Annotated in this window: 214 protein-coding genes and 3 pseudogenes (1 of these 217 cut by a window edge); 94 read left to right on the top strand and 123 right to left on the bottom strand. The window is 71.7% G+C overall.

What is annotated here, in order from left to right:
* Window positions 1-1,055 carry the 5' portion of an OFA family MFS transporter gene (locus tag AC068B_RS14150; protein ID WP_478671622.1) on the bottom strand. Its footprint begins 280 nt before the window's first position, so the window shows 1,055 of its 1,335 coding nt (coding positions 1-1,055); it begins with the start codon at window positions 1,053-1,055; its stop codon lies beyond the left edge, outside the window.
* A 186-nt stretch (window positions 1,056-1,241) separates the two neighbouring features.
* On the opposite strand from AC068B_RS14150, the pseudogene AC068B_RS14145 reads away from it, so the two are divergent.
* The 3 genes and pseudogenes from AC068B_RS14145 to fdhD form a co-directional block, all read left to right on the top strand.
* A pseudogene (locus AC068B_RS14145) lies at window positions 1,242-1,951 on the top strand (2-dehydropantoate 2-reductase); the annotation flags it as partial.
* Complete coding sequence (locus AC068B_RS14140) at window positions 1,943-2,056, top strand: hypothetical protein (protein WP_478672073.1); 114 nt, start codon at window positions 1,943-1,945, stop codon at window positions 2,054-2,056. The pseudogene AC068B_RS14145 and the gene AC068B_RS14140, both read left to right, overlap by 9 nt.
* Window positions 2,057-2,063: 7 nt before the next feature.
* Window positions 2,064-2,912 carry a formate dehydrogenase accessory sulfurtransferase FdhD gene (fdhD, locus tag AC068B_RS14135; protein ID WP_478671619.1) on the top strand — a complete coding sequence of 283 codons (849 nt, stop codon included), beginning with the start codon at window positions 2,064-2,066 and terminating at the stop codon, window positions 2,910-2,912.
* A gap of 45 nt (window positions 2,913-2,957) precedes the next feature.
* Here fdhD and AC068B_RS14130 read toward each other — a convergent pair whose 3' ends face one another.
* Complete coding sequence (locus AC068B_RS14130; RefSeq protein ID WP_478671616.1) at window positions 2,958-3,407, bottom strand: MarR family winged helix-turn-helix transcriptional regulator; 450 nt, start codon at window positions 3,405-3,407, stop codon at window positions 2,958-2,960.
* A 95-nt stretch (window positions 3,408-3,502) separates the two neighbouring features.
* Here AC068B_RS14130 and AC068B_RS14125 point away from each other — a divergent pair, with 95 nt between their 5' ends.
* The 3 genes from AC068B_RS14125 (at window position 3,503) to AC068B_RS14115 (ending at window position 7,779) form a co-directional block, all read left to right on the top strand.
* Window positions 3,503-4,426 carry a quinone oxidoreductase family protein gene (locus AC068B_RS14125; protein ID WP_478671613.1) on the top strand — a complete coding sequence of 308 codons (924 nt, stop codon included), beginning with the start codon at window positions 3,503-3,505 and terminating at the stop codon, window positions 4,424-4,426.
* Between the two features lie 181 nt (window positions 4,427-4,607).
* Window positions 4,608-6,503, top strand: coding sequence for an exo-alpha-sialidase (locus AC068B_RS14120; RefSeq protein WP_478671610.1), 1,896 nt, complete (start codon window positions 4,608-4,610; stop codon window positions 6,501-6,503).
* A gap of 10 nt (window positions 6,504-6,513) precedes the next feature.
* Window positions 6,514-7,779, top strand: a complete 1,266-nt coding sequence (locus AC068B_RS14115) for a hypothetical protein (protein ID WP_478671608.1) — start codon at window positions 6,514-6,516, stop codon at window positions 7,777-7,779.
* Here AC068B_RS14115 and AC068B_RS14110 read toward each other — a convergent pair.
* Window positions 7,715-8,728: a bile acid:sodium symporter family protein gene (locus AC068B_RS14110; RefSeq protein ID WP_478672072.1), complete on the bottom strand. Its 1,014-nt coding sequence runs from the start codon at window positions 8,726-8,728 to the stop codon at window positions 7,715-7,717. The two genes, AC068B_RS14115 and AC068B_RS14110, sit on opposite strands and share 65 nt — an antisense overlap.
* 203 nt (window positions 8,729-8,931) lie before the next feature.
* On the opposite strand from AC068B_RS14110, the gene AC068B_RS14105 reads away from it, so the two are divergent.
* Window positions 8,932-9,801: a LysR substrate-binding domain-containing protein gene (locus AC068B_RS14105; protein WP_478672070.1), complete on the top strand. Its 870-nt coding sequence runs from the start codon at window positions 8,932-8,934 to the stop codon at window positions 9,799-9,801.
* 98 nt (window positions 9,802-9,899) lie between these two features.
* On the opposite strand, the gene AC068B_RS14100 is transcribed toward AC068B_RS14105, so the two are convergent.
* From AC068B_RS14100 to AC068B_RS14050, 11 genes are all read right to left on the bottom strand, one after another.
* A complete protein-coding gene (locus AC068B_RS14100) occupies window positions 9,900-10,553 on the bottom strand; it encodes a class I SAM-dependent DNA methyltransferase (RefSeq protein ID WP_478671606.1) in 654 nt (217 codons plus the stop codon).
* A 1-nt stretch (window position 10,554) separates the two neighbouring features.
* Window positions 10,555-11,862 (bottom strand): hypothetical protein, encoded by a 1,308-nt coding sequence (locus tag AC068B_RS14095; RefSeq protein WP_478671604.1) that lies wholly within the window; start codon window positions 11,860-11,862, stop codon window positions 10,555-10,557.
* A 13-nt stretch (window positions 11,863-11,875) separates the two neighbouring features.
* A complete protein-coding gene (locus AC068B_RS14090) occupies window positions 11,876-12,358 on the bottom strand; it encodes a hypothetical protein (protein WP_478671603.1) in 483 nt (160 codons plus the stop codon).
* The gene (locus tag AC068B_RS14085) at window positions 12,355-12,957 is read right to left on the bottom strand and encodes a hypothetical protein (RefSeq protein ID WP_478671601.1); all 603 of its coding nucleotides are present in this window, start codon (window positions 12,955-12,957) and stop codon (window positions 12,355-12,357) included. Before AC068B_RS14085 ends, AC068B_RS14090 begins: the two co-directional genes overlap by 4 nt.
* Before the next feature lie 10 nt (window positions 12,958-12,967).
* On the bottom strand, window positions 12,968-13,723 hold the full coding sequence (locus AC068B_RS14080) for a hypothetical protein (protein WP_478671599.1): 756 nt from the start codon (window positions 13,721-13,723) through the stop codon (window positions 12,968-12,970).
* 13 nt (window positions 13,724-13,736) lie between these two features.
* Window positions 13,737-14,312: a hypothetical protein gene (locus AC068B_RS14075; RefSeq protein ID WP_478671598.1), complete on the bottom strand. Its 576-nt coding sequence runs from the start codon at window positions 14,310-14,312 to the stop codon at window positions 13,737-13,739.
* A gap of 84 nt (window positions 14,313-14,396) precedes the next feature.
* A complete protein-coding gene (locus AC068B_RS14070; protein ID WP_478671596.1) occupies window positions 14,397-15,446 on the bottom strand; it encodes a transglutaminase domain-containing protein in 1,050 nt (349 codons plus the stop codon).
* Between the two features lie 2 nt (window positions 15,447-15,448).
* A complete protein-coding gene (locus AC068B_RS14065) occupies window positions 15,449-15,781 on the bottom strand; it encodes a hypothetical protein (RefSeq protein ID WP_478671594.1) in 333 nt (110 codons plus the stop codon).
* 153 nt (window positions 15,782-15,934) lie between these two features.
* Window positions 15,935-16,570 (bottom strand): LuxR C-terminal-related transcriptional regulator, encoded by a 636-nt coding sequence (locus AC068B_RS14060; protein ID WP_478671592.1) that lies wholly within the window; start codon window positions 16,568-16,570, stop codon window positions 15,935-15,937.
* A 181-nt stretch (window positions 16,571-16,751) separates the two neighbouring features.
* Complete coding sequence (locus tag AC068B_RS14055) at window positions 16,752-17,312, bottom strand: helix-turn-helix transcriptional regulator (RefSeq protein WP_478671590.1); 561 nt, start codon at window positions 17,310-17,312, stop codon at window positions 16,752-16,754.
* Between the two features lie 137 nt (window positions 17,313-17,449).
* Window positions 17,450-18,436 carry an Lrp/AsnC family transcriptional regulator gene (locus tag AC068B_RS14050; protein ID WP_478671588.1) on the bottom strand — a complete coding sequence of 329 codons (987 nt, stop codon included), beginning with the start codon at window positions 18,434-18,436 and terminating at the stop codon, window positions 17,450-17,452.
* Between the two features lie 126 nt (window positions 18,437-18,562).
* On the opposite strand from AC068B_RS14050, the gene AC068B_RS14045 reads away from it, so the two are divergent.
* The 7 genes and pseudogenes from AC068B_RS14045 (at window position 18,563) to AC068B_RS14015 (ending at window position 27,149) form a co-directional block, all read left to right on the top strand.
* A complete protein-coding gene (locus tag AC068B_RS14045; RefSeq protein ID WP_478671586.1) occupies window positions 18,563-20,116 on the top strand; it encodes an MFS transporter in 1,554 nt (517 codons plus the stop codon).
* Between the two features lie 196 nt (window positions 20,117-20,312).
* Window positions 20,313-21,080 (top strand): GntR family transcriptional regulator, encoded by a 768-nt coding sequence (locus tag AC068B_RS14040; protein ID WP_356259157.1) that lies wholly within the window; start codon window positions 20,313-20,315, stop codon window positions 21,078-21,080.
* Window positions 21,081-21,123: 43 nt separating this feature from the next.
* Window positions 21,124-21,351, top strand: a complete 228-nt coding sequence (locus tag AC068B_RS14035) for a 4Fe-4S dicluster domain-containing protein (protein ID WP_055563275.1) — start codon at window positions 21,124-21,126, stop codon at window positions 21,349-21,351.
* 14 nt (window positions 21,352-21,365) lie between these two features.
* Complete coding sequence (locus tag AC068B_RS14030; protein WP_478671584.1) at window positions 21,366-22,721, top strand: ABC transporter substrate-binding protein; 1,356 nt, start codon at window positions 21,366-21,368, stop codon at window positions 22,719-22,721.
* Window positions 22,718-23,551, top strand: a pseudogene (locus AC068B_RS14025) (ABC transporter permease); the annotation flags it as partial. The gene AC068B_RS14030 and the pseudogene AC068B_RS14025, both read left to right, overlap by 4 nt.
* A 36-nt stretch (window positions 23,552-23,587) precedes the next feature.
* The gene (locus tag AC068B_RS14020) at window positions 23,588-24,343 is read left to right on the top strand and encodes an ABC transporter ATP-binding protein (protein WP_478672069.1); all 756 of its coding nucleotides are present in this window, start codon (window positions 23,588-23,590) and stop codon (window positions 24,341-24,343) included.
* Window positions 24,344-24,401: 58 nt separating this feature from the next.
* Window positions 24,402-27,149 (top strand): fumarate reductase/succinate dehydrogenase flavoprotein subunit, encoded by a 2,748-nt coding sequence (locus AC068B_RS14015; RefSeq protein ID WP_478672068.1) that lies wholly within the window; start codon window positions 24,402-24,404, stop codon window positions 27,147-27,149.
* A gap of 43 nt (window positions 27,150-27,192) precedes the next feature.
* Here the strand turns inward: AC068B_RS14015 and AC068B_RS14010 are convergent, their stop codons facing one another.
* Window positions 27,193-27,876 carry an alpha/beta fold hydrolase gene (locus AC068B_RS14010; RefSeq protein ID WP_478671581.1) on the bottom strand — a complete coding sequence of 228 codons (684 nt, stop codon included), beginning with the start codon at window positions 27,874-27,876 and terminating at the stop codon, window positions 27,193-27,195.
* Between the two features lie 509 nt (window positions 27,877-28,385).
* Here AC068B_RS14010 and AC068B_RS14005 point away from each other — a divergent pair.
* From AC068B_RS14005 to AC068B_RS13990, 4 genes are all read left to right on the top strand, one after another.
* Entirely contained in the window at window positions 28,386-30,209 is a 1,824-nt protein-coding gene (locus tag AC068B_RS14005) for an AMP-dependent synthetase/ligase (RefSeq protein WP_478671579.1), read from the top strand.
* Window positions 30,210-30,343: 134 nt separating this feature from the next.
* A complete protein-coding gene (locus AC068B_RS14000; protein ID WP_478671576.1) occupies window positions 30,344-31,612 on the top strand; it encodes an ABC transporter substrate-binding protein in 1,269 nt (422 codons plus the stop codon).
* Between the two features lie 12 nt (window positions 31,613-31,624).
* Window positions 31,625-34,372 (top strand): ABC transporter permease subunit, encoded by a 2,748-nt coding sequence (locus tag AC068B_RS13995; RefSeq protein WP_478671574.1) that lies wholly within the window; start codon window positions 31,625-31,627, stop codon window positions 34,370-34,372.
* Window positions 34,369-35,160 (top strand): ABC transporter ATP-binding protein, encoded by a 792-nt coding sequence (locus AC068B_RS13990; RefSeq protein ID WP_478671571.1) that lies wholly within the window; start codon window positions 34,369-34,371, stop codon window positions 35,158-35,160. Before AC068B_RS13995 ends, AC068B_RS13990 begins: the two co-directional genes overlap by 4 nt.
* 15 nt (window positions 35,161-35,175) lie before the next feature.
* On the opposite strand, the gene AC068B_RS13985 is transcribed toward AC068B_RS13990, so the two are convergent.
* The 3 genes from AC068B_RS13985 to pqqA form a co-directional block, all read right to left on the bottom strand.
* Window positions 35,176-36,204 (bottom strand): chitinase, encoded by a 1,029-nt coding sequence (locus tag AC068B_RS13985; protein ID WP_478671570.1) that lies wholly within the window; start codon window positions 36,202-36,204, stop codon window positions 35,176-35,178.
* A gap of 97 nt (window positions 36,205-36,301) precedes the next feature.
* Window positions 36,302-36,964, bottom strand: coding sequence for an MBL fold metallo-hydrolase (locus AC068B_RS13980; RefSeq protein ID WP_478671567.1), 663 nt, complete (start codon window positions 36,962-36,964; stop codon window positions 36,302-36,304).
* A 7-nt stretch (window positions 36,965-36,971) separates the two neighbouring features.
* On the bottom strand, window positions 36,972-37,118 hold the full coding sequence (gene pqqA / locus AC068B_RS13975; protein ID WP_478671566.1) for a pyrroloquinoline quinone precursor peptide PqqA: 147 nt from the start codon (window positions 37,116-37,118) through the stop codon (window positions 36,972-36,974).
* A 319-nt stretch (window positions 37,119-37,437) separates the two neighbouring features.
* Here pqqA and AC068B_RS13970 point away from each other — a divergent pair, with 319 nt between their 5' ends.
* Window positions 37,438-38,229 carry an aldo/keto reductase gene (locus AC068B_RS13970; RefSeq protein ID WP_478672066.1) on the top strand — a complete coding sequence of 264 codons (792 nt, stop codon included), beginning with the start codon at window positions 37,438-37,440 and terminating at the stop codon, window positions 38,227-38,229.
* A gap of 120 nt (window positions 38,230-38,349) precedes the next feature.
* On the opposite strand, the gene AC068B_RS13965 is transcribed toward AC068B_RS13970, so the two are convergent.
* The 4 genes from AC068B_RS13965 to AC068B_RS13950 all read right to left on the bottom strand — a co-directional run bounded on the left by AC068B_RS13965 (window position 38,350) and on the right by AC068B_RS13950 (window position 40,859).
* The gene (locus tag AC068B_RS13965; RefSeq protein ID WP_478671565.1) at window positions 38,350-38,700 is read right to left on the bottom strand and encodes a CU044_2847 family protein; all 351 of its coding nucleotides are present in this window, start codon (window positions 38,698-38,700) and stop codon (window positions 38,350-38,352) included.
* A gap of 100 nt (window positions 38,701-38,800) precedes the next feature.
* On the bottom strand, window positions 38,801-39,706 hold the full coding sequence (locus AC068B_RS13960) for a class I SAM-dependent methyltransferase (protein WP_478671563.1): 906 nt from the start codon (window positions 39,704-39,706) through the stop codon (window positions 38,801-38,803).
* Window positions 39,707-39,794: 88 nt separating this feature from the next.
* Window positions 39,795-40,547, bottom strand: coding sequence for a class I SAM-dependent methyltransferase (locus AC068B_RS13955; RefSeq protein ID WP_478671562.1), 753 nt, complete (start codon window positions 40,545-40,547; stop codon window positions 39,795-39,797).
* Between the two features lie 6 nt (window positions 40,548-40,553).
* Window positions 40,554-40,859, bottom strand: a complete 306-nt coding sequence (locus tag AC068B_RS13950; protein WP_478671561.1) for a 4a-hydroxytetrahydrobiopterin dehydratase — start codon at window positions 40,857-40,859, stop codon at window positions 40,554-40,556.
* 71 nt (window positions 40,860-40,930) lie between these two features.
* Between AC068B_RS13950 and AC068B_RS13945 the strand changes: the two genes are divergently transcribed.
* The gene (locus AC068B_RS13945) at window positions 40,931-41,770 is read left to right on the top strand and encodes a helix-turn-helix domain-containing protein (RefSeq protein ID WP_478671559.1); all 840 of its coding nucleotides are present in this window, start codon (window positions 40,931-40,933) and stop codon (window positions 41,768-41,770) included.
* On the opposite strand, the gene AC068B_RS13940 is transcribed toward AC068B_RS13945, so the two are convergent.
* From AC068B_RS13940 to AC068B_RS13930, 3 genes are all read right to left on the bottom strand, one after another.
* On the bottom strand, window positions 41,767-42,195 hold the full coding sequence (locus tag AC068B_RS13940) for a hypothetical protein (RefSeq protein WP_478671557.1): 429 nt from the start codon (window positions 42,193-42,195) through the stop codon (window positions 41,767-41,769). The two genes, AC068B_RS13945 and AC068B_RS13940, sit on opposite strands and share 4 nt — an antisense overlap.
* 207 nt (window positions 42,196-42,402) lie before the next feature.
* Window positions 42,403-42,987: a DinB family protein gene (locus AC068B_RS13935; protein ID WP_478671556.1), complete on the bottom strand. Its 585-nt coding sequence runs from the start codon at window positions 42,985-42,987 to the stop codon at window positions 42,403-42,405.
* Between the two features lie 87 nt (window positions 42,988-43,074).
* Window positions 43,075-43,509, bottom strand: a complete 435-nt coding sequence (locus AC068B_RS13930; protein ID WP_478671554.1) for a VOC family protein — start codon at window positions 43,507-43,509, stop codon at window positions 43,075-43,077.
* Window positions 43,510-43,708: 199 nt separating this feature from the next.
* On the opposite strand from AC068B_RS13930, the gene AC068B_RS13925 reads away from it, so the two are divergent.
* From AC068B_RS13925 to narI, 4 genes are read left to right on the top strand one after another with little or no spacing between them, the layout of a single operon-like run.
* Window positions 43,709-47,392, top strand: a complete 3,684-nt coding sequence (locus tag AC068B_RS13925; RefSeq protein ID WP_478671553.1) for a nitrate reductase subunit alpha — start codon at window positions 43,709-43,711, stop codon at window positions 47,390-47,392.
* On the top strand, window positions 47,393-49,024 hold the full coding sequence (gene narH / locus AC068B_RS13920) for a nitrate reductase subunit beta (RefSeq protein ID WP_478671552.1): 1,632 nt from the start codon (window positions 47,393-47,395) through the stop codon (window positions 49,022-49,024).
* Window positions 49,021-49,599, top strand: coding sequence for a nitrate reductase molybdenum cofactor assembly chaperone (narJ, locus tag AC068B_RS13915; RefSeq protein ID WP_478671550.1), 579 nt, complete (start codon window positions 49,021-49,023; stop codon window positions 49,597-49,599). Before narH ends, narJ begins: the two co-directional genes overlap by 4 nt.
* A complete protein-coding gene (gene narI / locus AC068B_RS13910) occupies window positions 49,596-50,321 on the top strand; it encodes a respiratory nitrate reductase subunit gamma (protein WP_478671549.1) in 726 nt (241 codons plus the stop codon). The genes narJ and narI overlap by 4 nt, the downstream gene beginning before the upstream one ends.
* Window positions 50,322-50,351: 30 nt before the next feature.
* Here narI and dnaK read toward each other — a convergent pair whose 3' ends face one another.
* The 3 genes from dnaK to AC068B_RS13895 all read right to left on the bottom strand — a co-directional run bounded on the left by dnaK (window position 50,352) and on the right by AC068B_RS13895 (window position 53,761).
* Window positions 50,352-52,256, bottom strand: coding sequence for a molecular chaperone DnaK (dnaK, locus tag AC068B_RS13905; protein ID WP_478671548.1), 1,905 nt, complete (start codon window positions 52,254-52,256; stop codon window positions 50,352-50,354).
* Window positions 52,257-52,405: 149 nt separating this feature from the next.
* Window positions 52,406-52,831, bottom strand: a complete 426-nt coding sequence (locus tag AC068B_RS13900) for an OsmC family peroxiredoxin (RefSeq protein WP_468564591.1) — start codon at window positions 52,829-52,831, stop codon at window positions 52,406-52,408.
* Between the two features lie 129 nt (window positions 52,832-52,960).
* Window positions 52,961-53,761 carry an SAM-dependent methyltransferase gene (locus AC068B_RS13895; RefSeq protein WP_478671545.1) on the bottom strand — a complete coding sequence of 267 codons (801 nt, stop codon included), beginning with the start codon at window positions 53,759-53,761 and terminating at the stop codon, window positions 52,961-52,963.
* 397 nt (window positions 53,762-54,158) lie between these two features.
* On the opposite strand from AC068B_RS13895, the gene AC068B_RS13890 reads away from it, so the two are divergent.
* Window positions 54,159-55,790 carry a DUF6345 domain-containing protein gene (locus AC068B_RS13890; protein WP_478671544.1) on the top strand — a complete coding sequence of 544 codons (1,632 nt, stop codon included), beginning with the start codon at window positions 54,159-54,161 and terminating at the stop codon, window positions 55,788-55,790.
* 75 nt (window positions 55,791-55,865) lie between these two features.
* Here the strand turns inward: AC068B_RS13890 and AC068B_RS13885 are convergent, their stop codons facing one another.
* The 3 genes from AC068B_RS13885 to AC068B_RS13875 all read right to left on the bottom strand — a co-directional run bounded on the left by AC068B_RS13885 (window position 55,866) and on the right by AC068B_RS13875 (window position 60,181).
* Window positions 55,866-57,248 carry an amino acid permease gene (locus tag AC068B_RS13885; protein WP_478671543.1) on the bottom strand — a complete coding sequence of 461 codons (1,383 nt, stop codon included), beginning with the start codon at window positions 57,246-57,248 and terminating at the stop codon, window positions 55,866-55,868.
* Window positions 57,249-57,331: 83 nt separating this feature from the next.
* On the bottom strand, window positions 57,332-59,422 hold the full coding sequence (locus AC068B_RS13880; RefSeq protein WP_478672065.1) for a phage holin family protein: 2,091 nt from the start codon (window positions 59,420-59,422) through the stop codon (window positions 57,332-57,334).
* A 336-nt stretch (window positions 59,423-59,758) separates the two neighbouring features.
* Window positions 59,759-60,181 carry a hypothetical protein gene (locus AC068B_RS13875; protein WP_478671541.1) on the bottom strand — a complete coding sequence of 141 codons (423 nt, stop codon included), beginning with the start codon at window positions 60,179-60,181 and terminating at the stop codon, window positions 59,759-59,761.
* A gap of 84 nt (window positions 60,182-60,265) precedes the next feature.
* Here AC068B_RS13875 and AC068B_RS13870 point away from each other — a divergent pair, with 84 nt between their 5' ends.
* Together AC068B_RS13870 and AC068B_RS13865 are read left to right on the top strand one after the other, a co-directional pair.
* The gene (locus AC068B_RS13870; RefSeq protein ID WP_478671540.1) at window positions 60,266-61,042 is read left to right on the top strand and encodes an MBL fold metallo-hydrolase; all 777 of its coding nucleotides are present in this window, start codon (window positions 60,266-60,268) and stop codon (window positions 61,040-61,042) included.
* The gene (locus AC068B_RS13865) at window positions 61,042-61,656 is read left to right on the top strand and encodes a DedA family protein (RefSeq protein WP_478671538.1); all 615 of its coding nucleotides are present in this window, start codon (window positions 61,042-61,044) and stop codon (window positions 61,654-61,656) included. Before AC068B_RS13870 ends, AC068B_RS13865 begins: the two co-directional genes overlap by 1 nt.
* Here AC068B_RS13865 and AC068B_RS13860 read toward each other — a convergent pair.
* The 3 genes from AC068B_RS13860 to AC068B_RS13850 all read right to left on the bottom strand — a co-directional run bounded on the left by AC068B_RS13860 (window position 61,637) and on the right by AC068B_RS13850 (window position 64,983).
* Entirely contained in the window at window positions 61,637-62,755 is a 1,119-nt protein-coding gene (locus tag AC068B_RS13860; RefSeq protein WP_478671536.1) for an MBL fold metallo-hydrolase, read from the bottom strand. The two genes, AC068B_RS13865 and AC068B_RS13860, sit on opposite strands and share 20 nt — an antisense overlap.
* Entirely contained in the window at window positions 62,752-63,999 is a 1,248-nt protein-coding gene (locus tag AC068B_RS13855) for an aminotransferase class I/II-fold pyridoxal phosphate-dependent enzyme (RefSeq protein ID WP_478671535.1), read from the bottom strand. Before AC068B_RS13855 ends, AC068B_RS13860 begins: the two co-directional genes overlap by 4 nt.
* A 276-nt stretch (window positions 64,000-64,275) precedes the next feature.
* Window positions 64,276-64,983, bottom strand: a complete 708-nt coding sequence (locus tag AC068B_RS13850) for an ANTAR domain-containing response regulator (RefSeq protein WP_478671533.1) — start codon at window positions 64,981-64,983, stop codon at window positions 64,276-64,278.
* Between the two features lie 73 nt (window positions 64,984-65,056).
* On the opposite strand from AC068B_RS13850, the gene AC068B_RS13845 reads away from it, so the two are divergent.
* Window positions 65,057-66,196 carry a PAS domain-containing protein gene (locus AC068B_RS13845; RefSeq protein WP_478671531.1) on the top strand — a complete coding sequence of 380 codons (1,140 nt, stop codon included), beginning with the start codon at window positions 65,057-65,059 and terminating at the stop codon, window positions 66,194-66,196.
* Here the strand turns inward: AC068B_RS13845 and AC068B_RS13840 are convergent.
* Window positions 66,177-66,989, bottom strand: a complete 813-nt coding sequence (locus AC068B_RS13840) for an RNA polymerase sigma factor SigF (RefSeq protein WP_478671530.1) — start codon at window positions 66,987-66,989, stop codon at window positions 66,177-66,179. The genes AC068B_RS13845 and AC068B_RS13840 overlap by 20 nt on opposite strands.
* A 332-nt stretch (window positions 66,990-67,321) precedes the next feature.
* Here AC068B_RS13840 and AC068B_RS13835 point away from each other — a divergent pair, with 332 nt between their 5' ends.
* Both AC068B_RS13835 and AC068B_RS13830 read left to right on the top strand, forming a co-directional pair.
* Window positions 67,322-67,753, top strand: a complete 432-nt coding sequence (locus AC068B_RS13835) for a CBS domain-containing protein (RefSeq protein WP_478671528.1) — start codon at window positions 67,322-67,324, stop codon at window positions 67,751-67,753.
* A 55-nt stretch (window positions 67,754-67,808) separates the two neighbouring features.
* Complete coding sequence (locus AC068B_RS13830) at window positions 67,809-68,369, top strand: type 1 glutamine amidotransferase domain-containing protein (protein WP_478671526.1); 561 nt, start codon at window positions 67,809-67,811, stop codon at window positions 68,367-68,369.
* Between the two features lie 45 nt (window positions 68,370-68,414).
* Here the strand turns inward: AC068B_RS13830 and AC068B_RS13825 are convergent, their stop codons facing one another.
* The 3 genes from AC068B_RS13825 to AC068B_RS13815 form a co-directional block, all read right to left on the bottom strand.
* Window positions 68,415-69,425, bottom strand: a complete 1,011-nt coding sequence (locus AC068B_RS13825; RefSeq protein ID WP_478671525.1) for a Ppx/GppA family phosphatase — start codon at window positions 69,423-69,425, stop codon at window positions 68,415-68,417.
* Between the two features lie 121 nt (window positions 69,426-69,546).
* Complete coding sequence (locus AC068B_RS13820) at window positions 69,547-70,125, bottom strand: TIGR03086 family metal-binding protein (protein ID WP_478671522.1); 579 nt, start codon at window positions 70,123-70,125, stop codon at window positions 69,547-69,549.
* Window positions 70,122-70,355 (bottom strand): DUF6158 family protein, encoded by a 234-nt coding sequence (locus AC068B_RS13815; RefSeq protein ID WP_356266945.1) that lies wholly within the window; start codon window positions 70,353-70,355, stop codon window positions 70,122-70,124. Before AC068B_RS13815 ends, AC068B_RS13820 begins: the two co-directional genes overlap by 4 nt.
* Before the next feature lie 230 nt (window positions 70,356-70,585).
* Between AC068B_RS13815 and AC068B_RS13810 the strand changes: the two genes are divergently transcribed.
* A complete protein-coding gene (locus AC068B_RS13810; protein ID WP_478671521.1) occupies window positions 70,586-72,133 on the top strand; it encodes an alpha/beta hydrolase in 1,548 nt (515 codons plus the stop codon).
* 34 nt (window positions 72,134-72,167) lie between these two features.
* Here the strand turns inward: AC068B_RS13810 and AC068B_RS13805 are convergent, their stop codons facing one another.
* Window positions 72,168-73,796, bottom strand: coding sequence for an ABC-F family ATP-binding cassette domain-containing protein (locus tag AC068B_RS13805; RefSeq protein WP_478671519.1), 1,629 nt, complete (start codon window positions 73,794-73,796; stop codon window positions 72,168-72,170).
* A gap of 91 nt (window positions 73,797-73,887) precedes the next feature.
* Between AC068B_RS13805 and AC068B_RS13800 the strand changes: the two genes are divergently transcribed.
* Window positions 73,888-75,420 (top strand): phosphatase PAP2 family protein, encoded by a 1,533-nt coding sequence (locus AC068B_RS13800; RefSeq protein ID WP_478671517.1) that lies wholly within the window; start codon window positions 73,888-73,890, stop codon window positions 75,418-75,420.
* Window positions 75,421-75,534: 114 nt separating this feature from the next.
* Complete coding sequence (locus tag AC068B_RS13795; protein ID WP_478671515.1) at window positions 75,535-76,344, top strand: class I SAM-dependent methyltransferase; 810 nt, start codon at window positions 75,535-75,537, stop codon at window positions 76,342-76,344.
* Window positions 76,345-76,360: 16 nt separating this feature from the next.
* Here AC068B_RS13795 and AC068B_RS13790 read toward each other — a convergent pair whose 3' ends face one another.
* The 10 genes from AC068B_RS13790 to AC068B_RS13745 all read right to left on the bottom strand — a co-directional run bounded on the left by AC068B_RS13790 (window position 76,361) and on the right by AC068B_RS13745 (window position 81,865).
* On the bottom strand, window positions 76,361-76,690 hold the full coding sequence (locus tag AC068B_RS13790) for a gas vesicle protein K (protein WP_478671514.1): 330 nt from the start codon (window positions 76,688-76,690) through the stop codon (window positions 76,361-76,363).
* A gap of 3 nt (window positions 76,691-76,693) precedes the next feature.
* Window positions 76,694-76,882, bottom strand: a complete 189-nt coding sequence (locus tag AC068B_RS13785) for a gas vesicle protein (protein ID WP_055567556.1) — start codon at window positions 76,880-76,882, stop codon at window positions 76,694-76,696.
* Complete coding sequence (locus tag AC068B_RS13780; protein ID WP_478671512.1) at window positions 76,879-77,721, bottom strand: GvpL/GvpF family gas vesicle protein; 843 nt, start codon at window positions 77,719-77,721, stop codon at window positions 76,879-76,881. The genes AC068B_RS13785 and AC068B_RS13780 overlap by 4 nt, the downstream gene beginning before the upstream one ends.
* Window positions 77,702-78,064 carry a gas vesicle protein gene (locus AC068B_RS13775; RefSeq protein WP_478671510.1) on the bottom strand — a complete coding sequence of 121 codons (363 nt, stop codon included), beginning with the start codon at window positions 78,062-78,064 and terminating at the stop codon, window positions 77,702-77,704. The genes AC068B_RS13780 and AC068B_RS13775 overlap by 20 nt, the downstream gene beginning before the upstream one ends.
* Window positions 78,061-79,236, bottom strand: coding sequence for an SRPBCC family protein (locus tag AC068B_RS13770; protein ID WP_478671509.1), 1,176 nt, complete (start codon window positions 79,234-79,236; stop codon window positions 78,061-78,063). Before AC068B_RS13770 ends, AC068B_RS13775 begins: the two co-directional genes overlap by 4 nt.
* Window positions 79,229-79,981 carry a hypothetical protein gene (locus tag AC068B_RS13765; protein WP_478671507.1) on the bottom strand — a complete coding sequence of 251 codons (753 nt, stop codon included), beginning with the start codon at window positions 79,979-79,981 and terminating at the stop codon, window positions 79,229-79,231. Before AC068B_RS13765 ends, AC068B_RS13770 begins: the two co-directional genes overlap by 8 nt.
* 2 nt (window positions 79,982-79,983) lie before the next feature.
* Window positions 79,984-80,223 (bottom strand): gas vesicle protein GvpG, encoded by a 240-nt coding sequence (locus AC068B_RS13760; RefSeq protein ID WP_356266962.1) that lies wholly within the window; start codon window positions 80,221-80,223, stop codon window positions 79,984-79,986.
* A 10-nt stretch (window positions 80,224-80,233) separates the two neighbouring features.
* Window positions 80,234-80,974: a GvpL/GvpF family gas vesicle protein gene (locus tag AC068B_RS13755; RefSeq protein ID WP_478671505.1), complete on the bottom strand. Its 741-nt coding sequence runs from the start codon at window positions 80,972-80,974 to the stop codon at window positions 80,234-80,236.
* Complete coding sequence (locus tag AC068B_RS13750) at window positions 80,971-81,399, bottom strand: gas vesicle structural protein GvpA (protein ID WP_356266966.1); 429 nt, start codon at window positions 81,397-81,399, stop codon at window positions 80,971-80,973. The genes AC068B_RS13755 and AC068B_RS13750 overlap by 4 nt, the downstream gene beginning before the upstream one ends.
* Before the next feature lie 88 nt (window positions 81,400-81,487).
* A complete protein-coding gene (locus tag AC068B_RS13745; RefSeq protein WP_478671502.1) occupies window positions 81,488-81,865 on the bottom strand; it encodes a gas vesicle protein GvpO in 378 nt (125 codons plus the stop codon).
* Window positions 81,866-82,134: 269 nt separating this feature from the next.
* Between AC068B_RS13745 and AC068B_RS13740 the strand changes: the two genes are divergently transcribed.
* A complete protein-coding gene (locus AC068B_RS13740; RefSeq protein WP_478671500.1) occupies window positions 82,135-82,683 on the top strand; it encodes a hypothetical protein in 549 nt (182 codons plus the stop codon).
* Between the two features lie 33 nt (window positions 82,684-82,716).
* Here the strand turns inward: AC068B_RS13740 and AC068B_RS13735 are convergent, their stop codons facing one another.
* Both AC068B_RS13735 and AC068B_RS13730 read right to left on the bottom strand, forming a co-directional pair.
* Window positions 82,717-84,570 carry a transketolase gene (locus AC068B_RS13735; protein ID WP_478671499.1) on the bottom strand — a complete coding sequence of 618 codons (1,854 nt, stop codon included), beginning with the start codon at window positions 84,568-84,570 and terminating at the stop codon, window positions 82,717-82,719.
* Entirely contained in the window at window positions 84,554-85,939 is a 1,386-nt protein-coding gene (locus AC068B_RS13730) for an NAD(P)/FAD-dependent oxidoreductase (protein ID WP_478671496.1), read from the bottom strand. Before AC068B_RS13730 ends, AC068B_RS13735 begins: the two co-directional genes overlap by 17 nt.
* A gap of 267 nt (window positions 85,940-86,206) precedes the next feature.
* Here AC068B_RS13730 and AC068B_RS13725 point away from each other — a divergent pair, with 267 nt between their 5' ends.
* Entirely contained in the window at window positions 86,207-87,304 is a 1,098-nt protein-coding gene (locus AC068B_RS13725) for an enolase C-terminal domain-like protein (RefSeq protein WP_478671495.1), read from the top strand.
* Between the two features lie 80 nt (window positions 87,305-87,384).
* On the opposite strand, the gene AC068B_RS13720 is transcribed toward AC068B_RS13725, so the two are convergent.
* A complete protein-coding gene (locus AC068B_RS13720) occupies window positions 87,385-87,891 on the bottom strand; it encodes a phage holin family protein (RefSeq protein ID WP_478671494.1) in 507 nt (168 codons plus the stop codon).
* Window positions 87,892-88,061: 170 nt separating this feature from the next.
* Between AC068B_RS13720 and AC068B_RS13715 the strand changes: the two genes are divergently transcribed.
* From AC068B_RS13715 to AC068B_RS13705, 3 genes are all read left to right on the top strand, one after another.
* A complete protein-coding gene (locus tag AC068B_RS13715; protein ID WP_370443954.1) occupies window positions 88,062-88,139 on the top strand; it encodes a 50S ribosomal protein bL37 in 78 nt (25 codons plus the stop codon).
* 217 nt (window positions 88,140-88,356) lie between these two features.
* Complete coding sequence (locus AC068B_RS13710; RefSeq protein ID WP_356266985.1) at window positions 88,357-88,713, top strand: VOC family protein; 357 nt, start codon at window positions 88,357-88,359, stop codon at window positions 88,711-88,713.
* Window positions 88,714-88,777: 64 nt separating this feature from the next.
* A complete protein-coding gene (locus AC068B_RS13705) occupies window positions 88,778-89,527 on the top strand; it encodes a GntR family transcriptional regulator (RefSeq protein WP_478671491.1) in 750 nt (249 codons plus the stop codon).
* Between the two features lie 18 nt (window positions 89,528-89,545).
* On the opposite strand, the gene AC068B_RS13700 is transcribed toward AC068B_RS13705, so the two are convergent.
* Window positions 89,546-89,935, bottom strand: a complete 390-nt coding sequence (locus AC068B_RS13700) for a VOC family protein (RefSeq protein ID WP_478671490.1) — start codon at window positions 89,933-89,935, stop codon at window positions 89,546-89,548.
* Window positions 89,936-90,197: 262 nt separating this feature from the next.
* On the opposite strand from AC068B_RS13700, the gene AC068B_RS13695 reads away from it, so the two are divergent.
* Complete coding sequence (locus AC068B_RS13695) at window positions 90,198-91,490, top strand: amidohydrolase family protein (RefSeq protein WP_478671488.1); 1,293 nt, start codon at window positions 90,198-90,200, stop codon at window positions 91,488-91,490.
* A gap of 58 nt (window positions 91,491-91,548) precedes the next feature.
* Complete coding sequence (locus tag AC068B_RS13690) at window positions 91,549-92,853, top strand: amidohydrolase (protein WP_478671486.1); 1,305 nt, start codon at window positions 91,549-91,551, stop codon at window positions 92,851-92,853.
* 37 nt (window positions 92,854-92,890) lie between these two features.
* On the opposite strand, the gene AC068B_RS13685 is transcribed toward AC068B_RS13690, so the two are convergent.
* Entirely contained in the window at window positions 92,891-94,864 is a 1,974-nt protein-coding gene (locus AC068B_RS13685; protein ID WP_478671484.1) for a DUF5107 domain-containing protein, read from the bottom strand.
* A 40-nt stretch (window positions 94,865-94,904) separates the two neighbouring features.
* Window positions 94,905-95,801, bottom strand: a complete 897-nt coding sequence (locus tag AC068B_RS13680; protein WP_478671483.1) for an arginase family protein — start codon at window positions 95,799-95,801, stop codon at window positions 94,905-94,907.
* Between the two features lie 74 nt (window positions 95,802-95,875).
* Between AC068B_RS13680 and AC068B_RS13675 the strand changes: the two genes are divergently transcribed.
* Window positions 95,876-96,217, top strand: coding sequence for a DUF6204 family protein (locus AC068B_RS13675; RefSeq protein ID WP_478671481.1), 342 nt, complete (start codon window positions 95,876-95,878; stop codon window positions 96,215-96,217).
* Here AC068B_RS13675 and AC068B_RS13670 read toward each other — a convergent pair.
* The 8 genes from AC068B_RS13670 to AC068B_RS13635 all read right to left on the bottom strand — a co-directional run bounded on the left by AC068B_RS13670 (window position 96,192) and on the right by AC068B_RS13635 (window position 104,551).
* Window positions 96,192-96,770, bottom strand: a complete 579-nt coding sequence (locus tag AC068B_RS13670) for a GNAT family N-acetyltransferase (RefSeq protein WP_478671479.1) — start codon at window positions 96,768-96,770, stop codon at window positions 96,192-96,194. The genes AC068B_RS13675 and AC068B_RS13670 overlap by 26 nt on opposite strands.
* Before the next feature lie 47 nt (window positions 96,771-96,817).
* Window positions 96,818-97,141, bottom strand: coding sequence for a hypothetical protein (locus AC068B_RS13665; protein WP_478671478.1), 324 nt, complete (start codon window positions 97,139-97,141; stop codon window positions 96,818-96,820).
* Entirely contained in the window at window positions 97,138-97,383 is a 246-nt protein-coding gene (locus AC068B_RS13660; RefSeq protein WP_055565285.1) for a LapA family protein, read from the bottom strand. The genes AC068B_RS13665 and AC068B_RS13660 overlap by 4 nt, the downstream gene beginning before the upstream one ends.
* 120 nt (window positions 97,384-97,503) lie before the next feature.
* Window positions 97,504-99,270: a CocE/NonD family hydrolase gene (locus AC068B_RS13655; protein ID WP_478671475.1), complete on the bottom strand. Its 1,767-nt coding sequence runs from the start codon at window positions 99,268-99,270 to the stop codon at window positions 97,504-97,506.
* A 140-nt stretch (window positions 99,271-99,410) separates the two neighbouring features.
* Window positions 99,411-100,355, bottom strand: coding sequence for a S66 peptidase family protein (locus tag AC068B_RS13650; RefSeq protein ID WP_478671474.1), 945 nt, complete (start codon window positions 100,353-100,355; stop codon window positions 99,411-99,413).
* Window positions 100,352-102,337, bottom strand: a complete 1,986-nt coding sequence (locus AC068B_RS13645) for a prolyl oligopeptidase family serine peptidase (protein ID WP_478672064.1) — start codon at window positions 102,335-102,337, stop codon at window positions 100,352-100,354. Before AC068B_RS13645 ends, AC068B_RS13650 begins: the two co-directional genes overlap by 4 nt.
* Before the next feature lie 26 nt (window positions 102,338-102,363).
* Window positions 102,364-103,725 (bottom strand): M20/M25/M40 family metallo-hydrolase, encoded by a 1,362-nt coding sequence (locus AC068B_RS13640; RefSeq protein ID WP_478671472.1) that lies wholly within the window; start codon window positions 103,723-103,725, stop codon window positions 102,364-102,366.
* Window positions 103,718-104,551: a M55 family metallopeptidase gene (locus AC068B_RS13635; RefSeq protein ID WP_478671471.1), complete on the bottom strand. Its 834-nt coding sequence runs from the start codon at window positions 104,549-104,551 to the stop codon at window positions 103,718-103,720. The genes AC068B_RS13640 and AC068B_RS13635 overlap by 8 nt, the downstream gene beginning before the upstream one ends.
* Before the next feature lie 163 nt (window positions 104,552-104,714).
* Here AC068B_RS13635 and AC068B_RS13630 point away from each other — a divergent pair, with 163 nt between their 5' ends.
* From AC068B_RS13630 to AC068B_RS13595, 8 genes are all read left to right on the top strand, one after another.
* On the top strand, window positions 104,715-106,226 hold the full coding sequence (locus AC068B_RS13630) for an aminotransferase class I/II-fold pyridoxal phosphate-dependent enzyme (RefSeq protein ID WP_478671470.1): 1,512 nt from the start codon (window positions 104,715-104,717) through the stop codon (window positions 106,224-106,226).
* Window positions 106,227-106,393: 167 nt separating this feature from the next.
* Complete coding sequence (locus AC068B_RS13625) at window positions 106,394-106,570, top strand: hypothetical protein (RefSeq protein WP_478671467.1); 177 nt, start codon at window positions 106,394-106,396, stop codon at window positions 106,568-106,570.
* Complete coding sequence (locus AC068B_RS13620; RefSeq protein WP_478671466.1) at window positions 106,567-107,028, top strand: MrpF/PhaF family protein; 462 nt, start codon at window positions 106,567-106,569, stop codon at window positions 107,026-107,028. The genes AC068B_RS13625 and AC068B_RS13620 overlap by 4 nt, the downstream gene beginning before the upstream one ends.
* A gap of 37 nt (window positions 107,029-107,065) precedes the next feature.
* Window positions 107,066-107,338: a Na(+)/H(+) antiporter subunit B gene (locus tag AC068B_RS13615; protein ID WP_478671465.1), complete on the top strand. Its 273-nt coding sequence runs from the start codon at window positions 107,066-107,068 to the stop codon at window positions 107,336-107,338.
* Window positions 107,335-108,090, top strand: a complete 756-nt coding sequence (locus AC068B_RS13610; protein ID WP_478671464.1) for an MnhB domain-containing protein — start codon at window positions 107,335-107,337, stop codon at window positions 108,088-108,090. The genes AC068B_RS13615 and AC068B_RS13610 overlap by 4 nt, the downstream gene beginning before the upstream one ends.
* Entirely contained in the window at window positions 108,090-108,437 is a 348-nt protein-coding gene (locus AC068B_RS13605; protein WP_478671462.1) for a sodium:proton antiporter, read from the top strand. Before AC068B_RS13610 ends, AC068B_RS13605 begins: the two co-directional genes overlap by 1 nt.
* Window positions 108,434-110,179 carry a complex I subunit 5 family protein gene (locus tag AC068B_RS13600; protein WP_478671461.1) on the top strand — a complete coding sequence of 582 codons (1,746 nt, stop codon included), beginning with the start codon at window positions 108,434-108,436 and terminating at the stop codon, window positions 110,177-110,179. The genes AC068B_RS13605 and AC068B_RS13600 overlap by 4 nt, the downstream gene beginning before the upstream one ends.
* A 23-nt stretch (window positions 110,180-110,202) precedes the next feature.
* Window positions 110,203-110,829: a LysE family translocator gene (locus tag AC068B_RS13595; RefSeq protein ID WP_478671460.1), complete on the top strand. Its 627-nt coding sequence runs from the start codon at window positions 110,203-110,205 to the stop codon at window positions 110,827-110,829.
* 126 nt (window positions 110,830-110,955) lie between these two features.
* Here AC068B_RS13595 and AC068B_RS13590 read toward each other — a convergent pair whose 3' ends face one another.
* The 4 genes from AC068B_RS13590 to AC068B_RS13575 all read right to left on the bottom strand — a co-directional run bounded on the left by AC068B_RS13590 (window position 110,956) and on the right by AC068B_RS13575 (window position 115,354).
* Window positions 110,956-111,486 carry a copper chaperone PCu(A)C gene (locus AC068B_RS13590; protein WP_478671459.1) on the bottom strand — a complete coding sequence of 177 codons (531 nt, stop codon included), beginning with the start codon at window positions 111,484-111,486 and terminating at the stop codon, window positions 110,956-110,958.
* Window positions 111,483-113,852 (bottom strand): heavy metal translocating P-type ATPase, encoded by a 2,370-nt coding sequence (locus tag AC068B_RS13585; RefSeq protein ID WP_478671458.1) that lies wholly within the window; start codon window positions 113,850-113,852, stop codon window positions 111,483-111,485. The genes AC068B_RS13590 and AC068B_RS13585 overlap by 4 nt, the downstream gene beginning before the upstream one ends.
* Complete coding sequence (locus AC068B_RS13580) at window positions 113,852-114,091, bottom strand: hypothetical protein (protein ID WP_478671457.1); 240 nt, start codon at window positions 114,089-114,091, stop codon at window positions 113,852-113,854. The genes AC068B_RS13585 and AC068B_RS13580 overlap by 1 nt, the downstream gene beginning before the upstream one ends.
* Window positions 114,092-114,376: 285 nt before the next feature.
* Window positions 114,377-115,354, bottom strand: a complete 978-nt coding sequence (locus tag AC068B_RS13575) for a GHMP family kinase ATP-binding protein (protein ID WP_478672062.1) — start codon at window positions 115,352-115,354, stop codon at window positions 114,377-114,379.
* Between the two features lie 186 nt (window positions 115,355-115,540).
* On the opposite strand from AC068B_RS13575, the gene AC068B_RS13570 reads away from it, so the two are divergent.
* From AC068B_RS13570 to AC068B_RS13545, 6 genes are all read left to right on the top strand, one after another.
* Window positions 115,541-116,533 carry a pyridoxal-phosphate dependent enzyme gene (locus tag AC068B_RS13570; RefSeq protein WP_478671455.1) on the top strand — a complete coding sequence of 331 codons (993 nt, stop codon included), beginning with the start codon at window positions 115,541-115,543 and terminating at the stop codon, window positions 116,531-116,533.
* A gap of 80 nt (window positions 116,534-116,613) precedes the next feature.
* Window positions 116,614-117,453, top strand: a complete 840-nt coding sequence (locus AC068B_RS13565; RefSeq protein ID WP_478671454.1) for a Rossmann-like domain-containing protein — start codon at window positions 116,614-116,616, stop codon at window positions 117,451-117,453.
* The gene (locus AC068B_RS13560) at window positions 117,450-118,775 is read left to right on the top strand and encodes an MFS transporter (protein ID WP_478671451.1); all 1,326 of its coding nucleotides are present in this window, start codon (window positions 117,450-117,452) and stop codon (window positions 118,773-118,775) included. Before AC068B_RS13565 ends, AC068B_RS13560 begins: the two co-directional genes overlap by 4 nt.
* Window positions 118,776-118,840: 65 nt before the next feature.
* On the top strand, window positions 118,841-119,893 hold the full coding sequence (locus tag AC068B_RS13555) for a FecCD family ABC transporter permease (protein WP_478672061.1): 1,053 nt from the start codon (window positions 118,841-118,843) through the stop codon (window positions 119,891-119,893).
* Between the two features lies 1 nt (window position 119,894).
* Entirely contained in the window at window positions 119,895-120,677 is a 783-nt protein-coding gene (locus AC068B_RS13550; protein WP_478671450.1) for an ABC transporter ATP-binding protein, read from the top strand.
* 32 nt (window positions 120,678-120,709) lie between these two features.
* The gene (locus tag AC068B_RS13545; protein ID WP_478671448.1) at window positions 120,710-121,711 is read left to right on the top strand and encodes an ABC transporter substrate-binding protein; all 1,002 of its coding nucleotides are present in this window, start codon (window positions 120,710-120,712) and stop codon (window positions 121,709-121,711) included.
* 15 nt (window positions 121,712-121,726) lie between these two features.
* Here AC068B_RS13545 and AC068B_RS13540 read toward each other — a convergent pair whose 3' ends face one another.
* On the bottom strand, window positions 121,727-122,584 hold the full coding sequence (locus AC068B_RS13540; RefSeq protein ID WP_478671446.1) for an SMP-30/gluconolactonase/LRE family protein: 858 nt from the start codon (window positions 122,582-122,584) through the stop codon (window positions 121,727-121,729).
* Entirely contained in the window at window positions 122,581-123,351 is a 771-nt protein-coding gene (locus AC068B_RS13535) for an IclR family transcriptional regulator (protein WP_478671445.1), read from the bottom strand. Before AC068B_RS13535 ends, AC068B_RS13540 begins: the two co-directional genes overlap by 4 nt.
* A 239-nt stretch (window positions 123,352-123,590) precedes the next feature.
* Between AC068B_RS13535 and AC068B_RS13530 the strand changes: the two genes are divergently transcribed.
* The 7 genes from AC068B_RS13530 (at window position 123,591) to AC068B_RS13500 (ending at window position 131,996) form a co-directional block, all read left to right on the top strand.
* Window positions 123,591-124,757 (top strand): mandelate racemase/muconate lactonizing enzyme family protein, encoded by a 1,167-nt coding sequence (locus AC068B_RS13530; protein WP_478671443.1) that lies wholly within the window; start codon window positions 123,591-123,593, stop codon window positions 124,755-124,757.
* Window positions 124,754-125,773: a zinc-dependent alcohol dehydrogenase gene (locus AC068B_RS13525; protein WP_478671441.1), complete on the top strand. Its 1,020-nt coding sequence runs from the start codon at window positions 124,754-124,756 to the stop codon at window positions 125,771-125,773. Before AC068B_RS13530 ends, AC068B_RS13525 begins: the two co-directional genes overlap by 4 nt.
* A gap of 162 nt (window positions 125,774-125,935) precedes the next feature.
* Complete coding sequence (locus AC068B_RS13520) at window positions 125,936-126,904, top strand: hypothetical protein (RefSeq protein ID WP_478671440.1); 969 nt, start codon at window positions 125,936-125,938, stop codon at window positions 126,902-126,904.
* Between the two features lie 3 nt (window positions 126,905-126,907).
* On the top strand, window positions 126,908-128,020 hold the full coding sequence (gene chvE, locus AC068B_RS13515) for a multiple monosaccharide ABC transporter substrate-binding protein (RefSeq protein ID WP_478671438.1): 1,113 nt from the start codon (window positions 126,908-126,910) through the stop codon (window positions 128,018-128,020).
* A 17-nt stretch (window positions 128,021-128,037) separates the two neighbouring features.
* Window positions 128,038-129,576, top strand: a complete 1,539-nt coding sequence (mmsA, locus tag AC068B_RS13510) for a multiple monosaccharide ABC transporter ATP-binding protein (RefSeq protein ID WP_478671436.1) — start codon at window positions 128,038-128,040, stop codon at window positions 129,574-129,576.
* Window positions 129,577-129,586: 10 nt separating this feature from the next.
* Window positions 129,587-130,816, top strand: coding sequence for a multiple monosaccharide ABC transporter permease (mmsB, locus tag AC068B_RS13505; RefSeq protein ID WP_478671435.1), 1,230 nt, complete (start codon window positions 129,587-129,589; stop codon window positions 130,814-130,816).
* Window positions 130,817-130,847: 31 nt separating this feature from the next.
* A complete protein-coding gene (locus AC068B_RS13500; protein ID WP_478671433.1) occupies window positions 130,848-131,996 on the top strand; it encodes an aldose epimerase family protein in 1,149 nt (382 codons plus the stop codon).
* A gap of 18 nt (window positions 131,997-132,014) precedes the next feature.
* On the opposite strand, the gene AC068B_RS13495 is transcribed toward AC068B_RS13500, so the two are convergent.
* Both AC068B_RS13495 and AC068B_RS13490 read right to left on the bottom strand, forming a co-directional pair.
* On the bottom strand, window positions 132,015-133,079 hold the full coding sequence (locus AC068B_RS13495) for a glycoside hydrolase family 43 protein (protein ID WP_478671431.1): 1,065 nt from the start codon (window positions 133,077-133,079) through the stop codon (window positions 132,015-132,017).
* A gap of 47 nt (window positions 133,080-133,126) precedes the next feature.
* Window positions 133,127-135,631, bottom strand: a complete 2,505-nt coding sequence (locus AC068B_RS13490) for an alpha-L-arabinofuranosidase C-terminal domain-containing protein (RefSeq protein ID WP_478672060.1) — start codon at window positions 135,629-135,631, stop codon at window positions 133,127-133,129.
* Between the two features lie 241 nt (window positions 135,632-135,872).
* On the opposite strand from AC068B_RS13490, the gene AC068B_RS13485 reads away from it, so the two are divergent.
* Window positions 135,873-136,001 carry a hypothetical protein gene (locus AC068B_RS13485; protein WP_478671430.1) on the top strand — a complete coding sequence of 43 codons (129 nt, stop codon included), beginning with the start codon at window positions 135,873-135,875 and terminating at the stop codon, window positions 135,999-136,001.
* A 70-nt stretch (window positions 136,002-136,071) separates the two neighbouring features.
* On the opposite strand, the gene AC068B_RS13480 is transcribed toward AC068B_RS13485, so the two are convergent.
* Together AC068B_RS13480 and AC068B_RS13475 are read right to left on the bottom strand one after the other, a co-directional pair.
* Window positions 136,072-136,902, bottom strand: a complete 831-nt coding sequence (locus tag AC068B_RS13480; RefSeq protein ID WP_478671428.1) for a pectate lyase — start codon at window positions 136,900-136,902, stop codon at window positions 136,072-136,074.
* A 172-nt stretch (window positions 136,903-137,074) separates the two neighbouring features.
* On the bottom strand, window positions 137,075-137,386 hold the full coding sequence (locus tag AC068B_RS13475) for a hypothetical protein (RefSeq protein ID WP_478671427.1): 312 nt from the start codon (window positions 137,384-137,386) through the stop codon (window positions 137,075-137,077).
* 378 nt (window positions 137,387-137,764) lie between these two features.
* Between AC068B_RS13475 and AC068B_RS13470 the strand changes: the two genes are divergently transcribed.
* Window positions 137,765-138,574: an ArsR/SmtB family transcription factor gene (locus AC068B_RS13470; RefSeq protein WP_478671425.1), complete on the top strand. Its 810-nt coding sequence runs from the start codon at window positions 137,765-137,767 to the stop codon at window positions 138,572-138,574.
* Between the two features lie 258 nt (window positions 138,575-138,832).
* Here AC068B_RS13470 and AC068B_RS13465 read toward each other — a convergent pair whose 3' ends face one another.
* The 3 genes from AC068B_RS13465 to AC068B_RS13455 are packed head-to-tail and all read right to left on the bottom strand — an operon-like array spanning window position 138,833 to window position 140,398.
* Complete coding sequence (locus AC068B_RS13465) at window positions 138,833-139,720, bottom strand: hypothetical protein (RefSeq protein ID WP_478671422.1); 888 nt, start codon at window positions 139,718-139,720, stop codon at window positions 138,833-138,835.
* Window positions 139,717-140,286: a SigE family RNA polymerase sigma factor gene (locus tag AC068B_RS13460; RefSeq protein WP_478671421.1), complete on the bottom strand. Its 570-nt coding sequence runs from the start codon at window positions 140,284-140,286 to the stop codon at window positions 139,717-139,719. The genes AC068B_RS13465 and AC068B_RS13460 overlap by 4 nt, the downstream gene beginning before the upstream one ends.
* Window positions 140,258-140,398, bottom strand: a complete 141-nt coding sequence (locus AC068B_RS13455; RefSeq protein WP_356267069.1) for a hypothetical protein — start codon at window positions 140,396-140,398, stop codon at window positions 140,258-140,260. Before AC068B_RS13455 ends, AC068B_RS13460 begins: the two co-directional genes overlap by 29 nt.
* A 298-nt stretch (window positions 140,399-140,696) precedes the next feature.
* Here AC068B_RS13455 and AC068B_RS13450 point away from each other — a divergent pair, with 298 nt between their 5' ends.
* A complete protein-coding gene (locus AC068B_RS13450) occupies window positions 140,697-141,278 on the top strand; it encodes a snapalysin family zinc-dependent metalloprotease (RefSeq protein WP_478671420.1) in 582 nt (193 codons plus the stop codon).
* Between the two features lie 159 nt (window positions 141,279-141,437).
* On the top strand, window positions 141,438-143,171 hold the full coding sequence (locus AC068B_RS13445) for a chitinase (RefSeq protein ID WP_478671418.1): 1,734 nt from the start codon (window positions 141,438-141,440) through the stop codon (window positions 143,169-143,171).
* 15 nt (window positions 143,172-143,186) lie between these two features.
* Here AC068B_RS13445 and AC068B_RS13440 read toward each other — a convergent pair whose 3' ends face one another.
* The 3 genes from AC068B_RS13440 to AC068B_RS13430 all read right to left on the bottom strand — a co-directional run bounded on the left by AC068B_RS13440 (window position 143,187) and on the right by AC068B_RS13430 (window position 146,987).
* Entirely contained in the window at window positions 143,187-144,209 is a 1,023-nt protein-coding gene (locus AC068B_RS13440) for a LacI family DNA-binding transcriptional regulator (protein ID WP_478671417.1), read from the bottom strand.
* 211 nt (window positions 144,210-144,420) lie between these two features.
* Entirely contained in the window at window positions 144,421-145,788 is a 1,368-nt protein-coding gene (locus tag AC068B_RS13435; RefSeq protein ID WP_478671416.1) for a glycoside hydrolase family 6 protein, read from the bottom strand.
* Window positions 145,785-146,987, bottom strand: a complete 1,203-nt coding sequence (locus tag AC068B_RS13430) for a glycoside hydrolase family 5 protein (RefSeq protein WP_478671414.1) — start codon at window positions 146,985-146,987, stop codon at window positions 145,785-145,787. Before AC068B_RS13430 ends, AC068B_RS13435 begins: the two co-directional genes overlap by 4 nt.
* Before the next feature lie 479 nt (window positions 146,988-147,466).
* Here AC068B_RS13430 and AC068B_RS13425 point away from each other — a divergent pair, with 479 nt between their 5' ends.
* On the top strand, window positions 147,467-148,105 hold the full coding sequence (locus AC068B_RS13425; RefSeq protein WP_478671412.1) for a hypothetical protein: 639 nt from the start codon (window positions 147,467-147,469) through the stop codon (window positions 148,103-148,105).
* Window positions 148,106-148,115: 10 nt separating this feature from the next.
* Here the strand turns inward: AC068B_RS13425 and AC068B_RS13420 are convergent, their stop codons facing one another.
* The 12 genes from AC068B_RS13420 to AC068B_RS13365 form a co-directional block, all read right to left on the bottom strand.
* Window positions 148,116-149,441, bottom strand: coding sequence for an ABC transporter substrate-binding protein (locus AC068B_RS13420; protein WP_478671411.1), 1,326 nt, complete (start codon window positions 149,439-149,441; stop codon window positions 148,116-148,118).
* 29 nt (window positions 149,442-149,470) lie between these two features.
* Complete coding sequence (locus AC068B_RS13415) at window positions 149,471-150,988, bottom strand: glycoside hydrolase family 43 protein (protein WP_478671410.1); 1,518 nt, start codon at window positions 150,986-150,988, stop codon at window positions 149,471-149,473.
* The gene (locus AC068B_RS13410) at window positions 150,985-151,824 is read right to left on the bottom strand and encodes a DUF6807 domain-containing protein (RefSeq protein WP_478671408.1); all 840 of its coding nucleotides are present in this window, start codon (window positions 151,822-151,824) and stop codon (window positions 150,985-150,987) included. The genes AC068B_RS13415 and AC068B_RS13410 overlap by 4 nt, the downstream gene beginning before the upstream one ends.
* Before the next feature lie 7 nt (window positions 151,825-151,831).
* Window positions 151,832-153,022, bottom strand: coding sequence for a Gfo/Idh/MocA family protein (locus AC068B_RS13405; RefSeq protein ID WP_478671407.1), 1,191 nt, complete (start codon window positions 153,020-153,022; stop codon window positions 151,832-151,834).
* Entirely contained in the window at window positions 153,019-153,885 is an 867-nt protein-coding gene (locus AC068B_RS13400) for a carbohydrate ABC transporter permease (protein ID WP_478671406.1), read from the bottom strand. The genes AC068B_RS13405 and AC068B_RS13400 overlap by 4 nt, the downstream gene beginning before the upstream one ends.
* On the bottom strand, window positions 153,882-154,844 hold the full coding sequence (locus AC068B_RS13395; RefSeq protein WP_478671404.1) for a carbohydrate ABC transporter permease: 963 nt from the start codon (window positions 154,842-154,844) through the stop codon (window positions 153,882-153,884). The genes AC068B_RS13400 and AC068B_RS13395 overlap by 4 nt, the downstream gene beginning before the upstream one ends.
* A 116-nt stretch (window positions 154,845-154,960) precedes the next feature.
* Window positions 154,961-156,694 (bottom strand): L-arabinonate dehydratase, encoded by a 1,734-nt coding sequence (gene araD / locus AC068B_RS13390; protein WP_478671402.1) that lies wholly within the window; start codon window positions 156,692-156,694, stop codon window positions 154,961-154,963.
* Window positions 156,691-157,599 (bottom strand): dihydrodipicolinate synthase family protein, encoded by a 909-nt coding sequence (locus AC068B_RS13385; RefSeq protein WP_478672059.1) that lies wholly within the window; start codon window positions 157,597-157,599, stop codon window positions 156,691-156,693. Before AC068B_RS13385 ends, araD begins: the two co-directional genes overlap by 4 nt.
* An 8-nt stretch (window positions 157,600-157,607) precedes the next feature.
* Window positions 157,608-158,255 (bottom strand): GntR family transcriptional regulator, encoded by a 648-nt coding sequence (locus AC068B_RS13380; RefSeq protein ID WP_478671400.1) that lies wholly within the window; start codon window positions 158,253-158,255, stop codon window positions 157,608-157,610.
* A gap of 153 nt (window positions 158,256-158,408) precedes the next feature.
* The gene (locus tag AC068B_RS13375; protein ID WP_478671398.1) at window positions 158,409-158,723 is read right to left on the bottom strand and encodes an ANTAR domain-containing protein; all 315 of its coding nucleotides are present in this window, start codon (window positions 158,721-158,723) and stop codon (window positions 158,409-158,411) included.
* Window positions 158,666-159,049 carry a hypothetical protein gene (locus tag AC068B_RS13370; RefSeq protein ID WP_478671397.1) on the bottom strand — a complete coding sequence of 128 codons (384 nt, stop codon included), beginning with the start codon at window positions 159,047-159,049 and terminating at the stop codon, window positions 158,666-158,668. The genes AC068B_RS13375 and AC068B_RS13370 overlap by 58 nt, the downstream gene beginning before the upstream one ends.
* A gap of 60 nt (window positions 159,050-159,109) precedes the next feature.
* Window positions 159,110-159,793: an ANTAR domain-containing protein gene (locus AC068B_RS13365; protein WP_478671395.1), complete on the bottom strand. Its 684-nt coding sequence runs from the start codon at window positions 159,791-159,793 to the stop codon at window positions 159,110-159,112.
* Window positions 159,794-159,949: 156 nt separating this feature from the next.
* Here AC068B_RS13365 and AC068B_RS13360 point away from each other — a divergent pair, with 156 nt between their 5' ends.
* Window positions 159,950-160,528: a hypothetical protein gene (locus AC068B_RS13360; RefSeq protein ID WP_478671393.1), complete on the top strand. Its 579-nt coding sequence runs from the start codon at window positions 159,950-159,952 to the stop codon at window positions 160,526-160,528.
* 80 nt (window positions 160,529-160,608) lie between these two features.
* Here the strand turns inward: AC068B_RS13360 and AC068B_RS13355 are convergent, their stop codons facing one another.
* The 9 genes from AC068B_RS13355 to AC068B_RS13315 form a co-directional block, all read right to left on the bottom strand.
* On the bottom strand, window positions 160,609-161,082 hold the full coding sequence (locus AC068B_RS13355; protein WP_478671392.1) for a DUF5709 domain-containing protein: 474 nt from the start codon (window positions 161,080-161,082) through the stop codon (window positions 160,609-160,611).
* A gap of 41 nt (window positions 161,083-161,123) precedes the next feature.
* Window positions 161,124-161,510 carry a VOC family protein gene (locus tag AC068B_RS13350; RefSeq protein WP_478671391.1) on the bottom strand — a complete coding sequence of 129 codons (387 nt, stop codon included), beginning with the start codon at window positions 161,508-161,510 and terminating at the stop codon, window positions 161,124-161,126.
* Entirely contained in the window at window positions 161,476-161,799 is a 324-nt protein-coding gene (locus AC068B_RS13345) for an ArsR/SmtB family transcription factor (protein WP_478671389.1), read from the bottom strand. Before AC068B_RS13345 ends, AC068B_RS13350 begins: the two co-directional genes overlap by 35 nt.
* Before the next feature lie 61 nt (window positions 161,800-161,860).
* The gene (locus AC068B_RS13340) at window positions 161,861-162,586 is read right to left on the bottom strand and encodes a class I SAM-dependent methyltransferase (protein ID WP_478671388.1); all 726 of its coding nucleotides are present in this window, start codon (window positions 162,584-162,586) and stop codon (window positions 161,861-161,863) included.
* Window positions 162,587-162,781: 195 nt separating this feature from the next.
* Window positions 162,782-165,265, bottom strand: coding sequence for a SpoIIE family protein phosphatase (locus AC068B_RS13335; protein WP_478671386.1), 2,484 nt, complete (start codon window positions 165,263-165,265; stop codon window positions 162,782-162,784).
* A 165-nt stretch (window positions 165,266-165,430) separates the two neighbouring features.
* Window positions 165,431-167,926, bottom strand: a complete 2,496-nt coding sequence (locus AC068B_RS13330) for an MFS transporter (RefSeq protein WP_478671384.1) — start codon at window positions 167,924-167,926, stop codon at window positions 165,431-165,433.
* A 261-nt stretch (window positions 167,927-168,187) separates the two neighbouring features.
* Window positions 168,188-168,631: an SRPBCC family protein gene (locus tag AC068B_RS13325; protein ID WP_468564404.1), complete on the bottom strand. Its 444-nt coding sequence runs from the start codon at window positions 168,629-168,631 to the stop codon at window positions 168,188-168,190.
* Window positions 168,632-168,891: 260 nt separating this feature from the next.
* Complete coding sequence (locus AC068B_RS13320; RefSeq protein ID WP_478671383.1) at window positions 168,892-170,139, bottom strand: arsenic transporter; 1,248 nt, start codon at window positions 170,137-170,139, stop codon at window positions 168,892-168,894.
* 102 nt (window positions 170,140-170,241) lie between these two features.
* Window positions 170,242-170,787, bottom strand: coding sequence for a GNAT family N-acetyltransferase (locus tag AC068B_RS13315; RefSeq protein ID WP_478671380.1), 546 nt, complete (start codon window positions 170,785-170,787; stop codon window positions 170,242-170,244).
* A gap of 261 nt (window positions 170,788-171,048) precedes the next feature.
* Between AC068B_RS13315 and AC068B_RS13310 the strand changes: the two genes are divergently transcribed.
* The 3 genes from AC068B_RS13310 (at window position 171,049) to AC068B_RS13300 (ending at window position 174,200) form a co-directional block, all read left to right on the top strand.
* Window positions 171,049-172,083, top strand: coding sequence for an Rv2578c family radical SAM protein (locus AC068B_RS13310; RefSeq protein ID WP_478671379.1), 1,035 nt, complete (start codon window positions 171,049-171,051; stop codon window positions 172,081-172,083).
* A gap of 120 nt (window positions 172,084-172,203) precedes the next feature.
* On the top strand, window positions 172,204-173,805 hold the full coding sequence (locus AC068B_RS13305) for an alpha/beta hydrolase (protein WP_478671378.1): 1,602 nt from the start codon (window positions 172,204-172,206) through the stop codon (window positions 173,803-173,805).
* Window positions 173,802-174,200, top strand: coding sequence for a RidA family protein (locus tag AC068B_RS13300; protein ID WP_478671375.1), 399 nt, complete (start codon window positions 173,802-173,804; stop codon window positions 174,198-174,200). The genes AC068B_RS13305 and AC068B_RS13300 overlap by 4 nt, the downstream gene beginning before the upstream one ends.
* Window positions 174,201-174,215: 15 nt before the next feature.
* On the opposite strand, the gene AC068B_RS13295 is transcribed toward AC068B_RS13300, so the two are convergent.
* Entirely contained in the window at window positions 174,216-174,785 is a 570-nt protein-coding gene (locus AC068B_RS13295) for an adenylosuccinate lyase (RefSeq protein WP_478671374.1), read from the bottom strand.
* 353 nt (window positions 174,786-175,138) lie between these two features.
* On the opposite strand from AC068B_RS13295, the gene AC068B_RS13290 reads away from it, so the two are divergent.
* The 9 genes from AC068B_RS13290 (at window position 175,139) to pssA (ending at window position 186,124) form a co-directional block, all read left to right on the top strand.
* A complete protein-coding gene (locus AC068B_RS13290; RefSeq protein ID WP_478671373.1) occupies window positions 175,139-176,920 on the top strand; it encodes a 3-hydroxyacyl-CoA dehydrogenase family protein in 1,782 nt (593 codons plus the stop codon).
* A gap of 112 nt (window positions 176,921-177,032) precedes the next feature.
* The gene (locus AC068B_RS13285; RefSeq protein ID WP_356267119.1) at window positions 177,033-177,839 is read left to right on the top strand and encodes a TetR family transcriptional regulator; all 807 of its coding nucleotides are present in this window, start codon (window positions 177,033-177,035) and stop codon (window positions 177,837-177,839) included.
* A gap of 439 nt (window positions 177,840-178,278) precedes the next feature.
* Window positions 178,279-179,640, top strand: a complete 1,362-nt coding sequence (gene ccrA / locus AC068B_RS13280) for a crotonyl-CoA carboxylase/reductase (RefSeq protein ID WP_478671370.1) — start codon at window positions 178,279-178,281, stop codon at window positions 179,638-179,640.
* Window positions 179,641-179,662: 22 nt separating this feature from the next.
* The gene (locus AC068B_RS13275) at window positions 179,663-181,690 is read left to right on the top strand and encodes a protein meaA (protein WP_478671369.1); all 2,028 of its coding nucleotides are present in this window, start codon (window positions 179,663-179,665) and stop codon (window positions 181,688-181,690) included.
* Window positions 181,687-182,709, top strand: a complete 1,023-nt coding sequence (locus tag AC068B_RS13270; protein ID WP_478671367.1) for an HpcH/HpaI aldolase/citrate lyase family protein — start codon at window positions 181,687-181,689, stop codon at window positions 182,707-182,709. The genes AC068B_RS13275 and AC068B_RS13270 overlap by 4 nt, the downstream gene beginning before the upstream one ends.
* A gap of 5 nt (window positions 182,710-182,714) precedes the next feature.
* Complete coding sequence (locus AC068B_RS13265; RefSeq protein ID WP_030778421.1) at window positions 182,715-183,248, top strand: MaoC family dehydratase; 534 nt, start codon at window positions 182,715-182,717, stop codon at window positions 183,246-183,248.
* A 2-nt stretch (window positions 183,249-183,250) separates the two neighbouring features.
* Window positions 183,251-184,456 carry an acyl-CoA dehydrogenase family protein gene (locus tag AC068B_RS13260; protein WP_306335226.1) on the top strand — a complete coding sequence of 402 codons (1,206 nt, stop codon included), beginning with the start codon at window positions 183,251-183,253 and terminating at the stop codon, window positions 184,454-184,456.
* A gap of 170 nt (window positions 184,457-184,626) precedes the next feature.
* Entirely contained in the window at window positions 184,627-185,283 is a 657-nt protein-coding gene (locus AC068B_RS13255; protein ID WP_356267127.1) for a phosphatidylserine decarboxylase, read from the top strand.
* Entirely contained in the window at window positions 185,270-186,124 is an 855-nt protein-coding gene (pssA, locus tag AC068B_RS13250) for a CDP-diacylglycerol--serine O-phosphatidyltransferase (protein ID WP_306335227.1), read from the top strand. Before AC068B_RS13255 ends, pssA begins: the two co-directional genes overlap by 14 nt.
* A 114-nt stretch (window positions 186,125-186,238) precedes the next feature.
* On the opposite strand, the gene AC068B_RS13245 is transcribed toward pssA, so the two are convergent.
* The 5 genes from AC068B_RS13245 to AC068B_RS13225 are packed head-to-tail and all read right to left on the bottom strand — an operon-like array spanning window position 186,239 to window position 191,165.
* A complete protein-coding gene (locus AC068B_RS13245) occupies window positions 186,239-187,507 on the bottom strand; it encodes an ABC transporter substrate-binding protein (protein ID WP_478671365.1) in 1,269 nt (422 codons plus the stop codon).
* Window positions 187,504-188,631 carry a branched-chain amino acid ABC transporter permease gene (locus AC068B_RS13240; protein WP_478671363.1) on the bottom strand — a complete coding sequence of 376 codons (1,128 nt, stop codon included), beginning with the start codon at window positions 188,629-188,631 and terminating at the stop codon, window positions 187,504-187,506. The genes AC068B_RS13245 and AC068B_RS13240 overlap by 4 nt, the downstream gene beginning before the upstream one ends.
* On the bottom strand, window positions 188,624-189,514 hold the full coding sequence (locus AC068B_RS13235; RefSeq protein WP_478671362.1) for a branched-chain amino acid ABC transporter permease: 891 nt from the start codon (window positions 189,512-189,514) through the stop codon (window positions 188,624-188,626). The genes AC068B_RS13240 and AC068B_RS13235 overlap by 8 nt, the downstream gene beginning before the upstream one ends.
* On the bottom strand, window positions 189,511-190,335 hold the full coding sequence (locus AC068B_RS13230; protein ID WP_478671359.1) for an ABC transporter ATP-binding protein: 825 nt from the start codon (window positions 190,333-190,335) through the stop codon (window positions 189,511-189,513). Before AC068B_RS13230 ends, AC068B_RS13235 begins: the two co-directional genes overlap by 4 nt.
* Window positions 190,332-191,165, bottom strand: coding sequence for an ABC transporter ATP-binding protein (locus tag AC068B_RS13225; RefSeq protein WP_478672058.1), 834 nt, complete (start codon window positions 191,163-191,165; stop codon window positions 190,332-190,334). Before AC068B_RS13225 ends, AC068B_RS13230 begins: the two co-directional genes overlap by 4 nt.
* Window positions 191,166-191,421: 256 nt before the next feature.
* On the opposite strand from AC068B_RS13225, the gene AC068B_RS13220 reads away from it, so the two are divergent.
* Window positions 191,422-192,663: a PucR family transcriptional regulator gene (locus AC068B_RS13220; RefSeq protein ID WP_356267139.1), complete on the top strand. Its 1,242-nt coding sequence runs from the start codon at window positions 191,422-191,424 to the stop codon at window positions 192,661-192,663.
* Between the two features lie 24 nt (window positions 192,664-192,687).
* Here AC068B_RS13220 and AC068B_RS13215 read toward each other — a convergent pair whose 3' ends face one another.
* The 3 genes from AC068B_RS13215 to AC068B_RS13205 form a co-directional block, all read right to left on the bottom strand.
* Window positions 192,688-193,443, bottom strand: coding sequence for a bestrophin-like domain (locus AC068B_RS13215; RefSeq protein WP_478671358.1), 756 nt, complete (start codon window positions 193,441-193,443; stop codon window positions 192,688-192,690).
* Complete coding sequence (locus AC068B_RS13210) at window positions 193,440-194,066, bottom strand: hypothetical protein (protein ID WP_478671355.1); 627 nt, start codon at window positions 194,064-194,066, stop codon at window positions 193,440-193,442. Before AC068B_RS13210 ends, AC068B_RS13215 begins: the two co-directional genes overlap by 4 nt.
* 105 nt (window positions 194,067-194,171) lie before the next feature.
* On the bottom strand, window positions 194,172-195,341 hold the full coding sequence (locus tag AC068B_RS13205) for a glycerate kinase (protein WP_478671354.1): 1,170 nt from the start codon (window positions 195,339-195,341) through the stop codon (window positions 194,172-194,174).
* 154 nt (window positions 195,342-195,495) lie between these two features.
* On the opposite strand from AC068B_RS13205, the gene AC068B_RS13200 reads away from it, so the two are divergent.
* From AC068B_RS13200 to AC068B_RS13180, 5 genes and pseudogenes are all read left to right on the top strand, one after another.
* Window positions 195,496-197,220, top strand: a complete 1,725-nt coding sequence (locus tag AC068B_RS13200; RefSeq protein ID WP_478671353.1) for a BCCT family transporter — start codon at window positions 195,496-195,498, stop codon at window positions 197,218-197,220.
* A gap of 168 nt (window positions 197,221-197,388) precedes the next feature.
* Window positions 197,389-197,685, top strand: a complete 297-nt coding sequence (locus tag AC068B_RS13195) for a CU044_2847 family protein (protein WP_478671351.1) — start codon at window positions 197,389-197,391, stop codon at window positions 197,683-197,685.
* 45 nt (window positions 197,686-197,730) lie between these two features.
* Window positions 197,731-198,186: pseudogene (locus AC068B_RS13190) on the top strand (trypsin-like peptidase domain-containing protein); the annotation flags it as partial.
* Window positions 198,183-198,494: a tetratricopeptide repeat protein gene (locus AC068B_RS13185; RefSeq protein WP_478672056.1), complete on the top strand. Its 312-nt coding sequence runs from the start codon at window positions 198,183-198,185 to the stop codon at window positions 198,492-198,494. The pseudogene AC068B_RS13190 and the gene AC068B_RS13185, both read left to right, overlap by 4 nt.
* Before the next feature lie 27 nt (window positions 198,495-198,521).
* A complete protein-coding gene (locus tag AC068B_RS13180; protein ID WP_478671349.1) occupies window positions 198,522-199,022 on the top strand; it encodes an NUDIX domain-containing protein in 501 nt (166 codons plus the stop codon).
* A 41-nt stretch (window positions 199,023-199,063) separates the two neighbouring features.
* On the opposite strand, the gene AC068B_RS13175 is transcribed toward AC068B_RS13180, so the two are convergent.
* From AC068B_RS13175 to AC068B_RS13145, 7 genes are all read right to left on the bottom strand, one after another.
* Window positions 199,064-199,567, bottom strand: a complete 504-nt coding sequence (locus AC068B_RS13175) for a methylated-DNA--[protein]-cysteine S-methyltransferase (RefSeq protein WP_478671348.1) — start codon at window positions 199,565-199,567, stop codon at window positions 199,064-199,066.
* Between the two features lie 12 nt (window positions 199,568-199,579).
* A complete protein-coding gene (locus tag AC068B_RS13170; RefSeq protein ID WP_478671346.1) occupies window positions 199,580-201,076 on the bottom strand; it encodes an AlkA N-terminal domain-containing protein in 1,497 nt (498 codons plus the stop codon).
* An 84-nt stretch (window positions 201,077-201,160) separates the two neighbouring features.
* A complete protein-coding gene (locus AC068B_RS13165) occupies window positions 201,161-201,682 on the bottom strand; it encodes an O-acetyl-ADP-ribose deacetylase (RefSeq protein WP_478671344.1) in 522 nt (173 codons plus the stop codon).
* Window positions 201,679-203,091: a phytoene desaturase family protein gene (locus tag AC068B_RS13160; RefSeq protein ID WP_478671343.1), complete on the bottom strand. Its 1,413-nt coding sequence runs from the start codon at window positions 203,089-203,091 to the stop codon at window positions 201,679-201,681. The genes AC068B_RS13165 and AC068B_RS13160 overlap by 4 nt, the downstream gene beginning before the upstream one ends.
* A gap of 86 nt (window positions 203,092-203,177) precedes the next feature.
* On the bottom strand, window positions 203,178-204,005 hold the full coding sequence (locus AC068B_RS13155; protein WP_478671342.1) for an inositol monophosphatase family protein: 828 nt from the start codon (window positions 204,003-204,005) through the stop codon (window positions 203,178-203,180).
* A gap of 107 nt (window positions 204,006-204,112) precedes the next feature.
* The gene (locus AC068B_RS13150; RefSeq protein ID WP_478671340.1) at window positions 204,113-205,954 is read right to left on the bottom strand and encodes a gamma-glutamyltransferase family protein; all 1,842 of its coding nucleotides are present in this window, start codon (window positions 205,952-205,954) and stop codon (window positions 204,113-204,115) included.
* Between the two features lie 61 nt (window positions 205,955-206,015).
* The gene (locus tag AC068B_RS13145; protein ID WP_478672055.1) at window positions 206,016-207,023 is read right to left on the bottom strand and encodes a MerR family transcriptional regulator; all 1,008 of its coding nucleotides are present in this window, start codon (window positions 207,021-207,023) and stop codon (window positions 206,016-206,018) included.
* Window positions 207,024-207,179: 156 nt separating this feature from the next.
* On the opposite strand from AC068B_RS13145, the gene AC068B_RS13140 reads away from it, so the two are divergent.
* Together AC068B_RS13140 and AC068B_RS13135 are read left to right on the top strand one after the other, a co-directional pair.
* On the top strand, window positions 207,180-207,815 hold the full coding sequence (locus tag AC068B_RS13140; RefSeq protein WP_478671338.1) for an RNA polymerase sigma factor: 636 nt from the start codon (window positions 207,180-207,182) through the stop codon (window positions 207,813-207,815).
* Between the two features lie 62 nt (window positions 207,816-207,877).
* Window positions 207,878-208,552, top strand: a complete 675-nt coding sequence (locus tag AC068B_RS13135) for an SDR family NAD(P)-dependent oxidoreductase (protein WP_478671337.1) — start codon at window positions 207,878-207,880, stop codon at window positions 208,550-208,552.
* Between the two features lie 34 nt (window positions 208,553-208,586).
* On the opposite strand, the gene AC068B_RS13130 is transcribed toward AC068B_RS13135, so the two are convergent.
* Window positions 208,587-209,960: a cryptochrome/photolyase family protein gene (locus AC068B_RS13130; RefSeq protein WP_478671335.1), complete on the bottom strand. Its 1,374-nt coding sequence runs from the start codon at window positions 209,958-209,960 to the stop codon at window positions 208,587-208,589.
* A gap of 196 nt (window positions 209,961-210,156) precedes the next feature.
* Between AC068B_RS13130 and AC068B_RS13125 the strand changes: the two genes are divergently transcribed.
* On the top strand, window positions 210,157-211,221 hold the full coding sequence (locus tag AC068B_RS13125) for a lipoate--protein ligase family protein (RefSeq protein WP_478671334.1): 1,065 nt from the start codon (window positions 210,157-210,159) through the stop codon (window positions 211,219-211,221).
* A gap of 18 nt (window positions 211,222-211,239) precedes the next feature.
* Here the strand turns inward: AC068B_RS13125 and AC068B_RS13120 are convergent, their stop codons facing one another.
* The 6 genes from AC068B_RS13120 to AC068B_RS13095 form a co-directional block, all read right to left on the bottom strand.
* The gene (locus AC068B_RS13120) at window positions 211,240-211,896 is read right to left on the bottom strand and encodes a DUF4232 domain-containing protein (RefSeq protein WP_478671332.1); all 657 of its coding nucleotides are present in this window, start codon (window positions 211,894-211,896) and stop codon (window positions 211,240-211,242) included.
* A 24-nt stretch (window positions 211,897-211,920) separates the two neighbouring features.
* On the bottom strand, window positions 211,921-212,919 hold the full coding sequence (locus tag AC068B_RS13115; protein WP_478671330.1) for a TIGR03842 family LLM class F420-dependent oxidoreductase: 999 nt from the start codon (window positions 212,917-212,919) through the stop codon (window positions 211,921-211,923).
* 161 nt (window positions 212,920-213,080) lie between these two features.
* A complete protein-coding gene (cydC, locus tag AC068B_RS13110; protein WP_478671328.1) occupies window positions 213,081-214,841 on the bottom strand; it encodes a thiol reductant ABC exporter subunit CydC in 1,761 nt (586 codons plus the stop codon).
* Entirely contained in the window at window positions 214,838-216,574 is a 1,737-nt protein-coding gene (gene cydD / locus AC068B_RS13105) for a thiol reductant ABC exporter subunit CydD (protein ID WP_478671326.1), read from the bottom strand. Before cydD ends, cydC begins: the two co-directional genes overlap by 4 nt.
* A gap of 31 nt (window positions 216,575-216,605) precedes the next feature.
* Window positions 216,606-217,628 carry a cytochrome d ubiquinol oxidase subunit II gene (cydB, locus tag AC068B_RS13100; RefSeq protein ID WP_478671325.1) on the bottom strand — a complete coding sequence of 341 codons (1,023 nt, stop codon included), beginning with the start codon at window positions 217,626-217,628 and terminating at the stop codon, window positions 216,606-216,608.
* Window positions 217,629-217,691: 63 nt separating this feature from the next.
* A complete protein-coding gene (locus tag AC068B_RS13095) occupies window positions 217,692-218,993 on the bottom strand; it encodes a cytochrome ubiquinol oxidase subunit I (RefSeq protein ID WP_478671323.1) in 1,302 nt (433 codons plus the stop codon).
* A 230-nt stretch (window positions 218,994-219,223) separates the two neighbouring features.
* Here AC068B_RS13095 and AC068B_RS13090 point away from each other — a divergent pair, with 230 nt between their 5' ends.
* From AC068B_RS13090 to AC068B_RS13070, 5 genes are all read left to right on the top strand, one after another.
* Window positions 219,224-220,150, top strand: coding sequence for a LysR family transcriptional regulator (locus AC068B_RS13090; RefSeq protein WP_478671322.1), 927 nt, complete (start codon window positions 219,224-219,226; stop codon window positions 220,148-220,150).
* Between the two features lie 241 nt (window positions 220,151-220,391).
* Window positions 220,392-220,715, top strand: a complete 324-nt coding sequence (locus tag AC068B_RS13085; protein ID WP_359345556.1) for a 2Fe-2S iron-sulfur cluster-binding protein — start codon at window positions 220,392-220,394, stop codon at window positions 220,713-220,715.
* Entirely contained in the window at window positions 220,715-221,986 is a 1,272-nt protein-coding gene (locus AC068B_RS13080) for an NAD(P)/FAD-dependent oxidoreductase (protein ID WP_478671319.1), read from the top strand. The genes AC068B_RS13085 and AC068B_RS13080 overlap by 1 nt, the downstream gene beginning before the upstream one ends.
* Before the next feature lie 579 nt (window positions 221,987-222,565).
* Window positions 222,566-223,402 (top strand): PhzF family phenazine biosynthesis isomerase, encoded by an 837-nt coding sequence (locus AC068B_RS13075; RefSeq protein WP_478671317.1) that lies wholly within the window; start codon window positions 222,566-222,568, stop codon window positions 223,400-223,402.
* Window positions 223,395-223,924 (top strand): pyridoxamine 5'-phosphate oxidase family protein (locus AC068B_RS13070; RefSeq protein WP_478671315.1); only part of this gene is annotated, 530 nt, incomplete at its 3' end. The genes AC068B_RS13075 and AC068B_RS13070, both read left to right, overlap by 8 nt.

Below are 223,924 nucleotides of genomic sequence, written 5' to 3'. Positions count from 1 at the left end.
AAGAGGTCCTTCAGATACGCGGGGATCGTCGCGAAGCCCCCTCCGTAGAAGGAGAGGATCACCAGCGCACAGCAGATGAACAGCGGTTTCGAGGTGTCCCCGAAGCGTGCGATCAGCAGGTACATGAGCGCGCCCGCGCCGAGGTAGACGCGGTAGACGTTCTTGCGGCCGATCAGGTCGGATGCCGACGACCAGCCGATGCGGCCTGCCATGTTCGCGGCCGAGAGCAGGGCGACGAAGCCCGCCGCGGCGGAGACCGACACGGGCGTCCCGGTGTCCGCGAAGAAGTCCGTGATCATCGGGGCGGCCTTCTCCAGGATGCCGATCCCGGCGGTCACGTTCATGCACAGGACGACCCACAGGCACCAGAACTGCGGGGTGCGCACGGCCCGCGCCGCCGAGACCTGCGGCCCGTCCAGCACACCGGGGCCGCCCGGCCGGTGCGCGCCCTCCGTCCGCGGCACGCGCACCAGGAACACGCCGAGCGCCATGAAGACGGCGTAGGTGAGGCCGTGCACGAGGAACGCGAGCGCGATGCCGTCCGGGTCCGTGCCGAAGGAGTCCAGCATCTGCGCGCTCCACGGCGAGGCGATGAGCGCGCCACCGCCGAAGCCCATGATCGCGATGCCGGTGGCCATGCCCGGCCGGTCGGGGAACCACTTGATCAGCGTGGAGACGGGTGAGATGTAGCCGATGCCGAGGCCGATCCCGCCGACGAAGCCGTAGCCGAACACGATGAGCCAGTACTGGCTCATCGCAGCGCCGAGGGCGGCGATCAGGAAGCCGGAGGAGAAGCAGGTGAGGGCGACGGCCATGGCCCAGCGCGGGCCGTTGCGCTCGACCAGCGTGCCGCCGAACGCGGCGGAGAGGCCGAGCATGACGATGCCGAGCTGGAAGGGCAGGGCGCTCTGGGTGCCGCTGAGGTCGAGGGCGGATTCGAGGGGCGGTTTGAACACGCTCCAGGCGTAGGCCTGGCCGATGGAGAGGTGCACCGAGAGCGCGGCGGGGGGCACGAGCCAGCGGGACCATCCAGGGGGTGCGACGGGGGGCCTCATGATCCCGAACCATAGGAAGAAGTCGAGGGGTTGGGAACCCGCACGAACCCTTGCCCACCCAACTTCCATACTGTAGACAATATTTCGTCGGCGAAATTCTCCATACGTTCGTCGATGTACGTTCCTCTGACTTACGCCCCACGACGCACGTTCCTCGGATCCCTCGACCGAACGGAGCGACCCACCGTGAAAGTCGCAGTCCTCGATGCTGGTGCGATCGGCGCCTGCGTCGGAGCCGCGCTGCACCGCGCGGGCGCCGACGTCCATCTCGTCGCCCGTGGACCGCATCTGACGGCCATGAGGCAGCACGGAGTAAGGGTGCTGAGCCCGCGCGGGGACTTCACCGCGCGGGCCCGCGCCACCGCGGACCCGGCCGAGATCGGGCCGGTCGACTTCGTCTTCCTGGGCCTGAAGGCCACCTCGTACGCGGCATGCGGACCGCTGATCGAACCGCTCCTGCGCGGGAGCACCGCCGTCGTCGCCGCACAGAACGGCATCCCCTGGTGGCACTTCCACCGGCCCGGCGGCTCGGGCGTCGCGCGCCACTTGGAGGGCACCCGCTTCTCCGTGGGCGAGCCCGACCGGACCCGCCCGGCCGTTGCGCGGCCTTCAGCGAGGCCATGGTGGCGGGCGGCCTCAAGTGCCCGGTCGAACCGAAGCTGCGCGGCGACATCTGGATCAAGCTGCTCGGCAACATCTCCTTCAACCCGATCAGCGCCCTCGCCCGCGCCACGATGGGCGAGATGTGCCGACACGGCGGCACCCGGCGCGTCATCGAGATCATGATGAACGAGACGCTCGCCGTCGCCACGGCGCTCGGCTGCAGGCCCGACATCTCGGTGGAGCGGCGCCTCGCCGGCGGAGTCGGCTGCGGCCCGACCCTCCACGTGCAGGACAATGACATCGTGAAGGTCACCTCCCCGCACGACAATCCGGTGACCCACGGCAATCTCTGCATCAAGGGCCGCTTCGGCTACCAGCACGTACAGAACCGGGACTGATCAAGACATGGGACGAGTCACGGAGCGACGCAAGGTGATCCGGATCCGGGACGGGCACGTCTCGGAGCGGCCCGACACCCTCGTCGCCGAGGAACCCCTGGAGATCCGGCTGAACGGCAAGCCGCTCGCCATCACCATGCGCACGCCCGGTGACGACTTCGCGCTCGCGGCCGGTTTCCTGGTGAGCGAGGGCGTGCTGGGCGCGGCGGACGAGCTGCAGTCGATCGTGTACTGCGCGGGGGCCCGCGATGACGGTTCGAACACCTACAACGTCGTCGACGTGAAGACCGCCCCCGGCGTGGTGCTCCCCGACATCACCCTCGAACGCAACGTCTACACGACCTCGTCCTGCGGCCTGTGCGGCAAGGCGAGCCTGGACGCGGTCCGCACGACTGCCCGCTTCCCGATCGCCGACGCTCCCCCGGTCCGGGTCGGGACCGAACTGCTCGCGAGCCTCCCCGACCGGCTGCGCGCCGCGCAGCGGGTCTTCGACAGGACCGGTGGTCTGCACGGGGCGGCGCTATTCTCCGAAGAGGGCGACCTGCTCGACACAAGGGAGGACGTGGGGCGGCACAACGCCGTCGACAAGCTCGTCGGGCGTGCCCTGCAGAACGGGGACCTGCCGCTGTCCCGCGCGATCCTGCTCGTCTCGGGCCGTGCCTCCTTCGAGCTCGCCCAGAAGGCGGTGATGGCGGGCATTCCGATGCTCGCGGCGGTCTCCGCGCCGTCCTCGCTCGCCGTCGACCTGGCCGCCGAGACCGGGCTCACGCTGATCGGTTTCCTGCGGGGCTCCTCCATGAACGTGTACGCGGGCGAGCACCGCGTCGCCCTGCGGACCGCGGCCGCCCAGGGCTGATCCGGGCTCCCCGCCGCACGGCGGCGGCGCCCCGGTACCGCGGCGTCAGGCCGACTCCCCAACCCCCGAGATCCGGCCGAGCAGCTCCATGAACCGCTTCCGCTCGTCGGGCGAGAGGGGGGCGAGGAGTTCGGCGTTGGCCTGTTCGGCCGCCTCCGCGCAGCGTGTGACGGTGCGCCTGCCGCGCGCCGTGATGGTGATGGCGTTCTTGCGGCGGTCGCGGGGGTCTGGGGCGCGCTCGACGAGGTCTTCGGCCGCCAGGTCGTTGATGACGCCGACCATGTCCTTCGGGTCGAGCGAGACGCTGCGGCCGAGCTCCGCCTGGGCGACGGGGCCCAGGTCCGCGACGGCGGAGAGCACCACGTGGTGCCACATCTTGAGTCCCTCGCGGGCCAGCGCGTCGGCGACCAGGCCGCGCCCGCGGGCTGCCGCGCGGCCGAGCAGCCAGCTGGGGAGGGTGCGGATGGTGCTGGGGGCGGGCGGTGTCGTGGCCATGGGGGAAGCGTAGCCAAAGAATCGTTGGACTTCCCCACGACCATGCACTTATCGTTGGGTCTCCCAACGATCCCCTGCATCTGGAGGTGGTGCCGATGCGTCGTGTCCGGTACGAACACAGCGGTGGCCCCGAAGTCCTGTTCCTGGAGGACGCGCCCGTGCCCGCGCCGGGCCCCGGCGAGCTCCTCGTGCGCGTGGAGGCGGTCGGCGTCACCCTTCCCGTCGTCCGCAAGGTCGGCGAAGACCGCGAGCCGATCCCTCTCGGGGGCGAGGTCGCCGGTGAGGTCGTCGCGCTCGGCGAAGGGGTCGGCGGCCACGTGCCGGGCGACCGCGTCACCGGCCTGGTCTTCGGGCACGGCTACGCCGACTACGCCGTGCTCCACGCCGCGATGGCCTCCCCCGTCCCGGACGGGGCAAGCGCCGTCGACGCGGTCGCGCTGGTCCGCTCCGGCCTCGTGGCGTACGGGGCGCTCCAAGCCGCGCGGCCCGCACCCGGCGAGTCCGCGCTCGTCACGGCGGCCGCGAGCGGCGTCGGGCATCTCGCCCTGCAGCTCGCGAAGTTGAAGGGTGCCTCACGCGTGGTGGCCGCCGTCTCCGACCCCGGCAAGGCGGACTTCGTGCGCGGGCTCGGCGCCGACGACGTCATCACGTACGACCAGAAGGGGTGGGGCGAACCGGTCGACTACGTCCTGGACGCGGTCGGCGGCGACCTCCTGACGCCCGCCGTCAGGGCCCTGGCCCCGCACGGACGGCTAGTGGCCTACAGCTCGGGCGGCGGCACGGTGGCGGCGTACGACCTGCTCGTCGGCGCCAAGGCCGTCATCGGCTTCCAGATGGCGCTGATCGCGCGGGGGCGGCCGGAGCTGTACGAGGCGTGGCGGCGGGAGCTGTGGGAGCTGCACGCGGCGGGCGCCCTGCGCGTGGCCGTGCATGCGGAGTTCGCCCTGGAGGACGCGGCGAAGGCGCACGCGGTGATCGAGGGCCGGAGCAATCGGGGCAAGGTCGTCCTGATCCCTTGATGCGCACTTCTTGTGGGGTGCGGGTGACCCCAAGTAGCGTCTGCGTCGGAACGTGGACATGGGATGTCAGGATGTCAGGACGCCACGCACGAAGGACGCCACGTACTCACGACTCCACATCCCGCACGCCATCTTCAGGACGCGCCATGAGTCGCCGTCGCCACGAAAGGCGGACCGCACCATGCCATCGAGCCTCCGCGTACGCCTCAGATCGCTCCGTACCGCCACCGCCGCCCTGACCCTGGTCGCCGTCGGCGCCCTGCTGCCCGCGCCCGCGGCGCAGGCACTGCGCGCGGCGCCCGCGCGGACCGCGCCGTTCGAGCAGCAGGTGCTGTTCAAGGCCTCCCAGGATCCCGGCTACGCCTGCTACCGCATCCCCGCCGTGGTGCGGACGACGCAGGGCACCCTGCTCGCCTTCGCGGAGGGCCGGGTCAACGACTGCAGCGACGCGGGCGACATAGACCTGGTGCTCAAGCGGTCGCACGACGGCGGCCGCACCTGGGGGCCGCTCCAGGTGATCAACGAGGGCGGGGGCGACACGCACGGCAACCCGGCGCCCGTCGTGGACCGCGAGACCGGCCGCGTCCTGCTGGCGGAGACGTACAACACCGGACGCACGGACGGCAAGAACTGCGACGTGCCGTGCGACCGGACCCCGCACCTGCAGTACAGCGACGACGACGGCCTCAGCTGGTCCGCGCCGCGCGACCTGAGCGAGGAGATCCTGCCGGAGAACTGGAACTCCTGGTACGCGACCGGTCCCGTGCACGGCATCCAGCTGACCCGCGGCCGCCACGCGGGACGCCTCGTCTTCACCGCCAACACCGAGACGTGGGACGGCAGCCGGGTCACCGCCAACCACGCCGCGCTGATCGTCAGCGACGACGGCGGCGACCACTGGAAGATCGGCGCGACGGACTCGTACCCGATACCGCAGGACGGTACGTTCCGTCAGAAGCCGTCCGAGATGACCGTCACCGAGCGGCCCGACGGGGCGGTCTACGTCAGCGGCCGCGAGCAGGACGGCACGGACCTGGGCCACCGCACCCACACGATCAGCCGGGACGGCGGCGACACCTTCACCGCCCCCTTCCGCGCGATCCCCGACCTCTACACGCCCCAAGTGCAGGGCTCCACGCTCCAGTTCGGCAAGCGGATGCTGCTGGCCTGCCCCGGCGACCCGGACCGCCGCCGCACGATGCAGATCCGCTCGTCCTACGACGGCGGGCGCACCTGGGACAGCGTCGACCGCGGCACCACGGTGACCACGGACTGGTCCGGCTACTCGGACCTGGTGCGGGCCGACGGCGCGCACGTCGGCCTGCTGTACGAGGGCGGCGCGGTCGACGCGCGCGACGAGATCCGCTTCGCCCGCTTCACCGAGGACTGGCTCACCCCGCGCAGGGGCCCCGACCCCACCACCCCCGACCATGCGCCGGGCGCACGTCCCGCCGCGGTGCTCGGCGGGGCGGACGTGACCCCGGGCCGCTTCGGCGGCGCGCTCGCCCTCGACGGCTCGGACGACGCGGTGCGGCTCCCCTTCAGCGCCCGACTCCCGCTCGGGGCCGCGGACTTCACGGCCTCCCTGTGGTTCCGCTACACCGCGACCACCGGTGAGCAGCCCCTGCTGTGGATGGGCGGCATAGGCACCAACCAGCCGCAGGTGTGGCTGCGCGGCGAGCCCGCGAGCAACCGCGTCACCGGCCTCATCACCACGCGCGACGGCGCGGCGCCCCCGAGGTCCGCCTCGGTGCGCACGACGAGCGCGTACAACGACGGCGAGTGGCACCACATCGCGCTGCGCCGCGGCGACGGCCGCCTGACGCTCTTCCTCGACGGTACGCAGACCTCCGCCGCCGACGTGCCGGGCTCGGTCAGCCGCAACTCGCCGTTCGGCGTGCACGTCGGTCAACGGATGGACAGCCGCGCGTACTTCACCGGAGCGATCGACGAAGTGCGGGTGCACGACCGGGCGTTGAGCGACGCCGAGGTGGAAGCTCTGCGCACCGGTGATGCTCCTGTGACACGGGACACCGTCGTCCGGCTCCCCATGGACCGCGTGCGCGACAGCAACTAACGTCCCGGACGTGCCTGCCCGCGAACGTGCCGCGTCGGGGCCCCGCAGGATCTGGCTGGTCCTGCCGCTGGTCCTGGCCTGCGCGGCCGTACTGCTCATCGCCCTCCCGGACGACGACCGGGAGGGCGATGCGGCATGCCGCCCCCGCACCGTCGCCTCCTCGTCCGCCGAGGCCGGGCCCACCGATGAGTTCGCGCGCTACGGCGACGACATGACGCGCACCGACGACTGGACCGGCGGCGACGGCACCCACTCCGTGCGCCTGCCGGACGGGCGCGTGCTGTGGCTGTTCTCCGACACCTTCCTCGGGCAGATCCACGCACCCCCGAACCCGGCCGGGCAGCCGCACACCTGGCGCGACACGAACACGCCCATGGTCCGCAACTCGGCCGTGGTGATGTCCCGTTCGGGCACGCTGCAGCGCACCCTCACCGCGCCGCTCTTCCCCGACCCCGCGCCCCAGCAGTGGCGCTGGCCGGTGGCGGCGCGCGTCGAGCCCCGCACGCCCGGCTCGGACGAGCGGGTCGTGCGCGTCCTGCTGTGGAACCGCATGGCGAGCCAGGGCCCCTGGATCTACGGCGTGCCCGTCGCCACCGAGGTCGCCACGCTCTCGCTGCCCGACCTGCGGGTCGAGGGCATCACGAAGGTCTCCGACCAGCAGTCGGTCGGCGACCCGGAGAAGCGCGTCCTGTACGGCACGACGACGGTCGACGACGGCGACTGGACGTACGTCTTCGGCGGCACGGACGCGCAGGCGACCGCACGTCCCGCATCGGACGCGTACGTCGCACGGGTCCCGCACGGCAGCCTCGGGGACGGCTCGGCGTGGGAGTACTGGGACGGCGAGGAGTGGGGGCCCGACGTCACGCCCCGGGCCGTGCTCGGGGACGGGAAGCGCAAGGGGGTGGGCAGCGCGTTCACGGTGGTGCGGGACGAGGGGACGTATGTGCTGTTCACGATGGCCGCGGGCACCGAGGGCCTGACCACCGTCGCCTCGTACTGGTCCTGCTCCCCCACCGGCCCCTGGCACGGCCCCGCCAAGGCCTTCGAGGCCTCCCTGCCGAAGGACAGCGCGGCCCGCCAGGACACCGCCGCCTACAACCCGCAGGCCCACCCGGCGCTCACCGGGGGCGGGGCGGGCGACGGCCGCGTCGTGCTGAGCTACGACATCAACTGGCTGGACGCGACGCCCGCGAACGCGCAGGCGAACGTCACGCGGAACGTGTCGCTGTACCGACCGCGGTTCGTGTCGCTGCGGCTCGCGGCGGCTCGCTGACGAACTCCTCCGGGTCCCGCGAGCGGCGCTTGGCGATGACCGCGCAGACCATCAGCTGCATCTGGTGGAAGAGCATCAGCGGCAGCACGGCCAGCGAGGCGTCAGCGCCGAACAGGACGCTCGCCATGGGCAGCCCGGCGGCCAGGGACTTCTTCGACCCGGCGAACTGGATCGCGACGCGGTCCGCACGGGCGAAGCCGAGCCGCTTCGCGCCGTACCAGGTCAGCGACAGCATGGCCGCGAGCAGCACCGCCTCGACGCCGAGCAGCGCGAGCAGCCGCACCGGGTGCACCTGGCCCCAGATGCCCTGCACCATGCCCTCGCTGAACGCGGTGTAGACGACGAGCAGGATCGAGCCGCGGTCGACATAGCCGAGGATCTTCTTGTGGCGGGCGATGAAGCCGCCCACCCACCGGCGCAGGAGCTGCCCGGCGAGGAACGGCACCAGCAGCTGCAGCACGATCTTCAGGAGGGAGTCGGCGGAGAACCCGCCCCCGCTGTCGCCGAGCAGCGCGGCCGCGAGCAGCGGTGTGAGCACGATGCCCGCCAGCGAGGAGAAGGAGCCCGCGCAGATCGCCGCGGGAACGTTGCCGCGGGCCATCGAGGTGAAGGCGATGGACGACTGGATCGTCGAGGGCACCAGGGTGAGGAAGAGGAAACCGCTGAAGAGCGCGGGCGTCAGGACGTACGGAACGAGGCCCTTCGCGGCGAGCCCGAGCAGCGGGAACACGACGAACGTGCTGGCCAGGACCGTGACGTGGAGCCGCCAGTGCTTGAGCCCGTCGAGCGCCTCACGGGTGGAGAGCCGGGACCCGTAGAGGAAGAAGAGCAGCGAGACGGCGGCGGTGGAGGCACCGGACGCGACATCGGCGGACGTGCCGCGGGCGGGCAGCAGGGCCGCGAGGCCCACGGTCGCGAGCAACGCCACGATGTACGGGTCGACCGGCATCCAGGACGGCCACTTCAGGCGTTTCACGGTGCTCCATACTCTCGGTGCGTCTGGCCTCGCTCTCGGTGCGAGAGGCTCCGCTCTCGGCGCGGGGCGTGGGGGCGTGCCCTTTCCATGATCCTCCTGATCAGGGTGATCGGGAATCCCGTACACGGCTCTGACTGTCATCACGTTCCGCGATGAGCGGCATTAGGCTGGTGCGCGTGTACGACCCTTCGCAGCTCCGTACGTTCCTCGCGGTGGCCCAGACGCTGAGCTTCACGCGGGCCGCCCGCCGCCTCGGCCTGCGCCAGTCGACCGTCAGCCAGCACGTGCGCCGCCTGGAGGACGCGGCCGGGCGGCAGCTGTTCACGCGCGACACCCACAGCGTGGAGCTGACCGAGGACGGCGAGGCGATGCTCGGCTTCGCCCGCAGGATCCTGGCGGCGCACGAACAGGCCGCGACGTTCTTCGCCGGGAAGCGCCTCGGCGGGCGGCTGCGGTTCGGGGCGTCGGAGGACTTCGTCCTGACGCGGCTCACCGACATCCTGGAGTCGTTCCGGCACGACCACCCCGACGTCGACCTGGAGCTGACGGTCGAGCTCTCCGGCACGCTGCACAAGCAGCTGGACGCAGGCAAGCTCGACCTGGTGCTCGCCAAGCGCCGCCCGGAGGACCCGCGCGGGGAGCTGGTGTGGCGGGACGACCTGGTGTGGATCGGCGCCGAGCGGCTCCGCCTTGATCCCGAGCGCCCGGTGCCGCTGATCGTCTATCCCCCGCCCGGCATCACCCGTGCCCTTGCCTTCGAGGCCCTGGAGCGCCGGGGCCGCGCCTGGCGCGTGGCCTGCACGAGCGGCAGCCTCAACGGTCTGGTGGCGGCGGCCCGCGCGGGCCTCGGCGTGATGGCGCACTCGCGGGGTCTGATCCCGCCGGGCCTGGTCCGCGTCCCCGACCGGGCGGGCCTGCCCGAGCTGGGGTCCGTCGACTTCGTCCTGCTCCACGGCGAGCGGCGGGCATCGGCCCAGGACGCGGCGGACGCGCTGGCGGGGGCGATCCTGGCGGGCGGGGACCGGCTGCATCGGGGTGGGCGGTGAGGGGGCGGGTGCTGAGGGGCGGACGCTGACCGGGGGGGCGGGTCTCCGCTGCTTTCCGTCGGCCCGTCGGCCCGTCGGCCCGTCGGCTCGTCGTTCCGTCAGCGCCGCCGTGCCACGAAGTTCAGGCGGGCCGTCCCGCCCCCGGGGCGCGGCTCGGCCACGCGGTGCACGCCGCGCAGCCGCAGGCCGCTCCCGGCGAGGGCCGCCCCGACCTCGTCGAGGGTGTACGCACGCTGCTCGTGGATCTCGTACGGCCTACCGGCCCGCACCACGCGCACCCGCCGGACGCGGCCGCCGTGCGGGCCGTCCCCGACGATCACGTCGAAGACCGCGTGGCCGCCCGGCTCCAGGGCGTGCGCGAACGCGGCCATGGCGGTGCGCAGTTCGGACGGCACGAGCAGATAGTTCAGGGTGTCGAACTGGCAAGTGAGCAGGTCGACCGGATGCGGGAGCCGCAGGGCGCGCAGGTCCTGGAGGAGGAAGCGGGCACCGTTCCCGCGGTTCTTGGCGAGCGCCTCGGCCAGCATGTGCGGCGAGCGGTCCACGCCCCACACCGGGTGGACCCCGCGCGAGCGGAGGTGGGCGACGAAGGTTCCGGTGCCGCAGCCCACGTCGGCGGCGGAGCGGAACACCAGGCCGTGGCGGTGTGCGAGCCGCTCGAAGGACCGTCGCAGCCGGGCGAAGGCGCGGTCGCCGAGCAGGGCATCGTAGCCGTCGGCGAGGATCTCGTAGGGGGCGGCGCCGGGGGTCATGTCACGGTGGCAGGACGAAGTCGATGTTGGCGGGCGTGACGATCGTGACCGCGGTGCCGAAGGGGATGCGCTGCCCCGCGCGGTAGGGGCCGCGGTCGCTGACGATCACTCCGCCGTTCCGTGCCAGCCTCGGGTACTCGAAGACCTGGTTCCGCCGCAGCGAGCCGCCCGACTTCGCCTCGAAGAGCTTGAGCCCTCGACCGGGCCGGAGGGAGCCCACACAGTCGATGATCACCCGGTTCCCCCTGCCGCCGGTCGGGTGTTCCTTGAACACGAAGGCACGGACGTGGACCGAACGGGCCGAGAACGGGAACGCGCGCCGGACGCGGTCGCACACCAGGTCCTCGAAGGGCGCGCCGGGCGGCTTGTCGCCGGGCTCCGGCTTCTGCCAGCGCCCGCGGGCGTCACGGGCCCGCTCGCGCACCACGTCCTCGAACCGTGCCACCTCCCGCAGCCGCTGCTCCAGTTGCCCCCACTCCGGGCGCTGCAACGCGGTCGCCTGCGCCCTCAGCGTCAGATAGTGCGGATCGGTACCGGGCGGGAACGGCGCCATGGAGAGCTTGCCCGTCGTCGTCTCGAAGATCAGGGCGGTGCCGATCCCGGATCCGCCGATCAGCCCGGCCAGTTGCTGCGCGCCGGTGAGCGCCGCCCCGAGCCCGGCCACCGCCGCTCCGGTCACGCCTGCCGCAAGGGCCAGGTCGAGCACCTGCCGGGCGCGGTGGAGCAGGTCCGTCACCGAGATCCCGGGCCCCGTGGTGCGGCGGAAGTCGAAGACGTCGCGCGTCGGCGGGTAGCCGGGCAGCCTCGGTGGCACCGGGCGGAACGGTGGGGCCGGTGGGACGGGAGGCGGCACTCCCGGTATCCAGGGCCCGGGCCCCGGCCCCAGTCCCGGTCCTGGCCACGGGGCCGGGATGCGCGGCAGCGGCTGCGGCGGCGGCACGGCGGCGGGTTCCGGGGGACGGATGAGAAGGGCCCGCAGCTCCGCCCTGAGGGGCGTCGACAGTTCGCAGTCGAAGAACCGCGCGAGGTCGTCGGCCGGGTCGTTGAGGCGGCCCGCGAGGCGTCGGGCCGTTGGCCCGTCAAGTCGCCTGAAAAGACTGCGCAGTTCGTTCGCCCGGTACGCCTGCAGGGCCGTCTGCGCACTGGTGATCGGCAACCTGAGCTGCGCGATCAGCTCCGCCGACGCGGCATCGTGCGCGGCAGCGGACCGGGCCGCGTCCGCGCAGCCGCGCCCCGGCGGCCGCACCGGGCCCTGCCCCAGACCGAGCCCAAGTCCGCTGTCGCCCGCGGGCGTTCGTACGTACACCATGCTCTTCGCCTCCTCACAGACGGCCCGGCGCGCCGCCGAACCGGGTGTCGTACCAGTGCCGCCCGAGGATCCGGCCGCCCACTTCGGTCAGTTCGTCGGCGCGCGACGCGCCCGTGTTGCGGACGGTGAACTCGACGACGGCACCCTCGGCGAGCCGGATGTCGAGCGGAATCCCGGACAGGCCCCACGGATTGATGATGTGACCGAAGGAGAGGTACGGGTCGAGGGGCTGGACGTCGCTGCGGATCTGCCACCGGTAGCCCGGTGTCGCCACCCGCCCCGGGTCACGCGCGAAGCGGTCGGTGAACTGCGCGAAGTGCTCCAGGACGCCGCAGTGCGTCGAGGGCAGCGCGAACCGCGCGAGCACGGTCTCCTCCCCAGGACCCGGCGCGGCCACGACGCTGGAGCTGTCGAAGACCCGGGCGTCCAGGGGACGCCCGCAGACCTCGCACTGGCCCACGCCGGACCGGCCGCAGACCGTTGTGACAGGCGTCATGGCAGGTATCCGAGCATCTTGTAGCCGTGCAGCACGAAGAACAGCTGCGCGTCCTCGAAGAGGGGGCCCTCGGACACCTCGTCGACGACGATGCGGATCGTGGAGCGGGGCAGGAAGAGCATCGGCTTCGCCATGGGCCTGAACGGCCGCACCCCGTCGGAACTGCCGAGGCCCGCGATGTTGTGGATCGCCCGGTTCTGCAGCTCGCGCCCGGTGCCGCTGTCGATGATGCTGTACGTGAAGTCGATGCCGCAGAAGCGTGCGAACAAGCAACGGGCGGCGTCCGCCGGGTCGTTGAACGCGGCCCCCACCAGGGCGTCGAAGGGCGGCGGCAGGGTGACCGCCTGCCCCTCGATGATGCCGCCCGTGGGGGGTGCCGGGATGAAGCTGTAGCCGATCGACGTGGCGACGAACGCCCCGTCGACGCTGATGTTGATCGTGTCCTCGACCCGGTTGCCCGCCCGGCCGCGCAGCCTGAGGACCGCCACGTGGTCGTAGGGAATCTCTTTGGGCGAGGGCCGGGCCCATGGCCCGCGCCCGTTGCCGGGGTCGGGCCTGCGCACCGGCACCTGCCCGTACTGCTGGTCGTCCTGCATCATGACCTCCGGATCACCAGATGGGGCGCCAGAGCTCCGGGGCCTGCTCCGGGCGGCGGAACTTCCTTGTCCTGGCGCGCCGTTCGCGGACGTAGCCCTCCACGCCGCCCGTGTCGCCGCGGTCACCGCAGTCGCCGTACCGGCCCATGCCGGGCTCCTCGTCGGCGGCGAGCGGTTCGTCGCCCTCGCCGTAGCCGCGCAGCTCCTCGTCCTCCTCGGTGGACGGCTGCGCGGGCACGGCCGGAGGGATCGGCATCGGCAGGCTGTAGGGCACCGGCGCCTGCGCCGGGACGACAGGCCGCATCGCCCGGCGACTGCCGCCGACGGCTCGCAGCACCTGGGGCAGATAGCGGGCGGCGAGCGGCAGGACCGCCTTGGCGATGGCGGGCAGCAGCGACCAGAACCCCACCGGGGAGCCGAGGCCGTCGTAGCCCTCCACCCACTGGTACAGGCGTCCGTCGCGGCCCTGGCGCACCTCACCCGGAACGCACCGGGCGGTGCGGGGGGCGTGCGGCCGGTAGGCGTGGCCGAGTTCTTCGGACTGGCCGAGGTCCTCGTACTGTGACAGGTCCTCGTACTGGCCGAGGTCGTCGTAGGCGCCGTACCCGGCATACCCGTCGTATCCCTCGTACCCTGCGTATCCGCCGTACCCCTCGTACCCCGCGTACCCGTCGAGGCCTTGTACGGTCATCAACTCCTCGTCGCCGAGGCCGTCGTAGCCCCCGACTTCCTCATAGCCCTGGTAGCCCTCGTATCCGTCATGCAACATGTGTGGTGCCTCCCTACTGGACGTCGCGCTCCAGGTAGCCGTCGAGGACCACCCAGAGGTGTCGGGGACCCGTCTCGTCCGCGACGGACACGGGCAGCCCGCGCGGGAAGAGCATCTCCACGCGGAAGTTCTGCTGCGGTTCGATGAACACCGGCTCGGCGAACCGGAAGGTGGCCATCGGGTCGGGCACGCCGTGGCTGAGCGGGGACGAGCCGTTGCCCGACACCACCCCGGCGCCGGAGGGGAACATGTACGTCGGCGCCGTGATCGCTTCCTTCTCGCCGACCAGCAGCGTCACCACGGAGCTGAACACCAGATCCGCGATGAAGGGATCCGGATGCTCGTGGGAGGGCGCGGTGTCGCTGATCACCACGCGCATCGCCCGCGCCTCGAAGGTGTTCAGACTGGGCAGCACGCCGGACGCCTGCATGTTCGTCTCCAGGCGCGTCTTGTCCTGCACGTCGACGAAGAAGCGGATGACGCGCGGGTCGGTCATCCTGTCCTCGAAACGGTCCTGTGCGTCACGCAGGAAGAAGGCGTCGTAGAGAGGGCTGTGCAGCTTCTCCTTGACGCCGGTCACCCGAGCCATCGCATTGTTCTCCTTTCGGCTCTCGGATCTCGGCTCTCGGATCTCGGCTTTCAGATCTCGGCCTTCAGATCTCGGCTTCGGATTTCAGCGGTACCGAACCGGGCGCGGACCGCGCACGTACGGGGCGGGCGGCCGGTACACGGGAGGCGAGTACACCGGAGGCCAGGGACGCTGTCCGTACGGCGGCCGGTACGGCGGTCGGTACCCGGGGCGCCACGGGCGGTCCCCGTACGGGTACCGGTAGCCGTAGGGATAGCGGGGGCCGACGACCGCCGTGCTCCACGGGCCGGGGTATTCCGTCGCCACCCCGGCCGAACCCGCCACGGACCGCAGCGCGGCCTCCAGCCTCTCCGCCGTGCGCGGCCGGTTCCCCTGCGGCAGGCCCGTCCGCCAGATCCTGCGGAGCACTTGACTCACCCACGGGTCACTGCCGAGCAGGCCCCGGGCCCGCAGCAGGGCCCAGACGGCCCGTACGCGCGGATCGCGTGCGGGCAGTCCGTCCTGGCCTACGGCCGCGACCAGTTCTGCCGCCGGTCCCGCTGGCAGCTGACCCAGGGTGCCCTCCAACGCCTCTGCGTCCATGGCACTTCCCTCTCTCGTCGGGGTCTCCGCTCCGGACAGGGAACGCCTTCGCGTGCGGAGCGGGACGATCTTCTTCACCGGGCTGTCGGGCGCCCAGCCCATGGGGTGCGGCATCGTGGCGTCCAGCGCGATCCAGCGGCCGCGGTACTCGGCCTCGGGATACACGTGGGAGAACAGACCAGGGCGGCCCGCGTCGGGGCCGACAAGGACAATGCGGACCTGGTGCCCGACGGACTGCAGCAGCGCGCCGAGCAGGATGGTCATGTCGTCACAGTCACCCGCCCGCAGCTGGAGCATCCGGCGTGCGGAGTGCAGGAGTTCCACCCGGTACGGGTCACGGGTGTAACGGACCGTCCGCCGCACCCCCTCGAACAGCGCCCTGATCTCTCCGAGGTAGTCCTTGGGACGCACTCCTTGCGCCTTCAGCAGACGCACCGCGCTGCGGCGCACGGTGATGTCCTTGGCGCCCTGGAGGATCAGGGACCTCATGTGCCCGACGGTCCGCGCGGTGCCTGCCGGGCCCGCCGGGATGCGGTACGTGGTGATCCGCATGCTCATCCTGTCCCACCCAGCACGCTGTTGATGAGTGCCTGTGCGCTCAGCGGCCGCGTGTAGCAGCCGCCCGCCACCGGGAACACTCGCATGTCGGCCCGGTGCGCCGAACAGAGCACCACGATCGTGCCCGGCGCATCGGCCGCCAGCCGCGCCGCGCGGGCGCCGCCGCGTGGCCCTGCCTCCAGGACCACGGCGTCGGGGCGGGTCGCCGCCATCACCGCGGTCACGGCGTCGGTCCCGCACTCCATGAGCAGGATTCCGGGGTTGCGCAGGATGGACCTGATTCCCCGCCTCGCGATGTCACCGAAGCCGACCACCAGTACGCGCAACACATGTCGCCTCCCCTGGAGGGCCGTTCACCGTTCTGCCGTGCCTCGACGCTAGGCCGCCCCGGGGCCGGGATCGAGATTCGGTCGGGCAGTCAACGGTGCAGTCGCACGGGGAGTCGACGGGGCAGCCGAAGGGGCAGCGGGCGGGCCAGCAGGTCAGAGGGCTCCTTGGCGCACCACGATCGCCACCGCATGGGCCCGCGTGCGGCAGTTCAGCTTGGCCAGGGTGTCGTGCACGATGTTCTTCACAGTGCGCTCCGAGTAGCAGAGCGCACCGGCGATCTCCCGGGTGCTGCTGCCCTCCGCGAGCAGCCTGAGGACGTCGAGTTCGCGCCGGGCGAGCAACTTGGCGGCCGCCGCCCGCAGCCCCACGTGTTCGCTCCCGGTACCGGCGAGCAGCCCGGAGAGGACGGCAGGTGGCAGCGACCCCGCACCCGACGCCACGGCGTCGACCGCGGCGACCAGGGAGTCGGGGGTCATCTCGGCGCGGACGAGCAGCCCCGTGAAACCGTGTTCCAGCGCGGAGCGCACGAGTTCGGGCCGGGCCGATTCGAGCACGCCGAGCAGCGCGACCGGCCGCGCGCCGACGAGCCGGGCGACACCGTCGAGTCCCGCCCCCGCCCCGTCCGCCTCGGTCAACAGCAGCGTGTCCGCCCCGAGTTCGGGCTCCGGCCGCAGCCGCGCGCTCTCCCCGTCGACCGTGAAGCCCGCCCCGGCGAGGCAATCGGCCATGCCCCGCCGGAAGATGACGTTCGACTCGTCCAGCCACAGCGGGACGTCTGCGCGTTTCATCCAGCAAGCAGAGCAGCCCGCACGGTCCGGGGAGAAGCGGCCACAAGGGCCGACCTCGGGGTACGTGCGGCCGGTCGCTGCCCCGAAAGGGTCGGCCACTGCCCCGAGGTGCAGACCGACTCCCTTACGGGCGGCGGCCGTTCACATGGACTTACGGACCGGAGCCGTGGGCGCGGGTGTGTCAGATGATCCCGCGCCGGATGCCCTCCGCCACCGCCTGCGCACGGTTGCGGGCGCCGAGACGGCACTGCGTCTGCCGCACCACGCTCTTGACGGTCCGTTCCGAGTATCCGATGCGCTCGGCGATCTCCCGCGTCGCGTAGCCGTCGGCGAGGAGGCGGAGCACATCCCGCATGCGTTCGGACATGCGCTCGGGCAGTGCGCCGCCGACGGCCGCGTCCGTGGTCCGCGCCGCCGTCTGCGTCCGCCCCGGCCCCACCAGCAGACCGCACGCGGCGGCGCGGACGGCGGCCAGCACCTGTTCCTCGGTCAGGCCGGTGCGCGAGAGCACCGTGTCGGCCGGTCCTTGTGGCGCCCGCCCGTCGAGAGAGCCGGGCTCGCCGCAGATCAGCTTCGGCGGCCCGGGCCCCACGAGGCCCGTGGCCGCACGGACCGACGCCAGCACGACGTCGACCGCATCCGGGACGGGCCCGTCCCGTGCGTCGTACGCGACGAGGAGCATCTCGTCGGTCTCCAGGCAGGCCACGAGCCCGCGGCGGAAAATATCGTTCTCGTCCACCACCGCGACCCGGATCACCTTCCGGTGCCCGTCCCCGGCAGTGTCCCGCGCCGCCACCACCCGACCACCCCCCGAGGGCGACAGAGCCGCCGTGCTTTGATTATTCGCGCATCCGAGCGGGCGGCACCAGCCCCGGAGAGCTATCGCAGCGGCCGCGGGTAGGTGAGCTCCTTGAATCGCCGCACGTAGGGTGCCGATTCGACGTGCCGCACTCCGTCGAGGGCGCCGAGCCCGCCGCTCAGGTAGGCGTAGAGCTCCGCGGTGTCGCGGGTCAGGACGCTCGCCATCAGGTTGGCGGAGCCGGTGATCGCGGAGACGTGGGCGATCTCCGGGTGCTCGCCCATCGCCCGGCCCACCGCGTCGAGCGCGCCGGGGGCGACGGTGACCCAGAGCATCGCGGCGGTGGTGAAGCCGAAGCGCGCGGTGTCGTACTCGGTGTCGATGTACAGCGCGCCCGAGCCGAGCAGCGCGGCGACGCGGCGCTTGACCGAGGACTCCGAGCGGCCCGTGAGCCGCTGCAGTTCGGGGTAGGTGACGCGGCCGTCGGCCTTGAGGGCGGCGACCAGGGGCTCGTCCTCGGGAGCGATGCGGGCCGGGGCGGTGTGAGCGGAGTCGGCGTGGGCATGGGCGGGGGCAAGCGCGGCCACCTGCGCGTCGGAGAGCGGGCGGTGCTTGCCGATCCACCCGGTGCGGCCGCCGTAGAAGCGGTGCATCAGCTGGTGAGCGGTGATCTCGACGAGCTTCCGGGTGCGCAGGAGCTTGCCGAAGAGCAGGTCGTCGTAGTCGCCCTGGGTGCGCGGCACCGTCATGCAGACCACTTCGGTGCCCGCCGACGTGAGGTGGACCCACGCGGTGTCGGGGCGGCGGGCCAGGGCGGTCGCGATGGCCTCGGCGCCGTCGGGCGCACAGCGCAGCCGCAGCATCCACTCGTCCTGCCCGAGCCTGCGGGTGTCGCGCACGCCGACGATGCGCAGGCCCGCCTCGGCACGCAGGCGGCGGAAGCGGCGGGCGACGGTCTGGTCGGAGACGCCGAGGACGCCCGCGATGCGGCTGAAGGGTGCCCTGCCGTCGACCTCCAGGGCATGCAGCAGCTTGAGGTCCAACTCGTCGAAGACTTCGGATTCCATCGCCCAGATGCCCTCTCATGTCGGATCAGTGCACTCAGCTACGACGTGGCACCGGTTTCGTTCGCCGTCGGCTCATCGTACGAGGACACGCAGACGCGTGTGACGAGGAGCCGGAGGAACAGGGAAATGCGTACATGGGGGCCGCTCGCAGCGGTGTCATTGGGGACGTTCATGCTGCTGCTGGACGTGACGATCGTGATCGTGGCGCTGCCCGACATGGCGGGGGCGCTGGACGCCTCGCTGAGCGAGCTGCAGTGGGTCATCGACGGGTACGCGCTCGCGCTGGCCGCGCTGCTGCTCGGCGTCGGCGCCGCGGCCGACGTGTTCGGCAGGCGGCGGCTGAACGTCATCGGTACCGCGCTGTTCGCCCTCGCCTCGCTGGGCTGCGGGCTCGCCTCGGACGCGGGCCTGCTGGTGGCGGCGCGCGCCGTGCAGGGTCTTGGGGCGGCGGCGATGCTCGCGACGACGCTGCCGCTGCTCGGTGCCGCCTACCAAGGGCGCGACCGGTCGGCCGCGCTCGGCGTGTGGGGCGCGGTGAGCGGGGCGTCGGCCGCGCTCGGCCCGATCGTGGGCGGACTCCTGACGGAGGGGCCCGGCTGGCGCTGGATCTTCTTCGTGAACCTGCCGGTGAGCGTCGTGTCGATCTGGCTAACGCTGCGTCTGGTGCCGGAGTCCCGGGGGCCCGCCGGGCGGCGGGTCGACTGGGCGGGCACGGCGGCGTTCGCGTGCTTCGCGGGCGCGGGGACGTACGGGGTGCTGCGCGGCGGGGCGGACGGCTGGGCGTCGGCGGCCGCGGGCACGTCGTTCGCGGTGTCGGCGCTGGCGCTGCTCTGCTTCGTCCTGGTCGAGCGGCGCGTGGCACAGCCGCTCCTCGACCTGCGGCTGCTGCGCAAGCCCGCCTTCACGGGCGTGCTGATCGGCGCGGTCGGCTACAACGGGGCGGCGTTCGGCGTCGTCCCCTACCTCTCCATCTGGCTGCAGACCGTGCTCGGCATGAGTCCGGTGCGCGGCAGCCTGGTGCTGCTGCCGCTCGCCGCGACGTCGTTCGTGGTGGCGCTGCTCGCCGGGCGGCTGCTGCACGGGGTGTCGCCGCGGCTGGTCATCGGCGTCGGGCTGCTGCTGATCGGGGCGGGCGGGCTGTGCATGGCGGTGCTGGACGCCGGGTCGTCCTGGGGGACGCTCGCGCCGGGGCTCACGCTCACGGGGGTCGGCGCCGGTCTGGTCGCGCCGGGCCTTGCGGGGGCGGCGCTGGCCGCGGTGCCGCCGGCGAACGCCGGGATGGCGGGCGGCGCGGTCAACACCTTCCGCCAGCTCGGGTACGCGATCGGGGTCGCCCTGTTCGGGACGGTGCTGACCACGCGTATGCAGGACTCGCTCGGCCACGAGGCGGCGCACACCGCCGCGGGCGGCGGCGCGGCGGCCCTGCACGGCACGGTGCCCGAGCACGCGGTGCGCGCGGCCTTCGCGTCGGGGCTCAACGGGGCGTCGCTGGCCGCGGGTGTGGCGGGTCTGGTCGCCGGTGTCCTGGTGCTCGTGATGGTGCGTACGCCGGGGGGCCGGGCGGGGAGCGCGGGCGGACCGGGAGCTCCGTCGGCCGAGCGGTCCGCGGGGGCTCCGTCATCGGAGCGGTCCGCGGGAACTCCGGAGCGGCGGCCGGACGTTCAGGAGGCAACGCGCTGACGGTGCCGCGCAGAACGCACTGACGGTGCGTCGTCTCGGATCCGCCGCCCGGACTGTCCACGTTGTGGGCATCCGGGTGGCGGGTCTTGCATATCGCCCGGCAAATCAGCAGCTCAGAGCGGTGTGCCCGGCCGCGTCAGGTGGCGCAATGCTGCCGCAACACCACCGCGGCCACCACGCCGGTACGTTCCCTGCCATGCCAGCCGAACACAGCCCCGCCTCGCTTCCGGTCGCCGCCGCGCGGCGTCGGCGGCTGCGTGCGGACCAGGCCCGGCAACTCGCCGATCTGCTGCGCCACCAGATCCTCACGGGCGGCTTCCCGGGCGGCGTCCTGCCGTTGGAGGACGCCATCGCCGCCGACTACCGGGCCAGCCGCAACACCGTACGGCAGGCCCTCGACCTGCTGCGCGGCGAGCAGCTCGTGGACCGGAGGTCAGGCGTCGGCACCGTCGTGGTGTGCGAGAAGTACCCGCACGCCCTCGACCGGCTGCAGGGCCTCGCCGAGACCCTGCACGAGCACGGCCGGGTCACCAACGAGGTCCGCACCGTCGGGCCGGTCGGCGCGCCGGGGCCGGTGGCGCGCAGGCTCGGGGTGCCCGACCACACCGACGTGCTCTGTATCGAGCGGCTGCGCCGCCTGAACGGACTGCCGCTCTCCCTGGACCTGTCGTACCTGCCCATGGACGTGGGCGGTGAGCTCCTCGGCTGCGACCTGGAGAACACGGACGTGTTCCGCCTTCTGGAGACGATGACAGGCGGCCCGCTGGGGCATGCCGACATGACGCTGGAGGCCGTGAACGCCGACGCGCACTCCGCGGCAGTCCTGGAGGCACCGCGCGGGAGCGCCGTCCTGATGCTGGAGCGGCTCACCCATCTGCCCGACGGGCGGCCCGTGGACCTGGAGTTCATCCGCTTCCGCGGCGACCGGATCACGATGAGCGGCGTCCTGCGCCGATCCGCCTGACCCTCACTCTCTTCCGCCCCCTTCCTGAGTCCTGGAGACAGCCATGCCTGTTGTCCCGCAGCGCGCCGACGTGCCCGTGACCATCGACGAGTCCCGCTGTATCGACGGCTGCACCCTCTGCGTCGACATGTGCCCGCTCGACTCGCTCGCGATCCGCGAGGACAACGGCAAGGCGTACATGCACGTCGACGAGTGCTGGTACTGCGGCCCCTGCGCGGCCCGGTGCCCCACCGGCGCGGTCACCGTCAACATGCCCTACCTGCTCAGGTGAAAGGCCCGACTCCCATGACAGGGAAACCCTCCGCCGGACTCGCCCGGCTCCTACCCCTGGCCCTACTCCTGCCCCTGGTCACGGCGTGCGGTGGCGCGGCCGGGGCCGAGGACTCCAATACCGTGACGGTGACCGTCGGCTACCAGTCGAAGACCATCAACACCGTCACCGCGGGCACCCTGCTGCGCTCCCTCGGCTACTTCGAGCAGGAGCTCGCGGCCCGCGGCAAGAAGGACGGCAAGACCTACAAGGTGAAGTGGCAGGACTACGCCACGGGCGCGCCGATCACCGCCCAGATGACCACAGGGAAGATCGACATCGGGTCGATGGGCGACTTCCCGCTGCTGATCAACGCGGCCCGGGGCAAGCAGCTTCGGCAGCCGACGCGGCTCGTCTCGGTCACCGGCTACAACCTGCGCGGCGGCCTCAACACCGTGGTCACCAAGCCCGGTTCGGACCTGCGGTCGCTGGCCGACCTGCGGGGCAAGAAGGTGTCCACCAGTATCGGATCGGCTGCCGACGGCACCCTGATCCGCGCCTTGGACAAGGCGGGCATCGACCCGGAGCAGGGCATCCGCAAGCTCAACCAGCAGCCCAGTGTGGGGGCGTCCGCCCTGACCGCGGGCAGCGTCGACGCACTGTCCCAATTCGTCGCCTGGCCGGGCCAGTTGGCATTCGAGGGCAAGGCGAAGGCCCTCTACGACAGTGCCGACCTGAACCTGCCGACCTTCCACGGCGTCACCGTCCGGGAGGAGTTCGCCGAGGAGCACGCCGGAGTCCTCGACGACTTCCTCGCGGCGCAGCGCCGTGCCACCGACTACCTGCGCGAGCGGCCGGTCGCCGCGGCCGAGTCGGTGGCCGAGGAGACCGGGCTGCCCGCCGAGGTGGTCTACCTCTACAACGGCGCCCACGGCATCGCCACCTTCGACCCGGCGCTGCGCCCGGAGTTGATCGCCGCGCTGAAGAAGGACGTGCCGATCCTCAAGGACGCCGATCTGGTGGGCGACGTCGACGTGGACGCCTTCGTCGACCGGGCCCCGCTGAAGCGCGCCGCGCAGGCGCCCGCCCATCCGAAGGCGGGTACCGCCAAGTCCGAGCTGTGGCTGAAGGGGCGCGACACCACCCGTACCTTCGACAGCCCGAAGGCCCTCCTCAAGGCCGCCGCGTCGGCGAAGAGCTCCGAGGTGCGGGCCGCGTACGTGCCGGACGCGCTGACCGACACCCTCTGGTTCGCCGACCGGGCGGTGTGGGTCGCCGACGGTGCCGACCTGCGGGCCTTCGTCACCCCGAGCCATGCGAAGACGTACGTCGGACAGCACCCGGGCGCCCGTGTCATCGGCTACGCGGACGCCGTGGAGCTGGCGTCATGACCATCACCCGCCGACTGGTCCGGGTGGCCTCGCTCGCCGCGGCCCTCGGCCTCTGGCAGCTCCTGACCACCCTGGACGTCGAACTGTGGCTGCGCTTCGGCCAGTTCCCCACGGTCGGCGAGGTGGCGGCCGCCTTCGGCGACCGGCTCGGCACCGCCCCCTACTGGCAGGACCTCGTCCACAGCCTGCGCCGCATCGTGATCGGCTTCCTGCTCGCGGCGGTCCTCGGGGTGGCGGCGGGCACGGCGGTCGCCCGCTCGCGGTGGGCGGCCGACCTGCTCGGCCCGCTGGTGGAGGTGGCTCGGCCGGTCCCGGCGATCGCCCTCGTCCCCGTCGCGATCCTGCTCCTGCCCACCAACGAACAGGGCATCGTCTTCATCACCTTCACCGCGGCGTTCTTCCCGGTCCTGGTCTCGACCCGGCATGCGGTGCGCGCGCTCGCGCCGGTGTGGGAGGAGGCCGTGCTCACCATGGGCGGCGGACGGCTGCGGGTGCTGTTCTCGGTGGTGCTGCCCGGCGCGCTGCCCGGCATCTTCGGCGGGCTCTCCGTGGGCATCGGCGTCGGATGGATCTGTGTGATCTCCGCGGAGATGATCTCCGGCGAGTACGGGGTCGGCTACCGCACCTGGCAGGACTACACGGTCGTCGACTATCCCGGCGTCTTCGTCGGCATGGCGACCATCGGCGCCCTGGGCTGGCTCACCTCCACGGCGGTGGAGTTCCTCGGCCGCCGCGCCACCGCCTGGCTGCCCCGCCCGCCCGAGCGGATCCCGGCCCGCGCGGCCCGCCGCGCTGCCGCTCCCCCGGCCGCCGCCCCGCCCCCCCGCCCCCGCCCCGGCCCCGGCCCTCGACAAGGAGCCCGTCGCATGAGCCCCGTACCGCCCGTGGGCACCCTCCCCCGGCAGGGCGCCGAACTCGCCCTGGACGACGTGCGGCTCGGCCACCGCGAGGGCCAGGCGCTGCCCGGTACCGTGCGGCTGCGGATCGCGCCGGGCGAACTCGTCGCCGTGCTCGGCCCGTCCGGCTGCGGCAAGTCCACGCTGCTGCGCACCCTCTCCGGGCTGCTGCCGCCGCTGGGCGGGCACGTCACCCAGGACGGGGTGCCCGTCGTCGGACCCGCCGCGGACCGGGCCCTCGTCTTCCAGGAGGACGCCCTGCTGCCGTGGCGCAGCGTCCGCGCCAACGTCGAACTCCCCCTCGCCATCCGCCGGGTGCCGAGGGCCGAACGGCGAAGGGCCGCCGAGGCCTGGCTGGCGCGGGTCGGTCTCGCCGGGCACGCGCGGAAGCTGCCGCGCCAGCTCTCCGGCGGGCAGCGCCAGCGCGTGCAGCTGGCCCGCGCCCTTGCCGCGCGGCCCCGCGCGGTCCTCATGGACGAGCCGTTCGGCGCGCTCGACCCGCACACCCGCGCCGGGATGCAGGACCTGCTCGTGGAGATCCTGCGCGGCACCGGCGCGACCGTCGTCTTCGTCACCCACGACGTGGACGAGGCGCTGCACCTCGGCGACCGGATCGCCCTGCTCTCCTCCGGCGACGTCCTGGACGTCCCGCACCCCCGGCAGCGGGACGCACGCAACGCACCCGGCACCGCCGAACTCCGCCGCCGCGTCCTCTCTTCCCTCTGATCCCCACCCCTCCCCCGTACCCCGCATCTCCGTGAAAGGCGCGCCCGTGGACACCCCCCTGGCCATCCCCGACCTCGCCGACGCGACCGAACTCTCCTGCGACGTCCTCGTCATCGGCGGCGGCACCGCGGGCACCATGGCCGCGCTGACCGCCGCCGAACACGGCGCGGACGTGCTGCTCATGGAGAAGGCGCACGTGCGGCACTCCGGCGCCCTCGCGATGGGCATGGACGGCGTCAACAACGCGGTCATCCCCGGCCGTGCCGAGCCGGACGACTACGTCGCGGAGATCACCCGCGCCAACGACGGCATCGTCGACCAGTCCACGGTCCGGCAGACCGCCACCCGCGGCTTCGCCATGGTCCAGCGCCTGGAGTCGTACGGAGTGAAGTTCGAGAAGGACGAGCACGGCGAGTACGCGGTCCGCCAGGTGCACCGCTCCGGTTCGTACGTGCTGCCGATGCCCGAGGGCAAGGACGTGAAGAAGGTCCTCTACCGGCAGCTGCGGCGCCGCGAGATGCGGGAGCGGATCCGCATCGAGAACCGGGTGATGCCGGTGCGGGTGCTCACGGTGGCGGGGCGCGCGGTGGGCGCGGCGGGGTTCAACACCCGCACCGGCGAGTTCGTCACCGTACGGGCGGGCGCGGTGATCCTCGCCACCGGCGCCTGCGGGCGCCTCGGTCTGCCCGCGTCCGGTTACCTCTACGGGACGTACGAGAACCCGACGAACGCGGGCGACGGCTACGCGATGGCGTACCACGCGGGGGCCGCGCTCACCGGGATCGAGTGCTTCCAGGTCAATCCGCTCATCAAGGACTACAACGGCCCGGCGTGCGCGTACGTCGCCAACCCCTTCGGCGGCTACCAGGTGAACCGGCACGGTGAGCGCTTCGTGGAGTCGGACTACTGGTCGGGGCAGATGATGGCCGAGTTCGCGGCCGAACTCGCCTCCGACCGGGCACCGGTGTACCTGAAGCTCAGCCATCTGCCGGAGGAGACCATCAGCGCCGTCGAGTCGATCCTGCACTCGACGGAGCGGCCCACGCGCGCCGCCTTCCACGAGGGCCGCGGCCACGACTACCGCACGCACGACGTCGAGATGCACATCTCGGAGATCGGTCTGTGCGGCGGGCACTCGGCGTCCGGGGTGCGGGTCGACGCACAGGCGCGCACCACCGTGCCCCGCCTGTACGCGGCCGGTGACCTGGCCTGCGTGCCGCACAACTACATGATCGGCGCGTTCGTCTTCGGTGACCTGGCCGGGGCGGATGCCTCTCAATTCCGCGCGTACGAGGGTGAGTTGCCGGTCGATCAGCTGGCCGCGGCGCACGAGCTCGTGTACCGGCCGCTGCGTCACCCCGACGGTCCGCCGCAGCCTCAGGTCGAGTACAAGCTGCGCCGGTTCGTGAACGACTACGTGGCGCCTCCGAAGTCCGGGGCGAAACTCTCCCTGGCCGTCGCGGCGTTCGAGCGGATGACGGGCGAGATCGCCGGGATGGGGGCGCGCACCGCCCATGAGCTGATGCGGTGCGCGGAGGTGTCGTTCATCCGGGACTGCGCGGAGATGGCGGCGCGCTCCTCGCTGGCGAGGACCGAGTCCCGCTGGGGCCTGTACCACGAGCGGCTCGACCATCCGGAGCGTGACGACGCGGGCTGGCTGCACCATCTCGACGTGTACAAGTCCCCTTCGGGGGCGATGGAGTTCAGGGCCCGGCCGGTCGAGCCGTACGTGGTGCCGATGCCGGAGTTCGATCCGTTGGCCGGGGCGGAGCGGGACCTCGGCGAGGTCGCTCTGGTGCCGGTGGCGACGGCGGGACCGCGGAACGCCGCGCCTGCCGCACGCCCGACGGCGCCCACCGAGCCGACGGGGCCAACCGAAGTCACACCTCCCTCAGTGGCCCCCGGAGCCCCGGCAGCCGACCCCGCCCTCCTGACCCTCCTCGCCCTCGCCGAGGAATCCCCCGACCTGGACGCCCTCTCCCCCTACCTCACGGACCCCGCGCCATCGGTGCGGGCGGCGGCCGTCGCCGTGCTCGCCGAGACGGTGCCCGCGGGTGCGGGGCCCGCGCTCGCCGCGGCGCTCCAGGACGCCGCCCCTCAGGTCCGGGCGGCCTCGGCGGGTGCCCTGCGCGAACTAGTCGAAGTACTGCCAGCAGGGCCGGAGTTGGGGGCCGGTCTGCGGGCGGCGCTCGGTGTGGCGGACCCGGCCGTGCGGGGTGCCGCGGTGGACGTCCTGCGGGCGCTGCGGCTCGGGGACGCCCCGCTGTACGCCGCCGCGCTGGCCGACACCGACATCGACGTCCGCATCCACGCCGTCCGGGCGCTGGTGTCGGTGGACGCGGCCGACGGCCTCGCGGCCGCCGTGGACGACCCGGCCCGCGAGGTGAGGGTCGCGGTGGCCCGCGCTCTCGCGGCGGTGCGCGATCCGTCGCCGTCGCGGCTCGCGCCCCTCCTCGACGACTCCGATCCGCTGGTCAGGGCGGCCGCACTGACGGCGCTCGCGGTCACGGGCTGCCCGCTCCCGTATGCCGAACGGGCCGTGGCCGCGCTCGGCGACCCCGCCTGGCAGGTCAGGGCCGGGGCCGCGGCCGCCCTGCGAGCGGCGCCGCCAGGCCCGGCGGTCCCCGCCCTCACCAAGGCGTCGGCCGACCCCGAGGCCGACGTCCGCAAGACCGCCGTCCTCTCCCTCCTCGACCACGCCACCACCCCCGAGGCCCGGGCGGCCCTCGCCACCGCGACGAAGGACCCCGACGCGGACATTCGCGCCTACGCGACCCGGGCGTACGCGACGGGGCCGACGTCCTGACGGGAGCCGACCGGAACGCCATCGCCCCGGCAGCAGCCGCGCGCTACACCGCCGGACGCGTGTCCAGGCTCCGTGTCACCTCGTCGGGGAGCGGGCCCAGATCCAGGAGGCCGCCCACCGTTGCCGTGGTGAGGGCGTGCCAGGCGATTGCGTTGCGCAGCATCGCGTGGCCGCTGCCGCTCATCGGGACCAGGCCCGCGGTCGCCCCGGCTGCCGCCGCCCGTGCCACGTAGTCCGCGGACTGGGCGGGGTCGGTCGTCCCGTCCCGGTCGCCGTGCAGCAGCACGACGCCGCGACCCCGCAGTTGGGCCACCGGCTCCCCCGTCGGGCACCACGGGGCGAGGCCCACCACGGCCAGGACCGAGGGGTGGCCCGCCGCGCTCAGGGCGGCGCGGGCGCCCATCGAGTGACCGACCAGGACGACGGGCGCGTCCCCGATGCGCGGAGCCAGTTCGTCGAGCGCGCGACGGGCGTCCTTGGCGGCGTCCGCCCGCTCGCCGTTCCAGCCGCGACAGCGATAGCGGACCTGTCCCACCGCGACGCCCCGCGCCCCGTACGCCCTCCTGATGGCGCGTGCGAAGGGCCGCGTCCGCAGGCTCGGCAGGTTCCACGGAGGGGGCGTCGAGGTGCCGTGCTCGCGGCCTCCGTGCAGGAGGAGGACGACGGCCCGGGGGGTCTCGGGGGTGCGGGGAAGGACCAGGGGCGAGCGGGGCGGGTCGGCGGACATGGACACGGAGGCTCCTTCGGCGGCGCGGCGGCTCGTACAGCGTCGTGGCGGCGAAACCCCCTCAAACACCCCGGACCTGCCCACATAGTGGAATGCGAAGTACAACGTCAGAAGACCTATACAAGTTCCCCACCGACCCCACCCCGGCGACAGCGCCCCGACCCGGCGAACAGGCGTTCCCTCGCGCCTGTTCGCGCGGGGCGCTCCGAGAAGCCCCAGGTGGGAAGGGGGGCCAGAACGAGTGCACCCTCTCCAGCCGCCGAGTGGGGACACATCGGGGCGGCGGCCCCGCGCCGAGATCTCTGCACGCCGCGTACAGATTCGGTGGAGATTACGCCACCGAAACTTACTCCAGCGTAAGTAAGTTGTCCGGCCCTTCCCCTTGTGGCCGTATTTTGACCGGCTGACCAGTGCCGATGGCGCCTGCCGCCCGTCCCTGGACCCCCTCCCGCACGCGCGCGCCTTGGGGTACGGTCACGGCGCTGTGCGGAGCGCCACAAGGAGCATCATTGCGCGAGTTCACGAATCCTCCGATGGCGTCGGTGCCGCTGGTGGGCGGCCTTGCCGACGCCGTGTTCGACCATGCCCTCGAGGACCCGCTCCGCATCGCGTTCGGCCGCAAGACCGACGGGCAGTGGCACGACGTCACCTCGGCCGAGTTCCGTGACGAGGTGCTCGCCCTCGCCAAGGGGTTGATCGCCCAGGGCGTCCGGTTCGGCGATCGCGTCGCCATCATGTGCCGCACCCGCTACGAGTGGACGCTCTTCGACTTCTCCCTGTGGGCCATCGGCGCCCAGGTCGTGCCGATCTATCCGACCTCATCGGCCGAGCAGGTCCTGTGGATGCTGCACGACGCACAGGTGTCGGCCGCGATGGTCGAGCACGAGGACCACGCGATGACGATCGGCTCCGTCGTGGACCGGCTGCCGCAGCTGCGCAGGCTCTGGCAGCTCGACGCCGACGCCGTGGACGAGCTGAACGCCGCGGGGCGCGACATCGACGACGACGTGGTGCACCGCCACCGCCGCGCGGTCACCCCCGACTCGATCGCCACGATCATCTACACGTCGGGCACCACGGGGCGCCCGAAGGGCTGCCTGATCTCGCACGAGAACTTCATGTTCGAGTCGGAAGTGATGGTCGGGCGCTGGGAGCCGGTCTTCCACTCCAAGCGCGGCGACGAGGCGACCACGCTGCTCTTCCTGCCCCTCGCCCACGTCTTCGGCCGCATGGTCCAGATCGCCGCGGTGCGCGGCCGGGTCAAGATGGGCCACCAGCCGAACCTCAACGCGGCGGCGCTGCTGCCCGACCTCGCGGCGTTCCGGCCCACGTTCATCCTGGCCGTGCCGTACATCTTCGAGAAGGTCTTCAACGCGGCGCGGCGCAAGGCGGAGAAGGACGGCAAGGCGGGCGCGTTCGACAAGGCCGTCGAGTGCGCCGTGCGGTACGCCGACGCCATGGAGGCCAGGGCCTTCGGCACGGGCCCCGGGCCCTCGGCCGGGCTGCGCATGCAGCACCAGCTCTTCGACAAGCTCGTCTACTCCAAGGTGCGCGAGGCGATGGGCGGCCGGGTGCGGCACGCGATGTCGGGCGGCTCCGGCATGGACCGGCGGCTCGGGCTGTTCTTCGCGGGCGCCGGAGTGACGATCTACGAGGGGTACGGACTCACCGAGTCGACGGCGGCGGCGACCGCCAACCCGCCCGAGCGCACCCGCTACGGCACGGTCGGCCAGGCCATCCCCGGCACCATCGTGCACATCGCGGAGGACGGCGAGATCTGGCTGCACGGCGGCAACGTCTTCCAGGGCTACCTCAACAACCCCAAGGCCACCGACTCGACCCTGCACGACGGCTGGCTCGCCACCGGTGACATCGGCGCGCTCGACGAGGACGGCTATCTGACGATCACCGGGCGCAAGAAGGAGATCCTGGTGACGTCCGGCGGCAAGAGCGTCTCGCCCGCCCAGCTGGAGGAGCGGGTGCGGGACCACCCCCTGGTCGCCCAGTGCATCCTCGTCGGCAACGACCGGCCCTACATCGCCGCGCTCGTCACCCTGGACTCGGAGGCCGTGGAGCACTGGCTGACCATGCGCCGCAAGCCGCTGCTGCCCCCCGGCGACCTGGTGCGCGACCCGGATCTGGAGACCGAGGTGCGGCGGGCCGTGGTCGCCGCCAACACCCTGGTCTCCCAGGCCGAATCGATCCGTACGTTCCGCATACTGGCGCACCAGTTCACCGAGGAGCACGGCCTGCTGACGCCGTCGCTGAAGCTGAAGCGGAAGGCGATCGAGACGGTGTACTCGGCGGAGGTCGAGGCGCTGTACCGCAGCTAGGCAGCTCCCGGCCGCCCCCTGGACGGTCACGGCACGCGTTTCTGACGGGCCATCAAATACCGTCGTGACACTTATTGACGGTTCATCAGGTCACGCACAGAATCAGCCCCACTTCGACTTCAGGGGGCTCGACCGTGTCGCGATCGATCCGCACCATCACCGCCGCCGCTGCGGCCCTGCTGCTCGCCACCGCCTGCAACTCCGCCTCCGACAGCGGGGGTTCGGGCGGTGGAGGCGGCGCCGGGGGCGGCAGCTCCGTGCGCGGAGTGACCGACGACTCCATCAAGGTCGGCGGGATCGTCTCCATGACGACCGCCAGCGGATACAGCAAGAAGGACACCGACCTCGGCGCGCGGGCCCGCTTCGAGCGCTCCAACGCGGCGGGCGGCGTGCACGGCCGGAAGATCGACTACCTGGGCGCGGAGGACGACGGGCAGGACCCGGGGAAGAACCTCGCCGCGGCGCGCAAACTGGTCCAGCAGGAGAAGGTCTTCGCGATCTCCCCGATGAGCTCGGTCACCTTCTCCGGAGCGGACTTCCTGCAGAAGCAGCAGGTGCCCACGTTCGGCTGGGGCACCGTCCCGCCCTTCTGCGGCCCGAGCTACATGTACGGCTTCGGCGGCTGCATGGTGCCGATGCCCGGCGGCACGATCACGCAGAGCTGGCCCGAGGGGCTGAAGAAGGTGATGGGCGGCGCCAAGGGCAGGTCCGTGGCGATCCTCGCCAACGACAACGACGCGGGCACCTTCGCCATCCGCACCTACAAGCAGTCCTTCACGGCCGCCGGGTACAAGGTGACGTACGCCAAGCCGACCGTCCCCGCCACCTCCGTGCCGAGCGACTGGTCGGCGTACACGAAGGAGATCCTGCGCTCCGACGGCGGCAAGGCGCCGGACGCCGTCGTCTCCGTCATGCAGACCCCGTACAACATCGGTCTGTTCACGGCCGTCAAGCGAGCAGGGTTCAAGGGGATCATCACCGACCCCACCGACTACGACCCCGGCCTGCTCGCCAAGAGCGCCACGAAGAAGGCGCTGGACGGCGTGCACGTACTCCTGTCCTTCCAGCCGTTCGAGCAGAACAGCGCGGACATGCGGCAGTTCAAGAAGGACATCGCGAAGACGGCGGGCAAGGACGTGCCGTTCAACATGCACATGATGACCGGCTACATGTCCGCCGACCTCTTCCTCTCCCTCGCCGAGAAGGCGGGCAAGGACCTCACCGTCGACTCCTTCCAGAAAGCGGCGGACGGCTACTCCGACACCGGCACCATGGTCGGCGACCGCAGGCTGCGCGAGGGGCAGAAGGAGTCGTTCGGCTGCGGCGCCCTCGTCCAGCTCAAGAACGGGAAGTACGCGGTGTCGTCGCCCTTCAAGTGCTACGAACCGATCCCCTTCAAGTAGGGGCGGGCCGCCATGTCGGACCTCCTCGGATTCGTGCTGAGCGGCCTCGTATCGGGCGCCCTGTACGCATTGCTCGCCACGGGCCTCGTCCTGTCCTACTCCGCTTCGGGCCTCTTCAACTTCGCCCACGGCGCGACCGCCTACCTCTGCGCCCTCGCCTTCCACGAACTGCACTCCGGCTTCGGCTGGCCCGCCGTGCCGACGGCGCTGCTCCTCGTCCTGGTGGTGGCACCCGCCCTCGGCTGGGGCCTGGACCGGCTGATGTTCCGCAAGCTGGCGCGGGTCGGCGAGACCGCGCAGATCGTCGCGACGATCGGCCTGCTCGTCGCGCTGCCCGCGCTGGGCCTGTGGGTGGTGGAACTGCTCGAAGACGCGGGCGCCCCGGTGAAGCCCGCGGAGAACCAGTTCGGGCTGCCGGGCGTGGGACCGAGCCCGGCCCGCAGCTGGCAGCTCATGGACGGCGTCGGCGTCGACTCCGACCAGCTGATCACGTGGGTGGCCACGGCGGTGGTCGCCGTCGGCCTGTGGATCCTGATGCGCCACACGCCGCTCGGCCTCAGGCTGCGCGCCGCGGTCGACAACCGTTCCCTCGTGGAGCTGCGCGGCATGAGCGCGGACCGGCTGTCATCGGTGGCGTGGATGCTGTCGTCCGGTCTCGCGGGCCTTGCGGGCGTGCTCGCGACGCCCCTTCTGGGGCTCTCCTCGCACGACTTCACCCTGTTCCTCTTCGTCTCCGCGACGGCCGCCGTGCTCGGCCGCTTCCTGTCGATCCCGCTGGCGTTCGCGGGCGGGCTCGGACTCGGCGTGCTGCAGAACCTCGTCGCGGGCTACGCCGACTTCGCCGAGAAGATCACCGGCTTCCGTACGGCCGTGCCGTTCCTGATCCTGTTCGCCGGGCTGCTCCTGCTCACCCGGCGGCAGCGCACCGCGGGCACGGCGGCGGTGGACGCGCCGCCCGTCGACTATCTCGCCGGACGGTCGTGGGCCCGCCGGTGGGGGCCGTGGGCGGTGGCCGCGCTCGTCCTCGCCCTCTCCTTCTACACGGTCACCACTCCCTTCTGGAGCGGCATCCTCGCGCAGGGGCTCGCGATCTCGCTGGTCTTCATCTCGTTCACCGTGGTGACGGGGCTCGGCGCGATGGTGTCGCTCGCACAGGCCACCTTCGTCACGGGCGCCGCGCTGGTCGCCGGGCTCCTGATGAGCCACGGCTGGCCGTTCGCCGGGGCCGCGCTGGTGGGCACGTGCGCGGCGGCGGCCCTCGGCGCGCTCGTGGCGCTGCCCGCGCTGCGGCTCGGCGGGCGCTCCCTGGCCCTCGCCACGCTGGCGCTCGCCTTCCTCGCCGACCAGGTGCTCTTCCAGATGGGGTGGCTGCGCAACGGCGACACGGGCTGGGAGATCCCCCGCCCCGTCCTCGGCCCCGTCGACCTCTCGGACGACCGTGCCATGGGCGTCGCGATGGTCGTCCTCGTCACGGCGGCCGTGGCCTCGCTCGGCGCGCTGCGGAACTCGCCGTCGGGGCGGGCCATGCTGGCGGTGCGGTCCGCCCCGGCGGCGGCGATGGCGTCCGGCGTCTCGGTGGTCCGCACGAAGCTGCTGCTCTTCACGCTCTCGGCGGGGCTCGCGGGGTTCGGCGGCGTGATGTACGCGTCCTTCAACACCCGCATCACCGCGACCGACTTCACCGCGATGACGGGGCTGATCTGGCTGGCAGTCGCGGTCGCGGCGGGCGTGCGCAGGCCGCAGTTCGCGGTGGTGGCAGGGCTCGTCTTCGCGATCGTGCCGCACCTGGTGGCGGACTACGTCACCGAGTCCGTCCACCTCCCGGTGATCCTCTTCGGTCTCGCGGGGCTGGCGCTGGCCAACGACCCGGACGGGTACTGCGCGGCGGTGTCGGTGCGGATGCACCGGAGGCGGGCGCGGGGAGTTCCGGTGGCTCCGGTAGTGCCGCGCTCCCTGCCTCCCGAGGATGAGTACGCTCCTCGGCCGTCGGAAGAACCCCACAGCCGAACCGATGGCGGAGGGCCGCCTCCTGCCCTCGTCCTCCACCGGCTCCACGCAGGCTACGACGGCGCCCCCGTGCTCCACGGAGTGGACCTCACCGTCCACCCCGGCGAGATCGTCGCCCTGCTCGGACCCAACGGCGCCGGAAAATCGACCACTTGCCTCGCCGCGGCAGGGCTGCTCACACCCACGCGGGGCCATGTGTACGTCGCCGGGCGCGACGCCACCCGCGAAGGCGCCGCCCGCCGCTCCCGTGCGGGCGTCGTCCTCGCCCCCGAGGGCCGCGGCATCTTCCCCTCGCTCACCATCGACGAGAACCTCGCCCTGTACCTGCGGAGCCGGGACGAACGGGACGCCGTGTACGAGCGGTTCGCGGGACTCGCGGCACGGCGCAAGGTCCCCGCGGGCTCCCTCTCCGGCGGCGAGCAGCAACTCCTCGCTCTCGCCCCGCTGTTGCAGCGCCCGCCGAAGGTGCTGATCGCGGACGAGCCGTCGCTCGGGCTCGCCCCGCGCATCGTCGACGACGTGTTCCGACTGCTGGTCGAACTCCGGGACGCAGGGGCAGGGTTGCTGCTCGTCGAGGAGAAGGCCGCCGAGATCCTCGGGGTCGCGGACACGGTGGCGTATCTGGCGCAGGGCCGCGTCTCCTGGTGCGGTCCGCGCTCGCAGGTGCGGGCGGACCGGCTCACGGAGGCGTACCTGGGCATGGCCGCGGGCGACGGGCGGCCGACGACCACGAAGGGCGTGACGCAGCCATGAGGAAGCGGGACCACGTCCTGGAGGCCGAGGGCATCGACGTACGCTTCGGCGGGATCCGTGCCCTCGACGGGGTGGGGATCGGTGTCCGCCGCGGCGAGGTCTGCGGGCTCATCGGCCCCAACGGCGCGGGAAAGACGACCCTGTTCGACGTCCTGTCCGGCATCCGCGGGCCCGACCGGGGGCGGGTGCTGCTCGACGGGCGGGACGTCACGCGTCGCTCCCCCGTGTGGCGCGCCCGGCACGGGATGCGGCGCACCTTCCAGCGGCAGCAGCTCTTCGGCCAGCTCACCGTCGCCGACAATCTCGTCGTCGCACAGGAGTGGCGGGGCGGTGGCGGCGGCTTCGCCGCGGATCTGCTGGCCGCGCCGAACCGGCGCGCGCACGAGGCCGGACGGCGCGAACGGGCCGCTTCGGTGCTGCGTTCGTGCGGCCTGGACGCGCTGGCCGGGCAGTACGCGGGCGCGCTGCCGGTCGGGCAGGCCCGCATGGTGGAGCTGGCGCGCGCGGTCGCGGACCCGCCCGGGGTGCTGCTCCTGGACGAGCCCGCTTCCGGAATGACGGCCGACGAACGACAACAGCTGGCGGCCGTCGTCCGTCACCTCGCGGACGACGAGGGCTGCGCGGTGCTCCTCGTCGAGCACAACGTCGCCTTCGTGATGGAGCTCTGCGCCCGCGTGGTCGTCCTCGACCTCGGCCGGGTCCTGGCCCACGGGACACCGGCCGAGGTGCGCGCCGACCCGAAGGTGCGGGACGCCTATCTGGGAACCCCGGCGAGCGGCTCGCCCTGACCGCCGCCGGACGCCTCACCCCCCGTACTGGGCAACGATCTTGGTGAAGTCGTACGGGGACTGGCCGATGCCGCTGCAGGAGTCCCCCGCACTGCCCCCGGAGCCGCAGTCGCGGTCGCGGTTGACGGCCCAGAAGGCGAAGCGCGCGATGTGGCGCTGCTTGGCGTACGCGAGGATCTTCTTGAAGTCCGCCGTGGTCACCGTCTCGCCCGCCACGTCCGTCTTGCCGTTCATGGAGGAGATCCCGGTGTGCTTGTACGCGTCGGCGTCGCTGTAGCCGTAGGCGCTCTTGACCGCGGCCTTGAGGCCCTCCATGGCACTGACGGACGCGTCGCCCATGGTGCCGCTGTGTCCGCCGAAGTCGAACGGCATGATCACCCAGGCGTCGTTGGCGAGCCCGGCGGCGGCGCCCCGCTTGATGAGGTCCTTGCCGGTGGCGTCGGGGCCGCTCGGGGTGGTGCCCATGGTCACGTAGGTGACGATGCCCGGGTTCTTCGACTTGACGATCTTCAGGGCGTCCACGACGCGCTGCCGCACCGTGGCATTGCTGAACTCGGTGTCCTCGATGTCGATGTCGAAGGCCTTCAACTTGTAGGCGTCGATGACCTTTTGGTACGCACCGGCGAGCGCGGTGGCGCTCCCGCACTTCTCGCCCAGCTTGGCGCCGCTCCAGCCGCCGACGGAGACGACTATGTCGCCGCCGGCGCCGCGTATGGACTTGATGGCGGCCTCGTCGGAGCCGCCCTTCAGCGGGCGGTTGCCGTCCCACGCCGGGTTGCAGCCGCCGTCGGACAGGATGAAGGCCAGCGTGAACCACTTGACGCCGGTCGCGGCCATCACGTCGGTGGGCTTCTGCGGGTTGCCCCAGCCGAGGTACTCGTAGGGGGCCGCGTGAATGGTGCCGGACGCCTGCGCGGCGGGGGCGGGCGAGGCCTGCGCGGACGGCTCGGCGGCCAGGGTCAGCGCCGCGGAGCCGGTCAGCGCACCGGCGGCGGCGAGGGCGACGGTGATTCTGCGACGTGCCTGAGGGGACATGTTCGACATCGGGGGAATCCTCTCTGCGATGACATCCGCAATGTCAGGAAGCTTTCCTGACAGTCGATGGGCTCAAGGGCCTCAAGGCCCTTGCGGGGGCGGGTAATTACTGGGAGTGGGCCTGGATCTTGGTGCGGGCCGGGGACGCCGGATCCGCGGCGGTGTGCGTGCGGTACGTGTAGTGGGCCTGGGCCTTCGCGGGGTCGGCCGCCCCGTCGACCAGGGCGCGGACGGCCACGTGGCCGGGCGAGCGGTGGCAGGCGGGGTCCGTGCGGGCGGCGTCGCCGGTCAGCGCGTACGCCTGGCAGCGGCAGCCCCCGAAGTCGACGGTGCGCAGCTCGCAGCCGCGGCAGCAATCACCCATCCAGACCTCGCCGCGGTAGCGGTTGAAGGCGTCCGACTCCCGCCAGATCCACGACACCGGCACCGTGACCGACCCCCACGGCATACCGCGGCCGAGGGGCAGCTCACGCCATCGCGCCTGCGTATAGGGCTCCAGGACGGTGTCGAGGCGCAGCCCCTCGCGTACGGCGTCGCGCACGGGAGTCGTCGCCAGGACCTCGACGCCGTCGCGGGCCTCGCGCAGCCGGGCGAGGCCGAGGGTGTGGTCGAGTTCGGCGTCGGTGAGGACGACCCCGGCGACGGGGGCGCGGCGCGTGTCCTGGCCCGCGCCGGGGTGCAGCGCGGGGGCGGCCTCGATCTGGTCGCCGATGTCGGGCGTGGTGTTGACCAGGTACCAGTCACCCTCACCCGCGTGGACGGCGAGCACGACGCGTCTACCGGTCGGCGAGACGGTAGGCGGTGACTTCGAGCGCGGTGTCGACGATCGCGTACTCGGGGGTCTGCCAGCCCGTGGCGCTGTCGTCGGCGCGGCGCGCCGGCTCGCGGGTGGCCTTCTCCTGATCGGTGCTGTGCCCGTGCATGTGCGTGGCGCCGCCTTTCCTGAAGAGGTGGGGTTCAAAGACAGGCTCCGAGGAACAGATCACAGGGGCGCGGGGCAACCCATGCGCTCGTAGCGTTCACATAGGTGTTCCGGGTTCAGTGACGTGCAATAGAGTCCCGGCATGACGGGGCACCGTCAATGGTCCGGACCGATCCCGCGTCCACACCGCTCCGAAATCCGGCCATTCAGGAATGCGGCACGGCCACTGATCGTTGACCATGGGCATAGACACCCGACGACTTAAGGACCGAGAGCTCGTGAGCAAGGTTCCCCCGATCACCCTCAACAACGGCGTCGAGATGCCCCAGCTCGGTTTCGGCGTCTGGCAGGTTCCGGACGACGAGGCCCAGACGGCCGTCGCGACGGCGCTGGAGGCCGGGTACCGCAGCATCGACACCGCTGCCGTCTACGGCAACGAAGAAGGCACGGGCAGGGCGATCGCCTCTTCCGGCGTCGCTCGTGAGGACCTGTTCGTCACGACGAAGCTCTGGAACAGCGACCAGGGCTACGACGCGACCCTGCGCGGCTTCGACACCTCGCTGGAGAAGCTCGGCCTCGACTATGTGGATCTGTACCTGATCCACTGGCCCGTGCCGTCCAAGGATGCGTACGTCGACACGTACAAGGCCTTCGAGAAGATCCACGCCGACGGCCGCGCGAAGTCCATCGGCGTCTCGAACTTCCTCCCCGACCACCTGGCGCGGCTGCTCGGCGAGACGTCGATCGTCCCGGCCGTCAACCAGATCGAGCTGCACCCCCATCTGCAGCAGCACGCCTCGCGCGAGATCCACGCCGAGCAGGGCATCGCCACGGAGGCGTGGTCGCCGCTCGGCTCGGGCAGGGGCCTCCTGGAGGTCCCGGCGATCATCGCCATCGCCCAGAAGCACGGCCGCTCCCCCGCGCAGATCGTCCTGCGCTGGCACATCCAGCTGGGCAACATCGTGATCCCGAAGTCCGTGACGCCGTCGCGGATCAAGGAGAACATCGACGTCTTCGGCTTCGAGCTCGACCCCGAGGACATGGCGGCGATCTCGGCGCTGAACGAGGACCGGCGGATCGGTCCCGACCCGGCGACCTTCGACGCGGCCTGAGCCTCGCCCCGCGAGACCGCGTCAGGCCGGTGAGCCGTCTTCCCCCGCCCCTTCCGAGGCCGGGGGAGGCGGCTCACCCGTTTCATGGGCGCGTCTCCGTTTCATGGGCGCGTCTCCGTTTCATGGGCGCGTCTCGTCGCCCTGCCCTGCTTCCTGCCGCGACCACGTCAGCTTGACCGTCAGATGCCCCTCCGTCGCTGTCTTGGCGATCACCGCTCCCGCCTCCGCGCTGAGCTTGACGCCGAACTCGAGCTCGATCGTCTCGGGGTCCAGCGCCCGGTCACGGAAGGTCCGCAGCGCCGACATCGCGGCGCCGCGCACATTGTTCAGCGCCGACTCGAAGCGGCCCTCGACCTCGTGGATGCCGCCCGCCTCGCCGCGCCGCGACACCGATCTGAACCCGGGGTCCCTGGAGTCCACCTCGACGACGACGGGCCCCTCGTCGGACTCCCACCGCACCAGCTCGTTCACGGGCGCCCCCTCGCTCGACCGGCCGGGCCCGGCGGCCCCGCACTCCCCGAACGTACGTCAACCCGCCTTGCGGCCAAGGCGGGTTGACGGAACATCATTCCTACGCGTCCTTGACCGCCACGTACACGGTCTGCGCCGTCAGCAGGAACAGGTCGGGGCGCCGGTGCAAGCCCTGCGGGTCGTCCGGGTCGAGGAGGCGGTCGAAGGTGGCGACGTCGTCCGGGGCGAGGCGCTCCGCCTGCATCTCGCGGCGGCGGGTGAACTCCGTGACCACATGGGCGCGGGCGTCCTCCGGGAGCGGCGCGGGCAGGTCGAGGAGGAAGCTGCGCGTGGCCACGTGGCGCAGACCGGCGCCTGCGAGAAGGGCGGGCCAGTCCTCCGTGGCACTCTTCGAGCCGTCGAGCCCCTCACGCATCCCGGCGAACCACTCCTCGTCGGCCGCCTCAAGGCGGGACAGCAGGCCGGGGCGGCCGAAGCCGATGTCGCGGGGCAGGTAGCGGGCGCTCAGGCCGCCCTCCAGGAGGGCGATGGCGCCACCGGGGGCCAGCCGACCGGCGAGGGCGGAGAGGGCGGCGCCCTGGTCACCGACGTGATGCAAGGACCTGCACAGCCACAGCAGGTCCGCCTCGGGCACGTCGTCGATGTCATCGGGCAGCGCCGCGCGCACCGTGTCGAAGCGGTCGGTCAGGCCTTCCTGCGCCGCCCGGTCCCGGGCGCGCTCCAGAAGGGCCTCCTCGGGGTCCGCGGCGACGATCCGCGCCTTGGGGAACGACTCGGCCAGCGAGAAGGAGACGGCGCCCGGACCGCTGCCGACATCGACGACGACGCCGGGTTCCGGCACCCAGCGGCCGAGCCAGGCGGCCACCTCTCCGTACATCGGCGCGGCGACGCGGGCGTAACGCTCCAGCATGGCGCCCATGGCGGACCAGTCCATGTCGCCGTCGTGCCCATGCCCGTGACCGTGTCCGTGCCCTTGGCCCTGCCCGTGCCCGTGGTGATGCCCCATAGCCCTGTGCCGCCTTCCGGTTCCGCCTACGCATGTGGACGGAACCAGCCTGCTCCCGATTTCCGGTTTCTGGCGAATCAAATTGCCGCTACCGCAAAAAGCGGTCCGGCTTCCGGTACGCCCGCAGGCTGAACCGCGGATCGGGCCGCGGGGTGTCCTGGTCCGGGAGGGACGCGAGGCCCTCCGCGAGCCGCGCGGCCAGCGGCCCGTCGGGCGCGATCTGGGTGAACCAGCCGCGCCGCAGGTCGTCGACGGTGGAGCGGGGCGAGCGGCCCTGCCCGTGGCCGCGGAACCGGGCCCGCCCCGTCGGCACGAGCCCGTGCTCGCCGGCGTACGCGTCGACGGCCTCGACCCGGTCGACCGCGGGCAGTACCGGACGCGGCGCGAGCACGGCGTCGATGTCGCTGCGCACGTCGTGCGAGGCGGCCTTGTCCACGGTGGTGACGTAGACCCCGCCGGGCCTGAGCACCCGCGCGCACTCGGCGACGACCGCCGACGCCTCCTCGGGTCCGGACAGCAGATGCAGCAGCCAGACGGTGGTCACGGCGTCGAACGAGCCGTCAGGAAAAGGGAGTTGGCGGCTGTCACCGAGGACGACGGCGCCCGGCACCCGGTCCGCGGCCATCCGGGCCATGCGGTGCGCGGCGTCCATGCCGGTCACGCGCAGCCCCTGGCGCGCGGCGAGGCACCGGGTGACCAGGCCGGTTCCGCAGGCGACGTCGAGGAGCGTGGCCGCGTCGGCGGGGACCAGGCCGAGGATCGCGTCAGCGGCGGCGGCCGCGCGGGGCTCGCCGCCGCGCGAGGCGTCGTACCGGTCGGCTTCCTTGCTGTAGTCCAGCATCGACCGTCATTCCGCGCCGTGCGAGGGAGCCAACTGCTCCACTTTGTGGGCCAGTTCGAAGTCGAGGCCGGTGAGGGCGCCGCCCGCGCTGTGCGTGTTCACGGCGAGCGTGACGGTGTTGTAGCCGAGGGTCAGCTCGCTGTGGTGACCGAGCTCCTCCTGAGTCCGCGCGATGTGGACGACCAGGCCGGTCGCGGCGAAGTGTGACGCGAGCCGGTAGGAACGGGTGAGCTTGTCGCCGTCCAGGGACCAGCCGGGCAGCTCGGCGAGACGGTCCTCGATCTCTTTCTGAGAGAGGGGTTCGGGAGTCACGGGCCACGCTCCTTACGCAGAGTCGGTCTTCGGCTCACCCTGCCACAAATTGTTTCGATTACCGTCTACGTATGACAACCGCCGAGCCCGCCAAGGGGAGCGCCAGAGGCAAGGCCAACGCGAACGCCACCGGAGTGGGCCCGCTGCTGCGGGCCTGGCGCGAGCGGCGCCGGGTGAGCCAGCTGGAGCTGGCCCTGCGCGCCGACTCCTCCGCGCGGCACATCAGCTTCGTCGAGACGGGCAGGTCGCGGCCGAGCGAGGAGTTCCTGCTGCACCTCGCCGACCATCTCGACGTGCCGGTGCGGGACCGCAACTCCCTGCTCCTGGCGGCCGGTTACGCGCCCCGCTACCGCGAGACCCCGCTGGATGACCCCGCCATGGGCACGCTGCGCGAGGGCCTCGAACAGCTCCTGGCCGGTTACGAGCCCTACCCGGCCCTGGTCGTCGACGCGAAGTACGACGTGATCGCGGCGAACCGCGGCATCATGATGATGCTCGACGGCATCCCCGAGCACCTCTTCACGGAGCCCCTGAACGCGATGCGGCTGACGCTGCACCCCGAGGGCCTGGCCCCCCGGATCCGCAATCTCCGGGAGTGGCGGGGGCATCTGCTGCACCAGATGGAGCGGCAGATCGCGCTGCAGCGCTCGGACGCGCTGCGGGCGGTGTACGAGGAGGTGGCGGCGTACCCGGTGGCGGACCCCGGGGTGGACGCCTTCGAGGCGGACGCGGAGGTCCCCTATTTCGCGCTGCCCCTACGATTCGAACACGACGGCCACATACTGTCCTTCATCTCATCGATCTCGACGTTCAACACCCCGATGGACGTGACGGTCGCCGAGCTGGCCATCGAGACGCTGCTCCCGGCCGACCCGGCGACGTCGAAGTACCTCCAGGCGCACGTCTCCTAGCGGCGGGCCTTCAGCTCCCGCAGTGCCGCGTACTGCACCGCGGCGAAGCCGCCCACGACCACGGCCTGGAGCGGGATCCACACCGCTCCGGCCGTACTGGGCGAGAGCCAGGCGACGAGCGCGACGACACTGAGCACCGCCCAGACGACGTTCACCTCGACGACCGCCTGGACTGCGACCGCGGGAGGACTCTTGCGCGCGGCGAGAAACCCGACACCCACGCCGTACAGGACGAGCCCGACACCGAGCCCGAGCAGCAGCCCGGAGTCGACCCCGAGGAAGTCCCCCAGGGCCCCCGAAGCGGCGGCGTACGCCACCCCGTTGCCCGCGGTCACGACCGCGTCCAGACCGAGGAAGCGGCGCAGCATCGTCTTGGGGTCGGTGGTGCGGGCCAGAGCGGTGAGCGGGTACGTGGACGTGGCCATGGCGATCTGCCTCCAAGCGGCTTCGGTGAGCGGTACGGGTCCCGGATCCGGTCCGGAGTGCGCCGGACCGGATCCGTTGACATCACTCTGTCGGGGCTACGCCAGGTGGTCGATTACGTCCCGGGTAATGCCGCGCTCCCAGGATGGCGTCCATGGCCTCGACGGTCGTTCCGTGCCGCACGAACATCACGTCACCTGAGGCAGCCTCTAAGCCTTGATCGGCGCGGCCGACCTGGCGGCCTGCTCGACCTTCGTGAAGTGGGCCGCACGGGCTTCCTCGTCGATCTGCTCCTCGTGTTCGGCGCGCACCCCGGTCCGTCCGTCGACGCTCTCGCGCAGGATGTCGGCGTGCCCGGCATGCCGGTTGGCCTCGCCGAGGACGTGGACCAGGACGGCGAACAGGTTCGTGTTGGGACCGGGCTCCGGCCACCACGGCACGTAGCCGGGGCCGTCGAGGGGAAGCGCGTCGATCGTCGCGTCCGCGTGTTCCCACGTGCGCCGGTAGAACCCGATGATCTGGTCGCGGGTCTCGTCCTCGGTCGCCCACTGGTCGGCGCCGACGTGGTCCTGCCACTGGCACAGCGGCTCCGGGGAGGGGCGGTCGAAGACCTCCCCGAAGTATCTGGCCTCGACGGTGGCCATGTGCTTGACCAGGCCGAGGAGGTTGGTTCCGGTCGGCGTCAAAGGTCGGCGGACGTCGTAATCGGACAAGCCGTCGAGCTTCCAGAGCAGCGCTTGGCGGTCCCGCCGCAGTCTCCCGTGCAGGTTGTCCTTCGCGAATTCGTCGATCATGCGGCATGAGCCTGCCACGGGCTGCTCGTGGCCTCAAGATCCCGTACGCGGTCCGCAGCGGCGGGCAGAGCCGTGGATGGCACCCCCTCAGTCGACACAGAACTCGTTGCCCTCGATGTCCAGCATCGGGATGCACGACTCGTTCTCCCCGTCGGCGTACAGCGTCTGCACATGGGTCGCCCCGAGCGCGACCAGCCGTGCGCACTCCGCTTCGAGCGTGGCGAGGCGCTCGTCGCCGACGAGACCGGTGCCGACCCTGACGTCGAGATGTACGCGGTTCTTGGCGGTCTTGCCCTCGGGGACGCGCTGGAAGTACAGGCGCGGGCCGACGCCCGAGGGGTCGCTGCAGGCGAACCAGGAATCCCGCTCCTCAGGAGGCAGCGTGCGGTTGAAGTCGTCCCACGTGGCCGACCCCTCCGGAGGCGGTGGTGCGACGTACCCCAGCACCTCGCACCAGAAGCGGGCCAGCCGCTCTGGTTCGGCGCAGTCGAAGGTGACCTGGAACTTCTTGATCGCTGACATCGACGCACCTTAGCGGGTGTTTCCCGATTCCCGAAGGAATGGGCAACTGGCACCTGCCGGGCCACCGGCCACACCTGCCCCACGCCTCCGCGAGGGGGGGCGTCCGCAAGCCATCGCGCACCCGTACGGCCGATTTCGGCGGGTGCGAGGTCGTTTGCGCCCCTAGGTTCGAAAGGAGGCAGACCTAGGGAGCTCCACGGTGACAGAGACGACCGAGCCCGCCGCCGCCCTGCTGCGGGCGGGGAAGTTCTTCCGGCGCGGCGCCGACGCCCCCGACCTGCACAGCGTCCGGCTGACCGGCGGGCGGGACGGCGACGCGTTCTACCGGGACCGCTGGAGCCACGACAAGGTCGTGCACTCCACGCACGGCGTGAACTGCACGGGGTCGTGCCGCTGGAAGGTGTACGTCAAGGACGGCATCATCACGTGGGAGACGCAGGCCACGGACTATCCGAGCGTCGGCCCCGACCGTCCCGAGTACGAGCCGCGCGGCTGCCCCCGCGGCGCCGCGTTCTCCTGGTACACGTACTCCCCCACGCGCGTCCGCTACCCGTACCTGCGCGGCGTCCTCCTGGAGATGTACCGGGAGGCGAAGGCGCGGCTGAAGGACCCGGTGCTGGCCTGGGCCGACATCCAGGGCGACCCGGAGCGCCGCCGGACGTACCAACAGGCGCGCGGCAAGGGCGGGTTGGTGCGGGCGAGCTGGGACGAGGCCGTCGAGATCATCGCGGCCGCGCACGTCCACACGATCAGGACCGTCGGGCCCGACCGGGTTGCGGGGTTCTCCCCCATCCCCGCCATGTCGATGGTGTCGCATGCCGCGGGCGCCCGCTTCATGAGCCTCATCGGCGCGCCGATGCTCTCCTTCTACGACTGGTACGCGGACCTGCCGGTCGCCTCCCCGCAGGTGTTCGGCGACCAGACCGACGTACCGGAGTCGGGTGACTGGTGGGACGCCGCGTATCTGATGATGTGGGGCTCCAACGTGCCGGTGACGCGGACCCCGGACGCGCACTGGATGGCGGAGGCCCGCTACCGCGGCCAGAAGGTCGTGGTCGTGGCGCCCGACTACGCCGACAACGCCAAGTTCGCCGACGAGTGGCTGCACCCGCATCCGGGCACGGACGGGGCGCTGGCCATCGCGATGGGGCACGTGATCCTCAAGGAGTTCTTCGTCGAACGGCAGACGGAGTTCTTCAGCGACTACGTACGCAAGTTCACCGATCTGCCCTTCCTTGTGACGCTCACCGAGCGGGACGGCGCGTACGTGCCCTCGAAGTTCCTGCGCGCCTCTGACCTCGGCGAGGACGGCGAGGGCGGTGACTGGAAGACGGCGGTGCTCGACGAGAACACCGGGCGGCCCGCCGTCCCGAACGGCTCGCTGGGCTTCCGCTGGACCGAGTCCGGCAAGGGCAAGTGGAACCTGGAGCTCGGTGACATCAAGCCGCTCCTGACGCTGCACGGCGCCGGGGTCGCGGCGGGCGTCGAGGTCCTGCTGCCCCGGTTCGACACCGAGGGCGGCACGCACGGGCAGGGCCGCGGCGAGGTCGTGCGGCGCGGGGTGCCCGCCACCCGGCTGGGCGGGCAGGACGGGCCGCTGGTCACGACGGTCTTCGATCTGCTGCTCGCGCAGTACGGCGTCGGGCGCGAGGGACTGCCGGGGGCGTGGCCAAGCTCGTACGACGACGCGGACGCGCCCGGCACCCCGGCCTGGCAGGAGGCCCACACCTCCGTCCCCGCCGCGAAGTGCGTGAAGATCGCCCGGGAGTTCGCGCGGACGGCCGAGAAGTCGCAGGGCCGCTGCATGATCCTCATGGGGGCGGGGACCAATCACTGGTTCCACTCCGAGACCATCTACCGCTCCTTCCTCGCCCTGCTCCAGCTCACCGGCTGCCAGGGCCGCAACGGCGGCGGCTGGGCGCACTACGTCGGCCAGGAGAAGTGCCGCCCCGTCACCGGCTGGGCGACGCTCGCGAGCGCCAACGACTGGAGCAGGCCGCCGCGGCAGATGATCGGGGCCGCCTACTGGTTCCTCAACACCGACCAGTGGCGCTACGACAAGTTCGCGGCGGACGTGCTCTCCTCACCGCTGGGCGAGGGCCGCTTCGCGGGAATGACGGGCGCGGACTGTCTTGCGCTGTCGGCCCGTACCGGCTGGATGCCTTCGTATCCGACCTTCGACCGCAGCTCCCTCGCCCTGGGGGAGGCGGCGGGCGACCCGGTGGCCAACGTCGTCGACGAACTCAAGGCGGGCACCCTCAAGTTCGCCTGCGAGGACCCCGACGCACCGGAGAACTGGCCGCGCGTCCTCACCCTGTGGCGCGCCAACCTCCTCGGCTCGTCCGCGAAGGGCGCCGAGTACTTCACCAAGCACCTGCTCGGCACGCACTCGTCGCTGCGGGCGGAGGAGGCGGCCCCTGACGAGCGGCCGTCCACCGTCACCTGGCGCGACGAGGCCCCCGAGGGCAAGCTCGACCTGCTCGTCTCCCTCGACTTCCGGCAGACGTCGTCGACGCTGCTGTCGGACGTGGTGCTGCCCGCCGCCACCTGGTACGAGAAGCACGACCTGTCGACCACCGACATGCACCCCTACGTGCACTCCTTCACCCCGGCCGTCGACCCGCCCTGGCAGGCCCGCACCGACTTCGACACCTTCCGCGCCATCGCCGACCGGCTCAGCGAGCTGGCCGTGGACCACCTCGGCGTGCGCAAAGACGTCGTCGCCACCGCGCTCCAGCACGACACCCCCGGCGAGATCGCGCAGCCCGGCGGCGTCGTCCTCGACTGGCGCAAGGGCGAGTGCGAGGCGGTACCGGGCAGGACGATGCCGAACCTGACGGTCGTGGAGCGCGACTACACCGCGATCGGCGCGAAGTTCGCCGCGCTCGGCCCGCTCGTGGAACAGCTGGGACTGCCCGCGAAGGGCATCGCCCTCCACCCCGACCAGGAGGTCGACGAGCTGCGCGAGCGCAACGGCGTCGTGCGCGGCGGGCCCGCGGACGGGCGCCCCGCCCTGGACACGGCGGTGAAGGCCGCCAACACCATCCTCGCGCTGTCCGGCACGACGAACGGCCGCCTGGCCACCCAGGGCTTCCACACCCTGGAGGCGCGCACAGGCCAGGAGATGGCGCACCTGGCCGCCGAGCACGAGGGCAAGCGCATCACGTACGCCGACACGCAGGCCGCGCCCGTCCCGGTGATCACCTCGCCGGAGTGGAGCGGCAGCGAGTCCGGCGGGCGCAGGTACACGGCGTTCACGCTCAACACCGAGCACCTCAAGCCGTGGCACACGCTCACCGGGCGCCAGCACTTCTTCATCGACCACGACTGGATGCACGAGCTGGGCGAGGCGATGCCCGTCTACCGGCCGCCGCTGGACATGAACCGCCTCTTCGGAGAACCACGGCTGGGCCCCGACGGCGAGCGCGAGGTGACGGTCCGCTACCTCACGCCGCACAACAAGTGGTCGATCCACTCCGAGTACCAGGACAACCTCTTCATGCTGTCCCTCTCGCGCGGCGGCCAGTGCGTCTGGATGGCGCCGCAGGACGCGGACGCGATCGGCGTGAGGGACAACGACTGGATCGAGGCGGTCAACCGGAACGGCGTGGTCGTGGCGCGGGCGATCGTCTCGCACCGGATGCCGGCCGGGACGGTCTTCATGCACCACGCCCAGGAACGCACGGTGAACGTCCCCAAGACGGAGACCACCGGCAAGCGCGGCGGCATCCACAACTCGCTGACCCGCCTCATCCTCAAGCCGTCCCATCTCATCGGCGGCTACGCGCAGTTGTCGTGGGCGTTCAACTACCTCGGCCCGACGGGCAACCAGCGCGACGAGGTCACGGTCATCCGTCGCCGCTCGCAGAAGGTGGAGTACTAGATGCGCGTCATGGCTCAGATCGCGATGGTGATGAACCTCGACAAGTGCATCGGATGCCACACCTGCTCGGTCACCTGCAAGCAGGCGTGGACCAACCGCGACGGCATGGAGTACGTCTGGTTCAACAACGTGGAGACCCGCCCCGGGCAGGGCTATCCGCGTCGTTACGAGGACCAGGAGAAGTGGCGCGGCGGCTGGGAGCTGAACAAGCGGGGCGCCCTGAAGCTGAAGAACGGCGGCCGCATCAAGTCGCTCCTGGAGATCTTCTCCAACCCCAAGCTGCCGGAGATCAAGGACTACTACGAGCCCTGGACGTACGAGTACAAGAACCTCACCGACGCCCCGCTCGGCGACGACTACCCGGTCGCCGAGCCCCGCTCGCTGATCAGCGGCAAGCCCATGAAGATCGAGTGGTCGTCGAACTGGGACGACAACCTGGGCGGCGCCACGGAGCACGGCGATCTCGACCCGATGGTCGCCAAGACCCGGCAACAGGCCGCGGACAAGGTCAAGTTCGCCTTCGAGCAGACCTTCATGTTCTATCTTCCGCGGATCTGCGAGCACTGCCTCAACCCGGCGTGCGTGGCGTCCTGCCCGTCCGGCGCGATGTACAAGCGGTCGGAGGACGGCATCGTCCTCGTCGACCAGGACCAGTGCCGGGGCTGGCGCAAGTGCGTGACGGGCTGCCCGTACAAGAAGGTGTACTTCAACCACCGCACCGGCAAGGCCGAGAAGTGCACGATGTGCTACCCGCGCGTCGAGGTGGGCCTGCCCACCGTCTGCTCGGAGACGTGCGTGGGGCGCCTGCGCTACCTCGGCGTGATCCTGTACGACGCCGACAAGGTGACGGCCGCGGCCTCCGAGCCCGACGAACACAAGCTGTACGAGGCGCAGTTGGGCGTCTTCCTCGACCCCGAGGACCCGGAGGTGCGGCGCGCCGCCGAGCGGGACGGGATCTCGTACGACTGGATCGAGGCGGCACGCCGCTCCCCCGTGCACGCGCTGATCAGCAAGTACAAGGTGGCGCTTCCGCTGCACCCGGAGTACCGCACCATGCCGATGGTCTGGTACATCCCGCCGCTCTCCCCCGTGGTGGACGCGCTGACGGAGACCGGCCACGACGGCGAGGACCTCGACAACCTCTTCGGCGCCATCGACACGCTGCGCATCCCCCTCGAATACCTCGCGGAGATCTTCACCGCTGGGGACGTCGGTCCCGTGCGGTCCTCGCTGGAGAAGCTGGCGGCGATGCGGGCCCACATGCGGGCCATCAACCTCGGTGACACGCCCGGCAGTTCGACCGCCGACTCGGTGGGCATGTCGGGGCAGGAGATCGAGGAGATGTACCGGCTGCTCGCCATCGCGAAGTACGAGGACCGGTACGTCATCCCGACCGCCGCCGTCGCCGACGCCCAGCGCCTGGAGGAGTCGGCGCTCCCCGACTCGTGCAGCCTCGACTACGAGGGCGGCCCGGGGATGGGCGACGACGGCCCCTTCGGGCAGGACTCCGGCCGCAAACAGCTGCCGCTGGTCACCATCGAGAACTTCCACGCGCTGCGGGCCCGGCAGACCGCCGACGAGGAGCCGAGCGCGGTCGACAAGGCCCACGCGGTGAAGGAGGACGACAAGTGACGCGGCACGCGGTGCTGTACCAGGCGGCGGCGCTCTGCCTGGCCTATCCGGACGACGAGTTCCACGAGCGGCTGCCGCTGCTGCGGGCGGCCGCCCCCGCCGGTCTCGACGGTTTCCTCACCCACGTGGAAACGACCGACCCGCGCGAGCTCGCCGCGCACTACGTCCGGGTCTTCGACTTCAAGAACCGCCACAGCCTGTATCTGAGCTGGTGGCGGGACGGGGACACGCGGCGCCGCGGCATGGCCCTGGTCCGCTTCAAGGAGACCTACCGGGAGCACGGCCTGGAGTTCACCGGCGAGGAACTCCCCGACTTCCTGCCCGCGGTCCTGGAGTTCTCCGCCCAGGCGGGCCCGGTGCTTCTGAAGGAGCACCGCAGCGGCCTGGAGCTGCTGCGGATCGCGCTGGCCGACTTCGGCACACCATACGCGGCGGTCATGGAGGCGGTGTGCGCGACGCTGCCGGGCCCCTCGCCCAAGGATCGCGCGGAGGCGCAGGCCCTCGCCCGGTCCGGGCCGCCGCGCGAGGACGTCGGACTCCAGCCCTTCGCACTCATCGGGGAGCGCTCCTCATGAAGACACTGCTGTGGGGCGTGCTCCCCTACCTCGCGTTCGTCCTGCTCGTCGCGGGCATCATCTGGCGCTACCGCTACGACAAGTTCGGCTGGACGACCCGCTCCTCGCAGGTCTACGAGTCCAAGCTCCTCAACATCGCGTCGCCGATGTTCCACTACGGCATCCTCTTCGTGCTCGTCGGCCATCTGATGGGCCTGTTCGTCCCGGAGTCGTGGACGGACAAGGTCGGCCTCACCGAGAGCGCGTACCACAAGCTGTCGCTGTGGGGCGGCACGGCGGCGGGCGCGCTCGCGGTGCTCGGCATCCTGATGCTGCTCTACCGCCGCCGCACCAACGCGCCGGTGTTCCGGGCGACCACCGTCAACGACAAGGTGATGTACGTCGTGCTGCTCGGGGCGATCGTGATGGGCATGTGGGCCAAGCTCACCAACTCCGGTCTGGAGGAGGGCTACAACTACCGCGAGTCCATCGCCCCTTGGGCCCGCAGCCTGTTCACGCTCCAGCCGGACGTGGACCGGATGGTGGGTGTCCCGCTCACCTTCCAGATCCACGCGGTGATCGGCCTGCTGCTCTTCGCGCTGCTGCCCTTCACCCGGCTGATCCACATGTTCAGCGCGCCGGTGCAGTACCTGTTCCGGCCGTACGTGGTCTACCGCAGCCGGGACCCGAAGCGCGTGGGTGCGCGGCCGGACCGGCGGGGCTGGGAGCGGACGGGTTCGTGAGGTTCGTGAGCCCACCCGCTCCCATCTCGCCTACCGGGTACCGCCCTTGTCGCCTTCGCCCTTCTCTCCGGCGCGCTTGTCGTCCTCGTCCACGATCTCCGCGTCCACCACTCCCTCCTCGGCGGCGCTCTCCTGGGGCTGTTGGCCGTCCGAGGCGCCCCCGCCGGAGTTCGCGTACATCGCCTGGCCCATCTTCTGGCTCACCGCGGACAGCTTCTCCGCGGCGGCGCGCACGGCAGCCGTGTCGTCGGCCCGGTTCTTGAGGACGTCCTTCAACTCGGCCGCGGCCGACTCCACTTCGGCCCTCGTGTCCGCAGGGATCCGCGCGGCGTTCTCGCCGTCCCCGCCGTTCTCCTGGAGGAACCGCTCCGTCTGGTAGACGAGTTGCTCGGCCTGGTTGCGGGTCTCCGCCGCCTCGCGTCGCCTGCGGTCCTCCTCCGCGTGCTCCTCGGCCTCCCGCACCATGCGGCTGATGTCGTCCTTGGGCAGCGCGGAGCCGCCGGTCACCGTCATGCGCTGCTCGCGTCCTGTGGCCTCGTCCTTCGCCGAGACGTGCATGATCCCGTTGGCGTCGATGTCGAAGGTGACCTCGATCTTGGGTACGCCGCGCGGGGCGGGCGGCAGCCCCGTCAGATCGAAGACGCCGAGCTTCTTGTTGTACGCGGCGATCTCCCGCTCGCCCTGGAAGACCTGGATGCCGACCGAGGGCTGGTTGTCCTCGGCGGTAGAGAAGGTCTCCGAACGCCGGGTGGGAATCGTGGTGTTGCGCTCGATGAGCTTGGTCATGATGCCGCCCTTGGTCTCGATGCCGAGGGAGAGCGGTGTCACGTCGAGCAGGAGCACGTCCTTCACGTCGCCGCGGATGACCCCGGCCTGCAGCGCCGCGCCGAGCGCCACCACTTCGTCGGGGTTGACACCCTTGTGCGGGTCCTTGCCGGTGAGCTCCCTGACCAGCTCCGTCACCGCGGGCATCCGGGTGGAGCCGCCCACGAGGATCACGTGGTCCACGGCGGAGAGTTTGACTCCCGCGTCCTTCACCGCCTGGTGGAAGGGCTCCTTGCAGCGGTCTAGCAGGTCCGCGGTCAGCTCCTGGAACTGGGCGCGCGTCAGCTTCTCGGCGAGGTGCAGCGGGCCCTCCGCCGAAGCCGTGATGTAGGGCAGGTTGACGTCCGTCTCGCTCGACGCGGACAGCTCGATCTTCGCCTTCTCGGCGCCCTCGCGCAGGCGCTGGAGCGCCATCTTGTCCTTGCCGAGGTCCACGCCGTGCCCGTTCTTGAACTGCCGCACCAGGTGCTCGACGATCCGCTGGTCCCAGTCGTCGCCGCCCAGCTGCGTGTCGCCGTTGGTGGCCTTCACCTCGATGACGCCCTCGCCCATCTCCAGGAGCGAGACGTCGAAGGTGCCGCCGCCGAGGTCGAAGACGAGGACGGTCTGGTCGTCGCCCTTGTCCAGGCCGTACGCCAGGGCCGCCGCCGTCGGCTCGTTGACGATGCGCAGGACGTTGAGCCCCGCGATCTCACCGGCCTCCTTGGTGGCCTGGCGCTGGGTGTCGTCGAAGTACGCGGGCACGGTGACCACCGCGTCGGTGACGTCCTCGCCCAGATAGGACTCGGCGTCGCGCTTGAGCTTCTGCAGGACCCGCGCGGAGAGCTCCTGCGCGGTGTAGCGGGTGCCGTCCACGGAGCCGCTCTCCGGGAAGCGCCACATCCCGTCGCCCATATGGCGTTTGACGGAGCGCGCGGTGCGCTCCACGTTGGTGACCGCCTGCCGCTTGGCGACCTCGCCCACCAGGACGTCGCCGCTCTTCGCGAAGGCGACGACGGAGGGTGTGGTGCGCGCGCCCTCCGAGTTGGCGACGACGGTGGGTTCACCGCCCTCCAACACGGCCACCACTGAGTTCGTCGTCCCGAGATCGATCCCAACCGCACGTGCCATGGTCCAGTCCCTTCCGCCGCGAGCTCACGTCCCCCGTTTCCCGGTCTACTCCGTTCTCCATCACAAAACTTGAGCGGGCTGTTGTCAATGCCGCACATGACAATGCCGCCACCCCGACAGGGGTGACGGCACTGTCAACAGGCGGTGGTTCAGGCCAGCTTGGCCGAGAGGGTGATGTCCGTGCCGGACAGGGCCTGGCTCACCGGGCAGCCCGCCTTGGCGGCCTCGGCCGCCTCGACGAAGGCGGCCTCGTCGATACCGGGCACGACGCCCTCGACGGTGAGGTGGATGCCGGTGATGCCCGTGCCGGGCGTCAGGGTCACGTCGGCGGAGGCGGTGAGCCGGGTCGGCGGGTTGCCCTTGCCGGTGAGGGTGTGCGACAGCGCCATGGAGAAGCAGCTGGAGTGCGCGGCGGCGATCAGCTCCTCCGGGCTGGTCTTGCCGTTCGCCTCCTCGGCGCGCGACGGCCAGGACACCGCCTGCTCCCCGATTCCGGAGGAATCGAAGGTGACGGTGCCCGAGCCCTCTGCCAGAGAGCCTTCCCAGACCGTGTGCGCGGAGCGCGTGGTTGCCACGATGCAGTTCCCTTCAGTGCGGATCCGTGATCGGAAGTTCTGTTGCCCCATCCGATCACACTCCGGACGAAAACGGGGCGCGCGGGGCGCAACAGCCGCCCCGAGGGCAACTGTCGAACCGCGTGCCCCTCAAGGCTTGCGGGCCACCGCCCCGTACATCGCGATGGCGCTGTCGTCCACGCCCTCCTGCTCGGGCCCCGGCCGCCACCTGTGCACCTGGGTCACCCCGGGCTCCACCAGCTCCAGGCCCTCGAAGAAGGACGAGGCGGTCGCCAGGTCGCGCAGCGCCATCGGCATCCCCTGCCGCCCGTACTCTTCGGCCACCCGGCCCACCTCTTCTGGCGCGAAATCACCGGTGCCGATCGTCAGCGCCACGAAGCTGCCCGACGGCAGCGGCTCCAGCAGACGCTGCACCAGGCGCCGGTCGTCCGGCGGCAGGATGAAGTGGAGGATCCCGATGATCATCAGCCCGACCGGCTCGTCCAGGTCTATGAGCGCACGGAACTGAGGGCTGTCCAGGATGGCGTCCGGATCGTGCATGTCCGCATCGATGTACGCGGTCGCACCCTCCGGCGAGCTCTGCAGGAGCGCACGGGCGTGGGCCAGCACGATCGGGTCGTTGTCGACATAGACCACACGCGACTCCGGCGTCACCTCCTGCGCCACCTCGTGCAGATTGGGCGCGGTGGGCAGGCCGGTGCCGATGTCGAGGAACTGACGGATCCCCTGCTCCTCGGCGAGGTACCGCCCCGCACGGTGCATGAACCGCCTGTTCTCCAGCATGTGCACGGGCAGCGCAGGCCAGTGCCGACACATGGCATCACCGGCATCGGCATCGACGAGGTAGTGATCCTTGCCGCCGAGGATGTAGTCGTACACCCGCGCCGAATGTGCCGTCGACGTATCGATCCGATCACCCGCACCGTGCATGGCCGCTCCACTCTTCACCACTGAACAACTGACTACTGACTACTGACTACTGACTACTGACTACTGACAAAGGAATCCCGACGCTACACCGGCATACCTGCCCCCTCAGCGCCCTCTCCCACCTCCCGCGTTCCCGACACCGGGAGCCTCCGGGTGAAAACGGGCCGGGCGGGGTCCGGTGCGTCGCCGGAGGTGTTCGAGCGGGGTGCGCAGGTGCGCGTCGGGCGATACGAACACGTTGTGTGGGGCGACGCGCCAAAGGGGCCTCTGAGGTGCGGGAACAGGTGCGTGGCAGGGGGCCTATGGCCGGAATGGCAACTGGGCAAGGGGCGTCCGCGGTGACACTTTGAGGCCCCCTCGCGCACGGAACGAGGAGATCCTCTCAGGGGGTATGGCCATGCGCATCAACTACTCGGACCACGGTCCGTCTCCGCTCGAACCCGAGAAGCCCGGAGCAGCGGGTGACCGGGACTCGACCTTCGGCTGGTGGGGTGCCTTCAGCATCCAGAAGTTCGTCAACCAGTCGTCCCTCTCCCACACCCACGGCGACGCCACCGGCTGGCTGGCGTACCTCCAGCAGTTCTACGACCGGAACTTCTGGTTCGCCGACGGCGGCGCACAGGTGTGGGCGTACGAGGAGACGTACGACAACTGGCAGGACCGCTACGGCATGGACGCGGTCGTCGCCGTCTACCACTCGGGCCACGGCGGCATGGACAACAACGGCGTCTTCTTCGCGCCGCTCGGCGCCGTCTGGGACGGCCGCAGCGACGCCATCTCCAACCGGATGGCGCTCGGCAACGAGAAGGCGAACTACGTCTTCTGGTCGACGTGCACCTCGCTGCGCGTCCTCGGCGGGCACTCCCCCATCCGCACCTGGGCCGGACCCAACATCGGCTTCCGGATGATCTTCGGGTTCGAGACGGTCAGCATCGACAGCCCGGACTACGGCAAGAAGTTCTGGGAGAAGTGGCGGTCCGGGCAGACGTACTGCGACGCCTGGCTCAACGCCAGCTGGGACATCTACCACGGCCAGGCGCCCTCGGTGTGCGCCGTCGGCTCCACCCAGGCAGAGGCCACCAACCGCCTCAACACCGAGCGGAACTTCTACCGCGACCACGTGCCGGACAACTGGTACGCGTGGCGCTGGTACTACGCCCGCGAAGGCATCAGGGAGCCGCTCTCCCAGCTCCCCGGGCAGCAGCAGATCGTCCAGCTGGCGCCCCGCGAGCCGGGCGCGGAGCTCAGCGCGCTCGGGCAGTTGGCCGACTTCCCGTCGGCGGCGCTGCAAGAGGTGCAGGTCGACCGGCTCGGCGTGCTCAGCGCGACCTCCGGCGACCGCGTGATCTCCAGCGGCCTGGAGGGCAGCCGCTGGGTCAGGCTCGCCGAGCCCAACCACCGCAACACCCAGCAACTGCCCACCGAGCGTGCGATCGAGGCGGCGCGCGCGTTCGCCGAGCGGTACGCGGAAGGCGCCGAGCTCGTCGTCGACAGCGTGCACGACCTGATGCAGAACTCCGGCACCAAGGACGGCTCCGAGGTCGGGCGTCCCGTGTCGCTGCAGACGCACGTGACGTTCCGGCAGGTCTTCGACGGCGTGCCCGTCATCACGCCGGGACACGGCCTGATCCGCGTCGGTCTCGACAACGACGGCACGGCCGTCCAGGCGCAGATCGCCACCCGCCGGGCCACCGGCGTCATGCGCGAGCCGAGCACCGAGGTCTCGCCTCCGCCGCCCAAGGGCGGCAAGGCCGCGGCGGCGCCGCTGGAGCGCGACCCGCGCAAGGCGCTCGACGCGGCACAGAAGAAGCTGCTCGCCGAGATCGCGGCGATCAGCGCCGACGAGCCGGGACAGCGGGCGACGGCGGAGCGCAGGCCCGAGGTCAAGGACGTGCCCGGCACGTTCGAGGTCGGCTATGAGATGGAGGGCGACGAGGCCTATCCGGCGGCCCGCAAGCTGATCGAGATCGGCGCGCAGGACAGCATGTTCAAGACACGCCGCTGGGTCGTCGCGCCGCTGGCGAGGTAGGCGCGACCGCGGGCCACTCCCGCCGTTGGGGGCGGCGGGAGCGGCCCGCTCGACGATCCCGTTCCGGGACTCGGATCAGTGCTGTTCGGTGGCGGTCCGCTGCTTGCGGGCCGCCATCCACGCGTAGACCAGCACGCCCACGAAGAGGAACAGCACGCCCTGGTAGACGGCCGCGTACCCGGACCCGGCGACCAGCCACATGGAGAACGCGAACGCGACGCCCGCGAGGATCCCGTCCCGCACCAGACGCCCGCGGTGCACGCGCTCGCGCTGCCCGGACACCAGGAAGTAGATCTGCGCGACGGTGGCGAGGAGGTAGGGCACGGTCGCCGTGAACGTGGTGATCAGGACGAGGGACTCGAAGACGCCGCCGGAGCCCGCCGTGTAGTTGTAGACGGTGAGGAGCGAGGCGAGGACGACGGTGACGAGGACGCCGACGGTCGGCACGCCGCGCTTCTTCTTCCCGAACGCACTCGGGAACAGCCCGTCCTGGGCGGCCGCGTACGGCGTCTGCGCGCTCAGCAGCGTCCAGCCGTTCAGCGCGCCGACCATCGAGACCAGCGCGGCACAGGCGACCGCGGTGCCGCCCCAGGAGCCGCCGAACATCACGTCGACGGCATCCGAGAACGGCGCGGTGGAGGCCACCAGCTTGTCGTGCGCGACCGTCCCGAAGACGGCGAGCGTGCCGAGCAGATAGACGACGGCGGCGCCGAGGGTGCCGAAGATCGTGGCGCGCCCGACGTTGCGGCGCGGGTCGCGCACCTCGCCCGCACTGACGGCGGCGGACTCGACGCCCAGGTAGGAGAAGAGCAGGATCGCGGCGGCGGCCGAGACGGCACCGACCGGGCTGTCGTCGCTCGCTTGGAACGGCCCGAGGTTGGCGCTGTCGAAGAAGAAGAGACCGCCGACCGCGACGAGCAGCAGCGGCAGGAACTTCAGCACGGTGGCGACCAGTTGGACGGCGCCCACGTACCGCGTGCCCGCGAAGTTCGCGAGCGCGGGCAGGAGTTGCAGGACCAGCGCGGCCAGACAGGCGGACCACTTGTGTTCGTTGACCGGGATCAGGACGTCGAGGTAGCCGACGGCGGCGACGGCCAGGGCGGCGTTGGACACCCAGGTGGTGATCCAGTACGACCAGGCGGCCAGGAACCCGGCGAAGTCGCCGAAGGCGGCACGGGCGTAGACGTACGGGCCGCCGGTCCGCGGATCGCGCTCCGCGAGCCTGCCGAAGACGAGCGCGAGGGCGATGGCGCCCGCGGTCAGGACGGCGAAGGCGACGAGGCTGATGGTGCCGAACGGGGCGACGGAGGCCGGGAGCAGGAAGATGCCGCCGCCGATGATGTTCCCCATGACGAGACACGTGGCGATCGGAAGACCGAAGCGCCGGGCGTGCTTGCTCTGCGAATCCACCTGGTCGGGGGCCGGATCCGACGGTGCCACGGTTCCGGTGTCGTGCATGGGGTGGTGCGCCTCTCGTCGTGCCCGGCGCCCGGGATCGCCGGGCGGAAAACATGGTCGGACACGGCGGAGCCTGCTCCAAATCAGTGTGTTTTGTCCTGTGCCGCGCGGTCGGGAACCGCAAAAGCTGTGCTGTCCGGGGCACTGGACGACGAATCGTGCACGTCGGGGGCGACGGGCAGGACCGGCACCTCCGGCCCCAGGTCCTCCCCCAACCAGCCCCGCAGGACCTGGTGGACCTGCTCGGCGCCGACCAGCTCCCCGCCGTCCGCCGCCGGGTCGGAGAGCGCGAGCGGCGACAGCAGGAAGGGCCGGGACTGGGCCCCGCCGAGCCCGCCGTGCGAGCCGATCTGCTCCTCGAAGGCGAGCACCTCGCCCTCGGCCGGGTCGTACCAGGAGTTGACCATGATGTCCGCGGTGTGCGGGAAGCCGTCGGTGCGCCGGACGGCCTCCAGGGCGCCGGGCCCGAAGTCGGCGAGCGGCCCGAGGTCGGCCGGTTCCTCGTCCAGGTACACCTCGGCGCCGCGCGCCCCGAGCACCACAGGGCCCCGCTCCGCGCTGCGCACGAGGAGGAAACCGATGCCCGGATGGTTGGCGAGCGTGGGCAGCAGCGCCGGATGGCGGTGGTCGATCTCCTCGCGCGTCATGCGGTGCCGCACGTCGGGGAACGACACGAGCCCGAGGTTGCCCGAGGCCAGCACGATCGGCTCGGCGCGGCGCACCGGCCTGCGCTGCTCGGCGCCCTCCTCGACGGGCCTGCGCAGCGCGGCCCGCACGGCAGCCCGCGCCTCCGCGCCGCTGTGGGTGCGCTGCGCCTTGCGCGGCACGGGCAGCCCGCAACCGGCCCGGACCAGATCGCCGAGAGTCAGGCCGTAGCGGGCGCGGAACGTCTCGCCGGGGCTCTGCCCGTGGTCGGAGAGCACCACGATCCGATAGGCGCGCGGCGCGTGCTCGGCGACCTGGTCGAGCAGCGCGAGCGACCGGTCCAGGCGCCGCAGGACCTTCTCGACGTCCTTGCCGGACGGCCCCGAGTGGTGCGCCACTTCGTCGTACGCGACGAGGTCGGCGTAGACCGCGCTGCGTCCGGCGAGCATGTCCCCGATGACGGCGGCGACCACGACGTCGCGTTCGACGACGGTCGCGAAGGCGCGGATGAAGGGGTAGAGGCCGCCGCGGGCCACCCGCGGGCGGCGCCGCTTGAACCGGGCCGCGGTGGACTCGCCGATCTCGCGGAAGACCTCGGCGACGAACGAGAGGGCGGTACGGACGGCGTTGGCGGGATCGGAGAAGTACGCGAAGTACCCGGCGCGTGACCGGTTCCCCTTCCCGCGCCGCGCCGCCACGGAGAGCACGAGGGCGAGCTGCTCGGCGCCCCCGCTGAAGAGGTTGCCGCGGCTGGCGCCGTCGACGGTGAGGAGTCCGCCGTCGCCGGTGCGCTCGACGGCCCGCCGCTGCAGCTCCACGGCGGAGGCGGGCCGGTTGCTGACCATGACCTCGCCCGTGTCCTTCTCGTACCACCGGAACGCGGGCACGTCGTGGTTGGAGCCGTGCAGGATGCCGAGCTGGCTGGCGCCTGTCTGGCTGGACCAGTCGGTGCGCCAGGGGGTGAGCCGGTGGGTGGCGGCGCCCTCGTCGCCGAGCCAGCGCCCGAGGGTGGGCATGAGGCCCGCTCCGACGGCGCCCGTGAGCACGTCGTGGCCGACGCCGTCGAGCTGGATGAAGACGGTGCCGGGGGCGGCGGGCCCGGGAGTCCCGTCGGGACGACGGCGTCTTCGCCGGTCGGCGAGCCGGTACAGCCTGCGGCGGTACGCGTCGTCGTCCCGCACGGCGAGCGCACCGCCGGTGGCCGAGGCGACGGCGGACATCACCGCGGCCACGACGACGGCGGTCTCCGCACCCGCCTCGCCGCGCCCCTCGGGAATGAGGCTCAGGGCGAGCAGCAGCAACGACCCGTTGAGGAAGAACGCGAGCAGCCCGAGCACGAGCGCGGGCACGAGCAGCAGGGCACGCACCAGCAGGGGCCACACGAGCGCCGAGAGCAGACCGAAGGCGCCTGCGCCGAGGGCGGCGGTGACGGCGATGCGAGTGGCGCTGTCGCCATCCGCGGACTGGAGCTTGAAGTCAGGCAGGATCCCGGCGAGCACGAGCATCGTCAGCGTGCTGACGGCCCACACCGCGACCACACGCCACAGAGCGCTGCCAACCCTCCGCCATCGCCCTCGCCCCACGACCTGCCCTTTCACGTACCCCCCCGAACTGGACACCAGCGTGTCACAACCCCGGCGCGGAGCGCCGAAGCGTTACCGGGCGCTGAGGCGCGGGGTACGGCGCGGAGCGCCGGAGCATTACCGGGCGCTGAGGTGCGGGGTACGGGCGGGCGGGTGGGAAAGCCCGCCGCGGAGCGGCGAAGAGGTACGGCGCGGAGCGCCGGAGAGACACGGAGCGGAGCTCCGGAGAACCACGCCGCGGAGCGGCGGAGAGGACAGCCCCGCCCAAGCGCAGCCGCAACCTCAGCAGCCGTCGTACCCCGCAGTAGGCATGGAAAGCCGCCGATGCACGCTCGCCTTCATCCGGGAGTCGTACGCAGGCTCCGCGAGCCCCGCCGTCTCGACCCGCACCCCCCGCCGCGCACACTCCGCGGTGAACTCGTCCGCGGACCGCAGCGCCCGTTCCAGGACCCTTCGGCTGGGCACGACGAAGAGGTCCACGAGGCCCGCGTCGATGTCGCCCCACAGCATCACGTGGTCGGCGCGCAACCCTCGTACGACGAACTCGCGAGTGATCACGTACCCCCGCGCGGCCGCCCAGCGCGCGCACATCGCGTGCTGGCTGCGCGAGTCCACCAGGAAGGGGTCGGCGTCCAGCTCCTCCAGGGGCGTCAGGCTGGCGATCGCCGCGACGCGCACGACGGCGGTGCCCACGGCATCTCCCACGGCGTCCCCCTTGGCCTTCGGTCTCAGCCGCTGACCCTACTCCTGGCCGTAGGCTCGGAGACAGTCGCACGAAGGAGGAACCGGGTGCCCGTCGAGGTCACATGGTGGGGTCACGCCACTTGCACGGTCGAGGACTCGGGCGTCCGCGTACTGACCGACCCCCTCTTCGCCCGCCGCCTCGCGCATCTGCGGCGCCGCAGGGGCGTCCTGCCGCCGCCGCGGGCGGCGGTCGCCGACGTCGTGCTCCTCTCCCATCTGCACGCCGACCATCTGCACGTGCCCTCGCTCGCCCGGCTCGCGCCGGGCACCCGCGCCCTGGTGCCGCGCGGCACGGCGCGGTCGCTGCCGGGTCTGGCCCGCAGGCTTGGGCACCTGCGGTTCACCGAGGTCGTGCCGGGTGACGAGGTGCCGGTCGGCGATCTCGTCATACGAGTGGTGTCCGCGCTGCACGACGGGCGGCGGCTGCCCGTCGGCCCGCACCGTTCGCCCGCGCTCGGCTATGTCGTGGACGGCGAGGCGCGCACGTATTTCGCCGGGGACACCGGGCTGTTCGAAGGGATGGCCGACGAGGTCGGAGACGTCGACGTGGCGCTGCTGCCGGTCGGCGGCTGGGGTCCTTACCTGGGCCACGGCCATCTGGACGCGGGCCGGGCCGCGCAGGCACTCGCCAGGATCACGCCGCGCAGCGCGGTCCCGGTGCACTACGGAACGTACTGGCCGATCGGCATGGACGCCGTGCGCCCGCACGAGTTCCACGCGCCGGGCCACGAGTTCGTCCGGCATGCGGCCCGGCTCGCCCCCGAGGTGTCGGTACACCGGCTCGCCCACGGGGAGAGCGTGCTGCCGGAGGTGTCCAGGTGATGCTTGCCTCGGTGGCGCAGGTGACGCCGGAGAGCACGCAGCAGGCCGTCGGCTATCCGTCGCTGTTCCTGCTCGTGGCGATCGGCGCGCTGGTGCCTGTGGTGCCGACGGGGGCGCTGGTCAGTTCGGCGGCGGTGGTCGCCTTCCACCAGACGGCGCCCTTCGCGCTGCTCATCGTCTTCGGTGTCGCGGCGCTCGCCGCGTTCCTCGGGGACGTCGCCCTGTACTGGCTGGGGCGGCGCGGCATGAAGTCGAAGAACGGCTCGCGCTGGCTGGAGGCGATCAGGGACCGGGCGCCGGAGGAGCGGCTCGCGCAGGCGCAGGCCAAGCTGGCGGACCACGGCGTGCTGGTCCTCGTGCTGTCGCGGCTCGTGCCCGCGGGCCGGATCCCGGTGATGCTGGCGTGTCTGATGGCGAAGATGCCGCTGCGCCGGTTCGCCCGCGGGGACGTGCCCGCGTGCCTCGCGTGGGCGGTGACGTACCAGCTCATCGGCATCCTCGGCGGGTCGCTCTTCAAGGAGCCGTGGGAGGGCGTGGCGGTGGCGGTCGCGCTGACGGTGGTGATCAGTGTGGCGCCGACGGTGTGGCGCAAGGTCAGGCACGCCCTGGCCTAGCGGCTGCCTGCCCCGGCCTCAGAGCCTGTGTCATGCCCTTGTCGCCCCCGAGCACCCGCGACCCGCCCACCGGCAGGTCCCAGAGGTCCTCGCGCGCCAGCCCCGCCCGCTCCCAGGCCGTACGCACCCGGGTGAGCGGTTCGAGGACGGGCTCGGCGGAGAGCAGGAACGTGCCCCAGTGCATGGGGGCCATGCGGCGCGCGCCCAGGTCGGCCGCCGCGCGGACCGCCTCCTCCGGGTCGCAGTGGACGTCGCTCAGCCACCACCGCGGTTCGTAGGCGCCGATCGGCAGGAGCGCGAGGTCGATGCCGGGGTAGCGGGCGCCGATCCGCTCGAACCAGTGGCCGTACCCGGTGTCGCCCGCGAAGTAGACGCGCTGTCCCTGGGCGTCGGTGAGGACCCAGCCGCCCCACAGGGTCCGGCAGGTGTCGACGAGGCTCCGTTTGGACCAGTGGTGGGCCGGTACGAAGTCGAGGCGTACCCCGTCCAGCTCCGACGCCTCCCACCAGTCGAGTTCGGTGACGTTGCAAAAGCGTCGGCGGGTGAACCAGCGGCCCAGGCCCGCGGGCACGAAGACGGGGGTGTCCCTGGGAAGTCGCGCGAGGGTCGGCGCGTCCAGATGGTCGTAGTGGTTGTGGCTGATGACGACCGCGTCGACGCGCGGCAGCGCGCTCCAGGCGACCCCGGCGGGGGTGACGCGGGCCGGGGTGCCGAGGATCTTGCGGGACCAGACGGGGTCGGTGAGGACGGTGAGACCGCCGATGCGGACGACCCAGCTGGCGTGGCCCACCCAGGTGACGGCGAGGGTGCGGTCGTCGACGCGCGGCAGGGGGCCGGGTTCGAAGGGCAGCCGCTGGATGTCGGCGAGCCCGTCGGCGCGCGGCCGCAGCGCGCTCTCGCGGGCCAGCCTGGCGATGCCGCGCAGGCCGGGCAGCGGGGCGGTCAACCGGTCGGCGAACGATTTCGGCCAGAGTCGGGTGCCGCCGGGCGGCCGGGGCGGGGCGAGGGCGTCGGGCGGCGCCTGCTCCCGCTCCCGCGCCCGCCCTCGGGTCTGCTCCCCTGTCTGCTCCTGTGCCTGTTCTTGCGCCTGCTGGGTCATCGAGGCGGCTCCATTCGCTGCGCGGCTGCGCGGAGGTCGTCGAAGGCCGTGCCGAACATGCTCAACGCCCGCTGCACGTGCGGCAATTCCAGGGGGTCCGCGGCGGTGAGCGCCGCCTGGCGTTCCGCCGGGGTCGAGCCGAGAAGCGGTCCCGTGGACAGCCGTACGCGCAGGGCGTCGATGTCGTCGCCGAAGCGGTGCCCGCCCGGCGCGGGCATGCCGAGGCGTTCACCGAGGAAGTCCTCCAGGTCCTGCGCGTCGCCGACGCCCCTGGCGGCGAGCACGGAGCGCAGGGGGCCCAGGTCGGCGTAGAGGTGGCGGCCCGCCTGCGGAGGCCTGACGAGGGCGCCCGCGGCGACCAGGGCGCGCTGCGCGGCACCGGCCACGCGCGCGTGCAGCCGGACCGCGGCGGCGAGCCGCTCGATCACCGGGTCCGGTTCGCCGAGTGCGTACGACGCCGCCGCGGCGGCGGGGGCCGCGAGGGTCGCGCCCAGCGCGGTGAGGACGTCGAGGGTGCGGGCGCGCAGGGCGGCGCCCGCGGTGGTGGCGGGGAAGCGGGCGACGGCGGCGGGCAGCGCCGGGGGCAGGAAGGGCCCGGCGAGGTCGCAGAGGACGGTCACCCGCTCGTGGTCCATCTCGGCGGGTCCGATCAGGACGGTGTCGCGGGGGTGGTGCAGGGTGTCGCGCCAGGTCTCGTCGCTGACGATGTGCAGGCCTTCGTCCGCGGCGGCCTCCATCGTCTCGTGGAGCACGTCGGGCGGCGGCACGGTGGCGGTCGGGTCGTCGGCGACGGAGAGCACGAGGAGCCTGGGCCTGCCGCCCTCGGCGCGGACCCGCCGGGCGGTCTCCAGGAGGGCGTACGGGTCGGGGACGCCGCCGCACTCGGCGGGTGTCGGCACGTGGTAGACACCGCGGCCGAGCAGCCGCGCCTGGGGCGCCCACCAGGCGGGGCAGGGGCGGGGCAGCAGGACGTCGCCGCCGAGGGCCGCGGTGAGGGCGAGCAGGAGGGGCGGGGCGCCGGGGGCGGCGACGATCCGGCCGCGCTCCACGGGCAGGCCGCGCCGGGCCCAGTACCCGCCGGCGGCGTCGAGGAGCGCGGGGCCGCCACCCGCGGGCTCGGCCGGGGAGCGGCCCGCGGCCGCCGCGGCGGCGGCCGCAAGCTCGGGCAGCACCGGCAGGCCGGGCTCCGGCTGGGGCGGCCCGTACCGGACGGGTCCACGGCCCTCCGTCTCCGTCCGCCTCATCCGTACCTCCGTGCACTCGCGTGACTCTGCCCTGGTCATGCCCCGCCGCACGGGTGCGCACCCAGGACATTCCGGGACATCTCCGTAGGCGCCTCTCGTACGTTCCTGCCGTAGCCGCCTGCCGTACGTGCCCATCACAACCCGGCGTCGCCCCTCCCGCCCGCGCTGGCCCCCGCCCGGGTGAGCGTTCCGTACCGCCCGCGCGGCCCGGGGCAAGAGCGACGCGAGGGGCCCGAACCGGTCGGTGCCGACCGGTTCGGGCCCCTGCCGCAATCCTCAGCGGGCCAGTGAGACCAGTTCGCTCTCCAGGCCGCGGCCCCGCGTCTCGACGAGCGCGGCCGCGACGTCCGCCAGCTTGCGGTTGGTGGTCTGGGAGATTCGCCGCAGCACTCCGAAGGCGGTGTCCGCGTCGCAGCCCAGGACGTGCATGACGATTCCGGACGCCTGGTCCACGACGGGCCGCGTCCGCAGGGCCGTGGAGAGCTGGTCCAGCTCGGTCAGCGCGGCGCGGTAGTGCCGGTCGCGCACGAAGCTCGTCGTGGCGAGGTCCCCGAGCGCCTGGGCGGGCCCGTGCCCGGGGTCGTCGAGCGCGCCGGGACGGAAGCCGAACAGGCTCAGGGTGACGGTGAGCCCGCCGCGCTGGAAGGGCAGCGTGACGCAGGAGCGTACGCCCGCGTCGAGGGCCATCGCGCGGTACGCGGGCCACCGTTCGTCCCGCAGCAGGTCCTCGGCGTCGACGGGCGCACCCCGCTCCTCGGCGGCGGGGATGGGGCCGTCGCCGGAGCGCAGCTGCACCGAGACGAGCCCGGCGAGGTCGGGGTGGGTGACGGCTATGGGGTGCTCGTCGCAGCCGTCGGACACCGTCGTGCTCGCGCCGCAGCATGCGGGGGTGCAGCGCACGGCCTGTTCGGCGAGTTCGGACAGCCTGCGGCCGGGCAGGGATGATTCAGGTCGAAGCAGGTCCGGGTCGGGCAAGGGCGCCATGACTGTTCCTCCTCTCCCCCTCGGCTTCCCGTCATGGCCTACGGAAAACGGTCGCAGCGGTTAGGTTCGTCGCATGTCTCAAATGGAAGAGTTCGGTGAAGAGCTCGCGGATTTCGTGCGCCGCACAGCGGAGTTGAAGGCGGCCCGCTCCGTCCCTTCCGGTGACCTCGGCACCGTACTCGACGCCGCACTCTTCGAACTCGACCATGTGGCAGCCCAGTTGTGGCCCACATACGAGCGGCTGGCCGTGAACCGCCAGTGGGACGAGGCCGCTTCGGACCGCGGCGAGCAGCGGCTGCTGCGGTCCCTGTTCCAGCGGATGCCGCTGCCGGTCGCGCTCGTCGACAGGGAGACCGTCGTCCGGCGGATGAACTTCGCCGCGACGGGCCTGACCGGCGTCCGCGCGGGATATGCGACGGGGCGGCCGCTGACCGGGTTCCTGGTGCACGCGGACCGGGTCGCGTTCCGTTCGCAGACCGCGGCGGTCGCCCGCGGCGAGGGGGACCGGAGCCTGAACGTCCACCTTCAGCAGAACCCCGGCGCCCCGGTCCGCGCTACCCTCACGGCGCTGCGCCCCGGCGCCGAGCCCCGCACGGCGGTCCTCGTCGTGCTGCAGCCGACGGAGGACCGCGGGCCGCACCGGCCGAGCGCCCAGGGGCCCGTCCCCGATCTCGGCGAGGCGACCCGGCACGCGGCCCAGCTCGACCTGATGGACGCCATGACGTCGGCGCTGCTCACCGTGGAGGACGGTGACCGGGCGGGGGTCCTTAAGGCGGCGGCCGCGGTCCTGCACGGGCGGTTCGCGGACTGGGTGATCGCCGACGAGGGCGCCGCCCGGCTGACGCGCACGACGGTCCTGGGACCGCCTGATGCCCCGGCCGCCGACGTCCTCACGCAGGACCCCGCCACGTGCCCCCTCGTCGTCGAGGCGGCACGCGGCGGGGCGGCTTCTCTGCAGGTGCGCCCGGAGGACCCGGACGCGTTCGGCAGGGACACGACCGGCGCGCACGTCCTCGTCCGCGCCGAGGTCACGTCCCTGCTCTGTGTGCCGTTGACCGCCCGCACGCACGGTCCGGTGGAGGGTGTCCTCACGCTCTTCAGGAGCGGCGCGCGGCTCGCCTTCTCGATGGCCGAGGCGCGGGCGGTCGACGTGATGTCCCGGCACATGGCGCTCGCCATGCGGCGTGGAGGCGTCAGGCCGCGTCCCGCATGACCTGGTCGCGCAGCCGGTCGCAGCAGCGGCTGATCAGCCGCGAGACGTGCATCTGCGAGATGCCCATCTCGTCGGCGATGCTGCTCTGCGTCATGTCGCCGAAGAACCGCATGTAGAGGATGGTCCGCTCGCGCTCGGGGAGCTGCGCGATGCGCGGCTTGACGGCCTCGCGGTCGACGACGACGTCGAGCGCCGGGTCGGGGCCGCCCAGGGCGTCGCTCAGCGAGTAGCCGTCCTCGCTGCCCGGCAGTTCGGCGTCCAGGGAGAGCGCGGTGAAGCTGTCGAGCGCCTCCAGACCGGCCTTCGCGTCCTCCTCGCTCATCTGCGCGTGGGTGGCGATCTCGGCGGTGGTGGGGGCGCGCCCGGAGACCGTCTGGGCGAGGTCCTGGCGGGCGAACCGCACGCGGTTGCGCAGGTCCTGGACGCGGCGCGGCACGTGCAGGGTCCACATGTGGTCGCGGAAGTGCCGCTTGATCTCACCGGTGACGGTGGGGACCGCGTAGCTCTCGAACGCGGTGCCGCGCCGCGGGTCGTAGCGGTCGACGGCCTTCACCAGGCCGAGGGCCGCGACCTGCCGCAGGTCGTCGAGGGACTCACCGCGGTTGCGGAACCGCCCCGCGAGACGTTCCGCCATGGGCAGCCAGGCTTGGACGACCTCCTGGCGCAGGGCGTCCCTCTCGGGTCCCGGCGCCAGTTCGACCAGGCGGGCGAAGGCTTCCGCGGTGTCGGGGGCGTCGTCGTGCGGATGACGTTTGGGCCTCGTGGCCACTGCAGCGGTGCTGTGGGATCGCATGGTGCGTCGCAACTCCCTCATGGGTGCCTTGGGATGGACGGTCACCGTGGGAGTGCGTGCACGCCGGACCGCCACGGGCACACCCGGGGAGGCGAGCGTCACGGACGCTCCCACGGACGTGCCTCCGGTCCGAAGCACTGCCCTTCCGCCTGCCCCACGCTCCCTGCGACAAACACCCACGGGTTTCCCGCCGGGGCGGCCGAACACCCGGACGGGGCCGCCGTTTTGTCACCTTCCCTGCGGGCGAGGCATGGCTCTGTGGCTCAGGGGTACTGCGGGCGGAGTGACCACGCCGGACGCATGACGGACTTATGCAGGAAAGGGCTCCAGCCATGGCTGATTACGTAAGGGACGTCATGACGCCTGGCGTCGTGGCCGTACGCCCCGACGCGTCTCTCGTCGAAGCGGCACAGTTGATGCGCGCCCAGGACATCGGCAACGTCCTGGTCGCGTCGGAGGGCCGGGTCCTCGGCGTGCTCACCGACCGGGACATCGCCTTGCGTGCCGTGGCCGACGGCGCCGATCCGCTGACGGTCAGCGCACAGGCCGTCTGCACGCCCGATCCCGTGATGGTGACCCCCGACGACGCGGTCTCGGAGGCCATCGGCCTGATGCGCGACCACGCGGTGCGACGGCTGCCCGTCGTCGAGGACGGCCATCCGGTGGGCATGGTGAGCCTCGGCGACCTGGCGCTTTCGGAGGATCCGACGTCGGCACTCGCCGACATCAGCCGCGCGACCCCCGGTGGGGGTAAAGGGGTTTAATTCACACACATACGGACAATCAGACTCTGTACGCAAGAGAAAGGACGAACCCGCCATGCCGCAGCGCATCGCGTTCCTCGTAGCCCCCGAGGGCGTCGAGCAGATCGAACTCACGGACCCCATGCAGGCCGTCAGGGACGCGGGCGGTGAGGCCGTCCTGGTGTCCACGGACCCCGGGGAGGTGCAGGGCTTCGACCACCTCGACAAGGCCGACACCTTCCCCGTCCAGGAAGTGGTGGCCGACGCCCGGGCCGACGCGTTCGACGGACTCGTGCTGCCCGGCGGCGTCGCCAACCCGGACTACCTGCGGACGGACGACAAGGCCGTGGCGTTCGTGAAGCAGTTCTTCGACCAGGGCCTCCCGGTGGCGGCCATCTGCCACGCCCCCTGGACGCTCATCGAGGCGGACGTGCTGCGCGGCCGGACGCTGACCTCCTGGCCGAGCCTCAGGACCGACATCCGCAACGCGGGCGGCACCTGGGTCGACGAGCAGGTCAAGGTCTGCGAAGGCGGCCCCAACGTACTCATCACGAGCCGCAAGCCCGACGACCTCAAGGCGTTCCGCGAGGCGTTCCTCGCGGAGTTCGCCAAGGGAGCGAAGCCGCGGTCCGGCTGACCCCTCCCCCGGCGCGCCGGGCACGGGCCTGGCGCGCCGCTTCGCTCACGTCGCGCAGGTCCCGGCGGTCAGCAGCATCGATCCCGTGCGGTTCGCGTCGCCCATGTGCACATGTTCCCTGGCCCACCAGTCCGCGTCGCCGTCCTCGATGTAGCGGAGCAGGATGCCTTCGCGCAGGGCCCAGGGGCAGACGGTCACCTCTTCGATGCCGGTGAGCTTCATCGCCGTGTGGGCGACCACCGCACCGGCCACGCTCTGGACCGCCCGCGCCGCCGAGATGCCCGGCAGCTGAGCGCGTCGTTCGGCGGGCATCCCGGCCAGTTCCTTGAGCGCCTTGCCGAGTGCGACGCGCCCCAACTGCCGCTCCACGAAAGGTCCGTAGCGGCCGGGCGCGGCCCCGCACAATCTGGCCAGCTGCTGGAACGTGCGCGACGTGGCGACGGCCGTGTGCGGCATCTCCCAGCGGATCCGGGCGGCCACGTCCCGCAGTTGGTGGCGCACCTGGCGGCGCACCGCCTTGAGGTCCTCCTCGCGCGGCGGGTCCTGGCCGTCGAAGAGGTCCCGCGTCAGCCGTCTCGCGCCGAGCGGCAGCGAGGCCGCGTAGTCGGGCAGGCGGCTGCGGCCGAAGGCCACTTCGAGGGAGCCGCCGCCGATGTCGAAGAGCACCAGCGGCCCCGCGCGCCACCCCATCCACCTGCGGGCGGCGAGGAACGTCAGCTCCGCCTCGGCCTCACCCGACAGCGTGCGCAGCCGGATTCCGGTCCCGGCCTCCACCGCCTCCAGCACCTCGGCCCGGTTCGGGGCGTCGCGCACGATCGAGGTGACGAAGGCGAACGGCTCGACGACCCCCCACCGCTGCGCCTCTTCCTGTACGTCGCGCACCGCGGCGACCAGCTCCTTGACCGGCCCCTCGGCGAGGCGCCCCTCCTCGTCCAGATGCTCGCCGAGCCGCAGACGTCTCTTCACCGTGTGGACCGGCAACGGCACCTGTCCGTCGGCATCCGCGACGACCAGCCGCACCGTGTTCGATCCCACGTCCACCACTCCGACTCTCATGAACATCAGGTTCCCTCTGTTCGCGAGCCGAAAGATTGGCAACGCCGACTTGCGCCGACTCGTGGGGTCTTGCGCTGACTCGTGGGGTCCTGTGCTGTTTCGTGGGGTCCTGTGCGGTCCGCTATACCCGGCGGCCGAGGAGGCTCAGCAGCCTCGTCCGCTCGTCCGCGCCAGCAGGCGGCTCCACCGCCGGGGCGAAGAGACCACTCTTCGCCAACTCGTCCGCGTACGGCGTCACTTCGCGCAGCGCAAAGTCCACGAGTTCCCCGGGCAGCGACTCGTCGGCGCCGATCGCGCGGGACAGGTCCCAGGCGTGCACCACGAGGTCGGTGGTCATCTGCCCGCAGTAGAAGGGGGCGGCGGTCTCACCGAAGGAGAGGTGGACGGTGCGGTCCAGGGCGCCCGGCTCGCGGAAGGCGGCGCGGGAGGCGGCGGCCGCGGTGTCCCAGGAGGCGACCGGGTCGGGGCCGAGCACGTCGCCGTCGAAGGCGTCGCCGACGGACTCCGTGGTGGCACCGTCGCGGAGCAGCGGCGGCACCCACAGCTGTTCGGACGCGAGGTGGTTGACCAGGTCGTGCACGGTCCAGTCCGTGCAGGGGGTGGGCGCGTCCCACTGGTCGGCGCGGACGGCGTGCACGCGGTCGGTGAAGAGGTCGAGCGCCTCGCCGTGCAGTTCCAGCAGGTTCGAGTGGTCCGTCATGTGGCTGTGGTTCCCCTCTCCCGCGCGCCCGCGCGGGTTCTCCCACCGGCCACCGACCTGCGCGGGTGGCGGCGCAGGTACTCGCCTTCGAGTTGCGCCATGCGGTCGTTGTGCGCCCGCAGGGCGTCGTTCGAGCCGTGCAGCAGGGTGCTGTGGCGGGTGCGGTGGATGGTCTCCAGCTCCTTGATGAGCTGCTGGTCGTCCAGCCTGCCCGGATCGACTCCGTTCATGGATCGCTCCGATCGCTCTGTGGCGGCGCTCCCTGCTTCCCGGGTACCCGCTGGGCCCGTACTACCCAGGATGCACCGCGCACGGTCCGGGCGCGCACCGCACGGCCGAACCGGCGCGTACAGCCGCCCCGGAAATGTCCTGAAACTGCGGTGCCCCCTGGGGAGGCGGAGAGCGCTGTTTCCGCGTCAACCCGGTCGGCAGAGCAATTCCGACGGGAAGGACCGCCCACGTGCCCCACTCCGTACCGAGACGCCACCGCCGCTTACCGCTCCTCGCCCTCGGTGTCACCGCCGTGCTGGCCCCCGGCCTCGCCGCGCTGCCCGCATCGGCCGCGCCCCGGCAGGACACCGAAAGCCGCCCGCTGACCCGCTTCACCGACCAGGCCCCGGACTGGAAGCGGTGCGGCGCCGACACCCCCGCCGTCTACCAGTGCGCCACCATCAAGGTCCCGCTCGACTACCGCGACCCCGGCGGCACCGCCATCGACCTCGCGATATCCCGGATCCGGGCGGGCGACACGAGCAAGCGCCGCGGCGTCCTGCTCTCCAACCCCGGCGGGCCCGGCGGACCGGGGCTCGACCTGCCGCTCTACTTCACCAAGACCATGCCCAAGTCCGTGACCGACCGGTACGACCTCATCGGGTTCGACCCCCGCGGCATCGGCGCGAGCACGCCCGTCAACTGCGGGCTCACCGACGAAGAGAAGCGGTTCCCGCGCTCCTACCGGCCGTTCGGCGAGAACGTCGCCTGGGCGAGAGCCGTGGCGGACAAGTGCCGCAAGGAGACGGGCCCGGCCCTCGCGCAGATGACCACGCGCAACACCGCGCGGGACATGGACGTCCTGCGGGCCGTCCTCGGCGAGAAGAAGATCTCGTACTACGGCGTCTCGTACGGAACCGCGCTCGGGGCCACCTACACACAGCTGTTCCCCCGGCGGGCCGACCGGTTCGTCCTCGACAGCGCCGTCGACCCGAAGATGATGTGGCGGAAGATGTTCCAGGTGTGGGCGCCGGAGGTCGAGCCCGCGTTCGCCCGCTGGACGCGGTGGACGGCCGCGCACTCGGCGACGTACGACCTGGGGAAGACTCCGGCCGAAGTCTCCGAGACCTTCTGGGGCTTGGTGAAGCGGGCCGACCGTGATCCGATCGACGTGGGCACGGCCAAGCTCACCGGCACCGACATCCGCGGCTTCCTGCGCCGCGAGTTCTTCACCGCCCGCAGCGCCGCCGAGCTCGTCGGCATGCTGAAGGACGCGGCCGCGGGCAAGCCGGTCCCCGACTTCCCGACCGAGCCGGAGAGCACGGACAACCTGGTGTCGGCGCTCTGGACCGTCGTGTGCGGTGACGCGCCCATGCCGCGCGATCCGGAGACGTACCGACGCGACTCGGTCCGTGACGCCGCCCGCTACCCGCTCTTCGGGGACTTCGCCTCCAACATCAATCCGTGTGCCTTCTGGGACCGGCCGGCGGAGCCCCTCACCAAGGTCGACAACGACGTGGACACGCTGATCGTGCAGAACGAGTGGGACTCGCAGACCCCGCTGTCGGCGGCGCGCGGCATGCACCGCGCGCTGAAGGGGTCCCGGCTGCTGACCGTCGACGAGGGCGAGGGACACGGCGTCGTGTACGGCATGGCCGCGGGCCCGGCCAACCGGTGCGCCGAGGACACCGCCACGGAGTACCTGGTCACCGGCAGGCTGCCCGCGAAGGACGTGACGTGCCGGGCGACGCCCGGCAGCAAGTCCATGAAGCGGACCTCCCCGGCCTTCTTCGGCTGAGGCGGGCGGCACGGCTGTGGCACGGGCGGCGGGTCTACCGCACGCGGTCGACCCGTCGCTCGTCCCACACCGGCTCCGGCGTCTCACGGACCCGGCCGTCGCTGCCGAAGACCAGATAGCGGTCGAAGGAGCGGGCGAACCAGCGGTCGTGGGTGACGGCGAGGACCGTGCCCTCGAAGGCTTCCAGGCCTTCCTGGAGGGCCTCGGCGGACTCCAGGTCAAGGTTGTCCGTGGGCTCGTCGAGGAGCAGGGCCGTGCAGCCCTCCAGTTCGAGCAGCAGGATCTGGAAGCGGGCCTGCTGGCCGCCGGAGAGCCGCTCGAAGTTCTGCTCGGCCTGCTGCGTCAGCTCGTACCTCCGCAGCCGGGACATCGCGGCGCCGCGGTCCTGCGCGTGCTCGCGCCACAGGATGTCCAGGAGCGGGCGGCCCATCAGCTCGGGGTGGGAGTGGGTCTGCGCGAAGTGTCCTGGCACGACGCGCGCGCCGAGCTTACAGGTGCCGGTGTGCGCGACGGGATTCTCGGAGTCGCCCGCGAGCAGCCGCAGGAAGTGCGACTTGCCCGAGCCGTTCGAGCCGAGGACGGCGACCCGCTCGCCGAAGAAGACCTCCAGGTCGAAGGGGTTCATCAGCCCGGTGAGCTCAAGGTTCTCGCAGGTCACGGCCCGGATGCCGGTCCGTCCGCCGTGCAGTCGCATGGTGATGTCCTGCTCGCGCGGCGGCTCGGGCGGCGGCCCGGCCTCCTCGAACTTGCGGAGCCTGGTCTGGGCCGCGTGGTAGCGCGAGGCCATTTCGTGGCTGACGTCGGCGGCCTGGCGCAGGGTGCGGACCAGCTTCTTCAGCTGCTCGTGCTTCTCGTCCCAGCGGCGGCGCAGCTCCTCGAAGCGCGCGAAGCGTTCCTTGCGGGCCTCGTGGAACGTCCCGAAGCCGCCGCCGTGCACCCATGCGTCGGCCCCCTCGGGGCTCTGCTCGACGCTGACGATCTTCTCGGCGGCGCGGGCGAGCAGCTCCCGGTCGTGGGAGACGAACAGGACGGTCTTGCGGGTCTCCTTCAGCTGGCCTTCGAGCCAGCGCTTGCCGGGGACGTCGAGGTAGTTGTCCGGCTCGTCCAGGAGCAGCACCTCGTCGGTGCCGCGGAGCAGGGACTCCAGGACTAGGCGCTTCTGCTCACCGCCGGAGAGCGTGCGGACCTCGCGGAACTGAGCCTTGTCGTACGGCACGCCGAGCGCGGCCATGGTGCAGATGTCCCAGAGCGTCTCCGCCTCGTACCCCTGCACCTCCGCCCAGTCGGAGAGCGCCTGCGCGTACTTCATCTGGGCGGCCTCGTCGTCCACCGTCATGATCGCGTGCTCGGCGGCGTCCACGGCCTTCGCGGCCGCGCGGATCCGCGGCTGGGCGACGGAGACGAGCAGGTCACGCACGGTGGTCTCGTCGCGCACGGAGCCCACGAACTGCGGCATCACACCGAGGCCGCCGCTCACGGTGACACTGCCGCCGTGCGGCTGGAGCTCGCCGGAGATCAGCCGGAGCAGGGTGGTCTTGCCCGCGCCGTTCGCCCCGACCAGGGCGACGACCGCGCCCTCGCCGACCCGGAAGGACACATCACCGAGCAGCGCCCGCCCGTCCGGCAAGTAGTACTCGAGGTGTGCGGCTTCCAGATGTCCCATGAGCGGGATTCTCCGTGGCCGACGGGTGCCCGGGCAAACCGTTTGCCTGTCGGGGCGGCCTGAACGGCACAGGTGGGGGTACGTGAGCGCCATGTGCGCTGACTCCCCGGACGTCTCCGGTCTCGACCTGTCCCGTCCCGCCGCCGGGCACCGCCCGGTCAAGGCCCGTCTCGTCTCCTTCGACAGCAGGCTCTTCGAAGCGGTCGCCACGCGGCACTGGCCCGGCGCCGACCGGGTGCTGCCCCGGCTCAGCCAGAGCGCCAACCACGGTGTGCTGTGGTTCGCGGCGGCCGCGGGCATCACCGCGACCCGCACCCCGCGGGCCCGGCGGGCCGCCCTGCGCGGCGTGGCCTCGCTGGCCCTGGCCTCCGCGACGATCAACACGCTGGGCAAGCGCTCGGTGCGCCGCGCCAGACCGCTGCTCGACTCGGTGCCGTTGATACGCCAGCTCAAGCGGCAGCCGATCACCACGTCCTTCCCCTCCGGCCACGCGGCGTCCGCCGCCGCGTTCGCCACCGGGGTGGCGCTGGAGTCGCGGGCCTGGGGCGCGGCCGTGGCACCGCTCGCGACCGCCGTCGCGGTCTCCCGCATCTACACCGGGGCGCACTTCCCGAGCGATGTCCTGGTGGGCGGCGCGCTGGGCGCGGGCGCGGCGTTCGCGGTGCGCGGTCTGGTCCCGACGCGGGCGCAGCTGGCGCCGCCTGGACGGCCCCGGGTGACGGCGCCCGCGCTGCCGGGCGGTGCCGGTCTTGTCCTGGTGACCAACACGGGGGCGGGCACCCCGCAGCGCGTGAAGGCGTTGCGGGACGCGCTGCCGGAGGCGGAGGTCGTCGTCGCGGAGCCCGCCGACGTGGGCGCCGAGCTGGAGAAGGCGGCGGCCCGCGCCCAGGTCCTCGGTGTGTGCGGCGGCGACGGCACGGTCAACGCCGCGGCCCGCGTCGCGCTCCACCACGGCCTGCCGCTCGCGGTGCTGCCCGGCGGCACGCTCAACCACTTCGCGTACGACCTCGGGGTCGAGGACGCCCGCGATCTTGCGGGCGCGGTGGAGGCGGGCGACGCGGTCGCCGTCGACGTCGGCCGCTTCACCGCGGACGGGTCGAAGTCCGGGGAGCCCAAGGAGGGGTACTTCCTCAACACGTTCAGCCTGGGCGTCTACCCGGAGCTGGTGCGGCAGCGCGAGCACTGGTCGCCGCGCATCGGCGGCAAGCCCGCGTCGGTGCTCGCGGCGCTCAAGGTGCTGCGCTCCGACGAGCGTCCGATGGTCGCCCAGTTCCGCGGCAAGGAGCGGGCGCTGTGGCTGCTGTTCGCCGGTAACTGCACCTACCACCGCCCGGGTCTCACCCCTGGCCGCAGGCTCGACCTGGCGGACGGGCTGCTCGACGTGCGCATAGTCCACGGCGGGCGCAGGCCGGGCGCCCGGCTCCTGGCCGCCGCGGTGACGGGGCCCGAGGTCCGCTCCCCCGCGCAGGCGGCCGCGCGGCTGCCCCGGCTACGGGTGGACGGGCTCGGCGAGGGCACGACCGTGGCCTTCGACGGCGAAGTGACGCACGTGGAGGGCTCGTTGATGATCGACAAGCTACCGGAGGCGCTGACCGTGTACCGCCCGCTGACAGGTGTCCGCTGACATCGGCGTCCGCTGACCTCGCTCAGCATGCACTGACCACATATTGATACGCAGGTCTCACTATTCGGCATGGCGGCGTACGGTTCCCGTAGTCGCACACGAAGGAGCTCCGCCATGCCGAAGGAGACCGCCGTCTACACACACGGACACCACGAGTCCGTGCTGCGTTCCCACACCTGGCGCACCGCCGCCAACTCGGCCGCCTATCTGGTCGGTTCACTCAAGCCCCACATGGCGGTCCTCGACATCGGCTGCGGCCCCGGGACCATCACCGCCGACCTGGCCGCGCTGGTCCCGGACGGCCGGGTCACCGGCGTGGACAGCGCCCCCGACATCCTGGACCAGGCACGCGCCCACGCCGCCGAACGCGGCCTGGACAACGTGGAGTTCGCGGTCGCCGACGTGCACGACCTCGACTATCCCGACGACTCCTTCTGTGTCGTCCACGCCCACCAGGTGCTCCAGCACGTCGGCGATCCGGTGCGGGCACTGCGCGAGATGCGGCGGGTCTGCAAGCCCGGCGGCATCGTCGCGGTCCGCGACGCGGACTACGAGGCGATGACCTGGCACCCGCAACTGCCCGCCATGGACGACTGGCTGGACCTGTACCGGCGGGTGGCCCGCGCCAACGGCGGCGAGCCCGACGCGGGGCGCCGTCTCAAGTCCTGGGCCCTGGCGGCCGGTTTCACCGACGTCACCGCGACCGCGGACACCTGGTGCTACAGCTCCGAGGAGGAGCGCGCCTGGTGGAGCGGGCTGTGGGCGGACCGCACGCTCGCCTCCGCCTACGCCGACCGCGCGCTGGAGGGCGGCCACGCCGACGCCGAGCGGCTGCACGCGGTCTCCGCAGCGTGGCGGGAGTGGGGCGCGCGCGAGGACGCGTGGTTCGCGGTACTGCACGGCGAGGTCCTCTGCCGGAAGTGACGCCTCGCCCCCCTCCTCACTCCCTGGGGAGCAGCGGGCCCAGCGGCCCGAGGTCCAGATTGAGGTCCTCGGGCCGCAGCCCGTACCGGCCCCGGAGCTCGGCCATCCGGTCCTCCAGGAGCATCAGCGTGAGGCCGATCCGTTCCTCCTGGTCCTCGGTCAGCTCACCGGTGTCGAAGCGGCGCACCGCCTGCCGCTCCATCAGCTGACGGAGCAGCTCGACGATGGTCAGGACCAGTTTCACCAGGTCCCTCTCCACGGTGTCGGGGTCGAGGTTCATGCGCTTGCGGCGGTCGGTGTTCGTGTCTGAGTCTGCGTGCGCGTCTGTGTGTGCGTGTGTACTCATGGGTTACTCCGTCTCCGGCCACGGCGCGGGCACCTGCTCGTTCACCGAACTGATCAATGCGTTCAGGTCGATGCGTACGAGGTCGACGTCCGCGATCCGCAGGGTGATGTCACCCGCGATGACCACGCCGCCCGCGAGGAGCCGGTCGAGCAGATCGACCAGGGCGACTTCCCGGCGTTCGACGACGGTCATACGGACGTGTCCTCTTCGTCGCCCGGCTCCCCCGCGTCGCCCGTGAAGGAGTACGCCGCCCACGGCCCCGTCAGCTCCACCCGGAGGCCGCTCGTCCCGTGCTCGTCGTCCTTGGTGCGGTCCACGAGCTCGACGAACTCCTCGGAGTGGGTGCGGGGCACCAGATAGGCCGCGTTGAGCACGTTGCGGCCCGGTGCGCGGGACAGCTCCGAATTCTGCGGCGCGTGCAGCCGAGAGCCGTCGGCCCGCCCCGCGAGCCGCTCGTGCAGCGCCTGTGCGAAGGCCTCGGCCCGCTGCCAGTTCGCCTCCTGGGCCGTGCGCTGACCGCGCCGTCGACGCAGGTAGTCCCGCCCGGAGACGGCCTTGCCGCTCTCCGCGCTCACCTCGTTGTCCACGTGGTCGCTCTCCATGTGGACCTTCACGCCCCACTCCACGCGTCCGTCGATCCGCTCCAGGACGCGGTGGAAGCGCTCGGCCCCGTCCTCCAGCATGGCGCGTACGCCGCTGTCGTCCCGGAAGACGGTCGCGAGGCGCAGGGGCAGCGGACAGGTGACCGTGGTGAGCGCGTCGATCACGCGCTGGTGCGCGCGGGCCGTCTCGGAGAGCCAGTCCAGGTCTTCGAGGTGCGCGCGCAGGGGCTTCTCCGCGAAGTCCCGCTCCGGCACCGGGCCGACCAGGGCGACGAGGTCCCCGTGGACGAGCTGGCGTGGCGGCTCGCCGCCGACCCCGGTGAGGTCGGCGGCGAGCGGTGCGGCGAGGGGGCGGCAGACCGCGTAGACGTACCGCAGGTCGTCGTGGTGCGGTCCGCCGCCGTTCGGGTCATCGTTTGCGGCGCTCACGTGTCTCCTTCTGGGCAGGCTCCAGGGCTTCCCGTTCTTCGAGCTCCGCCAGACGCTGCCTCAACTCGGCGTTCTCCCGGGAGAGTTCGGCGCGGCGCGCCCCGGTGGAGAGCGCCGGGTCGTCCTCCCACCAGTCGATGCCCATCTCCTTGGCCTTGTCGATGGAGGCGACGATGAGGCGGAGCTTGATGGTGAGCAGTTCGATGTCGAGCAGGTTGATCTTGATGTCACCGGCGATGACGATGCCCTTGTCCAGGACGCGTTCCAGGATGTCGGCGAGGTTGGCCCCGCCACCGCCGCTGCCGTACGGGCCGGGGAGCCCGCTGCCGGGGGACGCCGTCATCGACGGTCCCGCCCACCACCGGCCGACCCGGCGTACTCGCGCTGCCTCTCGTCGTCGGCCTCGGGCTCTTCGTCGTACTCGGCCTCTTCGTCGTACTCGCCCTCGGGCTCGTCCTCGGCCTCCTCCTCGGGGGCACCCTCCTCGACCTCGTCCTCAGCCTCGTCCTCTTCCTCGTACTCCTCCGCAGGCTCGTCCTCGCGTTCGGCCTCTTCGCCCTCGCCATCCTCGTCGTACTCGTCGTACTCGGACTCCGGCTCGTCCTCCGGGTGCTCCTCGTCGGACTCGTACTCGCCCTCTGCCTCTGCCCCTTCCGCGCCGTGCCCCGTCTTCTCGGGTTCCTCGGATTCCTCGGCCACCGCGTCCTCGTGGCTGACGACGACCTCGCCGTCGCGGATCTCTCCGCGCCAGCCGTCGCTCGCCTCGCCGCGCAGCGTGATGTGCCGGGCGAAGTGCTTGAGGTCCAGGCGGGCCCTGCGGCCCTGGGCGCGCCAGATGTTGCCGGTCTTCTCGAAGAGGCCCTTCGGGTAGTACTCGATGATCAGCAGCACCCGGGTGAGGTTCTCGGCGAGCGAGTGGAAGGTGACGACTCCCTTCGTCGTCCCCTTGCCGCCCTCGGAGGTCCAGGTGATGCGCTGGTCCGGCACCTGCTCGGTGGTGTGCGCCTTCCAACTGCGGTTGGACCAGAAGACCTTGAGCTTCCAGTCGGAGTCCGTGTCACTCGCCACGGTGGCGCCCTTGACGCCCTTGGCGAAGGTGGAGAACTCCTGGTACTGGGTCCACTGGTCGTACGCCTCGCGCAGCGGGACGCCGACATCGACGTACTCCAGGATGACGGTGGGCTTCTGGCCCGCGCCGCCCTTCTTGCGCTTGCCGCCGAGACCCTTGAAGGCGTCGGTGACCTTGTCCTTCAGGTGGCCGCCGCCGAGTTCCAGCGCGCTGCGCACCGGGCCCTTGCCCTCGGCGACCTTCTTGCCCGCCTGGGCCGCCAGTTTGCCGAAGCCGGGGCTCTTGCCCTCCGCGATGTCGTTCAGCTTGACGGTGGCGTCGCCGAGCCGGTGACCGACGCCGACGAGCATGCGCTCGGCCTGCGCCATGAGGTAGGCCTGCGCCTCCTCCTTCAGGCGGTCGGCGGCCGGGCTGTGCGTGATGTTGCTCAGCTGTGTTTCAGCCATGGTCGCTGCCTCCCTTCGTCCGGCCGCCGCCCGAGCGAGCCGACGAGGTGGCCCTGCGGGCGGTGCCTCCGGCGGCAGCGGCCGTGCTCTTCCGCGCCGTCTTCTGCGCGGTCTTCTTGGCCGGAGCCTTCTTCGCGGCCGCCTTCGGGGCGGGCTTCGAGGTGGACTTCGCTCCCGTCTTCGGTGCGGACCTCTTCGCCGGCGCCTTCTTGCGCTGCCCGGACCGCTCGGAGCGGGGCCCGGAACCGTTCCCGGACGCGGAATCAGAGTCGGAATCGGACGCGGCCTCGGAATCGGACGTGGCCTTCTCGCCCTCGTCCTCGCCGACCTCGTCCTCGTTACGGCCCTCGGCCTCCTCCTCTTCGTCCTTGCCGACGACGCTCTTGACGCCCTTGGCGCCCTTCACGTCCTTGACGTCGTCCGGCACCACACCTGATATGCGGTCCTGGACGCCGAGGGTGCGGTCGTGCAGACGGTCGGCGAGGCCGTCGAGCTGCCGGGTGAGGAGGGATCCGGTGGCGGCCTTGCCCACGCCCCGCAAGTCCTGGCGCAGCTGGTCGCCGATCTCCTTGAACTGCGGATTGTTCTCCAACTGCTGGGTCACCAGCTGGCCCAGCGCCTTCGGGCTCAGGTTGAGCCGCTTGCCCGCCACCATGCTGCCGACGGCGAACGCGAATTTGGCCTTCTTCGTGCGTCCGAGGACGTATCCCGCGCCCACGGCCAGGCCCACTGCTAGTCGGTTCATGATCAGAAGTCCCGTCCTGTGCTGTGCTGCAGTCGGTCGAGGAGCTCGTCCTCGCACCGCTCGAACTCGGCTTCGTCGATCTCCCCCGCCTCCAGGAGTTCCTCGAGGCGCGAGAGTTCACGACGGATCGCCGAGGGGTCGTAGTACTGCCGCTCCGCCTCGTCGACCACCTGCCTGAGCACCCAGAGGGAGCCGCGGGCAGGGGCCAGAGGCAGGAGGAGCAGTTCGCCGATCAGCCCCATGCCGTCGCCGTCACTCCGCGGGCTCGGAAGGCCCGGGGTCGACAAAGCTGTAGGGGGGCAGCGGACCGTGCACCCGCAGGTCCAAGTGCGGCTGCGAGGCCCGGAGTTCCTCGACGGCCGAGAGGAAGCCCTCGGCGGTCTTGCGGTTCACCAGGAACGAGACGTTCGCCAGCCAGCCGGTGCTCTCGGGGCCCTCACCGACCGCTTCGGCGGCCGGTTCGAGCGCGCGTCGCACCTGGACGGCGTCGCTCGTCTCGCGGGCCCGCACACTGGCGGTGATCATCTCGCCCACCTGCAGCTTCTGCTCGTGGGTGCCGCCGCCCTGGCGCTGGTTGGCCTCGACCATGGCACGCAGCTCCGGGTTCTCGGCGAGAACCTGGTGCAGTACGGCCTGTTCGTGGTGGGTGGCCTTCACGTTGTACTCGACCTTGCCGTCGAGCGTACGGAGCCGCTCCTCGTAGTGGCCTGCGCGCTCGCCGAGCACGGAGACGACCGTGTCGTCGTCCGGTGCGAGGCTGCCGAAGCGCATCGGGAGCACGGCGCCCGCGGCTCCGGCCTCCGACAGGACGTTCTGGTGCGCGAGCAGATCACGCCGCTTGGGCTTGAGGTCCTCGGGGGCGTCGCTCACGATGGCGGCGAGGTCGCCGTTCTTCAGGACGCGCACGGGGCAGGCCGGTCGGCCGATGCCCTCCATGCCGTCCGGCAGCGCCGGGTGGGAGCTGCTCGCGATGCCGTACACGTACGTGGTCACTCCTGCTCCTCCTTCCGGCGGGAGGTCGAGCGCCGGGCCCGGGGCCGCTCCTCGCTCTGCCGATCGCCCTCTTCACGGGACTGCTTGAAAGCGTCCGATATGGTCTCGGCGGCTCCGGAGAGCGCGCCCTTGGACTTGCCCTTGGCGCCGGACTCCGTGATCTCGCCGACGAGGCCGGGCAGTCCGGGGTCCTTCTTCTGTCCGGTCTCCAGGTCGAGGCGGTTGCACGCCTCGGCGAACCGGAGATAGGTGTCGACGCTCGCGACGACGACACGGACATCGATCTTCAGGATCTCGATGCCGACGAGCGAAACGCGTACGAAGGCGTCGATGACGAGTCCTCGGTCGAGGATGAGCTCCACGACGTCGTACAGGCCACTGGTGCCGCCTCCGCCGCCGGACTGTTGTGCCGGGACTACGGTCATGCCGACGGTGCCTCCTTGGTCTTGTTCTGCTCTCGGGTTCTCTCGGGGTTCTGTGCGGTCTGTCTTTCGGTCCTTCGGTCCTTCGGTCCTAATGGGCGCCGGTGCCGCGGGGCTCCGAGCGCCCGCGCTCGTAGCGGCGCAGGCGGCGGTAGCCCGTGAGTTCGCCCTGCGGGTCCAACTGCACCTCGTAGCTCGCGAGGAGGCTCATCGTGTCGGGGACACGGGACAGTTCGAGGACCTCGATCTCCAACAGCCAGCCGTCTTCGGTGCGTTCGAAGGAGGACACCGATTCGGGCGTCATACCGGTCAGCTCCGCGAGCTGCTCGCGGGCGTTGCGGAGGACTGCCATGGGGCCCGGCAGCGATGCCTTCTCGCTCTCCGGCGCCTTGCTCTCGGATGTCTTTTGAGCTGATGTCTTTTGAGCTGATGACTTGCTGTCTGTGGCTTTACGTGGCGTATTGACCATGTTCACCTCGACTTGACCATGTTCACCTCGACGACCGAGTTACCCGCTGAGCCTTGGCCAAACGTGGTCGGTCCGTATCCGGCCGGATACCGCGACACTCGGCCGCGCAGCGCGCGCAGCTTGGGATTCAGCGGTGCGGGGTGGGGTTCGCCCTGGTCGAGAGGGTGGCTGGCACCACCCAGAAACCGGGGGCCGACGGGCGTGCCCCGGGGCGGCCTGACCGGAAGGATCGAAGTCCCACAACGGATCCCGCGCCTGAGAGGCCCGCCATGACGCACCACACCGACACGACGCACCCCACCGGCGCCGCCCGCACCACGCACGCGACGCCCGGCACCGGTCTCCCCAGGGCCCCTCGCCCCCGGCCCCGCTCCCACGAGCCGCGCCCCCTGGCGCTCCCCCTGGCCCGCATGCTCCCGGGCCCCGACGAGTCACCGGCTCCCGGCGTGGTGAAGACGGCCTTCGCGCTCTGGCTCACCGCGGCCGCCGCGGGCGTCTTCATGACGGCCGTCGGCGGACTCCCGCTCCTGTCGCTCCTGCCGCTCCACATGGCGGTGCTCGCGGCGACCGTCCTGCTGGCGGTGCGGATGCGCCAGGGCGTTCGCTGGGCACGCTGGGCGCTGGTCGGCGGGCTCGGGGCGACCGGCGCGCTGGCCCTGCTCGGTCTGGCGCTCAACTCGTCGCGGTGGCCACCGGGGTTCGTCGACGTCCTGTCCGGGGTCGGCGGTGTGCTGCACCTCGCCGCCGCGCTCACGGCGACGGTGCTGATGTTCCGCCCGGCGGCCAACTCCTGGTTCAGAGGCGGAGGTTCCCGCTGACCGCCGCACAGAAGAGCTCTGGGCCCCTCGGACTCAACGGACCACCCCCTCCTCCACCAGGAGCCGGGCCGCCGCCGCGATCGACTCCGCGTCGATGCCCGCGGCGTGCAGTTGCTCCTCGGGCGAGGCAGAGCCGGGCATCGTCCGCACCGCGAGCCGCACCAGCCGCGGCACGGGCCTGCCGTCGGTGAACGCGTCGAGGACCGCGTCGCCGAGGCCGCCCTGCTCCCGGTGGTCCTCGACGGTCATGAGGCAGCCGGTGCGTTCGGCCGCCTCGCGCAGGGTGGCGCGGTCGACGGGCTTGACGGAGTACAGGTCGACGACGCGCACCGCGATGCCCTCGCGGTCGAGTGCCGCCGCGGCGGCCAGCGCCTCGTGGACGGTGACGCCCGCGGCGACCACGGTGAGCCGGTCCGCGTCACTGGCGCGCAGCACCTTGGAGCCGCCGATGGGGAACTGTTCCTCGGGCCCGTAGATGACGGGCGCGTCCCCACGCGACGTACGCAGGTAGCTGATCCCGTCGAGCCCGGCCATCGACGCGACGAGCTGTCCCGTCTGGTGGGCGTCGCACGGGTACAGGACCGTGGAGCCGTGCACCGCGCGGAAGAGCGCCAGGTCCTCCAGGCCCATCTGGGACGGGCCGTCCTGCCCGATCGCGACACCGGCGTGCGAGCCGACGAGGTTGATGTCGGCGCCGCTCACCGCGGCCATCCGGACGAAATCGTGGGCGCGGGTGAGGAACGCGGCGAACGTCGACGCGTACGGCACCCAGCCGCGCGCCGCCAACCCCACTGCTGCGGCGACGAGTTGCTGCTCGGCGATGTAGCACTCGAAGAACCGGTCGGGGTGCTCCTTGGCGAAGTACTCCGTCCGGGTCGAGTCGCCGACCTCGCCGTCCAGGGCGACCACGTCGCCGCGTGCGGTGCCGAGCGCGGCGAGCGCCTGGCCGTAGGCGGTGCGGGTCGCGACGGCCTCGCCCAGGGCGTACCGCGGGAGTTCGAGGTGGCCGCTGCGCACGGTGTGCATGGCACGGGCGGCGGCGGGCCTGCGGACCTCCACGCGTACGTCGCGTACGCCGCCCAGTTCCTCGACCGCCGCCTCGGGGTCCGGCAGCGGCTTGCCGTGCAGGCCCTCGCGGTTCTCCACGGAGGCGACTCCCCGGCCCTTGACGGTGCGGGCGAGGACGACGGTGGGCTGCCCGACGGTGGAGCGCGCCTCCTGACAGGCGCGGTCGACGGCGTCGACGTCGTGCCCGTCGGTCTCGACGACGTGCCAGCCGAAGGCCCTGAAGCGATCGGCGTAGGCGCTCAACTGCCATTCGTGGCGGGTCGGTCCGCGCTGGCCGAGCCGGTTGACGTCGACGACCGCGGTGAGGTTGTCGAGGTGCTCGTACCCGGCGTGCTCGGCGGCCTCCCACACCGACCCCTCCGCCAGCTCGCTGTCGCCGCACAGCACCCAGACGCGGAAGGGGATCCGGTCGAGCCGCTTGCCGGACAGGGCCATGCCGACGCCGACGGGCAGCCCCTGCCCCAGCGAGCCGGTGGCGACCTCGACCCAGGGCAGGGCGCGGGGCGTGGGGTGCCCTTCTAGACGGCTGCCCCGCTCGCGGAAGGTGAGCAACTCGTGGTCCGTGAGCGCCCCCGCCGCTTTGTACGCGGCGTACAGGAGCGGTGAGGCGTGACCCTTGGAGAGGATGAACCGGTCGTTGCCGGGGTGGTCGGGCCGGTCGAAGTCGTAGTGCAGATGGCGCCCGATGAGCACCGCCATCAGGTCGGCAGCGGACATGGACGAGGTCGGGTGGCCGGATCCCGCGGCGGCCGCGGCCCGCACCGAGTCGACCCGCAACTGCCGTGCGATGGATTCGAGTTGGTCACTGTTGTTCGTCATCGGGCTCCTCCTTGGGTGGCGAATGGCCGGGGACTTGCGGGTGACGGTCGCGGTCGTGCTCGTCCGGGTGCGGCAGGCGGGCCAGTTCGGGGGACGCGGATTCCAGGGGCACCGACCACGAGCGGACCAGGCCCAACTGGACGGCCTGGCGCGGGAGTACGGAGTTCAGGAGCCAGTCCGCGGCGACGCGGACACGGTTTCCCGGCAGGGCCGCAAGGTGGTAGCCGCGGGTGACGGCTCCGGCGAGCGCTCCTGACAGCGGCACGCCGAGCGGGTTGGCGGCGGCCTGGGCGCCGCCGAGGTCGACGGTGAAGCCCAGGTCGCGGTGGCGGTAGGCGCGGCGCGTGCCGACGCCGAGGGACGCGGCGACGTTGCGCCCGGCCGTCGCGCCCTGCCGCCAGGCGTGCTGCGCGGTCATCGGGGTGAGCTCGCCGGGCCTGGTCAGGTCGGGCACGGCCGCCGCGTCGCCGCACGCGAACACCTCGGGGTGGCCCGGCACTTGGAGGCAGGCATCGACGCACAGGCGCCCCTTCTGCAGGGGCCGTCCGAGTCCGGCGACGAGCGGATCGGGACGTACGCCGACGCACCAGACGAGCGTGCGCGTATCGACGGCGTCCCCGTCGTCCAGGAGCACCCCGTCCGATGTGGCCTCCTTGACCGAGGTCCTGGTGCGGACGTCCACACCGCGCCGCCGCAGGACACGCTCGGCGGTGACCGAAAGACGCCGGTCGAGTTCGGGGAGCACGCGACCCGCGATGTCGAGCAGCAGCCAGCGGGGGCGCATGCCTTGCCGCAGCGGCTGCTTGCGCACCAGTTCGTCGGTGAACAGCCGTCCGTGCGCGGCGAGTTCGACTCCGGTGTAGCCCGCGCCGACGACCACGAACGTGCAGCGGGCCCGGCACGTCTCCGGGTCCGGCGCCGCGGCGGCAAGCTCTATCTGGCGGGTGATGTGGTCGCGCAGGTACAGCGCCTCGGGCATGCCGCGGAAGCCGTGCGCGTGCTCGGCGACGCCCGGCACGGGCAGCAGCTTGTTGACGCTCCCCACGCTGAGGACGAGCCGGTCGTACGGCAGCTCGCCGCGCCCCCCTTCCGGGTCGGTGTACGTCACCCGGTGCCGCTCCAGGTCGACTCCGTCGGCCTCGCCGAGCGCGAGGCGCACGTGGGGCAGCGTGCCGGAGAGGGAGACGGTGACGCGGCGCGGCTCCAGGACGCCGGTGGCGACGTGAGGCAGGAGCGGCAGGTAGAGGAAGTAGTCGGTCGGGTTGAGCAGGGTGATGTCGGCCCTGTCGCGGGCCAGCCGGGACAGGGTGCGGGCGGTGCGGTAACCGGCGAAGCCGGCTCCGACGACGACGATGCGGGATCGGCTCACGGCGCTCCTCCGGCGGGTCGAAAGGGGTCGAATCCGGCGGGGTCTGGACCCCCCGCGTGCCCCTGCGCGGCGGACGCCAAACCCCGGTCCGGACCGCCTCACTCCCCTGTGCTGGGCGCGAATACCTCGCAGGAGGGACGCCGCGCGACCGCCGTTTGCGGCCGCGTCCCGGGGTTACCCGCAGCCGTATCCACCCCGCCCCGCCCGCCCTCCCCGGTGACGGCTCGCGCCGTCGGCTCCCGACGGGCACGACTGAGGAACGGTCCGATGAAGCAGGAAGTCCCCATCGAACGACCCGCCGTCTCCGCGTACACGGTGCCCGCGGACGCGCCGGAGGCCGACGGCACCCTGTCCTGGGACACCACGACCATCGTCGTCGTCGAGATCACGGCGGGCGACGCGACGGGGACCGGCTGGACCTACGCCCCCGCGTCCGTGGCCACCCTGGTGGACGAGCTGCTCACCCCCGTGGTCCAGGGGCTCGACGCCCTCGACATCCCCGCCGCGCACGACGCGATGACGAAGGCGGTCCGCAACACCGGCCGGGCCGGTGCCGCCGGGTGCGCGATCTCGGCGGTCGACATCGCGCTGTGGGACCTGAAGGCGCGCCTCCTGGAGCTGCCCCTCGTACGCCTCCTCGGGGCGGCCCGCGCCGAGGTTCCCGTGTACGGGAGCGGCGGCTTCACGACGTACCACGACACGCATCTGGCGGCTCAGCTCAACGGCTGGGTGCACGGCCAGCGCATACCGCGCGTCAAGATAAAGGTCGGGGAGGGCTGGGGCCGGGCGGCCGCCCGCGACGTGTCCCGGGTCCGCACCGCGCGGGACGTCATCGGCCCGCAGGCCGAGCTGTACGTCGACGCGAACGGCGGCTACACACGCAAGCAGGCGGTGCGGGTGGGCCGGGTGCTCGCCGAGCACGGCGTGGGCTGGTTCGAGGAGCCGGTGTCGTCGGCCGACCTGCGGGGGCTCGCGCTGGTCAGGGACGCGCTGGTGTGCGACGTGACGGCGGGAGAGTACGGGTACGACCTCCCGTACTTCGCCCGCATGATCCCCTCCGTGGACTGCCTCCAGGTGGACGCGACGCGCTGCGGGGGCCTCACGGAGTGGCTGCGTGCCGCGGCTCTCGCGCAGTCGCACGGCCTGGAGGTCTCGGCGCACGGCGCGCCGCACGCGCATGCCGCGGTCGCCGCGTGCGTGTCGAACCTGCGGCACGTCGAGTGGTTCCACGACCACGTGCGGATCGAGTCGATGTTCTTCGACGGGGCGCTCGACCCGACCGGGGGCGTGATCCGCCCGGACGGCGGCATCGGGCACGGTCTGCAGCTGCGGACGGGGGAGGTCGAGGAGTTCCGGGTCGTGTGATGCGTGGTTGAGCGTCGGTTGATACGTGGCTGCGGCCGGGCTGCTGTATCGATGACTCGGGGGTGGGCGCGGGATCGGTCTCAGGCGGTTCGGCGGCCGGGGACGTCGGCGCGGCCCGTCGGAGGTGCGGTGGGCGGCATGGGCGGCACCTCGGGCGCGGCGGGTCCGCCCGGCGGAGTGACAGGGGCTGCCGGAGGGGCGGGAGTAGCAGGAGTGGCGGGGGCGGTCAGGCCGCTGCCGCCCGGCTCGGGCAGTGCTTCGGCGCCGGGCGTCGTCCCGGTGTCCCGCCCATGGCCCTGCTGGGCCGCGTTGCGCAGCAGCAGCGCCGCCGCGCCGAGCAGGGCGGCCACGATGAGGGCCGCGGCCCAGCCGGGCAGGCCGAGGGCGATGGCCAGGCCGACGGCCAGGGCGGTCGCGGCGCCCGCGTAGAGGGCGGCGGCGCCGGAGGCCGCGTAGAGCGTGACCTTGCGCCGCTGCTTCCTGGTCTGCTCGCGGAGCTCTTCGCGCAGTTCGGCGCGGATCGTCCGCACCAGTTCGTCGGTCAGGCCCTTGTCGAGGCCGGACAGTGGATTCTCTGGACCAGTCATGGCGCCCGGGTACCCGGCGCACCGGCGGCTTAACGGCGAACACCCCACGTGCGCCCCCCACCCCACAGGGTGACGCAGGACACACCATGACCTGTTGTCCCCTAGGGTAGGCGGGGCGTGATCGTCCGGATTCGCACCCGGGAAGCACCATCGGAAAGACGGAGGTATCCATGTCCTCGAAGCGACGCCGTAAGAAGAAGGCCCGCCGCAAGAACGGCGCGAACCACGGCAGCCGTCCCCAGTCCTGACTGAGGGCGGCAGCACGGCGAACGGAGGGCGGCACCGCACGGTGCCGCCCTCCGACGTGCTTCAGGCGTGCTTCCGACGCGCTTGGGGCGTACGGGAGTTGGCGGATCTTCTCGCCGGAGGCGGTGGCGGGCGGCCGGGCAATCATGAAATCGTTGCGGAGCCGGTGCCGGGTCAGATAGGCCGGTGGCAGGTCGAAGAGGTGAGGGCGTTCCAATCATGGAGATCCTGGGAACCACGCTGCGGATCTGCGTCGAGGATTTGGAGTCCTCGGTCGCGTTCTACGAAAGGCTCGCGGGCGGCAAGGCCATGCGCTTCGAGCGCGGCGGCGTCTCCGTCGCGGCGATCGGCTGCTTCCTGCTGATGAGCGGGCCGGAGGCGGAGATCGAGGTGCTCCGCAAGGTCTCGGCGACCATCGCGGTGAAGGACGTCGACGAGGCGTACATGGTCCTGAACGCGTCCGGTGCGCGGGTCATCGCGGGCCCGGTCCCCACCCCCGCGGGCCGCAACCTCATCGCGATGCACCCGGACGGCTCCGTGTTCGAGTACGTGGACCGCCGCGTCACCGAAGGCTGACCCGTATCCTCCACGGCGGGGCAGGCGTCCCGCCGGGCCGCGGGCCCGGGCCGAGCGGAGGACGGTGCACGTGGCGGGCAGTACGGCGAGTGACGCGACCGGCACCCCGGCGACCGGCACCCCGACGGCGGGCGGAACAGCAGGCGGCGCCGAACGGACGTCGCTGAGCGCCCAGGCCCGCGAGGCCGTCCGGCAGCGCATCGTCGACCGGCGCTACGCCCTCGGCGCGCGGCTGGTGGAGCGCGAGGTCGCCGAGGAACTGCGGATGTCCCGCGTCCCCGTTCGAGAGGCCCTGCGCTCACTGGTCGCCGAAGGGCTGCTCGAACTCCTGCCGCACAGCGGTGTGCGGGTGCGCCGCCTGGAGCCCGACGACGTACGGCATCTGTACGAGGTGTGGGAGCCGCTCGCCGTCCAGGCGTCCCGGCTCTCGGCCCGCCGGGTGGCACGCTGCGCACCGGAGGAGCCGCCGGGGCTCGCCGCGCTCCGCGCCACGCTCGGCCACGCCGAGCGGGCGTCGGACGCGGACGACGGGGCGCGCGAGGTCGCCGCCCACACCGCGTTCCACGAGGGCATCGTCGCCCTGTCTGGCAACCCGCTGCTCGCCCGCACGATGGAGCAGCTGAGCTGGCAGCTGCAGCTCCTGTTCGGCATCCGCGCCGAGCCGGACCACATGCGGGCCCAGCACCGGCTCATCTACCGGCAGATCGCGGCGGGCGACGAGGACACGGCGGCGGCGAGCACGCTGCTCCACGTGCGGGACAGCCAGGCGGTCGCGCTGCGGTCGCTCTTCGAGGCGGGCGGCGATTCCGGCTGACCGGCCCGCGGCCCGCCGTCAGGCGGTGGTGGCGACCTTCCACAGGTGGCCGTCCGGGTCGCTGAAGTATCCGAAGTAGCCGCCCCACTCCGTGGCGGCCGGTTCCTTCACCACCGTGCCACCGGCGGCCCGCGGCGCCTCCACGGTCTCGTCCACCTCGTTCCGGGAGTCGGTGAGGTGGTGGAGCGAGACGCCGCGGAATCCGGACCCCTCCGCGGGGACGCCCGCGTCACGCGCGGCGGCCTCCCATTCGTACAGCGCCAGCATCGAGGACCCCGGCCCCAGGCTGCACCGGACGAATCCGGGATAGTCCTGGTCGACCTCGCAGCCCAGGCCGTCGACGTAGAACCTCTTGGCGCGTTCCAAGTCCTCGACGCCGAGCATGACGGCGCTCACCTGCAGTGACATGGCGGTCTCCTCGCTGTCCCCGGTGCGGCGGATGCCCGTCACGCTATAGCGGCCCTGATCGCCTCGCCTCTTGAGGCCTGTTGTATACCAGGAGCATCGCACCCCTTGGGGCATTCAGTACTTACCTTGCAATTCATCCCGCACCTTCGCCCCACCCTTGCCGCCGCTCAGGCCATTGGTATACAAACTGGCGGACGCGTCCCCTCCGCTCTCCCTCGCTCTCTCCCGCTTTCCCCCGCTCCCCCTCCCCTGGAGTCGCCCGATGTGCGTTGAGAACACCCCGCCGCCCCCTTCCCGGCTCACCCGGCGCGGGATCCTCGCGGGTGCGGCGGCGCTCGCGGGCACCACGGCGGCACTCTCGGCCTCCGTACCGTCCGCCGCCGCCCTCGCCAAAGCCCCGGACGCGAGCAGCGACGCCCGACACACTCGCGGCGACCTGGTCATCGACGGCGGCACCCTGCTCGACCCCGCGACCGGCGACGTCACCGAGGACGCCGTGGTCGTCATCGTCGGCGGGGTCGTCCGCGCCGCCGGGGCCCGCGGCAGGACCCGCGTGCCGGAGGGCGCCGAGGTGGTGGACGCACACGGCAAGTGGGTCGTGCCCGGCCTCGTCGAGGCGCACATCCACCTGAACACCGCCGCCGAGGCGCGGGACGCCGTGCTCAAGGGCGCGACCACCGCCCGCAGCGGCTCGACCAACTTCTACCAGGACATCGCCGTACGGGAGTTGGCGCGCCGGGCCCCGCACCTGGCGCCCCGGCTGCGCGCCGCGGGCATCTTCGTCACGCCCGACCTCGGCGACACGGTCCTCGCCGACCCCGACCTCACCCCGCTCGCCACGCTGCGCGACGGGGTGCGCTCGCCCGAGGCGCTGCGCCGCGTCGTCGAGGTGAACCTGGCCCGCGGCGCCGATGTCATCAAGACCCGCGTCAACGAACGCGCCGGGCTCCCCGAACAGGATCCGCTGGCCCAGGTGTACGACCGCGAGCAGCTGTCCGCCGTCGTCGCGGCCGCCAAGCGCGGCGGCAAGGGCGTGCTCTGCCACAGCTACAGCGAGAAGGGGTGCCACGACGCCGTCATAGCGGGCGTGCGCTCGCTGGAGCACGGGGCGTTCGTCGGTGAGCGCACGCTGCGCGAAATGCGGCGCAGGGGTACGTACTTCACGCCGACCCTCACCGCCATCGCCGGGCTCGCCGAGTCCGCCGACCCGGTGCTCGCCGAGCGCGGCCGCACCTATCTGCCGGTGCTCGAACGCGCGGTGCTCGCCGCCCACGAGCTGGGCGTGCCGCTCGCGGCCGGTACGGACTCCTCCGGCGGCAAGGTGGATCCCATCGGCCGCGAGGTGGAGCTGATGCGCAAGGCGGGGCTCTCCGCCCTCGACGCGATCCGCACGGCGACCACGGGCGCGGCGCGACTGCTAGGCCTCGGGGACCGGGTGGGACGGCTTGCGCGCGGCTTCGCGGGCGACGCGCTGCTCCTGGACGGCGATCCGCTGTCGGACGTCACGGTCCTCAAGAAGCCCGCGCGCGTGGTCCGTTCGGGCTTCGCGCTCTGATGGCTGCACCCCTCCCCTGTCGCTCTTCCCTCTGCCCGCACGCCCCGAAGGAGTCCCCATGACCCCCCTGTCCCGCCGCGGCATGCTCGCCGGTGCCGCCGCCCTGGCCGGTACCGGAGCCGCGCTGTCGTCCGGCAGCACGGCCGCGGCCGCCGACGCGCGCGAGTCCGGTGACCACGGCCACGGGAAGGCCGTCGTCTTCCGCAACGTGCGCCCGCTCGGCGCGCGGACACCCGTGGACCTCACGGTGGTCGACGGCCGGATCTCCGACCGGCCCGCCCCCAAGGGCGCCAAGGTCGTCGAGGGCGGCGGCCGGGTCGCGCTGCCCTCCCTCGTGGACGCGCACATCCACCCCGACAAGACGACGTGGGGCGGCTCCTGGGTGACGCGGAAGCCCGCGAGCGGCATCGCGGACTACGTCGCCCAGGACGTGGAGCTGTTCAAGAGCCAGCAGCGGCCGGTCGGCGAGCGTGCGTACGGTCTGATGGCGCACGCCGTGACCCGGGGCACCCGTGCGATGCGGGCCCACGCCGATGTGGCACCGGCCTACGACCTGGCGGGCCTCGAAGGGGTCGCGCATGCGCGGGACCGGCTGCGGCACGCGCTCGACGTGCAGATCGTGGCGTTCCCGCAGCACGGCGTGGTCCGCGCGCCCGGCACGGCGGAGCTCCTTGAGGAGGCCGCCCGCTCCGGGCTCGTCGACTTCATCGGCGGCATCGACCCGATCAGCTTCGACCACGCGATGGACGAGCAGCTCGACCTGGTCTTCGGCCTCGCGGACCGGCACGGGGTGGGTGTGGACATCCACCTGCACGACCGGGACGAGAAGGGCACGAAGGTCCTGCGTGCCATCGTCGACCGCACCCGCGCGCTGTCCCTGCACGGCAAGGTGACGGTCAGTCACGTCTTCTGCCTGCCGAACCTGTCCGACGGCGAGCTGGGCTCCATGGCGGCCGACCTGGGCGAGCTGGACATCTCCCTGACGACGGTGGCGCCGAACGAGTCGTTGGTCCTGCCGATCGCGAAGCTGAACGAGCACGGGGTGCGCGTCGGGCTCGGCTCCGACGGCGTGCGGGACGCGTGGAGCCCGTTCGGCAACGCGGACATGCTGCACCGCACGCACATCCTCGGCTGGGTCACCGACGTCCGCCTCGACGAGGAGCTGACGGACTGCTACCGCGTGGGCGCCCACGGCGGCGCGGACGTCATGGGCCTGAAGCACGCGGACTTCACCCCGGGCGCCCCGGCCGACTTCATCCTCGTACGCGGTGAGGGCGTCCCGCAGGCGATCGTGGACATGCCGCAGCGGGACATGGTGGTGCACGGCGGCCGGGTGGTGGCCCGCGACGGCGAACTGGTCTGACGCGAGGCCACCCGGGCGATACCGCCGCGCCGGAGCCCTATCCCTCCGCCGGGCGCATCCGGAAGTCGTAGCGCGCCGGTACAGCCTCGCCCGTCGCCGCCGTCCACAGGTCGCCCAGCGTCTCCGCTCCCTCACGGAGGTCCGACGCCTCGAAGCCGGACTCGAAGACGGCCCGGACTCCGTCCATGTCGCCTTCCGCGTAGAGGAGTTGGGCTTCGAGGAGGCGGAAGCGGCCCTCGGCGCGCGTGGCTTCGTGCAGGCGGTCCCAGACCGAGCGGGCCGCCTCCGTGCGGTCGGCGGCGAGCAGTTCGGTGACGGCCTCCCTGCCGAGGGCCGCGGTGGCGGCGGTCCACACCGATCCGTCGTCGCGGCGCTCCTGGCACAGGTCGTCGAAGGCCTCCGCGTACCGGTCGGCGGCCCGCTCCGTGTTGCCCTCGGCGTGGTCGGCGACGGCGAGGCAGCGCAGCAACGGCCAGCGCGAGGGCGCCAGTTCGAGCCCGCGCTCCCAGCTGCGCACGGCCTGCGCCCGGTCGCCCGCGTGCCATTGGGCGATGCCCAGGTGGTACTCGGCGAGCGGGCGCGCGGGCGCCGTCTCCAGCATGTCCCGCCAGTGCGGCGCGACCGGCGTCGGTCCGGGCGGCGCGACCTTGCGCGGCTCGGGGACGGCCCCCGTGTGCAGCAGCTCAAGCCACGGCGCCTGGTCGGGCCCGAGCGTCGACTCGGCGAAGGGCGTCCCCGGCAACTTGTGTTCGGCACGCAGGACTTCGAGCGCACCCCATCCGGAGCCGGTGGCGAGCACCTCGCCGGGCTCGGCGTCGGCGCAGGTCAGCCACGCCTCATAGGCCGTGTCGACCGCCTCGCGGGGCAGCGCGTCGGCGAGCCGCGCCGCGACCTCGCCGCGGGCGTCCGCCCACTCCCCGTGCACGCGCTCCGGTGCCGCGGACAGCGGTCCGTACGACTCCAGCCAGCTGAACTCGGTCTCGGCATCGAGGCGTACGTGTTCCAGCTGGGTGCGGGCGAGGCCCGACTGGATCTCCGCATAGCCGCCGGTGCCCGGTTCGGTGAGCCACTCCTGCCAGCGTCGCCCGCCGGTCCCCGTCCCCCAGAGGAAGAGCTTGCGGCCACGCGGCAGGTCGGTGGAGGTCTGGACGAGTCCGTGCCCTTCGTCGTCGAGCGCGGCGATCCAGCGCCGCTCGCCGTCCGGCACGTCGTAGAAGTAGTCGGCGGGGTACTCGCTGCGTTGCGGATACGTCCGGTCGGCGCCCTCGAACTCGGGCACCGGGACCTTGCGCAGCGCGCCCGTGTACGCGAAGTGCCAGGCCTCGTCGGCCGGGGCGAGCACCCTGCGCTCGTCGGGCACCGCGATGTTCGACCACCAGTAGACGGGGGCGGGCTTCTCGTGCGGATTGCGGATCCGGACGCCGACGTGCAGGAAGTCGGAGTCCTCGGGCAGCCACAGGTCCACCTGGAAGGGCAGGTCGCGCAGCCGCTCCCACTCCCACAGGCGCAGCATCTCGCCGCCGTCGGGCGCCCGCACGCGCGCCGCGTGCACGGGGGCGCAGGACAGGGTGGTGTGGCCGGTGGCGCCGATGTTCCACTCGATGCCGCCGGAGAACCAGGCGCCGTTGAGCGCGAAGGCGGCGGGCTGCAGCACCGGGTTGCGGTAGAGCAGTTCACGTCCGGTGGGTTTGTGCAGGAGGGAGTGGACGCGGCCGCCGTATCCGGGCAGGACGGTGGCGCGCAGCCGGGCGTTCTCGACGACGATCACGTCGAGCGCCGTCTCGGTGCGCTCGCGTCCGTACGCGTCGAGGACCCGGGTGGGCAGCGGTGAACGCAGCGGTTCGTACCCGAGCTGCCGCGCCATGTCGCGCGGCAGCCCTTCCTTGGCGCGCTCGTCCAGGGTGTGCGCGTTCCGCAGCGGCAGCAGTGGCGGCAGCGGGTTCTCGGGCCCCGGCGCGGCAGCGGGCAGGGTCAGTACGTCGCGTCGCACGGTCGTCTTCACGATCACCATGGAACACGGTCGGCGGGTCGCGGACCAGAGCCCGCCCAGGTCAGGATTGTGCAAAAGCCTCCACGATCACATCGGTGAGGAGGTCGCCCGCCTTGCCGTCCGGGTCGAGGTCGGGGTCGTAGATGGTGACGTTGAGGCCGACGCAGCGCGGTGAGCGCACGAACGGCCGGAGCAGTTCGAGGAGTTCCTCGGCGAACAGACCGCCGGGGTCGGGGCTGTCGACGGCGGGCATCACCGAGGGGTCGAGGACGTCGGCGTCCAGGTGCACCCAGAAGCCGTCGAGTTCGGGCTCCTCCAGGGTCTGGGCGACGGCGCGGGCGATGTTCTCGGCGCCCCACTTCCGCAGCTCCCCGACCGTGGCGTTGGCGATCTTCAGGTCGGTGAACTCGGCGCGGTCCTCGTCCCCGTCCCTGAGGCCGAAGATGCAGACGTCCTCGTCGCGCACGTAGGGCCGCAGCCCTTCGAGGTCGGTGAGGTCCCGCTGGCCGCGGCCCGTCGCGAGGGCGAGCTCCTCGCCGCCCGCGGCGCCGATCCGGTCGGAGTTGCCCGGGTGCCGGAAGTCGGCGGAGCCGTCGATGGACGCGATGCCGTAGCGCCCGATGCGGCGCAGGGCGAGCGCGGCACCCAGCTGGATCGAGCAGTCGCCGCCGAGCACGACGACGAAGTCCTCGCCGCGCACGTGGTGCTCGATGCGGTCGGCGAGAGTGCGGGTGTAGGAGGCGATGGCGGCCGCGTTGAAGACGCCGTCGCCCTCCTGCCAGTCACCGCGGTCGTACCGAGGTGGCACCACCACGCCGCCCTCGAAGGCGCCGAGGCGCCGCAGGATGCCCCGCTCCCGCAACGCTCCTGCGAGCTTGTAGCAGCCGGGCACGGTGCCGGGGGCGGGCGGGCGCAGGCCCAGGTTGGAGGGTGCGTCGACGAGCACGATATTCCGCATGCCGCCCATCCTCGGCGACGTACGCTGGCCCTTTCAACACTGCCGGTGTCGTCGAACGGGAGAGCGGGGCGGAGATGGGTACGCAGCACACCTACCGGGTGATCGTCCGAGGCAGGTGGGACGCGCTGACGGACGCTTCGCGGACCGCTCTGCTCACGGACGTCGAGGAACACGGCCTGGCGAACATGCAGTTCACACCGGAGGGCACCCTCACCTACGACCGCGCGCTCCAGCACTTCTCGTACCGCTTCGTGGTCCTCTCGGACGCCGAGGACGGCGCGGAGATGGCGGAGGCGCTCGCGGAGGAGAAGGCCGAAAACATCCTCAAGGACGTGGGGCACGGCTTCCGCGATCTGCGGTCCAAGGCGACGGACATGGACACCATGAAGATCAACCGGAAGCCGTCGCGCCGCTGACCGTCTTCCCCGCCCGCGCCATGTCGGCGGTGATCGCCCAGCGTTCGTGGTCGCGCCAGGCCCCGTCGATGAAGAGGAAGTCCGGCGAGAAGCCCTCCAGCCGGAAGCCCGCGCGGCGGACCAGTGCGATCGAGGGGGCGTTGCCCGGCTGGATGTTGGATTCCAGGCGGTGCAGGCCGAGCTCCCCGAAGGCGTGCGTCATGAGGAGCCCGAGCCCCTCGCTCATCAGACCGCGTCCGGCGGCGTGCGCGAAGGCGCCGTAGCCGAGGGCTCCGCAGCGGAAGGCGCCCTGGACGATGTTGTTGATGTTGATGAATCCGGCGACGCCACCGCCGTCCCTCTCGTACACGAGGTACCCCGCTTTGCCCGGGTCCGCGATGAGCCCCTTCGCGTACGCGCGGAAGGTGTCGTCGGTGCGCGGCGGGAAGAGCCAGGGCCGGTGCAGCTCCCGGCTCTGGCTCGCGCGTGCGGTGAACTCGGCGCCGTCCGCGAGGGTGAGGTGACGTATGCCCACGCGGGGGCCTTCGGCGAGGGGGATGAGACGTTCGGGCATCCCGCCACGCTATCCGCAGGAGCGGGGTACGGGAGAGGCCCGGGGCTCTAGGGTCTGGGGCACTGCTCGCCGGTCTTCACCGCGCCGATGGTGATGGCCTCGCCGTCGAGGCGTTGCCCCGGCGCCGGGGACTGGGTGCACACCTTCCAGTTGGCGGGCCACAGGACGTGCCGCCGGAAGCCGCTGAGGTCGTGGACGTCGACCCGGGTGCGGAAGCCGACGGCGGAGTAGACGTCGGTCAGCGCCTTGCCACGGAAGTCCGGCACCGGCGGCCCGGCCGCGGCGGCCGTGGTGGCCGTGGTGACCGCCAGCAGCGTGGCCGCGGCCGCGCCGCCCGCCACCGCGCAGGCCCGCGCGAGCCGCGCCCTCACCTGCGCCTGCGCATGAAGTAGGCCCCGCACAGGGCGCCGATCAGCCCCGTGCCGAGCAGGGCCATCCACAGCGGGACGGTCACCTCGGGGATGAGCAGGCGGATCTTGGTGCTGCGGGTGTTCTCGAAGATGAAGACGAGGGTGAGGACGACGACCGCGGCGACGGCCACCCTGCCGGGCGTCATCAGCCCGCCGCCCGAGCCGCCGCCCTGGGAGCCGCCCGTGGAGGTGTTGGGGCTCATGCTGTGGACCCTTCCGTCGGAGGTACACCGGCCTCCCCCGCTCCCCAGCATGGGCAGCCGGGGAGCGGAGCGCGCGGTGGAGGTGCCTCCGGGGTGGGTCGGTGGGCCGTACGGGTGACGTCAGGGGCGGACCACCGGCAGGTCGAGGACGCCGGTGTCCTCGGGGGCGCTGGTCACGGTGACGGGCTTGACGCCCTTGTTCCCGCCGTACGCCCCGTCGCTCGCCGCCACCACGAACTGCAACCGGTGACCCTTCTCGTACCGGTGCACGATGCCGGGCAGCGACACCTCGAACGGCTTGGTGACGTCCGGCACCCGTACCGGCGAGACGAGACGGTGGACGAGGGTCTTCTTGCCGTCGGGCGCGACGTCGTACAGCTTGGCGAAGAGGACGAGCTTGTCGGCGGCGTCGCCGGAGTGCTGCACGCGCTCGGTCTTCGGCGAGATCACCTTCAGGGTCGCCCGGGGCGCGCCGACGACGTCCACCGCGTCGGGGAAGGGCTCGGTCGTCCAGTCGAGGTAGGTGCCCCTGGTGTCGTGCGGCGCCGGGTCGGGCAGCCCGATCATCCCGGCGAGGGAGGACTCGGAGTGGCTCGTGGGGATGAGCCAGTTGCGGTACTCGCGGCTGCCGCGGGCCACCTTCTTGCGGTTGTCGACGAGCTTGCCGTCGCCGGACAGATAGAGCTTGCGGCTGAGCGCGGGGAGCTCGGCGGCGGTCGCGTAGGTGCTGTCCGGGTCGCCGATCCAGTCGCGGCGGTAGGCGAAGGCGGGCCCGGTGTCGACGCCCTTCTTCTGGTGGAGGTAGCGGTCGAACCAGGCGAGGATCCGCTTGCCGACGTACGACGTCTCCAGGTTGCCCTCGTCCAGGTTGAGCTCGCCGGACGCCGGATCGGTCAGGCCGCCGCTGTGTCCCCAGGACTGCCAGATCATCTTGGCGGTGGTGCCCTGCTTCTTGAGCGTCTTGTACGTCGCCTCGGCCTCGTTGAGGTTGAAGAGGCTGTCGGCCTGCCCCTGCACGAGAAGCGTCGGCGCCTTCACCTTGTCGAGGTAGGAGACCGGGGAGACGCTCCGCGCGAACTTCTGCAGCGCCTCGGTCCTGTCCGCCGGGTAGCGGCCGGAGTTGAGGGTGCGGATCGTGTCGCAGGCCTTGGTGACGAAGTGCAGGCAGCCCAGGCGGTTGATGCGGGAGGGGTCCAGGCCGGGGACGAGCAGGGGCTGGCCCTCGCCGATGAGGTAGAAGCCGTTCATCCACTGCCACTTGGCGGCGCCGGGGACGCCGCGGTCGGCCGCGTTGTTCGGGTCGAGGGAGTACGCCAGATCGTTCCAGGTGATCATCGGGACGAGCGCGTCGACGCGGTGGTCCACGGCGGCCGTCGCCATCTGGACGGCACCGCCGTACGATCCGCCGATCATGCCGACGCGCGGGTCGCCCTCGGCGTCGGCGGTGACGTAGTCGATCCGGGTGCCGTCGTCGGCGGCCCGCTGGCCGCCGAGGAAGTCGATGAGCCCGGCGGCGGCCCTGCCGTCGATCTCCGGGTCGTCCAGCGAGATCAGACACCCGGACTTGCCGAAGCCGAGGCCGGAGTAGGCGAGCGAGACGTAGCCGCGCTCGGCGAAGGCCTTCCCGGTCGCGGCGGTCCCGTCGGACTTGCTGCCGCCGAATCCGTTCGTGGTGAGCACGGCGGGCGCGGGATGCGCGGCGTCCACGCCTGCGGGCCGGTACAGGTCCGCGTCGACCGTGCAGCTCCTGCCGCCCGCCTGGACGGTGAACTTCAGGGCGGTGACGGTGTACTGGCCCGTCGCGCTCGCCGGGGCGGGGGCGGTGAGCGCGAGCGGCGCGGCGAGCGCCGCCGCGGTGGCGAGGGTCAGGGCACGGCGACGGGACAAGGGGACCTCCACGCTGAGGACGGCCGACAACCGGCGACTACTGGCCGGTAAGTACCGGCCGGAGTCATGTTGTGACACGTGTCATGAGGAGGTCAACGGCTGTGACAGCGGTTTCTGCGGGGAGATTCCGTGAAGGGAGGTCAGCCGAGCGCGGGCTCCTCCAGCGTCAACGTGCCCGCGTCCGCGTCGAGTTCGCCCGCCACCCCGAACGGCACGGTCAGCGCCGCGTCGCAGTGCCCGAACCCGAACTCCTCCGCCACCGGCACCCCGAGCCCGCCGAGCCGGTCCGCGAAGAGCGCCCGCAGCTCGTCGCGGTCCCCGCACTCCTCCCACGAGCCCAGCGCGATCCCCGCCACGCCGTCCAGCCAGCGGGAGCGCAGGAGTTGGGTGAGAATCCGGTCCATGCGGTACGCCTCCTCGCCGATGTCCTCGATGAAGAGCAGGCCGCCCCGGGCGGACGGCCTGGCCGTGGGCGTGCCGAGGTCGGCGGCGAGCAGCGACACACAGCCGCCGAGCGTGACGCCCCGGGCCCGGCCGCCGGTCAGCGGCGCCGCGTGCGGGGAGCCCGCCCGGATCACCCGGGCCTCCTCGGGGGCGAAGAGCGTCGTCCGCAGGTGCTCCCGGGCCCGCTCGTTCTTGAGGAAGCCGTTCGTGGCGGTCATCGGCCCGTGCAGGGTGGCGATGCCGAGGCGGGTGGCGAAGGCTTCGTGCAGCGCGGTGATGTCGCTGTAGCCGACGAACACCTTGGGCCCGGCGGCCCTGGTCGCCCGCCGCAGCGCCGCCCAGTCGACGAGGTCCACCATCCGCTGGGCGCCGTATCCGCCGCGGGCACAGAACACGGCGGCCACGGACGGGTCGCACCACGCCTGTTCCAGGTCGCGGGCGCGGTCGGCGTCCGCTCCCGCGAGGTAGCCGAGCTCCGGGTGGCGGTCGCGCACATGGGGCGCGACGACGGGGTCCAGGTCCCAGCCCCGCAGGATGTCGAGTCCCGCTGCCAGGCTCTCCTCGGGGACAGGTCCGCTCGGCGCGACGACGGCCACCCGAGCGCCGGGAACGAGGCGCGCGGGACGTACGAGGGGTCTCACTTGGCGAGCTCCAGGGTGGGGACGCGTCCCGCGAGGTCGATCCTGAACACCTGGGCGTACAGGGAGAGTTCCGCCTCCAGGGCGCGGACCAGGGTGTCGGCGCGGCGGAAGCCGTGCCCCTCGCCCTCGAAGGCGATGTAGGCGTGCGGAATGCCGCGCCCCTCCATCCTGGCGAGGAACCGCTCCGACTGGGCGGGCGGACAGATGACGTCGTCGAGGCCCTGGAGCAGGAGGAACGGCGAGGTGATCAGCTCGGCGTGGCGCACCGGCGAGCGTTCCGCGTACCGCCCCGGCACGGCGTCGAGCGGGCCGACCAGCGACTCCAGGTACTGCGATTCCAGGTCGTGGGTCTCCCCCGACGCGAATGCGGTCAGGTCAAGCACGGGGTAGATGATCGTCCCGCAGGAGTAGACGTCCGTGCAGGTCAGCGAGGCGGCCGTGGTCCAGCCGCCCGCGCTGCCGCCGCGGACGGCGAGCCGGGCGCGGTCGGCGGTCCCCTCGTCGGCGAGGGCGAGGGCGACGGCGGCACAGTCGTCGACGTCGGCGATGCCCCACTGTTCGCGCAGCCGGTTGCGGTAGGCGCGGCCGTACCCGGTGGAGCCGCTGTAGTTGACCTCGGCGACGCCGATGCCGCGTGAGGTGAAGTAGGCGATGGCCAGATCGAGCACGAGGGGCGCGCGGCCGGTGGGACCGCCGTGCGCCCACACCACGTAGGGCGGCAGCTCGTCGTCGGATGCGATGTGGCCGGGGTGGTGCGGCGGGTAGATGTGCGCGTGGATCTCGCGTCCTGCCGGGCCGTAGAAGGTGCGGATCTGCGGTTCCGGATAGTACGCGGGGTCCACCGGGTCGTCGTGGGCGGCGCCGACGACCCGGGCGCGGCCGGTGCAGGTGTCCAGCTCCACGACCTCGTACGCGCTGCGCGGGCTCGCGGCGACGCCCGCCACGCGCGATCCGTGCGCGGCGACCGTCGAGGCCCACTCCGTCCAGGGGCCCGCCGCGTCGACGACCTCGCCCGTCTCGGGGTCGAGTATGCCGAGCGCGGTGGCGCCCTTGCCGTGCACGACGGCGATCAGTCCGCTGTCCAGCGGGGCGAACCAGCTCCAGCCGACCTGCCACAGCGGGCCCGCGAACTCCTCCTGGCGCGGGCAGAGCGGCTGGACGTCGGCGGTGTCGCCGGGGTGCGCCCGGTACAGGTTCCACCAGCCAGTGCGGTCGCTGGAGAACAGCAGCCGCCCGTCATGGGCCCATTCGACCTGCGCGACCGACTCTTCCGGACCGCCCGCGAAGGCCTGTGCCGCGCCGAACGAGCCGTCGTCGCGCACCTCGGCGAGCATCAGCTCCGTGCCGTCCCACGGCATGCGCGGGTGGTCCCAGGCGATCCAGGCGACGTGGGCGCCGTCGGGCGACAGACGGGGGCCCGTGACGAACCGGTGCCCGCCGTCGGACAGTTCGCGCACGGCCCCGCGGTCCCCTGCCGCCGATCCGTCGAGCGGCACCGCGGCGATGACGCGGCGCACATCGGTCGGCGCCTCGCCGGTGAACTCCTCCAGGACGCACCAGACTTCGCCCCGGTCGAGGCGGAGGACGGGGTCGGCCCAGCGCAGCCCGCCGCCGACGTCCGAGACCGGGGTCAGGGGTCGCGGTCCGGCGCCGGGGGTGTCGGGCTCGTACGCGTACAGGCGCTGGTCGGCGAAGTCGACGAAGACCACGAGCGGACCCTCAGGGCGGTCGGCCCCGGCCCAGGGGCGGCCGCCGTACTCGACGACGCGGCTGCGCACGTTCCACGGCGCGGGCAGCACCGACCGCTCCTCGCCGTCGGGCAGCCGCCGCACCAGGGCGCGTCGGCCCGCCTCGGTGGGCCGTGGCACGGTCCACCAGGTCTCGGCGCCGACGAAGCCCACGTATCCCGGGGCTCCGTCGTGGGCGGCGGCCAGCTCGGCGTCGATCGGCGACGGCCATGATCCGTACGCCAGGGTCTGCATCATGTCCTTCTCTTCCCCCATTTTTGCTAGGCCGTACGCAGAAAGCGGTCGAGGACACGGACGCCAAAGTGCAGCGCGTCGACCGGGACGCACTCGTCGACTCCGTGGAAGAGCGCCTGGTAGTCGAAGCCCTCCGGTGTCCTCAGCGGCGAGAAGCCGTAGCCGGTGATGCCGAGCCGCGAGAACTGCTTGGCGTCCGTGCCGCCCGACATGCAGTACGGCACGACGTGGCCCTCCGGCGCGAACTCCTCGACGGCCGCCCGCATCCGCGCGTACGTCGGCGAGTCGACCGGCGCCTCCAGCGCCACCTCGCGGTGGTGGAACTCCCAGTCGACGTCAGGCCCCGTGAGCCGGTCAAGCGTGCGGTGGAACTCATCCTCGCCGCCGGGCAGAAAGCGGCCGTCGACATAGGCCACTGCCTCCCCAGGGATCACATTGACCTTGTAACCCGACTGCAGCATCGTCGGATTGGCGCTGTTGCGGACGGTCGGCGCGACCAGGTCGGCGGTCTGGCCGAGCTTCTCCAGGAAGGCGTCCACGTCGTACCCCGGCGCTTCGGGGTCGGTCTCGAGGCCGTAGAGCGCGGCCAGTTCGACGAGCGAGGCGCGCACGGTCGGGGTGAGCCGCACCGGCCAGCGGTGCTCGCCGATGCGGGCGATGGCACCGGCCAGCCTGCTGACCGCGTTGGCGTGGTTGACCTTGGAGCCGTGCCCGGCCTTGCCGCGCGCGGTGAGCTTGAGCCAGCCGGTCCCGCGCTCGCCCGCGGCGATGGGGTAGATCTGATTGCCCCTGCCGTCGTGGAAGGTGAAGGCGCCGGACTCGCTGATGCCTTCCGTACAGCCCTCGAAGAGCGCCGCGTGCCGGTCGGCGAGGAATCCGGAGCCGTCGGCGGCGCTGGCCTCCTCGTCGGCGGTGAAGGCGATCACGAGGTCCCGCCGGGGCCGCACACCGGCCCGGGCCCACCGCCTGACCACGGACAGGATCATCGCGTCCATGTTCTTCATGTCGATGGCGCCACGGCCCCACACGATGCCGTCGCGGATCTCGCCGGAGAACGGGTCGACGCTCCAGTCGGCGGCCTCGGCGGGCACGACGTCCAGATGCCCGTGGACGAGCAGGGCGTCGGCGCCCGGGTCCGTGCCCTCGATGCGGGCGACGACGTTCGTGCGGCCCGGGGTGCGCTCGAGGAGCATCGGCTCCAGGCCCGCGTCGGCGAGGCGCTCGGCCGCGTACTCGGCGGCGGGGCGCTCACGGCAGTCGCCGTCGCCCCGGTTGGTGGTGTCGATGCGGATGAGCTCGGAGGTGAACGTGACGACCTCGTCGAGCGCCCGCGCGTCCACGTGATCGCCGGGCTCCTGCTCCTGTCCCTGATCCTGCTGGTCAGCCATATTGCTCCTCCACCGCGGCAGAGGCGATCGTCGTAACCGCCTTGAAGGTACGGATCCCCTCGTACATCGTCTCGCTGTCGTACGCGACCTTGCGCTCCCCCGTACGGCGCACACCCGGCACCACGGTCGACGCCATCGAGAGGTGCTCGGCGTCGAACTCGACCTCCACGGTGAACGGCCCGCCGACCACCGGCGCGTGACGCACCGCCAGCGCGGTGGCCTCCTTCGCGGCGCCGCGGATGTCCCCTGCGGTGCGGGCCGGGGTGCGGCAGACCGCCGCGTACCGGGAGACGTGGTCCTTGACGGCGACCTTCAGCGCTCCGGGCGCGTAGCCGAGGGCGTCCTCGCAGGCGAGGTCGTCGCCAGTGACGAGCACGACGGGGACGCCGAACTCGGCGACGACGTGCGCGTTGAGCAGCCCTTCGCTGGCCCGGACGCCGTTGACCCACACGCCGGTGATCTGGTTGGCGAGGTAGGTGTGCGCGAGGACACCCTCCATTCCGGCGCCCGCGTGGTACCCGATGAACGCGATGCCGTCCACGTCGTCGTGCTGCACGCCCTCCACCATGGAGAGCGACTTGTGCCGTCCGGTGAGCATCTCGGCCCGCTCGTCCAGCTCTTCGAGGAGCAGGTTGCGCATGGTCCAGTGTGCTTCGTTGATGAGCACCTCGTCGGCGCCGCCGTCGAAGAACCCGAGCACGGCGGCGTTCACGTCAGAGGTGAACATCGCCCGGCACCGCTCCCACTGCGGGGTGCCGGGCAGCACGTCGGCCGGCCAGGTCACGCCGGTGGCGCCCTCCATGTCGGCGCTGATGAGGATCTTCACAAGGCACTCCCGTCCCCTCAGGTCAGAGCGGCAACCAGCTCACACTGACATCAGATGTTAGACAGACGGGGTGGTGCCGACGCGACCGTGTTCCGGGGTGTCCTGCGTCTCGTACGGCCTCAGCGGCGGATTGGCGGGGCCGCCTCCCGGGAAACCGTGTGCCATGTCGTCCGATCACCTCTCCGCAACGCCCGACCACACCTCCGCCCCGGTCCTCGAAGCCCTGGCCGAGCACCGTTCCAAGGGCCGGGTGGGGTTCACCCCGCCGGGCCACAAACAGGCCCGCGGCGCCGATCCGGCCGTGCGCGAGGTACTGGGAGACGCGGTCTTCCACGGCGATGTCCTCGCGTCGGGAGGGCTCGACGACCGGCGCACCCGGGGCCGGGTCCTCGAACGGGCCGAACGCCTGATGGCGGATGCCGTGCACGCGGAGCACACCTTCTTCTCCACCTGTGGCAGTTCCCTGTCCGTCAAGGCGGCGATGCTCGCCATCGCGGGCCCCCACACCAAGCTCCTCATCGGCCGGGACGCGCACAAGGCCGTCGTCTCCGGGCTGATCCTGTCGGGCATCGAGCCGGTGTGGGTGGAGCCGCAATGGGACGACCGACGGCATCTGGCGCACGCCCCTTCGGCCGAGGACTTCGCGGCGGCGTTCACCGCCCACCCCGACGCGCAGGGCGCTCTGGTCACCAGCCCCACTCCGTACGGCAGCTGCGCCGACCTGCGCGGCATCGCGGACGTCTGCCACCGCTGGGCGCGCCCGCTCGTCGTGGACGAGGCCTGGGGCGCACACCTGCCGTTCCATCCCGGCCTGCCGTCGTGGGCGATGGACGCGGGCGCCGACATCTGTGTGACGAGCATCCACAAGATGGGCAGCGGCCTGGAGCAGGGCTCGGTCTTCCACCTGCAGGGAGACCTGGTCGACCCCGCGGTCCTGCAGAACCGCGCGGACCTCCTCGGCACCACCAGTCCCTCCGTCCTGATCTACGCGGGACTGGACGGCTGGCGCCGCCAGATGGCGCTGCACGGCCACAAACTGATGGGCCGAACCCTGGAGTTGGCGGCACGGGTGCGGGCGGAGATCGAGTGCATGGACGGCCTCCACGTCAACGACCGCGCCGACTTCTGCGGGCCGGGGCTCGCCGCGGACTTCGATCCGCTGCCGGTGGTCATCGAGGTCGACGGCCTGGGCACCAGCGGCTACCGGGCGGCGGACTGGCTGCGCCGCACCCACGCCCTCGACGCACACCTCGCCGACCACCGCAGGATCAGCGCCCAGCTCACGCACGCCGACGACGCCGAGACCACCGGTCTGCTGCTCACGGCCCTGCGGGACCTGGTGCGCGCCGCCGAGGACCAGGACCTGTCACCGGCGCCGCCGGTGGAGATCCCGACCGGCCGCGACCTGCGGATGGAGCAGGCCGTGCTGCCCCGCGACGCCTTCTTCGGTCCGACCGAGGACGTACCGGCGGACGAGGCGGTGGGGCGGATCGCGGCCGAGATGGTGACCCCGTACCCGCCCGGCATTCCCGCGGTGCTCCCCGGCGAGCGGCTCACCGAGCCGGTCCTGCGCTATCTGCGCAGCGGAGTCGTCGCCGGGATGAACCTCCCCGACGCCACGGACAGCGAGCTGACCACGGTTCGGGTCGTCTCCGGGGACGCCTCCGCCTCCTGACGGACGCGCCTCCCCGGCCCGCCCGTCCGCGGCTGGCAGAGTTCGCCCGTCGGGGGCACCGCGGTACCCGGGCATGCCCCCGCCACGCCTGGGCACCCGCCCGCCCTCGGAAGAACGACCGCATCCGACGTCGACGGACGACACCCCCCGGACAAGGAGCGCGCGAGATGTGCGGACGGCTGAGCGGCGTCGTGGAGTTCCTGGTCTGGTGGGCGGGGCTCACCGGGATCTGGCTCGTGCTCATCGGCAGGGCCGATGCCCTGGAACTGACGGTGGGGGCCTGCTGCTCGGCGGTGGGCGCCCTGGCGGCGACCGCGGCCCGGCGCGCGGCGGAGGCCCGGTGAACCCGTGGACCGCGTGCGGCGCCGCGCTCCTGGCCTTCGGCATGGCGCCGGTGATCCGGGGTGTGGCGGCGGGGCCCCTGGCGCGCAGGCTGCTCGCGCAGAACACGGGCAGCACCGTGGTCGCCCTGGCCTTCCTGCTGCTCGCGCAGGGGTACGGGCGGCCCGCCTATGTGGATCTGTCCCTGGTCCTCGGCCTCCTCGGGCCGGTCGGCACCCTGGTGTGCGTCCGCCTGCTCGCCGACGACCTGACGGGCGGAGCGCCCCGTGGGAGCTCCGCCGTGACGGTGACCTGTGTGGCCGCCTCGGCGGCGGTGACCGTCGCGGTGTGCGTGGCGACGGCGCCCGGCAGGGCCCTCGTGAAGCTGATCCTCATCGGTGCGCTGGTGGCCGTCGGGAACGTGGCCGCCGCACGGGCCCTCACGGTGGGCGTGGTGGCGAAGGCGGACACGGCGCGATGAGCGCGCCGGGGGGAGAGTTCGGAGGTGGTGGGGCGGCATGAGCGGAGACGACCTGGTGACGGCGGTGTGTCTGGTGCTGGTCGCGGTGTCGGCGACGGTTGCGGTCGCGGTGCGTGATCCGGCGCGGCAGGCGCTGGTCCTGGCCGTGCTGGGGCTGGTGCTCGCCGCTCTCTTCACGGTCCTGCAGGCGCCGGACGTGGCGCTGTCGCAGCTGGCCGTCGGATCGGTGCTGACGCCTCTGCTGATCCTGCTCTCGGTGCGCAAGGTCCGGCGGCGCGGGCGCGCCACCGGCAAGGAGGCGGGGCGGTGAGCGGTGCGCTGCGGCGATGGGTCCTCGCGATCGGTGGCGCCGGTCTGGCCGCGCTCTTCGTCGGCGCGTTCGTCGCACTGCCGGATTTCGGCGCCGGTGCGCATCCGTACGGCGACCGGGCGACCACCGAGTCCCTGGTCCGAAGGACCGCCAACGTGGTCTCGTCGGTCAACTTCGACCAGCGGGCCTTCGACACCCTGGGCGAGGAGTCGATCCTCTTCGCCGCCGTACTCGGCACGGTGATCCTGCTCCGGCAGACCCGCGACGAGGACCGCGTGCCGCCCCGCCCCGCACGGGTCGACCCGTTGGTGCGGCGCTACGCGCTCGTGCTGCTGCCGGTGACGCTGGTGACGGGCCTGTACGTCGTCGCCCACGGGCAGTTGAGCCCGGGCGGCGGCTTCCAGGGCGGCGTCATCGCGGCCACCGCGGTGCACCTGCTCTACATCGGGGCGGACTACCAGGCGCTGGAGCGGATCCGTCCGACGAGCCTGTACGAGGTGGGGGACGCGGTCGGCGAAGCGGGGTATCTGTTCGTCGGCGTGGCCGGTCTCGTCGCCGGAGCCTCCTTCCTGGCGAACACGCTGCCGCTCGGGACGTTCAACACGCTCGCGTCGGGCGGCACCGTGCCGTTGCTGAACCTGGCGGTGGGCATCGAAGTGGCCTGTGCGGTCGTCGTACTTGTGAGCCGCTTCCTCGATCAGGCGGTGGAGATCACCAGTGACCGCAAGCACGGGAAGGCCGGAGCGCGTTGATGCATGTCTTCCCCTACCTGGTGGCAGGCTGGATCTTCCTGGTGGGCTGCTACGGACTGGCCACCAGTCGGCATCTGGTGCATGCCGTCGGCTGCCTCTCGGTGTGCCAGGCCGCCACGTACGTCCTGCTGCTCGCCGTCGGATACCGCACGGGTGGTACCGCACCGGTCCACTCCGACCTGGCTCCGCGCTCGCGCCCGCTGGTCGACCCCGTGGTCCAGGCGCTCGCTCTCACCGATGTCGTCGTGGGGGCGACCGTGACCGCACTGCTGCTGGCCCTGGTGATCCAGGTGGCCAAACGCCATGGCACCGCCGACCCCGACGAGTTGTCCGAGCTGCGCGGATGAACCACCTGCTGCCCCTGGTCGTGGCCGTGCCGCTGCTCGGCGCCGCATTCCTCGTCGCCACGGGCCGGATGCTGCCGCGGATCGCCACCGACGCGGTGGCCGCCGCGGTGGCGACGGGCACGACCGCGCTCGCCGCCGTGCTCCTCGCCCACTCCTCCCCCGCAGCCACGGAATGGGTCGGCGGCTGGCGGCCCCACCAGGGACGGAGCGTGGGCATCGTCCTGGTCGGTGACGCGCCGGGCACCGGGCTCGCCGTACTCGTCAGCCTCCTGACCGTGGCCGTACTCGTCTACTCCTGGCACTACTTCGACGAGGTCCCGCACGGACACGCCGCTTCGTTTCCCGCGCTGGTCCTCCTCTTCCAGGCAGGCATGTGCGGCTTCGCCCTGACCGGCGACCTCTTCAACGCGTTCGTCTTCTTCGAACTGATGGGAGTCGCCGCGTACGCCTTGACGGGCTATCGCGTGGAGGAACCCAAGGCCGTCCAGGGTGCCCTCACCTTCGGCATCCTCAACTCCCTGGGCGCGTATGCCACGTTGCTGGGCATCGCGCTGCTGTACGCGCGCACCGGCGAGCTGGGCATGCGGCAGATCGGGGCGCGCCTCGACGCCCAGGGGCGCCCTGACGCCCTGGTCCTGGCGGCGTTCGTCCTGGTGCTGACCGGGCTGCTGGTGAAGGCGGCCGCCGTCCCCTTCCACTTCTGGCTTCCCGACGCCCACGCGGTGGCGCCGACGCCGGTGTGCATGCTGCTGTCCGGCGTGATGGTGGAACTCGGCGTCTACGGCGTATGGCGTGTCCACTCCACCGTGTTCGCCGGGCCCGGCGGGCTGCCGACCGCCGATGTGGGCCGGTGCCTCGTCGCGCTGGGCGCCGTGACCGCCGTCCTGGGCGCCGTGCTGTGCTGGCAGCAGCACCATCTCAAGCGGCTGCTCGCCTACTCGACGATCGCGCACACCGGGCTCTTCCTCTTCGGAATCGGACTGCTGCGCCCGGAATCCACCGCAGGCACCGCTCTGTACGTACTGGGCCACGCGGGGGCCAAGGCCGCGCTGTTCGCCTGCACCGGGATCCTGCTCGACCGGTACGGCAGCGTCGACGAGCGGGAACTCCACGGGCGCGGCCGACGGTTGCGTTCGGTCGGCGTGCTCTACACGGTCGCGGCCCTGGCGCTTGCGGGCCTGCCGCCGTTCGGCACGGCCCTCGGGAAGGGCACGGCCGAGGAGGCCGCGGGTGTGGCGGGCACGCTGCTGTTCACCGTCGTTTCCGCGCTCACCGGTGCGGCCGCGCTGCGCGTCGCGGCACGCGTGTTCTGGGGGTTCGGCCCACGCCCGTGCCGCGCACCGGCACAGGAGACCACGGGCCGCGACGAGGAGCCGGAGACCCGCGGCCTGCTGTCGCGCGTCCCGCTGCCGATGGCGGCCGTGCCCGCGGCCCTGCTGGCCGGTGCCCTCGCCGTCGGCCTCGTGCCCGCACTCGCCACCGGGACCGGCAACGCCTTCGGCAGCCCGGCGGCGCTCGCCCCGCACTGGACTCCCGACTCCGTACTCACCGGCCTCGTGTCCGCGACGTGCGCGGCGGGCTGCGCCGCGCTGGCCCTGCGGCGGGACACCTCCCAGGAGCCCTACGCGTGGACCGCGCCGCTGCGCCGCCTGCATTCGGGGCACGTCGGGGACTACGTCGCGTGGTTCGTGCTCGGCACCGCGGTCCTCGGCGCGCTGGCCCTCCCCGGGGTCCTGTCCTGAGCAGGCCGGGGTATACGTGTTTCATGATGGAGAGCGTGGAATGGGCGACGTTTTTCCCTGCGACCCTGCTGGTTGCCGCCACGCCGGGTGCCAATCAGCTTTTGAGCCTGCGCAACGGTCTGCGTCATGGCTGGGCCCCCGCCGTGAGCGCCTCGCTGGGGCGCTTCGCCGCGTTCGCCCTCATGGTGATCGCGGTGGCATCCGGCCTGGGTGCGGTTCTCTCCGCATCCGAACTGGCCTTCAACATCATCAAGTGGTGCGGCGTGGTCTATCTGCTGTGGCTGGGCGGAAAGACGGTGTTCGCGGCGGTGCGGCAGAAGCAGGCACACACTCCAGAAGGTTCTTCCGACGCAGGGCGACTCGCGCGCCAGGAATTCATCGTCGCGGCCTCGAACCCCAAGGCCCTGATTCTCTTCACGGTGTTTCTTCCGCAGTTCCTCACCCGTGAAGTCGAGGGAGTCGCTGTTCCGCTTCTGCTGCTCGGCGCCGTCTATATCGCCGTCGAATTCTGCTGCGCCTGCGGGTATGCCGCCCTGGGGAGCCGGTTGAAGAGCATGGGCATCACGCGCCGCACCCGGCGGGTCCTCGACGGGGTGACGGGAGCGGCCATGCTGGGCCTCGCGGGATGGCTCGCCACCGAACAGCACTGAACCGGGCTCCATCCGAGTTCCTCGGGGACGCGTCCTCCCCCGTGGCGGGCGGGAGCAGCGAGGCGTACGAGGTGGGGGCGGGCACCCGTGGCCACCCGGTCAGCTGCTGCCACGGGCGTCGCCCTCTCAGTCGTGCCGCCCTTCGCTGCCCACGGACGGGCGGATCACGACCGCTTCCGCCTTGACGGTCCCGCCCTCCCGGAAGGTCAGGACGAACGGGATCCGGTCGCCCAGATCCAGCGGCTCGCGGATGCGCACCATGACGTCCACGCCGTACGGCGACATGGTGAGGCCCTCACCGGCCGGGACGGCGGCGGAGTCCACCATGCGCATCCCGGCGGCCCCGCGGCCCGTGGGCGCGTACCGGCCGAGCATCACGTCGTCGAGGACGGGTGACGCCACCGAGGTCAACCGGTCGTCGGAGCCGCCGGAGTTGGTGATCCGGAAGAACGCGGCGCTCTCCTGCGTACTGCCGAACGGCAGGAACACCGTCCCGTCGGCGACCTCGACGTGGGCCGGGCTGCCCGCGGCGCCGGACCCGGTCCACACGGTCAGCAGGCCCAGGGCCACCGCGCACGCGGCGACGGGTTCGAGCGCGCCGCCGAGGCCCTCGCGTATGCGGCGGCGGGACGGCCGCCAGGAGTGCGTGTCGCTCATCGTCGGCCTCCCAGGCCCGCGCGCGAAGTCCTGCCAGGGGACGGCCCGCGCGTCGGCCGCCAGGTGCGCAGCCGCAGGCTGTTGCCGACGACCAGCAGGGAACTCGCCGACATCGCCGCTGCGGCCACCATGGGATTCAGCAGGCCCACGGCGGCGAGCGGCACCGTGACGGCGTTGTAGCCGAAGGCCCACAGGAGGTTGACCCGGATGGTGCGCAGGGTGCGGCGGGCGAGGCGGACCGCGTCCGCGACGGCCTCGATGTCGCCGCGGACGAGCGTCACGTCGGCGGCCCCGATCGCCACGTCGGTGCCGCTGCCCATGGCGATGCCGAGGTCGGCACCGGCGAGCGCCGCGGCGTCGTTCACCCCGTCGCCGATGACCGCGACCCGGCGGCCGCGTTCCCTCAACTCCTGTACGAGAGCGGCCTTGCCCTCGGGCGTGCAGCGGGCGTGCACCTCGTCGATGCCGAGGCTCCCCGCGACGGCGCGGGCGGTGGCCTCGCGGTCGCCGGTGGCGAGGACGGGGCGCACGCCGAGGCGCCGCATGCGGTCCACGGCGCGGTAGCTTCCGGGGCGGACCAGGTCGCCTACGGCGATGACCGCCTCGGGCACGCCGTCCACCAAGACCAGGACCGGGGTGTGCGCGGCGTCCTCGGCCGCCGTCAGGGCGCGGGCGAGCGGTCCGGTCAACTCGTCGCCGGGAGAGCGGACTTCGACCAGGTGCCCGTCGACCTCGCCCCGGACGCCCTGCCCGGCCACGGCGCCGAACGCGCGCACTTCAGGCAGCGACTCTTCGGGCAGGTGCTCCGTGGGCAGGGACTTTCGCGCGTACGAGGTGATCGCGCGGCCCAGCGGGTGTTCCGAGCCCTGCTCCACGGCTCCGGCGAGCCGCAGCGCGGCCTCCCGGCCGATGCCGTCGGGCGCCGCCGTGACCGTGACGACGCTCATGTGTCCCGAGGTGAGGGTGCCGGTCTTGTCCAGGACGACGGTGTCGACGTGCCGCAGCGCTTCGAGGGCCTGCGGCCCGGTGACCAGGACGCCGAGCTGGGCGCCGCGGCCGGTGGCGGCCATCAGGGCGGTGGGGGTGGCCAGGCCGAGGGCGCACGGGCAGGCGACGACGAGCACGGCCACGCAGGCGGTGACGGCGGCCTGCGGGTCCGCTCCGGCACCGAGCCAGAAGCCGAGCACCGTGGCGGCGAGCGCGAGCACCACCGGCACGAAGATGCCCGCCACCTCGTCGGCGAGCCGCTGTGCGCGCGCCTTTCCGGCCTGGGCGTCGGTCACCATCCGGGTGATCCTGGCCAGTTGGGTGTCGGCGCCGACGGCCGTGGCGCGGACGAGGAGCAGCCCGCCCGCGTTGACGGCGCCGCCGGTCAGCCCGGAGTCCGGCCCGACCTCGACGGGCTCGCTCTCGCCCGTGACCAGGGACAGATCCACGGCGGAGCTGCCCTCCACGACGACGCCGTCGGTGGCGACCCGCTCGCCGGGCCGGACGACGAAGACCTGGCCCACGCCCAACTGCTCGATGGGGATGAGCTGTTCGGCACCCCCCTCACGTACGGCGACATCCTTGACCGTGAGCCCCGCGAGGGAACGCAACGCCTGCCCGGTGCCGTGCCGGGCCCGCGCCTCCAGGAACCGTCCGGCGAGCACGAACAGCGGGACGCCGACGGCCGCCTCCAGATAGACGTGCGCGGTGCCGTCGTCGGCGGACGGCAGCAGGGTGAACGGCATCGTCATGCCGGGGTCGCCCGCGCCGCCGAGGAAGAGCGCGTACGCGGACCAGCCGAAGGAGGCCGCGACGCCCAGCGAGACCAGCGTGTCCATGGTCGCCGCCGAGTGCCGCAGGCCGCGCAGCGCGCGCAGGTGGAAGGGCCACGCGCCCCACGTCGCGACGGGCGCGGTGAGCGCGAAGCACAGCCACTGCCAGTTGCGGAACTGCAGGGCGGGGACCATGGAGAGGACGAGCACGGGCACGGCGAGCAGGGCGGTGATCAGGAGCTGTTGCCGCTGTTGGTGCCGGTTGCGGTCTTCTTGCCGTTGCTTCTCTTCTTGCCGTTGCTTCTCTTGTTGTCGCTGTTCCTCTTGCTGTCCCTGTTCCTCTTGTTGCCGTCCGGGCTTGGGCTGCCGCGGCGGTTCCGGCAGCTCCGCCGTGTAGCCCGCCTGCTGGACGGTGGTGACGAGTTCGTCGGGGGTGACGTGCGGCGGGTGGCTCACCCGGGCGCGGCCGGTCGCGAGGTTGACCGTGGCGGTCACCCCGTCCAGCCTGCCGAGCCGCTTCTCGACCCGCTTCACACAGGCCGCGCAGGTCATGCCGCCGACGGCCAGGTCGGTGGTCACCACGGCGTCCGCCGCTCCGACGCCCATCAGTGGCCTCCGCCGTGCATGCCGCCCATGCCGCCCGATCCGGTGCTGGAATCGGAACCGCTGCCGGTCCCCGAGCCCGAACCCGGCCCCGAGTCCGTCGTCGAGTCGTGTATGCCGGGCGCGACAGGACCTGCCGCCCTGCCCACGGCGTACGACGCGGCGAAGACCAGCACCATCAGCAACAGAAAGCCGCAGAGTGCGGGCGGCGGCACGAATCTGCGCCGGTAGTCCTCAGCCATCACCGCTCCTGAATCGCACCACGTCGCGGACCGGTCGGTCCGCACCGCTCCAGGAGTCGGACGCGGTGGGGCCCGAGTTCCCGTAGGGCCGGATACTGGCCAGATCCTTGCGAACCATGACCATGTGGCCAATCGTTGCGGGCGGGGCCCGCGGCCGACGATCGGGGCATGAAGATTCTCTGGGTAATCGCGCATCCGGACCTGGTGCTGCGACCGGAACTGGCGCCGGGCCTGTCCGGGGTGGGCGTGCACGGTTGAGGGGTGCACCGGTGGCGGGTGCGCCCGTCACGGCGCCCCCGGCGGGGCGGGCACGTTGCCGAAGCTCAGGGTCCGGTAGACCGACACCCCGACCGACGCTCCACCGTGCACCCCGCCCACCAGCTCGCCGCACGCCTCCGCCGCGGCCGTCACGCGGCGCGTGTACGCCGGGTCCGTGGCGTCCAGCAGGATCCCCAGGGTCGTACCGCTGTGCCCGACGGCCACGCCGAGGCCGCCGACCTCGCGGCAGATGGCCCGCATCGGCTCCAACGACCTCTTGTGGCGCAGGGACTGGTTCATCAGGGCGCTGCGCGTGGCGATCCGGCCCACCTCCGCCAGGTCCCGGCCGCGCACCGCGTCGGTGAGCCGTCCGAGCAGTCCGGCGTAGGCGTGCCGGTCGGCGGCCGTGAACGGCTTGGGGATGCGGTTGAAGTCCACCGTGTCCACCGAGCCGCCCTCGTCGACGCCGACAACCGCCATGGCGGGCAGCGAGCCGAGGACCGCGCGGAGGCGGACGCTGCGGTGGTGGTAGGCAACGATCGCGGGGTAGAGCACGCCATCGGTGGGTTCGATGCGGGCCAGGAGCCGTTCGATCCTGGCGGGCGGCATGGGGACGTCGAGGGCCCTGCCAACGGCCCGCGCGGTGGCGACGAGGTCGGCGGAGGAGCTGGCGAGCCCCTTCCCCTCCGGGATCACGCTGCTGAGGGTGAGGACCCCGCCGGGCGGGCACCCTGCCTTCCCGGGCGCCAAGTCGGCGATCATGCGCGCCAGTTGCAGTGCCTTGGTCTTGTGCGCGGGCCGGACCTCAAGCTTCCCCGACGCCGGCCCCTGCCGGTACGCGGCCATTGTCCAGCGCGCCACGGGCAGCGTGACGAGGAAGTCCCCGTCCTCCTCCGGCAGCACGCCCTGCAGCAGCTCGCCGAAGGTGCCGAAGGCGGTGCCGACCCCCGTTGACGGCGCCTCTCGGCGCGGCGGGCGAGACCGGGTTCCGGCCTCTTGGAACAGCTTCACGCAACTCCTCTCGACATCGCGGCGCACCCGGCACGGCACCCCGCGCGGACCAGTGTGCCGAAATTAACCGCTCTTGACAATCATTTTCATCTAGTGTGATGCTCTCGGCGTTCCCGGGGGCCGCCCGCACTCCCCCGGCGCACCTCCCTGCCCTCTCGTCCCTACCGGGGGAACTCCGTCATGCACGCACACATCGCCGAAGCGGTGAAGAAACCCGATCTCATATCCCTCGCACCGGATCTGGCCTGCCTCCGCTTCGAGACCATGAAGATCTACTCAGCCCTGGGTGCCGTCCGGCACCTGCTCGCGTCGGGCGCCGTCCGGCCCGGCGACACCCTCGTCGACAGCTCGAGCGGCATCTACGCCCAGGCCCTCGCACTCGCCTGCCACCGGTACGGAATGAAGTGCCACATCGTGGGCTCCACCACCGTCGACCAGTCGACCCGGGTGCAGCTGGAGATACTCGGCGCCACACTGGAGCAGGTCGCGCCCTCCAAGAACCTGCGCCTCGACCAGGAGTTGAGGGTGCGGCGCATCGCCGAGATCCTGGCGGACAACCCCTCGTACCACTGGATGCGGCAGTACCACGACGACATCCACTACCGCGGCTACCGCGACGTGGCCGCGGAGATGGACAAGGACCTGCCCGCGGGGCCGCTCGCACTGGTCGGCGGCGTGGGCTCGGGCGCCTCCACCGGGGCCCTCGCCACATATCTTCGCGAGGCGGGCCGCGACGTGTCACTCGTCGGCGTGCAGCCCTTCGGCAGCGTCACCTTCGGATCCGAGCACGTGGCGGACCCGGACATGATCATCGCGGGGATCGGCAGCGCCATCGAGTTCCGCAACGTCCGGCACGAGCTGTACGACCGCGTGCACTGGGTGAACTTCGACAGCGCCGTGTCGGGCGCCGTCGCCCTGCTGCGCACCAGCGGCATCTTCGCCGGGCTCTCGGCGGGCGCCTCCTACCTCACCGCACTGTGGGAACGGCGCAGGGACGACACGCGCACGTACGTCTTCATCGCCGCCGACACAGGTCACCGCTACGTCGAGAGCGCCTACGCCCGGCACGAACAGGCCCTGGACATCGACACGTTGAAGCCGCACGAGATCACCTCGCTCGACGAGCTGCGGCACCCCTGGTCCACGACGGCCTGGCCCGCCACCGCCTCGTGAACCTCCCCGCCACGCTGCTGACCTCGCCAACCCCACCGACCCCGCCGACCCCGCCCACCCCGGAGAGAAAACCAACCCCCATGTCGCACACCACGCCCCACACCGTCGCCGAGCTCATCGACGCCGTCCTGGCGGGCGCCCACGGACCCGACCCCGCCGACCTCACCGTCACCAGCGCGTTCTGGCTCTACAACACCACGCGGCTCGCCGGCGGAAACGTCACGTACCACAACCACTACCTGCTGCTCCGCGTCGGCGACTCCTTCGGCGCCTGCTCCTTCGAGGCGGGCGAACTCGCCCCGGGCTTCTGCGAGAACGCCTCGGGACACTCCCTGGACAAGCTGCTCCGCGACGAGGCCGCGCCCGTGCGGACCGCCGCGCTCGACGCGTACTTCGCCCGTGTGCGCCCGCACCGCGACGCCGACGACGCCGAGCGCGTCATGCTGCCGACCGGCACGCCCGAGGAGCGCGCCGAGGCCCGCGACGCCGCCGTCGCCGGGCTGCTCGACATCGAGCCCGGCGCGCGGGTCGCCCTGATCGGCGTGGTCAACCCGCTCGTCGCGGCGATACGCGAGCGGGGCGGCGTCTGCCTGCCCTGCGACCTGAACCTGCGCACGACGGCGTGGGGCGAGCCCGTCACCGACGACATGACCGAAGTGCTCGCGGGGGCCGACGCCGTGATCGCCACCGGCATGACGCTCAGCAACGGCACGTTCGACCTGATCCTGCGGCACTGCGTCGAACACGGCGTGCCGTTGATCGTCTACGCGCAGAGCGGCAGCGCCGTCGCCCGCGCCTTCCTCGGCGCGGGCGTCACCGGACTCAACGCGGAGCCGTTCACGTTCTCCCAGTTCAGCGCCGACGCCACCCCGATGTACCGCTACCGCGCCGCCCTCGCGCCGAACGGGGCAGCGGCGTGAGCACCGATGCCACCGATGCCGCCGATGCCACCAAGGACTGCACTACTGAAGAAGACCGCGACGAGGACGCGCCGCCCGGCGATCTGCGCATGGCGCGCACGCTCTGGCCCGTGCTGCTCGCCTCGGCGGTCGGTCTGCTGCCGTTCACCGTCTTCAGCACGTACCTCGTGCCCATCGCCGACGAGGCGGGCAGCAGCGTCGCGGCGATGGGTGGCCTTCGCGGGCTCGGCGGGCTCGCCGCCCTGCTGGTCGGCACCGCGCTGGCCCCGCTCATCGACCGGGTGCCCAGGGAGTGGGCGGCGGCGGGCGCGCTCGCCGCGCTCGGCGCCTCGGCAGCCCTCGGCGCCAGCGGGGACTTCCTGCTGCTCGCCGTGTTCTGCCTGCTCATCGGGGCAAGTACGGCCGTACTGAACCCGGCGCTCACCGCCGCGGCCGCCGACCGCTTCGGCACCGGCAGGGCGGCCGGGCGCGCGGCGACCCTGGTCACGGCCACCACGTCCATGACCGCGATGCTCGCCGCCCCGGTCATCGCGCTGCCCGCACTGTTCTGGGGCTGGCAGGGCGACCTGTTCGCGGTGACCGTGGTGTCGCTGCTGCTCGCGGCGGTCTTCGTGGCCCGGCGGGGACGGCACGCGAAGCCGGACGAGGAAGCCGTCGCGGACGGGCCGCGCCTGGGCTACCTCGCCTCGTTCAAGGCCCTGGCGGCGGTGCGCGGCGTGGTGCCCGTGCTGCTGATCGGGTTCCTGCGCACCGCGGTGTTCATGGGATACCTGTCGTATCTCGCGGCCTTCTACGAGGAGCGGTTCGACCTCGATGCCGGGCTCTTCGCGTTCGTGTGGACGCTGAGCGGCGCGTCGTTCTTCGTCAGCAACCTCCTCACCGGGCGGATCACCAACTCGGCCGAACCACGCATCGGAACGGAACGCCTGCTGGCCGTCGGCCTCGTCGCCGCGCTCGTCTCGGTCGTGGGCTTCTACTTCACGCACTGGCTGCCGCTCGCCCTCGCCATGACCGCGCTGCACGCGGCGAGCCACGCCGTCGTCGCCGCCTGCGTCGTCAGCCTCATCGTGCGGCGCTGCGGGACGACGCTGCGCGGCTCGGCGCTGAGCCTCAACGCGGCGGGGCAGAGCCTCGGCGTGTTCGCGGGCGCGGCGCTCGGGGGCGCGGGCCTCGGCCTCGCCGGGTACCCCGGCACCGCCGCGGTCTTCGGCGCCCTGGTCGTCGCGGCGCTCGGCGCGGCGGCGCTGGTGCTGCGCGCGAGCAGCTCGGGCGGGGCGATCGGGGCTGACGGGGCGGACGGGGAGAGGACGGACACCACGTGAGCACCACCGGCCACACCGACGTACGCCACACCGGCCTAAGCGACACGGGCCTCCCCCCAACCGACCTGCGGGAGCGCCTCTCCTCGCCCAGAGTCCTCGTCCTGACCTGCGTCGCCCTGTTCCTCCTGCTGCTGGTCTCCGTGGTCGTGGCCATCGGCCTCGGCGCCGCCGTGGTCACGCCCGCCGACACCGCCCGCCTCCTGTGGGCCGCCCTCACCGGCGGACATATCGACGCGGACGAGACGACGACGTACCAGATCATCTGGCAGATCCGCACGCCGCGCGTGCTGCTCGCGGCCCTGGTGGGCGCCGGACTGAGCGCGGTCGGCGTGGCCATCCAGGCGATGGTGCGCAACGCGCTCGCCGATCCCTTCGTGCTCGGTGTGTCCTCGGGCGCGTCGGTCGGCGCGGTCGGTGTCACGGTCACCGGCGGGCTTGCCGCCCTCGGTGTGTACGCCGTGTCCGCCGGTGCCTTCGTCGGAGCGCTCGTGGCCTCGTTCCTCGTGTACGTCGCCTCCTCCAGCCGGGGCGCGCTCTCGCCGCTGCGGCTCGTCCTGACGGGCGTGGCGATGTCCCTCGGGTTCCAGGCCGTGATGAGCGTGATCATCTACTTCGCGCCGGACAGCGAGGCGACGTCGATGGTCCTGTACTGGACCATGGGCAGCTTCGGCGCGGCGAGTTGGGGCGCGCTGCCCGTCGTCGCCGCGGCCGTGCTCCTGGGCCTCGCCGTGCTCCACCGGTACGGCAGGGCGCTCGACGTCCTGGCGCTGGGCGACGAGACCGCGGCCAGCCTGGGCGTCAGCCCCGACCGGCACCGCACGGCGCTGCTCGTCCTCGTCTCCCTGATCACCGGCGTGATGGTGGCCGTGAGCGGCGCCATCAGCTTCGTGGGGCTCGTCATGCCGCACCTGGTGCGGATGGTGGTCGGCGCCACCCATGCCCGGGTGCTCGCCGTCGCCCCGTTGGCCGGGGCGGTCTTCATGGTCTGGGTGGATCTGCTGTCGCGGACCGTGGTGGCCCCGCGCGAGCTGCCGCTCGGCGTCATCACGGCGCTCGTCGGAGTGCCGGTCTTCATCGGCCTGATGCGCCGCAAGGGCTATACGTTCGGGGGGCGTTGAGATGGATCTGCGGATCGACGGAATCTCCGTGGACATCGACGGCAAGAGCCTCGTCCGTGACCTCTCCCTCGATGTGGGGAGCGGTGAGGTCGTCGGCCTGGTCGGCCCGAACGGCAGCGGGAAGTCGACGGCGCTGCGCTGCGTGTACCGCGCGCTACGCCCGGCCTCCGGTGCGGTCCTCGTCGGCGGCGACGACATGTCCCGGCTCACGATGCGCCGCAGTGCGCAGCTCGTCGCCGCCATGACGCAGGACGGCGCCGTCGACCTGGACTTCACGGTCGAGGAGGTCGTCGCGCTCGGCCGCACCCCGCACCAGCGCGGCAACCAGCCGCTCACCGCCCGCGAACGGGAGCTGTGCGCACGGGAGATGGAGCGTCTCGACATCGGCCACCTCGCCAAGCGCGGGGTCCTGACCCTGTCGGGCGGGGAGCGCCAGCGCGTGCTGCTCGCCCGGGCCCTGGTCCAGGAGCCGCACGTCCTGGTGCTCGACGAGCCGACCAACCACCTCGACGTACGCCACCAGATAGCGGTCCTCTCGCATCTGCGCGGCGCCGGGCCCACCGTCCTGGTCGTGCTGCACGACCTCAACCTCGCGGCGGCCGCCTGCGACCGGATCGGGGTGCTCTCGCAGGGGCGCCTGGTGGCGTCCGGGCCGCCGGAGGACGTGCTGACCGCGCCCCTGATGGCCGAGGTCTTCGGCGTGCGGGCGACCGTCGTCCCGCACCCCCTGACGGGCGACCCGCAGCTCCTGTACGCACTCCACCCCTCGCGGAACTCCCTCTGAGCGGAACTCCCTCTGAAAGGCACCAACTCCCCATGCCCCACCCCAGATCCATCGCCCTCGCCTCCGCACTCGCGGCCGCACTCGCCCTGAGCGGCTGCGGCGCCGAGATCGACTCGGACGGCGGCGCCGAGGCGTCCGAGAAGAAGGTCACCGTCAAGCGCTGCGGCGAGTCCGTGCCGTACAAGGTCCCCCAGCGGGCGGTCGCGTACGAGGGCGGCAGCGCCGACAAGCTGTTCAGCCTCGGCCTGACCGAGCACGTCCACGGCTATGTGATGCCGCCCGCCAACCCGCCGGTGAGCGAGTCGCCCTGGGCGTCTGAGTACGCCAAGGTGAAGATGCTCAGCGACGACCTGCTCAACAAGGAGCTGGTCGTCGAGGCGGAGTCCGACTTCGTCGTCGCGGGCTGGAACTCCGGCTTCAGCGACCAGCGCGGCATCACCCCGAAGATCCTCGACAAACTCGGCGTCCAGAGTTTCATGCATACGGAGAGCTGCTTCAACTACCCCGGCTACCCGGAGAAGGTCACCCCGTTCAAGGCGCTCTACAGCGATCTGGAGCGGCTCGGCAGGATCTTCCGGGTCGAGAAGAAGGCGGACCGGGTCGTCGGTGACCTGAAGAAGCGCGTGGCGGCCGTGGAGAAGAAGGCGCCCGCGGGCGGCGAGCGGGTGCCGGTCTTCCTCTACGACTCCGGCACCGACCAGCCCTTCACGGCGGGCAGCCAGGTGCCGCCCAACGACATCATCAAGAGCGCGGGCGGCAGGAACATCTTCGACGGCCTCGACGAGCGCTGGACGCAGGTCAACTGGGAGGCCGTGACGAAGGCCGAGCCCGAGGTCGTCATCGTCTTCGACTACGGCGACCAGCCCGCGAAGAAGAAGATCGAGTTCCTGAAGAAGTCCCCGCACACGAAGGAGCTGTCCGCCGTCAAGAAGAACAACTTCTTCGTCCTGGACTACAACGAGGGCATCAGCGGGCCGCGCAACATCGACGGCCTGGAGAAGTTCGGGAAGTACCTCAGGGAGCTCAAGGACTGAGACCAGCGCGGGAGTTCAGCCCGCGAAGGCGAACCCCGGCAGACCGCGGCCCGCGTCCGGCACGACCAGGACCGACCCCGAGAGAGGGTGCGGACGGTCGAGGCCGGTGCGGGCCGTGGTGATGTACAGGTCGCGCAGGCCGGGTCCGCCGAAGGCGCAGGCCGTGGGACGGCGCACGGGCAGCTCCACGACCCTGTCGAGGCGGCCGTCCGGGGTGTAGCGGCGGATCTGCCCGCCGTCCCAGAGCGCGACCCACACGCATCCTTCGGCGTCCACGGTGAGGCCGTCGGGAAAGCCCGCCCGCTCCTCGATGTGCACGAACGGCCGCCGGTTCAGGGCGTGTTGGCCTTCGTGGTCCAGTAGGTCGATGCGTCGCGTCGGGCTGTCGGCGTAGTAGACGAGGCGGCCGTCCGGGCTCCATCCCGTGCCGTTGCTGACGGCCACTTCGCCTTCGCCGAGCTGCTCGGTGACGGTGCCGTCGGGGGCGACGCGAGTGAGGCTGCCGCCACCGGGCGCCTCGTCGTAGCGCATGGTGCCCGCCCAGAGCGCGCCGTCGGGCGCGACGGCCGCGTCGTTTCCGCGGCGGCCCGGCACGGGGTCGCGCACCAGCCAGGTGAAGGGTGCGCCGCCGGGGCCGTAGAGGCCGATGCCGTCGCGGAGGTTGACGACCAGGCCACCGCCCGCGCGGGGCTTGGCGGCGCCGACGTGCTGTTCCGTGGCCATGACCGTGCGGCGGCCGTCCCCGGGGTCGTACGTGTGGACGCGTGAGCCGAGGATGTCGACCCAGATGAGGCGGCCGGTCGCCGCGTCCCAGGTGGGACCTTCGCCGAGCGAGGCCTCCGCGCGCACCGCCACGTCGTACGCACGGCTCATCGTGTGCCCCGGTGGCCGAGGCGGAGCGACAGGTCCCAGGCGCCCTTGGCGGCGAGGTCGGCCAGCTCGCGCTCGCGTTCCTCGGTCCAGCGGATCATCGGCACGGAGATGGAGAGGGCCGCGACGACCTGCCCGGCACCGTCCCGCACCGGCGCGGCCACGCAGCTCACGTCCGGGTTGGACTCCCGGTGCTCGACCGCGACGCCCTGCTCGCGGACCCCGGCGAGTGCGGTGAGGAGCTCGTCCGGGTCGGTGATGCTGTGCGGGGTCATGGCGGTGAACTCCCGGCCACGGACGCGGGATTCGAGCTCGTGCTGCGGCAGCGAGGCGAGCAGCATCTTGCCGACCGAGGTGCAGTGCGCGGGGAGGCGGCGGCCCGCCGCGGAGACCATGCGCACGGCGTGCGTGGAGTCGACCTTGGCGATGTAGATGACGTCGGTGTCCTCGAGGATGGCGACGTGGACGGTCTCGTCGCAGGTCTCGGCGACCTCCCGGGCCACCTGCCTGCCCTCGGCGGCGAGGTCCAGCCCTTCGGCGTACCGGCTGCCGAGCTGGTAGGTGCGCACGCCGAGGCGGTAGCGCCCTGGCTGATCCGGTATCTGGACGAGATAGGAGCGGGCCGCCAAGGTGGTCAGGAGCTCGTGCACGGTGGTGCGCGGCAGCTGGAGTCTGCGGGTGACCTCGGGCGCGGAGAACGTCCCGTCGCCCTCCAGGAACAGTTCGAGTATGTCCAGCGACCTGGTCACCGCGGGCACCAGTCGTCCCATGAGTTCGGCCTCCCACCCTGCGCGCGTCCGAAACTTCGGTCGCTGATCGGTATGACGAACACAGGTTAGGCACGGCGCAGTTCGCGGCGCAATGGCCGTCGGGTCCCGGCACGGCGCCCGCCACGCCCGCCCAAGACCGTTGCGCGCGACCCATTGACACCTTCAGGCCACCGTGAATACCGTCACGCCAACATTTCGAACGTGTGACGAAATACCGAACAAGTCAAGGGGCAACTGCCTTGCGCATTACGGGAATCAGCACGCATGTGGTCGGAACGCCCTGGCGGAATCTCACCTACGTCCAGGTCCACACCGACGAGGGCCTGACCGGTGTCGGCGAGACCCGCATGCTGGGCCACACCGACGCGCTCATCGGTTACCTCCGCGAGGCGGAGGCCCATCACATCCAGGGGTCGGACCCGTTCGCGGTCGAGGACCTCGTGCGCCGGATGAAGTACGGCGACTACGGCCGGGCCGGTGAGATCGTGATGTCGGGCATCGCCGTCATCGAGATGGCCTGCTGGGACATCAAGGGAAAGGCGCTCGGGGTCCCTGTCTGGCAGCTGCTCGGCGGGAAGGTCACCGACCGCGTCAAGGCGTACGCGAACGGCTGGTACACCACCGAGCGCACCCCGGAGGCGTACCACAAGGCCGCACAGGGCGTCATGGAGCGCGGCTACCGCGCCCTGAAGATCGACCCGTTCGGGACCGGGCACTACGAACTGGACCACGAACAGAGCCTGTACGCGGTGTCGTTGATCGAGGCCGTGCGCGACGCCATCGGGCCCGACGCCGAGCTGATGCTGGAGATGCACGGCCGGTTCTCGCCCGCCACGGCGATCCGGCTCGCCCGCGAGCTCGCGCCGTTCCGGCCCGCGTGGCTGGAGGAGCCGGTGCCGCCGGAGAACCTGAAGGCCCTGGAGAAGGTCGCGGCGAAGGTGGACATGCCGGTCGCGACCGGTGAGCGCATCCACGACCGGCTCGAGTTCCGCGAGCTGTTCGAGAGCCAGGCCGCCGACATCCTCCAGCCCGACGTCGGCCACATCGGCGGCATCTGGGAGACCCGCAAGCTTGCTGCGACGGCCGAGACGCACTACATGCTGGTCGCCCCGCACAACGTCGGCGGCCCGGTGCTGACCGCCGCCTCGCTGCAAGTCGGCTTCACCGCACCGAACTTCAAGATCCTGGAGCACTTCAACGACTTCGCGGACGCCGCCATCAAGAAGGTCGTCAAGGGCGCGCCGCAGGTCGATCCGGAGACGGGCTGCTTCGAGCTGTCGCACGCGCCGGGCCTCGGCGTCGAGCTTGACACGGACGCCGCGGCGGAGTTCCCCCAGCAGCAGGCGCGGTTCGACCTGTGGGCCGAGGGCTGGGAGAAGCGCTCACCCGACGGCTCCGGCGCATGACGTCGCGCGCGGTCGTCGTCGACCGCCCCGGCAGCCACCGCCTGGTCACCGGGGACCGCCCCGACCCAGGCCCCGGCGAGGTCCTCGTCGAGGTCGCCGCCGCCGGGATCTGCATGAGCGACCGCGAGGTGTACGACGGACACCGTGACGCCGCGTTCGTCCGCTACCCGGTGATTCCCGGCCACGAGTGGTCCGGCACCGTGGTGGCCGTCGGCGCCGGGGCCGACCCCGCTCTCGTCGGGCGCAGGACCGTCGCCGAGGGGTTCCGGGCGTGCGGGGTCTGCGAGCGCTGCCGGTGCGGCGAGACGAGCCTGTGCACGGGCGGCTATGCGGAGACCGGGTTCACCGAACCCGGCGCCTTCGCCGACCATGTCGTCGTGCCCGCGCGGCTGCTGCATCCGCTGCGTGACGACGCGGACCTGCGGGCCGCCGCACTGCTCGAACCGTCCGCTGTGATCGCGGGGGCCGTGCGGGCGGGGCGGGCCAGGCCCGGCGAACGGATCGCGGTGGTCGGCGCGGGGACGCTCGGGCTGCTCGCCGTGCAGCTGCTCGCGGCGGTCAGCCCCGCCGAGCTGGCCGTCGTCGATCCGCGCGAGGCCCGCGGGGCGCTGGCGCTGGGCTTCGGGGCGACCTGCGCGCTGTCGCCCGCCGAGGCGGAGGCGGAGGCGGTCCACGGCTCCTTCGACCTCGTGGTCGAGACGGCGGGGGCCGCGACCACGGCCGCGTCGTCCTGTCTGCTCGCCCGCAGGGGCGGGCGAGTCGTGCTCACGGGGATGTTCACGGCGGGGGCCGTGGGGATCGATCCCGTACATCTCTCCCTCAGTCAGCTGGAGGTGCGGTCCGTATTCGGGGCGTCGTCCGCGGCGTGGGCGGAGGCGGTGCGGGCGTTCGGGCTCGGGCTGCTGGACCCGGCTCCCCTCATCACGCATGAGTTTCCGCTGGAGCGGTTCGGGGAGGCGGTCGCCCTTGTCGGGGGCGGTGATCCCGGGACCGGGAAGGTCTTGCTGCTGCCCTGAGTTTTTTGGCTGCGGGTTGTGTCTGGCTGATCGCGCAGTTCCCCGCGCCCCTGAGCACAACACCTCGTCGGCCCACGTGATGCGCGGCCGTACCGACTCACACCCAAAGACACGAACCTCGTTCGAGATTTCGGACGTGATGATCCGATGCAAAGGACAACCGTGACCGACCCTTCGTCTCCCCTTCCCCGACAGCCCGGCGAACCCGCCCTCACCGCCCTCGGTCTCGCCGCCCCCTCCCCCGATCCCGCCGACGCCTCCCCGCACGCCTTCCCGGACGGCGGTGCCTGGCGGGTCGAGATTCCCTCGGTCGAGGGGCCCGAGGCGCTCGGCGTCGTGCTCAAGGAGTCCGCGCGGCTCGACGTGCCGATCCACCGCATCAGCCAGGGCAGCGGCGTCTGGATGCTGTCCGACACCGAGATCACCGACATGGTGGGCGGCGCCGCCGAGCGCGACATCGAGCTCTGCCTGTTCACCGGGCCGCGCGGCACCTGGGACACCGGCGCCTCCGTGCGCACCGACTCGCACGGTGCCGGGCTGCGCGCCCGGGGCCATGACGGGGTCGCCGGATGCGTCGAAGACGCCGTGCGCGCAACGGAGTTGGGCGTCACGTGTCTGCTCGTCGCCGACGAGGGCGTGCTGTGGACGCTGCACCGGGCCCGGACCGCCGGGATCATTCCGGCCGACACGACGCTGAAGGTGTCCGCGCTGATCGGTCCGGTCAATCCGGCCGCCTATGCCGTGTACGAGCGGCTCGGCGCGGACTCGCTGAACGTGCCGAGTGACCTGACACTCGCTCACCTCACGGAGATCCGCCGGGTGTCGGGCGCTCCGATGGACCTGTACGTCGAGGCGCCGGACGACCTCGGCGGCTACGTCCGCATGTACGAGATCGCCGAGCTGATCCGGCGCGGCGCCCCGCTGTACCTGAAGTTCGGGCTCGCGAAGGCGCCCGGGATCTATCCGTACGGCGCCCATCTGCGCGACCTCACCCTCGACACCGCCCGCGAGCGGGTGCGCCGCGGGCGGCTCGCCCTGGACCTCCTGGCCCGGCACGGCGCCGACGGCGGGATGTCTCCGCTCGGCTCGCGTCTGCCCGGCGACCTGAACCGCTTCCCGGAAAGGAGCTGACCCATGCCCATCCGCACGCGCCTCACCGCCGCGGTGGCCACCGCCGTCCTGCTCGGCTCGCTCACCGCCTGCGGCCAGGAGGCCAAGGGCGGCAGCCGCTACAAGCCGGACGCCGGAAAGGGCGCCACCATCGGCCTCGCGATGCCCACCAAGTCCTCCGAGCGGTGGATAGCCGACGGCAAGAACATGGCGGAGCAGTTCCAGAAGGCCGGTTACAAGACGGATCTGCAGTACGGCGACGACAAGGTCGAGAACCAGATCGCCCAGCTGGAGAACATGATCACCAAGGGGCGTGGTCTCCTGGTGGTCGCCGCCATCGACGGCTCCGCACTCACCGACGTCCTGGGGCGCGCGCACGACGCGGGCATCCCCGTGATCTCGTACGACCGGCTCATCCTCGGCACGGAGAACGTCGACTACTACGCGTCGTTCGACAACGAGCGCGTCGGCCGCCTGGAGGCGCAGTACATCGTCGAGAAGCTGAAGCTCGGCAAGCCGGACGACACGTCCGGCGACACGTACAACATCGAGCTGTTCGCGGGGTCGCCGGACGACAACAACACCAAGTACTTCTGGAGCGGCGCCATGAAGGTGCTGCAGCCGTACTTCAAGAGCGGCCGCCTCACCGTCCGCAGCAAGCAGACGAAGATGAACCAGGCCACCACGCTGCGCTGGGACGGTGGCACCGCGCAGAAGCGCATGGACGACCTGATCAGCAAGAACTACGGCACGGAGAAGGTCGACGCGGTCCTCTCGCCGTACGACGGGATCTCGCTCGGCATCATCTCGGCGCTGAAGAGCGCGGGGTACGGCTCCAAGAGCAGACCGCTGCCGGTGATCACCGGTCAGGACGCGGAGCTCGCGTCGGTGAAGTCCATCATCAGGGGCGAGCAGACGCAGACGGTCTTCAAGGACACCCGCAAGCTGGCCGCGCAGACCGTGGCCATGGGCGACGCCGTCCTGAACGACAAGAAGCCGAAGGTCAACGACACCACGGGGTACGACAATGGCAAGAAGGTCGTGCCGTCCTACCTCCTCGACCCGGTCAGCATCGACAAGAAGAACACGCAACTCCTCGTGGACGAGGGGTACTTCACGGCGGGGCAGCTCAAGTGAGGCGGCCCGTCCTCGAGATGCGCGGCATCACCAAGACGTTCCCCGGCGTCAAGGCGCTCTCCGACGTGAACCTGACCGTGCGCGCCGGGGAGATCCACGCGATCTGCGGCGAGAACGGCGCGGGCAAGTCGACGCTGATGAAGGTCCTCAGCGGGGTCCACGAGCACGGCAGCTACGACGGCGAGATCCACTTCGAGGGCGAGCGGATGGCCTTCAAGGACATCCGCGCCAGCGAGCGCCACGGCATCGTGATCATCCACCAGGAGCTGGCGCTCGTCCCCTATCTGTCCATCGCCGAGAACATCTTCCTCGGCAACGAGCAGGCCAGCCGGGGCTTCATCGACTGGCACGGCACGCTGCGCAGGGCGAGCGCGCTGCTTGAGCGGGTGGGCCTGCACGAGAAGCCGCAGACGCCGGTCGCCGACATCGGCGTGGGCAAGCAGCAGCTGGTGGAGATCGCCAAGGCGCTGTCCAAGGAGGTGAGGCTGCTGATCCTGGACGAGCCGACCGCCGCGCTCAACGACGAGGACAGCGCGAAGCTCCTCGACCTCATCGTGGAACTGCGCGAGCAGGGCATCGCCAGCATCATCATCTCCCACAAGCTCAACGAGATCCGGGCCATCACCGACTCGGTGACGATCCTGCGCGACGGGCGGACCATCGAGACCCTGACGGTCCGTGAGAGTCCGGACGCGGAGCCGCAGTTGTCGGAGGACCGCATCATCCGCGGCATGGTCGGCCGCGACCTCGACCACCGCTTCCCCGACCGCACGCCCTACGAGGGGGAGGACGCGGGCTCGCTCGCCCTCTCCGTCGCCAACTGGACGGTGCGGCACCCCATCGACCACCAGCGCAAGGTCGTCGACGACGTGTCGCTGACCGTGCGGCGCGGCGAGATCGTCGGCATCGCGGGGCTGATGGGCGCGGGCCGCACGGAGCTCGCGATGTCGGTCTTCGGGCGCTCCTACGGCCAGTACGTCACCGGCACGGTGTCGGTGGGCGGCCGCGAGGTCGCGACGAAGACGGTGCCCGCCGCGGTCGAGGCGGGCATCGCCTACGTCACCGAGGACCGCAAGCAGTACGGCCTCAACCTCATCGACAACATCAACCGCAACATCTCCCTGGCCTCGCTGCCCGGCATGCGGCGCAAGGACGGCTTCGTGGACGGACACCGCGAACGCTCCGTCGCCGAGCGCTACCGGAAGTCGATGAACATCAAGGCGCCCACCGTCTTCGAGCAGGTGGGACGGCTCTCCGGCGGCAACCAGCAGAAGGTCGTGCTCAGCAAGTGGATCCACGCCGACCCCGAGGTGCTGATCCTCGACGAGCCGACGCGCGGCATCGACGTCGGCGCGAAGTACGAGATCTACACCGTCATCGACCGGCTCGCCGCCGCGGGCAAGGCGGTGCTCTTCATCTCCTCCGAACTGCCCGAGCTGCTCGGGATGTGCGACCGGATCTACACGATGGCCGAGGGCCGGCTGACCGGTGAGGTCGACCGCGCGGACGCCACCCAGGAACTCCTGATGCGCCACATGACCAAGAACAGAAGCTGAGGCCTCCGCCATGACGACCACGACCAAGCCCCCGCGCGACACCGCGTCCGCGCCGTCTGCCCGGCAGTCAGTCGGCGAACTGCTGCTCCGGAGCGTGCGCTCCAACATGCGCCAGTACGGCATGCTCATCGCCCTGGCCTTCATCGTCATCCTCTTCCAGATCTGGTCGGACGGCGTCCTCCTGCTGCCGAGCAACGTCTCCAACCTGATCCAGCAGAACGGCTACATCCTCATCCTGGCCATCGGCATGATGATCGTCATCATCGCGGGCCACATCGACCTGTCCGTCGGTTCGCTGGTGGCCTTCGTCGGCGCGATGTCGGCGGTGATGATGGTCAAACACGACATGCCGTGGGTGCTCGCGCTCGTCCTGTCGCTGCTCATCGGCGCGGTCGCGGGCGCGTGGCAGGGCTTCTTCATCGCGTACGTCGGCATCCCGTCGTTCATCGTGACGCTCGCCGGGATGCTGCTCTTCCGCGGTCTCACCCAGATCGTCCTGGAGGGCCAGTCGCTGTCGCCGTTCCCCGACGGCTTCCAGAACATCGCCAAGGGCTTCATCCCGGAGATGGGCCCGTACACGCAGTACCACAACCCGACGCTGGTCATCGGCCTGGTCACGGTCGCCTTCCTGGTCTTCCGCGAGTGGCGCAGCCGCAAGCAGCAGCTCGCGTACGACCTGGACGTCACGCCGACGAGCCTGTGGGTGGCCAAGCTGGTGGCGATCACCGCGGCCGTCGTCGCCTTCACGCTGACCCTCGCCAGCTTCCGCGGCGTGCCCGTGGTGCTGCTCATCATGTGCGGTCTGCTGATCGGTCTCGGCTATGTGATGCGCAACGCGGTCATCGGCCGCCACGTGTACGCGCTCGGCGGCAACAAGGCGGCGGCGAAGCTGTCCGGCGTCAAGGACAAGCGCGTCACCTTCCTGATCTTCGTCAACATGGGCGTCCTTGCGGCCCTCGCGGGCTGTGTCTACGCGGCGCGGCTCAACGCGGGCACCCCGCAGGCGGGCCTGAACTTCGAGCTGGAGGCGATCGCGGCCTCGTTCATCGGCGGCGCGTCGATGAGCGGCGGCGTGGGCACGGTGATGGGCGCGGTGATCGGCGGCCTGGTCCTCGGCGTGCTCAACCAGGGCATGTCCCTGGTCAACATCGGCACCGACTACCAGCAGGTCATCAAGGGGCTCGTGCTGCTGGCCGCGGTCGGGTTCGACGTATGGAACAAGCGCAAGGTCGGCCGCTAGTCCACCCCGAATCCCCACTCTGGAGGCGCACATGGAAACGAGCAGACGCACCGTACTTACAGCGGCCGCCGCCGCGAGCCTCACCGCGACCGTCGCGGGCACCTCGTACGCGACGGACGGCGCACGGCCCACCAAGGAACTCTTCGGCAGACTCGCCGACGGCACGAAGGTGCACCGCTGGTCCCTTGCGAACGGCGGCACCCGCATGAAGGTGCTCTCGTACGGCGGCATCGTCCAATCGCTCGAACTGCCCGACCGGCACGGCCGGTACACGAACGTCTCCCTCGGCTACGACACCATCGAGGCGTACGCCGCCGGGGACACGTTCTTCGGCGCGCTGATCGGTCGCTACGGCAACCGCATCGCCCGCGGCCGCTTCACCCTGGACGGCAGGGCCCACCAGCTCTCCGTCAACGACGGGGAGAACAGCCTGCACGGCGGGGCCAAGGGCTTCAACACGCGGGTGTGGGACGTGGAGCCGTTCGCAGGGGCCACCGGAGTGGGCCTGGCCATGCGGTACGTGAGCATCGACGGCGAGATGGGCTATCCCGGCACGCTGCGGGTGAAGGTGACCTACACCCTCACCCGCGGCGGCGACTGGCACGTCGACTATGCGGCGACCACCGACAGGGCCACCGTCGTGAACCTCACCAACCACACGTACTACAACCTGGCGGGCGAAGGCAGCGGCGGCATCTACGACCACGAACTGACCCTGGCCGCCGCCCGGTTCACCCCCACCGACACCGGCCTCATCCCTACGGGCGAGCTCGCGAAGGTGGCCGGGACACCCTTCGACTTCCGGCGCGCGAAGGCGGTCGGCGAGGACATCCGCGCCGGGCACGAGCAGTTGGTGACGGCCAAGGGGTACGACCACAACTGGGTCCTGGACAAGGCCGTCACGGACCGCCCCGAGCACTTCGCGACCCTGCGGGACCCGAGGTCGGGCCGCACCATGAGGATCGCGACGACGGAGCCGGGCGTGCAGTTCTACTCCGGCAACTTCCTGGACGGCACCCTCACGGGCCCCTCGGGCCGCACCTACCGCCAGGGCGACGGCCTCTGCCTGGAGACCCAGCACTTCCCGGACTCCCCCAACCAGCCGTCGTTCCCCTCGACGGTGCTGCGCCCCGGCGAGCGGTACCGGTCGAGCACGGTGCACAGCTTCTCGACCCGCTGAGCGGATCAGCCGAGCGGTTCAGCCGCTGGTTTTCCCGTCCGCGACCGGGACGCCGAAGTCCGGCGTCCCGTCCGGCCGCCAGCCGAGGCGCTGGATGCGGGTGTGGCGGTTGGGGTCGTTCAGCGGGTCGCCGGTGATGTCCTTGTACGGACGGGCGTGGTAGACGAGGACGTCGGTGCGGCCGTCCTCGGCGACGGTGAACGAGTTGTGCCCGGGACCGTACTGCTTGGTGGTGTCGTTGCTGGTGAAGACCGGCTTCGGGGACTTCGTCCACGACGCCGGGTCGAGCAGGTCGCTGCCGGTGTCGGCGGTGAGCAGGCCCAGGCAGTAGTGCGAGTCGGTGGCGCTCGCGGAGTACGTCATGAAGAGGCGGCCGTTGCGCTGGATGACCGAAGCTCCCTCGTTCACCTTGAACCCGACGCACTCCCAGTCCAGCTCGGGTGTGGTGAGCCGGACCTGCGGCCCCGACACGGTCCACGGGTCGGCCATGCGGGACAAGAACACGGCGGTGTTGTTGTCCATGCCGGGCTCGTACTGCGCCCAGGCGAGATAGCGGGACCCCCGGTGCGTGAAGGTGGTCGCGTCCAGCGAGAAGGTGTCCCAGGCCGTGACGATCCGCCCCTTCTCCGTCCACGTCCCCCGGAAGGGATCGGGGTGGGGGTTCTCCAGGACCCACATGCGGATCTTCCACACGTCGTCGGCGGGCGCGGCGGCGAAGTAGAGATACCACTTGCCGTCGATGTGGTGGATCTCCGGGGCCCAGATGTGCGCGCCCATGTCGCCGCTCGGATGCTTGCGCCAGACGACGGCCTCCTCGGCGGTGGCGATGCCGCGCAGGGTGCGGGAGCGGCGCAGGATGATGCGGTCGTACTCGGGGGCGGTCGCGGTGAAGTAGTAGCGGCCGTCGGTGTGGCGGTGGATGTGCGGGTCGGCGCGCTGGCGGACGAGGGGGTTGGCGTACGGGGCGGCCTGGGCCGCGCCGGGCGCCGCTGCCCGTGCGGTCGCCGGGATCGCGAGGGTGCCCGCGGCGAGGGCGGCGCCTTTCAGGACGGTTCTGCGGCTCGGCGGTTCGATGGCGTTCATGGGGCGGTGTTCCTTTCCTGGAGGGACGGGGCAGGCGGTAGCGGGCGTCACTCGGTCCTGATCCGCAGGAACGTCACCGAGTGGGCGGGGAAGGTGTACGAGAAGCGGTCGTCCACCCCCTCGAAGGCCGATGTCTTCGGGGCGACGGGCCGTGCGGTCCTCGTGTTCTCGGCGGCCGGGTCCGCGGTCAGCGTGGTCACGCGCGCCTTCGCCGCCGGGTGCGCTCCTGCGCCGAGGTCGATCCGCGTACGGGCGGGCATCCCCTGGGCATTCACGACCTTGACGATCAGCTCGCCGGTGGCCTTGTCGCGGGTGACGACCTGACGGAAGGGCTCGGCGGGCTTGTCGTCGGTGAAGGAACCCCACTTCTTGCCGTCGAGGTAGAGCGTCACCTGACGGCCGCGCACCTCGACGCGCAGGTCGTAGCTGCGGCCCGTCTCGACGGTCGTCGTGTCCTGGATCATCGTCTGTTTGGCGCCGTCGGTGGTCTTCTCCACGGCCGACTGCGTGTTGTTCCAGCCGCCCAGGTTCCACCAGTAGTGGTTGCCGGTGTCCTTGACGCCGAAGGCCACCATGAAGCCCTCCTTGCCCGCCTTCTTGGTGGCCTTCACGTTCAGGTCGTAGTTCTGCCACCCCTTGTCGCCCGCCGTCACCAGGGTGTTCTCGGCGCTCTCGTCGGACTGGACGTACGCGCCGTCCCGGACGGCCCACGCCCCCTTGTCCGAGGCCTTCGTCCACCGGCCGTCACCCGCCGAGAAGTCGTCGGCCAAGAGGGTCGCGCCGTCCTGACCGGTGACCTTCACGTCGTCGTACGCGGCACTGGTCGCCCAGGTGGAGAGGCCGACGGCGCCGGTGATCGGGCCGGAGACGGCCGGGGTGCCGGACGCCTTCGACGGCACGACCTCGTCGCCGACGTTGCGCATGAAGAGCTTCTGCGTCTCGTAGTTGGCCGAGCCCCAGGACTGGTCGTTGTCGAACCAGATCATGTTCGGCTGCCACTGCACGTAGTCCTCGTTGGCGAGCAGCGGTGCGTACGAGGCGAGCTTCACGACGTCCGCGTTGCGCTCGAGGCCGGTCATGAAGGCGGCTTCGGAGAGGGCGTTGGAGAACCTGTTGCCCTGGGAGGCGTACTCGCCGAGGAAGACGTCGGGGCCCCGGCGGTCGTAGGAGTCGTAGCGGTCGTTGTGCTCCAGGAACCACTGGGGGCTGTTGTAGTAGTGCTCGTCGACCATGTCGACGTCCGCTTCCCGGTTGAGCTGCCACGCCCTGTCGAACGTCGAACCGCTGTCGTCGGGGCCGGAGTTGGAGATGACGGTGATGTCCGGGTGCTTGGCCTCGATGGCGGTGCGGAACTGCTTGAAGCGGGCGAAGAACTCGTCGGGCAGGTTCTCCTCGTTGCCGACTTCGAGGTGGGTGAGGCGGAAGGGCTCGGGGTGGCCCATGCCGGCGCGCTTCTTGCCCCACTCGCTGGTCACGGGTCCGTTGGCGAACTCGATCAGGTCAAGGGTGTCCTGGATGTGGCGCCGCAGGAGCGCGTCGTCGTCGGTGACCTTGTTCTGGCCGCAGCCGGTGACCAGGGCGGGGACGACGGGCAGTGGCATGGCGCCGGTGTCCTCGGCGAACTGGAAGTACTCGTAGTAGCCGAGGCCGTAACTCTGGTTGTAGCCCCAGAAGTTTGCGTTGGTCGTGCGCTGCTCGACCGGGCCGATGGTGTCCTTCCACTGGTACGAGCGCTTGCGCTGCCAGCCGGACGGCTCGTCGTACGCCTGGTGACTTCCGGTGTTGACCAGGCAGCCGCCGGGGAAGCGCAGGAAGCCGGGGCTCAGGTCGGCGACCTTCTGGGCGAGGTCCTTGCGCAGGCCGTTCTCGCGGCCCTTGTAGGTGTCGCGGGGGAAGAGGGAGATCATGTCGAGGGCGACGGGGGCGCCGCTCGCGACGGTGAGCCGACCGGTGGCGGAGGTGCGGGTGGCCGTGAAGGCCGCCTCGTACTTCGCCCAGCCGCCGCGTGCGGTGATGCGGCGGGCGGAGGCCAGGTCGCCGCCGGAGTCCCGCAGGGAGAGGGTGAGGGGTGCGCCGCCCGACGCCGTGGTGCGGGCCCAGACCGAGAAGTCGTACCGCTTGCCCTTGGTGACCGCGATCCCGGTGTTGTAGCCGGAGTTGGTGACGGATGCGCCGCCGCCCAGGGAGAGGTAGGAGCGGTTGCGCGCGTTCAGGCGGCCCTCGTCGTTCAGGACGCGGGCACTGCCCGAGGTCTCCCACGACGTCAGCGGCGTGTACGACGTGTTGTCGTCGGCGCTGTACTCGAAGGACCTGTTCTGCACGAGCTCCGCGTAGAGCCCGCCGTCGGCCGCGCGGTTGATGTCCTCGTAGAAGACGCCGTACATCGAGTCGTCGATCGCCGCTCCGGTGCGGGCCGTGTCGACGTCGATCGTGTAGTCCGTGGGATCGCCGGGGGCGGCGCCTGCCGTGCCGGGGCTCGCGGCGAGCGTCCCCGCGAGCAGCGACCCCAACGCCCCCACAGTGAGCCCGAATCTCCAACGCCTGCGCGCCATGCCCATCTCTGCCACCTCTGCCGTGTTCGATATTTCAGACATCGGTCAGGATTACGAACGGCAACTTAGGCAGTGCTTCTGGGCACGTCAACGCCTCGCACAAGAACGGATGTTGGGTTCGTGATGCCGAACAGAAGCGGCCCGATAGGGGCGGAAAGCGGCGGGTTCGTCAGCGGGCCGGTGAGCGGGCCTGTCAGCCCGTCCGTGCGCGCCGGGCCGCCCTCTCCCGGGGGACGAGCCGGTGGCTGAGCGCGGTGGTCGACGCGGGGGCGGCGTCGGGGCCGGGTCCTGGCGGGGCCTGGACGTCACCGACGCCGAGCGGGAGCAGGTCTACCACCGCGCTGTCCGGCGGCTGATGCGCCTCGACTGAACGGGCCCGGCCACAGCGCCCCCGCCGGTGGTGACCGGCGGGGGCGCTCCCCCGTGCCCGACCGCGTCCGCTACTGGTAGCTGATGTCCGCGGCCGTGAACTTGCAGTACGTGCCGTCGGGGCCCGAGCCCGTCTTGGTGGGCTCGTCACCGTTGCTGTTGCCGGTGAAGCGGTCGCACGTGGCGATCTTCTTGTTGCTGTCGCCGTGGATGCGGATGTTGCGCAGCGCCGCCGTGTCGCCGTAGTTCGTGTTGATGCCGACGACGGACTTGCCGGGCGCGGTGACGTCCACGTCGTTCACGATGATCGACCGCTTGTACTGCTTGGAGCAGTTGCCGCAGGAGCGGACCAGCTTGCCGAAGTCGGAGACCTGGAACTTGGTCACGACCAGCTTGCCCGCGCCGTTGAACTGGAAGACCTTGTCGTCGGCCTTGCGCGCGCCGCCACCGTGCACGGTGTACGTCGAGTTCGCCGACGTGCCCTTGAAGGTGGCCGCGTCCTCGCCGACGTCCTCCCACCACACGTTCTGCAGCGTGCAGTTGCCCTGACAGTGGATGCCGTCCGCGGCCGGGGAGCCGAGGATGACGTTCTTGAGGACGGCCCCGTCCTTCAGCTTGAAGATCGGGTCCTGTCCCTCGTCCTGGCCGTCGCCGCCCAGGTCGCCGGTGCCGTAGTAGCGCTTGAGGCCGCCGTCGAGGGTGCCGGAGACCTCGATGGTCTTCGCCGTGGGCGCCTCGCCCCTGGCCTCGGGCCAGGCGGTGGCCGCGCCCGCGGGCGACAGCATGCTGTTCGTCGCGATACCGGCGCCGGTCAGGGCGAGTGCGGTGGTCGCCGCGCCGATGGCCCGGCGCGTGGTCAGGCGCCGCTTGCGGCCCTTGCGCAGGTCAGCTCGTGAAGTCATGAGTCCCATTCCTTGTGCGGGGTACGGGTCCTTGTCCCGGGGGGGGCGTGTCCGCTGTGTGGTCTCCGCCGGACGGGAATGGGTTGCCGCCGCGGGAAGACTTTCTGCCGGGACCGGCCTCGCCGACGACCAGGACGCCGAATGCCCGCACGTCCTGGTCCGCCCGCGGGTGTTACGGCCTACAGCCCTCCCCGCCTGCGTACTTGGAACTGCTGATGAACCAGGTCGGCCCCAGAGTGTAGGTGGTGCCGGCCGCTACACACTGGAAGCTCTGGCTGGCGCCCAGCGCCCAGGTCTCGATCAGGTGATTGAAGTTTCCGCAGTTCCTCCACACCGCCCGACCGCCGTAGTTGTCGGTGTAGCCACAGTTCGGCTCGGCGGCTGCCGTGGGCCGCTCCGTCGCTTGTGCCGATGTCGGCATCACCAGGAGGCCCGACAGAGCCAGTCCCAGCGCCGCTGCGGTGATCGGGAGTTTCCGGAGCATCGCTTGTTTCCTTTCTGGCCGCGTCCTGCCCCTCCTCTGTGAGGGGCAGGCGGCTGTCACCGTGGCACGGCCTGGATCACTGTTGCCATCGCTTCAGGCACCGCTGAAAGGATGGCCCCGCCCGGTAGGGACGAGGTATGGCGTCGCGCGAAGGCGGCGGTGCGGAGGGCGGGGGCTGTGAAACGCATTCATTTCACTGCGGAGGATCTTGCACGGACCCGGGTGGCCGTGTCCCTCGGGGTGGCGGCAGAGACGTTCGACAGTGTGCGGCTGCTTCGGGAGAGCACGGACGCTCCGGCCCTGGCGCCGTTCTTACGGTGGCGGGCCGCGGTCGGCGGGCGGCTGGGCGAACGGGCGGCGGGGCCTTTGACCGCGTTGATGCCCGGACGCGGACCCGTGGTCGACGCGATGAGCCTGATGGGGAACACGGCGGACCTCGACGAGGCGGTGGAGAATCTCCTGGCGGCTCCGCGGGCCCTGCTGCGGGCGGAGCTGGAGAACCTTCGCATCCGGCCCACGCACCGCAACTGGGCCCGGAATCTGGCGGACGGCGACCGCGAGGCCCGGCTCCAGGTGGCCGCGGCGCTGCGGGCGTGCCACGCGGTGACCACGGCGCCGTACTGGCCGCGGATGCACTCGTTCCTCACCTCTGTGCGAGAAGGGTATGTGCGCGCGATGGGCGAGGGCGGGACCGGGCGGATGCTGGAGTCGCTCGATCCGTCCCTGGTGCGCTGGCGGCCGCCGGTGCTCGAAGTCCGCCATAGCCGCGAGGCTGATGTCCACTTGGGCGGGCGCGGCCTGGTCGTTACCTCGGCTGTGTTCTCCTTGCAAGAGGCTGAAGTGCTGTCCTGTCCCGGGGACTCGGAGCAGGCGCCGGTCCTTGCCCTCCCGGCCTTCGGGGCCGAGCCGCCGGGGGCGGGTCTGTGGAGCGTCGGTGACACGGCGGGCCGGCCACTGGAGGAGTTGCTGGGACGCACCCGGGCAGCGGTGCTCGAAGCGGTGGCAGACGGTTGCAGCACCACGGACTTGGCCCGTCGGGTACGGGTGTCCGCCAGCTCGGCCAGCCAGCACGCGACCGTGCTCCGCAAGGTCGGCCTGATCACCACCGGCCGCGACGGCAAGGCCGCCCGCCACACCCTGACCCCGCTGGGCACAGCGCTGCTGGAGTCCGGTAACCGCTACCCCTGACCACCACAGCCGGACTGGTGGCGCGCCACGACCACTCCGAGCGCGGGCGCCCGGCCACGGCCCGCAACTGGTCGGCGGTGACGGCCACGGCGTCGTCGGCGGGCCCGAGCCGGACCGCATCCAGGACCTTGGTCCACGAGGTGCTGGCGCGACCCGGCAGGAGACGCAGCGGTGAGAGCAGCCGACGACGGCAACGAGTCCGTGCCGACCGTCGTCCCGCAGGCACCAGCGCACAGAGGTCGAAGGGACGGCCCAAGCTCAGGCGAAGTCGCCCCGCCAGGTGGCCCGTTCGTCCTTGGTCCCGGCATCGACCGTGTACGTGTCGTCGCCCGCGTCCCGCTTTCCTGCCGGGTGGTCGAACTGCCCGGCGAAGACGTGTTCGCCGACGGGCACGGTCCGGCCCGGCCTGAGCGTCCAGCGGTAGACGAGGGCGCCGTCCCGCTCCGCCACCGACACCTCGAAGTCCGCCTCGGGCAGCGAGCGCCAGTTGCCGGTGTCGGCGACCTTGCCGCTCCCCGCGATCCGCACCTCGACGGTGAGCGCGGTCAGCGCCTTCTTGGCCTTGACGGTGATGTCGGACTGCGACCAGTACGTGCTGGAGCCGGGGTCGATCGAACCGTCCGCCCACAGGAGGCGGTCGGCGGGGACCCGCTTCGGGGAGGTGCCGGGCTCGGCGGGCCTGCCGCTGTGCTCCGAGGGGTTCAGGGGCCCCTGGGACTCGTCGGCGTCCGGTGACGCGGAGTCCGATGGCTTCGTGCGGCCGTGGGAGTCCGGGGACTTCGGCGGGTCGTGCGGGCGGCGGGTCGGCGGTGCGACGGTGCCGGTCGGCTCGGGCGACGCGGCAGACGGCCGGGGCGATGTGCTCGTGGCCACGGCCTGCGACGACGGTTCGCCGTCGCGCAGGGCGACGGCCACCCCGTACCCGGCGACGGCGATCACCCCGGCCACGGCCGTGGTCGCGCCCACGACCCGCAGCCAGGACGCCCCTGCCGTGCGGGGGGCTTTCGGACGCCTCTCCGGCCGCTCCCCCTCGGCCATGCCGCGCTCGACGCGGGCCAGCATCCGCTCCCGGTCGGGCCGGTGGGCCCGGGCCGCGCCGCGCAGCTTCCCGCGCAGGGCGTTGTCGTCGTGCCCTTCGTCCCTCATGTGCTTCCCCCCGTGTCCGCCGCGACCGCACGCACCCGGGCGAGCGCGGGGTACGGGCCGAGGCGTCGTTGCAGCTCAGCCATTCCCTTCGACGTCTGGCTCTTCACCGTACCCACCGACACGCCGAGGGCCTGTGCGGTGTCCTTCTCCGAGAGGTCGAAGGCGTGCCGCAGGACCACGCAGGCCCGCTTGCGGAACGGCAGCGCGCGCAGCGCCTCCTGTACGTCGACGACCGCCGGTACGTCGGGGTCCGCGACGCCCTCGTCGCGGCCCGACCAGAAGAGCGTGACGCGGCGCCGCTCGCGCACGGCGCTGCGGATGCGGCTGCGCGCCATGTTCGCGACGACGCCCCTGGCGTACGCGGCCGGATGGTCGGCGGCCCGCACCCGGTCCCAGCGGTGCCAGAGCGCTAGGAGCGCGTCGGCCGCCAGGTCGTCCGCGCCGTCGGCCTCACCGGTCAGCAGGTGGGCGAGGCGGGCGAGTTCGGCGTAGTGCCGCTCGAAGAAGGCGTGGAACTCGGCCGCCGCGTCCGCCGCTCTAGCGGGTCCTTCCGTCGCCGAGGACATCGGTCGGCGTCACCTCCCCCGCGGCGGCAACCTTCATCGCACCGGCGGCGACAGAGAAGTCGGAGGCGCCCGCAGGGTCCTCACGGACGGTCAGCGGCGGGTGCTCGGTCACGTGGGGGTCCCCTCGGCGGGCGGCGGGCACAGCGGAAGGCGCGGAAGAGATGGCCTTCGAAGCGCTTCGATGCTCCGTGTTCGATGGTGTCCATGTCAAGGCGCGCCCGGGTGGCTGAATACCGTACGGAACTTCCGAAGGCCCGGATCCGGAGCCAGCACCGCCAGTACTTGACGATGTACCGTCACGTGCGACCGACGAGAGTTCGGCCACTGCCAACTCCCTTGTCCATAGCGGTAGTTGGCCAGCAGGAACCCGCAACTGCCTGTCGCACACCCCCGCACCCGAAAGGACAACGATGCTGCACTTCAGACGGCTTGCCATAGCAGTCGCGACCACAGCGGCCGCCCTGACCATGGCGCCAGCGGCGAACGCCGTGTCCACCCCGGACACGGTCGCGGCCAAGAGCGCATCCGCCGTGGTGACGCTCCGCTACGACGACAGCCAGGCCAGGGGCTGGGAGACGGCGATCGCCGCCGGAGTCGCCTCATGGAACACCAACGTGGACAACGTCAAGCTGACCAAGGCCCAGCCCGGCACCCGGGCCGAGATCCAGATCGTGGCCACCACCGGCTGGCCGCAGGCCACGATCGGTCCGGTCCGCCCCGGCGGTCGCGGCCGCGTCGAACTCGGCAGGCAAGCGGTCGACCAGGGGTACGACAAGACCCGCATCGCCGCCCATGAGATCGGCCACAACCTGGGCCTGCCCGATACCAAGCCCGGCCCGTGCTCCCAGCTGATGTCGGGCTCCACCGGCGGCATCAGCTGCAAGAACGCGGTGCCCAACGCGGCCGAGCAGGCCCGCGTGGAGTCCTTCTACGTCAACGGCATCACCTCACGCGTTCCGGCCGAAGGACGCCTGGTGGTGGACCGGTACTAGCCGCACGGAAGCCTTCTGCACACCGGTGCCCGGCCGCGCCACCCGCGACCGGGCACTCCAGAGGTCTTGACAACCTGATTGGTCTGGACCAACTATGCGCACAGCAGCGGTGGCCACCGTCGTTCACATCCGCCCTTCACCTCTTCCTGGAGGCACCCCGTGGACCGTGTACGTCAGGGCAGACCCGGCTTTCGCCGGAGATTCGGCGCGGTGATCGCCGTCGGTGCGGCCAGCGCACTCGCCGTCACCGCGCTCGCCGCGCCCGCGCAGTCGGCGGACGCCGGGGCGACGAACGTCCAGGCGGACGTCAACGTCGCCAAGAACGCCGGGTTCGAATCGGACCTGAGCAACTGGACCTGCGCCGCGAACAGCGGTGAAGCCGTCACGTCCCCCGTGCACGGCGGCACCAAGGCGCTGAAGGCCACCCCATCGGGCCAGGGCACCGCCGAGTGTTCCCAGGTCGTGAAGGTGAAGCCCAGCTCTACGTACAAGCTGAGCAGTTGGGTGCAGGGCAGCTACGCCTACCTCGGCGCCCGCGGCACCGGCACCACGGACGTGTCGACCTGGACGCCGGGCAACTCGGCCTGGCAGCAGCTCTCCACCAGCTTCACCACCGGCGCCAACACCACGTCGGTCACGGTGTACACGCACGGCTGGTACGGGCAGAGCGCGTACTACGTGGACGACGTGAACGTCTTCGGGCCCGACGGGGGCGGCGGCACCGACCCGGTGGAGCTCCCGGCCGTACCGTCCGGACTCGCGGCGGGCACGACGACCTCCACGTCGGTGGACCTGTCCTGGACCCCGGTGTCCACGGCCACCGCCTACACCGTCTACCGCGACGGCACGAAGGTCGCCACGACCAGCGGCGCCTCCACCACCGTCACCGGCCTCACCCCCGAGACCACGTACAGCTTCCAGGTGAGCGCCTCGAACGCGGCGGGCGAGTCCGCTAAGTCGACCGCGGTGTCCGCGCGGACCGGCAAGGGCGGCGGCGGGGACGGCGGCACCGTGCCCAAGCACGCGCTGACCGGCTACTGGCAGAACTTCAACAACGGCGCCACCGTGCAGAAGCTGCGGGACGTGTCGTCGCAGTACGACATCATCGCCGTCTCCTTCGCCGACGCCACCACCACGCCGGGCCAGATCACCTTCAACCTGGACCCCGCCGTCGGCTACCCCTCCGCCGCCGACTTCAAGGCGGACATCGCCGCGAAGCACGCCGCGGGCAAGTCCGTGATCCTCTCCGTCGGCGGCGAGAAGGGCACCATCTCGGTCAACAGTGACGCCTCCGCGACGGCGTTCGCGAACAGCGCCTACGCGCTGATGCAGGAGTACGGATTCGACGGCGTCGACATCGACCTGGAGAACGGCCTCAACCCCACCTACATGACGAAGGCGCTGCGCCAGCTCGCGGCGAAGGCGGGCTCGAAGCTGGTGCTCACCATGGCTCCGCAGACCATCGACATGCAGTCCACGTCCGGCGGGTACTTCCAGACCGCGCTGAACGTCAAGGACATCCTCACGGTCGTCAACATGCAGTACTACAACAGCGGTTCGATGCTGGGCTGCGACGGCAAGGTCTACAGCCAGGGCAACGTGGACTTCCTGACCGCGCTCGCCTGCATCCAGCTGGAGGGCGGCCTCGATCCGTCGCAGGTCGGCATCGGCGTCCCGGCGTCGACGCGCGGCGCGGGCAGCGGCTATGTGTCCCCTTCGGTCGTGAACAACGCGCTCGACTGCCTGACCCGCGGCACCGGCTGCGGCTCCTTCAAGCCGTCGAAGACGTACCCGTCGCTGCGCGGCGCCATGACGTGGTCGACGAACTGGGACGCGACGGCGGGCCATGCCTGGTCGAACGCGGTCGGCCCGAAGGTGCACAGCCTTCCGTAGCCGGGCACCCGGCAGTCACTGACTCGGGGGCGGGTTCGGGGCAGGACCCGTGCTCGCCCTCACCGTCAGTTCGGGGGCGAGGAGTTCGACCCCCTCCGTACCGCGCGCCGCCAGCTCGGCGACGATCCGCTCCACCGCCCGGCGCCCCATCTCCTGCGCCGGGATGGAGACCGAGGTGAGCCGCACGGACGCCCCGACCGCGACCTGGTCGGGGCAGATCGCCACCACCGAGACGTCCTCGGGAACCGCACGGCCCTGTCGGCGCAACAGCGCGAGCAGTGGCTCTACGGCCGACTCGTTCTGGACGACGAAGCCCGTGGTGCCGGGCCGTTCGTCGAAGATGCGGGAGAGCGTCATCGCCATCGCGTCATAGCCGCCGTCGGTGGGGCGGTGCAGCAGCCGCAGCCCCAACTCGCCCGCACGGGTGCGGAGTCCGTCAATGGTGCGCTCGGCGAAGCCGGTGTGCCGCTCGTACACGGCGGGCGCCTCGCCGATGACGGCGATCTCCCGGTGCCCGAGCCCGGCCAGGTGCTCCGCGCACAGCGCACCCGTCGCCGCGAAGTCGAGGTCCACACAGGCCAGGCCCTCGGGCTCGGCGGGGAGGCCGATCAGGGCGGCGGGCCGGTCGCCCGCGCGCAGCAACGGCAGCCGCTCGTCGTCGAGTTCGACGTCCATGAGGATCATGGCGTCGGCGATGCCGCTGCCGGTGACGCGGCGGACGGCGGCCGGGCCCTCAGCGCCGGTGAGCAGCAGCACGTCGTACCCGTGGGTCCGGGCCGTCGTGGTGACCGCGAGGGCGATCTCCATCATCACCGGCCCGTACATGTCGGTGCGCAGCGGCATCATCAGCGCGATGACGTTCGACTTGGCGCTCGCCAGGGCGCGGGCGCCCGCGTTCGGGTGGTAGCCGAGCTCCTCGATGCTGCGCTCCACGCGGTCGCGGGTGCCGCGGGAGATCGAGCGCTTGCCGCTGAGCACATAGCTGACCGTGCTGGCCGAGACCCCGGCGTGCCTGGCTACCTCGGCTAGGGTGACCATGGAGGGCTCCTCCGACTGAGCGTCTCTGGCGGTGAACCGCTTCGATGGGGACCGCCCACCGACCCTAGGCGGGCGGGCTTGAGCTGTCCAGAGACCTGTCGAAGCGCTTCGATTCACGAGCCGATCCCCTGTCATTCGCGTGCCGTTCCCGGAAAGGGTGGGCCGGACGGAGCCCGGCCCACCCGGGTGGTTCACCTGGTGCGGCCGCGCCCTACAGCTTCGGGTGCGCGTTCTTCATGAGCTCCTGGAACTGTGCAGAGAACCAGTGCCCGGAGAGCGGCGCGTCGGGCAGCGCGCCGGACTTGCTGTAGTTGTTGCGCACGTTCCCCTCGTACGTGGGGTCGCACATCCGGTCGAAGCCCTTGCCCTCGTCGTTCGGGATCTCCTTGCTCGCGCCGTCGGACTCCCCCGGCGGCTTCATCCAGACGTAGGCGTCGATCCCGGCCGCGGGCGCCGCCTTCGGCCGTTCGCCGAGGCCCGCGCCCGACTGGTTGCACCAGTTGCCGACGTGGATGCGGCGGTCGTAGCGGCCGCCGTTGACGTAGGAGTCCACGTCCGTCGTGGGGCCGGGCCGCGCGGGGCGTGCGGTGCCTCCCCAGCCGTTGCGGCTGGTGTCGATCAGCATGCCGATGTCCGAGCGGAAACCGGCGGAGACGAGCTGGTTGCGGAAGGCCTGGGCGAAGGAGAGCTCGTCGGTGTAGCGGTTCCAGTCGACCCACTTGGACTCGCGGACCGACCTGCCGTTGACCGTGTCGCCGATCTTGAAGTTCTCCTCCTTCAGCGCGCTGTAGTTGGCGGTGTTGGTGATGAAGCCGTGCACCTTGTCGACCGTGCTGCCCTCGGCGGTCGCCGCCTGGTGGAAGACCTGCGCGGAGGCGGCGAAGTTGTCGTCCCAGCCGATCCAGCCGTGGTGGCCCGCGTCCACGTAGTTGTAGACGTTCGGGACGGCGCCGAGCTTGTTCAGGGCGTAGCCGACGCCCTTCACGTAGTTGCCGTTGGCCTTCATCACGTCGCACTCGGGGGTCGCGGTGGGGCGGCCGGAGGTGTTGGTGACGAGGTTGGGCAGCGAGTCGATCTCGACGGTCGTGACGACGCGGAGGCCGGCGTACTTCGTGTCGGCGAGGATCTGCGCGATCGGGTCGATGTACTCCTTCTTGTACCGGTCGATCTCGGTGGGGCCGAGCTCGCCGTTGGAGGCGAGGGCCGCACAGTCGCGGCCCGGCAGGTTGTAGATGACTAACTGGACCACTCCTGCGCCTTGTTGGAGTGCCGCGTCGAGGTGGTCGCGCAGGCCCATCGCGTTGCCTGCGCCCTCGATCGCGGCGATCCGGTCGAGCCAGACGCCGGTCGGCTGGCCGGAGATCCGGCTGCCGCCCGGTTCGGCGTCGGCCTTCGCCTTCCACTCGGGGTTCACATAGACCTTGGCGCCCGCGTAGGGGTTGTCGACGCGTGCGGCGGCCGCGGCGGTGGGGGTGGCGGTGGTGTCACCGGCGAGTGCCGCGGCGGTGCCGCCACTCACGGCGAGCGTGGTGGCGAGGGCGAGCAGGAGGGTGCGTGATCTGTGGTGGGTGCGGCTCATGATGTGGTCGTTTCCTCTCGGGTTTCGAGGGCTCGGGCGTCGAGGGCTCGGGTTTCGAGGGCTCGGGTGTCGAGGGCGCGCAGGTGGTCGCGGAGCCCGCTGCCGAACGGGGTGGGTGTGCCGTCGTAGGAGGTGATGAGGGCCGGGCCCGATGAGCAGTCCCAGGCGTTCCAGGTCCAGCCGAGGTACGAGAGCCCGCGGCCGTCGAACCACTTCATGACGCGGTCGATGAACCCGTGGGCGCACGTGTTCTCGCCGATCTCGCCCGCGACGAGCGGGACTTCGGCGGCGACGGGGGCGAGGGTGCGCTGCCAGCACGCCTCGTCGGAACAGGTGTTGAAGTTGTAGACGTGCCAGGCCGCGGCGAGATTGCCCGCCGGGTCGTGGGGCGCGTGCCGCAGCCAGCCGCTGAGGTCGTTCGCGTACGCGATCCCGCCCGCGAGGACGAGGTTCTTGGCGCCGGTCGCGCGCACCGCGTCCAGCAGGTCCTGCATCCCGGCGACCTCGTAGCCGATGCCGGGGCAGCTGCCGCCGTCCCGCCAGCAGGCCCAGGCCTCGGCGGTGGTGGGGGTCGCCCGGTCCGGATAGGGCTCGTTGAAGAGGTCGAAGGCGACTTCGGGGTCGTTCTTGTACGCGTTGGCGACCGAGGTCCAGAACGCAGGTGTGTACTGGGCGTTCGGCATCGGCTTCTGGCAGCTTGCGTGAACGTCGGCGCAGCCCGCCGAGTTGCCGGTGTACTGGCCGTACGACCAGTGCAGTTCGACGACCGGGGTCATGCCGTGCTTCTGGACACGCTGCACCAATTCGTCTATCGCTGCACGGTAGTTGGCACCGCCGTACCGGGGGTCGATGTTGGCGGTGCCGAGCCAGCACTCTTCGTTGAGGGGGATGCGGACGGTGTTGGCCTTCCAGTCCGCGATGGCCTGGACGGAGGCGTCGTCGACGGGGCCGTCGAAGATGCCCCGGCCCTGGACGCAGGCGAACTCGCCGCCGGAGCGGTTGACTCCGAGGAGGCGGCGGGTGGCGCCCTGCGCGTCGACGAGCTTGTTGCCCTCGGCGCGCAGGACGGGCGGGGTGGCGGCCGCGGCGGGCCCGGCCACGACCGCCGAAGAGGCGGTCGGGGCGGTGAAGCCACCGGCGGCGAGCAGAGCGCCTGCCAGCACGGCGAGCATGCGTGACAGACGTGGGGGGTGTCGCATGAGCGACTCCTTCGAGATCAACTGACGGAATCGCTCCCACTGTTGAACGCGGAAGCTATCAGGGAGTTGCCGCTGGGGCCAGATAGGTTCACGCATTCTCCGGAGATTTATTAGTCGAATGAATTCGACACCCCGATACGCGCCCACTCTCTTGACATGCCCTCGCAATATCATGATTATGGGAGCGCTCCCACTGGTTCCCCGCACTTTCCGCCAAAGGATTCCGCTTTACTCCAACGGCGCAGTAGAGCGGCATCCCTTTTCACCTCCGGGTAGCTTCAAAAGCAAGTCCCCAGACCCCGGAGAAGCAATCAACCATGAAAAGATCCGTTTTCCGAGATGCGCCGCTCTTGTGGCTCCGCGCCCTCGTTCTCGTCGTGGCTTCGGCCACGATCGCCGCGGTGGTTCCCTTCAGCGCGCACGCCTCCGACCAGCGGAGCGAACCGAATCCTCCCAGCCGTCACGGTTACGCAAAACTCGTGAAGGACGGTTCCGACTTCCGCAGGCAGTACGCGGAGGAAACCCCGGAAAAGTCCCGTGCGTATATCGAGCGCACGAAGAATCAGGTCCTCTCCGGAAAGATCGCCGTACATCTTCCCGAAGGATCGGGCATCGACGCGGCCGGCGCCACCGTGCGCGTTTCGCGCTCCACCGGCGTCCGCATCGTCTACCTCACCTATGCGGGCACCGCCGCCGCCCCCAGCATGCTCGCCACCGTGTACGACCGCTCCGGTCGCGTCACCCAGACCATTGAGCACGTGTACCAGAACCTCCCCGACGACTCCGTCCGGGTGCGTGTCTGGATCGACGGCAAGGCCACGCTCGACAGGACGGCGGCCCCCAACGGCGAGGTGAGCGCCACCCCCAAGGAGGCCAAGGACGCCACGGAATCCTCGGCAGCCGTGGCACCCACACGGCCGAAGCTGCTCGCGGCCAGCTGGTGGGAGCGTTTCAAGGCCTGCATGATCCGGCAGGGATACACGGCGGCGACCCTGGCAGCCATCGCCGCCACGTGTAGCGCCTGCTTCACGGGCCCGCTGCAGTGCATCCCCTGCGTCATCACCCTGGGCATCACCGACTGGGTCGCGATCTACTGCGCCTACAACGCCTCGTCGTAGGCGCCGCGCGTCACCGGTTCTGTTCCTGCCATTCGGCCTGCGCCTCATTGAGCTGCTCGGCAAGACCGTCGAGGAAGTCCTCCGCCGACATCTTGCCGAGCAGCACTTTCTGGAAGTCCGGCTCGTTCTCGGCCTTGCTGATGGTGTTCCAGTCAGGCAGGTAGTACGGGAGCTGCACGATCTTCGTGGAGCCGTCGTTCAGTGCGGCGGCCGCCAGCTCGGTCGTTTCCGCCTTCCTCACCCAAGGGTCCTTGGCGGCACGGGTGTTGGCGGGAATGGCACCCGCCGACTCGTTCCACTTGCTGTTGGCGGCGTGCGAGGCCGCGAACTCCATGAACTTCCAGGCGGCCTTCTTGTTCTTGCTCGACTTGAACAGGCCGAGCCCGTCGACCGGGTTGGACACCTGTACGCGGACACCCGCGTCGGTCGTCGGGTTCGGCAGGCCGCGGAACTTGCCCTGGCCGAGCGCCTTCACATGGTCCGCGTAGGACCCGAGGTTGTGACTGAGCATCCCGATCCGCCCGTTGTCCCATTGGGCGTTCATCTTCGTGAAGTCGTTGTTGAGGTCGGCGGAGGGCGTGGCCGCCTTGTAGAGGGCTGCGTACTTCTTCAACGCGGCCACGTTCTTCGGATGGTTGACGGTGGTCTTGTCGCCGTCCCAGAACGAGCCGATGCCCGACTGCCCGTACATGGCGTCGAGCGCCTGCGCGATGGAGCCCTCGCCGCCGCGGATGGTGTATCCGAAGCGGTTGTCCTTCTGGTCGGTGAGCTCGTCGGCCGCCTCGTAGAACCTGGACCAGGTGGTGGGCGCGTCGAGGCCCGCCGCCTCGAACAGGTCCGTGCGGTAGTAGAGGACGCCGTTGCTGGCGGAGGTCGGCACCGTGTACAGCCGACTGCCGCCACCGGCCGCCCGCACGCTGTCCACCATCCCCTTGTTCAGCTCGCCACCCAGCGCGCTGCCGTCGACGCGTTGGTCCAGCGGCTCCAGGGCGTCCTGCGCGGCGATCCCGGCGAGCATGGCCGCGCCGACACCGCCGACATCGGGCAGTCCGCCGCCCTGGATGGCGGTGTCGTACTTGGACTGGACGCTCTCCGCGGGCACGCCGACGTACTTGACCTTGATCTCGGGGTTGGCGCTCTCGAAGTCCTTGATGATCTCCTGCCAGATGTCGTGCCGGACGGCCGTGTTGTTGTCCCAGAAGGTGATCTCGCCCTTGCCCGAGCCCTCGCCGCCCTTGTCCCCCGCCACGCCGCTGCCGTCGTCGCCGCAGGCGGTGGCGGTCAGTGCGAGGACCGCGGTCAGCGCGAGGGCGGTCGTGCTCGTTCTCTTCTTCATCGTCGGCTCGCTCCTCAGTGGGTGGATCTTCAGTGGGTGATCCGGAAGTGCGTGAACAGGGCCGTACCGGCCGGGCCCCGGCCGCTCGGCGCGGCCGCGAACAGGCCGAACAGCGCGCCGACCCAGTTCCACGGCGTCGCGGCGAACACCGGTCCCGAGGGCCGGAATCCGTCGCCGGTGTCCGCGTGGAGGCGGCAGCGGGCGCCCTCGGTGACCTCGATGCGCAGTAGGGCCGTGCCGTCCGGCGCCGGGCGCGGGCGCTCGGCGTCGCGCTCGGGGCCGTCCCGCTCGGCGAACCGGTGCACGAGCCGGTCCGTGCCGTCCGCGTCCCGTTCCAGGCCGATCCAGGAGTACGCGTCACCGAGTACCGCGAACCCGGCCCGCGCGCCCGGCGCGTCCGCGGCCAGGCTCAGTCCGACCTCCGCGACGCACGGCGCGAGCGGCAGGCGCTGGGTGAGCACATGCGGCAGCGTCCGCAGATCGGGCGCCTGGGCGGTGCGCACGCAGGCCAGTTGCAGGCCGTCGCCGGGGTGCGAAGTGGCCCATCCGGCACGGGGGTTGGCGGTCCACTGCCACTGCCGTCCGTGCCGTCCGCCGGGGAAGTCGTCGTCGGTGGCGGGCGCGGCGGCGGGCTGCCGCGGCAGGTCCGGCTTGGGGTGTACGCGTACGGGGGCGCCGTCGTCGCCGAGCACCGGCCAGCCGTCGGCGTCCCAGCGCATCGGCTGGAGGTGGACGACTCGCCCGTAGGGTCCGCGCTGCTGGAAGTGCAGGAACCAGTCCTCGCCGCGGGCGGTGCGCACCCACCCGCCCTGGTGCGGACCGTTGACGTCGGTGCCGCCCTGCTGCAGCACGATGCGTTCCTCGTACGGTCCGTGGAAGCCGCGGGAGCGGAAGGCGCCCTGCCAGCCCGTCGCCACTCCCCCGGCCGGGGCGAGGATCCAGAACCAGCCGTCGTGCCGGTAGATCTTGGGACCTTCGAGGGTGAACCAGCCGGGGATCAGGTCGCCGTCGATCAACACCTGCCCCTCGTCGAGCAGTTCACGCCCGTCGGGGCTCATCCGGTGGCCCGTGATGCGGTTCTTCACGCCGGACCGCGACTTGGCCCAGGCGTGCACGAGGTGGGCGGTACCCGACTCGTCGTCCCACAGGGGGCACGCGTCGATGAAGCCCTTGCCGGGTTTGATGAGGTGCGGGCGGGTCCAGGGGCCGCGGATCTCGGGCGCGTTGACCTGAAAGATCCCGTGGTCGGGGTCGCCCCAGAAGATCCAGAACCGTCCGCCGTGCCGACGCAGCGAGGGCGCCCAGATCCCACAGTCGTGCCGGGGCACGGTGAAGGCCTCCGCGGGCTCCAGGCGGTCGACGGCATGGCCGATCAGCGTCCAGTTGACCAGGTCGCGGGAGTGCAGCAGCGGAAGCCCGGGGGCGCGGCCGAAGCTGGACGCGGTGAGGTAGAAGTCGTCGCCGACCCGCAGCACGTCGGGGTCGGACCAGTCGGCGGCGAGGACGGGGTTGCGGTAGGTGCCGTCGTCGGGGCCGGGCGCCTTCACGCCGTCACCGCCTTGCGGACCAGCGCCGTCGCCTCGTCGCGCGTGAGGGTGCCGTCGGCGACGACGGTCACCACGCGGCGTACGACGGTGTCGCCCGGCGCGACCTGCAGCCGCTCCCCCGCGGCGAGGGAGGAGCCGACGCCGGGGTACTCGGCGGCGCGCACGAACCACGGGTCGCGGCGGGTCGCCGCGGTGGCCCCGGCGAACACCAGGGTCCAGCCGTCGCCCGCCAGGGCCAGCCAGTCGGCGCGGGCCGCGTGTGCGGACGCCTCGCCCTCGGTGTCCGCGGTGAACACGCGCGGGGGCGCGGACTCCTTGGGGGCGCGCCAGAAGAATCCTCCGTACCCGGCGCCGGGTCGGCCGTTGGTGGCGGGGCTGGCGAAGGACACCTCGTCGCCGGTGACGTTGGTGAGGGAGAAGGTGAAGTCCAACGCCCATGCGGTGGCGCCGAGTTCGGTGGCGGCGACCGTGCGGTGCTCCCTCAGCAGCACCTCGCCCGCGGCCATCCAGGTCAGCTCCTCCATGAAGCCGTCGGGGTCGTGCAGCTTGAAGCCCTGGTGGCGCTGCACCCCGTGGTCGTCTAGGTCGACGGGCCCCCGGTCCCGTACGAAGGTGCGGCCGCCCCAGAAGTTGCGGCCCGCCACGTCGGGCACGGCCACGCCGACCCCGAGGTGGTGCGGGTGGTCCGCCGGGCCGAGCTCGCTGACGGTCGTCCCCGCGAGGGTCGTGACCGGGTGCAGGTAGGGGCGCGGGGACAGCCGCCGTTCCAGGTCGGTCCGGTAGGCGTAGCGGCCGACGGGCCGTCCCGCGCAGCGCAGGACGAGGGAATGCTTCATGACGTACTCACCTCGTTGTGAAGGTCGTCGGGGCGGGCCGGGCCCAGTCGGCACCCAGCTCGGAGTAGAGGCAGAGGGTGTCGGCGGCGAGCGTGACCAGGCCGTCGATGCCGGGCACGACGCGTCGTCCCGCGGTTGCGCCCGGGGCCGCGCGCCAGGCCCGCTCGGGCAGTTCGACCGGGTCGGGGGCGGTCCTGACGGCCTCGACGACCCGCATGAAGGCGCCGGTCGCGGCGGGCGGCGCGAGGAGCCGGGTGCGGCCCGCGAGGTGCTCGACGAGGTTCTCCAGGAGGTCGGTCCTGTCGTGGAGGGTGGTGTGCGCCGGGGTGGGGCCCGCGCCCGCGCCGCGCACCTCCACCCGGTCCTGCCGGTACCGGAAGGTGATGCGCCCCCGGGTGCCGTGCACGACGACGTACGGTTCCCCGGCCGTCTCCGCACACAGCGTCGCCGCCACGGTGACCCGGCCGCCGGTCGCCGTGCGGACGCGTACGCAGGAGGTGTCGTCGGACTCGATGGCGTGGGCCCGGAACAGTTCCGTCTCCACCGACGTGACGTCCTCGGCCCCCGTGGCGTCGGCCAGTGCGAGGGCGGTGGCGACGGCGTGCGCGAGGGGGTTGGTCAGGACGCCGTCGACGACGTCCGCGCCGCCGAGTCGGCGTCGTCCCGCCCAGGGCGCACGGCGGAAGTAGGCCTCGTCGCGCACCCATGCGCCCGCCCCGCCGACACCGGTCACGTCACCGACCGCCCCCTCAGCGATCAGCCTTCGGACGGCGGGGATCGCGTGCGAGCCGAGCGACTGGAAGCCGATCTGGACGGCGGTGCCCGCGGCGGCGGCCGCGTCGGCCATGCGCAGGAACTCCTCGTACGACGGCGCGGGCGGCTTCTCCAGGAGCAGGTGGACGCCGCGTGCGGCGGCGGCGAGGGCCAGCCCGGTGTGGGTGGGGATGGGCGTGCAGATCACGGCGACGGCGGCGCCGGTCGAGTCGAGCAGCCCCGCGAAGTCCTCGGACTGCGCCACCTTCCCGAACCCGTCGAGTTCCTCGTCGGTGAGCGGCCGCAGCTCGCAGACGCCCACGAGGCGTACGAGACCGGTGTGCTGGAGGCGGCGGATGTTCTCCAGGTGCCGGACGCCGTGGCCGCGCGCCCCTGCCAGGACCACGGGCAGCGGCGGCCGTCGGCTCCCGGCTCCGGTGCTCACCCCTTCACCGCCCCGGCGCTGAACCCGGTGACCAGCCACTTCTGGATGAAGGCGAAGACGATCACGACGGGCACGGCGGCGACGACACCGCCCGCGGCGAGCGCGCCGAGGTCGACGCTGTCGGCCCCCATGAGCGTGGCGAGGCCCACCGGGATCGTCTGCTTGCCCTGGTCACTGAGGAACATCAGGGCGAAGAGGAAGTGGTTCCAGCTGTGCACGAACGCGAAGGACCCCACGGCGATCAGGCCGGGCCGCAGCATCGGAAGCACGATGGCGCAGAACGCCCGGAAGCGTCCGCAGCCGTCGACCCAGGCGGCCTCCTCCAGGGAGTACGGGACGTTCTTGATGAAGCCGCTGATCAGAATCATCGAGAGCGGGAGCTGGAAGACGGTCTCGGCGACGATCACACTGCCGAGCGAGTTGATCATCTGCAGTTCGGCGAAGATCTGGAAGAGCGGCACGAGCATCAGGGCGCCGGGGATGAACTGCGAGCACAGCAGCGCCAGCATGAAGCCGCGTTTGATCCGGAAGTCGAAGCGGGCCAGGGCATAGCCGCCCGCGAGGGCGACGAGCGTGGTCATCACCATGGACGCGACGCCGACGAGCAGGCTGTTCTGGAAGAACGTCGCGAAGCTGCGCTCGGTCCACACCTTGTCGAAGTGCTCGAAGGTGACGGGCCACGGCACCAGCGAGGTGGAGCCGCTGGGGCGCAGGGCGAAGAGCAGGATCCAGTAGAAGGGGATGAGGGTGAAGAGGAGGTAGAGGCCGAGGGGGAGGTAGATCTGCCAGCGGGGGGCCTCGTCCCAGGCGCGCTTCTTGGCCCGTCTCGTGCGCTGGTCGGCGGTGGTGACGGCGACGGTCACTTGTCCTGCCCCCCGAACTTGCTGAGCCGCAGATAGAGCAGCGAGCAGAAGAGAAGAATCACGAAGGCGATGGCGGTCAGCGCGGAGGCGTAGCCGAAGTCGTGGGAGTCGACGGCGATGGACGCGATGCGCAGCGGCAGGGTCGTGGTCTCGCCCGCGGGTCCGCCGCCGGTGAGCGTGTAGAGCAGGTCGACGTTGTTGAACTCCCAGACCGCGCGGAGCAGCGTGGAGAGGATGATCGCGTCCTTCAGGTGCGGCAGCGTGATGTGGAAGAACTGCCGGACGCGACTGGCTCCGTCCACCTCGGCCGCCTCGTACAGGTCCTTCGACACGGACTGGAGGTCGGCGAGGATGAGGATCGCGAAGAAGGGGACGCCACGCCAGAGTTCGGCGACGACGACGGCGGGGAAGACGGTGCCGGTGTCGGAGAGCCAGGACGTACCGTAGGAGCCGACGCCGAGGTCGGCGAGGTAACGGGTGATGCCCGTCTGGGAGTTGAACATCAGCAGCCAGATCGTGGACGTCAGCACGCCGGAGACGGCCCACGGCGAGAAGACGAGGGCGCGGGCCGCCGCGCGGCCGACGAAGGTCTGGTTGACGAGGAGTGCGAGCGCGAGCCCGAGCAGCAGTTGGAGAACGACCTCGACGGCCACCCACTGGAAGCTGAAGCCGAGGGTGCGCCAGAAGTCCGGGTCGTCGGTGAACGCGGTGACGAAGTTGTCGAGGCCTGCGAAGCCGTTACGCCAGGGCTTGGTGGGGTTGTGGTGGCGCAGGCTGTAGTAGAAGACGCTGAGCACCGGGTAGGCGATGAAGCCGAGCATCAGCAGGGCGGCCGGGGCGATCAGCAGGTACGGCAGTCGGCGCGGGGTCGTCCCGGTTCTGCGCCGCTTCCCCGGCGGGGGCGGCGGCGCCTGCGCGGTGCCGGGCGGTGGCTTCGCCACGGCTGCGGCGTGTGCCATGACACTTCTCCGATCGTGGATGTAGAGAGGTGAAGCGCTTCGCGTACGTTGTTCGAGATCTCGGACATAGCAGGGCTCGGGCATGAAGGGGCGGGGCCCAGGTACTCCTGCCGCTGTCAGCCGACGTACGGGTCCGGCACCGTGCCGGGCCTGGCCAGGAACGCGAAGTCGCACCCCGTGTCGGCCTGCGTGATCTGCTCGCTGTAGAGCGCGCCGTAGCCCCGCTCGTAACGGGCTGGCGGCGCCACCCACGCACTCCTGCGCAGCGCCAACTCATCTTCGGACACGTCGAGTCGCAGGCTCCGCGCCGGTACGTCGAGGGTGATGAGGTCGCCGGTGCGGACGACGGCGAGCGGTCCGCCGACGTACGATTCGGGCGCGATGTGCAGCACACACGTGCCGTACGACGTGCCGCTCATCCGTGCGTCGGAGATCCGCACCATGTCCCGCACCCCCTGCTTCAGCAGGTACGCGGGGATCGGCAGCATCCCGTACTCGGGCATGCCGGGCCCGCCCTTGGGGCCCGCGCCCCGCAGCACGAGGACGTGGTCGGGCGTGATGCCGAGCGCCGGATCGTCGATGGTGCGCTGCAGGGTGCGGTAGTCGTCGAACACGACGGCGGGCCCGGTGTGCCGGAGCAGCCGCGGCTCGGCGGCGATGTGCTTGATGACGGCGCCGTCCGGGCAGAGGTTGCCGCGCAGGACGGCGACTCCACCCTCCGTGGCGACCGGGTTGTCGCGGGGGCGGATCACGTCGGCGTGGTGGACGCGGGCGCCCGCGAGCTGCTCGCGCAGGGTGTCGTGCGCGACGGTGGGGCGGTCGAGGTGCAGCAGGTCCGTGATGCGCGACAGGAAGCCGGGCAGTCCGCCCGCGAAGTGGAAGTCCTCCATCAGGTAGCGCTCGCCGCCAGGACGTACGTTGGCGAGGACGGGCACGGTGCGGGCGATCCGGTCGAAGTCGTCGAGGGCGAGCCGTACCCCGGCTCGCCCGGCCAGCGCGATGAGGTGGATGACGGCGTTGGTGGAGCCGCCGAGCCCGAGGACGGTGGTGACCGCGTCCGCGAAGGCGTCCGGGGTGAGGATCCGCGACAACGTCCGCCCCTGCCGGACGAGTTCGACGATGCGAAGGCCGGAGGCGGCGGCCATCCGCTCGTGCCCGGAGTCGACGGCGGGGATCGACGAGGCGCCGGGCATCGTCACGCCGAGCGCCTCCGCGGCGGCGGTCAGCGTCGATGCGGTGCCCATGGTCATGCAGTGGCCCGGGGAGCGCGCGAGGCCGCTCTCCAGCTCGGTCAGCTCGCAGTCGCCGATGAGCCCGGCGCGCCGGTCGTCCCAGTACTTCCACATGTCCGTGCCGGAGCCGAGCACCTCACCCCGCCAGTGCCCGGGCAGCATGGGCCCGGCCGGTACGAACACCGTGGGCAGGTCGACGCTGGCGGCGCCCATGAGCAGCGCGGGCGTCGACTTGTCGCAGCCGCCGAGGAGCACGGCGCCGTCCACCGGGTACGAGCGGAGCAGCTCCTCGGTCTCCATGGCGAGGAGGTTGCGGTAGAGCATGGGCGTCGGCTTCTGGAAGGTCTCGCTCAGCGTCGACACCGGGAACTCCAGCGGGAACCCGCCCGCCTGCCACACCCCCCGCTTGACGGCCTGCGCGCGCTCGCGCAGGTGGGAGTGGCAGGGGTTGATGTCGGACCAGGTGTTGAGTACCGCGACGACGGGCTTGCCCAGGTGCTCCTCGGGGAGGTAGCCGAGCTGCCGGGTGCGGGCGCGGTGGCTGAAGGAGCGCAGGCCGGACGAGATGGTCTCGCCGTACCACCGCTGGCTGCGCAACTCGCCCTCGGGGAACGTCATACGGTCCACCCGGCGACGATCGCCGCGACCTCGGCGCGTTCGGTTTCCGGCAGGAGGCTGCTCGGGGCGCGTACGTCGCGGCGGCACAGGCCGAGCGCGGCGAGGGCCTCCTTGACGACGGTGACGTTGTGGGCGGATCCGTCGGCGGCCCGCAGCTCCTCGAAGCGGCGGATCTTCGCCCATACGTCCATGGCGGCCCGATAGTCGCCGCGTCGAAGCGCTTCGATCATATGCAGCGAAAGGGCGGGGGTGACGTTCACGAGCCCGGAGGTGAAGCCGGTGGCTCCCGCCGAGAAGTACGAGGGTGCGTACGACTCGGCGAGCCCGGCGACCCACACGAACCGGTCCAGCCCCGCGTCCCGCGCGAACCCGGCGAAGCGTGCCGCGTCCGGCACCGCGTACTTGACGCCGATGACATTGGGGCAGGCGTCGGCGAGTTCGGCGAGGCGGGCGCCGGGCAGCGCGGCGTCGCGCAGATAGGGGACGACGCCAAGACAGGGCACGGCCTCGGCGACGGCCCGGTGGTAGTCGACCCAGCCGCTGTCGGAGACGTACGGGTGCATGGGCTGATGGATCATCACCATGTTGGCGCCGACGGCCTCCGCGTGCCGGGCGGCGTCCACCGCGGTGATTACGTCGTGGCCGACACCGACGAGGATCGCCGCCCGGCCCGCCGCCTCCTCGACGGTCGACTCGACGACGGCACGCCGCTCCTGCGGCGCGAGTGCGTAGAACTCCCCCGTGTTGCCGTTCGGCGTGAGGGTGCGCACCCCGGCGTCGAGCTGTCGCCGCAGGAGCTTGCGGTGGGCCCCGTGGTCGATCGAGCCGTCCGCGGCGAAGGGGGTCACCGGGATCGCCACCACGTCGGCGAGCGCGGCGCGCTGAGCGTCGTACAACTCCGTTATGGCTACGGTCACTTGAGGTCCCCTTTCAAGGGAAAGGCGCGCTGCACGAACGACGCGATGTGGCGGTGCAGCGCCTCGGCGGCGCCGTCCGCGTCCCCGGCGAGGGCGAGCCGCAGGATCTCCTGGTGCTCGGCCGCCTCGCGGGCCCACGAAGGATCGGCCGCCCAGGCGACGGCTGAGACGAGAGCGGCCTGGTCCCGCACCTCGTCGAGGAGGCGGCCGAGCAGCGGGTTGCCGCAGGCGGAGTACAGCGTGCGGTGGAACTCCCGGTTGGCCAAGGACCGTTCGGCGGCGTCCTCGGCGAGGTCGGCCCGTTCCAGTGCCGTACTCGCGGTGTCGAGCGCCGCGCCGCGGTGGACGGTGCGGCGCAGCGCCTCGGGCTCCAGGAGCAGCCGCACGTCGTACACCTCGCGCGCCATGGCCGCGTCCACGGTGCGCACGGCGGCCCCCTTGTACTGGCTCATCGCGACGAGGCCGGTGCCCGCGAGGGTCTTGAGGGCCTCGCGCACGGGCGTCTTGGAGACCCCGAACTCACCGGCGAGCTCCGTCTCGACCAGGGGCTGCCCCGGCCTCAACTCGCCGCTGAGGATGCGGTGCTTGATCGCTTCGAGCACGAACTGCGTGCGCGAGGGGATCGGGGTCGGCACGGACGTCATGGGCACCCTCGGATCTCACGTATCGCGTATCACGTCTCATATATGACGTACGAAGTACGACGCGTAGAAGCTAAGAGGGAGCACGGACTTCGTCAACGCTTCTGACAAAAACGCTTCCGACAAAGGAGAGAGGTCCCAACAGCGCCTGGTGGCCTAGCCGTTCGCCGCGCCACCGGCCGGGTAGTGACGCATCGGCGCGGCGGGCGGCGGTGGGAGCTCGCCGGTGTCGACGATGTGCCGGGCCACGTCGGTGAGCAGCAGACGCTGGTGGCGGGCGTGGCGGCGCATGGCGGCGAAGGCGTCGTCGAGGGACGTGTTGCGCTGGGCCGCGAGGAAGCCCTTGGCCTGTTCGATGGTGATGCGGCTGTGCAGCGCGGTGTGGAACTGCTCGTTGACGGTGTCGGCGGCCTTCAGGGTGCGGGCGTGGAGCAGGCCGATGGTGGCCGCGTCGGCGAACGCCTGGGCCATGGCGAGGTCGTCGGCGGGCAGCGGGCTGCGGGAGCCGTGGCGAGGCTTCCGGGGCTGACGATGCGCGCGGTGCGGTAGGCGTCCAGAGCCGGGCCTTCCCCCAGGGCCAGATCGAGGACCGCGGCCAGCGTGGGGCTCGGGTCGCAGGGGGCGGGGCTGCACAACTGCGGCCCCGGGTAGGCCAGCAGGACCGCCACGTCGGTGACCGCGAAGATGTCACGGCAGCGGACGGTCAACTGCTGCAGGAAGTCGATGACGTCGAAGTCGGCGACGAGAGTGTCGGCGAGTTCGACGAAGGTTTCAGCGATCTTCTGTTCTCGGCTCATGCCTTGACTCCTCGGTGCCCGGGTCCCTCCCCCAGAGGGGCCCGCACAGAACAGCGGGGTTCACGACGGGAGTTCCCTGAGGATCTCGCGGGCAGCTTCGGTCAGTGGTCGGCCCGAGGCGAAGGCCCGGGCCCGCAGCCGGACCAGGGCCTCATCCAGTGGCACGCCGAGCCGGTAGCTGAGCACACCGGTCGCCTGGTGCACTTCGGCCCAGTGCAGATCGACCGCGCCCGCCTCCCCCGGCCCGCCGGAGGAGTCGTCGGCACCCGGCCGCCAGGCCAGCAGCCGGACGGCCAGCGCGTCTGCCACCCGCAGCCCGTCCGCCGCCTGCCGCGCGGTCAGCGGCCCCGGCGTCACGCGGTATCCGGTCAGCGCCCCGAGCCGCATCCCACCCGAGCGGACCGGCCAGACGAACATCGCCCGCACCCCCAGCGCCTTGGCTTCCGCGCCGAGTTGCGGCCACCGCTCGCCCGCGCACCCGCACAGATCCGGCACCTGGTACGGCGCCTCACCGAAGTCCACCGCCACCCCGGGCCCCTGCCCCAAGGTGAACTGCGCATCCTCCAGCCGCGCGCTGACGTCGTCGCTGAACCACACCAACTCGGTGCCCGACCGCATCGAGACCGCGATTCCCCCCAGGCCCAGCGCATGCGCGCACCGCACCGCCCACACACGGTGCTCCCCGGCCTCGACGGCCCGTTCGAGACCGACGAGCAGTTCGTGCACGGAAACCCGGTGCTCCATCACTGGGTCTTCCGCGCCGAAGAGCGAACCGGCCCTGGAAGACAGGCACGTTCCATGCTCGGAAGACTACTCCCCACCCCCTACGGGGGCTCGCCGTCGCAGGAAGTCCCGCCGGTGGGTACCGTGCGGCATCGGAGACCCGGACGAGGAGGCCCCGTGGCGCTCGTGGATCAACTGCCCGCCCTGATGGGCGTCGTGGTCGGCACGCTCGGCTCGTACGCCGTCCAGAGCCTGACCGAGCGCCGACGGTGGACGCGGCAGCGGGAGGAGCGGTGGGACGAGAAGCGCTTCGAGACGTACGGCCGATACGGCAACGCCCTCAAGTCCCAGCTCCGCATCGCCCAGCGCATCGGCGCCGCCCTCGGATTCACCGACGTGGCCGACCCGTTGCAGCCTGCGGACGGGCTGCCCCTCCTCGCCGACGCCGAGTCCCACCGGGCGACGGAGTGGGAGTCCGTCCTGCTGGTCGGGGACGCGGAGACCATCGCGGCGGCGCGCCGCTGGCACGAGACGATCTGGACCATCGAGCTGCTCGTCCGGGAGGGACCGGTCGACGCGGAGATGTGGACCAGGGCCCATCGCCTTGCGAGTGCGGCGCGGGACGCGTTCTACGAGAGCGCGCGGGGGGACCTCGGCATCGCGGGAGCACCCCCGCCTCCGGGAGAGTGGCCCCGGGCCTGGCGGGCCGAGCTCTCCGGGGAGGTGCACCCGCCGAGGCCCGGACGTTCTCAGTAGGACCCGGTACGCCCCTTGGAGTAGTGGACCGACGTGTCGTAGTCGCCAGGACGGCCCTGACGGCCGACGGACCGCGGCCCTCAGTCCCGCTCGTCCGGCAGCGGCGGCAGATCCTCGTCGCGGACGATGTGGACCGCCGCCTCCTCCGCGCCCGCCGCGCCACCGTCGATGCCCTCGTCCCGGGCCACCACCTGTTCGGCGCCCCCGTCCGGGGCGACCAGACGGCCCGCACGGTCCCGCCCGGCCTCCGGGTCGATGGGCTCGCCCTCGCCGTCCGGCAGGTCGCCGATGCCGTCACCGCCGGGGGCCTCGACGTCGGGGACTTCCTGCCGCAGCCGCTCGTCGAGCGTCTCGCCCTCGTGCTGCTCCGCCGCCGTCGTGCCGGTCCTGGTGACTCCGAGCGGCTTCTCCGGCGGCGAATACCCCTCGTCGAGCATGTCGTCGTACGTACGCTCGTCCAGCGCGTCCTGCAGGTCCAGCGGCGCCGCGTCCTGCTGCTCCTCGTTGCCGCCTGTGGGCTGGTAGACGTCGTCCGCCATGTTCTGGTCGCTCATGACTACCTCGCGCTCGGGGTCCGGGTGGTCCGCGGCCGACCCTAGACCGTGTGCATGATCTGGATCAGGTTGCCGCAGGTGTCGTCCAGGACCGCGACGGTGACGTCGCCCATCTGCAGCGGCTCCTGGGTGAAGTACACACCGAGCCCGCGCAGCCGCTCGTACTCCGCGGCGACGTCGTCCACGGCGAAGGCGGCGGCCGGGATGCCGTCCTCGACCAGCGCTTCCTTGTACGGCTTCACCGCGGGGTGCCCGTCGGGCTCAAGGAGCAGCTCGGTCCCCTCGGGGTCCTCGGGCGAGACCACGGTCAGCCACCAGTCCTCGCCGACCGCGACCCTGGCCTTCTCCACAAAGCCCAGGACGTCGGTGTAGAAGGCCAGCGCCTTGAGCTGGTCATTGACGAAGACGCTCGTCAGGTTGATCCTCATCGGTGCTCTCCGTCGCGTCGGGCTTGAGCCATCTGGTCATGATGCGCTCCAGGGGGGCGGTGTCGAGGGCGTGGTACTTGTAGCGGCCCTGTCGCCGCGTGTGGACCAGACCCGCCGATTCGAGTACGGCCAGATGCTGACTGATCGCCTGCCGGGACAGTCCCAGACCATGCCTGGTCAGCAGCCGTGAGCAGATCTCGAACAGGGTCTGGCCGTCCCTCTCCACGAGCCCGTCAAGGATGAGCCGACGGGTGGGGTCGGCCAGCGCCTTGAAGACATCCTGTTCCATGACCAGATGATATGCAAGCAGCGACTTGCCTATCAAGGCGGAGGCCGATCACCCCGGCCCCTCAGCCCCTGCGCCCGATCACCAGCCACCTCGACGGCAGCTCGATGCGCGCGCCGTCGGCAGTGAACTCGGTGGTGGTCAGCGGCATTTCGCCCGCGGCGAGAACCGCGAGCCCGGCCGATTCGACGTACGAGGCCACCGAGGCGTCGTCGACATCGGCGGGCGCCAGACCGTGCGCGAAGATCGGCGCCAGCTTGGGCGGCGGCCCGGCGGGGCTCTGCACCAGGCCCATCAGGACGGGGCGCGCCGCCTCCGAGGGCTCCACGACGAAGGCCCGGCCGCGCTCGCCGAGCAGCGTGGCGACGTTGTCGAGCAGCGGCTGCCGGTCCTCGGGGTCGCACTGGTGGAGTACGCCCCGCATGTAGACGTTCGCGTCGCCGATCTCCGCGTGCAGCTGCTCCGCCTCGCTCTTCTCGACCGCGTCGAGCTCCCGGAAGTCGACCTGGTCCGCCGGGTCGGCGCGCCGGGCGTGGTCGAGGGCGGCCGCCGACAGGTCGACGCCGAGGACGCGCGGATAGCGGTCGGCCAGGAACCGGGTCTGGGTGCCGTTGCCGCAGCCGAGATCGATGACGGGCAGATCGACGGCGGTCATGTGCGGTTCGAAGAGCGCGAGGTGGAGGCCCGCGGTGAGGACGGGCTCGGCGTCCCAGAAGACCGCCCCCTGCTCGTCGGAGGCCTCCCGCCAGAACCCTTCCCACGCCTCCCTGTACCGACTCGTGACGCTCATGTCCGCTCTCCCCGGGGTGCGACGAAAGCCGCCGAAGCCGACGACAAGATCGGTCTACCGCGCCCGGGTCACACGGACAAGCGCCCGCGCATTCGTTCACCGTGCATTCGGTACGTTGCCACCGGGCGCGCGACCGCGACACGCGACCACGGCGCACGGCTATTGAGGTGCGCGCAGGGCGGCCCGGCCGACCGGCTAGCGGCGCGGCAGCGCCAGTTCGCACCACACGGTCTTGCCCCGGCGCGTGCGGCTGGTGCCCCACTCCTTCGCGAGCCCGCTGACGACGCGCAGCCCGCGCCCGAACTCGTCGCCGGGTCCCGCGCTGAGCAGGGTCGGCAGCGTCTGGTCGTCGTCCTCGACCTCGCACGTCAGCACCCCGGAGCGGACCATGCGCAGGTCGATCCTGCTGCTGCGGGAGTGGCGCACGACATTGGTGACGAGCTCGCTGACGACCAGCTCGGCGTTGTCGCTCAGCCCCTGCAGGGACCAGCCCCGCAGCTGGGCGCGGACCATCTCGCGGGCCCTGCCCACCTCCGCGGGGTCGACGGCGAGCCGCCAGTGCGCGACGTTCTCGGTCGCGATTCCGTTGAGCCTGGCCATCAGGAGCGCCACGTCGTCCTTGCGGCCGCCGCGGGTGTTGAGCGCGCGGATGATGGTGTCGCAGGCGTCGTCCATGGAGGCGGCGGGGTGTGCGGCGGACTCGGTGAGCGTGGCGAGGCCGACGCCGATGTCCTCGCCGCGGACCTCGACCAGGCCGTCGGTGCACATCAGCAGCCGGTCGCCGGGCGCCACCCGCAGCCGAACCGATTCGAAGGGCACGCCGCCGACGCCGATGGGCGCTCCGGTGGGCAGGTCGAGGAGCTCGCTGCGGCCGTCCGCGGCGCGCACCAGGACGGGCGGGATGTGTCCGGCGTTGGCGAGGTGCAGGTCGCTCGCGATCGGGTCGTAGACCGCGTACAGACACGTCGCCAGATAGTGCTCGCCGAGGCGCTGTGCGAGGTCGTCGAGGTTGCGCAGGAGCTGCTCGGGCGGCAGGTCGAGCGCCGCCATGGTCTGGACGGCCGTGCGCAGCTGCCCCATCATCGCCGCCGAGTTGAGGCCGTGGCCCATCACGTCGCCGACGACGAGGGCGGTCCTGGAGCCGGGTAGCTTCACGGAGTCGAACCAGTCGCCGCCCACCCGGCCGAGGAGCGTGCCGGGCAGATAGCGGGTGGCGATGTCGCAGCCGGACATCCGGGGCTGGATGTGCGGCAGCATGCTGTCCTGGAGGGTGTCGGCGACGCTCTCCTGGTAGGTGTACATGCGGGCGTTGTCGAGCACGAGGCCCGCGCGGGCGGCCAGTTCGGCGCCGGTGACGCGGTCCATGTCGTTGAAGACCGGCCGCTCCCGGTGGCGCAGCAGGATCATGAAGCCGAGCACCACATTGCGCGCCTTGAGCGGTACGACGAGCATCGAACGGTGGTTGATCAGCGGGCGGATGTCGCGCTTCTCGAACTGGGAGGCGATGGCGTTGCCCATCTCCTCGGTGATGCGGGGCACGAGCACCGGGTCGCCCGAGGTCATGCACTGGAAGAACGGCGTGTGGGCGGGGAACGGCATGGACTCGCCGACCGGCACCACGTCGTCCCAGCGGCCCGGCTCGTCGGTGTGCTCCACGGCGACCCGGTGCCACATCGTGGTCTCGTCCGGCGGGCCCTCGGGGAAGCCCTCGCCCGCGACGACCTGCTCGCGCAGGTAGGTGCCCGCGACGTCCGTGAAGCGCGGCACGACCGCGCGGCTCACCTCCAGGATCGTCCGCGACAGGTCGAGCGAGGAGCCGATCCGGCCACTGACCTCGTTGAGGAATTCGAGGTGCTCGCGCACGGCCGCGTACTCGAGGTCCTCGCCCTCGTCGTCCACCGCTTCGGGGGCCACCGGGAGTCCGCTGGCGTCCGCCTGCGCGGCGCGCTGTCTGCGCTCCTTGCGTTCGGCCCGGCGGGCGACGCCCCAGTCCGGAGTGACGGGCACCCGGTCGTGGCGGCTGAACTCCAGGACGGGATAGCCCAGTTCGAGCACCTGGGCGACGATGCGGGCGCTCTCCCCCACGCTCATGCTGGGCAGGATCTCGGGCAGCCGGGCGGCGAGCTCGTCCGCGCCGGGGAAGTCCGTGTGCAGGGCGAAGCCCGGCGCGATGCGCTCGACCTGCGCGTCCCGCTCGCTCCGCCCGGCGGTCCCGGCGCCCTCGGCGCCCCCTTCAACGGGTTCTTCGGCCGCCGCCAGTCGCGCGGCGTCCGCGGCGAGCACGAGGAGCCGCTCGGGGCCGGGGCCGACCAGTGGATACGCCCACCACAGCACGTCCAGGCGGCTGTTGTCGCCGTCCTGGCCGCTCCCCGGCCCGGTGAGTCGCGCGCGCCCGGCGGCCGGGTAGGAGCTGCGCCGGTCGAGGGAGGTCTCCAGGTCGGGGCCGAGTCCGTCGAACGCGCCGTAGGGCTCGCGGTCCTCGGGTATTGCGCCGTGCACCGGAAGCAGGTCGCCCACCGGACGGCCGACGGCCTCGTCCCTGCCGCACCCGAACAGGCGTCGCGCGCCGATGCTCCAGTGCGAGACGAGTCCGGTTCCGTCGACGACGACCACGGCGAGTGGGATGCGGCCGGACGCGGCACTCTGCGTCAGCGGCTCGCTCGGAGTGCCCTGTTCCATGGCTCATGCTCCTTCCCGCGGCAGCAAAAGATCTGAGCCGCCACCAACCACCGTACGGCCGCCGCAGGTTGCCGTGCGGGGCAATGCGGGAATTGGCCCGGCACGCAGGGGCACCGGCGCACGCCCCCACGGGGGCACCCCGTCGCGGCCTGTCGCCGGAAGCCCTCAGTCCTCGTGACCGAGCTGCAGATCCCGCTCCGTGCGGCCACCGCCCGCGACCTGGAGGACCGTGGCAACCGGCGGGTAACCCGCCGCGATCACGGTGTACTCGCCGGACGACAGGTCGACGAAGCGGAAGGTGCCGTCCGCCGCGGTGGTCAGGGTGTCGACGACGTTCCCCGCGGCGTCGAGCAGTGTCACGCGCGCGTCCTCGACGGGCCGCCCGCCACCGGCCCGCACGGTGCCCCGCAGCACGGCGCCGCCCGCGAGCTCGACGTCCTGCCGGGTCTCGCGCGAGGCCTGCACGGTGACGGGGAGCGCGGCGGGGCGGAACGCGGGTGCGCTGGCGGCCAGGGTGTACTCGCCCGCCACCAGCTCCGTGATGACGTAGCTTCCCTCGCGCCCGCTGCGGGTGGTGGCGACGACCTCGCCGCGGACGTCGGTAAGGGTGACGGCGGCGTCCCTGACGGGCGTCCCGTCGGCGGTCACCACGGTCCCCGCGAGGCGGCCCGCCCCGCCGAGGACCACGTCGAGCTCGACGGGCCGCTCGCCGACGGTGACGGTGACGGCCTGCGGCTGGTGCCCGCCCGCGGCCGCGATCAGCACGAACGATCCGGTGCCCGGGGTCGCCAGGGCGTACCGCCCGTCCTCGCCGCTCGCCCCGCGCCCGATCTGCTGTCCGGACACGTCGATCAGGGTGAGGGCCGCGCGGGGCACCACGGTGCCGTCGGGGTGCTGCACGGTGCCGCAGACGGGGACCCCGGCGGTGTACGTCGTCGTACGGGCCTGCGGAACGGTCCCTGCCGTCCCGGCTTCGGGGGCGGGTGCGTGGTGGGAGGCGGCGCTGGACAACAGGGGGGTCTCCTTGAGGAAGAAGGCGAGCAGCATGCCGAGGACGAGCACCGGCACCAGGTAGAGGAAGATCCGCGGCATCGCGTCCGCGTAGGCCTGGATGTAGCCCTCGCGCAGCGGTGCGGGCAGCTTGTGGACGAGCTGCGGGGTGATGGACTCGGCGTCGGGCACGGCCTTGCCCGACCCTGCGGGGAGCCGGTCCCTGAGCGCGTCGGCGAGCCGGTTCGCGAAGAGCGTGCCGAAGATCGCGGCTCCTACGCTGCCGCCGATCTGCCGGAAGTAGTTGTTGGCGCTGGTGGCGGTGCCCAGGTCGGCGGGGCGGACCGCGTTCTGCACGGCGAGCACCAGGACCGGCATGACCAGGCCGATCCCCGCGCCGAGTACCGCCATCCAGATGCTGTACTGCAGCCGGGAGGTGTCCACTTCGAGGCGCGAGAGCAGCCACATGCCGACGACGGAGAGGATCCCGCCGAGGATCGGAAAGATCTTGTAGCGCCCTGTGTGACTGATGAGTTGCCCGGAGACGATCGACGCTCCGACGATGCCGCCCATCATCGGCAGCATGAGGAGGCCGGACTCGGTGGCGCTCGCGCCGTCGACCATCTGCAGGAAGGTCGGCAGATAACTGGCCGCTCCGAAGAGGGCGATTCCAACGACCATGCCCACAAGACCGGTGATGTTGAAGACCGGATCACGGAACAGACGCAACGGAATGATCGGTTCTGCCGCGAACTTCTCGGCGACGAGGAAGAGCACGGTGGCCACGACCGCACCGGCTCCGAGCCCCAGGATCACGCGGTCGCCCCACGCGTACTCGGTCCCGCCCCAGCTCGTCAGGAGGACGAGGCAGGTGGAGGCCGCGGCCAGCAGCAGCGCGCCGAGCACGTCGAGCCGGGCCCTGGCGGTGCGCTTGGGCAGCTTCAGGACGAGCGAGACGACGAGGAGCGTGACGAGCCCGAAGGGCACGTTGAAGTAGAAGCACCAGCGCCAGGAGGCGTGGTCGGTGAAGAAGCCGCCGAGCAGGGGGCCCGCGACCGAGGCGAGGCCGAACGCGGCGCCGATCAGGCCCATGTAGCGGCCGCGCTGCCGGGGCGGCACGATGTCCGCGATGATCGCCTGGACGCCGATCATCAGGCCGCCCGCGCCGACGCCCTGGATCGCGCGGAAGGCGATCAGCTGCTCCATCGTCCGCGACCAGCCCGCCAGCGCGGAGCCGATGATGAAGATGACGATCGCGAACTGGAAGACGCCCTTGCGCCCGAAGAGGTCGCCGAGCTTGCCGTAGATCGGCAGGCCGATGGTGGAGGTGAGCAGATAGGCGGTGATCGCCCAGGACATCTTGTCGAGACCGTGCAGCTCACCGACGATCTTCGGGAGCGCGGTGGCGACGATCATCTGCTCCAGCGCCGCGAGCAGCAGCGCGAGCATCAGCCCGACGAACACCATCCGTACGCGGCCGGGGCTGAGACCGAGGGCCGCCGGGTCGAACGGTGCCGGTGGCGGCTGGCCCGCGCCCTCATCGCCCGGCCGGTCGCCCGGCTCCGGGGGCGCGTCGGCCGCCTCGTGCCGCCGCTCGCCCTGCCCGTGCCGTTCGTGCGTCTCGTGCCGTTCGTCCTGCTCGGCGACCTGCACCAGCGTCGTCCCGCCCACGTACTGCTCCCCTCGTCGCGCCTGCGCCGCCCATTTCTCGCATTACGCGACAACTGCGAGCAAGCGCGACGAGTTGGGGTCGCGCGGGGCCCTGGGGGCGTATGCGCCGGTCGGAGCCCTACGGCGTACAACGGGACCGAGCAGAAAACCACTCGAAACGGTGAGCGGGTCGGCAACCCTGATGGGCTAGGGGGAGTTGGGCGGGCGGCCGCGGCCGCCCGCCCGTCGCGGGGTGGGTCTGCCGCCCGCCCGTCGCGGGAACTACTTCTCGACCTCGGCGGCGAGGTTGGCGAGCACGGTGTCGTAGATCCGCCCGAGGCCCTTGGGCGCGAAGGTCTTCTCGAAGAAGCCGCCGATGCCGCCCGCGCCGTTCCACACGGTGGTGACGACCACGCGGGACTTGCCCTCGCCCGCCGGGGTCACCGTCCACGTGGTGACCATGGAGGAGTTGCGGTCCTTCTCGACCAGCTCGCCGTCGGTGGGCTCGGAGATCTCCAGGAGGCAGTCGCGGATCCGCTTACTGGTGGCCTGCAGCTTCCAGTGGACGAGGGTGCCCTCCCCGTCGCCGCCCTCGCGCACCTCGTACTCGCTGAAGTGCTCCGAAAGGAGCTTCTCCCGCGTGCCGTTGTAGTCGGCCAGCGCGTCGAAGACATCGTCCGGCTGTGCCGTGATGATCCGCTCGGTGACCGCCTCGACCTGCGCCATCGCACTTCCTCCAGCAATTTTTCTCGGGGGCTTCACGGAAAGCCAACCACCCGGTGCACCGGCCTCCCAAATCGGGTCCCCGGCACGGGGCGTGCTCAGAGCCTGTGTCATCACCCCGCCCGGGTGGTCGTCGCCTGGCACGCACGCTCGCCGCGTTGCCGGAGCGTCCTCGTAGCTCCGCTACGAGGACGCTCCGGCGCCTTGCGATCGCACGCACCAGACAACGCCCACTGATCCGACCGGGGTGACGACACAGGCTCTCACCCCGGCAGGAGCCGCAGCGAGACCCACAGCGCGAGGGTGGACAGGACCAGGGCGGCGGGGGCGGTGAGGAGCCCGAGGCGGGTGAACCGACCGAGGCTGACGTCGTGTTCGTGCTGGTGGGCGATGCGGCGCCAGAGGAGCGTGGCGAGCGATCCGGCGTAGGTGAGGTTGGGTCCGATGTTCACGCCGATGAGCACGGCGAGCACGGCTCCGGGGCCCGCGGGCGCGGCCAGCGGCACCAGGGCGAGGACGGCGGGCAGGTTGTTGATCAGGTTGGCGAGCAGCGCGGCGACGACGGCCGTGCCGAGCAGCGCGGGCAGGGCGGTGCCGTCCGGCAGGACCCGCCCCAGGGCGTCGCCGAGGCCGTTGTCCACGACGGCCCTGACGACGATGCCAAGGGCGAGGACGAAGGCCAGGAACGGCAGCGAGGCCGAGCGCAGCATCGCCACCGGTGTCGTACGCCTGCGCAGGAGGGCCCGCACCGCGAGGACGGCCGCCCCGGCCGCCGCCGACCAGGCGGGTTCGATGCCGAGGGCGGAGGCGACGGCGAACCCGGCGAGCGTGGCCGCGACGGTCGCCAGGGCGAACCGCGGCATCCGCGGCGGATCCGTGGGCTCGCTGCCCTCGGCGGGCGCGTCGAGGTCGGCGGCGAAGAACCGGCGGAAGACCGCGTACTCGACCGCGATGGCGACCAGCCAGGGCAGCGTCATGAGCAGCGCGAAGCGGGTGAAGCTCAGCCCCGTCGCGGTGAAGGCGAGGAGGTTCGTCAGGTTCGAGACGGGCAGCAGGAGCGAGGCCGTGTTGGACAGGTGGGCGCTCGCGTAGACGTGCGGCGCGGGCCGGGCGCCCATGCGGGCGGCGGTGGCGAAGACGACCGGCGTCAGGAGGACCACGGTGGCGTCCAGGCTCAGGGTCGCGGTGATCACCGAGGCCAGGCCGAAGACGGCGGCGAGCAGCTTGCGGGGTTGCCCTGCGGACCGGCGCGCCATCCAGCTGCCGCAGGCGCGGAAGAGCCCTTCGTCGGCGCAGAGCTTGGCGAGCACGAGGACGCCCGCGAGGAAGCCGATCACGGGCCCGAGCCGGGCGGCCTCGTCCCGTACGTCGTCGAGCGGGATCGCCCCGGACAGGATCACGACACCGGCGGCGGGCACGGCGAAGGCCGCCTCGGGCCAGCGGAAGGGGCGGATGACGGCGCAGACGAGGACCACGGCCAGGGCTGCGACGGACAGGGACTCGGCGAGCATGCTTCCGATCATCCATCGTGCGGTGGGCCCGACGGACAGCGGACCGGGCGGGCCGGGCCCGGCGGGGGCGGTGCGGACCGCCCCCGCCGGGCCCGGGATGCGCTACTTCCGGGACGGGTCCGGTCCCGGGGTGCCCGTGCGGTACCAGGCCGTCGTCCCGTCACTGCTCCAGCGGCGCAGGCCCGCCTTCTCCAGGACACGGACGGAGGCCGGGTTGCCGAGTTCCACCTCGGCGTGGACCACGGTCACGTCCGGGGAGGTCAGGGCGTGGGCCGCCAGGGCCCGCACGGCTTCCGGCGCGTAGCCGAGGCCGCGGCGCGAGGGCACGACTCCGTAGCCGATCTCCACCGAGCCCTCGCTCGGCGGCCAGAGGAGGCTGATGGAGCCGACGACGGCGCCGCTCTCCCGTTCGACGATCAGCCGGTGGCCGTACGCTCCGGGGCCTTCGGGCCCCTCGGCGATCTGCTCGGCGATGACGCCCGCGATGACTCGGTCCCCGTCGGCCGGGAAGTCCTGCGCCCAGTGCGCGGGACGCCGGTCGGCGAGGACGTCGGCGATCTCACCGGCGGTCCAGGCCCGCAGGGTGAGGTGTTCGGTGGGCAGGTCCGCGGCGGTGGTGAAAAGAGCGGTGGTGGAAAGAGAAGACACGCGACTCTCCAGGTCGTTTTCGACGACCGGGCCGCGTTCGGTGGCCTGGTTCCTTCAGGCTCGCGCGACCCGGACAAGGGCATGGCGATGAGGCGCCTGGCGGGCCATATTCATCAACCTCCCTCGTCGCAGCGGTGTCGCGCATGTCGCGCTTGACGGAACGCTATCAAGCGGCCGTGGGCCGGAAGCGGACTCCGGAAGGGCCGCACGATCAAGGGAACGTATGTTCTATTCTGTGGTCAGTGCTACCGAGGAGGCGTCATGCGCTGGCAGAACCTTTCCGACGGGCCGCGCCGGGGCGCCGCGGATGCCGCGCTGTTCGGCGCGGACGCGGTGACGACGAGGGTCTTCGACACTCCTGAGTTCAGAGGGATCACGTTCCACGAGATACGGGCCAGGTCGATCGTGAACCGGGTGCCGGGGGCGTCCCGCATGCCGTTCGAATGGACGGTCAACCCCTACCGGGGGTGCACGCACGCGTGCGTCTACTGCTTCGCGCGCAAGACGCACAGCTATCTGGACCTGGACACCGGCCTCGGCTTCGACAGCCAGATCGTCGTCAAGGTGAACGCCGCCGAACTGCTGCGGCGCCAGCTCGCCTCGCCGCGCTGGCACGGCGACCACATCGCCATGGGCACCAACGTGGACTGCTACCAGCGCGCGGAAGGCCGCTACCGGCTGATGCCGGGGATCATCGCGGCGCTGCGCGACCGCGGGAACCCCTTCTCCATCCTGACCAAGGGCACGCTGATCCTGCGCGACCTCGATCTGCTGCGGCAGGCCGCCGCCGTGACGGACGTCGGGATCTCCGTGTCCGTGGGCTTCACCGACGAGGAGCTGTGGCGCACCGTCGAGCCGGGCACCCCGGCCCCGGAGCGCCGCCTCGACGTCGTGCGCACCCTCACCGAGCACGGCATCGGCTGCGGCGTCCTGATGGCGCCCGTCATCCCCTTCCTGGGCGACCACCCCGACCAGCTGCGCGCCACGGTGCGGGCCGTCGCCGCGTCGGGCGCGACCTCGGTGACGCCGCTGGTGCTGCATCTTCGGCCCGGCGCGCGCGAGTGGTTCATGGCATGGCTCGGGCAGCATCACCCGCATCTGGTGCGGCGGTACGAGCGGCTGTACGCGGAGGGCGCCTACGCCCCGAAGTGGTACCAGCGCCGCATCACCCGCCATGTGCACGAACTGGCCGAGGAGTTCGGCATCGGTCCCACGCGCGCGGGCGGCGCCCGACGGCTCCAGGTCCCCGAGGAGCCCGAGCCCGCCACGGGGCCCACTCAGCTCACGCTGTTGTGACCGGCTTGCCCCTTTCGGGTTGTTCCCGGCGGTGACGGCGCTCTTCAGGAGGGCATTCCGGGAAGATGCGCCAGAGATCGCGGCCCCCAGGGCCCCGAACCCCTTGCTCTGGGAGGCCGGATGAAGAAGCGCATCGCCGTACTCTGCTCAGTCGCCGCCGCGGCGGCCACGATGGCCACGGCGGTGCCACCCGCCTCGGGAACCCCGGCAGAACCGGCGCTCACCTGGAAGAAGTGCGCCACCAAGAACTATCCGACGCTCCAGTGCGCCTCGCTGAAGGTGCCGCTGGACCACCAGGAGCCGCACGGGCGGCACATCACCCTCGCCCTGTCCCGCGTCCCGCACACCGCCAAGACCTTCCAGGGGCCGCTCCTGGTGAACCCCGGCGGGCCGGGCGGCAGCGGCCTTTCCATGGCGGGGTACATCGCCAAGTCGCTGCCGAAGAAGACGGCCGCGCAGTACGACGTCATCGGCTTCGACCCGCGCGGGGTGGGCAAGAGCAAGCCCGCGCTCAACTGCCGCCCCGGACACTTCGACCCCGTGCGCCCCGCCACCGTCCCGGCCACGCCCGCCCTGGAGCGCGACAACCTCCGCAGGGCACGGGCGTTCGCGAAGGCGTGCGGCAAGAAGTACGGCGACATCCTGCCGTTCATCGACTCGGTGAGCACGGTCCAGGACATGGACGCCATCCGCGCGGCCCTCGGCGCCAAGCGCATCAACTTCTTCGGCTACTCGTACGGCACCTACCTAGGCGCCCTGTACGGAAGGCTCTATCCGCACCACGTGCGGCGCATGGCGCTCGACTCCCTAGTCGACCCGACGGGCGTCTGGTACGACGACAACCTCCAGCAGGACCACGCCTTCGACGACCGCCACAAGGCGCTCATGGCCTGGATCGCCCGCCACGACTCGGCGTACGGCCTCGGCAAGGACCCCGCCGAGGTCGAGGCCAAGTGGTACGCGATGCGCAAGACGCTGACGAAGAGGCCCGCGGGCAAGAAGGTGGGCGCCGCCGAGCTGGAGGACACCTTCATCCCGGGCGGTTACTACAACGGCTACTGGCCCCACCTGGCCGAGGCGTTCGCCGCGTACGTGAACGACAAGAACACCAAGCCGCTGGTCGCGGTGTACAAGAGCCTCGGGGCGGTCGACGCCGAGGGCGAGAACGGCTACAGCGTCTACACGGCCGTACAGTGCCGGGACGTGCAGTGGCCGCGCGACTGGCGGACCTGGCGGGACGACAACGACCGGATCCACGCGAAGGCCCCGTTCTCGACCTGGAACAACGCCTGGTACAACGCGCCGTGCGCGTTCTGGCCGACGCACCACCTGACCCCGCCGGACGTCGCCAACTCCGAGCTGCCGCCCGTCCTCCTGTTCCAGGCGACCGACGACCCGGCCACCCCGTACGACGGAGCCGTCAACCTGCACCGCAAGCTGCGGGGTTCCCGGCTGGTGGTCGAGCAGGGCGGCGGCAACCACGGCATCACCCTGAGCGGAAGCAAGTGCCTCGACCGGCACTTGACGGTGTATCTGACGACCGGCAAGGTGCCTGCGGGCGGCGGCGGCGAGGTCGACGCGGTGTGCAAGGCGCTGCCGGCCCCGAAGCCGTTGAAGGCGGCGAAGAGCACGAAGGCCGCCACGAGCGCGAAGGGCACGAAGGCCGGTCCCGGCACCGGCCCCAGAGCGTTGTCACACCCGTGGTCCACCATGGGGGCATGAGCCGACTCACCCACATCAGCGCCCCCGAGGGCGTCGCCCCCGCCACCGCGTACACGCACGTCGTCATGGGATCGGGCCGCTTCGTCGCGGTCTCCGGGCAGTTGGCCCTGGACGAGGACGGCAAGCTGGTGGGCGAGGGCGACGCGGCGGCGCAGGCCCGGCAGGTCTTCGAGAACCTGCGGAGGTGCCTCGCGTCGGCGGGCGCCACTTTCGACGACGTCGTGAAGCTGACGTATTTCGTGACGGACATGGCGCACATGCCCGCGGTGCGCTCCGCCCGGGACGCCTTCCTCGACCCCGAGCGGCTCCCCGCGGCCTCCGCGGTGCAGGTGGTGTCGCTGGTGCGCCCCGAATTCCTGATGGAGATAGAGGCGTTCGCGGTGGTGCCCGAGTAGCGGCCGTCGGCCGTCTCACTGGGGAAGCCGCGCCAGTGCCGCCGCTGCCGCGGCCGCGAGGCGGGGGTGACCGCGCGCGGCCGTCAGCACCGGCCTGGCCCGTGCGTCACCCAGTGCCCCCAGGCCTTCCACGCACGCGAGCGCGATCTTGCCGAAGGGATCGTGCGGCGCCAGTCTGCGCTGCAGGGTGGTGATCAGCGCGGGCGCCGACTCCGGGGCGCGCAGCTCCGTCAACAGGCGCACGGGGTACAGGGCGTAGGCGATGCGGAGCTCGTTCGTCGCCAGGGCGGCCGCCGCCCGTGCCGTGCGCGGGTCGCCGAGGCGCGCCAGGGCGTGGGCCGCGGCGGCGCACCGGGGTGGATCCCGGTGGTTGAGGAGGAGGACGAGCGACTCGAAGGCCCTGCGGTCACCGGCGACGCCGAGCCTGACCGCGGCCAGCTCCCGGGCCCACAGGGGCCGTCCTGGCGAGACGAGCACTTCGGCGAGTTCGTCGGGATCGTCGGCGGCGATCAGCCTCTCGTACTCCTCAGATCCGCTCGCCTCGGCACGTAAGCGTTCCGTCACCGTCCGCAACTCCTCATCCATGGTCGCGAGCCTAAGCCTTACCGGCGGTCGCGATGTAGATCACAGACACCGGAAAACCATGCGGGCTGGCGCGCTCGTTACTCGCCGGTTAGTCTCATGTGAGCGGGGCACACTCCCCGTAGCAGTTGCTTTTCTCGCGGTGGCCTGGTGACGCAGCCGCCGTGAGTGTCTGGTCGGTTCGGTACTTCAGGTACCTCAGTACGACGTGGCTCCGGGACAGAGCCGGTCGACTCCCCTCACCGGGCGTGCCCTGCGCGCCGCCCGGACACGACACGCACCACTTCCCGCTCGCCGTGCGGCAGTTGCCGTACCCGCGCGCCCCTCAGTCGTCACTCTCTTCCTGGAGTCCACGCATGGACGCTCCCTTGAACACCGTCGCCGTCATCGGCCTTGGCACGATGGGCACCGGCATCACCGAGGTCCTGGCCCGGGCGGGCCGCGAGGTCATCGGCATCGACGTCTGCCAGACGGCGGCCACCCGCGCCGTCGAGTCCCTGGAGGCCTCGACCGCCCGCGCGGTGCGCCGCGAGCGCCTCACCGAGGAGGAGCGCCGCGGCATCCTCGCCCGCTTCCGCACCTTCACCGACCTGCGGGCCGCGGCCGACGCCGACCTGGTCATCGAGGTCGTCCCGGAGTCGTACGAGATCAAGCAGCAGGTCGTCCGCGAGCTCGACGGCGTGGTGCGCCCCGAGACGGTCATCGCGACCGGCACGAACGCGCTGTCCGTGACCCGGCTGGCCGCCGAATCCGCGCGCCCCGAGCGGGTGTTGGGCCTGCACTTCTTCAACCCGGCGCCCGCGATGAAGCTGGTCGAGATCGTCTCGTCCGTGCTGACCGCGCCCGCCGCCGTCACCGCGGTCACCGACCTGGCGTACGCCCTGGGCAAGGAGCCCGTCGCGGTCGGCGACCGGCCCGGTTTCGTCGCCGACGGGCTGCTCTTCGGCTACCTCAACCAGGCCGCCGCGATGTACGAGGCGAAGTACGCATCGCGTGAGGACATCGACGCGGCGATGCGGCTGGGCTGCGGCCTGCCGATGGGCCCGCTCGCGCTGCTCGACCTGATCGGCGTGGACACCGCCCGCACGGTCCTCGACGCCATGTACACCGAGTCGCAGGACCGCCTGCACGCCCCCGCGCCGATCCTCAAGCAGCTCAGCGAGGCGGGGCTGACCGGGCGCAAGGCGGGCCGCGGCTTCTACACGTACGCGGAGCCGGGCAGCGCGGAAGTGGTGCGCGACGCGCTGACCCCCGCGGAGGACGAGGAGCGCGCGCCGGGACGCACGGTCCGCTCGGTGGGTGTCGCGGGCTCGGGGACGATGGCGTCGGGCATCGCGGAGGTCTTCGCCAAGGCCGGGTTCCACGTGGTGCTCGCCGCGCGCTCCGACGAGAAGGCCGAGACGGCCAAGTCCCGCATCGGCAAGTCCCTCTCCCGCTCGGTCGACAAGGGCAGGATGACGGCGGAGGCCGCGGCGCGGACGCTGGAGCGGATCACGCCCGCGGGGTCGTACGAGGCGTTCGCCGACGTCGATCTGGCCCTGGAGGCCGTCGCCGAGGACCTGGACATCAAGCGGGAGCTCTTCGCGACGCTCGACAAGGTCTGCAAGCCGGGCGCGATCCTGGCCACCACGACGTCCTCGCTTCCGGTCGTCGCCTGCGCCCGCGCCACCTCGCGGCCGCGTGACGTGATCGGCATGCACTTCTTCAACCCGGCCCCGGCGATGAAGCTGGTCGAGGTGGTCCGCACGGTGGTGACCGCGGACGACGTGCAGGCGACGGTCCGCGAGGTCTGCACGCGGATCCGCAAGCACCCGGTGGACTGCGGCGACCGCGCCGGCTTCATCGTGAACGCACTGCTGTTCCCGTACCTGAACAACGCGATCAAGATGGTCGAGGAGCACTACGCGACGCTGGACGACATCGACGCCGCGATGAAGCTCGGCGGCGGCTACCCCATGGGGCCCTTCGAGCTCCTGGACGTCGTCGGCCTGGACGTGTCGCTGGCCATCGAGAAGGTCCTGCACCGCGAGTTCCGCGACCCGGGTCTGGCTCCGGCGCCGCTGCTCGAACACCTGGTGGCCGCGGGCTGCCTCGGCCGCAAGACGGGTCGTGGCTTCCGCGAATATGCGCGGCGCTGAGCAGGCCGAGGAGCGACCGGGGGGACGGACGGACTGGGGCGGGCTGCTCGAACCCTCGGGCAGCCCCGTCCCTCAGGAGCACCGTGGCGCGCATATGCAGTACGTTCGTGGCATGTCCAAGGCCGCCAAGTCCTCACGCAACGCAACCCCCGACGCTCCGGAGAGTGCCGCGGGCAGCCGTGCCGCCGCCCAACGGCTCAAGATGCGCAGGGAGCTGGCGGCCGCGGCCATGGAGCTCTTCGCGTCCAAGGGGTACGAGGCGACGACGGTCGACGAGATCGCCGCCGCCGCGGGCGTCGCCCGCCGGACCTTCTTCCGGCACTTCCGCTCCAAGGAAGAGGCGATCTTCCCCGACCACGACGACACCTTGATCCGCGCGGAGGCGGTCCTCAACGCGGCCCCTCCGCACGAGCACCCGCTGGACACGGTGTGCCGGGGCATCAAGGAAGTCATGAAGATGTACGCGGCATCGCCCGCGGTCTCCGTGGAGCGCTACCGCCTCACCCGCGAGGTGCCCACGCTCCGCGAGCGCGAGATCGCCTCGGTGGCCCGCTACGAGCGGCTGTTCACGCGCTATCTCCTGGGCCACTTCGACGAGCAGGCGCACCACGACGGCAACGACGACCCGCTGCTCGCCGAGGTCGCCGCCTCCGCGGTGGTCACCGCCCACAACCACGTCCTGCGGCGGTGGCTGCGGGCCGGCGGCCAGGGCGACGTGGAGACCCAGCTGGACCACGCCTTCGCGATCGTCCGCCGCACCTTCGGCACGGGGATCGGCGCGGGCCGCGACACGCTGCCCGCCACCGCCCCCGCGACGGTGTCCGAGCAGGGCGAGGTGCTGGTCGCCGTGGCGCGTACGGACGCTCCGCTGGACGAGGTCATGCGGACCATCGAGAAGGCACTCAGGGAGCGTTCCTAGGGGCTCTTCGGGGGTCCCCGGCGGGTTCGTTCGGGTGTTCCTAGGCAGGTTTTGATCCACCTTCATGCTGGACTTAGAAGGGGGCGCTACCGTTCGGTAGCGCCCCCTTCGTCATGCACGTCACCCCCTCTGACCTGCGGTGATCGATCATCGGTCAAAAATTAGTGGCACCCAGTGTCTTGCCCGTTGGCACGCGGTGCCATACGTTGATGTTGTCCGGGCGGCCGGTGTGCAGAGATCTCGCGTACGCCGGCTGTCCCCACAAGTCACGGCTTGCGCGCCCGGACGCCTGCGTCACAGGCACCTCCCGCGCCTCACCAAGGCGTTGCCGAGCACCACCCTTCGCCGAACCGACGGCACACCCCTCCAGAGCATCGCAACAAGCCCGACGTATCCCCCTCGAAGAGCGCCCCCTCAGCGCTTACGCCGGAGGCACACCGTGAAGGAAATCCTGGACGCGATTCAGGCCCAGACCGCGACCGCCAGTGGCTCGGCCACGGTCACATCCGCAGATTTCGCCGCTCTCCCCCTGCCCGACTCGTACCGCGCGATCACCGTGCACAAGGAAGACGCGGAGATGTTCGCGGGCCTCGAGACCCGCGACAAGGACCCCCGCAAGTCGCTCCACCTGGACGACGTGCCGATCCCCGAACTCGGCCCGGGAGAGGCCCTGGTGGCCGTCATGGCCTCCTCGGTGAACTACAACTCCGTGTGGACCTCGATCTTCGAGCCGCTGTCGACCTTCAGCTTCCTGGAGCGGTACGGGAAGCTCAGCGAGCTCACCAAGCGCCACGACCTGCCGTACCACATCATCGGATCCGACCTGGCGGGCGTCGTGCTGCGCACCGGGCCCGGCGTGAACGCCTGGACCCCGGGCGACGAGGTCGTCGCGCACTGTCTGAGCGTCGAACTCGAGTCCTCCGACGGCCACAACGACACGATGCTCGACCCCGAGCAGCGCATCTGGGGCTTCGAGACCAACTTCGGCGGCCTCGCCGAGATCGCCCTGGTCAAGTCCAACCAGCTGATGCCCAAGCCGGGCCACCTCAGCTGGGAGGAGGCCGCATCCCCCGGCCTGGTGAACTCCACCGCCTACCGGCAGCTGGTGTCCCGCAACGGCGCCGGCATGAAGCAGGGCGACAACGTCCTGATCTGGGGCGCGAGCGGCGGACTCGGCTCGTACGCCACGCAGTTCGCGCTGGCGGGCGGCGCCAACCCCATCTGCGTGGTGAGCAGCCCCCAGAAGGCGGAGATCTGCCGCGCCATGGGCGCCGACGCGATCATCGACCGCAACGCCGAGGGTTACAAGTTCTGGAAGGACGAGCGCACCCAGGACCCGAAGGAGTGGAAGCGCTTCGGCAAGCGCATCCGCGAGCTCACCGGCGGGGAGGACATCGACATCGTCTTCGAGCACCCCGGCCGCGAGACCTTCGGCGCCAGCGTCTACGTCACGCGCAAGGGCGGCACCATCACCACCTGCGCGTCCACCTCGGGGTACATGCACGAGTACGACAACCGCTACCTGTGGATGTCCCTCAAGCGCATCATCGGCTCGCACTTCGCGAACTACCGCGAGGCCTGGGAGGCCAACCGCCTGATCGCCAAGGGCAAGATCCACCCGACGCTCTCCCGGGTCTACTCCCTGGAAGAGACCGGCCAGGCCGCCTACGACGTCCACCGCAACCTCCACCAAGGCAAGGTCGGCGTCCTCGCCCTCGCACCCGAGGAGGGCCTGGGAGTGCGTGACCCGGAAATGCGCGCCGAGCACATCGACGCGATCAACCGCTTCCGCAACGTCTGAACGCACTGAGGAGCAGCGCAAGATGACAGAGCGTCAGAAGGACCGGCCGTGGCTCATGCGGACGTACGCCGGTCACTCCACGGCGGAAGCGTCCAACGAGCTGTACCGGCGCAACCTCGCCAAGGGGCAGACGGGCCTCTCGGTCGCGTTCGACCTGCCCACGCAGACCGGCTACGACCCCGACCACATCCTCGCCCGCGGCGAGGTCGGCCGGGTCGGTGTGCCCGTCTCGCACCTCGGTGACATGCGACGGCTGTTCCAGGACATTCCCCTGGACCAGATGAACACCTCGATGACGATCAATGCCACCGCCATGTGGCTCCTGGCGCTCTACCAGGTGGTCGCGGAGGAGCAGGGTGTGGACATCACCCAGCTCCAGGGGACGACACAGAACGACATCGTCAAGGAGTACCTCTCGCGCGGGACGCACGTCTTCCCGCCGGGTCCCTCCCTGCGCCTGACCACCGACATGATCACGTACACGGTGGCGCGCATCCCCAAGTGGAACCCGATCAACATCTGCAGCTACCACCTCCAGGAGGCGGGGGCCACACCGGTCCAGGAGATCGCGTACGCGATGTCCACCGCCATCGCGGTTCTCGATGCCGTACGCGACTCGGGGCAGGTTCCCGAGGAGAAGTTCGGGGACGTCGTGGCCCGCATCTCCTTCTTTGTGAACGCCGGAGTCCGGTTCATCGAGGAGATGTGCAAGATGCGGGCGTTCGGGCGGATCTGGGATCAGGTCACGCGCGAGCGGTACGGCATCGAGAACCCGAAACAGCGCCGGTTCCGCTACGGCGTGCAGGTCAACTCCCTGGGCCTGACCGAGGCCCAGCCGGAGAACAACGTCCAGCGCATCGTGCTCGAAATGCTGGCCGTCACCCTCTCGAAGGACGCACGCGCGCGTGCCGTGCAGCTCCCCGCCTGGAACGAGGCGCTGGGCCTCCCCCGGCCCTGGGACCAGCAGTGGTCGCTGCGCATCCAGCAGGTCCTCGCACACGAGAGCGACCTGCTGGAGTACGAGGACATCTTCGCGGGCTCGCACGTCATCGAGGCCAAGGTGGAGTCGCTCGTCGAGGAGTCCTTCGCCGAGATGGACCGCATCGAGAAGATGGGCGGCGCGATGGCCGCCGTCGAGTCCGGCTACCTCAAGTCGCAGCTCGTCTCCTCGCACGCGGAGCGCCGGGCCCGCATCGAGTCCGGCCAGGAGAAGATCGTCGGGGTGAATTCCTACGAGTCCACCGAGCCGAGCCCGCTCACCTCGGACCTGGACGCGGCGATCATGACGGTCGACCCCGCGGTCGAGGCGCGCGTCGTGAAGGCCCTCGGGCAGTGGCGCGACACCCGCTACCAGCCGCCGTTCAACCATCCCCGCCCCTGCAAGGCACTGGAGCGGCTCAAGGAGGTGGCGGCCGGTACCGGCAACCTCATGGAGGCCACCCTGGAGTGCGCACGCGCCGGTGTGACGACCGGCGAGTGGTCGGGGGCCCTGCGGGAGGTCTTCGGGGAGTTCCGGGCTCCTACGGGCGTCTCCAGCGCTCCCGTGGCGGTCACGGCGGAGGAGGGCACGCCGCTCGCCATCGTCCGCGAGAAGGTCGCACGGACCGCCGAGGACCTCGGCGGCGGCAGGCTCCGCTTCCTGGTGGGCAAGCCCGGCCTCGACGGGCACTCCAACGGCGCCGAGCAGATCGCGGTGCGCGCGCGGGACGCCGGATTCGAAGTGGTCTACCAGGGCATCCGCCTCACGCCCGAGCAGATCGTCGACGCGGCGCTCGCCGAGGACGTGCACGCGGTCGGCCTTTCGATCCTCTCCGGCTCGCACGCGCAGCTCGTGCCGGACGTGCTCGTGCGGCTCCGCGAGGCCGGCGCCCCCGACATCCCCGTCATCGCCGGGGGCATCATCCCCAACAGCGACGCCGAGGACCTGAAGGCGGCGGGTGTGGCCGCCGTCTTCACCCCGAAGGACTTCGGCATCACCGAGATCATCGGCCGTATCGTCGACGAGATCCGGAAAGCGAACAACCTCGACCCCCTGGAGGTCCCCGCATGACCGCCCGCCCGTCTCCCACCGCCGCCCTGCCTGACGGCCGCTCCGCGACCGGCCCCTTGGATTCCCTCAACCGCCTTCGCCCCCGCCGCTCCTGTCTGGCGGTCCCTGGCTCGAACCCGCGCTTCCTGGAGAAGGCCCAGGGCCTCCCCGCCGACCAGGTCTTCCTCGACCTGGAGGACGCCTGCGCGCCGCTCGCCAAGCCCGAGGCGCGGCACACCATCGTCAAGTTCCTCAACGAGGGCGACTGGACGGGCAAGACGCGCGTCGTGCGGGTCAACGACTGGACGACCGAGTGGACGTACCGCGACGTCGTGACCGTCGTCGAGGGCGCGGGCCAGAACCTCGACTGCATCATGCTGCCGAAGGTGCAGACGGCCGACCAGGTCGTCGCGCTTGACTTCCTGCTGACCCAGATCGAGAAGACGATGGGCTTCGAGGTCGGCAAGATCGGCATCGAGGCGCAGATCGAGAACGCGCAGGGCCTCAACAACGTCAACGCGATCGCCGAGGCCTCCCCGCGCGTCGAGACGATCATCTTCGGCCCGGCCGACTTCATGGCGTCCATCAACATGAAGTCCCTGGTCGTCGGCGAGCAGCCGCCCGGCTACCCGGCGGACGCCTACCACTTCATCCTGATGAAGATCCTGATGGCCGCCCGCGCCAACAACCTCCAGGCAATCGACGGCCCCTACCTGCAGATCAAGAACGTCGACGGCTACCGCGAGGTCGCGAACCGCGCCGCGGCGCTCGGCTTCGACGGCAAGTGGGTCCTGCACCCCGGCCAGGTCGAGGCGGCCAACGAGGTCTTCTCGCCCTCCCAGGAGGACTTCGACCACGCCGAGCTGATCCTGGACGCGTACGAGTACTGCACGTCCGAGGCGGGCGGCAAGAAGGGCTCGGCGATGCTCGGCGACGAGATGATCGACGAGGCCAGCCGGAAGATGGCGCTGGTCATCTCCGGGAAGGGCCGTGCGGCCGGGATGACCCGCACGTCCAAGTTCGAGGCCCCGGAGGCGTAAGACACATGCAGTTCGGCCGCACCTACGAAGAGTTCGAAGTCGGCGCCGTGTACAAGCACTGGCCCGGAAAAACGGTCACCGAGTACGACGACCACCTCTTCTGCCTGCTCACCATGAACCACCACCCCCTCCACATGGACACGAACTATGCGGAGAAGACGACGGACTTCGGGAAGAACGTCGTCGTGGGCAACTACATCTACTCGCTGCTCCTCGGCATGTCCGTCCCGGACGTCTCCGGCAAGGCCATCGCCAACCTGGAGGTCGAGTCGCTCAAGCACGTGGCGCCGACCTTCCACGGCGACACGATCTACGGCGAGACGACGGTCCTCGACAAGACGCCCTCCAGGTCCAAGTCGGACCGCGGCATCGTGTACGTGGAGACCAAGGGCTACAAGCAGGACGGCACCCTGGTCTGCGTGTTCCGCCGCAAGGTGATGGTGCCCACCGAGACGTACATCAAGGAGCGCGGCGGCGAACAGCCCGGCCGCCCGGAGCTGAACACCCCTTCCAAGAGCGCCGAGAGCACGGAGAAGTAGCCATGAGCCGACTCGCGCAGACCGCCGGTCTCACCGACATCCAGCGGGAGATCCTGTCCACCGTCAGGGACTTCGTCGACAAGGAGATCATTCCTGTCGCGACCGAACTCGAGCACCGTGACGAGTATCCGCAGCAGATCGTCGACGGCCTCAAGGAGTTGGGTCTCTTCGGGCTCATGATCCCGGAGGAGTACGGCGGCCTGGGCGAGTCGCTGCTCACTTACGCGCTGTGCGTCGAGGAGATCGCGCGTGGCTGGATGTCGGTCTCCGGCATCATCAACACCCACTTCATCGTCGCTTACATGCTCAAGCAGCACGGCACACAGGAACAGAAGGACACCTTCCTGCCGCGCATGGCGGCCGGTGAGGTGCGCGGCGCGTTCTCGATGTCGGAGCCGGGGCTCGGCTCCGATGTGTCGGCCATCACGTCCAAGGGCGTGCGGGACGGCGACGAGTACGTTCTCAACGGTCAGAAGATGTGGCTCACCAACGGCGGCACGTCGACCTTGGTGGCCGTTCTGTGCCGAAGTGACGAAGGACACCCGGAGGGCACGGCTCCGCACAAGTCGATGACGACTTTCCTAGTGGAGAAGGAGCCCGGTTTCGGAGAGGTCCGTCCCGGCCTCACCATCCCCGGCAAGATCGACAAGATGGGTTACAAGGGCGTCGACACGACCGAACTCATCATGGACGGACTGCGAATTCCGGCCAATCGCGTGCTCGGCGGGGCCACCGGCCGAGGGTTTTACCAAATGATGGACGGCGTCGAGGTCGGTCGCGTCAATGTCGCAGCTCGTGGCTGTGGCGTCGCTCAGCGTGCCTTCGAACTGGGTGTCTCGTATGCCCAGCAACGTCACACTTTCGGCAAGGCGATCGCCCAGCATCAGGCCATCCAGTTCAAGCTGGCCGAGATGGCTACCAAGGTTGAGGCCGCCCATGCGATGATGGTGAATGCAGCACGCAAAAAGGACTCGGGGGAACGAAACGACCTTGAAGCAGGGATGGCGAAGTACCTCGCCTCCGAGTACTGCAAGGAAGTCGTGGAGGATGCGTTCCGGATCCATGGTGGATACGGCTTCTCGAAGGAGTATGAGATCGAGCGTCTCTACCGGGAGGCGCCCATGCTCCTGATCGGTGAAGGTACCGCCGAGATCCAGAAAATGATCATTGGCCGACGGCTACTCGAAGAGTATCGATTCCAGGGCTAGATGCCCGGTTTGGGCCACTTTCACCGAGAAGAAGATCACACCCTGTCAACACTCTTCGGCCGCGGACTCGGCTTCCTGGCTTGCCCAGTTGTGGCTCGCAACCGATAACATCCGGAAAAAGCCGCCGTCCCCCATTCCCTGCGCGGCCTCATCCGCTACGAAGGTCATCCATGCCCCACAGCCAAACCTCTGCACCACGCGACGGCATTCTCCAGGGACGCCTTGCCCGCGGAGCATCGCCGTGGCTCCTGCCTACCGTCGCCACCGCGGCACTCAGCCTCGTCCGCGCGCGCCGCTCCAAGGGCGCCGCGGCCGTCGCCGTGCCCGCCACCGCCCTGGCGGCCGGCATGCTGTGGTTCTTCCGCGACCCCGAGCGCGAGATCGCTCAGGGCCGGGTCATCTCTCCGGCCGACGGCGTGGTGCAGAGCATCATGCCGTGGAAGGACGGGCGCACCCGCGTCGCCATCTTCATGAGCCCGTTGAACGTCCACGTCAACCGCGCGCCCCTCGCGGGCACGGTGACGTCCGTGGAGCACATCCCCGGCGGGTTCGTCCCGGCGTTCAACAAGGAGAGCGAGAACAACGAGCGCGTTGTCTGGCACTTCGACACCGAGCTCGGCGACATCGAGATGATTCAGATCGCGGGCGCGGTCGCGCGGCGCATCGTGCCGTACGTGCCGCAGGGCTCGAAGGTGGAGCAGGGTGAGCGGATCGGCCTGATCCGTTTCGGCTCGCGCGTCGACATCTACCTCCCCGAGGGTGTCGAGGTGGACGTCGAGGTCGGTCAGAAGACCGTGGCTGGGGTGACTCGCATTGACCGTGGTTGATCCTGAGACACAAGCGGGCTGGGTGCCCGAGGCGACTGAGGACGAGGCTGATGAGGAGATGCCTCTCTCACTGCGCCTCTCGATAGCGGACACCCTCACGCTCGGTAACGCCACGTGCGGGTTCATGGCGGTGTACTTCACCACCACGGGCATCCTCATCCCGCACCTCTCGGGCGGCGACGAGTCGGGCATGGCCCGCAACAGCGCCGCCACCGCGGTGATCCTCATGCTGTGCGCGGCGGTCTTCGACCTCTTCGACGGCCTGGTGGCCCGCAAGCTGCGGTCCTCGCCGATGGGGGCGGAGCTGGACAACCTCTCCGACCTGATCAGCTTCGGCCTGGCACCCGCGTACTTCGTACTCGTGTACGGCATGGTCGCGCGGGACGCGCATGAGCGGGTGGCTGCGGTCGGTGCGATCGTCGTGCTGTTGGCGGTGGTGCTGCGGCTTGCGCGGTTCTCGTGCGTGACCGTGAAGGACGGCACCTTCCAGGGCATGCCGTCGCCCTTCGGGGCGCTGACGGTCGTCTCGATCGTGCTCCTGGAGCTGCCCTTCGTGGCGACGCTCCTCGCGATCATCGGCACGGCCTGGCTCATGGTCAGCCGCGTCGAGTACCCGAAGCCGCGCGGCCCCCTCGCGGTGGCCATGCTCTCCTGGATCGTGGCGGCCATGGGGCTGCTCGCGGCCTGGGCGTTCGACGCCCCCGGCGGCCAGCTGCTCCTGCAGACCGGCTGCGCGCTCCAGCTCGTCCTCGGTGCGGTGATCCCCCTCTTCGCCACGGCTCGGAGGGTGAACAACTTCCGGGGCAACCGGCGTGAGGCCCGGGCGGCGCAGTTGCCGTAGCGGCGCTTGAGCGGTGTGAAGGGGGGCCTGAACCTTTTTGGTTCAGGCCCCCCTTCGCGTGCCGTCTGTCGCCCTTCGGGCTCGTCCTCAATCGCCGGACGGGCTGAAAACCGCTCAGCCTCCCGCCGTGTAATTCGTTGCTGCATCCGCCGCGCTCGGTTGTCGGACCACCGTCATGCCTCCCGTCGCCTTCTCGTCCGGCTGGAGGATCACGCTCTCCTTGGAGGAGGGCGCCTTCGGGTCGGTGAAGTCCTGGGGGACGCCGAAGCCCGCGTCGAAGTCGTCGATCGTCAGGAGGGCCTTGGCCACGCCCTCGCGCGTGAGGTCCTTGCCCTCGCACGCCTTCTTCAGGGCCTCTCCGAAGACGGACGCCGCCGTCCAGCCCGCCACGACGCCGTTGTCCAGGGAGTCCTTGGGGTGGGCCTTCTTGTAGTCGGCCACGAGCTTCTTCGCCGCCGCCGTGTCCGCGCCGATGGGCAGGGTGGGAGAGGCCACGTAGTAGTTCTTCATGAGGGCGGGGCCCGACTGGGTGGCGAGGAGCTGCGGGGCGAACGCCGAGTTGTTGCCGATGACCGGGACGTCGAAGCTCCCGGCCGCCGCGACGCCGACCAGGGAGGCCGCCTGGCGGGGGCCCGCGCTGATCACGACGGCCTTGACCCCTGCCTTCTTCAGGGCGGAGACCTGGGCGGTCATGTCGTTGTCCGTCGGCTTGATCTTCTGCTCGACGACCGTGAGACCGGACTCCGCGGCCATGTGCTTGGAGCCCTTGAGCGCGTTCTCTCCGTAGTCGCCCTCGAAGTAGACGTGGCCGAGCTTGTCGCCCTTCTTCAGGCCCTTCTCCTTCATGAGGAAGTCGATCGCGTTGATCGTCTCCAGGTCGTACGTGGAGCCGACCACGCGCACGTACGGGCTGCCCAGCAGGTTCGCCGACCAGGCCTGCGGCAGGACGAGGCCCTTGTTGCCGTCGACGCGCCGCTCGACGGCGGCGACGAACGGGGAGCCGATGAACTGGGCGAAGCCAAGGACCTTCGGCTCCAGCTCGGTGTAGGCGGCGACGGCCTTCTGCGGGTCGTAGCCGTGGTCGCGGACGGTGAGCTTCAGCTTGCGGCCGCAGATGCCGCCGTCCGCGTTGGCCTGGTCGACGTAGAGCTGCTGGGCCTGGGTGACGCTCTTGCCGAGGGTGGCGTAGACGCCGGTCATGTCGGTGAGCACGCCGAGGTCGATGGTCTCCCCCGTCACGCCGTCGCCGGTCTTCACGCCTCCCGCGCCCTTGGCGCCCTCGGCACCCTCATCGCTGTTCTCGGCCTTTGAGCTGCACGCGGTGAGCGCGAGCAGCGCGGCGAGCGCCGTGGCGGCCGCCGTGGCTCTGGTCAGTGCTTTCATGCTTCCTCCCCTGGAGTGCCTGGTCTTGGCCTGCTGCGCCGGGCGGCGATCCTCACCAAGCCGCCGGGCAGGAAGAGCACCACCGCCACGACGGCGGCGCCGTACAGATACCGGGACGCCTCACCCGGTGTGATCCCGCCGGTGCCGGGCGCCGAGACGAGGGGCAGGGCGTCGCTGTACCGGGTGAGCAGCTGGGGCAGCAGGGAGACCAGGGCGGCGCCCGCGACGGCTCCGGCGACCGAGCCGAGTCCGCCGATCACGATCATGGCGAGGTATTCCAGGGAGAGCGTCATGCCGAAGTAGTCGGGGACGGTGCGCTGGAAGACCAGGGCGAGCAGCACCCCGGCGAGGCCCGCGTACATGGACGAAAGGACGAAGACCCCGGCGCGGTAGCGGGCCACCGGGACGCCCATCACGCCCGCGGCGACGCGGTGGTCGCGGATCGCGTTCATCGCGCGTCCCGGACGGCCGCGCAGCACACCGCGGGCGAAGAGTCCGCAGCCCAGGAGCAGCACGAGTCCCGCGTACCAGAGCTTCTCGACGGAGCCGAACGGCACGGCCGCGATCACGACCTCGCTGTCGTCGAAGGACATGCCGAAGAGGTTCAGGGGCGGCACGTCGCGCCCGTTGGAGCCGCCGGTGAGGTCGTGGGCGTTGAAGAGCACGTGCTGCCCGATGAAGATCAGCGCGAGGGTCGCGATGCCGAGGTAGGCGCCGCTGAGGCGGCCCGCGATGGGGCTGAAGAGGCCGCCCGCGAGCCCGGCGAGCGCCACCGCGAGGGCCGCGGCGAGCCAGGTCGGCAGGCCGAGCCCGGTCAGCCCGTCGTCCCCGTTCCCGGCGAGGGCGCAGTAGCCGTACGCCCCGATGGCGAGGAAGAAGGCGTGCCCCATGGAGAGCTGGCCGGTGGCGCCGGTGAGGAGGTTGATGCCGATCGCGCCGATGGCGGCGGCCATCGCGAAGAGGCCCGCCTGGAGCCAGAAGCGGTCCAGGTAGAACGGCAGGGCGAGCAGGACGGCGGCGGTCGCGGTGCCGACGGCCCACGCGTAGGCGCGGGGGCGTCTGGGCGGCGTACGGCTGCTGACGGGGCGGGCGGCTGGGGCGGCGGCCTCGGTGACCTCAGACACGGGCGAGCTCCTTCGTGCCGAACAGCCCGGCGGGGCGCATCAGCAGGATGGCGGTCATGACGAGATAGGGCGCGAGGTCGCCGAGCCCCCGGCCGAGGAAGGTCAGCTCGCTCTGGTAGCCGGTGGCGAGGGACTCCGTGACGCCCACGACGAGGCCGCCGACCAGCGCGCCGGTGGTGGAGTCGAGGCCGCCGAGGATCGCGGCCGGGAACGCCTTCAGCGCCGCGAGGGACGTGGCGCGTTCGAGCCCCGGCGTCGGGAAGACGGTGAGGAACAGCGCGGCCACGGCCGCGAGCGCGCCCGCCACCGCCCACGCCCCGAGCGAGACCCTGCCGAGCCGCACGCCCATCAGCGCGGCGGTCTCCGGGCTCTCGGCGGCGGCCCGCATCGCCACGCCCCACGAGGTGTAGCGGAAGGCGAGCAGGAAGACGGTGATGAGCAGGGCCGCCGCGACGAACGCGGCGATGCGGGTGTGCGCGAGGGAGATCGGCCCGATGGTCAGCACGTCGTCGCCCCACGGGTCGCCGAGCGGCAGGACGTCCGTGCCGAGGCGCCGGGTGAGTTCGGTGGTGAGCAGGATGTCGACGCCGATGGTGACGATGGCGAGCACACTGTGGTCGTTGCCGCGGTAGCGTCGCATGACGAGGAACTCGACGGCGGCGCCGACGACCGCGGCGCCCGCGATGCCGACGAGCAGCGCGGGCCAGAAGCCGAGGTCGTCATGGAGGGACGCGGTGATGTAGCCGCCCGCGAGGAGCAGTGAGGCGTGGGCGAAGTTCACCACCTCGGTCGCGCGGAAGATGACGACGAAGCCGAGGGCGATGAGGGCGTAGACGGACCCCATGGAGAGACCGTTGAGGAGGAGCTCGATGAAGGTGGTCACGGTCGTCCCTCTCCCTCTCCGTCTGCCTCTTCCTCTCCGGCCCCGGTCCGGTCGCCCTCGCCCAGATAGGCGCGTACGACCGCCGGATCGTCCTGTACGTCACCGGGGGCGCCGTCGGCGATCCGGCGTCCGAAGTCGAGTACGGTCACCGCGTCCGCGAGCCGCATCACCACCCCCATGTCGTGTTCCACCAGGACGATCGAGATGCCGAGGCTGTCGCGGACGCCCGCGATGACGGCCGCGGTGCTGCGCCGTTCGTCGGCGGTCATCCCGGCGACGGGCTCGTCGAGGAGCAGCAGCCGCGGCTCCATGCACAGGGCGCGGGCGAGCTCGGCGAGTTTCTGCTGGCTGTAGGGCAAGGCGCCCGCGGGCTGGTCGAGTTGGCGTTCCAGGCCGACGAACGCGGCTATCTCGCGGACGCGTTCGCGGTGGCGGCGCTCCTCGCGGGCGGCCGAGGGCAGCCGGAGTCCGGCGGCCATGAAGCCGGTGCGGGTCAGCCGGTGGCGGCCCAGGAGCAGGCTGTCGGCGACGGTGGCGCGGGGCGGCAGGGCGAGGTTCTGGAAGATCCGGGCGACGCCGAGTTCCGCGATGCGGTGCGGGCGCATGCCGGTGAGCTCGTGGCCGCCGAAGCGGACGCTGCCCGCGGTGGCGCGGTAGACGCCGGACAGGACGTTGAAGCAGGTGGACTTCCCCGCGCCGTTCGGTCCGATGACGGCGTGCACGGTGCCGGGGCGGACGGTGAAGTCGACGGCGTCGAGGGCGGTGAGCCCGGCGAAGCGTACGGTCAGGCCGCGGACCTCCAGGGACGGTACGGCGCTCATGGGGTGTCCTCCCACCGCGACAGGACGGGCAGCGCGCCCATGCCCTGCGACGCGTCGGCCGCCGCGGCCTCGTCGACCACGCCCAGATAGCGCCGTCGCACCTCGTCGGAGGCGGCGAGTTCGTCGGCGGGCCCCGCCAGGGCTACCTCTCCGACGTCGAGGACGTACGCCGTGGAGGCGAGCCGCAGCGCGAGGGCGGCGTTCTGCTCGACGAGGAGCACGGAGGTGCCCTGTGCGTTGATCTCCCGGATGGTGTCGGCGATGCGGGCGGCCATCAACGGGGCGAGGCCCAGGGAGGGTTCGTCCAGGAGGAGTAGGCGCGGGGACGCCATCAGCGCCCTGCCGACGGCGAGCATCTGCTGCTCGCCGCCGGAGAGCAGTCCGGCGCGCTGGGCGCCGCGTTCGGCGAGCACGGGGAAGAGGGTGTGGACGCGCCGCAGGGCGTCCACCTTGGCGGTGCGTGACCCGGAGGCGCCGAGTGCGCCCGCCCGCAGGTTGTCGGTGACGGTCATGCGGGCGAACACCTGTCGCCCTTCGGGTACTTGGCTGATCCCTGCGGCGACCACGCGATCCGCCGAAAGCCCGTCGATGCGCCGCCCGTCGAAGTGGACGGAGCCCGAGGTGAGCGTCCCGCCCTGAAAGGAGAGCGTGCGCGAAATGGCCCGCAGCAAAGTCGACTTGCCCGCGCCGTTGCCCCCGAGGACGGTGACGACGGCGCCGTCCGGCAGATCGATCGAGACCCGCCGCAGGGCCCGCACGGGCCCGTAGCCGACGGACACGTCCCGCACGACGAGCCCAGCGCGACGACCGGCCCCGCCCGCACCCTCCATATCGGATCCGCCCACGTACCGCCCCCCTCGTCCCGCACGGCACATCCGCCGTTGCGTGGCGCTCACCCCAGCACCGTGGGGCCCGGGCGTCCACGGGCAGTGGGCGAAACGCTGCGGGAGACCACCAGTGGTGGCCCGCCGTTGTGCACGGGCACAACACCGCGCGTCAGGGACCTGCCGGAGGGGGGCGGCCAATGGCATCCTCCCCACCAGCGCCGTGCCGACGGCGTCCTGGCGCGCGGCGACGGGGGGAACGATGAGCGGGCTCGCGAACGGGCGCAGACCCCGGACGGGACACGACTGGAAGCTCTTGAAGGAGGCGTGCACGGCTCTCCTGCCGAGGCTGCCCGAGCTGGTCGACCAGCATCTGCGGCAGCTCGGCGAGCACTCGTCGGTGTACGGCAGCGTCCTGCCGTACGACCTGCAGTGGCGGGAGGCCGAGGAGGCCATGCGGATCGGCATCGAGGCGATCTCGGCCCCGCGGGCCTCGCCGCGCCGTGACCTGGAGTACGCGGAGGAGGCCGGGCGGCGCCGCGCCCAACAGGGCCTGCCGCTCGACCTGTTGGTGCACTCGTACCGCAACGCGGGCTATCTCGTGTGGGACTCGCTCCTGGAGGGCACGGCAGGCAAGGACCCGGAGAAGCTCGCGGTCCTGATGCGCTCGGCGACGATGGTGTGGTCGGCGGTGGACGCACAGGCCGCGGTGGCGTCCGACGCGTACCGCGCGACGGAGCTGGAGCTGCGGCGGCGCACGGACGAGCAGTTGCAGGCGCTGCTCGATGCCCTTCTGGAGGGCCGGTCGGCTCCGGGCCTCGCCGCCCGTGCCGCGGCCGGGCTCGATCTGCCCGAGCACGGCCCGTACGCGGTGGTGGTGCTGCGCGTGGAGCGGCGCGACGGGCGCGAGGCGTTCCACCGGCAGATCCAGCAGGCCGGGTTCCGCTTCATCTGGCGGATGCGGACGGACTGCGAGGTCGGCGTGGTCGCGCTCGGCGGGAGTGGCGGGGAGGGCGAGGCGGGCGGTCTGGACGGGCTCGCCCGGCTGCTCGACGGGCGGTGTCCGGGGCCCGGCGGGATCAGCCCCGTGGTCGGCGGTCTCGCCGAGCTGGGCCGGGCCCGGCGGCTGGCGGAACTGGCGCTGCGCACCTGCCCGCCCGGCGCGACGGGGATCGTCCGGCTTGACCGGCGGATGCCGACGGCCCTGGTGGTGAGCCAGCCGGAGCTGGCGGGGCGGCTGGTGACGGAGGTGCTCGGCGAGGTGCTCGCCCTCGAACCGGCGGACCGGGCCGTGCTGTTGGAGACGCTGGACGCCTGGCTGGCCTGCGAGGGTTCGGCGGGGCGGGCGGCGGGGCGCCTCTACTGCCACCGCAACACGGTGTTCAACCGCCTGCGCCGCCTGGAACAGCTGACCTCGCGCTCGCTGGCACGCCCGCGGGATCTGGTGGAGGTGGCGCTTGCGGTGGAGGCGCACCGGCTTTCGCAGGGGGCCCGCTCGGCGTGAACACACCGGGCGGGCCAGCTGCGTTCACACGCTGATGAGGTCCTGGAAGGCGGTCGTCGTCTCCGTTGCCGACCTGCCGAAGGGCGCGTCGAAGTTCCAGACGAGGAAGAGCAGGAAGGCGATCAGGGCGCTGAAGGTACCGGCCAGCAGCAGCTCCCTGGAGGAGCGTCTGATCTGCAGCATGAAGATCAGCCCGACCGTGACGAGCGCCCCGGCGACCAGCCCGAACCAGACCACTCCGGGGAGGGTCTCCTCCGCGTTGTCGGCCCGCGCCCTGCGCGCCTCGTCGGCGGCGGCCACCTGGTCGAGCAGCGGCTGGTAGGTCTGCGCCTCCAGCTCGCTCGCGGGCGGGCGCGCGGCGATGTCCCGGCGCAGGGTGTCGAGGAGCGTGCCACCGCGGTCGGTGAGCTGGTGCTCCTCGATCATGCGCGGCCACTCGACGGTGGTCACGTGCTCGCTGTAGCGCCGCACGTCCCGCTGGATGCGTTCCCGCGCGTCCGCCGGATAGACCTGCACGCGCCTGGTGATCTCGTGCAGGGCCTGCGCCTCGTCACGGGTGCCGTCCTGGGCGGCCCCGCGGGCCTCCCAGACACCGGCGATGGCGAGGCCGAGGACGATCGCGTACACGACGCCGACCATCATCACCATGTACTCCAGCACGTCGGGCGTCTCGCTGGTGTCGTCGTCCTCGGGCACGCGGCGGTGTCTGAGCACGGTCATGGTCAGGACGACCGCGCAGGCCAGCACCATGGCCAAGCCGAGTACGAACCATTCCGTCACGAGGGGCCTCCGGAGGGCGGGTTGGGGCGGGAGCGGGCGCCGGACGCACGGGACACGGCGGAGCGGGAGCGCGGGCGCAGCAGCGCGGCGGCGAGGACCGCGGGGGTGGTGACGACCATCGTCGTGGTGACCATCGACCGTCCGCCCTCGCGTTCCCGCGCCTCCGCGGCGTGGTAGCCGGGGGCCGAGAAGGACGGCCGGGGCGGCGGCGCGGGCGCGGGTAGCTTGGGGCGCGGGCGGGATTCCAGGCGTACGGGGACGAGGAGTTCCCGCACGCGTGGCGCGGCACGGGGCGGGCGGTCCGCGGGCGCGGTGGGGGGATCGGGGGGCGGGGCCGCGCGGTCGGCCGGGGGCCGGGCGGGGCCCGGCCGGGGGCCCGCTTCGGTGTCGGGGGTGCTGGGCGTGCCGGGGGTGGGCCCGGCGCGCTGCTCGGGCACGACCTCGTCCGGGGCGCCCGGCGGGTCCTCGGGGCAGATCTCCAGCCGCTCGGAAAGGACCGCGTCGAGCGCCCCCACGTATGTGTCGACGTGCGCACCGACGTGCGCGTCAACGGTCAGACCGCCCACCGGGCACAGGCTCACGACGATGCCGAGACCGCCACCGAGCTGCACCCAGCCGGTCAAGATCGACTCCTCTTCACGTAGAGGAGAAACGATCACGTACCCGGTTCGACACGGGCGATCGGGAGGCGGGATGAGGTGGGCCCGGGCTCAAGCCCAGGCCCCCGCTCAGGCGAGGAAGTCGCGGGCGATGCCCTCCGCCACCGTCTCCAGGATCGGGCCCGCCTCCGCGATGCACCGCGCCACGTCCGGCTCGACGTCGGTCAGGGCGTACGCGCGGCGGATGCCCGCCTTGCCGAGCACCTCCGGGGCGAGCGCGAGGCGGCCGCAGACCGCGACGACCTCGACCCCGGCGGCCCGTGCCGCGGCGGCCACACCGGCCGGTGCCTTGCCGTGCAGGGTCTGCTCGTCGAGCGAACCCTCGCCGGTGATGACGAGCGTGGCCCGCGCCAGGGCGGGCGCGAAGCCCAGCACGTCGAGCATGACGTCGATGCCGGGCCGGAAGCCCGCCCCGAGGCCGACCAGCGCGCCGTACCCGATGCCGCCCGCGGCACCGGCGCCCGGCGACTGCGCGTACTCCGCGGCCTTGGGGCCGATCGCCTTCTCCAGGACCGTGGCGAAGTGGGCCAGCGCGGCGTCCAGCGCGGCGACGTCCGCCGGGTCGGCGCCCTTCTGCGGCCCGTAGACCGCGGGCGCGCCCTTCGGCCCGGTCAGCGGGTTGTCGACGTCGCTGGCGAGCACGATCTCGACGTCCTTCAGACGTGGGTCGAGGCCCGACAGATCGGCGGTGGCCAGGTCCTTCAGCGGGCCGCCGCCGGGCGCGACGGGCTCGCCGTCCGCGTCCAGGAAGCGCGCGCCGAGCGCGGCCAGCATCCCGGCGCCGCCGTCGGTCGTGGCGCTGCCGCCGACGCCGAAGACGACGGTGCGGGCGCCCGCGTCGAGCGCGGCGCGGATCAGCTCTCCGGAGCCGTACGTCGTGGACGTGAGCGGCGCGAAGACGCCCTCGGGGAGCAGCTGGAGGCCCGAGGCCTCGGCCATCTCCACCACGGCGGTGCCGTCCTTCAGCGCGTACGCGGCCGTCACCTCGTTGCCGAGCGGCCCCGTGACGCGCACCTCCCGGCGCTCGAATCCGCCCGCGACGGCCGCGGCGACCGTGCCGTCGCCGCCGTCGGCGACCGGCAGCGCCTCGACCGTGGTACCGGGGGCGACGCGGCGGAGCCCGGCCGTCACCCGCTCGGCGACCTGCACGGCCGTGAGCGAACCCTTGAACTTGTCCGCGGCGATGAGCACGCGCTGCGCCTGCTGCTCGTGTCCCGCCGTGCCTGCAGCGTCCGCCACCTTGTTCCCCTTGCTTTCCGGGCCTTGCTCGCGTCAAGGCAGTCGCGCCGCTGCGACCATAACCGCAGACAGGGGCCGCTGCCCATGGCCGCCGGGACGTGAGACGGCGTGGCCCGGCGAAAAATACCCTCATATCGCCCCATAGTGGTGCGTCATGAGTACGGAAATGATCGATCACCCCCGCCCCGGTGACGGTCCGGCGGGCCCTCCCCCGGACGACGGGGACTCCGCGAACGGATCACCCCCGGACGGCTCCCCCGACTACCTGGTCGTCGGCGTCGGCGTCGCCGCGGTGCTCGGGGTGGTCGCCTGGGCCGCGCTCGGCAAGCGGTCCTTCGACCGCGCTTCCGACAGCGCGCTCGGCTGGGTCCTCGACAACTTCGCCTGGCTCTTCGTGATCGCCGCGGACGTCTTCCTCGTCCTGTGCGTGGTCCTCGCGCTGAGCCGCTTCGGCCGGATCCGTCTCGGCACGGACGACGCGCGGCCCGAGTTCACGAATCTCGCGTGGATCGCGATGATGTTCAGCGCGGGCATGGGCATCGGCCTGATGTTCTACGGCGTCGGTGAGCCGCTGACCCACTATCTGGACCCCCCGCCGTCCTCGGCCGCGACGCCCCGCTCCGGCGGCGCGGCCCGCATCGCCCTGGAGTACTCCTTCTTCCACTGGACGCTGACGCCCTGGGCGATCTACGGCATCGTGGGCCTCGCCCTCGCCTACGCGGGCTTCCGCAAGGGCCGCGGCAACCGGCTCAGCGCCGTCTTCGTACCGCTCATCGGCGCCCGGCGCGCGGCGGGACTGCCCGGCAGGCTCATCGACCTGCTCGCGGTCTTCGCCACCGTCTTCGGCACGGCGACCAGCCTCGGCGTCGGCGCGCTCCAGGTCGCCACGGGACTCAACCTCACGACGGGTGTGGAGAGTTCGACCACCCTCCAGCTCATCATCATCGTCTCGCTCGGCGCCGCCTTCGTGCTCTCGGCCTTCTCCGGGGTGCACAAGGGCGTGAAGTGGCTCAGCACCCTCAACATCATGCTGGCCGCCTGCCTGATGCTGTTCGTCTTCGTCCTCGGACCGACCGTCTACATCCTGGACGCGATCCCGGCGAGCGTCGGCGGCTACCTCCACCAGCTGCTCCCGATGGCCTCGCGCACCGGCGCCTTCACCGACAGCGGCTGGCTCGGCTCCTGGACGATCTTCTACTGGGCGTGGTGGCTGTCCTGGGCCCCCTTCGTCGGCACGTTCATCGCCCGCATCTCGCACGGCCGGACGGTCCGCGAGTTCCTGATCGGCGTGCTCCTCGTGCCGAGCGGCGCGACCGTCGTCTGGTTCTGCGTGATGGGCGGCACCGGCATCCGGCTCGACGCGACCGGCAAGGTCGACATGGCGGGGAAGGTCGAGGAAGGGGCGGAGTCCTCGCTCTTCGCGATGCTGGACGCGCTGCCGCTCGGCACGGTCACCTCGTGGGTCGCGATGCTCCTCGTGATGACGTACTTCGTCACGAGCGCCGACTCCGCGTCGCTGGTGATGGGCTCGCTCAGCAGCCGCGGCTCCCTGCACCCGCCGACCTGGCTGGTCGTCACCTGGGGCGTCCTCATGGCGGCAGTGGCAGCGGTGCTCCTGGTCGCGGGCGGTCTTGACTCGCTGCAGAGCGCGACGATCCTGGTGGCGCTGCCGTTCGTCGTGGTGATGCTGACGCTGTGCCTGGCGCTCCTGAAGGAGCTGCGCGCGGACCCGGGCGCGGGCCCCGCGCGCGGCCACGCGCTGCACGGGCTGCGGGACGCGGTGCGCACGATGGTCGGCGAGGCGATCACCGAGCAGACACCGGACCGGCACCACCGGCTCCGCCGCATCGTCAGGTCCCGCGGCCAGGACGGCGACTGACCGGTGGGGCGCGGGATCCATGAACTGGCGTCACGGGCGGTCGCGTTGGCCGCACAATGATCCCATGCCTGAGTACCTGAAACTCGACCTGGCCGGGGCCGCGCTGCGCGTCGAGCTCGCCGACGTGGGGCAGGCCCCGAATCCGGCGACCTGCCGCCTGAGTTCGGCGTGCCGGGCGCCGTCTCCGTCGGCGGGCGGGTCACGGCCCTCGCCGCCAACGCGCTGCGGGCCACGCTGCGACCGCTCGGCCCGCTCCTGGACGAGGTGCACGCGTCGGTGTCCCGGGCCGAGCACCCGCCCGCGGAGTTCACGGTCGACTTCGGCATCGAGGTGGGCAAGGACCTCAAGCTCGGCATCGCGGGGGTGAAGGGGTCGGCCACCATGACGGTGTCGGCGACGTGGCGGCGTACGGAAGAGCCGGGCGCGGGAGCCGACGGGACGCCCGGCGGCGCCACCGGGTCGTAGCAGTGGGGTGGTTCAGGGGGGACCCGGGTCCCGCAGGCCGTCGCGGTGCTCGGGCCGCACGGCGACGCGGCCGTGGGCGCGGCCGCGCTGCTCTCCCCGGGTCGGGTGCTGACCTGTGCGCACGTGGTCAACGAGGCACTGGGGCGGCCCCCGTTGAGCGGAACGAGACCCGTGCACGAGGTGCTCCAGGTCGGATTCGCCCGGCGTACGGTACGGATCAAGGCCCAGATAGAGGTGTGGGTGCCGCCCCGGCACTCCACCGCGGCCTGGCAGGGAGACCTGTGCGTGCTGCTGCTCTCCGAACCGGCGCCCGCGGGCGCCGCCCCCGTGGTCTGGACGGACATGACCGAGGGCCAGTCGCTGCGGGCCTGGCACGGCTGCGGGGATCCGATCACCTTCGCGGACACGGTCCTCAAGCTGCTCGACGGCCACGTCGGCTATCTGGACGGGCCGCTGTCGGGTGCCGCGATCGGACCGGGGTTCAGCGGCGGGCCGCTGTGGACCGACGCGGGGGACAGCGCGGCCGGGATCGTCGTCGGACAGCTCGGGCAGCCCGGCACGAGGAAGCCGTGCCCGAGGCACGCACCACGTACGAGGGGCGTCGGTCCGCTCTCGGCGACGACCACCCGGACACCCTGGCGAGCGGTCACGAGCTGGCGGTCGCGCTCAACGGCACCAGGCTCCTGGCCGAGGCCCACGAGGTCGCGTCGGCCGTTCACGAGGCGCGCACACGGGTCCTGGGCCCCGAGCACCCCGCCACTCTCTCCACGCTGCGCGTCGTGACGGCCTCCCGGCCCACCGGAACCTGACCGCCGCCCCCCGGCTACCCTTCCCCCGTGACCATCCAGGACTACGCCACGTACATCGCGGGACTCCCCCGTGTCCTCGTCGGGGCCGCCGCGCTCTTCCGGGACGCGGCGGGGCGGGTCCTGCTCGTCGAGCCCAACTACCGCGAGGGGTGGGCGCTGCCGGGCGGGACCGTGGAGTCGGACGAGGGCGAGACGCCTCGGCAGGGGGCGCGCAGGGAGACCCTCGAGGAGATCGGGCTCGACGTCGAGCCCGGGCCGCTGCTCGCGGTGGACTGGGTGCCGCCGGGGCCCGTGCGGCCGCGGCCGCCGCTGGTGGCGTACCTGTACGACGGCGGGGTGCTCGGCACCGAACAGCTGAAGTCTGTCAGGCTGCAGGAGGCGGAGCTGCTCTCCTGGCGGCTGGTGGCCCCCGAGGAGCTCGCGGAGTACCTGCCCGGCGAGCTGGGCCGACGGGTCGCCGCCGCGCTCGACGTACTGGCGCACGGCGGTGGCCCGGCTGAGCTGGAGAACGGGCACCGGGTCGGCTGACCCGGCGCGTCCCCGGGTCTGGGAAGTGCGGCCCCCGGATCTCAGAAGAGCGCGTCCTCGGCCGCCCCCGCCGCCCCTCCCTCGAAGGCGAGCAGCCGCTGCTTGCGGTCGAGTCCGCCGCCGTACCCCGTCAGGCTGCCGTTGGCGCCGATGACGCGGTGGCAGGGGACGATGACGCCGATCGGGTTCTTGCCGTTGGCGAGTCCGACCGCGCGCGAGGCGTTCGGTTTGCCGAGGGCTTCGGCGAGTTCGCCGTACGTACGGGTCTCTCCGTACGGGATCTGCTGGAGCCCGTGCCAGACCGTGCGCTGGAACGGCGTGCCGTCGAGCCGCAGCGGCACGTCGAACTCCGTCAACTCCCCGGCGAAGTAGGCCTCCAGCTGACTGATCGCCTCGCCGAACGGCGCCGGATCGCGGTCGCCGAAGGTCTCCTCGGGCGGGCGGTGCCGCTGCTCGGTCATGTAGAGACCGCTGAGGACGCCGTCGGTGGCGACGAGCGTGAGGGGCCCGTAGGGGCTGTCGATGAGGGTGTGCAGGCGTTCCATGAGTGATGTCCCTTACGCGGGGATCGAGTTGATCGGATGGTCGTCGATGGCCCACAGGTACTGGACCGCGTAGGCCCGCCAGGGCCGCCAGGCGGCGGCGCGTGCGGTGAGCGCGGCGGGGGTGTGCGGCAGGCCCAACTCCTGTGCGGCACGCCGGATACCCAGGTCGGAGGGGAGGAACGCGTCCGGGTCGCCGAGCGCGCGCATCGCGATGACCTCGACCGTCCAGGGGCCGAAGCCGGGGAGCTCGGTGAGGCGGGCGCGGGCCTCGTCCCAGCCGCTCTCCACGCCGAGGCGGAGGCTGCCGTCGGCGAGGTGACCCACCAGCGTCGTCAGGGTGGCCCGGCGGCTGCGGGGCAGGGCGAGGGACTCGGGGTCGAGCGCGGCGAGCTCCTCGGGGGTGGGGAAGAGGTGGGTGAGGCCGCCCTCGGGGTCCTCGACGGGACGGCCGTGCGCGGTGACGAGGCGGGCCGCGTGGGTCCGGGCGGCGGCGGTGGACACCTGCTGGCCGAGGACGGCTCGTACGGCGAACTCGGCCTCGTCGACGGTGCGCGGCACGCGGCGGCCCGGGGCCTTGTCGACGAGCGGCGCGAGCAGCGGATCGGCCCTCAGCTGGCCGTCGACGGCGGCCGGATCGGCATCCAGGTCGAGCATGCGGCGGCAGCGGCTGATGGCGATGGTGAGATCGCGCAGGTCGGTGAGGGAGAGTCGGCAGCCGATGTGGTCGGGGTGCGGGGTGAGGGCAGCGACGCCGTGCCCGTAGGGGAGGCTCAGGGTCCTGCGGTACGCCCCGTCCCGCCACTCCTCGACTCCGGGCACTGCGGTGGCGATGAGGTGCCCGAAGAGGTTGTCGGGGTTGAGGGGCGCGCGGAACGGCAGCCGCAGCGAGAGGACGCCGCCCGCGCCCCCGGACGGCACGGTCCCTGGCCCCGTCGTGCCGGTGCCCTTCGGCGCGCGGGCGCGCAGCTCCCCCGGGGCCAGCGCGAAGACCTCGCGCACCGTGTCGTTGAAGGTGCGGATCGAGGCGAACCCGGCGGCGAAGGCGATCTCCGCCATGGGCAGTGCGGTCGTCTCGATGAGCAGTCGCGCGGTCTGGGCGCGCTGGGCGCGGGCGAGCGCGAGGGGTCCGGCGCCGAGCTCGGCGAGCAGTTGCCGCTCGACCTGCCGGGTGCTGTAGCCGAGGCGGTCGGCGAGGCCGGGGACGCCGTCGCGGTCGACGACGCCGTCGCTGATCAGACGCATGGCACGGGCGACGAGGTCGGCCCGCTGGTTCCATTCGGGGGAGCCGGGGCTGCTGTCCGGACGGCATCGCTTGCAGGCCCGGAAACCGGCCTGCTGGCAGGCGGCGGCGCTCGGGTAGAACGTCATGTTCTCGGCCTTGGGCGGCACGACCGGGCAGCTGGGACGGCAGTAGATCCGCGTGGTGACGACAGCCGTGAAGAACCAGCCGTCGAAGCGGGCGTCCTTCGACTGAACGGCGCGTACACAGCGCTCTGTGTCGGTGTGCATGCCTCAAGCTTCGCGGATTCCACCCGGCCACGGCTGGCGGAAATCCGACATGGACGTCGCCCGGCCAGGGGCGCGGCGCACGTCCTACCGCTCCACTGCCGCCGCGAACGCGTCGTACGCCTCTTGCCCGAACAGCACGAACCGCACCTCGTCGAAGAGCGCGGGGTCCGCGGCCTCCCGGACCGTGGAGACGGCGATGCGCGCCGCGTCCGCCAGCGGCCAGCGGTAGACACCGGTGGAGATCGCGGGGAACGCGACCGTACGCGCGCCCAGCTCGGCGGCGACGCGCAGCGACTCGCGGTGGCAGGAGGCGAGGAGCTCGGAGCGGTCCTCGGTGGCGGACCAGACCGGGCCGACGGTGTGGATCACATGCCCGGCGTCGAGCCGCCCCGCGGTGGTCGCGACGGCGCGTCCGGTGGGCAGGCCCTTGCCGTAGTGCGCGGCGCGCAGGCGGCGGCAGTCGGCGAGGATGTCGGGGCCGCCGCGCCGGTGGATGGCGCCGTCGACGCCTCCGCCGCCCAGGAGCGAGGAATTGGCGGCGTTGACGATGGCGTCGGCGTGCTGCTGGGTGATGTCGCCCTGGACCAGGACGATGGGCACGGTCACGCCTGGCTCCTGAGGCTGCGCCACACGGCCTTCGCGGCGTTGTGCCCGGACATGCCGTGCACGCCGGGGCCCGGGGGCGTCGCGGACGAACAGATGAAGACGGCGGGATGCGGGGTGTTGTACGGCGAGAGGGAGAGCTTGGGACGCAGCAGCAACTGCAGCCCGCTCGCGGCGCCGCAGGCGATGTCACCGCCCACGTAGTTGGCGTTGTGCGCGGCGAGCTCGGGCGGGCCCGCCGTGGCGCGCGCGAGGACGCGGTCGCGGAAGCCGGGGGCGAAGCGCTCCAGCTGCCGCTCGATGGCGTCGGTGAGGTCGCCCTGCCAGCCGTTGGGCACATGGCCGTACGCCCAGAAGACGTGCTTGCCCGCCGGGGCGCGGGAGGGGTCGACGACGCTGGGCTGCACGGTGATCAGGAACGGCGCGTCCGGCGCCCGTCCCTCGCGCGACGCGGCGTGCAGTGCGGCGCCGATCTCCTTGCTGCTCGCGCCGACCTGCACGGTCCCCGCGGTGCGCGGCTCCTCGGCGGTCCAGGGGACGGGGCCGTCGAGCGCGTAGTCGATCTTGAAGGCGCTTGCGCCGTACCGGTACCCCGCGTAGGCGCGGCCGAGCCCGGCGATCCTGGCCAGGGCGGTCGGTGAGGTGTCGAAGACGTAGGCACGGGCGGGCGGCAGGTCGTCGAGCCGCTTGACCTCGTAGTCCGTGTGGACGGTGCCGCCGAGGTCCTTCAGATACGCGGCGAGGGCGTCGGAGATGGACTGCGAGCCGCCCCGGGCGAGGGGCCAGCCGCGGGCGTGCGCGGCCAGCGCGAAGACCATGCCGACTCCGCCGGTGACGATGCCGTCGAGCGGGGCGATGACGTGCGCGACGAGCCCGGCGAACAGCGCGCGGGCCCGCTCGTCGCGGAAGCGCCGCATCAGCCACGTCGACGGCGGCAGGCCCGCGAGGCCGAACCGGGCGAGGGTCACGGGGTCCCGCGGCAGCGAGCTCATCGGCAGGGACATGAAGTCCCTCAGCAGCACGTCCCACTTGGGCAGGAAGGGCTCGATCAGCCTGCGGTACGCCCCCGCGTCGCGCGGTCCGAAGGAGGCGGCGGTCTCGGCGACGGAACGGGACAGGACGGCTGCGGTGCCGTCCGGGAAGGGGTGGGCCATGGGCAGCGGGGGCTGCAGCCACTCCAGTCCGTACCGGTCGAGGGGCATGGTGCGGAACGCCGGGGAGTTGATGCCCAGCGGATGGGCGGCGGAGCAGGGGTCGTGCCGGAATCCGGGGAGCGTCAGCTCCTGGGTGCGCGCGCCGCCCCCCACGGTGCTCTTGGCCTCGAAAACGGCCACGGAGAAGCCGCGGCGGGCCAGCTCCACGGCAGCGGTGAGACCGTTCGGTCCCGCCCCCACGACGACGGCATCAAGCATCGACGGCACCTTCGGACTCCTTTGTCAGCCGATGGCCTCTGCCGCCCAGGATAGGCGGGCGACCTCCGCCCTCCCTCGAGCCCCTCTCAGGCGCCCGCCGCGAGCAGGTCGGCGACCCGGCGGGCGGTGGCGGCGTCGCGGGCCGCGGTGAAGGGCAGGGCATTGCCGCCGCCTATCCGGAACGGCTCCCCCGTGAGCGTCAGGTCGGCGCCACCGGCCTCCGCGACGAGCAGCAGTCCGGCGGCGTGGTCCCAGGCCAGCTCCCACGAGAAGGCGACGGCGTCCAGCTCGCCCCTGGCGATGGCCAGGTACTCGAGCCCGGCGGAGCCGCAGGGCCGCGGGCGCACGCCGTCGATCACGAGTCCCGTCAGGGCCCGCTTCTGGTCCTCGGTGGTGAAGTCCGGGTGCGAGGTCGCCACCTCCACGTCCGTGCCGGGTGCGGGCGAGCCCGCCACCAGCCGCTCTCCGTTCAGCCACGCGCCCTGGCCGCGGACGGCGACGGCCATCTCGTCCAGCACCGGCGCGTACGTCCAGGACGCCTGCACCTCGCCGCCCACGGCGAGGGCGACCAGCATGCAGAACCCCGGGTTCCCGTTCACGAACTGTCGCGTTCCGTCCACGGGGTCGACGATCCAGACCGGGGCGTCTCCGTGTATCGCCTCGTACGTCGACGGGTCGGCGTGCACCGCTTCCTCACCGACGACGACCGACCCCGGGAGCAGCGCGGCGAGGTCGGCGGTCAGCTGCTCCTCCGCGAGACGGTCGGCGACGGTCACCATGTCGTGCGGGCCGCTCTTCTCCACGATGTCGCCCTCTGCGAGCTGCCGGAAGCGGGGGGTGACCTCCGCCGCGGCGGCCTTGCGGAGAGCCTCTTCCACGTCGCGTACACCGTGCGTCAGAAAATCTTCGATCATGCCCCCCATGAGAGCACGCCCCACTGACATCCCGTACGCCCCCGGAAAACACCCCCTGAACTCCCGGGAAACCCCTGGGGGCGCCCCTCCCGAGGCGCCCCGCCAGTTCACCGGCCCACCGCGTACCCCTGCATCCCCCGCGCATTGGCCCCCGCCGACAGCACCCCGCTCCCCGCGTCCCGCGCCACCGCGCACAACCGGCCCTCCGACCACGCGCCCCCCACCGTCACCACATGCCCCTTCCGCCGCAGCTCCTCCACTACCGCGGGATCCGTGCGGGACTCGACCGTGAGGCTTCCCGGGCGCATTTCGCGGGGGTGGAACGAGCCGGGGAACGACTCCGTGTGCCAGTTGGGCGCGTCGATGGCGCCCTGGAGGTCGAGCCCGCCCCGTACCGCGTCCCGCATCACCATCCCCAGGAAGAAGTGCACCTGCCACTGGTCCTGCTGGTCTCCCCCGGGCGTACCGAAGGCCACCACGGGCACGCCGTCCTTCAGCGCCATGGAGGGGGACAGCGTCGTGCGGGGGCGCCTGCCGGGGGTGAGCGAGTTCGGGAGGCCCTCCTCCAGCCACGTCATCTGGAGCCGCGTCCCCAGCGGAAACCCGAGCTCGGGCACGACCGGGTTGGACTGCAGCCAGCCGCCGCTCGGCGTGGCGGACAGCATGTTGCCCCAGCGGTCGACGATGTCGACATGGCACGTGTCGCCGCGCGTCCCCCCGTCCCCGGCCACCGTCGGCTCCCCCGCCCCGGCCGCCGCCGTACCGCCCCACACGTCCGCCCCCGGGGCATCCCCCGAAGCCACCGCGAGCGCATGCGCGGAGAGCCGCGGCTCGCGCCCGCCGGGCGACCCGGGCCGCAGGTCGCGCGACGCCTTCTCCCCGATGAGCCGCCGCCGCTCCGCGTTGTACTCGGCGGAGAGCAGCTCACGCACAGCGGCCCCGACAGACTCGTCGTCCCCGTACCAGGCCTCCCGGTCCGCCATCGCCAGCTTGCAGCCCTCGACCAGGAGGTGGACGTACTCGGCGGATCCGTACTCCGGAAGCTCGTCGACGTCCCCCGGCAGCAGCGCGAACTGCTGCAGGAACGCGGGACCTTGACTCCAGCCCCCGGCCTTGCACAGGGTCCAGCCGTTCCAGTCGTACGTGACAGGGGCCTCGTAGGAGGCCGCCCACCCGCGCAGATCCTCCGCGGTGAGCGTCCCCACGTGCCGCTCACCACTCGTGTCCATCGTCGGCCGCCCCGCCTGCCGCACGAGCGCCTCGGCGATGAATCCACCCCGCCACACCTCACGCGCGGCCTCGATCTCCGCCACCCGCGACCGATCACCCTCCCCACCAACCGTCTCCGCCTCCGCCTCCGCGATCAGCCGCCGCCACGTCGCAGCCAGCGCGGGATTGCGGAACAGCTCGCCGGGCCGCGGCGGCCGCCCGCCGGGAAGGTAGACCTCGGCCGACGAGGGCCACTCCCGCTCGAAGAGTTCCCGTACCGTCGCCACGGTCTCGCCGACCCGCTCCACGGGGGCGTGCCCGTCCTCCGCGTACCCGATGGCGTACTTGAGGACGTCCGCGAGGGACTTCGTGCCGTGGTCCCGCAGGAGCAGCATCCATGCGTCGAAGGCGCCGGGCACCGCCGCGGCGAGCGGACCGGTGCCGGGCACCAGGTCGAGCCCGAGGGAGCGGTAGTGGTCGACCGTCGCGCCCGCGGGCGCGCACCCCTGACCGCAGAGCACGCGCACCTCTCCCCCCGCGGGCGCGAGGATGATCGGCACCTCGCCCGCGGGCCCGTTGAGATGCGGTTCGACCACGTGCAGGACGAACCCCGCGGCGACCGCGGCGTCGAAGGCGTTGCCTCCGTCCTCCAGGACGGCCATCGCGGACTGCGAGGCGAGCCAGTGGGTGGACGACACCATGCCGAAGGTGCCCTGCAGGGTGGGGCGCGTCGTGAACATGATCGGCAGGCTAACTTCCGGCGCGCTGCCGGTCGACGGTCGGGCCACGGCGCCCCACGGGTCAGGGCACGAAGAACGCCTCGATCCGGTCCGCCCCCGTCCGCAGGCCGGTCAGCCGCTCGACCCCCGGCGCGTACGCCCCCGGCCGCGGCGACCATCCGGGCCCCGCGATCAGCACGGCGGGATGCGTCCGGGCACCCCGCATGCCCCACTCCGCCTCGGTGATGAGGTGCACCAGCGCCCGGTCCGCGGTGTTCCGCGAGTGCGCCCAGAGCACCACGGCCGAAGGACCGATGCGCCGGACCGCCTCGTACAACGCCTCCGCGGGCAGCGCGGCGCCGAACATCCTTGTGGGCACGCCCCGTTCGGCGAGGACGGCGGTGAGCGCTTCCAGCGGGAGGGTGTGCTGCTCCCCCGGAACACACGTGAGCAGCACCGGCCCGACGGGGCCGCCGGATCCGCCGGAACCCACGGGCCCGACAGGACCGAGAGGCGCCGACGTACCGCTCACGACACCCGCGCCCGGCGCCCGCCGCAGCGCGGAGGAGACGTGCCAGGAGAGGAGGTGCTCGACCTCCACGTACCGCTCGCCGGACGACGCCCACTTGCGCCCGATGGCGTGCAGGGCGGGCGCCATGACCTCCTCCCACCCCATGGTGTAGCCGTACTCCCCCACGGTGGAGCGCAGTTGCGTCTCTACCGCGGGCGAGTCGAGCCGTACCGCCGCTCGGGCGAGACCCCGGCACTCCTGGCGTACGTTGCCGAGCGAGAGGGCGCCGGAGTCACTGCCGCGCCGCGGGCGCGGAATCTCGGCCGCGGTCTCCTGCAGCGCCGAACGCGCGGCCTCGGCGGGCGGCACGCCCAGCGCGGTCAACCGGCACATCTCCTCCACGCGTCCCACGTCGTCGGGGCTCCAGCGGCGGTGGCGGCCCTGTTCCCGCTGGGCGGGCCCGATTCCGTAACGCCGTTCCCAGGAGCGGAGCGTGGTCGGCGCGACGCCCAGTCTTCGGGCGACGCTCCCCGTGGTCAGCGCGGCGTCCGCTCCTGTGGTGGGCGCGGCATCCGGCATCGGCGCCCCGACGACATCGCCCCGCCGGGCGGTGCCCGGCATCCGTGCAGCTCTCATCCCGCGACGATACGACGCACAATCGCTGCAAGTTGTCGCCTCTCACTGACTGTCACCAATCTGGGGTCAACTCCGGCCCCTGCACGAGGAGTACGCATCATGGTGGCGGTCGACATCACGTTCCCCGAGGACCTGCTCGGGGACGATCAGCTCGCGGCAGGCGTCGCCGCCGGTGACGAGCGCTGTCTCTCGGCGGCCTACCGCCGCTGGGGGCGCCTCGTCCACCGGCTCGCCGGGCGCGCCCTGGGCGAAGGACCGGACGCGGAGGACGTGACGCAGCAGGTGTTCCTCGCCGCCTGGCGCGGTCGGCACGGGTACCGGCCGGGCGCCGGTGGCCTGGCGGGCTGGCTGGTGGGCATCACGCGGCACAAGGTCGCCGACACGCTCGCGGCCAGGACGCGGCGCGCCGTGCTCGTGGCGGCCGTCGGTGCCCGGCAGGGGGCGCCTTCCGTCGGCGGGCCCTGCGCCGAGCAGGTGCTTGACCGCATCCTCGTCCAGCGCGAGCTCGCGAACCTGCCCTCTGCGCAGCAGTTGGTGCTGCGGCTGGCGTTCTACGAGGACCTGACGCAGTCCCAGATCTCCGAGCGGACGGGTCTGCCGCTCGGCACGGTCAAGAGCCACATGCGGCGCGGTCTGCGCGCGCTGCGGGAGGGGTTGACGCCGGAGGGCCCGCCGGTGCCGGGCGCCGCGCAACCGGTCTGCGGACAGCGCATCCGTTCCGCACCGTCGGCGTGAAGTACCGGGCATCGACCCACCCCTCCCGCCCCTCTGCCCTTGCCCCCTTTGGAGGAAGACGAATGGAAATCTCGGGTGCCCGCATCCTGGTGGCCGGGGCCACCGGCGTTCTCGGCGGTCTCGCCGCGTGCGCGCTGGCGGAGCGCGGCGCACAGCTGGCGCTGGCCGGTCGCAATCACGTACGCCTTGCGGCTCTCGCACGCGACCTCGGCGGGCCGCCCGCCCGCTGCTTCGAGGCGTGCGACCTGGACCAGTGCTCCACGCTGGGGCCGTGGGCGGAGCGTGCGCTTTCGGGGCTGGATGGGGTGCTCGTGACGGTCGGGGCGGCGGGCTACGGCGCGGTGGAGGACGTGTCGAACGCGATGGCAGGGCATCTCCTGACGGTCAACGCGCTGTGTCCCATGGCGGTGCTGAGGGGCGCGGCTCCGGTGGTGGCGGACAAGGGGTTCCTCCTGGCGATGACCGGAGGGGTGCCCGGCCCGGCGGGCCCGGACAGCGCGGACGGCCTCGCGGGCAGCGCCGACTACACCGCGTCCAAGGCGGCGTTGAGCGGCTGGCTCGGCGTGCTCACCGAGGAGCTCGCGCCGCGGTCCGTCGCGGTCCTCGACATCCGCTCGCCGCGCCTGGACACCGGTTTCACGGAACGGCCGCTCATCGGCCGCCCGCCCGCCCTGCCGCCGGGGGCCGACGCGCTGAAGGCGGTGTACTCCCTGATGGACAGCATCACATCGACTTGATGGGCGGCGTCACTCCGACCCCGCCCCGACCCCGTCACTCGATACCCCGAGCCCTCCTGAACCGGTCGAGCCCCTCCGACAGTTCGACGAGCGGCTCGGGGTAGTCGTACCGCGCGCGCTCCTCCCCGGACAGCTTCCACGGCTCGTGGACCGCGGCGCCGCGCAGGTCGGCGAGTTCGGGCACCCAACGGCGTACGTACGTGCCGTCGGGGTCGTAACGCTTGGCCTGGAGCACGGGGTTGAGCACCCGGTTGGGGCGGCTGTCCGTGCCGGTCCCGGCCACCCACTGCCAGTTGAGCTGGTTGTTGGCGAGGTCGCCGTCGACGAGGAGCTGCTGGAAGTACCGGGCGCCCACCCGCCAGTCGACGTACAGCGTCTTGGTGAGGAAGCTCGCGGTCAGGAGTCTGCCGCGGTTGTGCATCCACCCCTCGTGCCGCAGTTGGCGCATGGCCGCGTCGACGACCGGGTATCCCGTGTTCCCCTCCTGCCACGCGCGGATGTCGCGGTCCGCCGACTTCCCGGAGCGCCAGCGGTCACCGCGCGTGCGGTAGTCGGCGGCGGCCGCTGCCGGGCGGGCGGCGAGCACCTGGTGGTGGAAGTCGCGCCAGCACAGCTGCCGGACGAAGTCCTCGGCGCCCTGGGACGACCGCTTGCGGGCGGCGTGCACGAGTTCGGCGCAGGACAGCGTGCCGAAGTGCAGATGCGGCGAGAGCTTCGAGGTGGCGTCGGCCGCCAGGGCGTCGTGGTTCTCGGTGTACCGGTCGATGCCGTTGCGCAGCCAGGCCCGCCAGAGGGCACGGCCGACGCTCTCGCCGCCCTCGGCGAGGCCCGGTGAGAGGCCGTCCATCTCCTTGCGGGAGGGGTACGAGTGGGAGCTGACGTGGTCCGGGACGCGCACGGTGCGCGGGGCGGCGAGCACGGGCCGCACGCCCTTCTCGGTCCAGCGGCGGAAGTACGGGGTGAAGACGGCGAAGTGGTCGGAGTTGGCCGGGGTCACGGATCCGGGGGTGACGGCGGTGACCACGGCGTCGTGGACGTACAGGCGTCGGCCGTCCCGCTCCAGCGCCTCGCGCAGCCGCCGCTCGCGGGCGTGCGCGTACCGGCTGACCCCGGCCGCCATGTGGACCTCGTCGGCGTCCGCCGCCTCGACGACGGAGCGCACCTGTTCGACGAGGTCGCCCTTGCGCACCACGAGCCGCCCGCCGCGGTCCCGGAGCTGACGGTCGAGGTCGGCCAGGCAGTCGGCGAGGAACGCCTCCCGGTTCGGTCCCGCGTCGCCCAGGTCGGCGATGGCCCGGTCGCGGACGAAGAGCGGCACCACCGCGTCCGCGCCGGTGACGGCGGCGCGGAGCGGCGGATGGTCGTGCACCCGCAGATCAGAGGTGAACAGGACGACCGAGATGTGCATGGTGCGGACTCCAGTGGGCCGGGTGTTCCTTCCCCCTGTCCTTCGGACGGTCGGCCGCCCACGGATGCGCCGTCCGGTGCACGGTCCCCCGCACGGCGCACACATCGGGGACATTCCCGCGCTCGGCTAGCGTTGGGGGACGATTCGGAAACATCGAGCCGAGGGCGTTGTGTCCCGCGGGCCTGGAGGAAGCACGGTGCACGGTGAGTACAAGGTTCCCGGCGGCAAGCTCGTCGTCGTGGATCTGGACGTCGAGGGCGGCGAGCTGCGGAACACCCGCGTGGCCGGTGACTTCTTCCTCGAACCCGACGAGGCGCTCGACGCGATCAACGGCGCGCTGAACGGCGCCCCCGCCGACACGGACGCCCCGGGCCTCGCCGCCCGCATCGACTCCGCGCTGCCCGAGGGCACCGTCATGTACGGCCTGACGTCGGAGGGCATCGGGGTCGCCGTCCGCCGCGCCCTCGCACACGCGACGGACTGGACCGACTACGACTGGCAGCTGATCCACGAGGAGCCGCAGCCGCCCGCGCTGCACATGGCCCTCGACGAGGTGCTGACCCAGGAGGTCGCGGCGGGCCGCCGTCCGCCGACCCTGCGCGTGTGGGAGTGGGCCTCGCCCTCGGTGATCATCGGCAGTTTCCAGTCGCTCGCCAACGAGGTGGACGCGGAGGGCGCGGCCCGGCACGGCATCGACGTCGTGCGCCGGATCTCGGGCGGCGGGGCGATGTTCGTGGAGCCGGGCAACACCATCACGTACTCGCTCTCCGTCCCCGACGCCCTCGTCCAGGGACTCTCCTTCCAGGACAGCTACGCCTATCTCGACGACTGGGTGCTCGGCGCCCTCGCCGACATGGGGATCAAGGCGTGGTACCAGCCGCTGAACGACATCGCGACGGACGCGGGGAAGATCGCGGGTGCCGCGCAGAAGCGCACGGTGGCGCCGGGCGGCGCGCCGGGCGCGGTGCTGCACCACGTGACGATGTCGTACGACATCGACGCGGACAAGATGCTCGAAGTGCTGCGCATCGGCAAGGAGAAGCTCTCCGACAAGGGCACGCGGAGCGCCAAGAAGCGGGTCGACCCGCTGCGCCGTCAGACCGGGCTGCCGCGCGAGGCGGTCATCGACCGCATGATCGACTCCTTCCGCGGCCGTTACGGCCTTGCCGAGGGGAAGGTCACCGACGAGGAGATGGCGCGCGCCCGGGAGCTCGTGCGGACCAAGTTCGCGACCGCGGAGTGGACGGCCCGCGTGCCCTGACCGTGCCGCGCGGCTGCTTCAGCGGTCGTCCGACGGGCTCTTCTGCCATGCCGTCGTGCCGAGCATGCCGGTCTCGCCGATGTCGAGGCCGCCGTCCGGCTCGATGGTCTGCCTCGGTGTGCCCTTGGCGGGGCCTATCTCCACGTAGACGCCGCTGCCCCGGCGGGTGGACGCGTCGACGGCCGAGTACCGCCACACGAGCGAGGTGTACGCGGACTCCCCCGGCCGGAGCACGATACGGCGCGGCCCGGGGTCGTCCATGGTGGTGACCGGCTCCGTGCCCTTGAGCACCGTCACGTCGAAGAGTTCGCGGTCCAGGCCGCGGACGCGGATGTCGGGGTAGCCGTCGACCTCGCGCGCGCCGTCACCGCAGTTGGTCATCGTCACGGACATCGCGCGCAGCCCCATGGCGGCGGTCACCATGCCGGGCGACATGGTGACGCCCGACTTCGGGCAGCGCGGGGTGTTGTCGGGCTCATCGGGCTCATCGGGCAGGCGGGCCGCCGGAGTGTGCGTGGCCGGTGCGGGCGGCCTCGCCCCCGAGGACGGCGGCCGCCCCTCCGGGTTCGTCTCGCGCTCCAGCTCCTCGGAGAGTCCGCAGCCCGTCAGGAGCAGGGCCGTCGCCACAAGGGCCACGGCCTGTCTGAACGGTCCGGATACGACGGTGACGGTCACGCGGGGATCATTCCATGGCCATGGTTACGAGAACTCCGGGACGATCGCGGAGCCGTACGTGTCGATGACGTCCTCGCGCGCGTCGTGCATCGCGTACAGCGCGAACTGGTCGACGCCCAACTCCCGCAGCTCACGCAGCCGTTCGAGGTGCGCTTCGACGGGGCCCAGGAGACAGAAGCGGTCGACGATCTCGTCGGGCACGAAGGCGGTGTCGGGGTTCCCGGTGCGCCCGTGGTGGCTGTAGTCGTACCCCTCGCGGGCCTTGATGTACGCGGTGAGAGCCTCCGGCACCATCGAGGAGTGCTCGCCGTACTTGGCGACCAGATCCGCCACGTGGTTGCCGACCATGCCGCCGAACCACCGGCACTGCTCGCGGGCGTGCGCGAGGTCGTCGCCGACGTAGGCGGGCGCGGCCACGCAGATCTTGACGTCCGCCGGGTCGCGCCCCGCGTCGGCGGCCGCGTCCCGCACGGCCTTCACCATCCACTCCGTCAGATACGGGTCGGCGAGCTGCAGGATGAATCCGTCGGCCTTCTGCCCGGCGAGCGCCAGCGCCTTCGGGCCGTACGCCGCCATCCACACCGGCAGTTTGCCGTCCTTGACCCACGGCAGCCGCAGCGTCTGCCCGCCGATGTCGGTGCTGCGCCCCTCGGCGAGGTCACGGATGACGTCGATCGCCTGGCCGAGCCTGGCCAGGGTGTTGGGCCTGCGTCCCGCGACGCGCATCGCGGAGTCGCCGCGCCCGATGCCGCAGACGGTGCGGTTGCCGTACATGTCGTTGAGCGTCGCGAAGGTCGACGCGGTGACCTCCCAGGTCCTGGTGCCCGGGTTGGTGACCATGGGGCCGACGGTGAGCCGCGTGGTGTGTTCGAGGATGCGGCTGTAGATGACGAACGGCTCCTGCCACAGCACGGACGAGTCGAAGGTCCAGCCGTAGCGGAAGCCGTTGCGCTCCGCGCGCCTCATCAGCCCGACGACCTCCGAGGCGGGCGGGTCGGTCTGCAGTACGAGTCCGAAATCCATGGCCTTCGCTCCTCACTCCGCTCGCGCACCCTCGTCCGAGGAGGGACAATCCTCGGCTTGTCGCGGGGGCTTGGCAAGAGGGACTCGGCGCGCGTCCGGCTACGGTTCGGGGCGGCTCAGAGCCTGTGTCATGACCCCGGCCGATGTCATGACACAGGCTCTCAGAGCGCCATGGCGGCCACTCCGTCCGTCGCGGAGTCCAAGTCCTCGTGGGTGGCGGGGCGGATCCGGCCACGGTCCAGGGTGACGATCTCGTCGGCGCCCGCGAGGCCCGCGCGCTCGTGGGTGACCAGGAGCGTGGTGCGGCCGCGGGTGGCGTCGAGGATGTCGGCGAGCACCTCGGCCGCGGTGTCCGGGTCCAGACCCTCCGTGGGTTCGTCCAGGACGAGGACGGGCGGGTCGGCGAGGAGCGCGCGAGCCAGGAGCAGGCGTCGGCGCTGACCGCCCGACACGGTGGCGCCGTCCCCGCCGAGTACGGTCTCCCAGCCCTGCGGCAGCGACTCGATCCAGTCCAGGATCCTGGCCCTGCGGGCCGCCTCGCGCAATTCGGCGTCGGTGGCGTCCGGGGCCGCGAGGACGAGGTTGGCGCGGATCGTGGCGTGGAAGACGTGCGCGTCCTGCGTCATGCCGGTGATGGCGCGGCGGGCAGCGGCGCCGGTGCAGGCGCTGAGTTCGCGCCCGCCGACACGGATGCTGCCCGCTTCGTACGGCACGAACCGCATGAGGGCGGCGATCAGCGTGGATTTACCGGACCCGCTGGCCCCGATGAGTACCACTCGACGACCTGCCGGCAGATGCAGGGTCGCGCCGTCCAGGGCCGGGGGATTGTCCTGGAGGTGGCGGACCCGCAGGTCGGTGATGGTCACGTCGAGCGGCTCGTCGGTGGGCAGCGGGTCCGGGGCTTGTGGGTCGGCGACGGGCGCCGGGGTGTCGAAGAGGTCGGCGAGGCGCTGTGCGGAGGCCCGGACCTCGACGAAGCGGCGGGCGGCGGCGGGCAGCGGCGCGAGCGCCTCGAAGGAGACGAGCGCGAGGACCGCGAGGACGGTGAGCTGCACGGCGGGCAGGTCGCCCGCCGCGTGGGCGCGGAGCGCGAGCCAGGTGACGCCGACCGTCGCCACGGCCTGCAGCACCAGCACCATGGCCTGGGCGAGCGAGGTGGTCAGCGCCTTGTGGCGCTCCAGCCCCGCGATCCGTGCCGTGATGCCGCGGGCCCGGTCGTGGGTGCGGCCACGGGCGCCGTAGGCGGCGAGGTCGGCGGCGCCCTGGGTCAGGTCGACGGTGACGGCGGCGAGTTCGGCGCGCGCCGCCTTCTCCACGCGGCCCGCACGGCGGGACAGTACGAGCACCAGGGCGGGCACGACGATGCCCGCCACGGCGAGCAGCGCACCGAGCAGCAGCCCGGCGCCCGGCAGCAGCACCATGACCGTGCCGGTGGCGGCCGCGGCGACCACGAACGCCGCCGTGGCCGGGATCATGACGCGCAGCAGCAGGTCCTGTGCGGCGTCGACGTCGTCGACGAGGCGGGTCAGCAGGTCGCCGCTGCGGAAGGCGGGGGTGCCCGCGGGCGCGAGCGGCACCAGCGCCTCGAACACCCGGGCGCGGAACCCGGCGACGGCCCGCAGCACGCCGTCGTGGCCGAGGAGCCGGTCGGTGTAGCGGAGCACCCCGCGGCCGAGGGCCAGGGCCCGCACGGCGACGATCGCGACGCTGACCGCGGAGAGGGGCGGCTGTTCGGCGGCGCGGGTGATGAGCCAGGCAGCGGTGGCCATCAGCGCGGCGGCGGCGAGCTCGCTCCCGGCCGCGGCGAGGGCGGCGGGCAGCAGCCTGCGCCAGTACGGCAGGAGGTGGTGCAGGAGGCGGGCGGTGGGGCGGGGGGCGCGGGCGCGTCCGGGGGCGGCGGCCTTGACGACGTACGAGGTCATGAGACCACCAGCCTTTCCGAGGACGCCGGTGCGAGCGCGGGCGCGGGATCGAGGTCGAGGGAGGGTGTCGGGGCGGCTCCGGGGAGGGAGACGGCGCCCGCTCGTACGGTGACGATCCGGTCGGCGTGCGGCAGCAGGCTCGTGCGGTGGGCGACCACGATCGCGGTGCGGCCGCGCATGAGGGCGACGGTGGCGCGCGTGACGGCGGCCTCGCTCTCGGGGTCGAGGTGGGCGGTCGGTTCGTCGAGGAGCAGCACGGGGGCGTCCTTGAGGAACGCGCGGGCCAGCGCGATCCGCTGGCGCTGACCGGCGGAGAGCCCGGCGCCGTGCTCGCCGAGCACGGTGTCGTACGCGCGGGGCAGCTCCTCGACGAAGAGGTCGGCGGAGGCGGCGCGGGCCGCTTCCCGTACCTCTGCGTCGCTCGCGTCGGGGCGGCCGAGGCGGATGTTCTCGGCGACGGTCCCCGCGATCAGGTGCGGGCGCTGCGGCACCCACGCCACCTGGGTGCACCAGTCGTCGGGGTCGAGACCGGCGAGATCGGTGCCGCCGGCCTCGACCCGACCCGACGCGGGGGTGACGAAGCCGAGGAGCAGCGAGAGCAGCGTGGACTTGCCCGCGCCGCTCGGGCCGACCAGGGCGACGTGCTCGCCGGGGCTGATGGTCAGGGAGACGTTGCTGAGGGCGGGCTCGGTGCGGCCCGGGTAGTGGACGGTGACGTCGTGGAGGGTGAGTTCCGCCGTGCGGGCGTCGGGCGCGGCGGCGCGGTCGGCGTCGGCCGGGGAGGCGTCCTCGTCGTCGAGTGCGGTGAAGACCCGTTCGGCCACCGCGATGCCCTCGGCGCTGTCGTGGAAGGCGCCGCCCATGGCGCGCAGCGGCAGATACGCCTCGGGGGCGAGGAAGAGCACGACCAGGGCGGTGTGCAGGCCGACGTCGCCGTGCAGCAGCCGCAGTCCGACCGGGACGGCCACCAGGGCCACGGAGAGGGTGGCGACCGTCTCCAGGACGAGGGAGGAGAGGAACGCCACGCGCAGGGTCCGCATGGTGGCCCGCCGGTGGGCCTCCGCCATCTCGCGGACCACCTTGATCTGGTGGCGGTCGCGGCCGAAGGCGCGCAGCGTCGGCAGTCCGGCCACCACGTCGAGGAAGTGGCCGCCGAGGCGGGAGAGCAACCGCCATTGGCGGGCGGTGCGTTGGGCGGTGTGCATGCCGACCAGCGCGCCGAAGACGGGGATCAGCGGCAGGGTGATGACGATGATCAGGGCCGAGGTCCAGTCGGTCCAGCCGACCCAGGCGACCACGGTGAGGGGTACGACCGCGACGGCCGCCATGGTGGGCAGGTAGCCGACGACGTAGGGGTCGAGGGCGTCGAGGCCTCGGGTGAGGAGCGTGGCCGTCTCGCCGTGGCGGCGGTCCGCGAGGCGCAGCGGTGCCGTCCGCTGCAGCTGTCCGGTGATGCGGTCGCGCAGGGTGGCCTTGGCGTCGGCCGCGGCGCGCTGGGCGAGCGCGCCGCGGACCCAGGTGAGCAGGGCGCGCAGGGCCATGACGGTGCCCAGCGCGGCCAGGGTGCCGGTGCGGATCCCGTGTCCGGCGAAGCCGTCCGCGAGCGCCGTCGCCAGCAGGACGGCCTGGGTGACGATGAGCCCGGCGCCCGCCAGGGCCAGCACCGAGGAGTACGTCATGTGGCGCCGCAGTGCCGGGATTTCCCGCATCAGTCGGCGTTCGACGGGCTTCATCGTTGGGATCCCTCTCTTTGCTTTCCGGGGGTCAGAAGTAGCTGGGGTGGCGCTGGCCCGTCCGCCCCCGGAAGGCCCACCAGCTCCAGAACTGGTAGGCGAGGATCGTCGGGATCACCAGGACCCCGAAGCCGCTCAGGATCTTCAGCGTGGCGTCGTCCGTGATGGCGTGGTCGATGTCCAGACCCGCACCGGCCCCGGTGGTCAGGAGGTACGGGTAGTGACCGGCCCCCAGGAGCAGCACCGGCAGCGCGGTGGCGCAGCAGGTGGCGGCGAACGCCAGGACGTTGTGGCCGCGGCTGAGGTACCACCAGGCGGCGGCGAGCGCGGCCACGATCAGGGCGGCGATGATCCACGACGTGGTGCGGTTCGTCATGTCGGCGCCCGCGCCGAAGACCGTGAGGAGTAGCGCGAGGGCTCCGACGGCGGCGACGCCGACGAGCAGGTTGGCGGCCATCTTGCGCGCCTTGGCGGCGAGTTCGGGCTCGGAGCGCAGGGCGACGAAGGTCGCCCCGTGCACCGCGAAGAGCAGTGCGGCGGTGACGCCGCAGGCGAGCACGAACGGCGAGAACACCTCGCCGAAGCCGATGTGGAAGCTGCCGTCGGCGCGGCGGGGCACGCCGTGGAGCAGCAGCCCCACGACGAGTCCCCAGCACACGGCAGGGACGGCGCCGCCGACCACGATCAGGACGTCCCACGCCCCGCGGCCGCGGGCGCTCTGGGAGCGCCGGCGCAGCTGGACCGCGGCGTTGCCGAGGACCAGTCCTGCGAGGATCGACACGATCAGCGGGTACAGGCCGGACAGGAGGGTGCCTTCGAGGTGCGGGAAGGCACCGAACATGACTCCGGCGAAGGCGACCAGCCAGACCTCGTTGCCCAGGAAGAACGGCGCGATGGCGTCGAGGGCGGCGTTTCCGCTGGTGCGCTTCTCCTCCTCACCGTTCCGGCCGAGGAAGGGGTGCAGCATCTGCGCGCCGTAGTCGTAGCCGCCGAGTACAAAGTACCCGGCGAGTAGCAGGCCGAGTAGGGCCAGCCAGACGGTCTCCAGACTCATCTCGCTCAACTTTCCGTTACAGCAGGGGGTTCATCTCGGGGGGGTGTGCCGGGTCGGCCCGGCTCAGAGGGCGGGTACCGGCTGCTTCTCTTCGGCGCTGCCTCCGGGGCCCTCGGGGAGGTCGTCCGGCAGTGGCTCGCTGACGCCGAGCTGTGTGGCGTCGGGGCCGCGGATGGCGAACTTCGTGATCAGGGTCCAGTTCGTCACCGCCAGTGCGACGAAGATGGCGATGAAGAGCACGCAGGACAGCAGCAGCGAGGTCTTCCCCACGTGGGACAACGCGTCCTCGACCGTCAACTCGCCGTACACGATCCACGGTTGGCGGCCGACCTCGCGGACGATCCAGCCGCCCACGGAGGCGATGAAGGGGAAGGGGATGGTCGCGACGAGGATCCACGAGGCCCAGCGCCAGCGCATCAGCCGGTCCTTCCAGAGAAGGATGAGGGCGATGAAGGTGATGGTGGACACGGTGTTGCCGATGAGCGTCATGAGGTCCATCGAGACCCGCATGGTGTCCTGCCAGGGCACGTAGTTGCCCGGACCGTGCTCCTTGACGAGCTGGGCCTGCAGTTCGGCGACGCCGCTGTTCTCCAGGACCGCGTCCTTCATCGGCTGGGTGCGCTCGATGATGGGGCGCTGCATCTCGCCGACGATGACGACGAAGAAGGAGGCGACCGTCGACACCCAGAGCCCCAGCTTCAGGGAGGGCCGGAAGAGCTCCCTCTCCTCGGTGCCCCGCAGGAAATGGAATGCGCTGATTCCGGCGATGAAGACACCGCCCGTCGTCAGGGCACCCAGCGAGAGGTGGAAGAGGGCCATCAGGGCACTGGAGTTGGTGAGCAGTGCCGCGAAGTCGGTGAGGTAGGCGGCGCCGTCGCGCACTTCGTAGCCGACCGGGTGCTGCATGAAGCCGTTGGCGATCAGGATCCAGTACCCGGAGAGGTACGCGGTCAGGGCGACCAGCCAGATGAGCGTGACGTGCACGCCTCTGCGCAGTCGGCCCCAGCCGAAGATCCACATGCCGAGGAAGGTGGACTCGGCGAAGAAGGCGATGAGGGTTTCGAGAGCCAGCGGGGCACCGAAGACGTTGCCCGCGAACTTGCTCAGGCCGCTCCAGCTGAGCCCGAACTGGAACTCCATGACGAGGCCGGTGACGATGCCGACCGCGTAGTTGATGACGTAGAGCTGGCCCCAGAAGCGGGTCATTCGCTCCCGGACTGCTCTCTTTTCGGGATCACGGGTGAACGCGGCCCGGGTGTGCATGATCGCGACGATGGGGACGAGGCCCATGGTGAGGATCACGAACAGCCAGTGGATGCCGGTCGTGGCCGCGAACTGGAGTCGGGCCAGATCCGCAGCGCTCATGATGCGACCTTCCTGGGGGGACGGTGGCCGGTTGGACGGCTGGAGGGTTCGGTTTCGGTCGGTGGCGGGTGGACGGGTGGGGCCGCCGCTTCGCGTGTGCAGGTGCCGGGCGCCGTTGCCCGCCATCTGTGCGGTGACCTCGACTAGAACCGTAGAGAGGATTCCTTATGCAATCCAAGACCGGTTTTGCCATGTGATGATGTCCCGGAAGGCATAAGTGAAGGTGGATCATGGATCTTCTGCAGTTGCGCTACTTCCAGGCAGTCGCCCGTTACGAGCACATCAGCCGTGCAGCGGAGGAGCTGCACGTCGCCCAGCCCTCCCTCAGCCGCACCATCGCGCGCCTGGAGGCCGAGCTCGGCACCCCCCTGTTCGACCGGCAGGGCCGCCGCATCCGGCTGAATCAGTACGGCGTGGTGTTCCTGCACCACGTGGACCGCGCCCTGAGCGAGCTCGACGACGCCCGCAGGGTCCTGCGCGACGCCCGCGACACGGCATTCGGCCGGGTCAGCGTCGCCTCGGAGACCCTCCTGACGATCACCCATCTCCTCGGCAGCTTCCGGGCCGCCTACCCCCGCGCCGACGTGCGGCTCTACCAGTCGAACGCGGAGGAGATGGACCGCCAGCTGCGCGCAAGGGAGGTCGACTTCTGTGTGGCCTCACAGCCCCTGACCGGCACGAACCTCGAATCGATCGAGCTGGCCCGCGAGGAGGTGCTGCTCGCCGTCCCGCGCGGCCACTGGCTCGACGGACAGGAGAGCGTGACGATCCGTGAGATCGCCGCCGAACCCTTCGTGACGACCCGCCCCGGCCAGTGGCAACGCACGCTCCTCGACCGGCTGTTCGCGTCCGAGGGGCTCACGCCGATGCTCTCCTGCGAGGGCGACGAGCCGGGCGCGAGCCAGGACATGATCAGCGCGGGACTGGGCATCGGCCTGATCCCTGCCATTTCCCGCCAGGCCGGAACCGACTCCCAAGTCCCGGTCGCCTGGGTGCACTTGAACGCGCCGGACTGCTCCCGGGTACTCACCCTGGTGTGGAGCCGCGACACCTACCTGTCGGACGCCGCAGTGAAGTTCCGGGAGTTCACCACCAGCAGGCCCTTCATGACGCACCGCCTGCCCGATCCCCGCCGCGGACGTGGGCCTCGACCCTGAGGTTCCCAACCGGTCCTGGCTTGGCCGGATTCGGTTTGGTACGCTCCAACCGCTGCCACAGCCCTAGTCCAGGACGTCGCGTGTCCCGACGACCAGCGTGTGACGGCGAGTCGACAGGGGTGTCGCCGTTCCCCCGATCGGCCGTCGGCGCGCCATCTCCACCTTCCGTTTTCCACTTGCCAGGCATCCGTTCCACGGACCCGTCATCGAGCGCGTCCGGATGCCATCGAGGAGTTCCGTCATGCCCAAAATCACGTACGTCGCCGTCGACGGGAACCAGACCGCGATCGACGTCCCCGTCGGCACCAGCGTCATGCGCGGCGCCGTTTTCAACGACATTGACGGCATCGTCGCCCAGTGCGGCGGCAACATGCAGTGCGCCACCTGCCACGTCTACGTGGACGAGACCACCCTCGACAAGCTGGAGCCGCCGAAGGAGCGCGAGGACGAGATGCTCGACTTCACCGCGTGCCCCCGCAAGCCCAACAGCCGGCTGAGCTGCCAGCTCAAGTCCAGCGAGGCGCTGGACGGCCTCATCGTGCACACCCCCGAGCGGCAGAACTGATGACGGACCACGCACAGCCCGATTCGGTCGTCGTGGTGGGGGCGGGCCAGGGCGGTTACCAGACCGCGGCGTCCCTGCGGGAGCGCGGCTACAAGGGCTGCATCACACTCATCAGCGCCGAGGACGCGCTCCCCTACGAGCGTCCGCCGCTGTCCAAGGCGTACCTCAAGGGCGAGGCGGACGAGGCCATGCTGTGGCTGCGCCCCGCGACGTACTACGTGCGCCAGTCGATCGACCTGATCTCGGGCACCGTCACGAACATCGACCCTGCCGCGCGCTCGGTGCGGCTGGCCGACGGTTCCACTTACGACTACGGCCACCTCGTCCTCGCCACCGGCGCCACGCCCCGCACGCTCGACGTGCCGGGCAAGGAGCTGCGCGGCGTGCACACCCTGCGCACCGCGCAGGACGCCGTGGTGCTGCAGGCTTCGCTGGCCGGGGCGCGGCGCGCCGTGGTGGTGGGGGCCGGGTTCATCGGTCTCGAATTCGCCGCCGTGGCGCGGGAGGCGGGCGTCGAGGTGACGGTCGTCGAGGCGCTCGACCGCCCGCTCGCCCGGGTCGTGTCGGCGCCGACCGCGGAGCACTTCACGCGGCTGCACCGGAGCAACGGCACGGAGCTGCTGTTCGGGCAGGGCATCAAGGCGCTGCACGGCGACAGCCGTTCGAGCGTGACGGCGGTGGAGCTGGCCGACGGCAGCAGGCTGCCCGCCGACCTGGTCCTGGTCGGCGTCGGTGTCACCCCGCGCACGGAACTGGCCGCCGCGGCCGGTCTCCCGGTGAACGGCGGAATCATCGTCGACGCCCAGCTGCGGACCGATGACCCGCACATCTCCGCCATCGGCGACTGCGCGGCATTCCCGCAGGTGCGTTCCGGAAATCGATTCCGGCTCGAATCCGTGCAGAATGCCGTCGGGCACGCCCAGTCGGTCGCCGAGCGACTGGCCGGAGCACCCCGCGCATATGACGAGCTGCCCTGGTTCTGGAGCGATCAGTTCGCCACGACCGTGCAGATCGCGGGATTCAACGAGGGGCACGAGAGCGAGGTGGTGCTCGGTGACGACCCCGACGCCTTCTCGGTGCTCCTCTTCCGCGGGAAGGATCTCCAAGCGGTCGAATCCGTCAACCGGCCCACGGACCACATCGCGGCACGCCGTCTCCTGACGCAGGGCACGACCCTGACGCCCGAGGAGGCCTCGGTGCCGGGATTCAGCCTCAGGGAGCACCTCCGGAGCCTTGCCGGACGCGGGACGGAGGCGCCGGTGCCGCTGTGACGGCGACGGACGCGCGCGACTGGAATTATCTATTCCGATTTCCCGTCGCGCGCCACTCCGTTGTCAGGAAATTGTTTCTTTATTCTTTTGCGGTCCGACCTTTGCAGTCCGACCTTGTAATCTTTGAATGTGTGCCCCGAGTCAATTCCGGCATGCCGCTTCGCGGTTGATCGCCGCACGTCGTTCATGCGGAAAAAGTCCAAACGGTATTGATTTATTTTCCTGTGCCCTGCAGGATCGAACAAGGCCAACGGGGGGCCTTGAGTGATGTTGCGTGCCCCCCTCCTTGAATTGTCTGCCATTCGCAGAGGGGGCACTCGTGCTCGGTAATTTCTGCCCGAGCGATCCGGTGTACGACAACACCGCCCCCGGCGACGCCACCGACGCGTGCGCCCGGCCCCCTCTGACGCCGGGCTCGGCGTCGTTCCAGCCGGATTCAGTTCCGATCAAAGATCGATCGCGCATCGTGGGCATGGTCCCGGCCGGACCCGTCCGGGCCACGAGCACCACCGCCCCATGAACCGCCGGGCCGGCGTCCTCCCCCGAGCGTCGGCCCGGCACCTCAACCGTGGAGAACTGATGCACAACTACGTAGTGGTCGACGCGTTCGCCCGAGAGCCTCTCACCGGAAACCCGGTCGCGGTGTTCTTCGACGCCGACGACCTGAGCGCCGAGCAGATGCAGCGCATCGCTCGGGAGATGAACCTCTCGGAGACCACGTTCGTACTCGGCCCCAAGCAGGGCGGCGACGTACACGTGCGGATCTTCACGCCCGTCAACGAACTCCCCTTCGCCGGGCACCCGTTGCTGGGCACCGCCATCGCGCTGGGGCAGCGGACCGACGCGGACCAGCTGCGGATCGAGACCGCCATGGGCGTGATCCCCTTCGAGCTGCAGCGCGTCGGCGGGAAGGTCGTCTCGACGAGCATGCGCCAGCCGGTGCCCGTGTGGGAGCCCTTCGACCGCGCCGACGAGCTCCTCGAGGCGCTGGGCGTCCGCGAGTCGACGCTGCCGGTGGAGATCTACCGCAACGGCCCGCGGCACACCCTGGTCGGCTTCGAGAGCTTCGAGGCGCTGTCGAAGGTGGACCCCGACCACCGCGCGCTCGCCAGCTTCCCCGACATGGCGACGAACTGCATCGCAGGCTCCGGGACCACCTGGCGCAACCGCATGTTCTCGCCCGCCTACGGGGTCGTGGAGGACGCGGCCACCGGCTCCGTCGCCGGACCCATCGCCATCCACATCGCCCGGCACGGCCTCGCCTCGTACGGGCAGCGCATCGAGATCACCCAGGGCATCGAGATCGGGCGCCCCTCCCCCATGAGCGCACTCGTCCAGGGCGAGGGCGACCAGGTCGAATCCGTCGAGGTCTCGGGCCACGGCGTCGTCACGATCGAAGGAATCATGCATGTCTGATGTACGGCGTTCCGAGACGCTGACCGGCACCGTCGAGGTGGCCTTCCCCGAGTTCAAGGCGCCGCCGGTGGAGCCGCTGGGGCTGTTGGCGGACTGGCTGAAGGCGGCCACCGAGCAGGGCGTGCGCGAGCCGCGGGCCCTCGCCCTGGCCACCGCGGACCCCCAGGGACGCACCTCGTCGCGGATCCTGGCGGTCAACCAGATCACCGACACCGGCATCGTGTTCATCACCCACGCGGGCAGCCAGAAGGGCCACGAGCTGGCCGCCAACCCGTGGGCCTCGGGCGTGCTGTACTGGCGCGAGACCAGCCAGCAGATCACCGTGGCCGGGCCGGTGCGCCAGCTGCCGCGCGCCGAGGCCGAGGCCCTGTGGGCGGCCCGCGCGGTGTTCACCCACCCGATGTCGACCGTCTCCCTGCAGAGCGAACCGCTGCGCGACCTGGACCACCTCGAGGAGATCCGCGCCCAGGCCCTGGCGCTGGGCGAGCCGCCGCGCGCGCTGCCCTGCCCGGACACCTTCGT

It is taken from the genome of Streptomyces sp. NPDC042371 (assembly GCF_056437465.1).
This window is presented reverse-complemented; position numbering and strand designations above follow the sequence as displayed.

Excerpts from the sequence above, each read along its gene's own strand:
- fdhD (WP_478671619.1), top strand. The coding sequence starts at position 2,064 with ATGGGACGAGTCACGGAGCGACGCAAGGTGATCCGGATCCGGGACGGG.
- AC068B_RS14130 (WP_478671616.1), bottom strand. The coding sequence starts at position 3,407 with ATGGCCACGACACCGCCCGCCCCCAGCACCATCCGCACCCTCCCCAGC.
- AC068B_RS14125 (WP_478671613.1), top strand. The coding sequence starts at position 3,503 with ATGCGTCGTGTCCGGTACGAACACAGCGGTGGCCCCGAAGTCCTGTTC.
- AC068B_RS14120 (WP_478671610.1), top strand. The coding sequence starts at position 4,608 with ATGCCATCGAGCCTCCGCGTACGCCTCAGATCGCTCCGTACCGCCACC.
- AC068B_RS14110 (WP_478672072.1), bottom strand. The coding sequence starts at position 8,728 with ATGCCGGTCGACCCGTACATCGTGGCGTTGCTCGCGACCGTGGGCCTC.
- AC068B_RS14100 (WP_478671606.1), bottom strand. The coding sequence starts at position 10,553 with ATGACCCCCGGCGCCGCCCCCTACGAGATCCTCGCCGACGGCTACGAT.
- AC068B_RS14095 (WP_478671604.1), bottom strand. The coding sequence starts at position 11,862 with ATGGTGTACGTACGAACGCCCGCGGGCGACAGCGGACTTGGGCTCGGT.
- AC068B_RS14090 (WP_478671603.1), bottom strand. The coding sequence starts at position 12,358 with ATGACGCCTGTCACAACGGTCTGCGGCCGGTCCGGCGTGGGCCAGTGC.
- AC068B_RS14085 (WP_478671601.1), bottom strand. The coding sequence starts at position 12,957 with ATGATGCAGGACGACCAGCAGTACGGGCAGGTGCCGGTGCGCAGGCCC.
- AC068B_RS14080 (WP_478671599.1), bottom strand. The coding sequence starts at position 13,723 with ATGTTGCATGACGGATACGAGGGCTACCAGGGCTATGAGGAAGTCGGG.
- AC068B_RS14075 (WP_478671598.1), bottom strand. The coding sequence starts at position 14,312 with ATGGCTCGGGTGACCGGCGTCAAGGAGAAGCTGCACAGCCCTCTCTAC.
- AC068B_RS14070 (WP_478671596.1), bottom strand. The coding sequence starts at position 15,446 with ATGCGGATCACCACGTACCGCATCCCGGCGGGCCCGGCAGGCACCGCG.
- AC068B_RS14060 (WP_478671592.1), bottom strand. The coding sequence starts at position 16,570 with ATGAAACGCGCAGACGTCCCGCTGTGGCTGGACGAGTCGAACGTCATC.
- AC068B_RS14050 (WP_478671588.1), bottom strand. The coding sequence starts at position 18,436 with ATGGAATCCGAAGTCTTCGACGAGTTGGACCTCAAGCTGCTGCATGCC.
- AC068B_RS14045 (WP_478671586.1), top strand. The coding sequence starts at position 18,563 with ATGCGTACATGGGGGCCGCTCGCAGCGGTGTCATTGGGGACGTTCATG.
- AC068B_RS14040 (WP_356259157.1), top strand. The coding sequence starts at position 20,313 with ATGCCAGCCGAACACAGCCCCGCCTCGCTTCCGGTCGCCGCCGCGCGG.
- AC068B_RS14035 (WP_055563275.1), top strand. The coding sequence starts at position 21,124 with ATGCCTGTTGTCCCGCAGCGCGCCGACGTGCCCGTGACCATCGACGAG.
- AC068B_RS14030 (WP_478671584.1), top strand. The coding sequence starts at position 21,366 with ATGACAGGGAAACCCTCCGCCGGACTCGCCCGGCTCCTACCCCTGGCC.
- AC068B_RS14020 (WP_478672069.1), top strand. The coding sequence starts at position 23,588 with ATGAGCCCCGTACCGCCCGTGGGCACCCTCCCCCGGCAGGGCGCCGAA.
- AC068B_RS14010 (WP_478671581.1), bottom strand. The coding sequence starts at position 27,876 with ATGTCCGCCGACCCGCCCCGCTCGCCCCTGGTCCTTCCCCGCACCCCC.
- AC068B_RS13995 (WP_478671574.1), top strand. The coding sequence starts at position 31,625 with ATGTCGGACCTCCTCGGATTCGTGCTGAGCGGCCTCGTATCGGGCGCC.
- AC068B_RS13990 (WP_478671571.1), top strand. The coding sequence starts at position 34,369 with ATGAGGAAGCGGGACCACGTCCTGGAGGCCGAGGGCATCGACGTACGC.
- AC068B_RS13985 (WP_478671570.1), bottom strand. The coding sequence starts at position 36,204 with ATGTCGAACATGTCCCCTCAGGCACGTCGCAGAATCACCGTCGCCCTC.
- pqqA (WP_478671566.1), bottom strand. The coding sequence starts at position 37,118 with ATGCACGGGCACAGCACCGATCAGGAGAAGGCCACCCGCGAGCCGGCG.
- AC068B_RS13970 (WP_478672066.1), top strand. The coding sequence starts at position 37,438 with ATGCCCCAGCTCGGTTTCGGCGTCTGGCAGGTTCCGGACGACGAGGCC.
- AC068B_RS13960 (WP_478671563.1), bottom strand. The coding sequence starts at position 39,706 with ATGGGGCATCACCACGGGCACGGGCAGGGCCAAGGGCACGGACACGGT.
- AC068B_RS13955 (WP_478671562.1), bottom strand. The coding sequence starts at position 40,547 with ATGCTGGACTACAGCAAGGAAGCCGACCGGTACGACGCCTCGCGCGGC.
- AC068B_RS13945 (WP_478671559.1), top strand. The coding sequence starts at position 40,931 with ATGACAACCGCCGAGCCCGCCAAGGGGAGCGCCAGAGGCAAGGCCAAC.
- AC068B_RS13940 (WP_478671557.1), bottom strand. The coding sequence starts at position 42,195 with ATGGCCACGTCCACGTACCCGCTCACCGCTCTGGCCCGCACCACCGAC.
- AC068B_RS13935 (WP_478671556.1), bottom strand. The coding sequence starts at position 42,987 with ATGATCGACGAATTCGCGAAGGACAACCTGCACGGGAGACTGCGGCGG.
- AC068B_RS13930 (WP_478671554.1), bottom strand. The coding sequence starts at position 43,509 with ATGTCAGCGATCAAGAAGTTCCAGGTCACCTTCGACTGCGCCGAACCA.
- narH (WP_478671552.1), top strand. The coding sequence starts at position 47,393 with ATGCGCGTCATGGCTCAGATCGCGATGGTGATGAACCTCGACAAGTGC.
- narI (WP_478671549.1), top strand. The coding sequence starts at position 49,596 with ATGAAGACACTGCTGTGGGGCGTGCTCCCCTACCTCGCGTTCGTCCTG.
- dnaK (WP_478671548.1), bottom strand. The coding sequence starts at position 52,256 with ATGGCACGTGCGGTTGGGATCGATCTCGGGACGACGAACTCAGTGGTG.
- AC068B_RS13895 (WP_478671545.1), bottom strand. The coding sequence starts at position 53,761 with ATGCACGGTGCGGGTGATCGGATCGATACGTCGACGGCACATTCGGCG.
- AC068B_RS13890 (WP_478671544.1), top strand. The coding sequence starts at position 54,159 with ATGCGCATCAACTACTCGGACCACGGTCCGTCTCCGCTCGAACCCGAG.
- AC068B_RS13885 (WP_478671543.1), bottom strand. The coding sequence starts at position 57,248 with ATGCACGACACCGGAACCGTGGCACCGTCGGATCCGGCCCCCGACCAG.
- AC068B_RS13865 (WP_478671538.1), top strand. The coding sequence starts at position 61,042 with ATGCTTGCCTCGGTGGCGCAGGTGACGCCGGAGAGCACGCAGCAGGCC.
- AC068B_RS13860 (WP_478671536.1), bottom strand. The coding sequence starts at position 62,755 with ATGACCCAGCAGGCGCAAGAACAGGCACAGGAGCAGACAGGGGAGCAG.
- AC068B_RS13855 (WP_478671535.1), bottom strand. The coding sequence starts at position 63,999 with ATGAGGCGGACGGAGACGGAGGGCCGTGGACCCGTCCGGTACGGGCCG.
- AC068B_RS13850 (WP_478671533.1), bottom strand. The coding sequence starts at position 64,983 with ATGGCGCCCTTGCCCGACCCGGACCTGCTTCGACCTGAATCATCCCTG.
- AC068B_RS13845 (WP_478671531.1), top strand. The coding sequence starts at position 65,057 with ATGTCTCAAATGGAAGAGTTCGGTGAAGAGCTCGCGGATTTCGTGCGC.
- AC068B_RS13840 (WP_478671530.1), bottom strand. The coding sequence starts at position 66,989 with ATGCGATCCCACAGCACCGCTGCAGTGGCCACGAGGCCCAAACGTCAT.
- AC068B_RS13835 (WP_478671528.1), top strand. The coding sequence starts at position 67,322 with ATGGCTGATTACGTAAGGGACGTCATGACGCCTGGCGTCGTGGCCGTA.
- AC068B_RS13830 (WP_478671526.1), top strand. The coding sequence starts at position 67,809 with ATGCCGCAGCGCATCGCGTTCCTCGTAGCCCCCGAGGGCGTCGAGCAG.
- AC068B_RS13825 (WP_478671525.1), bottom strand. The coding sequence starts at position 69,425 with ATGAGAGTCGGAGTGGTGGACGTGGGATCGAACACGGTGCGGCTGGTC.
- AC068B_RS13820 (WP_478671522.1), bottom strand. The coding sequence starts at position 70,125 with ATGACGGACCACTCGAACCTGCTGGAACTGCACGGCGAGGCGCTCGAC.
- AC068B_RS13815 (WP_356266945.1), bottom strand. The coding sequence starts at position 70,355 with ATGAACGGAGTCGATCCGGGCAGGCTGGACGACCAGCAGCTCATCAAG.
- AC068B_RS13805 (WP_478671519.1), bottom strand. The coding sequence starts at position 73,796 with ATGGGACATCTGGAAGCCGCACACCTCGAGTACTACTTGCCGGACGGG.
- AC068B_RS13800 (WP_478671517.1), top strand. The coding sequence starts at position 73,888 with ATGTGCGCTGACTCCCCGGACGTCTCCGGTCTCGACCTGTCCCGTCCC.
- AC068B_RS13795 (WP_478671515.1), top strand. The coding sequence starts at position 75,535 with ATGCCGAAGGAGACCGCCGTCTACACACACGGACACCACGAGTCCGTG.
- AC068B_RS13790 (WP_478671514.1), bottom strand. The coding sequence starts at position 76,690 with ATGAGTACACACGCACACACAGACGCGCACGCAGACTCAGACACGAAC.
- AC068B_RS13785 (WP_055567556.1), bottom strand. The coding sequence starts at position 76,882 with ATGACCGTCGTCGAACGCCGGGAAGTCGCCCTGGTCGATCTGCTCGAC.
- AC068B_RS13775 (WP_478671510.1), bottom strand. The coding sequence starts at position 78,064 with ATGACGGCGTCCCCCGGCAGCGGGCTCCCCGGCCCGTACGGCAGCGGC.
- AC068B_RS13770 (WP_478671509.1), bottom strand. The coding sequence starts at position 79,236 with ATGGCTGAAACACAGCTGAGCAACATCACGCACAGCCCGGCCGCCGAC.
- AC068B_RS13765 (WP_478671507.1), bottom strand. The coding sequence starts at position 79,981 with ATGAACCGACTAGCAGTGGGCCTGGCCGTGGGCGCGGGATACGTCCTC.
- AC068B_RS13760 (WP_356266962.1), bottom strand. The coding sequence starts at position 80,223 with ATGGGGCTGATCGGCGAACTGCTCCTCCTGCCTCTGGCCCCTGCCCGC.
- AC068B_RS13750 (WP_356266966.1), bottom strand. The coding sequence starts at position 81,399 with ATGACCGTAGTCCCGGCACAACAGTCCGGCGGCGGAGGCGGCACCAGT.
- AC068B_RS13745 (WP_478671502.1), bottom strand. The coding sequence starts at position 81,865 with ATGGTCAATACGCCACGTAAAGCCACAGACAGCAAGTCATCAGCTCAA.
- AC068B_RS13740 (WP_478671500.1), top strand. The coding sequence starts at position 82,135 with ATGACGCACCACACCGACACGACGCACCCCACCGGCGCCGCCCGCACC.
- AC068B_RS13735 (WP_478671499.1), bottom strand. The coding sequence starts at position 84,570 with ATGACGAACAACAGTGACCAACTCGAATCCATCGCACGGCAGTTGCGG.
- AC068B_RS13725 (WP_478671495.1), top strand. The coding sequence starts at position 86,207 with ATGAAGCAGGAAGTCCCCATCGAACGACCCGCCGTCTCCGCGTACACG.
- AC068B_RS13720 (WP_478671494.1), bottom strand. The coding sequence starts at position 87,891 with ATGACTGGTCCAGAGAATCCACTGTCCGGCCTCGACAAGGGCCTGACC.
- AC068B_RS13715 (WP_370443954.1), top strand. The coding sequence starts at position 88,062 with ATGTCCTCGAAGCGACGCCGTAAGAAGAAGGCCCGCCGCAAGAACGGC.
- AC068B_RS13710 (WP_356266985.1), top strand. The coding sequence starts at position 88,357 with ATGGAGATCCTGGGAACCACGCTGCGGATCTGCGTCGAGGATTTGGAG.
- AC068B_RS13700 (WP_478671490.1), bottom strand. The coding sequence starts at position 89,935 with ATGTCACTGCAGGTGAGCGCCGTCATGCTCGGCGTCGAGGACTTGGAA.
- AC068B_RS13695 (WP_478671488.1), top strand. The coding sequence starts at position 90,198 with ATGTGCGTTGAGAACACCCCGCCGCCCCCTTCCCGGCTCACCCGGCGC.
- AC068B_RS13690 (WP_478671486.1), top strand. The coding sequence starts at position 91,549 with ATGACCCCCCTGTCCCGCCGCGGCATGCTCGCCGGTGCCGCCGCCCTG.
- AC068B_RS13685 (WP_478671484.1), bottom strand. The coding sequence starts at position 94,864 with ATGGTGATCGTGAAGACGACCGTGCGACGCGACGTACTGACCCTGCCC.
- AC068B_RS13680 (WP_478671483.1), bottom strand. The coding sequence starts at position 95,801 with ATGCGGAATATCGTGCTCGTCGACGCACCCTCCAACCTGGGCCTGCGC.
- AC068B_RS13675 (WP_478671481.1), top strand. The coding sequence starts at position 95,876 with ATGGGTACGCAGCACACCTACCGGGTGATCGTCCGAGGCAGGTGGGAC.
- AC068B_RS13670 (WP_478671479.1), bottom strand. The coding sequence starts at position 96,770 with ATGCCCGAACGTCTCATCCCCCTCGCCGAAGGCCCCCGCGTGGGCATA.
- AC068B_RS13660 (WP_055565285.1), bottom strand. The coding sequence starts at position 97,383 with ATGAGCCCCAACACCTCCACGGGCGGCTCCCAGGGCGGCGGCTCGGGC.
- AC068B_RS13645 (WP_478672064.1), bottom strand. The coding sequence starts at position 102,337 with ATGCAGACCCTGGCGTACGGATCATGGCCGTCGCCGATCGACGCCGAG.
- AC068B_RS13640 (WP_478671472.1), bottom strand. The coding sequence starts at position 103,725 with ATGGCTGACCAGCAGGATCAGGGACAGGAGCAGGAGCCCGGCGATCAC.
- AC068B_RS13630 (WP_478671470.1), top strand. The coding sequence starts at position 104,715 with ATGTCGTCCGATCACCTCTCCGCAACGCCCGACCACACCTCCGCCCCG.
- AC068B_RS13625 (WP_478671467.1), top strand. The coding sequence starts at position 106,394 with ATGTGCGGACGGCTGAGCGGCGTCGTGGAGTTCCTGGTCTGGTGGGCG.
- AC068B_RS13615 (WP_478671465.1), top strand. The coding sequence starts at position 107,066 with ATGAGCGGAGACGACCTGGTGACGGCGGTGTGTCTGGTGCTGGTCGCG.
- AC068B_RS13605 (WP_478671462.1), top strand. The coding sequence starts at position 108,090 with ATGCATGTCTTCCCCTACCTGGTGGCAGGCTGGATCTTCCTGGTGGGC.
- AC068B_RS13600 (WP_478671461.1), top strand. The coding sequence starts at position 108,434 with ATGAACCACCTGCTGCCCCTGGTCGTGGCCGTGCCGCTGCTCGGCGCC.
- AC068B_RS13595 (WP_478671460.1), top strand. The coding sequence starts at position 110,203 with ATGATGGAGAGCGTGGAATGGGCGACGTTTTTCCCTGCGACCCTGCTG.
- AC068B_RS13590 (WP_478671459.1), bottom strand. The coding sequence starts at position 111,486 with ATGAGCGACACGCACTCCTGGCGGCCGTCCCGCCGCCGCATACGCGAG.
- AC068B_RS13585 (WP_478671458.1), bottom strand. The coding sequence starts at position 113,852 with ATGGGCGTCGGAGCGGCGGACGCCGTGGTGACCACCGACCTGGCCGTC.
- AC068B_RS13580 (WP_478671457.1), bottom strand. The coding sequence starts at position 114,091 with ATGGCTGAGGACTACCGGCGCAGATTCGTGCCGCCGCCCGCACTCTGC.
- AC068B_RS13570 (WP_478671455.1), top strand. The coding sequence starts at position 115,541 with ATGCACGCACACATCGCCGAAGCGGTGAAGAAACCCGATCTCATATCC.
- AC068B_RS13565 (WP_478671454.1), top strand. The coding sequence starts at position 116,614 with ATGTCGCACACCACGCCCCACACCGTCGCCGAGCTCATCGACGCCGTC.
- AC068B_RS13550 (WP_478671450.1), top strand. The coding sequence starts at position 119,895 with ATGGATCTGCGGATCGACGGAATCTCCGTGGACATCGACGGCAAGAGC.
- AC068B_RS13545 (WP_478671448.1), top strand. The coding sequence starts at position 120,710 with ATGCCCCACCCCAGATCCATCGCCCTCGCCTCCGCACTCGCGGCCGCA.
- AC068B_RS13540 (WP_478671446.1), bottom strand. The coding sequence starts at position 122,584 with ATGAGCCGTGCGTACGACGTGGCGGTGCGCGCGGAGGCCTCGCTCGGC.
- AC068B_RS13535 (WP_478671445.1), bottom strand. The coding sequence starts at position 123,351 with ATGGGACGACTGGTGCCCGCGGTGACCAGGTCGCTGGACATACTCGAA.
- AC068B_RS13525 (WP_478671441.1), top strand. The coding sequence starts at position 124,754 with ATGACGTCGCGCGCGGTCGTCGTCGACCGCCCCGGCAGCCACCGCCTG.
- chvE (WP_478671438.1), top strand. The coding sequence starts at position 126,908 with ATGCCCATCCGCACGCGCCTCACCGCCGCGGTGGCCACCGCCGTCCTG.
- mmsA (WP_478671436.1), top strand. The coding sequence starts at position 128,038 with ATGCGCGGCATCACCAAGACGTTCCCCGGCGTCAAGGCGCTCTCCGAC.
- mmsB (WP_478671435.1), top strand. The coding sequence starts at position 129,587 with ATGACGACCACGACCAAGCCCCCGCGCGACACCGCGTCCGCGCCGTCT.
- AC068B_RS13500 (WP_478671433.1), top strand. The coding sequence starts at position 130,848 with ATGGAAACGAGCAGACGCACCGTACTTACAGCGGCCGCCGCCGCGAGC.
- AC068B_RS13495 (WP_478671431.1), bottom strand. The coding sequence starts at position 133,079 with ATGAACGCCATCGAACCGCCGAGCCGCAGAACCGTCCTGAAAGGCGCC.
- AC068B_RS13490 (WP_478672060.1), bottom strand. The coding sequence starts at position 135,631 with ATGGCGCGCAGGCGTTGGAGATTCGGGCTCACTGTGGGGGCGTTGGGG.
- AC068B_RS13480 (WP_478671428.1), bottom strand. The coding sequence starts at position 136,902 with ATGACTTCACGAGCTGACCTGCGCAAGGGCCGCAAGCGGCGCCTGACC.
- AC068B_RS13475 (WP_478671427.1), bottom strand. The coding sequence starts at position 137,386 with ATGCTCCGGAAACTCCCGATCACCGCAGCGGCGCTGGGACTGGCTCTG.
- AC068B_RS13470 (WP_478671425.1), top strand. The coding sequence starts at position 137,765 with ATGCCCGGACGCGGACCCGTGGTCGACGCGATGAGCCTGATGGGGAAC.
- AC068B_RS13465 (WP_478671422.1), bottom strand. The coding sequence starts at position 139,720 with ATGAGGGACGAAGGGCACGACGACAACGCCCTGCGCGGGAAGCTGCGC.
- AC068B_RS13460 (WP_478671421.1), bottom strand. The coding sequence starts at position 140,286 with ATGTCCTCGGCGACGGAAGGACCCGCTAGAGCGGCGGACGCGGCGGCC.
- AC068B_RS13450 (WP_478671420.1), top strand. The coding sequence starts at position 140,697 with ATGCTGCACTTCAGACGGCTTGCCATAGCAGTCGCGACCACAGCGGCC.
- AC068B_RS13440 (WP_478671417.1), bottom strand. The coding sequence starts at position 144,209 with ATGGTCACCCTAGCCGAGGTAGCCAGGCACGCCGGGGTCTCGGCCAGC.
- AC068B_RS13435 (WP_478671416.1), bottom strand. The coding sequence starts at position 145,788 with ATGAGCCGCACCCACCACAGATCACGCACCCTCCTGCTCGCCCTCGCC.
- AC068B_RS13430 (WP_478671414.1), bottom strand. The coding sequence starts at position 146,987 with ATGCGACACCCCCCACGTCTGTCACGCATGCTCGCCGTGCTGGCAGGC.
- AC068B_RS13420 (WP_478671411.1), bottom strand. The coding sequence starts at position 149,441 with ATGAAGAAGAGAACGAGCACGACCGCCCTCGCGCTGACCGCGGTCCTC.
- AC068B_RS13410 (WP_478671408.1), bottom strand. The coding sequence starts at position 151,824 with ATGAAGCATTCCCTCGTCCTGCGCTGCGCGGGACGGCCCGTCGGCCGC.
- AC068B_RS13395 (WP_478671404.1), bottom strand. The coding sequence starts at position 154,844 with ATGGCACACGCCGCAGCCGTGGCGAAGCCACCGCCCGGCACCGCGCAG.
- araD (WP_478671402.1), bottom strand. The coding sequence starts at position 156,694 with ATGACGTTCCCCGAGGGCGAGTTGCGCAGCCAGCGGTGGTACGGCGAG.
- AC068B_RS13380 (WP_478671400.1), bottom strand. The coding sequence starts at position 158,255 with ATGACGTCCGTGCCGACCCCGATCCCCTCGCGCACGCAGTTCGTGCTC.
- AC068B_RS13375 (WP_478671398.1), bottom strand. The coding sequence starts at position 158,723 with ATGGCCCAGGCGTTCGCCGACGCGGCCACCATCGGCCTGCTCCACGCC.
- AC068B_RS13370 (WP_478671397.1), bottom strand. The coding sequence starts at position 159,049 with ATGAGCCGAGAACAGAAGATCGCTGAAACCTTCGTCGAACTCGCCGAC.
- AC068B_RS13365 (WP_478671395.1), bottom strand. The coding sequence starts at position 159,793 with ATGGAGCACCGGGTTTCCGTGCACGAACTGCTCGTCGGTCTCGAACGG.
- AC068B_RS13355 (WP_478671392.1), bottom strand. The coding sequence starts at position 161,082 with ATGAGCGACCAGAACATGGCGGACGACGTCTACCAGCCCACAGGCGGC.
- AC068B_RS13350 (WP_478671391.1), bottom strand. The coding sequence starts at position 161,510 with ATGAGGATCAACCTGACGAGCGTCTTCGTCAATGACCAGCTCAAGGCG.
- AC068B_RS13345 (WP_478671389.1), bottom strand. The coding sequence starts at position 161,799 with ATGGAACAGGATGTCTTCAAGGCGCTGGCCGACCCCACCCGTCGGCTC.
- AC068B_RS13340 (WP_478671388.1), bottom strand. The coding sequence starts at position 162,586 with ATGAGCGTCACGAGTCGGTACAGGGAGGCGTGGGAAGGGTTCTGGCGG.
- AC068B_RS13335 (WP_478671386.1), bottom strand. The coding sequence starts at position 165,265 with ATGGAACAGGGCACTCCGAGCGAGCCGCTGACGCAGAGTGCCGCGTCC.
- AC068B_RS13325 (WP_468564404.1), bottom strand. The coding sequence starts at position 168,631 with ATGGCGCAGGTCGAGGCGGTCACCGAGCGGATCATCACGGCACAGCCG.
- AC068B_RS13320 (WP_478671383.1), bottom strand. The coding sequence starts at position 170,139 with ATGCTCGCCGAGTCCCTGTCCGTCGCAGCCCTGGCCGTGGTCCTCGTC.
- AC068B_RS13310 (WP_478671379.1), top strand. The coding sequence starts at position 171,049 with ATGCGCTGGCAGAACCTTTCCGACGGGCCGCGCCGGGGCGCCGCGGAT.
- AC068B_RS13305 (WP_478671378.1), top strand. The coding sequence starts at position 172,204 with ATGAAGAAGCGCATCGCCGTACTCTGCTCAGTCGCCGCCGCGGCGGCC.
- AC068B_RS13300 (WP_478671375.1), top strand. The coding sequence starts at position 173,802 with ATGAGCCGACTCACCCACATCAGCGCCCCCGAGGGCGTCGCCCCCGCC.
- AC068B_RS13295 (WP_478671374.1), bottom strand. The coding sequence starts at position 174,785 with ATGGATGAGGAGTTGCGGACGGTGACGGAACGCTTACGTGCCGAGGCG.
- AC068B_RS13290 (WP_478671373.1), top strand. The coding sequence starts at position 175,139 with ATGGACGCTCCCTTGAACACCGTCGCCGTCATCGGCCTTGGCACGATG.
- AC068B_RS13285 (WP_356267119.1), top strand. The coding sequence starts at position 177,033 with ATGTCCAAGGCCGCCAAGTCCTCACGCAACGCAACCCCCGACGCTCCG.
- AC068B_RS13275 (WP_478671369.1), top strand. The coding sequence starts at position 179,663 with ATGACAGAGCGTCAGAAGGACCGGCCGTGGCTCATGCGGACGTACGCC.
- AC068B_RS13270 (WP_478671367.1), top strand. The coding sequence starts at position 181,687 with ATGACCGCCCGCCCGTCTCCCACCGCCGCCCTGCCTGACGGCCGCTCC.
- AC068B_RS13265 (WP_030778421.1), top strand. The coding sequence starts at position 182,715 with ATGCAGTTCGGCCGCACCTACGAAGAGTTCGAAGTCGGCGCCGTGTAC.
- AC068B_RS13260 (WP_306335226.1), top strand. The coding sequence starts at position 183,251 with ATGAGCCGACTCGCGCAGACCGCCGGTCTCACCGACATCCAGCGGGAG.
- AC068B_RS13255 (WP_356267127.1), top strand. The coding sequence starts at position 184,627 with ATGCCCCACAGCCAAACCTCTGCACCACGCGACGGCATTCTCCAGGGA.
- AC068B_RS13245 (WP_478671365.1), bottom strand. The coding sequence starts at position 187,507 with ATGAAAGCACTGACCAGAGCCACGGCGGCCGCCACGGCGCTCGCCGCG.
- AC068B_RS13230 (WP_478671359.1), bottom strand. The coding sequence starts at position 190,335 with ATGAGCGCCGTACCGTCCCTGGAGGTCCGCGGCCTGACCGTACGCTTC.
- AC068B_RS13225 (WP_478672058.1), bottom strand. The coding sequence starts at position 191,165 with ATGGAGGGTGCGGGCGGGGCCGGTCGTCGCGCTGGGCTCGTCGTGCGG.
- AC068B_RS13220 (WP_356267139.1), top strand. The coding sequence starts at position 191,422 with ATGAGCGGGCTCGCGAACGGGCGCAGACCCCGGACGGGACACGACTGG.
- AC068B_RS13200 (WP_478671353.1), top strand. The coding sequence starts at position 195,496 with ATGAGTACGGAAATGATCGATCACCCCCGCCCCGGTGACGGTCCGGCG.
- AC068B_RS13175 (WP_478671348.1), bottom strand. The coding sequence starts at position 199,567 with ATGGAACGCCTGCACACCCTCATCGACAGCCCCTACGGGCCCCTCACG.
- AC068B_RS13170 (WP_478671346.1), bottom strand. The coding sequence starts at position 201,076 with ATGCACACCGACACAGAGCGCTGTGTACGCGCCGTTCAGTCGAAGGAC.
- AC068B_RS13160 (WP_478671343.1), bottom strand. The coding sequence starts at position 203,091 with ATGCTTGATGCCGTCGTCGTGGGGGCGGGACCGAACGGTCTCACCGCT.
- AC068B_RS13155 (WP_478671342.1), bottom strand. The coding sequence starts at position 204,005 with ATGATCGAAGATTTTCTGACGCACGGTGTACGCGACGTGGAAGAGGCT.
- AC068B_RS13150 (WP_478671340.1), bottom strand. The coding sequence starts at position 205,954 with ATGTTCACGACGCGCCCCACCCTGCAGGGCACCTTCGGCATGGTGTCG.
- AC068B_RS13145 (WP_478672055.1), bottom strand. The coding sequence starts at position 207,023 with ATGCCGGATGCCGCGCCCACCACAGGAGCGGACGCCGCGCTGACCACG.
- AC068B_RS13140 (WP_478671338.1), top strand. The coding sequence starts at position 207,180 with ATGGTGGCGGTCGACATCACGTTCCCCGAGGACCTGCTCGGGGACGAT.
- AC068B_RS13135 (WP_478671337.1), top strand. The coding sequence starts at position 207,878 with ATGGAAATCTCGGGTGCCCGCATCCTGGTGGCCGGGGCCACCGGCGTT.
- AC068B_RS13130 (WP_478671335.1), bottom strand. The coding sequence starts at position 209,960 with ATGCACATCTCGGTCGTCCTGTTCACCTCTGATCTGCGGGTGCACGAC.
- AC068B_RS13115 (WP_478671330.1), bottom strand. The coding sequence starts at position 212,919 with ATGGATTTCGGACTCGTACTGCAGACCGACCCGCCCGCCTCGGAGGTC.
- cydC (WP_478671328.1), bottom strand. The coding sequence starts at position 214,841 with ATGACCTCGTACGTCGTCAAGGCCGCCGCCCCCGGACGCGCCCGCGCC.
- cydD (WP_478671326.1), bottom strand. The coding sequence starts at position 216,574 with ATGAAGCCCGTCGAACGCCGACTGATGCGGGAAATCCCGGCACTGCGG.
- cydB (WP_478671325.1), bottom strand. The coding sequence starts at position 217,628 with ATGAGTCTGGAGACCGTCTGGCTGGCCCTACTCGGCCTGCTACTCGCC.
- AC068B_RS13095 (WP_478671323.1), bottom strand. The coding sequence starts at position 218,993 with ATGAGCGCTGCGGATCTGGCCCGACTCCAGTTCGCGGCCACGACCGGC.
- AC068B_RS13090 (WP_478671322.1), top strand. The coding sequence starts at position 219,224 with ATGGATCTTCTGCAGTTGCGCTACTTCCAGGCAGTCGCCCGTTACGAG.
- AC068B_RS13085 (WP_359345556.1), top strand. The coding sequence starts at position 220,392 with ATGCCCAAAATCACGTACGTCGCCGTCGACGGGAACCAGACCGCGATC.
- AC068B_RS13080 (WP_478671319.1), top strand. The coding sequence starts at position 220,715 with ATGACGGACCACGCACAGCCCGATTCGGTCGTCGTGGTGGGGGCGGGC.
- AC068B_RS13075 (WP_478671317.1), top strand. The coding sequence starts at position 222,566 with ATGCACAACTACGTAGTGGTCGACGCGTTCGCCCGAGAGCCTCTCACC.